This window comes from Streptomyces sp. NPDC048825 (genome assembly GCF_043198355.1).
Taxonomy (GTDB): Bacteria; Actinomycetota; Actinomycetes; order Streptomycetales; family Streptomycetaceae; genus Streptomyces; species Streptomyces xiangluensis.
In genome coordinates, this window is record NZ_JBICUR010000007.1 from 1 (window position 1) to 225,141 (window position 225,141).

At 68.8% G+C, this 225,141-nt stretch carries 208 protein-coding genes and 19 pseudogenes (1 of these 227 only partly in view); 120 read left to right on the plus strand and 107 right to left on the minus strand.

Features of this window, described 5'->3' with window-relative positions; translation table 11 throughout:
• From ACGFNK_RS18330 to ACGFNK_RS18345, 4 genes are all read right to left on the minus strand, one after another.
• A partial coding sequence (locus ACGFNK_RS18330; RefSeq protein WP_393417007.1) for a transposase domain-containing protein occupies positions 1–389 on the minus strand: 389 nt, incomplete at its 3' end.
• Positions 390–662: 273 nt separating this feature from the next.
• Positions 663–2,453, minus strand: coding sequence for a DUF2207 domain-containing protein (locus ACGFNK_RS18335; protein WP_393417009.1), 1,791 nt, complete (start codon positions 2,451–2,453; stop codon positions 663–665).
• 263 nt (positions 2,454–2,716) lie between these two features.
• On the minus strand, positions 2,717–2,884 hold the full coding sequence (locus tag ACGFNK_RS18340; protein ID WP_393417011.1) for a hypothetical protein: 168 nt from the start codon (positions 2,882–2,884) through the stop codon (positions 2,717–2,719).
• A 54-nt stretch (positions 2,885–2,938) separates the two neighbouring features.
• On the minus strand, positions 2,939–3,454 hold the full coding sequence (locus tag ACGFNK_RS18345; RefSeq protein ID WP_393417013.1) for a transposase family protein: 516 nt from the start codon (positions 3,452–3,454) through the stop codon (positions 2,939–2,941).
• A 96-nt stretch (positions 3,455–3,550) separates the two neighbouring features.
• Here ACGFNK_RS18345 and ACGFNK_RS18350 point away from each other — a divergent pair, with 96 nt between their 5' ends.
• Both ACGFNK_RS18350 and ACGFNK_RS18355 read left to right on the plus strand, forming a co-directional pair.
• Positions 3,551–4,159 (plus strand): YdeI family protein, encoded by a 609-nt coding sequence (locus ACGFNK_RS18350; protein ID WP_393417015.1) that lies wholly within the window; start codon positions 3,551–3,553, stop codon positions 4,157–4,159.
• Between the two features lie 337 nt (positions 4,160–4,496).
• Positions 4,497–5,030: a hypothetical protein gene (locus tag ACGFNK_RS18355; protein WP_393417017.1), complete on the plus strand. Its 534-nt coding sequence runs from the start codon at positions 4,497–4,499 to the stop codon at positions 5,028–5,030.
• 90 nt (positions 5,031–5,120) lie between these two features.
• Here the strand turns inward: ACGFNK_RS18355 and ACGFNK_RS18360 are convergent.
• Positions 5,121–5,659 (minus strand): annotated as a pseudogene (locus ACGFNK_RS18360) (transposase); the annotation flags it as partial.
• 322 nt (positions 5,660–5,981) lie between these two features.
• Between ACGFNK_RS18360 and ACGFNK_RS18365 the strand changes: the two are divergent.
• The 4 genes and pseudogenes from ACGFNK_RS18365 to ACGFNK_RS18380 form a co-directional block, all read left to right on the plus strand.
• A complete protein-coding gene (locus ACGFNK_RS18365) occupies positions 5,982–6,317 on the plus strand; it encodes a hypothetical protein (RefSeq protein WP_393417019.1) in 336 nt (111 codons plus the stop codon).
• A 535-nt stretch (positions 6,318–6,852) separates the two neighbouring features.
• A complete protein-coding gene (locus tag ACGFNK_RS18370; protein WP_393417021.1) occupies positions 6,853–7,800 on the plus strand; it encodes a ribosome-inactivating family protein in 948 nt (315 codons plus the stop codon).
• A 71-nt stretch (positions 7,801–7,871) separates the two neighbouring features.
• Positions 7,872–7,997, plus strand: a pseudogene (locus ACGFNK_RS18375) (IS256 family transposase); the annotation flags it as partial.
• Positions 7,998–8,005: 8 nt separating this feature from the next.
• Positions 8,006–8,161, plus strand: a pseudogene (locus ACGFNK_RS18380) (IS256 family transposase); the annotation flags it as partial.
• A 479-nt stretch (positions 8,162–8,640) separates the two neighbouring features.
• On the opposite strand, the gene ACGFNK_RS18385 reads toward ACGFNK_RS18380, so the two are convergent.
• Together ACGFNK_RS18385 and ACGFNK_RS18390 are read right to left on the minus strand one after the other, a co-directional pair.
• Positions 8,641–9,303 (minus strand): response regulator, encoded by a 663-nt coding sequence (locus tag ACGFNK_RS18385; RefSeq protein WP_393417023.1) that lies wholly within the window; start codon positions 9,301–9,303, stop codon positions 8,641–8,643.
• Positions 9,300–10,427 carry a sensor histidine kinase gene (locus tag ACGFNK_RS18390; protein ID WP_393417025.1) on the minus strand — a complete coding sequence of 376 codons (1,128 nt, stop codon included), beginning with the start codon at positions 10,425–10,427 and terminating at the stop codon, positions 9,300–9,302. The genes ACGFNK_RS18385 and ACGFNK_RS18390 overlap by 4 nt, the downstream gene beginning before the upstream one ends.
• Positions 10,428–10,667: 240 nt before the next feature.
• Between ACGFNK_RS18390 and ACGFNK_RS18395 the strand changes: the two genes are divergently transcribed.
• A complete protein-coding gene (locus ACGFNK_RS18395; RefSeq protein WP_393417027.1) occupies positions 10,668–11,045 on the plus strand; it encodes a DUF6223 family protein in 378 nt (125 codons plus the stop codon).
• A gap of 337 nt (positions 11,046–11,382) precedes the next feature.
• On the opposite strand, the gene ACGFNK_RS18400 is transcribed toward ACGFNK_RS18395, so the two are convergent.
• Positions 11,383–11,823, minus strand: coding sequence for a MarR family transcriptional regulator (locus ACGFNK_RS18400; RefSeq protein ID WP_393417029.1), 441 nt, complete (start codon positions 11,821–11,823; stop codon positions 11,383–11,385).
• A 400-nt stretch (positions 11,824–12,223) separates the two neighbouring features.
• On the opposite strand from ACGFNK_RS18400, the gene ACGFNK_RS18405 reads away from it, so the two are divergent.
• Both ACGFNK_RS18405 and ACGFNK_RS18410 read left to right on the plus strand, forming a co-directional pair.
• Positions 12,224–12,688 carry a hypothetical protein gene (locus tag ACGFNK_RS18405; RefSeq protein WP_393417031.1) on the plus strand — a complete coding sequence of 155 codons (465 nt, stop codon included), beginning with the start codon at positions 12,224–12,226 and terminating at the stop codon, positions 12,686–12,688.
• Between the two features lie 144 nt (positions 12,689–12,832).
• Entirely contained in the window at positions 12,833–14,569 is a 1,737-nt protein-coding gene (locus ACGFNK_RS18410; protein WP_393417033.1) for a S8 family serine peptidase, read from the plus strand.
• Positions 14,570–14,901: 332 nt separating this feature from the next.
• Here the strand turns inward: ACGFNK_RS18410 and ACGFNK_RS18415 are convergent, their stop codons facing one another.
• Entirely contained in the window at positions 14,902–15,744 is an 843-nt protein-coding gene (locus tag ACGFNK_RS18415) for an SDR family oxidoreductase (RefSeq protein WP_393417035.1), read from the minus strand.
• Positions 15,745–15,807: 63 nt separating this feature from the next.
• Here ACGFNK_RS18415 and ACGFNK_RS18420 point away from each other — a divergent pair, with 63 nt between their 5' ends.
• On the plus strand, positions 15,808–16,149 hold the full coding sequence (locus ACGFNK_RS18420; RefSeq protein WP_393417037.1) for a winged helix-turn-helix transcriptional regulator: 342 nt from the start codon (positions 15,808–15,810) through the stop codon (positions 16,147–16,149).
• A 108-nt stretch (positions 16,150–16,257) separates the two neighbouring features.
• Positions 16,258–16,509 (plus strand): hypothetical protein, encoded by a 252-nt coding sequence (locus ACGFNK_RS18425; protein WP_393417704.1) that lies wholly within the window; start codon positions 16,258–16,260, stop codon positions 16,507–16,509.
• Here the strand turns inward: ACGFNK_RS18425 and ACGFNK_RS18430 are convergent.
• Positions 16,446–17,324, minus strand: a pseudogene (locus ACGFNK_RS18430) (RNA-guided endonuclease InsQ/TnpB family protein). The gene ACGFNK_RS18425 and the pseudogene ACGFNK_RS18430 overlap by 64 nt on opposite strands.
• Positions 17,325–17,470: 146 nt before the next feature.
• On the opposite strand from ACGFNK_RS18430, the gene ACGFNK_RS18435 reads away from it, so the two are divergent.
• The 6 genes from ACGFNK_RS18435 to ACGFNK_RS18460 all read left to right on the plus strand — a co-directional run bounded on the left by ACGFNK_RS18435 (position 17,471) and on the right by ACGFNK_RS18460 (position 23,752).
• Positions 17,471–18,304, plus strand: a complete 834-nt coding sequence (locus ACGFNK_RS18435) for a PIG-L family deacetylase (protein ID WP_393417038.1) — start codon at positions 17,471–17,473, stop codon at positions 18,302–18,304.
• 304 nt (positions 18,305–18,608) lie between these two features.
• Positions 18,609–18,959, plus strand: coding sequence for a hypothetical protein (locus ACGFNK_RS18440; protein ID WP_393417040.1), 351 nt, complete (start codon positions 18,609–18,611; stop codon positions 18,957–18,959).
• 177 nt (positions 18,960–19,136) lie between these two features.
• Positions 19,137–20,330: an integrase gene (locus ACGFNK_RS18445; protein ID WP_393417042.1), complete on the plus strand. Its 1,194-nt coding sequence runs from the start codon at positions 19,137–19,139 to the stop codon at positions 20,328–20,330.
• Between the two features lie 233 nt (positions 20,331–20,563).
• Positions 20,564–22,969 (plus strand): tyrosine-type recombinase/integrase, encoded by a 2,406-nt coding sequence (locus tag ACGFNK_RS18450; protein ID WP_393417044.1) that lies wholly within the window; start codon positions 20,564–20,566, stop codon positions 22,967–22,969.
• Positions 22,970–22,997: 28 nt separating this feature from the next.
• Positions 22,998–23,540 (plus strand): DUF6262 family protein, encoded by a 543-nt coding sequence (locus ACGFNK_RS18455; RefSeq protein ID WP_393417670.1) that lies wholly within the window; start codon positions 22,998–23,000, stop codon positions 23,538–23,540.
• On the plus strand, positions 23,537–23,752 hold the full coding sequence (locus ACGFNK_RS18460; protein WP_393417046.1) for a hypothetical protein: 216 nt from the start codon (positions 23,537–23,539) through the stop codon (positions 23,750–23,752). Before ACGFNK_RS18455 ends, ACGFNK_RS18460 begins: the two co-directional genes overlap by 4 nt.
• A 421-nt stretch (positions 23,753–24,173) precedes the next feature.
• Here the strand turns inward: ACGFNK_RS18460 and ACGFNK_RS18465 are convergent, their stop codons facing one another.
• On the minus strand, positions 24,174–24,578 hold the full coding sequence (locus ACGFNK_RS18465; protein WP_393417048.1) for a DUF4440 domain-containing protein: 405 nt from the start codon (positions 24,576–24,578) through the stop codon (positions 24,174–24,176).
• 173 nt (positions 24,579–24,751) lie between these two features.
• The gene (locus tag ACGFNK_RS18470; protein ID WP_393417050.1) at positions 24,752–24,889 is read right to left on the minus strand and encodes a hypothetical protein; all 138 of its coding nucleotides are present in this window, start codon (positions 24,887–24,889) and stop codon (positions 24,752–24,754) included.
• A 97-nt stretch (positions 24,890–24,986) separates the two neighbouring features.
• On the opposite strand from ACGFNK_RS18470, the gene ACGFNK_RS18475 reads away from it, so the two are divergent.
• The 4 genes and pseudogenes from ACGFNK_RS18475 to ACGFNK_RS18490 form a co-directional block, all read left to right on the plus strand.
• Entirely contained in the window at positions 24,987–25,955 is a 969-nt protein-coding gene (locus tag ACGFNK_RS18475) for a GlxA family transcriptional regulator (RefSeq protein WP_393417052.1), read from the plus strand.
• Between the two features lie 33 nt (positions 25,956–25,988).
• Complete coding sequence (locus ACGFNK_RS18480; protein WP_393417054.1) at positions 25,989–26,639, plus strand: DJ-1/PfpI family protein; 651 nt, start codon at positions 25,989–25,991, stop codon at positions 26,637–26,639.
• Between the two features lie 141 nt (positions 26,640–26,780).
• The gene (locus ACGFNK_RS18485) at positions 26,781–26,903 is read left to right on the plus strand and encodes a PmrA (protein WP_393417056.1); all 123 of its coding nucleotides are present in this window, start codon (positions 26,781–26,783) and stop codon (positions 26,901–26,903) included.
• 200 nt (positions 26,904–27,103) lie between these two features.
• Positions 27,104–27,496 (plus strand): annotated as a pseudogene (locus tag ACGFNK_RS18490) (hypothetical protein); the annotation flags it as partial.
• On the opposite strand, the pseudogene ACGFNK_RS18495 reads toward ACGFNK_RS18490, so the two are convergent.
• Positions 27,442–27,741, minus strand: a pseudogene (locus ACGFNK_RS18495) (transposase family protein); the annotation flags it as partial. The pseudogenes ACGFNK_RS18490 and ACGFNK_RS18495 overlap by 55 nt on opposite strands.
• Positions 27,742–27,983: 242 nt before the next feature.
• On the minus strand, positions 27,984–28,559 hold the full coding sequence (locus ACGFNK_RS18500) for a CGNR zinc finger domain-containing protein (RefSeq protein WP_393417058.1): 576 nt from the start codon (positions 28,557–28,559) through the stop codon (positions 27,984–27,986).
• A 103-nt stretch (positions 28,560–28,662) separates the two neighbouring features.
• On the opposite strand from ACGFNK_RS18500, the gene ACGFNK_RS18505 reads away from it, so the two are divergent.
• The gene (locus ACGFNK_RS18505) at positions 28,663–29,835 is read left to right on the plus strand and encodes an epoxide hydrolase (RefSeq protein WP_393417060.1); all 1,173 of its coding nucleotides are present in this window, start codon (positions 28,663–28,665) and stop codon (positions 29,833–29,835) included.
• Positions 29,836–30,470: 635 nt separating this feature from the next.
• Here ACGFNK_RS18505 and ACGFNK_RS18510 read toward each other — a convergent pair.
• Both ACGFNK_RS18510 and ACGFNK_RS18515 read right to left on the minus strand, forming a co-directional pair.
• On the minus strand, positions 30,471–31,205 hold the full coding sequence (locus tag ACGFNK_RS18510) for an NADPH-dependent F420 reductase (protein WP_393417062.1): 735 nt from the start codon (positions 31,203–31,205) through the stop codon (positions 30,471–30,473).
• Positions 31,206–31,313: 108 nt separating this feature from the next.
• On the minus strand, positions 31,314–31,907 hold the full coding sequence (locus tag ACGFNK_RS18515) for a TetR/AcrR family transcriptional regulator (protein WP_392779186.1): 594 nt from the start codon (positions 31,905–31,907) through the stop codon (positions 31,314–31,316).
• 114 nt (positions 31,908–32,021) lie between these two features.
• Between ACGFNK_RS18515 and ACGFNK_RS18520 the strand changes: the two genes are divergently transcribed.
• Positions 32,022–32,258: a recombinase family protein gene (locus tag ACGFNK_RS18520; protein WP_393417064.1), complete on the plus strand. Its 237-nt coding sequence runs from the start codon at positions 32,022–32,024 to the stop codon at positions 32,256–32,258.
• A 265-nt stretch (positions 32,259–32,523) separates the two neighbouring features.
• On the opposite strand, the gene ACGFNK_RS18525 is transcribed toward ACGFNK_RS18520, so the two are convergent.
• Positions 32,524–33,363 carry a helix-turn-helix transcriptional regulator gene (locus ACGFNK_RS18525; protein ID WP_393417066.1) on the minus strand — a complete coding sequence of 280 codons (840 nt, stop codon included), beginning with the start codon at positions 33,361–33,363 and terminating at the stop codon, positions 32,524–32,526.
• A gap of 533 nt (positions 33,364–33,896) precedes the next feature.
• Entirely contained in the window at positions 33,897–34,646 is a 750-nt protein-coding gene (locus tag ACGFNK_RS18530) for an SDR family oxidoreductase (RefSeq protein ID WP_393417068.1), read from the minus strand.
• 369 nt (positions 34,647–35,015) lie between these two features.
• Between ACGFNK_RS18530 and ACGFNK_RS18535 the strand changes: the two genes are divergently transcribed.
• Complete coding sequence (locus tag ACGFNK_RS18535; protein WP_393417070.1) at positions 35,016–35,315, plus strand: MarR family transcriptional regulator; 300 nt, start codon at positions 35,016–35,018, stop codon at positions 35,313–35,315.
• A 217-nt stretch (positions 35,316–35,532) separates the two neighbouring features.
• Here the strand turns inward: ACGFNK_RS18535 and ACGFNK_RS18540 are convergent, their stop codons facing one another.
• Together ACGFNK_RS18540 and ACGFNK_RS18545 are read right to left on the minus strand one after the other, a co-directional pair.
• Positions 35,533–36,510: an alpha/beta hydrolase gene (locus ACGFNK_RS18540; protein WP_393417072.1), complete on the minus strand. Its 978-nt coding sequence runs from the start codon at positions 36,508–36,510 to the stop codon at positions 35,533–35,535.
• Between the two features lie 96 nt (positions 36,511–36,606).
• Positions 36,607–36,924, minus strand: a complete 318-nt coding sequence (locus ACGFNK_RS18545) for a putative quinol monooxygenase (RefSeq protein ID WP_393417074.1) — start codon at positions 36,922–36,924, stop codon at positions 36,607–36,609.
• Positions 36,925–37,068: 144 nt separating this feature from the next.
• On the opposite strand from ACGFNK_RS18545, the gene ACGFNK_RS18550 reads away from it, so the two are divergent.
• Both ACGFNK_RS18550 and ACGFNK_RS18555 read left to right on the plus strand, forming a co-directional pair.
• Positions 37,069–37,974 carry an AraC family transcriptional regulator N-terminal domain-containing protein gene (locus ACGFNK_RS18550; RefSeq protein ID WP_393417076.1) on the plus strand — a complete coding sequence of 302 codons (906 nt, stop codon included), beginning with the start codon at positions 37,069–37,071 and terminating at the stop codon, positions 37,972–37,974.
• Between the two features lie 156 nt (positions 37,975–38,130).
• Positions 38,131–38,880 (plus strand): SDR family oxidoreductase, encoded by a 750-nt coding sequence (locus tag ACGFNK_RS18555; protein ID WP_393417078.1) that lies wholly within the window; start codon positions 38,131–38,133, stop codon positions 38,878–38,880.
• A 309-nt stretch (positions 38,881–39,189) separates the two neighbouring features.
• Here ACGFNK_RS18555 and ACGFNK_RS18560 read toward each other — a convergent pair whose 3' ends face one another.
• Positions 39,190–39,627: a glutaredoxin domain-containing protein gene (locus tag ACGFNK_RS18560; RefSeq protein WP_393417080.1), complete on the minus strand. Its 438-nt coding sequence runs from the start codon at positions 39,625–39,627 to the stop codon at positions 39,190–39,192.
• 441 nt (positions 39,628–40,068) lie between these two features.
• Here ACGFNK_RS18560 and ACGFNK_RS18565 point away from each other — a divergent pair.
• Positions 40,069–40,242: pseudogene (locus tag ACGFNK_RS18565) on the plus strand (transposase); the annotation flags it as partial.
• Positions 40,243–40,407: 165 nt separating this feature from the next.
• Here the strand turns inward: ACGFNK_RS18565 and ACGFNK_RS18570 are convergent.
• Positions 40,408–40,593, minus strand: a pseudogene (locus tag ACGFNK_RS18570) (toxin Doc); the annotation flags it as partial.
• A gap of 788 nt (positions 40,594–41,381) precedes the next feature.
• Here ACGFNK_RS18570 and ACGFNK_RS18575 point away from each other — a divergent pair.
• Positions 41,382–41,702: a DUF6355 family natural product biosynthesis protein gene (locus ACGFNK_RS18575; RefSeq protein WP_393417672.1), complete on the plus strand. Its 321-nt coding sequence runs from the start codon at positions 41,382–41,384 to the stop codon at positions 41,700–41,702.
• A gap of 64 nt (positions 41,703–41,766) precedes the next feature.
• On the opposite strand, the gene ACGFNK_RS18580 is transcribed toward ACGFNK_RS18575, so the two are convergent.
• Both ACGFNK_RS18580 and ACGFNK_RS18585 read right to left on the minus strand, forming a co-directional pair.
• The gene (locus ACGFNK_RS18580) at positions 41,767–42,015 is read right to left on the minus strand and encodes a hypothetical protein (RefSeq protein WP_393417082.1); all 249 of its coding nucleotides are present in this window, start codon (positions 42,013–42,015) and stop codon (positions 41,767–41,769) included.
• 16 nt (positions 42,016–42,031) lie between these two features.
• Complete coding sequence (locus ACGFNK_RS18585; protein ID WP_393417084.1) at positions 42,032–42,271, minus strand: hypothetical protein; 240 nt, start codon at positions 42,269–42,271, stop codon at positions 42,032–42,034.
• A 69-nt stretch (positions 42,272–42,340) separates the two neighbouring features.
• On the opposite strand from ACGFNK_RS18585, the gene ACGFNK_RS18590 reads away from it, so the two are divergent.
• The gene (locus ACGFNK_RS18590; protein ID WP_393417086.1) at positions 42,341–42,712 is read left to right on the plus strand and encodes a proline dehydrogenase family protein; all 372 of its coding nucleotides are present in this window, start codon (positions 42,341–42,343) and stop codon (positions 42,710–42,712) included.
• Positions 42,713–43,048: 336 nt separating this feature from the next.
• On the opposite strand, the gene ACGFNK_RS18595 is transcribed toward ACGFNK_RS18590, so the two are convergent.
• From ACGFNK_RS18595 to ACGFNK_RS18605, 3 genes are all read right to left on the minus strand, one after another.
• On the minus strand, positions 43,049–43,891 hold the full coding sequence (locus ACGFNK_RS18595) for an alpha/beta fold hydrolase (protein WP_393417088.1): 843 nt from the start codon (positions 43,889–43,891) through the stop codon (positions 43,049–43,051).
• Complete coding sequence (locus ACGFNK_RS18600) at positions 43,888–44,514, minus strand: dihydrofolate reductase family protein (protein ID WP_393417090.1); 627 nt, start codon at positions 44,512–44,514, stop codon at positions 43,888–43,890. The genes ACGFNK_RS18595 and ACGFNK_RS18600 overlap by 4 nt, the downstream gene beginning before the upstream one ends.
• Before the next feature lie 386 nt (positions 44,515–44,900).
• Positions 44,901–45,992, minus strand: a complete 1,092-nt coding sequence (locus ACGFNK_RS18605; protein ID WP_393417092.1) for an alpha/beta hydrolase family protein — start codon at positions 45,990–45,992, stop codon at positions 44,901–44,903.
• A 122-nt stretch (positions 45,993–46,114) separates the two neighbouring features.
• On the opposite strand from ACGFNK_RS18605, the gene ACGFNK_RS18610 reads away from it, so the two are divergent.
• Positions 46,115–46,759, plus strand: coding sequence for a GNAT family N-acetyltransferase (locus ACGFNK_RS18610; protein ID WP_393417094.1), 645 nt, complete (start codon positions 46,115–46,117; stop codon positions 46,757–46,759).
• On the plus strand, positions 46,756–47,631 hold the full coding sequence (locus tag ACGFNK_RS18615) for a PaaX family transcriptional regulator C-terminal domain-containing protein (protein WP_393417096.1): 876 nt from the start codon (positions 46,756–46,758) through the stop codon (positions 47,629–47,631). The genes ACGFNK_RS18610 and ACGFNK_RS18615 overlap by 4 nt, the downstream gene beginning before the upstream one ends.
• A gap of 151 nt (positions 47,632–47,782) precedes the next feature.
• Here the strand turns inward: ACGFNK_RS18615 and ACGFNK_RS18620 are convergent, their stop codons facing one another.
• The 3 genes from ACGFNK_RS18620 to ACGFNK_RS18630 all read right to left on the minus strand — a co-directional run bounded on the left by ACGFNK_RS18620 (position 47,783) and on the right by ACGFNK_RS18630 (position 51,129).
• Positions 47,783–48,688, minus strand: a complete 906-nt coding sequence (locus tag ACGFNK_RS18620) for a zinc-binding alcohol dehydrogenase family protein (RefSeq protein ID WP_393417098.1) — start codon at positions 48,686–48,688, stop codon at positions 47,783–47,785.
• Between the two features lie 584 nt (positions 48,689–49,272).
• Positions 49,273–50,403: a sensor histidine kinase gene (locus tag ACGFNK_RS18625; protein ID WP_393417100.1), complete on the minus strand. Its 1,131-nt coding sequence runs from the start codon at positions 50,401–50,403 to the stop codon at positions 49,273–49,275.
• 21 nt (positions 50,404–50,424) lie between these two features.
• Positions 50,425–51,129, minus strand: coding sequence for a response regulator transcription factor (locus tag ACGFNK_RS18630; RefSeq protein WP_393417102.1), 705 nt, complete (start codon positions 51,127–51,129; stop codon positions 50,425–50,427).
• Positions 51,130–51,266: 137 nt separating this feature from the next.
• Here ACGFNK_RS18630 and ACGFNK_RS18635 point away from each other — a divergent pair.
• Positions 51,267–51,872, plus strand: a pseudogene (locus ACGFNK_RS18635) (RNA-guided endonuclease TnpB family protein); the annotation flags it as partial.
• A gap of 30 nt (positions 51,873–51,902) precedes the next feature.
• Here ACGFNK_RS18635 and ACGFNK_RS18640 read toward each other — a convergent pair.
• From ACGFNK_RS18640 to ACGFNK_RS18650, 3 genes are all read right to left on the minus strand, one after another.
• Entirely contained in the window at positions 51,903–52,424 is a 522-nt protein-coding gene (locus tag ACGFNK_RS18640; RefSeq protein WP_393417674.1) for a glycosyltransferase, read from the minus strand.
• Positions 52,425–52,454: 30 nt separating this feature from the next.
• Complete coding sequence (locus ACGFNK_RS18645) at positions 52,455–53,543, minus strand: amidohydrolase family protein (RefSeq protein ID WP_393417104.1); 1,089 nt, start codon at positions 53,541–53,543, stop codon at positions 52,455–52,457.
• 851 nt (positions 53,544–54,394) lie between these two features.
• On the minus strand, positions 54,395–54,631 hold the full coding sequence (locus ACGFNK_RS18650; RefSeq protein ID WP_393417106.1) for a hypothetical protein: 237 nt from the start codon (positions 54,629–54,631) through the stop codon (positions 54,395–54,397).
• Positions 54,632–54,699: 68 nt separating this feature from the next.
• Between ACGFNK_RS18650 and ACGFNK_RS18655 the strand changes: the two are divergent.
• Positions 54,700–54,793, plus strand: a pseudogene (locus ACGFNK_RS18655) (IS982 family transposase); the annotation flags it as partial.
• A gap of 184 nt (positions 54,794–54,977) precedes the next feature.
• Here ACGFNK_RS18655 and ACGFNK_RS18660 read toward each other — a convergent pair.
• The gene (locus tag ACGFNK_RS18660) at positions 54,978–55,412 is read right to left on the minus strand and encodes a DEAD/DEAH box helicase family protein (protein ID WP_393417108.1); all 435 of its coding nucleotides are present in this window, start codon (positions 55,410–55,412) and stop codon (positions 54,978–54,980) included.
• 488 nt (positions 55,413–55,900) lie between these two features.
• Between ACGFNK_RS18660 and ACGFNK_RS18665 the strand changes: the two genes are divergently transcribed.
• From ACGFNK_RS18665 to ACGFNK_RS18685, 5 genes are all read left to right on the plus strand, one after another.
• Positions 55,901–56,737: a hypothetical protein gene (locus ACGFNK_RS18665; protein ID WP_393417110.1), complete on the plus strand. Its 837-nt coding sequence runs from the start codon at positions 55,901–55,903 to the stop codon at positions 56,735–56,737.
• Between the two features lie 579 nt (positions 56,738–57,316).
• Positions 57,317–60,916 carry a SpoIIE family protein phosphatase gene (locus ACGFNK_RS18670; RefSeq protein WP_393417112.1) on the plus strand — a complete coding sequence of 1,200 codons (3,600 nt, stop codon included), beginning with the start codon at positions 57,317–57,319 and terminating at the stop codon, positions 60,914–60,916.
• Positions 60,917–61,800: 884 nt separating this feature from the next.
• Positions 61,801–62,691, plus strand: a complete 891-nt coding sequence (locus tag ACGFNK_RS18675) for a phosphotransferase enzyme family protein (protein WP_393417114.1) — start codon at positions 61,801–61,803, stop codon at positions 62,689–62,691.
• Entirely contained in the window at positions 62,688–64,634 is a 1,947-nt protein-coding gene (locus ACGFNK_RS18680; RefSeq protein WP_393417116.1) for an ATP-binding cassette domain-containing protein, read from the plus strand. The genes ACGFNK_RS18675 and ACGFNK_RS18680 overlap by 4 nt, the downstream gene beginning before the upstream one ends.
• Positions 64,635–64,716: 82 nt before the next feature.
• Positions 64,717–65,451 (plus strand): class I SAM-dependent methyltransferase, encoded by a 735-nt coding sequence (locus ACGFNK_RS18685; RefSeq protein WP_393417118.1) that lies wholly within the window; start codon positions 64,717–64,719, stop codon positions 65,449–65,451.
• Positions 65,452–65,828: 377 nt separating this feature from the next.
• On the opposite strand, the gene ACGFNK_RS18690 is transcribed toward ACGFNK_RS18685, so the two are convergent.
• Complete coding sequence (locus ACGFNK_RS18690; protein ID WP_393417120.1) at positions 65,829–66,455, minus strand: BlaI/MecI/CopY family transcriptional regulator; 627 nt, start codon at positions 66,453–66,455, stop codon at positions 65,829–65,831.
• Positions 66,456–66,918: 463 nt separating this feature from the next.
• Positions 66,919–68,091 (minus strand): serine hydrolase domain-containing protein, encoded by a 1,173-nt coding sequence (locus ACGFNK_RS18695; RefSeq protein ID WP_393417122.1) that lies wholly within the window; start codon positions 68,089–68,091, stop codon positions 66,919–66,921.
• A gap of 67 nt (positions 68,092–68,158) precedes the next feature.
• Here ACGFNK_RS18695 and ACGFNK_RS18700 point away from each other — a divergent pair, with 67 nt between their 5' ends.
• The 6 genes and pseudogenes from ACGFNK_RS18700 to ACGFNK_RS18725 all read left to right on the plus strand — a co-directional run bounded on the left by ACGFNK_RS18700 (position 68,159) and on the right by ACGFNK_RS18725 (position 72,177).
• Complete coding sequence (locus tag ACGFNK_RS18700) at positions 68,159–68,299, plus strand: hypothetical protein (RefSeq protein ID WP_393417124.1); 141 nt, start codon at positions 68,159–68,161, stop codon at positions 68,297–68,299.
• Between the two features lie 213 nt (positions 68,300–68,512).
• Positions 68,513–68,914: pseudogene (locus ACGFNK_RS18705) on the plus strand (transposase); the annotation flags it as partial.
• A 128-nt stretch (positions 68,915–69,042) separates the two neighbouring features.
• Entirely contained in the window at positions 69,043–69,756 is a 714-nt protein-coding gene (locus ACGFNK_RS18710) for a MerR family transcriptional regulator (RefSeq protein WP_393417126.1), read from the plus strand.
• 328 nt (positions 69,757–70,084) lie between these two features.
• Entirely contained in the window at positions 70,085–70,363 is a 279-nt protein-coding gene (locus ACGFNK_RS18715; RefSeq protein WP_393417128.1) for a hypothetical protein, read from the plus strand.
• Positions 70,364–70,468: 105 nt separating this feature from the next.
• Positions 70,469–71,644 (plus strand): serine hydrolase domain-containing protein, encoded by a 1,176-nt coding sequence (locus ACGFNK_RS18720; protein ID WP_393417130.1) that lies wholly within the window; start codon positions 70,469–70,471, stop codon positions 71,642–71,644.
• A gap of 155 nt (positions 71,645–71,799) precedes the next feature.
• On the plus strand, positions 71,800–72,177 hold the full coding sequence (locus tag ACGFNK_RS18725) for a VOC family protein (protein ID WP_393417132.1): 378 nt from the start codon (positions 71,800–71,802) through the stop codon (positions 72,175–72,177).
• A 535-nt stretch (positions 72,178–72,712) separates the two neighbouring features.
• Here the strand turns inward: ACGFNK_RS18725 and ACGFNK_RS18730 are convergent.
• Positions 72,713–73,414: a hypothetical protein gene (locus ACGFNK_RS18730; RefSeq protein ID WP_393417134.1), complete on the minus strand. Its 702-nt coding sequence runs from the start codon at positions 73,412–73,414 to the stop codon at positions 72,713–72,715.
• Positions 73,415–73,787: 373 nt separating this feature from the next.
• Between ACGFNK_RS18730 and ACGFNK_RS18735 the strand changes: the two genes are divergently transcribed.
• Positions 73,788–74,177, plus strand: coding sequence for a helicase associated domain-containing protein (locus tag ACGFNK_RS18735; RefSeq protein WP_393417136.1), 390 nt, complete (start codon positions 73,788–73,790; stop codon positions 74,175–74,177).
• Positions 74,178–74,330: 153 nt separating this feature from the next.
• Here ACGFNK_RS18735 and ACGFNK_RS18740 read toward each other — a convergent pair whose 3' ends face one another.
• Positions 74,331–75,050 (minus strand): SDR family NAD(P)-dependent oxidoreductase, encoded by a 720-nt coding sequence (locus ACGFNK_RS18740; RefSeq protein WP_393417138.1) that lies wholly within the window; start codon positions 75,048–75,050, stop codon positions 74,331–74,333.
• A gap of 92 nt (positions 75,051–75,142) precedes the next feature.
• Between ACGFNK_RS18740 and ACGFNK_RS18745 the strand changes: the two genes are divergently transcribed.
• From ACGFNK_RS18745 to ACGFNK_RS18800, 12 genes and pseudogenes are all read left to right on the plus strand, one after another.
• Entirely contained in the window at positions 75,143–75,694 is a 552-nt protein-coding gene (locus ACGFNK_RS18745; RefSeq protein WP_393417676.1) for a MarR family winged helix-turn-helix transcriptional regulator, read from the plus strand.
• A 592-nt stretch (positions 75,695–76,286) separates the two neighbouring features.
• Complete coding sequence (locus tag ACGFNK_RS18750) at positions 76,287–77,468, plus strand: sensor histidine kinase (RefSeq protein WP_393417140.1); 1,182 nt, start codon at positions 76,287–76,289, stop codon at positions 77,466–77,468.
• Entirely contained in the window at positions 77,443–78,111 is a 669-nt protein-coding gene (locus tag ACGFNK_RS18755; protein WP_393417142.1) for a response regulator, read from the plus strand. Before ACGFNK_RS18750 ends, ACGFNK_RS18755 begins: the two co-directional genes overlap by 26 nt.
• Before the next feature lie 720 nt (positions 78,112–78,831).
• Positions 78,832–79,047: a hypothetical protein gene (locus ACGFNK_RS18760; protein ID WP_393417144.1), complete on the plus strand. Its 216-nt coding sequence runs from the start codon at positions 78,832–78,834 to the stop codon at positions 79,045–79,047.
• 5 nt (positions 79,048–79,052) lie between these two features.
• Positions 79,053–81,269: an MMPL family transporter gene (locus ACGFNK_RS18765; RefSeq protein ID WP_393417146.1), complete on the plus strand. Its 2,217-nt coding sequence runs from the start codon at positions 79,053–79,055 to the stop codon at positions 81,267–81,269.
• A gap of 264 nt (positions 81,270–81,533) precedes the next feature.
• Entirely contained in the window at positions 81,534–82,385 is an 852-nt protein-coding gene (locus ACGFNK_RS18770; protein WP_393417148.1) for a DUF998 domain-containing protein, read from the plus strand.
• Positions 82,382–84,499 (plus strand): glycosyltransferase, encoded by a 2,118-nt coding sequence (locus tag ACGFNK_RS18775; protein WP_393417150.1) that lies wholly within the window; start codon positions 82,382–82,384, stop codon positions 84,497–84,499. Before ACGFNK_RS18770 ends, ACGFNK_RS18775 begins: the two co-directional genes overlap by 4 nt.
• A 243-nt stretch (positions 84,500–84,742) precedes the next feature.
• Positions 84,743–85,681: an ABC transporter ATP-binding protein gene (locus ACGFNK_RS18780; protein WP_393417152.1), complete on the plus strand. Its 939-nt coding sequence runs from the start codon at positions 84,743–84,745 to the stop codon at positions 85,679–85,681.
• On the plus strand, positions 85,681–86,514 hold the full coding sequence (locus ACGFNK_RS18785; protein WP_393417154.1) for an ABC transporter permease: 834 nt from the start codon (positions 85,681–85,683) through the stop codon (positions 86,512–86,514). Before ACGFNK_RS18780 ends, ACGFNK_RS18785 begins: the two co-directional genes overlap by 1 nt.
• Positions 86,515–86,540: 26 nt before the next feature.
• On the plus strand, positions 86,541–87,902 hold the full coding sequence (locus ACGFNK_RS18790; protein ID WP_393417156.1) for a sensor histidine kinase: 1,362 nt from the start codon (positions 86,541–86,543) through the stop codon (positions 87,900–87,902).
• Entirely contained in the window at positions 87,899–88,567 is a 669-nt protein-coding gene (locus tag ACGFNK_RS18795; protein ID WP_393417158.1) for a response regulator, read from the plus strand. The genes ACGFNK_RS18790 and ACGFNK_RS18795 overlap by 4 nt, the downstream gene beginning before the upstream one ends.
• Before the next feature lie 156 nt (positions 88,568–88,723).
• A pseudogene (locus ACGFNK_RS18800) lies at positions 88,724–89,840 on the plus strand (PP2C family protein-serine/threonine phosphatase).
• Here ACGFNK_RS18800 and ACGFNK_RS18805 read toward each other — a convergent pair.
• From ACGFNK_RS18805 to ACGFNK_RS18820, 4 genes are read right to left on the minus strand one after another with little or no spacing between them, the layout of a single operon-like run.
• Positions 89,837–91,312 carry a sensor histidine kinase gene (locus ACGFNK_RS18805; protein WP_393417160.1) on the minus strand — a complete coding sequence of 492 codons (1,476 nt, stop codon included), beginning with the start codon at positions 91,310–91,312 and terminating at the stop codon, positions 89,837–89,839. The pseudogene ACGFNK_RS18800 and the gene ACGFNK_RS18805 sit on opposite strands and share 4 nt — an antisense overlap.
• On the minus strand, positions 91,309–92,028 hold the full coding sequence (locus ACGFNK_RS18810) for a response regulator transcription factor (protein WP_393417162.1): 720 nt from the start codon (positions 92,026–92,028) through the stop codon (positions 91,309–91,311). The genes ACGFNK_RS18805 and ACGFNK_RS18810 overlap by 4 nt, the downstream gene beginning before the upstream one ends.
• A gap of 47 nt (positions 92,029–92,075) precedes the next feature.
• Entirely contained in the window at positions 92,076–94,004 is a 1,929-nt protein-coding gene (locus ACGFNK_RS18815) for an ArnT family glycosyltransferase (protein WP_393417164.1), read from the minus strand.
• The gene (locus ACGFNK_RS18820; protein ID WP_393417166.1) at positions 94,001–95,242 is read right to left on the minus strand and encodes a glycosyltransferase; all 1,242 of its coding nucleotides are present in this window, start codon (positions 95,240–95,242) and stop codon (positions 94,001–94,003) included. Before ACGFNK_RS18820 ends, ACGFNK_RS18815 begins: the two co-directional genes overlap by 4 nt.
• A gap of 116 nt (positions 95,243–95,358) precedes the next feature.
• Here ACGFNK_RS18820 and ACGFNK_RS18825 point away from each other — a divergent pair, with 116 nt between their 5' ends.
• The 3 genes and pseudogenes from ACGFNK_RS18825 to ACGFNK_RS18835 form a co-directional block, all read left to right on the plus strand.
• Positions 95,359–96,681, plus strand: a complete 1,323-nt coding sequence (locus ACGFNK_RS18825) for a hypothetical protein (protein ID WP_393417167.1) — start codon at positions 95,359–95,361, stop codon at positions 96,679–96,681.
• A gap of 62 nt (positions 96,682–96,743) precedes the next feature.
• Positions 96,744–97,391 (plus strand): DedA family protein, encoded by a 648-nt coding sequence (locus tag ACGFNK_RS18830; protein ID WP_393417169.1) that lies wholly within the window; start codon positions 96,744–96,746, stop codon positions 97,389–97,391.
• A gap of 151 nt (positions 97,392–97,542) precedes the next feature.
• Positions 97,543–97,730, plus strand: a pseudogene (locus ACGFNK_RS18835) (IS1380 family transposase); the annotation flags it as partial.
• On the opposite strand, the gene ACGFNK_RS18840 reads toward ACGFNK_RS18835, so the two are convergent.
• The 7 genes from ACGFNK_RS18840 to ACGFNK_RS18870 form a co-directional block, all read right to left on the minus strand.
• Positions 97,711–97,971 (minus strand): hypothetical protein, encoded by a 261-nt coding sequence (locus tag ACGFNK_RS18840; RefSeq protein ID WP_393417171.1) that lies wholly within the window; start codon positions 97,969–97,971, stop codon positions 97,711–97,713. The pseudogene ACGFNK_RS18835 and the gene ACGFNK_RS18840 sit on opposite strands and share 20 nt — an antisense overlap.
• Before the next feature lie 34 nt (positions 97,972–98,005).
• A complete protein-coding gene (locus ACGFNK_RS18845) occupies positions 98,006–98,950 on the minus strand; it encodes a hypothetical protein (protein WP_393417173.1) in 945 nt (314 codons plus the stop codon).
• On the minus strand, positions 98,938–99,150 hold the full coding sequence (locus ACGFNK_RS18850) for a hypothetical protein (RefSeq protein WP_393417174.1): 213 nt from the start codon (positions 99,148–99,150) through the stop codon (positions 98,938–98,940). The genes ACGFNK_RS18845 and ACGFNK_RS18850 overlap by 13 nt, the downstream gene beginning before the upstream one ends.
• A gap of 448 nt (positions 99,151–99,598) precedes the next feature.
• Positions 99,599–100,294 (minus strand): DUF899 domain-containing protein, encoded by a 696-nt coding sequence (locus ACGFNK_RS18855; RefSeq protein ID WP_393417176.1) that lies wholly within the window; start codon positions 100,292–100,294, stop codon positions 99,599–99,601.
• A gap of 534 nt (positions 100,295–100,828) precedes the next feature.
• On the minus strand, positions 100,829–101,986 hold the full coding sequence (locus ACGFNK_RS18860) for an L-dopachrome tautomerase-related protein (protein WP_393417178.1): 1,158 nt from the start codon (positions 101,984–101,986) through the stop codon (positions 100,829–100,831).
• Between the two features lie 200 nt (positions 101,987–102,186).
• Entirely contained in the window at positions 102,187–102,705 is a 519-nt protein-coding gene (locus ACGFNK_RS18865) for a nuclear transport factor 2 family protein (RefSeq protein ID WP_393417180.1), read from the minus strand.
• 51 nt (positions 102,706–102,756) lie between these two features.
• The gene (locus tag ACGFNK_RS18870) at positions 102,757–103,569 is read right to left on the minus strand and encodes an oxidoreductase (RefSeq protein ID WP_393417182.1); all 813 of its coding nucleotides are present in this window, start codon (positions 103,567–103,569) and stop codon (positions 102,757–102,759) included.
• A 169-nt stretch (positions 103,570–103,738) separates the two neighbouring features.
• Between ACGFNK_RS18870 and ACGFNK_RS18875 the strand changes: the two are divergent.
• A pseudogene (locus ACGFNK_RS18875) lies at positions 103,739–103,967 on the plus strand (TetR/AcrR family transcriptional regulator); the annotation flags it as partial.
• A 231-nt stretch (positions 103,968–104,198) separates the two neighbouring features.
• Here the strand turns inward: ACGFNK_RS18875 and ACGFNK_RS18880 are convergent.
• The 6 genes from ACGFNK_RS18880 to ACGFNK_RS18905 form a co-directional block, all read right to left on the minus strand.
• On the minus strand, positions 104,199–104,579 hold the full coding sequence (locus ACGFNK_RS18880) for a hypothetical protein (protein ID WP_393417184.1): 381 nt from the start codon (positions 104,577–104,579) through the stop codon (positions 104,199–104,201).
• A gap of 375 nt (positions 104,580–104,954) precedes the next feature.
• The gene (locus ACGFNK_RS18885) at positions 104,955–105,308 is read right to left on the minus strand and encodes a hypothetical protein (protein WP_393417186.1); all 354 of its coding nucleotides are present in this window, start codon (positions 105,306–105,308) and stop codon (positions 104,955–104,957) included.
• 122 nt (positions 105,309–105,430) lie between these two features.
• The gene (locus tag ACGFNK_RS18890) at positions 105,431–105,988 is read right to left on the minus strand and encodes a TIGR03086 family metal-binding protein (RefSeq protein WP_393417188.1); all 558 of its coding nucleotides are present in this window, start codon (positions 105,986–105,988) and stop codon (positions 105,431–105,433) included.
• 2 nt (positions 105,989–105,990) lie between these two features.
• Positions 105,991–106,524 (minus strand): SRPBCC family protein, encoded by a 534-nt coding sequence (locus ACGFNK_RS18895; RefSeq protein WP_393417190.1) that lies wholly within the window; start codon positions 106,522–106,524, stop codon positions 105,991–105,993.
• Positions 106,521–106,883, minus strand: a complete 363-nt coding sequence (locus tag ACGFNK_RS18900; protein WP_393417192.1) for an ArsR/SmtB family transcription factor — start codon at positions 106,881–106,883, stop codon at positions 106,521–106,523. Before ACGFNK_RS18900 ends, ACGFNK_RS18895 begins: the two co-directional genes overlap by 4 nt.
• Positions 106,884–107,384: 501 nt before the next feature.
• On the minus strand, positions 107,385–107,609 hold the full coding sequence (locus ACGFNK_RS18905; protein WP_393417194.1) for a hypothetical protein: 225 nt from the start codon (positions 107,607–107,609) through the stop codon (positions 107,385–107,387).
• 126 nt (positions 107,610–107,735) lie between these two features.
• On the opposite strand from ACGFNK_RS18905, the gene ACGFNK_RS18910 reads away from it, so the two are divergent.
• From ACGFNK_RS18910 to ACGFNK_RS18935, 6 genes and pseudogenes are all read left to right on the plus strand, one after another.
• Positions 107,736–107,981 (plus strand): FAD-binding domain-containing protein, encoded by a 246-nt coding sequence (locus tag ACGFNK_RS18910; protein ID WP_393417678.1) that lies wholly within the window; start codon positions 107,736–107,738, stop codon positions 107,979–107,981.
• Between the two features lie 5 nt (positions 107,982–107,986).
• Positions 107,987–108,319 (plus strand): YciI family protein, encoded by a 333-nt coding sequence (locus tag ACGFNK_RS18915; protein WP_393417680.1) that lies wholly within the window; start codon positions 107,987–107,989, stop codon positions 108,317–108,319.
• Positions 108,316–109,563, plus strand: coding sequence for an RNA polymerase sigma factor (locus ACGFNK_RS18920; RefSeq protein WP_393417195.1), 1,248 nt, complete (start codon positions 108,316–108,318; stop codon positions 109,561–109,563). The genes ACGFNK_RS18915 and ACGFNK_RS18920 overlap by 4 nt, the downstream gene beginning before the upstream one ends.
• Before the next feature lie 81 nt (positions 109,564–109,644).
• Entirely contained in the window at positions 109,645–110,223 is a 579-nt protein-coding gene (locus ACGFNK_RS18925) for a dihydrofolate reductase family protein (RefSeq protein ID WP_393417197.1), read from the plus strand.
• On the plus strand, positions 110,220–110,630 hold the full coding sequence (locus ACGFNK_RS18930; RefSeq protein ID WP_393417199.1) for a nitroreductase/quinone reductase family protein: 411 nt from the start codon (positions 110,220–110,222) through the stop codon (positions 110,628–110,630). The genes ACGFNK_RS18925 and ACGFNK_RS18930 overlap by 4 nt, the downstream gene beginning before the upstream one ends.
• Before the next feature lie 218 nt (positions 110,631–110,848).
• Positions 110,849–111,128: pseudogene (locus ACGFNK_RS18935) on the plus strand (TniB family NTP-binding protein); the annotation flags it as partial.
• 77 nt (positions 111,129–111,205) lie between these two features.
• Here the strand turns inward: ACGFNK_RS18935 and ACGFNK_RS18940 are convergent.
• From ACGFNK_RS18940 to ACGFNK_RS18950, 3 genes are all read right to left on the minus strand, one after another.
• On the minus strand, positions 111,206–111,409 hold the full coding sequence (locus ACGFNK_RS18940) for a cold-shock protein (RefSeq protein WP_033318262.1): 204 nt from the start codon (positions 111,407–111,409) through the stop codon (positions 111,206–111,208).
• A gap of 314 nt (positions 111,410–111,723) precedes the next feature.
• Complete coding sequence (locus tag ACGFNK_RS18945) at positions 111,724–112,251, minus strand: IclR family transcriptional regulator (protein WP_393417202.1); 528 nt, start codon at positions 112,249–112,251, stop codon at positions 111,724–111,726.
• Positions 112,215–112,613, minus strand: coding sequence for an inositol monophosphatase family protein (locus tag ACGFNK_RS18950; protein ID WP_393417204.1), 399 nt, complete (start codon positions 112,611–112,613; stop codon positions 112,215–112,217). Before ACGFNK_RS18950 ends, ACGFNK_RS18945 begins: the two co-directional genes overlap by 37 nt.
• 277 nt (positions 112,614–112,890) lie before the next feature.
• Here ACGFNK_RS18950 and ACGFNK_RS18955 point away from each other — a divergent pair, with 277 nt between their 5' ends.
• The 3 genes and pseudogenes from ACGFNK_RS18955 (at position 112,891) to ACGFNK_RS18965 (ending at position 115,446) form a co-directional block, all read left to right on the plus strand.
• Positions 112,891–114,165 carry a VanZ family protein gene (locus tag ACGFNK_RS18955; protein WP_393417206.1) on the plus strand — a complete coding sequence of 425 codons (1,275 nt, stop codon included), beginning with the start codon at positions 112,891–112,893 and terminating at the stop codon, positions 114,163–114,165.
• Between the two features lie 184 nt (positions 114,166–114,349).
• Positions 114,350–114,808 (plus strand): annotated as a pseudogene (locus tag ACGFNK_RS18960) (MarR family transcriptional regulator); the annotation flags it as partial.
• A 56-nt stretch (positions 114,809–114,864) separates the two neighbouring features.
• Entirely contained in the window at positions 114,865–115,446 is a 582-nt protein-coding gene (locus ACGFNK_RS18965) for a DUF6518 family protein (RefSeq protein WP_393417208.1), read from the plus strand.
• 65 nt (positions 115,447–115,511) lie between these two features.
• Here ACGFNK_RS18965 and ACGFNK_RS18970 read toward each other — a convergent pair.
• The 3 genes and pseudogenes from ACGFNK_RS18970 to ACGFNK_RS18980 form a co-directional block, all read right to left on the minus strand.
• Positions 115,512–115,745 (minus strand): annotated as a pseudogene (locus ACGFNK_RS18970) (nuclear transport factor 2 family protein); the annotation flags it as partial.
• Between the two features lie 139 nt (positions 115,746–115,884).
• A complete protein-coding gene (locus ACGFNK_RS18975) occupies positions 115,885–116,043 on the minus strand; it encodes a hypothetical protein (RefSeq protein ID WP_393417210.1) in 159 nt (52 codons plus the stop codon).
• A gap of 156 nt (positions 116,044–116,199) precedes the next feature.
• The gene (locus ACGFNK_RS18980) at positions 116,200–117,102 is read right to left on the minus strand and encodes a LysR substrate-binding domain-containing protein (RefSeq protein ID WP_393417682.1); all 903 of its coding nucleotides are present in this window, start codon (positions 117,100–117,102) and stop codon (positions 116,200–116,202) included.
• 683 nt (positions 117,103–117,785) lie between these two features.
• Here ACGFNK_RS18980 and ACGFNK_RS18985 point away from each other — a divergent pair.
• The 7 genes from ACGFNK_RS18985 to ACGFNK_RS19015 all read left to right on the plus strand — a co-directional run bounded on the left by ACGFNK_RS18985 (position 117,786) and on the right by ACGFNK_RS19015 (position 125,592).
• Complete coding sequence (locus tag ACGFNK_RS18985) at positions 117,786–119,036, plus strand: branched-chain amino acid ABC transporter permease (RefSeq protein WP_393417212.1); 1,251 nt, start codon at positions 117,786–117,788, stop codon at positions 119,034–119,036.
• A 4-nt stretch (positions 119,037–119,040) separates the two neighbouring features.
• Positions 119,041–120,021: a branched-chain amino acid ABC transporter permease gene (locus ACGFNK_RS18990; RefSeq protein ID WP_393417214.1), complete on the plus strand. Its 981-nt coding sequence runs from the start codon at positions 119,041–119,043 to the stop codon at positions 120,019–120,021.
• Complete coding sequence (locus tag ACGFNK_RS18995) at positions 120,011–121,042, plus strand: ABC transporter ATP-binding protein (protein ID WP_393417216.1); 1,032 nt, start codon at positions 120,011–120,013, stop codon at positions 121,040–121,042. The genes ACGFNK_RS18990 and ACGFNK_RS18995 overlap by 11 nt, the downstream gene beginning before the upstream one ends.
• Positions 121,039–121,923: an ABC transporter ATP-binding protein gene (locus tag ACGFNK_RS19000; RefSeq protein ID WP_393417218.1), complete on the plus strand. Its 885-nt coding sequence runs from the start codon at positions 121,039–121,041 to the stop codon at positions 121,921–121,923. Before ACGFNK_RS18995 ends, ACGFNK_RS19000 begins: the two co-directional genes overlap by 4 nt.
• Positions 121,924–122,046: 123 nt before the next feature.
• Positions 122,047–123,357 carry an ABC transporter substrate-binding protein gene (locus ACGFNK_RS19005; protein ID WP_393417220.1) on the plus strand — a complete coding sequence of 437 codons (1,311 nt, stop codon included), beginning with the start codon at positions 122,047–122,049 and terminating at the stop codon, positions 123,355–123,357.
• Between the two features lie 95 nt (positions 123,358–123,452).
• A complete protein-coding gene (locus ACGFNK_RS19010) occupies positions 123,453–124,685 on the plus strand; it encodes a MalY/PatB family protein (protein ID WP_393417222.1) in 1,233 nt (410 codons plus the stop codon).
• Between the two features lie 325 nt (positions 124,686–125,010).
• The gene (locus ACGFNK_RS19015) at positions 125,011–125,592 is read left to right on the plus strand and encodes an AAA family ATPase (protein WP_393417224.1); all 582 of its coding nucleotides are present in this window, start codon (positions 125,011–125,013) and stop codon (positions 125,590–125,592) included.
• Between the two features lie 379 nt (positions 125,593–125,971).
• Here the strand turns inward: ACGFNK_RS19015 and ACGFNK_RS19020 are convergent, their stop codons facing one another.
• Complete coding sequence (locus tag ACGFNK_RS19020; protein WP_393417226.1) at positions 125,972–126,775, minus strand: maleylpyruvate isomerase family mycothiol-dependent enzyme; 804 nt, start codon at positions 126,773–126,775, stop codon at positions 125,972–125,974.
• Positions 126,772–127,386, minus strand: a complete 615-nt coding sequence (locus tag ACGFNK_RS19025; protein ID WP_393417228.1) for a TetR/AcrR family transcriptional regulator — start codon at positions 127,384–127,386, stop codon at positions 126,772–126,774. Before ACGFNK_RS19025 ends, ACGFNK_RS19020 begins: the two co-directional genes overlap by 4 nt.
• Positions 127,387–127,458: 72 nt before the next feature.
• On the opposite strand from ACGFNK_RS19025, the gene ACGFNK_RS19030 reads away from it, so the two are divergent.
• Positions 127,459–128,247 (plus strand): SDR family NAD(P)-dependent oxidoreductase, encoded by a 789-nt coding sequence (locus ACGFNK_RS19030; protein ID WP_393417230.1) that lies wholly within the window; start codon positions 127,459–127,461, stop codon positions 128,245–128,247.
• Between the two features lie 48 nt (positions 128,248–128,295).
• Positions 128,296–129,723 carry a coniferyl aldehyde dehydrogenase gene (locus ACGFNK_RS19035; protein ID WP_393417232.1) on the plus strand — a complete coding sequence of 476 codons (1,428 nt, stop codon included), beginning with the start codon at positions 128,296–128,298 and terminating at the stop codon, positions 129,721–129,723.
• Positions 129,724–129,970: 247 nt separating this feature from the next.
• Here the strand turns inward: ACGFNK_RS19035 and ACGFNK_RS19040 are convergent, their stop codons facing one another.
• From ACGFNK_RS19040 to ACGFNK_RS19050, 3 genes are read right to left on the minus strand one after another with little or no spacing between them, the layout of a single operon-like run.
• Positions 129,971–130,657 (minus strand): GntR family transcriptional regulator, encoded by a 687-nt coding sequence (locus ACGFNK_RS19040; protein WP_393417234.1) that lies wholly within the window; start codon positions 130,655–130,657, stop codon positions 129,971–129,973.
• A gap of 28 nt (positions 130,658–130,685) precedes the next feature.
• The gene (locus ACGFNK_RS19045; RefSeq protein WP_393417236.1) at positions 130,686–131,411 is read right to left on the minus strand and encodes an aspartate/glutamate racemase family protein; all 726 of its coding nucleotides are present in this window, start codon (positions 131,409–131,411) and stop codon (positions 130,686–130,688) included.
• Entirely contained in the window at positions 131,408–132,745 is a 1,338-nt protein-coding gene (locus ACGFNK_RS19050) for a dicarboxylate/amino acid:cation symporter (RefSeq protein ID WP_393417238.1), read from the minus strand. The genes ACGFNK_RS19045 and ACGFNK_RS19050 overlap by 4 nt, the downstream gene beginning before the upstream one ends.
• Before the next feature lie 105 nt (positions 132,746–132,850).
• Between ACGFNK_RS19050 and ACGFNK_RS19055 the strand changes: the two genes are divergently transcribed.
• Positions 132,851–134,278 (plus strand): aspartate ammonia-lyase, encoded by a 1,428-nt coding sequence (locus tag ACGFNK_RS19055; RefSeq protein ID WP_393417240.1) that lies wholly within the window; start codon positions 132,851–132,853, stop codon positions 134,276–134,278.
• Positions 134,279–134,549: 271 nt separating this feature from the next.
• Here the strand turns inward: ACGFNK_RS19055 and ACGFNK_RS19060 are convergent, their stop codons facing one another.
• Together ACGFNK_RS19060 and ACGFNK_RS19065 are read right to left on the minus strand one after the other, a co-directional pair.
• On the minus strand, positions 134,550–135,263 hold the full coding sequence (locus tag ACGFNK_RS19060) for an SDR family NAD(P)-dependent oxidoreductase (RefSeq protein ID WP_393417242.1): 714 nt from the start codon (positions 135,261–135,263) through the stop codon (positions 134,550–134,552).
• A gap of 108 nt (positions 135,264–135,371) precedes the next feature.
• Positions 135,372–136,274: a helix-turn-helix transcriptional regulator gene (locus ACGFNK_RS19065; protein WP_393417244.1), complete on the minus strand. Its 903-nt coding sequence runs from the start codon at positions 136,272–136,274 to the stop codon at positions 135,372–135,374.
• Positions 136,275–136,737: 463 nt separating this feature from the next.
• On the opposite strand from ACGFNK_RS19065, the gene ACGFNK_RS19070 reads away from it, so the two are divergent.
• Positions 136,738–137,760 (plus strand): zinc-dependent alcohol dehydrogenase family protein, encoded by a 1,023-nt coding sequence (locus ACGFNK_RS19070; protein WP_393417246.1) that lies wholly within the window; start codon positions 136,738–136,740, stop codon positions 137,758–137,760.
• 84 nt (positions 137,761–137,844) lie between these two features.
• On the opposite strand, the gene ACGFNK_RS19075 is transcribed toward ACGFNK_RS19070, so the two are convergent.
• Positions 137,845–138,759, minus strand: coding sequence for a VOC family protein (locus ACGFNK_RS19075; RefSeq protein ID WP_393417248.1), 915 nt, complete (start codon positions 138,757–138,759; stop codon positions 137,845–137,847).
• A gap of 424 nt (positions 138,760–139,183) precedes the next feature.
• Here ACGFNK_RS19075 and ACGFNK_RS19080 point away from each other — a divergent pair, with 424 nt between their 5' ends.
• Positions 139,184–140,080 carry a fumarylacetoacetate hydrolase family protein gene (locus ACGFNK_RS19080; protein WP_393417250.1) on the plus strand — a complete coding sequence of 299 codons (897 nt, stop codon included), beginning with the start codon at positions 139,184–139,186 and terminating at the stop codon, positions 140,078–140,080.
• The gene (locus ACGFNK_RS19085; RefSeq protein WP_393417252.1) at positions 140,077–141,192 is read left to right on the plus strand and encodes a zinc-binding dehydrogenase; all 1,116 of its coding nucleotides are present in this window, start codon (positions 140,077–140,079) and stop codon (positions 141,190–141,192) included. The genes ACGFNK_RS19080 and ACGFNK_RS19085 overlap by 4 nt, the downstream gene beginning before the upstream one ends.
• A gap of 384 nt (positions 141,193–141,576) precedes the next feature.
• Here the strand turns inward: ACGFNK_RS19085 and ACGFNK_RS19090 are convergent, their stop codons facing one another.
• From ACGFNK_RS19090 to ACGFNK_RS19105, 4 genes are all read right to left on the minus strand, one after another.
• Positions 141,577–142,383 carry a GntR family transcriptional regulator gene (locus tag ACGFNK_RS19090; protein WP_393417254.1) on the minus strand — a complete coding sequence of 269 codons (807 nt, stop codon included), beginning with the start codon at positions 142,381–142,383 and terminating at the stop codon, positions 141,577–141,579.
• Positions 142,384–142,522: 139 nt separating this feature from the next.
• Entirely contained in the window at positions 142,523–143,482 is a 960-nt protein-coding gene (locus ACGFNK_RS19095; RefSeq protein WP_393417256.1) for a hypothetical protein, read from the minus strand.
• Positions 143,483–143,935: 453 nt separating this feature from the next.
• Positions 143,936–144,886: an intradiol ring-cleavage dioxygenase gene (locus tag ACGFNK_RS19100; RefSeq protein ID WP_393417257.1), complete on the minus strand. Its 951-nt coding sequence runs from the start codon at positions 144,884–144,886 to the stop codon at positions 143,936–143,938.
• Positions 144,876–145,970: a maleylacetate reductase gene (locus ACGFNK_RS19105; protein WP_393417684.1), complete on the minus strand. Its 1,095-nt coding sequence runs from the start codon at positions 145,968–145,970 to the stop codon at positions 144,876–144,878. Before ACGFNK_RS19105 ends, ACGFNK_RS19100 begins: the two co-directional genes overlap by 11 nt.
• Positions 145,971–146,037: 67 nt before the next feature.
• Between ACGFNK_RS19105 and ACGFNK_RS19110 the strand changes: the two are divergent.
• The 3 genes and pseudogenes from ACGFNK_RS19110 to ACGFNK_RS19120 form a co-directional block, all read left to right on the plus strand.
• Positions 146,038–146,424, plus strand: a pseudogene (locus tag ACGFNK_RS19110) (helix-turn-helix domain-containing protein); the annotation flags it as partial.
• 96 nt (positions 146,425–146,520) lie between these two features.
• Entirely contained in the window at positions 146,521–147,003 is a 483-nt protein-coding gene (locus ACGFNK_RS19115) for an IclR family transcriptional regulator (RefSeq protein WP_393417686.1), read from the plus strand.
• A 466-nt stretch (positions 147,004–147,469) separates the two neighbouring features.
• Entirely contained in the window at positions 147,470–148,855 is a 1,386-nt protein-coding gene (locus tag ACGFNK_RS19120) for an MFS transporter (protein ID WP_393417259.1), read from the plus strand.
• Positions 148,856–149,133: 278 nt separating this feature from the next.
• Here the strand turns inward: ACGFNK_RS19120 and ACGFNK_RS19125 are convergent, their stop codons facing one another.
• From ACGFNK_RS19125 to ACGFNK_RS19155, 7 genes are all read right to left on the minus strand, one after another.
• The gene (locus tag ACGFNK_RS19125; protein ID WP_393417261.1) at positions 149,134–152,496 is read right to left on the minus strand and encodes a discoidin domain-containing protein; all 3,363 of its coding nucleotides are present in this window, start codon (positions 152,494–152,496) and stop codon (positions 149,134–149,136) included.
• A gap of 379 nt (positions 152,497–152,875) precedes the next feature.
• Complete coding sequence (locus tag ACGFNK_RS19130) at positions 152,876–153,772, minus strand: SMP-30/gluconolactonase/LRE family protein (protein WP_393417263.1); 897 nt, start codon at positions 153,770–153,772, stop codon at positions 152,876–152,878.
• A 15-nt stretch (positions 153,773–153,787) separates the two neighbouring features.
• Positions 153,788–154,708 (minus strand): sugar kinase, encoded by a 921-nt coding sequence (locus tag ACGFNK_RS19135; RefSeq protein WP_393417688.1) that lies wholly within the window; start codon positions 154,706–154,708, stop codon positions 153,788–153,790.
• Positions 154,709–154,758: 50 nt separating this feature from the next.
• Positions 154,759–155,379, minus strand: a complete 621-nt coding sequence (locus tag ACGFNK_RS19140) for a bifunctional 4-hydroxy-2-oxoglutarate aldolase/2-dehydro-3-deoxy-phosphogluconate aldolase (protein ID WP_393417265.1) — start codon at positions 155,377–155,379, stop codon at positions 154,759–154,761.
• Positions 155,380–155,426: 47 nt separating this feature from the next.
• Positions 155,427–156,572, minus strand: a complete 1,146-nt coding sequence (dgoD, locus tag ACGFNK_RS19145) for a galactonate dehydratase (protein WP_393417267.1) — start codon at positions 156,570–156,572, stop codon at positions 155,427–155,429.
• Entirely contained in the window at positions 156,569–157,315 is a 747-nt protein-coding gene (locus tag ACGFNK_RS19150) for a FadR/GntR family transcriptional regulator (protein WP_393417269.1), read from the minus strand. The genes dgoD and ACGFNK_RS19150 overlap by 4 nt, the downstream gene beginning before the upstream one ends.
• A gap of 67 nt (positions 157,316–157,382) precedes the next feature.
• Positions 157,383–158,126, minus strand: a complete 744-nt coding sequence (locus ACGFNK_RS19155; RefSeq protein ID WP_393417271.1) for an SDR family NAD(P)-dependent oxidoreductase — start codon at positions 158,124–158,126, stop codon at positions 157,383–157,385.
• Positions 158,127–158,246: 120 nt separating this feature from the next.
• On the opposite strand from ACGFNK_RS19155, the gene ACGFNK_RS19160 reads away from it, so the two are divergent.
• Genes ACGFNK_RS19160 through ACGFNK_RS19175 form a run of 4 tightly spaced genes read left to right on the plus strand, consistent with a single transcriptional unit; the run spans position 158,247 to position 163,542 of the window.
• On the plus strand, positions 158,247–160,286 hold the full coding sequence (locus tag ACGFNK_RS19160) for a beta-galactosidase (RefSeq protein ID WP_393417273.1): 2,040 nt from the start codon (positions 158,247–158,249) through the stop codon (positions 160,284–160,286).
• Positions 160,287–160,328: 42 nt separating this feature from the next.
• Positions 160,329–161,672: an ABC transporter substrate-binding protein gene (locus ACGFNK_RS19165; protein WP_393417274.1), complete on the plus strand. Its 1,344-nt coding sequence runs from the start codon at positions 160,329–160,331 to the stop codon at positions 161,670–161,672.
• A complete protein-coding gene (locus ACGFNK_RS19170) occupies positions 161,669–162,613 on the plus strand; it encodes a carbohydrate ABC transporter permease (protein ID WP_393417275.1) in 945 nt (314 codons plus the stop codon). Before ACGFNK_RS19165 ends, ACGFNK_RS19170 begins: the two co-directional genes overlap by 4 nt.
• Complete coding sequence (locus tag ACGFNK_RS19175) at positions 162,610–163,542, plus strand: carbohydrate ABC transporter permease (RefSeq protein WP_393417277.1); 933 nt, start codon at positions 162,610–162,612, stop codon at positions 163,540–163,542. The genes ACGFNK_RS19170 and ACGFNK_RS19175 overlap by 4 nt, the downstream gene beginning before the upstream one ends.
• Positions 163,543–163,607: 65 nt before the next feature.
• Here the strand turns inward: ACGFNK_RS19175 and ACGFNK_RS19180 are convergent, their stop codons facing one another.
• Positions 163,608–165,656 (minus strand): glycoside hydrolase family 2 protein, encoded by a 2,049-nt coding sequence (locus ACGFNK_RS19180; protein WP_393417279.1) that lies wholly within the window; start codon positions 165,654–165,656, stop codon positions 163,608–163,610.
• 113 nt (positions 165,657–165,769) lie between these two features.
• On the opposite strand from ACGFNK_RS19180, the gene ACGFNK_RS19185 reads away from it, so the two are divergent.
• On the plus strand, positions 165,770–167,056 hold the full coding sequence (locus ACGFNK_RS19185; RefSeq protein ID WP_393417281.1) for a cellulase-like family protein: 1,287 nt from the start codon (positions 165,770–165,772) through the stop codon (positions 167,054–167,056).
• Positions 167,057–167,611: 555 nt separating this feature from the next.
• Here ACGFNK_RS19185 and ACGFNK_RS19190 read toward each other — a convergent pair.
• Complete coding sequence (locus ACGFNK_RS19190) at positions 167,612–168,271, minus strand: hemolysin III family protein (protein WP_393417283.1); 660 nt, start codon at positions 168,269–168,271, stop codon at positions 167,612–167,614.
• A 330-nt stretch (positions 168,272–168,601) separates the two neighbouring features.
• Here ACGFNK_RS19190 and ACGFNK_RS19195 point away from each other — a divergent pair, with 330 nt between their 5' ends.
• From ACGFNK_RS19195 to ACGFNK_RS19205, 3 genes are all read left to right on the plus strand, one after another.
• The gene (locus ACGFNK_RS19195; protein WP_393417285.1) at positions 168,602–169,051 is read left to right on the plus strand and encodes a DUF6098 family protein; all 450 of its coding nucleotides are present in this window, start codon (positions 168,602–168,604) and stop codon (positions 169,049–169,051) included.
• 67 nt (positions 169,052–169,118) lie between these two features.
• Entirely contained in the window at positions 169,119–169,859 is a 741-nt protein-coding gene (locus tag ACGFNK_RS19200) for an HAD family hydrolase (RefSeq protein ID WP_393417287.1), read from the plus strand.
• Positions 169,856–172,201 carry a glycoside hydrolase family 65 protein gene (locus tag ACGFNK_RS19205; RefSeq protein WP_393417289.1) on the plus strand — a complete coding sequence of 782 codons (2,346 nt, stop codon included), beginning with the start codon at positions 169,856–169,858 and terminating at the stop codon, positions 172,199–172,201. The genes ACGFNK_RS19200 and ACGFNK_RS19205 overlap by 4 nt, the downstream gene beginning before the upstream one ends.
• Before the next feature lie 202 nt (positions 172,202–172,403).
• On the opposite strand, the gene ACGFNK_RS19210 is transcribed toward ACGFNK_RS19205, so the two are convergent.
• From ACGFNK_RS19210 to ACGFNK_RS19240, 7 genes and pseudogenes are all read right to left on the minus strand, one after another.
• Positions 172,404–173,141: an HAD family hydrolase gene (locus ACGFNK_RS19210; RefSeq protein WP_393417291.1), complete on the minus strand. Its 738-nt coding sequence runs from the start codon at positions 173,139–173,141 to the stop codon at positions 172,404–172,406.
• The gene (locus ACGFNK_RS19215; RefSeq protein WP_393417293.1) at positions 173,138–173,944 is read right to left on the minus strand and encodes a DeoR/GlpR family DNA-binding transcription regulator; all 807 of its coding nucleotides are present in this window, start codon (positions 173,942–173,944) and stop codon (positions 173,138–173,140) included. The genes ACGFNK_RS19210 and ACGFNK_RS19215 overlap by 4 nt, the downstream gene beginning before the upstream one ends.
• Positions 173,945–174,024: 80 nt before the next feature.
• Complete coding sequence (locus ACGFNK_RS19220) at positions 174,025–175,059, minus strand: zinc-binding dehydrogenase (RefSeq protein WP_393417295.1); 1,035 nt, start codon at positions 175,057–175,059, stop codon at positions 174,025–174,027.
• A 25-nt stretch (positions 175,060–175,084) separates the two neighbouring features.
• Positions 175,085–176,082, minus strand: a pseudogene (locus ACGFNK_RS19225) (zinc-dependent alcohol dehydrogenase family protein).
• A complete protein-coding gene (locus ACGFNK_RS19230; protein ID WP_393417297.1) occupies positions 176,079–176,960 on the minus strand; it encodes a carbohydrate ABC transporter permease in 882 nt (293 codons plus the stop codon). Before ACGFNK_RS19230 ends, ACGFNK_RS19225 begins: the two are co-directional and overlap by 4 nt.
• Entirely contained in the window at positions 176,957–177,919 is a 963-nt protein-coding gene (locus tag ACGFNK_RS19235) for a carbohydrate ABC transporter permease (RefSeq protein ID WP_393417299.1), read from the minus strand. Before ACGFNK_RS19235 ends, ACGFNK_RS19230 begins: the two co-directional genes overlap by 4 nt.
• Positions 177,920–177,998: 79 nt before the next feature.
• A complete protein-coding gene (locus ACGFNK_RS19240) occupies positions 177,999–179,351 on the minus strand; it encodes an ABC transporter substrate-binding protein (protein WP_393417301.1) in 1,353 nt (450 codons plus the stop codon).
• Positions 179,352–179,617: 266 nt separating this feature from the next.
• Between ACGFNK_RS19240 and ACGFNK_RS19245 the strand changes: the two genes are divergently transcribed.
• Positions 179,618–179,935, plus strand: a complete 318-nt coding sequence (locus ACGFNK_RS19245; protein WP_393417303.1) for a PfkB family carbohydrate kinase — start codon at positions 179,618–179,620, stop codon at positions 179,933–179,935.
• Positions 179,936–179,969: 34 nt separating this feature from the next.
• On the opposite strand, the gene ACGFNK_RS19250 is transcribed toward ACGFNK_RS19245, so the two are convergent.
• The gene (locus tag ACGFNK_RS19250; protein WP_393417305.1) at positions 179,970–181,508 is read right to left on the minus strand and encodes an FGGY-family carbohydrate kinase; all 1,539 of its coding nucleotides are present in this window, start codon (positions 181,506–181,508) and stop codon (positions 179,970–179,972) included.
• A gap of 723 nt (positions 181,509–182,231) precedes the next feature.
• Entirely contained in the window at positions 182,232–182,396 is a 165-nt protein-coding gene (locus ACGFNK_RS19255; RefSeq protein WP_393417706.1) for a hypothetical protein, read from the minus strand.
• 248 nt (positions 182,397–182,644) lie between these two features.
• Between ACGFNK_RS19255 and ACGFNK_RS19260 the strand changes: the two genes are divergently transcribed.
• Entirely contained in the window at positions 182,645–183,526 is an 882-nt protein-coding gene (locus tag ACGFNK_RS19260; protein ID WP_393417307.1) for a helix-turn-helix domain-containing protein, read from the plus strand.
• A gap of 18 nt (positions 183,527–183,544) precedes the next feature.
• Here ACGFNK_RS19260 and ACGFNK_RS19265 read toward each other — a convergent pair whose 3' ends face one another.
• Positions 183,545–184,123: a cyclophilin-like fold protein gene (locus tag ACGFNK_RS19265; protein ID WP_393417309.1), complete on the minus strand. Its 579-nt coding sequence runs from the start codon at positions 184,121–184,123 to the stop codon at positions 183,545–183,547.
• A gap of 280 nt (positions 184,124–184,403) precedes the next feature.
• Here ACGFNK_RS19265 and ACGFNK_RS19270 point away from each other — a divergent pair, with 280 nt between their 5' ends.
• From ACGFNK_RS19270 to ACGFNK_RS19320, 11 genes are all read left to right on the plus strand, one after another.
• The gene (locus tag ACGFNK_RS19270) at positions 184,404–184,613 is read left to right on the plus strand and encodes a hypothetical protein (RefSeq protein ID WP_393417311.1); all 210 of its coding nucleotides are present in this window, start codon (positions 184,404–184,406) and stop codon (positions 184,611–184,613) included.
• On the plus strand, positions 184,610–184,804 hold the full coding sequence (locus ACGFNK_RS19275) for a hypothetical protein (protein WP_393417313.1): 195 nt from the start codon (positions 184,610–184,612) through the stop codon (positions 184,802–184,804). Before ACGFNK_RS19270 ends, ACGFNK_RS19275 begins: the two co-directional genes overlap by 4 nt.
• Before the next feature lie 385 nt (positions 184,805–185,189).
• Positions 185,190–186,566, plus strand: coding sequence for an amidohydrolase (locus ACGFNK_RS19280; protein WP_393417315.1), 1,377 nt, complete (start codon positions 185,190–185,192; stop codon positions 186,564–186,566).
• Positions 186,556–187,665 (plus strand): LacI family DNA-binding transcriptional regulator, encoded by a 1,110-nt coding sequence (locus tag ACGFNK_RS19285; RefSeq protein WP_393417317.1) that lies wholly within the window; start codon positions 186,556–186,558, stop codon positions 187,663–187,665. Before ACGFNK_RS19280 ends, ACGFNK_RS19285 begins: the two co-directional genes overlap by 11 nt.
• 96 nt (positions 187,666–187,761) lie before the next feature.
• Entirely contained in the window at positions 187,762–188,511 is a 750-nt protein-coding gene (locus ACGFNK_RS19290) for a glutamine amidotransferase (RefSeq protein ID WP_393417319.1), read from the plus strand.
• Positions 188,511–189,263, plus strand: a complete 753-nt coding sequence (deoD, locus tag ACGFNK_RS19295; RefSeq protein WP_393417321.1) for a purine-nucleoside phosphorylase — start codon at positions 188,511–188,513, stop codon at positions 189,261–189,263. Before ACGFNK_RS19290 ends, deoD begins: the two co-directional genes overlap by 1 nt.
• 112 nt (positions 189,264–189,375) lie before the next feature.
• Positions 189,376–190,467 carry a BMP family protein gene (locus tag ACGFNK_RS19300; RefSeq protein ID WP_393417323.1) on the plus strand — a complete coding sequence of 364 codons (1,092 nt, stop codon included), beginning with the start codon at positions 189,376–189,378 and terminating at the stop codon, positions 190,465–190,467.
• Between the two features lie 16 nt (positions 190,468–190,483).
• The gene (locus tag ACGFNK_RS19305; protein ID WP_393417325.1) at positions 190,484–192,067 is read left to right on the plus strand and encodes an ABC transporter ATP-binding protein; all 1,584 of its coding nucleotides are present in this window, start codon (positions 190,484–190,486) and stop codon (positions 192,065–192,067) included.
• A complete protein-coding gene (locus tag ACGFNK_RS19310) occupies positions 192,064–193,185 on the plus strand; it encodes an ABC transporter permease (RefSeq protein ID WP_386346671.1) in 1,122 nt (373 codons plus the stop codon). Before ACGFNK_RS19305 ends, ACGFNK_RS19310 begins: the two co-directional genes overlap by 4 nt.
• On the plus strand, positions 193,182–194,120 hold the full coding sequence (locus tag ACGFNK_RS19315) for an ABC transporter permease (protein ID WP_393417327.1): 939 nt from the start codon (positions 193,182–193,184) through the stop codon (positions 194,118–194,120). The genes ACGFNK_RS19310 and ACGFNK_RS19315 overlap by 4 nt, the downstream gene beginning before the upstream one ends.
• Before the next feature lie 144 nt (positions 194,121–194,264).
• A complete protein-coding gene (locus ACGFNK_RS19320) occupies positions 194,265–197,252 on the plus strand; it encodes an esterase-like activity of phytase family protein (protein WP_393417329.1) in 2,988 nt (995 codons plus the stop codon).
• Positions 197,253–197,303: 51 nt separating this feature from the next.
• Here the strand turns inward: ACGFNK_RS19320 and ACGFNK_RS19325 are convergent, their stop codons facing one another.
• From ACGFNK_RS19325 to ACGFNK_RS19375, 11 genes are all read right to left on the minus strand, one after another.
• Positions 197,304–198,593, minus strand: coding sequence for an ammonium transporter (locus tag ACGFNK_RS19325; protein WP_386346665.1), 1,290 nt, complete (start codon positions 198,591–198,593; stop codon positions 197,304–197,306).
• 102 nt (positions 198,594–198,695) lie between these two features.
• Positions 198,696–199,319, minus strand: a complete 624-nt coding sequence (locus ACGFNK_RS19330; RefSeq protein WP_393417331.1) for a helix-turn-helix domain-containing protein — start codon at positions 199,317–199,319, stop codon at positions 198,696–198,698.
• Positions 199,320–199,328: 9 nt separating this feature from the next.
• Complete coding sequence (locus tag ACGFNK_RS19335; protein WP_393417333.1) at positions 199,329–200,417, minus strand: FAD-dependent oxidoreductase; 1,089 nt, start codon at positions 200,415–200,417, stop codon at positions 199,329–199,331.
• The gene (locus ACGFNK_RS19340) at positions 200,414–201,733 is read right to left on the minus strand and encodes an FMN-binding glutamate synthase family protein (RefSeq protein WP_393417335.1); all 1,320 of its coding nucleotides are present in this window, start codon (positions 201,731–201,733) and stop codon (positions 200,414–200,416) included. Before ACGFNK_RS19340 ends, ACGFNK_RS19335 begins: the two co-directional genes overlap by 4 nt.
• A gap of 15 nt (positions 201,734–201,748) precedes the next feature.
• Entirely contained in the window at positions 201,749–202,423 is a 675-nt protein-coding gene (locus tag ACGFNK_RS19345) for a glutamate synthase (protein ID WP_393417337.1), read from the minus strand.
• Positions 202,411–203,286: a glutamine amidotransferase gene (locus ACGFNK_RS19350; protein ID WP_393417339.1), complete on the minus strand. Its 876-nt coding sequence runs from the start codon at positions 203,284–203,286 to the stop codon at positions 202,411–202,413. Before ACGFNK_RS19350 ends, ACGFNK_RS19345 begins: the two co-directional genes overlap by 13 nt.
• Positions 203,287–203,297: 11 nt before the next feature.
• Positions 203,298–204,626, minus strand: a complete 1,329-nt coding sequence (glnT, locus tag ACGFNK_RS19355) for a type III glutamate--ammonia ligase (RefSeq protein ID WP_393417341.1) — start codon at positions 204,624–204,626, stop codon at positions 203,298–203,300.
• 226 nt (positions 204,627–204,852) lie between these two features.
• Positions 204,853–205,521: a GntR family transcriptional regulator gene (locus ACGFNK_RS19360; protein WP_393417343.1), complete on the minus strand. Its 669-nt coding sequence runs from the start codon at positions 205,519–205,521 to the stop codon at positions 204,853–204,855.
• A gap of 97 nt (positions 205,522–205,618) precedes the next feature.
• On the minus strand, positions 205,619–206,122 hold the full coding sequence (locus tag ACGFNK_RS19365) for a flavin reductase family protein (protein ID WP_393417344.1): 504 nt from the start codon (positions 206,120–206,122) through the stop codon (positions 205,619–205,621).
• A gap of 26 nt (positions 206,123–206,148) precedes the next feature.
• Positions 206,149–206,574 carry an ester cyclase gene (locus tag ACGFNK_RS19370; protein WP_393417346.1) on the minus strand — a complete coding sequence of 142 codons (426 nt, stop codon included), beginning with the start codon at positions 206,572–206,574 and terminating at the stop codon, positions 206,149–206,151.
• The gene (locus ACGFNK_RS19375; RefSeq protein WP_393417348.1) at positions 206,561–208,165 is read right to left on the minus strand and encodes a BCCT family transporter; all 1,605 of its coding nucleotides are present in this window, start codon (positions 208,163–208,165) and stop codon (positions 206,561–206,563) included. The genes ACGFNK_RS19370 and ACGFNK_RS19375 overlap by 14 nt, the downstream gene beginning before the upstream one ends.
• A 245-nt stretch (positions 208,166–208,410) precedes the next feature.
• Here ACGFNK_RS19375 and ACGFNK_RS19380 point away from each other — a divergent pair, with 245 nt between their 5' ends.
• The 6 genes from ACGFNK_RS19380 to ACGFNK_RS19405 are packed head-to-tail and all read left to right on the plus strand — an operon-like array spanning position 208,411 to position 213,063.
• Entirely contained in the window at positions 208,411–209,040 is a 630-nt protein-coding gene (locus ACGFNK_RS19380) for an amino acid synthesis family protein (protein WP_393417350.1), read from the plus strand.
• A complete protein-coding gene (locus ACGFNK_RS19385) occupies positions 209,037–209,588 on the plus strand; it encodes an amino acid synthesis family protein (RefSeq protein ID WP_393417352.1) in 552 nt (183 codons plus the stop codon). Before ACGFNK_RS19380 ends, ACGFNK_RS19385 begins: the two co-directional genes overlap by 4 nt.
• Before the next feature lie 6 nt (positions 209,589–209,594).
• The gene (locus ACGFNK_RS19390) at positions 209,595–210,326 is read left to right on the plus strand and encodes an alpha/beta fold hydrolase (protein ID WP_393417354.1); all 732 of its coding nucleotides are present in this window, start codon (positions 209,595–209,597) and stop codon (positions 210,324–210,326) included.
• Complete coding sequence (locus ACGFNK_RS19395) at positions 210,319–211,806, plus strand: aldehyde dehydrogenase (RefSeq protein WP_393417356.1); 1,488 nt, start codon at positions 210,319–210,321, stop codon at positions 211,804–211,806. The genes ACGFNK_RS19390 and ACGFNK_RS19395 overlap by 8 nt, the downstream gene beginning before the upstream one ends.
• Position 211,807: 1 nt before the next feature.
• Positions 211,808–212,023 carry a 4-oxalocrotonate tautomerase family protein gene (locus tag ACGFNK_RS19400; protein ID WP_393417358.1) on the plus strand — a complete coding sequence of 72 codons (216 nt, stop codon included), beginning with the start codon at positions 211,808–211,810 and terminating at the stop codon, positions 212,021–212,023.
• The gene (locus ACGFNK_RS19405; protein WP_393417360.1) at positions 212,020–213,063 is read left to right on the plus strand and encodes an LLM class flavin-dependent oxidoreductase; all 1,044 of its coding nucleotides are present in this window, start codon (positions 212,020–212,022) and stop codon (positions 213,061–213,063) included. The genes ACGFNK_RS19400 and ACGFNK_RS19405 overlap by 4 nt, the downstream gene beginning before the upstream one ends.
• 87 nt (positions 213,064–213,150) lie before the next feature.
• On the opposite strand, the gene ACGFNK_RS19410 is transcribed toward ACGFNK_RS19405, so the two are convergent.
• The gene (locus ACGFNK_RS19410; RefSeq protein ID WP_393417362.1) at positions 213,151–213,846 is read right to left on the minus strand and encodes a TetR/AcrR family transcriptional regulator; all 696 of its coding nucleotides are present in this window, start codon (positions 213,844–213,846) and stop codon (positions 213,151–213,153) included.
• 104 nt (positions 213,847–213,950) lie between these two features.
• Between ACGFNK_RS19410 and ACGFNK_RS19415 the strand changes: the two genes are divergently transcribed.
• The 5 genes from ACGFNK_RS19415 (at position 213,951) to ACGFNK_RS19435 (ending at position 219,048) form a co-directional block, all read left to right on the plus strand.
• Positions 213,951–215,327 carry a serine hydrolase domain-containing protein gene (locus ACGFNK_RS19415; RefSeq protein WP_393417364.1) on the plus strand — a complete coding sequence of 459 codons (1,377 nt, stop codon included), beginning with the start codon at positions 213,951–213,953 and terminating at the stop codon, positions 215,325–215,327.
• 54 nt (positions 215,328–215,381) lie between these two features.
• Entirely contained in the window at positions 215,382–215,909 is a 528-nt protein-coding gene (locus tag ACGFNK_RS19420; protein ID WP_393417366.1) for an ArsR/SmtB family transcription factor, read from the plus strand.
• A gap of 3 nt (positions 215,910–215,912) precedes the next feature.
• Positions 215,913–217,010, plus strand: a complete 1,098-nt coding sequence (locus ACGFNK_RS19425) for a serine hydrolase domain-containing protein (RefSeq protein ID WP_393417368.1) — start codon at positions 215,913–215,915, stop codon at positions 217,008–217,010.
• A gap of 192 nt (positions 217,011–217,202) precedes the next feature.
• On the plus strand, positions 217,203–217,964 hold the full coding sequence (locus ACGFNK_RS19430) for a sulfite exporter TauE/SafE family protein (RefSeq protein WP_393417371.1): 762 nt from the start codon (positions 217,203–217,205) through the stop codon (positions 217,962–217,964).
• A 256-nt stretch (positions 217,965–218,220) separates the two neighbouring features.
• Positions 218,221–219,048 (plus strand): intradiol ring-cleavage dioxygenase, encoded by an 828-nt coding sequence (locus tag ACGFNK_RS19435; RefSeq protein ID WP_393417373.1) that lies wholly within the window; start codon positions 218,221–218,223, stop codon positions 219,046–219,048.
• A gap of 139 nt (positions 219,049–219,187) precedes the next feature.
• Here the strand turns inward: ACGFNK_RS19435 and ACGFNK_RS19440 are convergent, their stop codons facing one another.
• The 3 genes from ACGFNK_RS19440 to ACGFNK_RS19450 all read right to left on the minus strand — a co-directional run bounded on the left by ACGFNK_RS19440 (position 219,188) and on the right by ACGFNK_RS19450 (position 223,678).
• On the minus strand, positions 219,188–221,278 hold the full coding sequence (locus ACGFNK_RS19440; RefSeq protein WP_393417375.1) for a DUF1996 domain-containing protein: 2,091 nt from the start codon (positions 221,276–221,278) through the stop codon (positions 219,188–219,190).
• 555 nt (positions 221,279–221,833) lie between these two features.
• Entirely contained in the window at positions 221,834–223,018 is a 1,185-nt protein-coding gene (locus ACGFNK_RS19445) for a GDSL-type esterase/lipase family protein (protein WP_393417377.1), read from the minus strand.
• 90 nt (positions 223,019–223,108) lie between these two features.
• Positions 223,109–223,678 (minus strand): TetR/AcrR family transcriptional regulator, encoded by a 570-nt coding sequence (locus ACGFNK_RS19450; protein WP_393417379.1) that lies wholly within the window; start codon positions 223,676–223,678, stop codon positions 223,109–223,111.
• A gap of 221 nt (positions 223,679–223,899) precedes the next feature.
• On the opposite strand from ACGFNK_RS19450, the gene ACGFNK_RS19455 reads away from it, so the two are divergent.
• Positions 223,900–224,784 (plus strand): Gfo/Idh/MocA family protein, encoded by an 885-nt coding sequence (locus ACGFNK_RS19455; RefSeq protein WP_393417381.1) that lies wholly within the window; start codon positions 223,900–223,902, stop codon positions 224,782–224,784.
• Positions 224,785–224,912: 128 nt separating this feature from the next.
• Positions 224,913–225,141 carry the 5' portion of an FAD-dependent oxidoreductase gene (locus ACGFNK_RS19460; RefSeq protein ID WP_393417383.1) on the plus strand. Its footprint extends 1,136 nt past the window's final position, so the window shows 229 of its 1,365 coding nt (coding positions 1–229); its start codon is at positions 224,913–224,915; its stop codon lies beyond the right edge, outside the window.

Consider the following 225,141-nt stretch of genomic DNA (forward strand, 5'->3'; position numbering starts at 1 on the left):
AATCCCCGCCAGAACGCACCGGGGGTCGACTCGGTGGCCATCGGCTTCGCGGTCGCCGCGAACAGCACCTGCAACGGCTCGGAACCCAGCCGCTGGCGGGCCCTGAACAGCGAGGACTTCGCCGGAACGTGCCAGTTACCCAGCAGCCCCAGGCCCCGCAGTCCCGCGACCAGGTGCCGCATGACCTCGAGATACGGAGCAGGCGAGAACAGCGCCAGCCCCAATACGAAATACACGACCAACCGCGCAGGAAGCAGTCGCCTGCGTTGCTCTGAACGTCCGCATGCGGCCACCACCCGGTCCACCAACCCCGGCGGATACACCCAGGTCAACAGCCCAAGACCCGATAAGTCAGACGCACTTGCAGCCACCCGCACCACCCCCGGCACCCACTCCCAACCAGCCTACGCCCACAGCAAAAGCAACGGCATTGCATCTAGAGGACATCTAGAGGTCACCGTCGCCGGCCCGGCTGGTCCCCTTCACCTACCCGTTCGATGTGGCCCAGCAGCCGACCGCGACGTCCGCATCGGCGCGGCCGGGGGCGGCCTCCCGGTCACCTTCCAGCCCGTGGCCGCCCAGCACCGCTGCGACGTGGTGCGGCGCGCGGCGCACGCGCTGTACGAGGCGGGGTGGTGGGGGTCAGGCCGGGTGCGCCGTAGTCACCATGAGCCGCCGCCCCCGCCCCCGTCTCCGCCGCCGGCTCCTCCGCTGTCGCCTCCGCCGCTGTAACCGCCCGACGAGGAACCCGAGCCGCCGGACGACGGGTCGGTGGCGGCGGACACGGCCGCCAGCGGAAGGTATGTGGCGAGGTGGGGCCGGAGCGTCGCGTCGTCCCCGGGTATGGCCGTCCGTGCCCGCGTGCGGGAGGCATGCGCGTTCGCCCCGTCGGCCGCTGCCGCCGCGGCCCTCCATGCCTCGGCCTCGCCGAGGGCCACGGCCCACGCGATCTCGTCCTCGTCACGCTTCTCCCAGCCGTGCCGCCCGGGTTCGGCCAGATGGCGCCGGTAGGCCTCCGCCTGGCACCACAGGTGGGAGCCGCGCACGGTGCGTGCCCGCAGTTCCCAGGACCGCACGAGGGCCGCGAGCCCGGCGCCGGCCAGTGCCGCGCCGACTGCCAGCGGCGTCCGCCAGTCCGCGCCCGGATCCGCCACGTCCGTCGCCGTGATCCCCACGACGACCGTTCCGGCGGCCGCGGCCACCGCGCCGCCCCACAGGGCGATCCGGCGGCGCCGCTCCCCGGACGGCTCCCACAGCCCGTCGCCACCCGTGCGCCGCCAGTCCTCGAGCCGGTGCCGCAGCAGGTTCCAGGCGATGGCGAACGCCCCGTTGTACTGGCCCAGCGGGACGCGCGGCTTACGGGCGAACACGGCCTGGAGCACCTCCTCCGTCAGCGGGTCGGCGGCGCCGGCCGACCGCTCGCCGGCCTGGTGCAGCACGGGCTTCTTCTTGCCGCTGATGGTCAGATGCCCGTCCGCCGCCGCGGTCAGCAGCCACGCCGCCAGGTGTTCCTGGCGCACCCGGTCGGTGAGCAGGATGCCGGCGTGCGCGGGAGCGATGCCCGCAGGCGGCTCGCCGTATGGCGTGACAGAGGCGCCGAGCCGGCGAACGTCCATTCGCCGGGTCCGGCCGTCCGCCCCCTGGACCCGCTCCCGCCCCGCCAGCCGCACCAGCTCCGCGGCCACAGCCGTCGCGGCGAGGGCGATCCCCGTGGCCCACAGCCACCCGGCCGCGACGCCGTCCCCGGCCTCGGCGGCAGCCGCCCGTCCGCCGGGCGCCTTCGGCAGCGACGCGGCGCCGCCCCCGTCGGCATCTCCGACCTTCGCGTACAGCGTCAGACCCTCTTGCGCCTCCAGCGCGTCCTGCGCCACGTCCAGCTGCCCCGGTACGGGCTGCCGCTGCGTCGCACAGGCCTCGGGTGAACCGGACGATCCCGACACGCAGCTCGGCTCTTGCAGGGCGAACGGGGCGGCCAGATGCACGTCGACGTGTCCGACGGGCACGTCCCACTTCGTGCCGACGGCATCCCACGCCAGCCGCTCCTCGTCCCCGAGGCGCGGCAGGGTGTACTCGATCCGGTACCGGTGGGTCCCGGTCACCGTCGCATCGGGATCACCGATCACAATCCGGGTGCCCGCCCTGTCCTCGACGCGGTAGGGCACCGGCTCGCCGTCCGCCGTGACGGATACCTTGCTGACGTCTCCGGGATCCGCCCTGGGCACATCACGGTAAATGCCGTGCCGCTGCTCACCGTTGAAGTCGTAGTCGATCACCTCGGTGATCCGGGCCGTCCCGTCGGTACGTATCTCGGCGCCGACCCACATCCGGGCAATCCGTTCCCCGGGCTCCCCGAGCACCGCGCCCAGCAGCCCGACCAGCCCCACCAACACCGCGCCCACGAGCAGCAGAACGGCATCCCGCCGCCTCCGCCACCCCACCGACCTGGCCCTCACCCGGGCCCCCCTCACCGTCACACATCACCGTCAGGGGAGGACGATACAGGCCACGCATTACGCAACAGAGGTGCGAGAAACCGCAGTTCGGCGTCCGCGATCCATCCGTCGCCGAGACCGAGCCGAGGCTGAGCAGACCGGCTTCAGTAACGGGACAGGGGGCGGTCGAGGTGCGGGCCGGCAACCGACCCTGTGCACGCTCCGCCCGGCTACACGCCCCCCGGAGCAACGCGGCCTGCTCACATCCCGGCAGCGGTGCTTGATCACGCGGGGTGAGGAGTGCCAGATCGGCGGCGGCGAAGTCCGGCCAGATGCCGCATGAGCAGCGACCAGATCCCCTCGGTGGCGCTCAACTCCGTTGAGCTGGAAGGCATCTGGAAGACCTGTAACCAGTCCTTGTGCTCCTCGGCGAACGCGGCCAGCTCGGGCACCAAGTGCGCTCATCGGCCACCCGACGGACGCCCGCTCCCGGCGTCCCGAGGTCTTCACGCCAGCGAGCGGCTACCTGGGCCTGAGCCGATGCCGGTCTTCGGCTGCCCTGCCTGCCCCGCCCATGGGCACCGGCCGGGGGGCTGGGGGCAGTAGCGTCCCATCGCGGTCGGCCAGGACAGATGCAGATCCCGCGCGGCCTGGATGACCGTGGAGCCGGCATCCCGTATGCGGCGCCCGGCCGCACCCCGCAGCCGGGCGGTCAGTCTGGCACCGGCCGGGATCTGCGGGATCTGCTCGGTGAAGGATTGGCGAGGGCAGTCGGCCTCGCGGCACCACCAGCGGCGCTTGTGCCAGCGGAACTCCAATCCGCTCTCGCCGTAAGGGAGATCGCGCGGCCGGGTCACCGCCGAGCCCTTCACCCGGGTGGCGAAAACCCCGCAGGCCGGGCAGGCCCTGGCCCTCTCGTCGGCCGTGACCAGGTGAACTCGGCGCCTTCCGTCGGCCAGCCGCTCAACCCGCGCGACGGACACCCCGTCGAGGTCGAGCAGCAACGTCGTATCGTTGAGCAAGCTCGCGGCTCCTGCATGAATCGTTCTGCGTCGAGAACAGAGATGATCACGCAGGTCCACGGGCATCCTGCATCCGGGGCCGTGCCCGAATGCGTCATGACAATCGGCCGGGTGTGGTTCGCTGCTGGGGTGACTCAGGACTTGGAGATCGTCGCATTCGAATCCGCCGAGGCGTTCGAGGCATGGCTCGGTGAGAACCACGTCGTCTCGCCGGGCATCTGGCTCAAGCTTCGTAAGAAGGGCCCCGGAATCGTCGCGCTGGACTACGCCCAGGCGCTCGACGTGGCGCTCTGCTACGGCTGGATCGACGGCCAGAAGGGCAAGTTCGACGACCAGTGGTGGCTCCAGCGGTTCACCCCGCGCAAGCCGCGCAGCAAGTGGTCCAAGATCAACCGGGACAAGGTGGCCGCCCTGATCGAGCAGGGCCGGATGCGTCCGCCGGGGCAGGCCGAGGTCGACCGCGCCAAGGCGGACGGCCGCTGGGAGGCGGCCTACGACGGTGCGAAGACCGCCACGGTGCCGGACGACCTCGCGGCGGCCCTGACCGCCGACCCGGGCGCGGCGGAGTTCTTCGAGACACTGGACCGGCAGAACCGCTACGCGATCCTGTACCGGATCCAGGACGCCAAGAAGGCCGAGACCCGGGCGCGCCGGATCGAGAAGTACGTAGCGATGCTGGCGAAGGGCGAGAAGCTGTACCCGTAGTCACGGAAAGGGGACCATGGCCGTGTGGTGCCCTGGGGTCCCGGCGCGCCTGCGGCCCCGGCAGCAGCCACCAAATGCCCTCACCGAGCGTAACGAAACGCCAAAGGCCCTGAGCAGGCGCACCGCTCAAGATCGAAGACCCCTCACGACACGCCTTGATACTCCAGCTGTGGATCGTGACCTTCATCGACGAGTGGCTTGTCGTCGTTGGTAGTGGCAGTGGAGAGCGCACGATTGTTGGCGGCGCTGCCCAGTTGTCCCCGGCGTGGATAGCATCACCTGGCCAGTGCAAGACGTCCGCAACTGCGCCAGGCGTCCCGGCCAGCAAGGAGGCCACATGAGCGAGGCGTACTCGCCAATCCCGGAGCTGAACCTGCTCAAGGAGTTCGAGCGCCGGATCGGTCCGGTCTACTACTCGGAGGGTTTCGAGCTGCGCGAGTACGGCGCAGACGCTGGCCTCCACACCTGGTCGGAGCATCCGGAGTTCCTGAGCCGGTTCATCCCCTTCGCGCAGGCCAACGGCTCCGGCTCCGACTACGCGCTGTGGCGGTGCGACGATCGGACCGACCTTGCCACTCTGCCCGTCGTCTTGGTCGGCGATGAAGGGCATCTCTATGTGATCGCGCGAAACCTGATGGAGCTGTTCCAGCTTCTGGCCATCGACAGCGAGCCTGTCGCTGACTTCGGGTTTCTTGCCTCTGGAGACGTTGAGGAACACAGCGATGGCCACCATGAGTTCCTCGCCTGGTTGAACCAGAATTTCGGCCTTGAGTCACCGGAGGACCTGCACGCGCTCTGGACCGGGCGAAAGAAGTCTGACGATCGGTTCAGGGCATGGGTGAGCCAGTTCGTTGAGTTGGACGATCACTGACAGTCCATCGCAGTTCGTGATCTTCATGGCTGTGCGGCTTGTCGCCGGTAGTGGCTTACCTGGGCTCGGGCCTGGTGGCGGCGTCGCCGGTCGGACCAGCAGCAACTGGTGGCTGCCGGGGCCGGGTCCGGCCAGCTCGATGACGGCCCAGTCGTAGAAGCGGTAGCCCTTCGCGCCGGTCCCTGCCGACAGCTTCTGCCAGGCTTGCCTGGGCACCTTCGCGGCTGGCACATCCGCGCGGAACTTCCCGGCATCGGTAGTGACTTCATGGGAGCAGGCAACGGCGAGAACGTAGCCGACCTGGCGCTCTTCCAGCGCGGAGCGCAGCTTCGGGCTGCCGCCGTAGACCTCGTCGCCCGCGACCCGGCCCGCGCGGTGCCCGGCGTCAAGGAACCGTCCGATCATGCGGGCGGCCAGCTCCGGCTTCGTCGCGAAGACGGTGTCCTCGTCCAGGCCCGCGGCCCGGCAGCGGTCCGGGTCGCACGTCCACGAGCGCGGGACATACAGCTCCCGTCGACCGCCGCATGTCCGCGGTGACCTGCGTAGACGAGGTAGACGGCGACCTGCGCGTTCTCGATCCTCCCGGCGGTGCCGGTGTACTGGCTCTGGACGACCCCGCCAACATGGTCCTACTCAGCGATACCCGAGGGCTCGCAGCTCCTCATCAGTGGTCGAGTCGTCGTGCGGCCGCGGGCGGCCAGGTGTCACAGGAACCATCCAAGGCAACCACCCCCAAGCCATGCCCGGGGCCATTGGATCCTCCGGACCGAACGACAGCCCATCCGACCCCTCAACAACGTAGGACCACCCCCGGATCATGAACAACAAGGGGGGAAGTCATGCCGGACCCGAAGGCCGGAGGCCCCATCGCGGAGCCAATGAAGACGGTAACCGGGGGGAACGGAGCCCGGGCTACCCGTCGTTGGGTCTCGCCCCCCTACGCTCGTGATCATGACAAAGGGATTCAGCGACCAGTTCCTGCTCGAGGCGGAGCGGCACTCCGTCTGGGGCGCCGCTCAGCTCGAGGCGCTCATGGAGTTCCTGCCCGAGGCGCCGTGGACAGGAACGGGTAGCACGCGCCGGGCGATCACCGTGGCCACCCGGGCCAGGGGCCACAGCTGGTCCTCCGTCCAGCCGTGCGCGGCCGGCCCCTTCTCCAGCTCCGCCGCCAGCCAGGCCCGCCACTCCGGCTTCATCCGTGACGGACACCCGGACCGCCCAGCGGACTTGTGTGAGACCCGTAACCGCCGCGCGAACCTGCGGCGGTGTCACCCCTTGCGCGAATAACTCGGCAGCCTCGGACCGCACTTGCTCCCGCCGGGCCCGCTGCTTCGCGGTCAGGCCACCCCCATCGGGATACCGCATGACAATGAGGTACACCCACCAGCGAGATCACCGTCACCCTAGGCCGAAACCTCAGTAGTAGCGTTTGCCGTCGTGGTGAACGGCTGTCGTTGGCGACGGTCGGACCCGGCGTGGTGAACGGGCTCGCGTCGGCGTTGCGGGGCCAGGCGGTCGGCGCGCCAGCGGTCCCGGTGTTGTTCATGGTCTCGGCCTCCGGGGACTGCTGTTCCAGGTCCGTCGGCCGGGGCGACCGCAGGAGCCGTTCAGGTCAGATCCCGACCTCTCGATACTGGTGGGTTGGGATGTTTGCCTCTGTCGGGATTCCGGCCCCTTGAACAAGACTTTGCCGAACGGGGCGGGGCCCAAGCGACCCGGACGTCCGATCGCTCTGCGGACTGCTCCGCGGTGCTGAGCGCCGACCGTCCTCGAAGACGTCCATGACTCGTCCACGAGTCATCACAGGAAGTGAGATATTGGCATGCCCATGAAAGAAACCCCGTCTGCCGAGCAGGTCGGCGGCCCCGGTCACAAACGCCGTTCCCGCTGGCTGACCAGGAAGTTCCTGGTGCTCTTCCTCGCCGTTGCCACGCTGCTGGGTGGTGCGGCCCTGGTGGCACCGCAGTTCCAGGAGAAGGCCAGCGCCATCGATGACGGCAACGACATCACCTGGGACATCAGTGGCGGCGAAAAGGCGTACGACGACATGATCAAAGCCGTACGCCAACGGGCGACCGGCGGCAAGGTGCTGCGGGAAGGGGTGCTGCAGACCGACCCCACTCTGGACACCTCCTCCAGGAACATCTTCGCCATCGACCTGCGGGCCAGCGACCTGCCCTCGAGTTCGGACGGCAACAACGTCCGCCTGATCGTGCGGGCGCGGGACCTGTTCATCATCGGCTACCAGGTCAGGGACGGAAGGGGCAGCGCTTCGCCCATCTACTTCGAGGGCGACGACCCCGACCCCGACTCGGCGGTGCCTTCCGGCACCTTCGGCTTCACGGGCAGTTACGGGGACCTGGAGAGGCGTGGCGGCCAGGCGCGGGCCAACATGAGGCTCAATCAGCAGGTGGTGGACGCGGCGTACCAGAACCTGCGGGGGAACGCCAGCGTGAACGCGGCAGCCCGGTCGATGATGGTGTTCGTCATGATGGTCGCGGAAGCAGCGAGGTTCGAGCCGCTGCACCAGGACTTCAGGCAGGCCTTCGGCTCCAACGGCGCCGGTGAGACGGTCGTCAACGTTGCCGACGCAGAGCTGATGAACAGCTGGGGCGAGGCATCGCGGCAGTTCGCCGCCAGCCTCGAGAACGGAACACCCATCGACTTCCAGGTCGACGACCCCGCAACATCGAGCATCGACTTCGGCGCGAACACGCTGACGGCGATGGCCGCGATCCTCGCCATCTGCCTTCTGCAGAACAGTCAGTGACGCGCGGGAGCCGCCCGATTCCGCTGCCAGATGCTCGAGGCCCCGGCGCAAGTGGCCTGCCCCTCCGCACGACCGCGGCCGGGATGGTCGAGGTGAAGGCGCCGCGGGTGAACGACAAGCGCGTCGATGAGACAACGGGTCAGCGCGAGCAGTTCGCCTCGGCAATCCTGCCGCCGTGGTGCCGCAAGTCCCCGAAAAATCAGTGAGGGCCGCCGCCCTGGCCATGGTCTTCAGGCTCGTCGAGTCCGCGCAGGCCCGCTGGCGAGCGGTGAACGCTCCCCATCTCGTCGCCCTTGTCCGCGCCGGAGCCCGCTTCGAGGGCGGTCACCTTGTCGAACGCTCCGAGACCCTCGCGGCGTGATCGAAGCCGCGAGGATCGGAGCGACCGTCAGGCGTGGGGCTACTGCACGCGGGACTGCTGCGGGGTGTGAGCGAGCAGGGCTTCTGTGAACCCCTGAACACCGGTGCCAGGCTGGGCGCGACGGGCCATCGGTTGATGATGGCCAGCAGGTGCCAGCAGCGTTCCGCGCGGGGGTCGCCAGCGATCTCCAGACTTGTCAGCAGCCAGTGGCGCAAGTCGGCGTCGTCGGCGCGGCTGAAGGTTTGCGCGTAACCGGCGGCATGGGCGTCTCGATGATGGGTGCGGCCTCGGCCGAGGCCGGAGCGATGCCGGCGCCCGCCACCAGCTGGTACGACCGCGATCAGCCCCTGCACCAGCGGTGGCACACACGCCTTAACCGGCTCACCGCCGCCAATCCCCACATCCCCCGGGTCCAGCCTCACCCGGTGCGCACTGGGCACGCGCGGCGACACGAAGCTGGTGACGTGCCTGACGCACGGTCAAGAGTTGCGTGGGGTCACTAAGCCAGACTCGTAAGCGAGGACCACGAGTTGGGCCCGGTCACGGGCCTGGAGCTTGGCCATGGCCCGATTGATGTGGGTTTTCGCGGTCAGCGGGCTGATCACCATGTTGCCGGCGATCTCGTCATTCGACAGACCCCGCGCGACCAGGACAACAGCCTCGCGTTCGCGGCTGGTCAGCTCCTCCAGCCCGGGGCCGGGGTCGGTGGGGAGTGACTGGGTGACGTACCGGTTGATCAGCTTGCGGGTGATCGAGGGCGCGAGCAGGGCGTCGCCACGAGCGGCGACGCGTACGGCGTGCAGGAAGTCTTCCGGCACGATGTCCTTGACGAGGAATCCGGCAGCGCCGGCGCGCAGGGCGTTGAAGACGTACTCGTCCAGGCCGTAGTTGGTCAGGATGACCACGTGCACTCCGGCCAGGGCCGGGTCCGCGGCGATGCGCCGGGTTGCCTCGATGCCGTCGATGCCCGGCATCTGGATGTCGATGAGCGCGACGTCGGGCAGGTGCTCCTCGGCGAGTTGCATGCCCTCGCTGCCGTCGGCGGCCTCGGCCACCACCTCGATGTCGTCCTCGAGGTCGAGAAGGGCGCGAAATCCGCTGCGAATGAGAGGCTGGTCGTCGACCAACAGGACACGGATCATGACGTCCGTTCCACGGGGAGTTCCGCCTGGACGGTGAAGCCGCCCCCGTCATGTGGTTCGGCGCGTAGCCAGCCGCCGAGGGCGGTGACGCGTTCGCGCATGCCGAGTAGCCCGAGGCCGGGCAGGGGGGCGATGGCCGATGTCGCCTTGCCGTCGTCGTCGATGCGTATGGCGAGGGAATCCGGAAGGCAGTCGATGCGGACCACCGCGGTGGTGGCGTCGGCGTGCCGGGCGACGTTGGTAAGGGCCTCCTGCACGATCCGGTAGACGGTACGGTCCACCGCAGTCGGTACGTCGTGCTGCCGCCCGTCAATCGTCAGCGTGGCGTCCAGGCCCAACGTCCGGGATCTTTCCACCAGTGCCGGAACATCGTCGAGCCCGCGCGGCGGGGTCGTGTCGTCGTCGCGCAACGCCTCAAGCGTGGCGCGCAGTTCCCGGCTGGCCTCACGGCCGGCCTCCTGGATCGCCAGCATCGCTTCCGGTACCTGCTCGCCAAGTCTGCGGGCCACATGGACCGCGACTTCGGCCTGCACCTTGATGACCGAGATCTGATGAGTGAGCGAATCGTGCAGCTCCCGCGCGATGCGCAGCCGCTCCTCATCGGCGCGCCGCCGCGCGGTCTCCTCCCGGGTCCGCTCGGCCTCCTCCGCCCGCCGCTCGGCCTGCCGCACCGCCTCCCCCGCGGCGAAGGCGGCGATCAGCCAGGCGATCTCGAGCACGCCGCCGCCCCGCCCGAACGCCTCGCGCACCGGCTCGTCCTGGAACACCAGCGCCGTGACGTGGAGAGCGACCACCGTGGCGAGGGACACCGCTACGGTGACGGCGCGGTGCCCGGCCCGCACCGCGCCGTACACCGCGACCAGATAAGAGACGGCGAGCACGTCGAACCCGGCCGCCTGATACCCCACCGCACACAGCCCGGTAACGCCCAGGATCAGAAGCGGAGCCCGGCGGCCGGCGGCCAACGCCAGCCCGCTGCCCGCCAGCAGCGCATAGCCGAGCAGGGTGCCCTTCGCCGTGGAGCTCTCACCGGACAGCCCGGTGCCCACCAGCAGCGCCGCCACGCCGACGGCGACCACCCAGTCCCAGACACCGGCCGGGACACCAAATCGCCCTCTGTCCATACGCGCACCCTAGCCGTGACGCCACTACGGGTGAGTCCCGCTCACGAACGAGCGGCCGACTACCGCGCCCGCGGTACAGGCCTGTCGTCTGCCGCACCCGCAGCAGGCGCATGAACCACCGGCAGCAGCGCGAACTGTCTGCGTCCGCTGGACGACTGACGGCGGGGCCGATGGACATGCTGGGCCGACATCGAATCGCACTGAGGCGACATCGAATCGCGGGCGACAAGGAGGCCCCTCATGGCAGTCCAATCCGTGCTTGCCGCACCGGCAGCCGTGCACATCGCAGTCCAGTCGGCTGCCGCCACCGGCCTGACCTCCGGGCGACTGGTGGGCACCACAGCCGCCGTCGTGGCACTGGCCGGCGTGGTCATCGGCGGACTGGCTCTGGCCCGCTCCACCGATCGTTCCGCCATCGGCAACAGGCGGAACAGGGCCCTTATGGCCCTGGCGGCGGGACTGGTCGGCCTGGCCATGGGCGTAGTGAACCTGGCCGTCGCCGACGGTGGCCCCGGCACCGGCAATGGAGTAATCGCCGGCGCCATAGCCCTGGCACTCGGCCTGATCGCCCTGGCTCTCGGCGGCCTGACTCTGACCCGCGCTCAACGCACCGGCTGACGGCGACGGATACGGGCACGCATTCGCGCCCGCCTGAACTGGCGAAGAGGCGCGGTCCGTCGTCAGGTTCTGGCACAACTTCCGTGCAGGAACCACTCTGAGTGACGGCTGGGCGTGTCCGGGGCGGCATCCGAGGTCACCCGAAAGTCGGCCGTGGTCAAGGCGGTTGGGCACACCGTCTGGGCCGCTGAAGAGGTTGTGATCCGGCTGGAGGAGCTGTTGTTCCCGTCGATCGCGAACGTCACGGTGTCGGTGGACGTAGATAGCGCGTTGACGCGCAGTGCACCGCGGTTGGCGCCGTCTGCCCGGGATGCGGGGCCCTGTCGTCACAAACAGGTCATTGAGGCCCTCGCTTCTTCTGCGGCACGGGACTTCGGGTGGGCAGGCGCGAAGGGTCTCGCTGTGCGGCGACGACCTCGTGCACGTTCAGTAGAAAGCGCTGGATTGTTGCCAGCTCCGTGTCGGAGAAGGTCCGCGTCGCAGCGACGACCTCCGTGATCAGCGGTCCGAAGAACGACTGTTCGAGGGCGACTGCCCGTTCATCAACCTCGAGCAGAACACGGCGTCGGTCGCGGCTGTCTCGTGTGCGCCGCACGTGGCCGAGCTTCTCGAGCCGGTCGACAAGGGCCGTGGTGCCCGCAGAGTTCAGGCCGAGCTGCCGCCCGAGCCGGCCGGGCGTCGCCAGCACGTGCGCCCGAGCGGCATCCAACAGGCAGATCAGGGCACGCAGATCGGTCGGGTGCAGGCTGTTGCGTTGCGCGAACTCGGCTCCGATCACCTTCGCCGCAGCCCTTCGCGCAGCCCGCCGCAGCGTCACCACGTTCGCCGGCGCTTTCCCCCCTCACCACCTCGCCGCTGAACTGGCCAACCTCGCCCACGAGTTGGCCCAAGAACTCGATCCGCCACGTCGCCTACGCGTGCTGATCCGCCAGGTCAAACGGAAGATGTCCCGCTTCCTCGCCTGGCACCCTGACCGCCCTCGACCACCCCAAGCGCGACGCGGCCATGCATGTGTGTGCTGGTCGGCGGTCCAGTCGAGGGATTCCTCCCCCAGGAGCCGGTCTTCCGTTTGCGGCCGAGTCGGCGCCGACTTAGGTTCAAGGTCGTCACGTTATGTGACAGAGCCGACATACTTCTTATGTCGGTTTCCCCCTTTGGTGGCATCGAATGGAGCATTCATGTCGGTGATGACCGGTACTCAACCCATGCAGCAGGCCGGCGCGCAGGTCGGCGGCTCGCAGCAGATCGCCCAGCTGGTCCAGCAGACCATCCAGCAGGCGTGCCAGCAGACGGCCCAGCAGGTCGCGCAGCAGGTGCAGCAGACGTTCCAGCAGATCCAGCAGATCCAGCAGCAGCTCCAGCAGCAGGGCATGGCCCAGCAGGCCCACCCGTACCTGGCGCTCGCGCTGCACCGTTCGCTGCACGCGGGCATCCGGCACGCAGTGGAGCAGTCCGTGCAGCAGGCGCTGCCGACCGCGATCGTGGCGCTGCTCCAGCAGAGCCAGCAGGGTCAGCAGGGCCAGCAGGGCCAGCAGCAGTGGAGCGGTGGGTTCGGCCAGATGGGCCAGCAGCCCTACGGCCAGCAGTACCAGCAGCCCGGCTTCGGCTTCGGCCAGATGGGTCAGCCGTTCGGTATCGGCTGACCTGAGGGCGGCACGATGCGGTGTGCCCGGAGCGGTTTTCCGGGCACACCGCATCAGCGTGCAGGAGCGAGCCGCCCTATCGCCGGATCAGGAGCACAAGGACGACATCGGTGTGACGACATAGGCGTGGTGAAGGTGGACGTGATGGTGAAGGAAAGGCCCGGAAACAGCCACGAGAGCGGACCCGAGGGGGCCAGTGCGGGTGGGCCCGGCCCCGAGGGCAGGGCAGCGGAGCCCGGCAAGAAGGGCGCGCCGGCATCGCTCGCCGTGCAGCCGCGCAGGGAGCGATACATGGTGGCACCGCTGCCGCAGCATCTGCTCCCGCCAGGAGTGTCCGAGCTCAGCATGGAGGCGGTGTGCGACCGGCTGGAGCGCATGCCCGAAGTCAGGGTGGCACGCAGGCTCCAGCCTTCAGACAAGCTCCAATCGGCCGGGCTGCCCTCCTCCTGCCCGGAAATCGCGGTCGTCGAGGCGGCCGAGGCCCAAGTGCCGGCGATGCGGTCGCTGCACGTACACATCGAGCCGGACCTGCCGTTGTCCGGCACCGGACCCGCCGCCACGCCGACCGCGGGGATCCTGCCGCTGCGCGATCCTGCGCTGGTCGCGCCGCTCGAACAACCCGTGGAGATCTCGCTGCGCGTCTGTGGCCCGGAGGGCGAACCGCTTGCCGGCGCTGGGGTGTTCCTGATCGGGTCGTCCTGGCCGGGGCAGGGCATCACCGGCGCCGACGGGACGGTCACCGTCACGCTGGCCACGGAGACCGCAGAGTCCGTGCAGTCCCTCTACGTCCGGCCTGCGGGCGGCTATGCGGACCGCTGGATCAACCGCCCCGACCTGTCGGTGGCCCGGGAGAACCTGGTCACCCTCACACCACTGGACAAGGTGTACCCGGGGCTGGACGAGAGGCAAGAGTACGGCTGGGGCCAGCAGGCCATGCGGCTGGACCGGCTGCCTCCCACGTTCCGCGCCTTCGGCATCAGGGTCGCAGTCATCGGTTCGGGGGTCGCCTCCGAGCACCCCGATCTGAAGCAACGGGCGCGCTCCGGGGTCGATTTCGTCCGCGGTCTGCAGCAGGGCTGGGCCCAGGACAGGGTCGGCACCGGTACCCATGCGGCGGGCGTCATCGCCGGAGCGGACACCGGCAAGGGCGTCATCGGCATCGCGGTCGACGCCGAGCTCGAGGTCTGTCAGGTGCAGCCCGGCGGCTGCTTCAGTGACCTTATCTCCGCGCTGGACCGCTGCATCGACCAGGAGGTCGATGTCGCCCACATCGGGGTGGCGGCCCCGTATGCGTCGGCGCTGGTCTCCCGCAAGCTTGCCGATGCCAACGCTGCGGGCATCGCCTGCGTCGCTCCGGCGGGCGACACGGGCGGACCGGTCGCCTTTCCCGCCTCGCTGCCGACCGTGTACGCCGTGGGCGCGCTGGGAGTCTTCGGCTCGTACCCGCAGGACACCTCCCAGGCCACCCATGCAGGCCCGCAGCTGACACCAGAAGGGCTCTTCGCTGCGCCGTTCAGCTGCTACGGCCCGGGCATCGACGCGGTCGCTCCCGGCGTGGCCGTCCTGTCGTGCTCGGCGCAGGGCGGATACACCGCCCTCGACGGCACCGGCACGGCCTCGGCTCACGTCGCCGGTCTCGCCGCCCTCGTACTCGCCCACCACGAGGACTTCCACGGCCAGCTGCTGCCCCGCGGACCCGGCCGGGTGCAGCACCTGTTCGACATCATCTCCGCCAGCTGCCGCCAGCTGGCCGCCCCGGGCACCGCGCAGGCCGCCCGCGTCGGCCGCGGCCTGCCGGACGCCCTCGTCGCCCTGGGCCTGGCCCCCGGCGTACAACTCGCCCCGGCCCTGTCCCCCTACGTCCCGACCCTGACCGGTTAGCCCGGTTGGGCATAGCCAGGCCACGTCCCACTGCGAGATCCCCGAGCGGCGCCCGCCCCTGAAGGACGGGCGCCGGTCGGGTTCTTGTGGATCTCAGGGCGAGCCTCGCAGTTCCGGGTCGCGGCGAGGTGTCCGACAAGACCCGGAGGCACCCTCAGCACACCACGTGATGTGTGAAGGTACGCCCCGTGCAGTCAGTCCTCTACGCCCGCACCGTCCTCTTGGCGTGGGCGGTCGGCTGCTCTGGATGGCGCGGCAGGCCGCCCGCGGGACTGAGCGCCCTGCCACACCTGCTGCCTGCCAAACCCGGTCGAAGCTGGCGGTGATGACGGTCAGACGCCGATGTCGGCCAGCCACTGGCTCGTGGTCCGGGGAGTGACGCCCAGCAGCTTCTGGGCGGAGGTCTCCGGTGCGATCGCGCGGCCCTGCATGGTGCTCATCGCCTGGTAGGCCCCCGCGATATCAGCGGCTGCGCCCTCCCCGATCAGGGGCGCGATCGAGGTGCGCATCTCCTCCGGGGTGATCGGCTCGAAGACCACGTCCCGGCCGAGCCTGGCGCCGAACGCCTCGGCCAGGTCCGGCCCCGTGATCGCCGGGTCCTGGCCGACGGAGACCGCACCGGTGACGTCCGTGCGCTCGAACAGAGCGACGGCGACATCGGCGATGTCCAGGTGGGAGGCCCAGGAGACGGGGAAGTCGGCCCGGATCGCGTAGGGCAGCACACCACGCTCACGGACCGAGTCGATGACGTAGGGCATGAGCAGGTTCTCCAGGTACAGCTCGGGTGCGATCACCGCATGGGACACGCCACTGCCGGCCAGACCGGCAGCCAGTGTCGCGGCAGCTCCGCCGATGGCGCGATCGATGGGGAAACCGCTGGTGGAGAACACCACGCGGGTCGGCCGGGCCGCACGGACGGCGGTGAGGATGTTGCCCGCGAAGATCTGGCGGTCCTCTTCCGAGGTGACCGGCAGGTGGACGAACACCCCTGCGGCACCGCGGTAGGCGTCGGTCAGGTCAGCGCGAGAGGAGTAGGCGGCTGCCACGACGCGTGCGCCGTCCACGACGGCGTGCTCGTTGCGGGTCACAGCGGTCACGGACTTGCCCGCGGCGGCGAGGGCGGAGACGACGGGGGCACCCTGGGCGCCGGTGGCGCCGTGAATCACGTAGGTCATGGGCCAATTAGTGCATGTGATGCACCAGTTACATCAACTGCACTAATGGGCTACTCTCGAAAAATGTCCGATCCATGCCTCCCGGAGTGCGGTGTCGCCCGGTTCCTCGCCCTGCTCAACGGCCCGTGGGCCACCTTGATCGTGCGCGAGCTCCTGCGCGGCCCCCACCGCTTCACCGAGCTGCGCGAGGCCCTGCCCGGCATCAGCCCGCACACCCTGACCAGCCGGCTGCGCCAGTTCGAGACCCACGGCATCGTCATCCGAACCGCCTACGCGGAGATCCCTCCACGCGTCGAATACCAGCTCACCCCCCTCGGCGAGGGGTTGCGCGACGTCCTCAACGCCATGGGCGCCTGGGCTCAAGCGGTCCCCGACCCCGAGCCCGAGCCCGACCCCATCAACTGACTCTGCCGCCGGTGCGACGCGCTCACGCCGAGCCGGCCAGCCTCTGCCGCAGGGCGTCGTTTGTCGTCGTGGTGGACGACCCCGTCGAAGCGCAGCCGCAGCCCGTGCTTGGCCAGCAGACCCCACGATCGCGTCGAGCTGTTCGCGGTGTTCTCTGGCGCGGGTCTGTACGTACGCCTCGCGCACCTCGTCGGGTTCATCGGCGAGGACCTGGTCCATGCGCTCGCGGATGTACCGCCCCGCTTTGAGGTTGATGTGTTCCTTGGCTTCCTCCCCCTTGTGAACGAGGGGGGTTCCTACGGCTCGCGCCGTGGGGTTTTCTGCTTCACCGCCGACTGCCCGCCCGGAGAACTCCGTTGAGGTCTTACACCGGCTCCACAGACAGACGCCGCCAGCCCGGCGGCCAGAAGGTTCTTCGCCGCGTTCACGTCCCGGTCATGGGCTGTACCACAGCATGTCCCGGCGCCGGTCGGCGATCCTCGCGTGGACCCTGGCGACCTTGCGCCGCGCCTTGGCCCGTGGCTCCGTCGCCTTTGGCCTTGCGGGACAGGTCCCGCTGGGCCCTGGCCAGACGGGCGCGGTCACGGCGCTCATGCCGCGGGTTGGTGACCTTCTCCCCGGTGGAGAGGGTCAGCAGGTGGTCCAGGCCGACATCGACCCCGACCACCGCATCGGTGGCAGCAAGCGGTCTGACACTGGGGTCGTTGCACGGCAGGGACACGAACCACCGTCCCGCCGCGTCCCGGGACACGGTCACCGTGGACGGCTTGGCGCCTTCGGGCAGCGGCCTCGACCACACGATGTCCAGGGGATCCGCCATCTTCGCCAGGGTCAGCCGGCCGCCCCGGAAGCGGAACCCGCTGGTGGTGTACTCCGCCGACTTCCGCGACGTCTTGCGCGACTTGAAGCGCGGATACTTCGCCCGCCGGGCGAAGAAGTGGGTGAACGCGCTCTGCAGGTGCCGCAGTGTCTGCTGCAACGGCACCGACGCCACGTCGTTGAGGAAGGCAAGCTCCTCGGGCCTGGCGCACCCACGCCTCGGTACGAGCGGCGAGGGCGAGGTTGTAGACCTTCCGCACGCATCCGAACGTGCGCGACAGCTCCGCTGCCTGCGCATCAGTCGGATAGAAGCGGTACTTGAACGCCCGCTTCACATGGCCCACGGTCACGCTCACAAACTAGTGAGACCGTAATGTAGAGATCAAACCTGCGGGTCAGAGCACTGCGATCCGCCCTGACGGCGAATCCCAGCACCTTGCCCTGCTCCGCAGGAGTCCGCTTCCTCCCCGCCTGAAGGCGGGGGTATCCACGGAGGAATCAGATGACTGACCGGCCCTTGACGCTCATGGCAGTACACGCCCACCCCGACGACGAGGCCACCGGAACCGGAGGGGTCCTCGCGCGGTACGCGGCGGAAGGCATCCGCACGGTTCTCGTTACGTGTACCGACGGCGGTTGCGGTGACGGACCGGGGGGTGTCAAGCCGGGCGATCCCGGGCACGATCCGGCGGCGGTCGCCTTGATGCGCCGTCACGAACTTGAGGCGAGCTGCGACGTCCTGAAGATCAGCGATCTGGAGATGCTGGACTATGCCGACTCCGGGATGACGGGCTGGCCGAGCAACGACGCCCCCGGATCCTTCTGGCAGACCCCCGTGCAGGAAGGCGCGGCCCGACTTGCGGAACTCATGCGGCACTACCGACCTGATGTGGTCGTCACCTACGACGAGAACGGCTTCTACGGCCACCCCGACCACATCCAGGCCCACCGCATCACGATGGCGGCGCTGGAGATGACCGCGCTGGCACCGAAGGTGTACTGGACCACGGCGCCCCGCTCGATGATGCAGCGGTTCGGCGAGATCATCCGCGAGTTTGATGAGGACATGCCGGAGCCGGATCCTGCCGAGGCCGCCGCGATGGCCGAGATCGGCCTCCCCGATGATGAGATCACCACGTGGGTGGACACCACCGCGTTCAGCGGTCAGAAGTTCGACGCGTTGGCCGCGCACGCCAGTCAGGGCGAGAACATCTTCTTCCTCAAAATGGGCAAGGAAAGGTTCGGCGAGTTGATGGGCATGGAGACCTTCGTACGTGTCCAGGACGCCACCGGCGCGGCCATACCCGAGAACGATCTCTTCGCCGGACTGCGCTGATCGGCCCGTCCGACCGGCCGGGAAAGCGCATCGACCGCACGGCGCGATCGAGCGGGTCACACCCCCGGAGGCTTGTCCACGCGAGTTCCGCTCCGGCAGCCCGCGTCCAGGCCCTCGCCGGCGTCACAAGGTCTGCTCCGATCAAGACAGACCGCCGAGGAAGCGACACGAAGCTAAGGCTCCGATGTCCGACACGCCGTGAGGCAACGGAAAAAGCAGCAGGTCCCGAGGGCGGTCTCCGACACCAACCGCGAGACCCTACAACCAGCCTACGGACGCCACGGGCGCCGTAGAGGACGGGGCCTTGGACGCGATGCGCGGTCAGCAGACCCGCCGTGACCTGCTTCTGCAGATCACGGAGCTCCACCGGGCCATCGGCACGCGCCCCGACGACGGCCAACTTGCCCTGGATTGCGACGTCGCGGCTGCCGAGCCGGGCGGCCTGCCGGAGATGACGGCTCGCGAGGCGCTTGGCGCCGAGCTCAACGTCCTGCAGATCGATGTCTCCCGGCACCTCATGGAGCACCACCACCGCGCGCTCCGCGAGATCAGCGCCACAGACGCCGCACACCGATGCACGCGGGCCAACAGGTTCTCGTCGCCGGCGTTCGGGCCTCCACCCAGACCCCGCCCCTGGCATCGGGTCGACGCGTGATCTTCCTCAGCCTCGAAGACGGCTCCGGCTGGTCGACGTCGCCTTCTTCGAGTTTTCCAACCGCCCTGCGAGTGTCCGTTTCCCTCGTTTGAGTGCTCCTCGTGGCCATGCCGTGCTGATTTACCGACTACTCAAGTTCTCGTCAGTACGTAGGGGAGATTGGGTGGGGAGGCAGGGGTGGCACGTAGTCGAGTTGTCCTCGGAGACCTGCGCGTCCAGGTGCTCAAGCGGGCTGGCGGCGGCCGGTCGTACACGATCTTGTGGCCGGACGGTTCGGTGGATGAGGAAGCGGACTCTTATCTGAGGCTGTACGAGGGCTCGGGGACCCAGAAGACGTACGCGTACTGCTTGGTGGATCACTTGCGGTGGCGGATCCGGGAGGGGCTGACCACCGTGACGATCACGCTTCTCGATGTGAAGCGGTACATGGGGGCGGTCGGTGCCCAGGTCCCGATGCCGTTCGGGCAGCCGTGGCGGGTGCCTCCTCAACGTCCGTACGGTGCCTCGGCACTCCAGGTCGCGGCGGCGTGCTTGAAGGGCTTCTACCTCGACGCGTGCGCCAGCAGCGGAGTGAATGATGAGCTGAGGGCGGCTCTGACAGTTACCCGGCTGCCAACGAAGGCGGACCGGAGCCGGGCGTTCTTGGGGCACGTGAAGAAGTCGATGCCGGCCAACCCGCTGGCTCCGACGAACCCGCCGCGACGACGGCACCCGAAGATGCTGCCGGACGGGGCCAAGCCGGATCTGCGGGAGGCCGTGAACACGGCCCGCGACGAGATGGTCGTGCGGTGGCTGTCGGACACGAGTTTGCGGATCGGCGGGCTCACGGGACTTCACTTGGCGGACCTGCATCTGCGGGACAACGCGCCTTGCGGCGACTGCAAGAGCCCCCACCTGCACGTCTGCCATCGCTGGGGCAACTCGAACCGGGCCGCGGCGAAGATCAAGCCGGACTGGGAGGTCGTCGACGGCGTGGTCACCAAGGGGGAGATCTACCGTGTCAGCCCTGCGATGATCAGCAGCTACTTCAAGTACATGACGACGGAGTACGCGAAGTACGCCACGGGACACGGCATGCTCCTGATCCAACTGGCCGGGCCGCACATCGGCGAGCCGTGGACCGCGGACGCGGCCCGCGGCATGCTCAGGCGCGCGGGACGCCGCGCCGACCTCCCCGGACGGATCAAGCCGCAGGCTTTCCGGCACCAGATCACCAATGATGTCCTGGCCATCTCCAAGGACCCGATGGTGGCCAAGGTGGCCGGGAACTGGGCGTCAGCCCAGATGGTCGACGAGGTCTACGGCCACCCGGACCTGCACTCACCCGAGTTCACCGCTGCTCTGCAGGCGGTCTGGGGTGAAGGAGAATGACAACACCGGGCACGCAGACGCTGAGGCTCATCACCGAGCCCGCCACCACTACCCGCACCGCATCAGATCGCCTGGAACTGCTCCAAGCCCTGATCGACGCCCCGACCTTCGACCCCGTCCTACGCGACGACGTCGTCACGCTGCCCCCGGATCATCACGCCTACGGCTGGAGATGCCAGGTTCCGGACTGCGAGCGAAGCGCCAACGACACGATGCGGTTCTGCTTCACACACGTGCGCGAATGGTCCGCAACGAAGCGCGCAGGCGGCACCATCACAGACTTCTTCCGGTCAGCCCAGCCGCTGCAGCCCCGCGGGCGACGCAACCGAAAGCCATGCCTCGTCTGCCCTGACGCACCGGCCTGGAGCACCACTGAACTGTGCTATCTCCACTCAGGCCACTACGTCACCTGGCGGCGATTTCAGGAGAAGAAGGGAAAACCCGGCGACCTTGATCTCTGGCTGCCCGACCGGGATCCCTACCCCGACCTCGGCCAGTGCCGCGTGCCATCCTGCCCTGACCACGGAGTCCACTGGATCGGACTGTGCTACGGCCACCTGCAGCGCTACAAAAAGGAAGGACGGCCGGGCGACGCCCGCCTCATCAAGAACTGGGGACGGCGGCCTGCCGGAGGAAAGCGGAACGCGGCGGTTGAGCTCACCTACGCCGACGAGGCGGCCTTCGACCAGTGGTGCGCGAAGAACCACACGTTCCACCGGGCCGACGGCAAGCTATCCCTGCTCGGCCTGCGGCCGTTGGTGCGCGCGGAGATCAAGTGGGGCCTCTTCCGCCATGCCCAAGGCCCTGAAGAGGGCGCCCGCTGGCCGGTCAACGTCCTTCAGCGCCTGCTTGCCGAATGCCTTCGACAGGACGTCAGCTCACTGGCCGACATCGACCTTGAGCAACTCCCGGATCACTTACGGAAGATCGCTCGAGCGATGCTCGGCCATCTCAGGGTCGTGTATTTCACCCGGCAGGACACCAAAGCGATCGGATACATCGAGACCGACCTTTATGGGGTCCGGCTGAAGAGCTGCGGAAGCTACCTCGATCTGTCCAAGATCACGCAGCGTTGGCTCCGCGACCTGCTCTGGGACTGGATGGACCTGAGACTGAATACCGACCCGCCTCGCAGTCCGGGCAGTTTCAACACCTCCAGACGCGGCTGCACGGAGCTCAGCGCCTATCTCGAAGCCCAGGCCCCGGCCGGCGGTCACGATCCCCGCCTGCTGACCAAGCAGCACATGGAGGACTTCGTTGCCGATCAGCGGCATCGCGCTGCCCATGGTCTGAAGTCGCTGGCCATTCACGACACCCGCTCCGGGGAGCCCAATGCCGTGAGCAAGCTGTCCATGTCGCGCATCTTCACGGGGACCCGCCGCATCTTGCGCGCCGGCATGGACTCAGGCGACGCCCAGCGGATCGGACTCGACCACGCCTTCATCGTCGCGTTGCCCTACGGAGGCAGCACCCGGGGAGGCCGCCGCAAGCCCTTCTCCGACGACACGGCCAAAGCCATTGCCAGCGAGGGAAATCTCCAGCTCCTCGATGACATGGACTCCGAGGACCGCGGGTTGCGCGATATCTGGGAAGCGCTTGTCGTGACCGGCCGACGCTGCAGTGAGGTGATCGAGGTCCGTCTGGAGTGCGTCGACCGTCTCAACAAGCTGCCGATGTTCTGGCACGACCAGACCAAGGTCGGCAACTTCGATGAGGGCATCCGCATTTCCGAGCGGCTCTACCAGCGCATCGTGGCGCGTCAGAAGACGACCATCAGCCGGTTCGTCCAGCAGCATGGACGCGAACCCAGCGCGAAGGAACGGCTCAAACTGGCCCTGTTCCCCCGGAAGAGCACCAACCGCTCGGGCACCAAAAGCATGAGTTACGGCTGGTTTCAGACCCTGTTCGGCACCTGGATCAGCAACCTCGACCTCCCCCACTCAGTCGCACATCAGGCCCGCCACACCCTCGCCACGAACCTCCTCAAGAACGGCGCGAACCTGACCCACGTCAAGCGCTACCTGGGGCAGGTCTCGGACTCGATGGCCGAGCACTACGTCCACCTCGCCAATACCGACCCGAAACTCGAGGAAGCCCTCCAGGCCGTCTGGGTCGCAGGACCCGGGGCAGTTGAGCCCGGCTTGGCCCTCTCCAGCGGCGAGCCGATGACCCGAGCGCAGGCCGAGGCCCTGGCCATCGACCTCACACGCAAGTCCACACCTGCGGAGGGCGGCTTCTGCACCTTTCAACTCGTGGTCGACGGCGGCGCCTGCCCATGGAATTTGGACTGCCACAACTGCGACAAGTTCGTGATGTCCGGCGCCGACCTGGTCTACTGGCACCGCAAGCGCGAGCACTGGTGCGTGGTTGCCGAAGGCGCCCCCGAACCCGCCACCAGGGACTATCTCCACGACCTCTTCGAGCCCACCGCCCGCGCGATCGCTGGCCTGGAGAAAGCACTCGATGCTGTCGGGCTTCTTGAGGAAGCTCTCGCGCTCGACCTTCGCCGGCCGCAGGACTACTTCGGCCGCGTCTGGGCCACTGCCTTCCGCGCCAGCGAACTCGCCCGCCACGAGGCCGACATGGAGGACGAGTACGACATCAGCGCAGCGGACGGCGAAGCCAGGGAGATAGCATGACTCCGGGCCCGGCGCGACTGCGGCGGCTATCGCCGCTCGGCGGGAACAGACGAAGATCAAGCTCAACCAAGTGGAGCAGGCCATCGGTCAGCTCCGGCGCGAACGCGGTCGGCTCACCGTTCGAGCCATCGCGGAGCGGGCGGGCGTGTCGGCCACTTTCCTTTATGAGAACCACGACGCCCGAAACCTCGTCCAGCAGGCTGCTGCCAACAGCAAGAGACGGCGGGACCAGGCCGCCACAGAGGCCCACGAGCAGATCGAGGCGTCCTGGCGCGAGCGCGCACTGAACGCTGAAGCCGAACTCACCCGCACGCAGAAGGAAGTCTTCTCCCAGCGCCAACGCATCGGCGAGCTCATGGGCCAACTCCGCGACTTCGACCAGATGGTCCCCGGCGAATCTGTCCAGGCTCTCACCACGGAGAACACCACCCTCAAACGGCGAGTTCACCAGCTCACGCAAGAGCATCGCAAGCTCCAAGAGCGCCTTGAAGGCGCCCGGACGAACCTCCGCTTTGCCGACAAACGGATCGCTGACCTCGAAGCTCAGATTTTGGAACAGGACCAGTCATGACTCTACCGCTCGGCTCCGGACCCATCGCTTTCGACCGCGACCAGGCCGCCTCACTCGCCCGCCTGCTACGGGAAGTCGAACAGTTCCTCGACGAATGCGACGAGAGCGTCGAGGAGGCCCTCGACGCCCACTTCGCCCTCAGCCCCGCCAGCGAAGCGTTCAGCGCCGCCCTCTGCTTCCACACGGACAGAATCGAGGCCGCCTTGAACTAAGGGACAGTGACCCGCGACGTCCGAAGCTAGGTTGCCGCCGCGAAAACTCGACGCCCGTGACGTCGGCCGACAGCGCCCACAGGCGCGCGGCTTGCTCGGGGTCGGTCGCGCGTGCGTGCACGCCGCCTTCCGAGCCGCCGCCGGCCGGCTCGGCTTTCTAATGGAGTCGGGTTGCTGGACAATTGACGATCCAGCAGCCTTCGGAGGCCGTGATGCCCCGCAGCTATCCGCCCGAGTTCCGCCGCAAGGTCCTCGATCTCGTCGCATCCGGGAGGAAGGTCGCCGAGGTTGCCCAGCTCCTCGGTATCAGCGACCAGGCGATCGCGGCCTGCGGCAAGGTCCGGTCTTGGGTTCCGCACGGCAAAAGCGGGGTTGGCATCGGTTTGTCCGGAGCCTCGGAAGAGACCTCGGGGTGGGGCCCCTACTCGTCATCCCAGGCCATCGAGCTCATCCTCCAGCCGGCGGGCGTCAGGACGAACTGTATGGTCTTGCGGCCGGCGCCCTCGAACCACTCGCCGTTGAGGAAGCCGGACTTGCGGTACTCGCTGAACCGGTGCGCGATCGACCCGAAAATTTCGGTCCGTTCGGCGACTTCCCATTCGGAGAACTCCGTCAGCGTCCCATCGGTGAGGATTTTCTCCCGGGGCTCGACGAACGCGTCGAGGTCGTAGATCACAGGCTCGCCCCCGACGTTTTTGATGATCATTCCTTGGGGAATGAACACCTCTCGGACAACCTCGACGTTCGGCCAGCTGCTGTCGGTGTTGGTGAACGCACCGAGGAAGGCGCGCATCAGCTGGTCGAGTTCGGCCTTGACGTCGGACACGGGTACTCCTCCAAAGGGTGAAACGCCTCGCGCCTGATCGTCGCCTACTGCCACCATCACGGCACCGGGGAAAGAGTCTCGCGATCCGGCAGCGTTGCTGGTTCTCATCTACATTTTCAAGTTCTGTGATCGCTGTACGACGACAGGGGCGTCGGCCACAAGGTCCTGCACCTCTACGTCACCGGCACGCCGATGGGTGACTGGTGTTGGCCGGGGGGCTCGACCTGCGGGACCTGGTGGACTTCGACGAGCGGGGCCGCGCCGTCGTCGGCCTGGTCCCGTTCGTGACTGGTGAAAGCTGACCAAGCCACGGGGAGAGCGCATTCCCGAGCCTGGCCGCCGGGCAGTGGCGGGAATCGTCATATTCGTGTCCTTGCCGCCATTAGAGGATGTGACCACGATGGATGGGTGAGCATCCGACGCATCGTCTTCGCCGTCTTTCCGGATTTCCAGATCCTCGACCTGACCGGACCTCATGAGGTATTCACACAGGCGGGACGTCTCACCGGAGGCGTCGTCCTCGAAACTGTGGCTGCTGCGCCCGGTCCGGTGCCCTCCAGCGGCGGTCTCGCGGTCTCCCCAACCCTGACGATCGATGAAGCTGCTGGGCCGGTGGACACGCTCGTCGCCGTGGGTGGCGGGGGTATCCACCGGGCTTGCGAGGACGGACGCTTCGTCGACTGGTTCGCCCGGACCGCCCATCGTGCGCGCCGTACTGCCTCAGTGTGCAGCGGCGCCTTCCTGCTGTGCGCCGCTGGGCTCCTTGACGGGCGGCGCGCGGTCACTCACTGGTCTCGCTGCGACCAGCTGGCCGAGCGGTATCCGCAGGTCACGGTCGACCCCGACCCGATCTTCGTCCGCGACGGTGAGGTGTGGACCTCGGCCGGTGTCACTGCAGGAATGGACCTCGCGCTCGCCATGACCGAAGACGACCACGGGCCCGAAATTTCCCGCGCTATCGCCCGCCAAATGGTGATGTTCGTCCAACGTCCTGGAGGGCAGGCGCAATTCAGCGCCCAGCTCGCCGCCCAGCTCCCGAGTCGGGCGCCGTTGCGCGACGTCCTCGCCTGGATCGCCGACCACCCCGACTGCGACCTTGGCGTGCCCGCCCTCGCGGCACGTGCCGCGATGAGCGAACGGAACTTCACCCGCGTCTTCCGTGCGGAGACCGGCCACACCCCCGCCGCGTACGTCGAGAGCGCCCGTATCGAGGCCGCCAGACGTCTCCTTGAGACCACCTCCGCCACCCTGGAATCGGTGGCGCACGCGTGCGGGTTCGGAACCGTCGAGACCCTGCACCGCAGTTTCAAGCGGACGCTCCAGGTCACCCCCGGCGAGTACCGCAAGCATTTCTCCGCGCACACCACCGCTGTCTGACGCCGACGGTGGCCACTTCCGAAAGGCACACTTATGCGTATCGTCATCCCGCTCTTCGACGGATTCACCGCGCTCGACGTTGTCGGCCCGTACGAGATCCTTCGCATGCTGCCGGAATCCGACGTCGTCTTCGCCGCCAACTCGCCAGGCCCTTGCACGGATGGCGAGGGCCATCTCGTCCTCCTCGCCACGGCCTCCTTCCAGGACGTCGTGGAAGCCGACGTCCTGGTGGTGCCCGGTGGTCCGGGCGCACGTCGCAGCCTCGCCGACGAGTCGCTGCTCGAATGGATCCGTCGTATCCACGCCACCACCATGTGGACCACGTCGGTGTGCACCGGTTCCTTGCTGCTCGGCGCGGCTGGCCTGCTCGACGGCCTGGAGGCCACCACTCACTGGGGGGCTGTCGACACCCTGGAGTCGTACGGCGCCACCTACACGGCGCGTCGCGTTGTGGAACAGCCCGGCGGCATTGTCACCGCCGCCGGGGTTTCCTCGGGCATCGACATGGCACTGCGGCTTGCTGAACTCGTCGCGGGACGGGTAGCCGCCGAGGCGTTCCAGCTCGCCATCGAGTACGACCCCCAGCCGCCCTTCGACTCCGACTCGTATGACAAGGCGTCCCAGGAAGCGAAGAACTACCTAGCGGCCCGCCCGCGCCGCACGGCCCGGCCCGCGTCCGTATAGCTACGGCCAAGTGGCGTGTGCACTGCGTAATCGAACCCGCTCGCCTCGCCCGAGGACATCGAGGACCTGGACGGCTGGACCCTGCACCGGCTCCGGCACAGTGCCCTGACGCACGACGCGGAAGACGGCACCTTCACCCCGATGCTGCTGGCCCGCTCCCGCTATGCCTCCGTCCGCTCCCTGGAGCGATACGCCCGCCCCGGCGTCGACTCGGTCGCCCGGCACGTCGCCGAACGAGACCCCGCCGCACGTCGGCGCACGTAGATCCGAGCAGATCAGGGCTTCAAGATCATCCCGTTGCCCCTTTGGCGCGTATCTCGGTCACACCCCTACACCTACCTGCCGAGCATCAAGAAGTCGCTCTGCTAGACCGCGAAGGCCTCAGGCGCCTGGCCTGTCGCGGACACTCACGCCACGCACCTCCCCAGCTCATAGCCCATACGCAGCCCACTAGAGTCGGTAAATTCGAGGACTCCCACGGCCAGTGCGCCCACACCGTCTTTCACGCCGGCCTGCTCCTGGTCCGCGGCATCGTGCAACGCCGCGGTCCGCGCCGTGCCGTGGTCGGCTCGTGGTCTGGGATCTCGACGAACTCGCAGCCGCTCGCCGCGACCACGGACCGGAAGCCGCCCTGCGCATCCTGGACCAGAGCACACCTCAGCCGACTCCCGCCCAAACGGCCCCAGCGCACCCTCGCGAACCGGACGGCAGGAGCCCGGCTCCACCCGTACGCAGATCTCGAACCCGCCGGGACTCTATCGGCCGACCTCCGCGCGCTCGGCTACACCAGTCCAGGAAGCGCAGCCACCTTCGAGATGTCCTGCCGCCACGTCCTCTCGCACGAGTCGCACCGATAGCGGCGTACCCGCACCAGCAGCGTCGTGGGGCGGTGTCCGAACGGCTCATGCGCCAGCCGCCGCGTGACTGTGTCGCGCACCACGCCCTCCGACCCGCACTTCCGGCACCACGGATCCGGCTCGGCGACTCGGCACTCGATCACGGCCTGATCCGGCTCAAGGCGTTGCCCGACGGCTTCCAGACCGAATTCATCGAGACGGCAGAACGTGGTCAGACAGGGCGCAGCGAAGATAGCGTGGAGCATGTCGAGGTCTTTCGGATGAGCAGTGTAGGGAGAACTTCCATCCTGGAAGACCTCCACGCCTACCCGCCAACACCCCCGACTGCGAAGAGTCGATGAACGTCGCCGGTCAGTAAACGTAGACGTACTGATTGAGGACGTTGATCGAAGGCGACGGATCCGCTCTTAGTGGTGCCGTTGGGGTGCACCCAACGCGACAGATGTGTCGCAGGCGTGGGACCCACTTGGATGTACCGAGGTAACGATCACTCCGCTGATCTGGGGTTTTTGCGCTGGTTGGCATTGAAGCGCGCCTTCTTCTGACGATTCCCGCACGTGTTCATGTCACACCATTTCCGGGTGCGACTTTGGCTGGTGTCGAAGAAAGCGGCTTGGCAGGTTGGCGATGCGCACAAGGCCAATTTTCCGTCTCGTTCGCCTGCGATGATGCTGATCGCGTCGGCGGCGATCACGCTGAGGGCATCTTCCACGCAGGAAGCCGAGCTGAGCCGCCATCGCCGCTTACCCTCGGGCGTCAGGACAGCCGCGGCCCGACCCTGAGCGCTGCAGTCATTGATGACTTGGACAGCAGACGCAGGGAGAGCGTCCTGGATCGCGGCCGCTGTCGCGGCGGCGTGAATCGACTCCCTCAGTTCCCGAGCGAGTTCGAGCTGGGCGGTGGTGCAGGAGTCCACGGCGAGGCCGTTCACTGCCAGCCAGTCGACGAGTCGGTGCGGCGCGGGAATGCGCTCCACAGCGTCGCCATGACGCTCCGACAGAGTCCCCGTGAAGCTGGTCGCCAGCACGTTGCCGAGGCGGAAGTCAGGGAACCCAGTACGCATGGAACCACCTTAGCTGGTTGCACGCCGGCATGGAGGCTTGGTAGAACCGTCTTAGCCGGTTCGCGTCAGGTCGGAGCCGGTTCCGCGATGGCCAGGAGGTCCCATGCCCCGTCCAACCAGCGACGTGCAAGCATTTGAAACCCACGCAACTGACGCCGACCTCGACGATCTGCGCGCGCGACTGGCCGCGGCGCGGCTGCCGGAGGCCGAGACGGTCTGTCGCGCCGCACCCGGCCCTCGCCGATGGCAACAGGGCGTTCCTCTCGCCGACCTCGTCGATGTCGTGAACTACTGGCGCACCGGGTACAACTGGCGGTCGTTCGAAGAGCGCCTCAACCGGATCGGCCAGTTCCGCACGACCATTGATGATCTGGGAATCCACTTCCTGCACCGCCGATCCGCGCGCGCAGATGCCACTCCTCTGATCTTGACGCACGGCTGGCCAGGCAGCATTGCTGAGTTCATCGATGTAGTAGACGAGCTGGCAGATCCGAAAGATGCAGACGCGCCGGCGTTCCACGTCGTGGTCCCGTCGCTACCAGGCTTTGGTTACAGCGACAAGCCGGCCACCACCGGGTGGGGAACCGAAAAGATCGCGGCCGCATGGGTGGAACTGATGGGAAGGCTCGGCTACAGCAAGTTCGCAGCCCACGGCGGCGACTGGGGAGGTAATATCACCACGGTTCTCGGCGGCAGGTTCCCGGCGCACGTTCTCGGCATCCACACATTGTTCGCGGAGGCACCGCCCGGGTTGACAACGGACGGGCTGACGGCGGTCGAGCGCAAGTGGACCGAGGAAACCCGCGATTTCTGGCGCCACCGCGCGGCGTACGCGAAGCAGCAGGCGACCCGACCGCAGACCATCGGCTACTCGCTCGTCGACTCACCGGTCGGGCTTCTTGCCTGGATCCTTGACAAGTTCGCCGAGTGGTCAGACACCGAAGACAGCCCGTTCGAGACGATTTCCATAGACAGGGTTCTTGACGACGTCACCCTGTATTGGCTGACGCGGACCGGCGCATCGGCGGCCCGCATTTACTACGAAAGCCACAACTCGCTCGATCCCGAACTTCGGGTCGACGTCCCGTCAGCAATCAGTATGTATCCCCGCGACATCGAGAAGTGTCCGCGCCCCTGGGCACAGGAAAGGTACCGGCAAATCGTCCGATGGAGGTCGCCCGAAAACGGGGGACATTTCCCGTCGCTGGAGGTTCCCGAGTACTTCGTCAAAGATCTGCAAGAGGGCCTCGCGGCAGTGCTGGCCGCTAATCGGTGAACGCGGCTGGGTGCTGGCACAGCCAGTACAACCGCTTCGCCTCAATCGAACTGCGTCTCACTCGTGACGTAACTGCCGCCGCCTGCCTGGAAGATGACCGACTGGCCCTGCTCGGACGGGGGATGGGCAGCGGGCCGCGGGAGGCGGCGTGCTTGCCCTGCAGGTTGACCGGTAGTTCCTCCGCCCGCAGGAACCATCCGGCGCCTGGGCCCGGGCCGCCGCTCGGCCGACCCGGGCCCAGGCGCCCGCACGGTGAGCACGCCGCGGATGTCCGAAGGGGACAGGGCGGTGGGCAGGAACCGCCGAGGGGAGCGTCGGGAGCGTGCGATGTGAGTGAAGGGTGATGCGGTGCCGGGCAAGGCGGTTCCTCTCCATGGTGCGCAGTCACCGCCACGGCGGCCGCGGCACAGCGCGGTACGGCAGGCCATGCGACGAGGCAGCTGACGTAAGGGCCGGGCGCGGGACGCACCGTTGCGGGTACCGGCAGGCATGCGGATGCTCGCAGGCAGCGGCGTGCCGAGACTGCAGTCGCAGCGCGGGGGACTGTGCGCTCTTCGTGTTCGTCTTGTGTGGTCGTGGCGTGCCGACGCCACCGCCCTCGTGCCGTTACGTGCCAGAAAGCCGCGTCGGGTGACTCAGCGGTGGGCGGCCCGGTTCATCTCGACGACGTCCTCCAGGGTGGCCGTGGCCGGGAGGGTGGCCAAGCGTTCCGGCACGCTGTCGCGGATGCGGGCGTCCTTGACGCGGTCGGCCGCGGCCAGGGCCGACGGCAGCTCGCCGAGGGTCAGTTCGGTGCAGTAAGCGGGGCTGTTCGGCTGCTGGCGCCACGAGTCGGCCAGCGTGCCGGCGTCGTAGGGATCGAAGCCGGTGTCGTCCACGAGCTGCATGGCCACGCGCCGCGACTCCTCGGAGTCGCCGGCGACGGGGATGGCGAGGCGGCCGGGCGTTCCGGCCGTAACACCCTTGGTCCGCTGGGTTTCGGCCAGCGCGGCGTTCCACGCCTTGACCACGGGGCGCCCCAGCTGCTCCGCGTTCCACACGCTGTCGACCTCGCCGTTGTCCACGGCTTCGATGTGCCCGTAGAGGTGCGGGTAGTAGTTCGCGGTGTCGATGACCACCGTCTCGGCGGGGACCGAGGCGAACAGGCCGGCCAGCTCACCCGCCACCCCGAAGGGGATGGCCAGGACGATGACGTCCCGGCCCTGGACGGCGTCGGCGAGGTCCGCCGCGCGGGCCCCGGACTCCAGCACCTCCGCCCGGACGGCCTCGGGGCCGCGGGCGTCGGCCACCTGGACGTCGTGACCGGCCGTGCTGAGCTTGGCGGCAAGGTTCCCGCCGATGGCACCGGCGCCTATGACAGTAATTTTCATGATTTGTTCCTTGAGAGGTTGTAGTACCGCCCATGGGGGCAGCGCGATGTGATGGCCGTGTGGTGGTGCCGCCTGGCGTTGCGAGGTCGGGGCGGGGTGCCTGGCGGTTTACGCCTGGGCGTCCCGCTGGCGGTAGCCGCTCGCGATGAGTGTGCGGAGCCGGTCGAGCGACTCCTCCTCGGTACCGGTGCCCTTGATCCAGGCAACGGAACAGGCCGCGAGGAACAGGTCGTGCCCCCGCACCGACGCGCGCACGCGCCCCGCGAGCTGCGCGGCTCGCACGTACTGATCGGTGGCGGAGATGAGGATGTCGCAGGGAATCGTGAGCGGGTTGTCCGGCTCCTGCGCGCGAGCCGCGGCCATGAGCGGGTCCGGCAGCCCGCTGAAGGCGCTGAAGTACTCCTCCATCGCCCGCAGCCACTGCTCCAGCGCCTCGGCCGGGTCACCGAGCCGATCGATGTCCGCCTGGCGGGCCACCAGCTCCTCGGAGCGCGTCTGCAGCACAGCCGCCAGCAGCGCTTCCCGGGTGGGGAAGTGCCGGTACAGGGTGCCGGGCCCGACGCCCGCCTCCTTGGCCACCGCCTCAAGGGAGGTGCCGACCCCGTGCTGCAGGAAGTGACGCTGCGCGGTCTCCAGGAGGGCCGCGCGGTTGCGCTGAACGTCCGCGCGGGGCTTGCGCCCCCGCTGTTCACCGGCGCTCATGCGCCCTCCTGCCTGCCGTGATCGTGCGGCCGCATCAAAACGGATGCTGCCTCCGTACGCATTCGAGAGTAAAACGGAGGCAGCATCCGGTCAAACCGGCGGCCCGACCACGGATTGAAGCGCCTGGGCCGCGGCGCCGCCGACCTCCTGGCCGTCCCCGAGAACCTGCGCCACCACGACATCCAGCTCAAACTCCTAACCGACCCCCTCCCGGGCGTCTACGACCCGTCCGGACACGGCACCGTCCTCCTCGCATTCTTCGCCGGCATGGCCGAGTCCGAACGCGAGTACATCCGCGAGAAGTCCCTCGAAGGCCAAGCCGCCGCCCGCGAGCGCGGCCACCACGGTTAACGGCACCCCCATAGAACCGCAGGTTCTCGCGGATGACTTCCTTCCCGCCACGTCCCGGGAGCGGACGATCCGTCCAGTGCCGGGACGGGCTGGGTCCCGGCGGCGCGGGTCGCCCCGGCGACGCCCATAGGCATAGATGCCAGCCAGACAGGCAGGATTGTGCAGCAGGGTCGGCAGCGTCATCCGGTTCAGCCTGCACCACTCCAGGCTGCACTTGTCCGGGCCCTCCCGCGCCGAACCTTGACCCGTCCCCCGGCCCAGGACGTCAGGGGGCGAGCTGCTGCTGCCCTATGACGGAGAGCAGTTCGAGCTTGCTGTGGCTCTCCGTGCCGGGGCGAGTGGTCAGCACCACCAGGGCCTGGGCGCGGTTCTCGGTGAACAGGAGCTGGGCGTCGACGTCGATGCGGCCGAGTTCGGGATGGAGGATGGTCTTGCAGTCGTCGTAGCGTTGGGCGACTTCCTGAAGTTCCCACATGCGGACGAACTCGGGGCTGTGTTCCTGGAGTTCGGCGAGGATCTGGGCGGCTCGGGGGGTGTCGCTGCCGGCTGTCAGCGCGGCCCGCAGGCGTGCTGCATGGGCGCGGCCGTGGTGTTCGTGGGTCTCCTCGGGATACACCAGACGCTCGGCCGGGTCCATGAACCAGCGGTAGTGGCCGCTGCGGGCCAGACCGGTGTGGCGGGTCAGGTCGCCGACCAGCGCGACGGCCAACGGGTTCATCGCGAGGGTGTCGAACAAGTCGGTCTGCACCAGGGCCGGGGAGTCGTCCAGGCGGTCCAGGACCCGCATCAGCGTCGGGCTTACATGTTCGGAGCGGTGGAAGCGGGCAGGGGCGTTGTGGCCGATGAGGACGAAGAGGTGGTCGCGTTCGTCCAGGCTCAGCCGCAGCGCCCGGGCGAGAGCCGTGGTGATCTGGACGGAGGGCTGCGGAGCTCGCCGCTGTTCCAGCCGGGCGTAGTAGTCGGTGGACATGCCGGCGAGCTGCGCGACCTCCTCGCGGCGCAGCCCCTGCGTACGCCTGCGCGGCCCCTCGACCAGCCCGACATCGCGGGGGCGCAACATCTCACGCCGGTGGCGCAGGAATTCCGCCAGTTCCTTCTTGTCCATGCCCCCATCCTCGCCGCATCCCGCCCCGCTATCCAGAGACCGCCGATCCATGGCTGAGCCCTCCCTCTCCCACCCCCGCGAAGCCGCCCGCACGGCCGACGCCGAGGGCGCTCGCAGCGAGACGACCCAATGGTCACCTGACCTGCATGACCCGGTGGGAAATTCGGCGCCCGTCGGCGGTGCGCCGCAGGCCGTCGGCCCGGAAGACTGCCCGCCGCGACGGTCCTCCGTCGACGACGCTCAACGCTTTGGACCCAACGCTTTGACCGGCCCCGGTCCTCGTCGCCCGGCCCGGCCCGTCTGACACGACGATGTTCGCCGTGTCAGCCGGGCGCTCGCGTGCCCCTCGGCGCTCAGGACGGAGCCGTTCGCCCTCCAGTGCGACGACCGGGGCGAGGCCGAAGGCGCTTCCTTATCGTTCCGCGTCTTCGGTGAGGACCTCCCCGAGGCGGGTCCAGCTCGCGTTCGTCCATGATGTGGCCCCACAGGACCCGCCAGCGTGCTGTTGTTCCGCGTCGGTCATTACAGGTCGGTCAGCTGCCGCTGATCATGGCGAGGACGTTGTCGTAGGAGCCGTTGGCCACCGCGTCGCGGATGAACCTGGCGCGCTCGACGACCAGCTCCTTCGCGTCGGCCTTCTCGCGCAGCAGGTCGAGGGTCTCGGTGAGGAAGTCGTCCAACGGCATGGACTGGTCGCTGTCCTGCTGGCCCATCAGGGTCGTGCGCACGCCCGGCGGGACCACCTCGATCACCTGGACGCCGGCGTCAGCACCGGCGAGCTGGATGCGCAGGCTCTCGGAGAAGGAGTGCAGCGCGGCCTTGGTCGCGCTGTAGGTCGGGGTGATCGGGAACGGTACGAACGCCAGCGCGGAGGTGACGTTCATGACGACCGCGTCGTCCTTGCCCACCAGCAGCGGCAGGAAGGCGTACGTCATCCGGATCGTGCCGAGCAGATTGACCGTGACGTGATCCTCGGCGACCGGGAGTCCGGTCGGGTCGAGGAGGTTCTCCCGCAGCATGATGCCGGCGTTGTTGACCAGGACGTTCAGCCCCGGGTGGCTCGCCGCCACGGTCTCACGGGCCCGGGCGATCGAGTCGGGGTCCGCGACATCGAGGACGAGCGCGTCGACGCCCGGGTGCTCAGCCGTGATCTCGTCGAGGAGTTCCTTGCGCCGGCCGGCGACGATCACCTTGTTGCCGGCCTCGTGCAGGCGCAGGGCCAGACCGAGGCCGATGCCCGAGGTTCCGCCGGTGATCAGGATCGTGTTGCCGGTCATCTTCATGGGGGTCTTGCTCCTTCGGTACGGCGGGCCGGTGAGCGCCCGCGGCCTCGACCGTAGGGGCGCCCGCGCAGGGGCGGGAGAGGATGGTTTATCCATGGACCGGCGGTCCCTGGCTGGGCCATAGAAGACGCCACAGCCGGGCGGCTCCCGGCGCCCGGTCCGGAGGCGCTGACCACGACAGGCCGCGGCGGGCGTCCAATAAATCAGGACTTTTCGGGGCCCGTTGGCGGCGCGGATCCAATCAGATCCGTTGGTGATTGATGACAGGGTTTGACGACAAGCAGGGTCCGATCCTCCGTACGGAAGGGGCCCCGATGGCGAACCTGGTCTACAAGCGGGTCTCGACCGACCAGCAGTCAACCGCCCAGCGTGAACGCCGCGCTGTGGAGTCTGGAGCTGGCCAGGCTCGTCAAGAAGGTCCGCAACGGCGTCTGCCAGATCAACCCGATGCTGGCCGGCCACGCCTCCCCCGAGGACGCCTTGGTCGCCGTCAAGGCGATGCCCAAGGCGGACCGCCTGGACAGCAAGACGTACGTGGCGAACCACCACAAGGCCGTCGCCGCCTACCAGGACCAGCTTGCCGAGCAGCGCAAGAAGCGGGCGGCAGCCGTCGCTGCCAAGAAGGCCGCGGCCGCCAAGAGGCGCGGCTCACTGCACGCCGTCGGCTAACCCGGTCGCCCGGCCAGCCGCGTGAAAAGGACATCAGCAGCTCCGCACCCTCCCAGCGAGGGTGCGGCGCGCTTTCATCCGTGGGCGAGGTGTGCCGGATCCGTGCAGACCGTCAAGGCCGCGGAGCGCCCAGGTGCGCCAGTACGACGTGATCCTCAAGGAGCCCTCGGCGCGCTGGAGAAGTGGGCCGCTCATCACTCACAGGGAACGCAGGCTCCTATGCGGCGCCGTTCGAGGGCAGGAGTCGGGCGAGCCAGTCGGTGCGGGTTCGGCGGGCTGTGGCCGAGATGTTTGCCTGCGGATACAGGGCGTCGAACCCGTGGAAGCCGCCCGCCCAGACGTGGAGTTCGGCCTGGCCGCCAGCCGTCCAGATGCGGGTGGCGTAGTCGGTGTCCTCGTCTCGGAAGACTTCGGCGGAGCCGGTGTCGATGTAGGTGGTAGGCAGTCCCGAGAGGTCCTCGGCCAACGCCGGCGAGACGTACTCAGACACCTCGCCGTCAGTGAGGTCGCCGAGGTCGCCGAGAACGGCGCGCCATGCGAACTCGTTCATCTCGCGGGTCCAGACGCCCGGCCCGCCGGAGTACTGGCGGCTGGAGGCGCTGGTGTTGCGGTGGTCGAGCATGGGGCAGATCAGCATCTGCGCGGCGATCGTCGGGGTGCCGAGGTCGCGAGCCAACAAGGTGACACCGGCGGCGAGGCCGCCACCCGCGCTGGCGCCGGCGACGATGATCCGAGCGGGGTCGATGCCCAGTTCTTCGGAGTGTTCGGCGATCCAGAGCAGTCCCTGGTAGCAGTCATCGACGAGGGCGGTGCCGGTGGCCTCGGGTGCCAGCCGGTAGTCCACGGAGACCACGACCGCGCCGAACTCGTCGAGCCACTCCAGCGGGATGTCGATCTGCGAGAAGCGGTCGCCCATGACCATCCCGCCGCCGTGCATCCAGTAGATGCAGGGTGCGGCGGTGGTGCGATCGGTGTTCGCGGGGCTGAAGACCGACAGGGGGATCGGGGCACCGTCCTTGGCGGGCACGGTGATCTCGCGCCGGTCGACCCGTCGATGTGCAAGCACGGACTCGATGGGCGTCGAGGGGAGTCGGCGCAGTTGCCTGAGGACGTCCGGGCTGAGCTGGGACATCAGCGGCATGTCGGCGAGCAGTTCACGCAGTTCGGGGTCCAGGGCGGGTCGTGCTGTGGTCATGGTCGTTGCCTTTCGTGGGGCGGTGCCGGACCGTGGGACGGGGATGGGGGCCGCCTCGGCAGATAACCGAGGCTGCAAGCCGGGGGGATCCGGGGTTCAGAACGCGGCCTTGCCGCGGACCGGGACGTAGTCGGTGTACTCGGACTCCTTGGCCAGCAGGCCCTCGATCTGCGCCACGATGGCCTGGGCGGCCTCGCCGGCGAAGATGCGGTGGTGGTCCTCCTCGCTGGTCCAGCCCTCGGTGACGTGGACGACGTCGGGGGCGGACGCGGAACGGGAGACGAGGTAGACGACGCAGTGTTCGCTTGCGCCGGGGCTGCCCTCGTCCAGGCCCGTCAGCAGCAGGTCGACCAGCCGGTCGCCCATTCCGGGCCCGGCGGTCAGGGTGGCGTTGAAGCGGTACTTGGCAATCATGGATGCCTTCTTCTGCGTTGATGGAGTGAGGTGATTCCATTCAACTGGTTTGACCTGCGGAAACGTTAGAACGATGCTCGCTACTACTTGCACAATCCTCGCGGATACAAGAGCTCGGGTGTCGAATGGTGCTGCAATGGACGCATGTACCTCGAAGAGTTCCGCACCCTGCTGGCCCGGCATGCCCGCCCCGACTGGACCACGGCCATCGACGGCGTCCTGATCTCGAAGGTAGAGCGGCCGGATCCGCCGGCGCCCTCCATGTCCGGCACGGTGCTCGCAGTCATCGCCCAGGGCGCCAAACGCCTCGCGCTGGGCGACCGGGTCTACGAGTACGGCGCCGGGCAGTACCTCGTCGCATCCGTCGACCTGCCCGTCACCGGGCAGTTCACCCAGGCCGACCCCGAGCAGCCGGCCCTCGGCTTCGGACTCACGCTGGAACCGTCCGCCGTCGCCGAACTGCTGCTGCAGGCCGGTCCCGGCGACACCCCCCGCGCCGGCACAGGCGCGCCGTCGGGGATCGCCGTCAGTGATGCCCCGCCCGCGCTGCTCGACGCGGTGGTCCGGCTGCTGCGCCTGCTCGACGAGCCCCGCGACCGCGCTGTACTGGCCCCGCTGGTCAAGCGCGAAATCCTGTGGCGCCTGATCACCGGCGAGCAGGGCGCGGCGGTGCACCAGCTCGGCCTCGCCGACAGCGGCCTCAGCCATGTCTCCCGGGCCGTGCGCTGGATCCGCGAGCACTACGCCGAGCCCTTCCGGGTCGAAGACGTGGCACGCCTGTCCGGCATGAGCGTGTCCGCGTTTTACCGCAACTTCCAGGCGGTGACCGCAATGAGCCCCATCCAGTTCCAGAAACAGATCCGGCTCCAGGAGGCCCGGCTGCTGCTCGCCACCCACCCGGGCGACGTCACCGGAGTCGGCCACCGCGTCGGCTACGACAACCCCTCGCAGTTCAGCCGCGAGTACCGCCGCCAGTTCGGCGCACCCCCGAGCCGGGACGCGGCCCGCCTGCGGAACACCGCAGGCACCCCCGTGGACGTCCTGCCCTGAGCGGGCCGGACCACCGGGGAGGATCGTGCAAGAGGAAGCGAGGATAGTTCTACTATTCCCGCAGGTCACAGCGATCCAATGGGATCACTAGTTCTTCTGCGGGGCAGGAAAATGCCTGTCCAGCCGCAGTTCCCACCCCATCGCAAAGGCCACAGCATGAAGACAGTTCTGATCACTGGCGCCTCATCCGGATACGGGCGGGAGACCGCCCTCTACTTCCACTCGCAGGGCTGGAACATCATCGCCACGATGCGCACGCCGCGTGCCGACGTCCTGCCCGAGTCGGACCGGCTCCGCGTCCTCGAGCTCGACGTGACCAAGCCCGAGACGATCACCGCCGCGCTCGAGGCAGCCGGGCCCATCGACGTCCTGGTCAACAACGCGGGCGTCCCGTCGATCAGCGTGTTCGAGGGCACCCCCATGGCCCGCGTACGGGAAGTCTTCGAAACCAACACGTTCGGCGTGATGGCGACGACGCAGGCGGTGCTGCCCCAGTTCCGCGAACGCGGCTCCGGCGTGCTGGTCAACGTGACCTCCAGCGTGGTGCTGGGCCACATGCCACTCTCGGCCGTCTACAAGGCGAGCAAGATGGCCATCGAGGGGTTCACCGCATCCCTCACGCTCGAGCTCGCGCCCTTCGGTGTGCAGGCGAAGACGGTCGAGCCGGGCGCCTGCCTGACAACGAACTTCGCGGCCAACGCGACGAACGGCGCCTCGCTGGACGAGCTGGTCCCGGCGCCCTACGCACCATGGGCGAAGAAGGCCATGGGCGACTTCACGGGCCAGGACCTGTTCACCAAGGAGAGCGACGTCGCCGAGACGGTATGGCGAGCCGTGCACGACACGACCGGCCAGCTGCGATTCCCGGCCGGCCCTGACGCGGTCTGGCTCGCCCAGGCGAAATGATCCCCAGCAGGCAACGTGACGCCCCAACTGAGGCCACGAGCCGACCCCGCACACACGCACGGGGCCGGCTCGCTGTCCCAGCGCTCACCCCGACGAACCGGAACCCGACCAACGACGAGAAGCCGGACTGCAATACGGCAGACGGACACCCCCCGCTCGAAGACCCGGAACGAACGCCAGGCACCGGCGACCAAGGCACGAGGTACCGACGGCCAAGGCACGAGGTTCAGGAACAGCCTCTGACCTTGTCTTTTAACCTCTGTCCGCTTGAGTCTGCGGGCGCCTCTCCCGGTAGGTCGCGGTGTCTGATCACGCGGAAGGAGGGAGTTGTTCGCGCACCCATTGGGGATCGGGGTTGGTGTGTGGCTGGCCCGCCACGACGACGGTCGGCACGGTCTCGTTGCCGTCGTTGGCTGCCCTCACCGCTGCAGCTCCTGCCGGGTCACGCCAGATGTTGACCCAATGCAACTGGCGGGCGCTGCGGCCCAGTTGGATGCGCAGTCGCATGCAGTACTTGCAGCCCGGACGCCAGAAGACGACTGGTCGGCCGTCGACCACGCTGCGGCGTTGTGCGTCCCGCGCACCGATCGACCTCGGGAAGACCAGGGGCGAGTTCACGCCTGCGAGCGCCAGGAACGCCAGCAGGAGTGCTGCGGCTGTGCCGGGGTTCCCCCTGGAGATCAGCCCAGTCGCGACGGCTGAGCCGCAGAGCACAAGCAGCATCGGCAAGACCCAAGCGCGCATCATGGTGACGCAGGCTATCGATGAGTCGAAATGCTCCTCGAACCAGGCCGCTCACCTGGGTGGTCGCCGGATGCTGAGGCGGCCTTCAGCCGATTACGTGCTCCGGCCAAGGACACACGTGACCACGACGAAGGCCGTGAAGGTGAGTTTGCTGCCTGTTCATGTGCCAGGGAAGCGTTCGCGAAAGCGTCACGCTTCCCTACGTTGTTCCGCGGGACGTGGTGAGCCCTTCGTATGGTTGAGCCGCCCAGGGGTGTCGGGTGTCGCTTTCACGCTTCTGCCGTTTGTGGCTTGTCCGGATTGGCCGCCCGATGCCCCACGACGTCGGCTGCCAATTAGGAATTGCGAAGGATCGCTCTGTAGGGAATCGACAGCGAGGTCGTCCGTGGGAGGTACCAGCAGCGCACCGCACGGAGGCATCACATGGCCGCTATCTGAGCCGGCATCGACGCAGGCAAGACCCACCACCACTGCGTCGCGATCGAAAAGAGCGGTCGGCGCCTGCTATCTCGACGCGTCGCCAACGACGAGCCCGAACTGCTCGAACTCCTCGCCGACGTCCTGGCCCTGGGCGACGAGGTGACCTGGGGCATCGACCTGGCCGACGGCGGAGCTGCCTCCGCCCGCACCTGTCCTGTCCGGCCCGTGCACCGAAACCCTCAACACCCGGACCAGGAAGGCCACTTGGCTCCAAGAATCGCCGCCCCACGACCCGCTATGGCGTCGGGAAAACGGCCCGGCGACCCGAGAGCATCATCGAGCGCGACGGCCTCAGAGGTCAAAAGACATGGCGTGCATCAGGGCTGCGGCGCGCCACGTGTTGTCGACGGCGACGCCGATCTGAGGGGTGTTCACCCGGTGGCGCGCGACGGCGGCCACGAGGTTGGAGAAGTCGTGGACCGAGGGATGCTTGGGCAGCACTTCGGCATGGCGTTCCAGCAGCCGGCGGATGTCGATGTGGAGCTCCATGGTCAGGCAGCAGCCCGTCCAGAGGCGTCCAGCCGGGCGGGAGCGTCATCGGGGAACGCCGCGTCGAACGCGGCCGCGTTGTCGGCGACGAACGCGCGGAAGACGTCGGCGGCGCTGTCCAGGCGGGGGTCTCATACCGCGTTGTGCGTGACCTCGGTGATGAGCGCGGTGACCGTGGCAATTGACGCTGAACCTGAACCGTTTGTCCCGGAAGCTGGACCGCCACTGCGTTCCCGCCACTGAAGATTGACCCTGCCACTGAAGTTGGACCGGGAGGGTCGGGACAGGGTGGGCGCACCGGCTCCTGCGTTCGGGGACGCCGCGCTATCGGCCTTTGAGCTGGACTTGTGCGAGCCCGGTCGTCGGCGTCTCCAGCCGTTGGGTCAGGTCCTGGAGGACGTTCGAGACCGTCGAACCAGCCCGCGACCTCCGCCTATTTCTCATCACGCGTTTAGCGGTCCGACCGAAGTCGTCCCGTCTTGCCGAGCGGAGCCAGCCCCTTCGCCGGCCCTCCGAAGCAGAGCCAGACGACCACCCCGAGATCCGCCGCCCTCATTCCCGTTTCAATCCCACCCACCACTCGATCCGGTGACATACGGTCATGGCGTACGAACACGAAGTTACGATCGCGGTACCAGTGCGACGCACAAGAAGTGTCGTGGCGTCAGGCAGAGCCGATCAACTGGTCGTCAATCCTTATGGCTCACCACCAAGGAGTGTTCGTGAAGCTCTCCCCCCGTCCTCTTCGAGCTGTCTTGGCGGCAGCGTCAAGTGCCGCGCTGGCCATGATGGCGTTCCCGGGTCCGGCTCACGCCGCGTTTGAGCGCGGTCCGGAAGTGCGTCAGGCGGGTGCAAGCTCCCTCGCCCCGTGTGGCTTCTTCCGCTACAGCATCCGCCAGTCCCGGTTCGCCGCATACAACCACTGCGGCCCGACGACGGTGCGGGTTCACGTCGACGTCAGAGGGGGCGGCAGCACGAATGACTACCACCTCTGCGTCAGCCCCGGCCGCACGCAGCTACCGGGCGCAGGTCCGAACTATCTCAACGCGTACTACATCGGCGGCGCCGGCTGCCCGAGCGGAGAGCGCACCAGGCACACACCCCACTGAGCCTTGATCCAACTTCGGCGGCAATCGGTCCAGGTTCATCGTCGGGCGACATTGCCCTCAGTGGTCAGGCCAGGGTCGGGGGCCAGGTGTGAGGGCCACGGCACTGCCCGCAGGCAGCGCAGCAGGCGCACGCGAGGCAGAACTGCTTCGCGGTGCGCGTGCACCAGCAGATCGGGGTGCAGTCCGGGTCGTCCTCGCCCTGGGAGAACGGCTCGCCCAGCGGGGGTCGGCCGTCGACGCGGACCTGGCCGTCGGCTGTGAGCGTTTCGAAGTGAGTGCCGCAGTCGGCCGACGTCGCCCACGTGGCGATCACTGTGTCCGCGTCGCCCTCATGACACGGCTCCCTGGCCAAGGCCTGCGCCCGACTCGTACGCGGATGCCAGCAGCGTGTTGAAGGCGAGCGCGGCCGCGGGGTCGGAGTCGGGCAGCCGGTCGACGGCGGCTCGCTCGTCCTGGCTCAGCGCGTCCAGCAGGCTGGTGCGGGTCAGGGTGCGCAGCAGGGCGTGGCCCAGCACGTCCGGGGCAAGGGCAGCGCGGTGGGCGCTTCGGCTGGTGTGCTGATCGTCCATGCAGAGCAGGGTCGGGCTGGTCCCCTGTGGAGGGAGTCGGGCCAACCGGCCCCGGCGGTACACCGCACCGTGGACGACCTGCCGGAGCTCCTCACCCGTCCCGGCCGCATCCGCCTGGTCAAGGGCGCCTTCCTCGAACCTGAGGCCATCGCCCACCGGCGTGAGGCCCCAGCCCTGACCACGGCCTACCTGACGTACGCCCAACAGCTGGCCCACTCGGGCCATCCGTGCTCCTTCGCCACCCATGACTGGGATCTGATCAACCGCATCCACCAGCACCTCGGCGGGAAGGGCCACGATTCCGCGCCCTGGGAGTTCGAAACCCTCCTCGGCCTCGGGCCCGACCGCCTCGACGCCATGGCCGAGCGCGGCCACCCCACCCGGGAGTACATCGTCTTCGGCACGGAATGGTGGCTCTACCTCGTCGACGCGGCCGCATGACCAGACCACCGAACCGCCGGCCAGCCAACGGCCAGGGCCGATCCACCGGCACGACAGACCGGCCGCCGCTGCCCCGTTGTCGAAACTCGTGAACATTTCGAATCGGCTACCAGTGGCGCCGGACCGCATCTCACGGCCGCCGCCGAGACATTGGACTTCGGCCGCCCTCCGATTCATGGTCGATGTAGACGGCTGTGTAGATCCGCTGCTCAGGGACGTCGGTGGACTGTTCCGGAGCTGATCATCCGCGGGCGCCGATCGCGGGCGCACGGCCGGGTCGAGCCTCCGACGCCCGCTGCTGCGCGGATGACATACCCGCGCGGCACGCGCCGTCCTCTACCCGAGCGTGAGCATCGCCTCGGCGACTTCGTCGACTGCCTCATCGGGGATCGCAGTGGCGGCCTCCTGGAGGACGAGCAGCCGCGCCCCGGGGATGTCGCGCGCGATCGCCTCGCCGTTGCCGACGGGGAAGAACCGGTCGCGGCGGCCGTGGACGACGAGCGTGGGGATCTCGATCTGGGGCAGGCGCTCGCGCCAGCGCGGTTTGCAGTCGAGCCGGGAAAACACCATGCCCATCTGGTTGGCCATCTGGACGGGGGGTGCGGTGCCGGGTGTGCGGTCCCAGATGCGCGCGGCGATCGCGCGCGCGGCGGCGGGGTCGTCGCCGAGGATCTCGGCGCCGGCGGCGGCGAACTCCGCGACGGCCTCGCGGTCGGTCCAGTCGGGCATCGGATGCGCGAACAGCCGGCTCATCGTCGCTTGGTCATGGTCGGGGAGGTCGTCGTCGGGCGGGCCGGGCGCAACCGCGCGGGTGCCGACCAGAGTGAGCGCCGAGAACGCGTCCGGATGCTCGAGCGCGGCCACCTGGGCGACCATCCCGCCGACGCCGATCCCCGCGAGGTGTGCGGGCCCGCCGTCGAGCGCGTCAGCAAGGGCCGCCGCGTCGGCGGCGAGGTCGCGCAGGGTGTAGGCGGGCGCCTCCGGGTCCGCCGTCGTCGACTCTCCGCTGTCGCGCAGGTCGTAGCGCACCACGCGGCGCCCGCCGACGGCGAGGCGCTCGCACAACGCGTCGGGCCAGGAGAGCATCGTCGTCCCGCCCGCGAGCAGGACGAGTGGCGCGTCGTCGTCACCGAACGACTCGATGCCCAAGGTGATCTCATTAACGTTGACGGTGGTCATTGGATCGCCGCCAGGACGTCGTAGGTCAGGTGCGTCGCGGTGGATGTCGAGGTCACGCTCCGCTGCACCAGCGTGCGCGGCACTCCGCCGGTGAACAGTGGCGTCCCGGCGCCCAGCATGACGGGTGCGAGGTGCAGCGTCAGGGTGTCGACCAGCCCGGCGTCGAGCGCCGAGCCGATCGTGGCGCCGCCGCCCATGAGGACGACGTCGAGGTCCTTGCCGCTGTCCGACGACGCCGCCTCGGCGCGCTCGCGCGCGGCGGTGACGGCGTCGGGCAGACCGGTGGTGACGAACGTCCAGTCGAGGTCGGTGAGCCGCACCGACTCCGGCGGCGAGCTCGTCACGACGACGAAGGCGGGCTTGCCGACCTCGTCGGCGCCGTAGCCGGTCTTGTCGTCCCAGCCGTTCGGTCCGTCGACCACGTCGAAGAGGTGGCGGCCGAGGACGACGGCGCCTGAGCGGGCGGTCGCCTCGCGCAGGACCCGGCGGTCGTCGGGGTCGTCGGAAAATGCCCAGGTGTGCAGGGCCTCGCCGCCGGTGCCCAGACCGTTGTCCGGGCCGGGGTCGGGCCCGGTGACGAAGCCGTCGAGGGAGACCGAGATGTCAGCGATGGTTCGAGTCATGCCAGGGCAGACCCGATCCGCCGCCCAAACTCATCGCTCAGGCATGAAGCGTGCGCCGGAAGTGAACCCGATGGCACGATGTCCGAAGCGGCACGTCGACGTACAGCGGACGGTCGGCCCCGGAGTACTTCAGAGGCGCATATGCGCAGGTCGAAGGGCGCCGTCGGCCTGCGGGTGGGTGCGGGCGTGGTTGAGCGCGGTGGCGAGGTCGGAGGCCGCGGTGATCCGGAGGACGCCGAGTGCTCCTCGTCTCCAGCAGGCCTATGTCACCTGCTTCAGGTCGTGGCCGTCTCGTACGGCGGGCGACCTGTGGTGCGGTAGGTCTGGATCGTTAACCCTTGGCCCTTGGCCCTTGGGGGCGCACTGCAAGTCGACCAGCTTGAGTCTTAGGTCCGGTGCCGTGGCGGTGTCACTCGCAGAGCAGCGTTGCCGCCTCGGCTGGGATCCTTCAGGAACTGTCGCTGGTCGTCCAGGAATCCGCTCGCGAAGAGCGCGCGGGGGGAAAAGAGCGCGGTGAGGGTGGTCTTGACGCCCGACTGCTCGATGGACTGCTTGAGCAGTGAATGGGTCGCGTGCGGGTAGCGTTTGACCGTCAGTGCACCGCCTGGGTCCAGCACCTTGTGGTAGTTGCCCTCCGTGTCGGCGGTGTCCACGTTGATGTCTTGGCCTGCGAGGGTCAGCAGCACCGGTATGCCGCGCAGGGCGCGCAGGTCTTGCGTGGCGTCCGCGGTGTAGTTCTTGGAGATGAAGCCCCAGCGGTCGGCGGTCATGCCGTCCGTGTCACCGCGCGTGGCCTTGACGTACTCCTCGAAGGTCGCATGGCGTTCCAGCAGTCGGCGGGTGGTGTCGCTCTTGGCGATCGCGGCCTTGGTGCGGGCTGCCGATGCGCCGTCTGCGCGCAGCTCGGCCAGGAGATTGTGGCGGCCCTGCTGGAGCCAGTTGATCGCGGGCGAGACGGCGATGACGAACCTTATCGGGGTCTTGGCTGCGATCTTCGGCAGGACCCAGCCGGCCTGGCTGGCGCCCCAGAGCCCGATCCGGTCGCCGTCGATGTCCGGGCGGGCGCGCGCCCAGGTGATGGCGGCGGCTGCCTCGTCGGCCCGGTCGTCCATGGACTGGTCGAGCCAGTTGCCGGGTGCGCCTGCGACGCCGGGCTTGTCCCAGGCCAGAGAGGCGTACCCGGCCTTGGCGTTCGCTTCCCACATGGGCTTGTAACCGTCGTCGTGGGTGGCATTGATGGGACCGTCGCCGTGGATGTACACGACCAGGCCGTGGTGCTTGCGGCCGTCCTTGGGGGTGGCCAGTACGCCGTTGAGGGTGTGGCCGCCGTGGCGGATCGAGACCCGCTGCTCGTGCATGGCGTAGGAGTTCTGCCACAGCACCACACCGACGAGACCGGCGGCCACGACCAGGACCGCGACGAGTGACCACACGGTGATGCGGAGCCCGCGCCGTCGGGACTGGGTCGTTGGACACATGGATGGCCGCCTCTGTTCGGCTTTGCACAGACACCCAAACTATCATTATGGAAACGGTCGTTGCGAGTCTGATAGATTTGAGCTTCAGTTTCAGGGAGAATCAGGAAAAAAGGGGGCACGGCATGGGACTGGACGCGACAGACCCCGGGACCGGACCGGTGGCCGTCCAGCGAGGCGTTCCGGTTGGAGCCGAGCGGCGGGCGGCCGAGCTGTACTGGGACGCCTTCGGCCGCAAACTCGGTCCCGCACTGAACCCGCCGGGCAAGGCGGTGCCCTTTATCGCCGCCCACCTGAACGCCGATCGCGCGGTCTGCGCGCTCCTCGACGGGCAGCTCGTCGGCCTCGCCGGCTACCAGCTCGGCGGGCGGGCCCTCACCGGCGGGTCGGCTTCCGCTGTGCTGCGCGCGTACGGACACCTGGGAGGACTGCACCGACTCCTGCTCCTCGCCCTGTTCGAACGCCGACCGGCCCCCGGACAGCTCGTCATGGACGGCATCGCCGTTGCCCCGGACGTGCGCGGCCGCGGCGTCGGAACCCTACTCATCGAGGAAGTGGCCGCGGTCGCGGCGGAGCAGGACTGCCGGGAGATCAGACTGGACGTGATCGACACCAATCCGCGCGCCAGAGCCCTGTACGAGCGGCGCGGCTTCACGGCCGTACGGACCGAGCGCACGCCCTACCTCCGCAGGTTGCTGGGGTTCGGCGCGGTGACCACCATGCACCGCCCCGTCGCGGCGGATGGGCCGAGAGGACTGTGCACACCGTGACCGACCACGTCGAGATCCCCACCCGCATGCTCGTCCACGCGCTGATCCGGGAGGACGGCACGGTCAGCGCGGACGAGCTGTACACCGTCGCTGCGACCCTCGGCATGAGCGACCAGCAGGTACGGCTGTGCGTCAAACGCCTCGTGGCCGAAAGCCGGTTCACCCACGAAGGCCGCGGTCGCAAAGCAGTGCTGCACTCAACGGACGACACCACACAAGCCCTGGCCCCCAACGCGGACTTCCTGCGGCACGCATTCCGCCAGGACGCCGGGCTCGCCCCCTGGGACGGCGTCTGGCACCTGGCCGCCTTCGCCGTGCCCGAATCGGCGCGCACGGCCCGGGACGCCCTGCGCGAGACGCTCGTCCACCTCGGTGGCGCCCCGCTCCAGGGCGGACTGTACGTCTGCGCCAACGCCTGGGAACCGTACGTCGAAGACGCGGCACACCGCCTCGGCGCCCACGATGCGCTCACCCTCCTCAGCACGACGGACCTACGCAGGGGCGACACCCAAGAGCCTGCCGAACTTGCCCGCCGCCTGTGGCCCCTGCAAGAGATCGCCGACCGCTACCACCGCCTCAGCCGCATCGCCCAGCCCCGCCTCGACCGGCTCACCGGCCCTGCCGGACTCTCCCCGTCCGAACTGCTGACCATCGCTGTCGAGCTGGCAGCCGAACTCACCCGTGCCATGGAGCCCGACCCGCTGCTGCCGCCTCAGCTCCTTCCCCAGCCCTGGCCCGGCACCCAGGCCCGGGAGCTCATCGCCCGGTGCTGGGCGGCCCTGCCCGAACGCGACCCCGGCGAAGCCCGGCCGACCCTCTTCCGCCTCTACGCCGACATCACCCGAGAAGCAGCAGAGCGGGCCACGCGCTGAAGACGCAACAGACGGCGCAGGTTATGCCTGTTGGGCGAAGGCACCGACAGAGCACCCGCTCTTGGGCCAGACGAGCATCAGATCGACGTTGTGCACTTTGATCCGTACCAACCGGTGGCCCGGACCCGTGGAGCACTCACCTCGTCTGCTATCACGTCCGACCACCTCCCCCAGCTGCCCTCCCCGCAGGCGGCAGGTGCTGTCCAAAGTGGTGAACACGAAACACGAACACGGCTGACACGCCTCCCGAAGTCATGACCGGGCGCAGCAGCTGGACACAGGGACAGCTGGCGTCCCACTTCAGCAATCGCCTGATTGTTGTCCGCTTCATTCGCTCGCGGACTCGGCGGAGGCCTGCGCACCGCCGACGGTGGTGGGGGTGCAGGATGTGGTCGTAGCCGAGCTTTCTGAGCGCTTCGTCGCGGTCCGGCTTGGTGGTGGTGCCGATGACGGTGGCTCCGCTCAGCTTCGCCAGCTGTGCGCAGGCGATCGCCATCCCGCCGCTGGCGCCGGTGATGACCACCGTGTCGCCAGGACCGACAGGTGCTTGCCGCGCACAGTTGAGCGGGGTGGTGTAGGTCCACATGGTGGCTGCGGCTGTCTCGAAGTCGACGCCGTCGGGGATGGGCAGGATCGCGTCCTGCCGACGCACGACGTATTCGGCGTATCCGCCGAAGACCTGGTGTCCGGGGTAGGCGGTGTCGACGCACAGGTTTTCGAGCCCGCGTACGCACAGGGCGCAGTTACGGCACGGCGGGTGCGGAAGCTGCACCGCCCTGTCGCCGGGGCGCCAACTGGTGACGTTCTCGCCGGTGGCGACGATTTCACCAGCCGCGTCCCGGCCGAGCTGGAACGGCAGAGGCCACAGCGGCCGTCCCGGGAGAGGCTGCGGCAAGTTGCCCGCGCGGTACCGGAGATCCCAGCTGTTGACGGCCGTGGCGTGCACGCGCGTCAAGATGTCGTCGGGGCCGACCTCGGGAACCGGCGCCTCTATGTACTTGAGCACCTCGGGCCCGCCATGTTCGAACAGGCGGACCGCCATCATGGTCTGATCCACTCTCACGTTCCTTCAGATCGTTACGCGGTTCATCGGGGCTCCATGGAGCCGCCTGCGCCTCGCCCGCCCCGGTGAGACCGTGTGCGAGCGGACCTCGGCCGGGCGGCTTACCAGGGGTGGATCGGGAACTGCACGGTCCGACGGCAGGCCACTTGGTCTCGGGGCGGGTGAGCGTCAGCTCGAAGATCCGCCTCGCCGTGTCCGGGTCGGACGACGGCGTCGGGTTCGCGAGCAGGTCTACGGCTGAGCACGAGTCCGGCGCACCCGACGCTCAAGGCAGCGTGTGCTGCGGCGCCGGCCGGCAGTCGGCTGCGGAGCAGACCCGCGAGCAACGCCGCCGACCCCGCCGCCGCCCGACACAGGCCGTGAACAGGCCGGCGGTTCCTTCATGCAGCGCGTACTCGCTGAACGTGTGCCCCACCGGATCGACGTGCCCGCTCGACCCCAGATGGAGGAGCCCGCCGCGCACGACGGAACCGGACAGCGTGGTATGAGCGGCAGTTGTCAGATGCCGCAAGGCATGGTGATCAACGGCGGTCGGTGGCGGGACGCTCCGTGGTCGATGGGTCGATGGGTCGATGGGGTCAGCGGGAGACCGGAGGCATGCCGCCCCCTGGCGTGGGTTCCTGCGGTAGGCGCAAGGTGAACGTTGCTCCCTTGCCCAGCCCGGCGGATTCCGCGGTGATGTCTCCGCCGTGGGCTCGGGCGATGCCCCGGGCGATGGCCAGGCCGATGCCGCTGCCGCCGGCAGCAGCGGGGCGGCCGGGATGCTCGAGGCGTTCGAAGCGGTGGAAGATGCGCTCGAGGTCGTGTTCGGCGATGCCGATGCCGTCGTCCATGACCCGGACGATCATGTGGTGCCCGGGCGACGGTTCGGTGTGCACGGACAGCGCCACATGCCCGTGCGGATCGGATGCGGCCAGTGCGTTGCCGAGCAGGTTCACCAGGACCTGGGTGATCCGGTCCGGGTCGCAGAAGGCGACGCCGGGTGTGTCTGCGTCCACGACGAGGGTCACCGTCTGGTCGTCGTACTGGGGGCGCAGTCGCTCGGCTGTGGTCCGTGCCACCATGGCCATGTCGGTGGGCTTGCGGTGAAGATCGAAGGCGCCCTCCTCCGACCGGGACAGGCTGGAGAGGTCGCCCGCCAGGCGCTGCAGCCGGTGAAGGTCGTCGGCGAGGGAGGCGAACATTGCCTCATCGGGGATGAAGATGCCGTCGGCCATGCCCTCGATCTGGGCGCGTAGGAGGGTGATGGGGGTCCGCATCTCGTGGGCGACCTCGGAGATCAGCCGGGCGCGGCGGCGTTCGGTGTCGGCGAGGGCTGCCGCCAGCGTGTTGACGTCTTCGACCAGCGCTGCCAGGCCCGGCTCGCTGGGGAGTTCGAGGTTGTCGTCGTAGTGTCCCTCGGCGAGCCGGCGCGTGGCGGCGCGCACCCGGTCGAGCGGACGCAGCAGAAACCGGGACAGGGCGACGGACGCCGGGAAGGCCGCGGCCACCCCGAACCAAAGGCCGACCTGCAGGACCACGTCGCCTTCGACGTCGTCAAGCCCGAGCCACACCTCGATCAGCGCGCTGATTGCCGCCATGGCCAGCAGTGCCAGGAGGAGCACCATGACGTGCGAGAGCACCAGCCGGTTGCGCAGCGACAGCCGCTCCTGGATTCGGCGCAGCCGCGCACGAAACCTGTGGTGGTCCGGGGAGCGGGAGGGCGGCATGGGTGGTGTCCTTCCTGGCCGCTAGGCGGGGCGCCCGATGAACCGGTAGCCGATGGTGCGGACGGTGCCTACAAACCGGGGTGCGTTCGCGTCGTCGCCGAGCGCGCGCCGCAGGGTTCGGATGTGTACGTCCACGACGCGCTCGTCGCCGAAGAAGTCCTCGCCCCACACCTGGGTCAGCAGTCCGCGCCGGGTGAAGACCCGTCCCGGTGCCCGGGCCATTACGAACAGCAGATCGAAGTCGAGGGCGGACAGCTCCACCGTCCGGTCGGCGTCGACGAGGATGATGCGTGTCTCGGGATCGACAGTCAGTCCGTCGAAGCGCAGCACGCCGTCCTCGTGGGCCGCCTCGGGGCGGTTGTCGGTGCGCCGCAGGATGGCTCGTACCCGTAGCGCCAGTTCGCGGGGGCTGAACGGCTTGGTGACGTAGTCGTCGCTGCCGGTGGTGAAGCCGATCAGCCGGTCGACCTCCTCGTCCCGGGCGGTGAGCATGATCACCGGGATCTGGCTCGCCTCCCGGATGCGGCGCAGGACCTGGAATCCGTCCAGCCCGGGGAGCATCACATCGAGCACCACGAGGTCCGGCCGGTCGCGGGTGACCGCCTGCAGGGCGGACGGTCCGTCCGCGGCTTCGATGACGTGGAACCCATCCGCCTCCAGGTAGCCGCGCACGGTCATGCGGATCTTGGGTTCGTCATCGACGACCAGAACGCGCTGCGTACTCATCTGATTCCTCCGTGGATACCCCGCCTTCAGGCGGGGAGGAAACGGACTCCTGCGGAGCAGTACAAGGTGCTGGGATTCGCCGCCAGGGCGGATCACAGTGCTCTGACCCGCAGGTTTGATCTCCACATGCACCCACTAGTTTGTGGGAGAAGATCACCAACCCCCGGCATGAGCGCCGTGACCGCGCCCGTCTGGCCAGGGCCCAGCGGGAACTGTCCCGCAAGGCCAGGGGTGAGGGAACCAACCGGGCCAAGGCGCGGCGCAAGGTTTCCAGGGTCCACGCGCGGATCGCCGACCGGCGCCGTGACCACCTGCACAAGCTGACCAGTCGTCTCGTGTGTGAAAACCAAACGCTCGTGATCGAGGACCTGACCGTGCGCAACATGTTCAAAAACCACCCGCTCGCCCGGGCCATCTCGGACGCGAGCTGGAGCGAGTTCCGCTCCCTGCTGGAGTACAAGGCCATCTGGTACGGGCGGGAAGTGATCGCCGTAGACCGGTTCTTCCCCTCCTCCAAGCTGTGCTCCGCCTGCGGCACCTTGCAGGAGAACATGCCGCTGGGCGTCCGTACCTGGACGTGCGACAGCTGTGGTACGGCCCATGACCGGGACGTGAACGCAGCGAAGAACCTTCTGGCCGCCGGGCTGGCGGCGTCTGTCTGTGGAGCCGGTGTAAGACCTCAACGGAGTTCTCCGGGCGGGCAGTCGGCGGTGAAGCAGAAAACCCCACGACGCGAGCCGTAGGAATCCCCCTCGTTCACAAGGGGGAGGAAGTCAACGTGCTCGCTTTCCATCGTCGTTCGTCGCCGCCGAGGTGGGGAGGGGAAGGTGAAGGGCCGTCATGGCCGCGGGGTGACCGGCGGCATGGAGGTAGAGGGCCTCGAATGCGGCCAGCCTACGGTGGATGTCGTGGCCGGCGACGATCCCCCGGTCGGCCTCGCCCATCCGGCGCCGGGCCGCCGGGTCGTCGAGCAGCTCCATGAGGCGGTCGGCGAGGGCGCGCACGTCACCGGGCGGGAAGAGGTAGCCGTTGCGGCCGGGGTGGACCAGGTGCGGCAGTGCCATCGCGTCGGCCGCGACGACGGGGTTGCCCGCGGCCATGGCCTCCATGGTGACCAGGCCCTGCAGCTCCGCGCGACAGGAGCGACGACCCGCACGTGCGAAGCGGACCTGCGCAAACCGGCTCCATCCTGCGGGCCGCGTTCGCCCGACCGCCGACGTGGATTTCCCTGGCTCCTCCGTTGGCCGGCGCTGACCTTTGCACAGAGCGCCGCCCGCGCCCCGTCGGCGGGGCAGCGGGCGGCGGGCATGACGTGCGGTCGCGGCTCAGCGCGAGCTGGACCGGCGTATACGCGCCCGTAGCTTCGGGAACTGCTCGAGGGCATTGGTCCGCTCGAGAGCGATCCGCTGGCGCCGGTTGTAGACCTCATCGACGGTCGGTTCGGGGTCGCCGGCCTTGAGAATCGGCAGGCTGCCCTTGAGGAAGGGCATCGTCTCGACGTTGTCGGCCGCGTAGAGGTGGCGGGTCGCCGGCCAGTCGCTGCCGAACATGATGTGGTTGTCGGGCACCAGCGACGACAACGGCTGCAACTGCGCGGCGGTGAACGCCTGTGCGTCGTCGAAGTACATGCGCGAGAGGTACGTGAGGGGGCCTTCCGGCAGCACCTCGTTGAACGGCGGGAAGGCCGAGTGCCGTGTCGCGAGCCGGTAGGCCAGGAACGGCAGTGCCCCGCCGCAGTGCGTGAAGTGCCAGCGGATGTTCGGGTAGTCCCGCAGGACACCGTTGTAGATCAGGCTCGTCATCGCACGGGTCGCGTCGAAGGTGTACTCGAAGACGTTGTTCCCGGCCGGGATGTCGGGTCCGAAGCAGAGCTTCGGAGCCGGGTTCACCTCCGGACCCGTCGGGTGGACGTAGACGTAGGCACCGCGGTCATTGAGGATCTCGTACAGAGGCGCGAAGGAAGGATCCCCCAGGTAGGTGCCTTTGTAGTTGGTGAGCAGACAGATGCCGTCGAGATCCAGTTCGCCGAGCGCGCGGTCCACCTCGGCCACCGAGCCCTCGATGTCGGGCATCGGGGTGACCGCGAAGATCCCGAACCGGTCACCACGGGTCTGCACGAGGTCGCGGGCGTAGTCGTTGACCGCGCGGGCGGTGGCGCGCCGGTCGTCGACCGGGCCCACGGTGACCTGGAGGTCGCCGAACGACAGGACGCTGGCCTGGATCCGGTACTGGTCCATGAAGGCCAGGTGCCGATCGACCGACCACGGACCGTACGCGCCGGTAATGGCGCCGAGGAGGCCGTAGCGCTTCAGGTAGTCGTTGTACACGTCGGGGGCGTAGTGCGCATGGGTATCGATACGCCAGTTGCCCTTCGGCAGCCCCGGACCGGACGCTGCCGACTCCGGACTAGCCATGGCCGCAGGCATTGTGGCCGCCGCCGCCGTGACAAGCGCCGCGGCCGATGCCCCTTCGATCACCCTTCGACGCGAGATACTCCGTCGCAGGTTCATTTCCAGTTCCCCTCTTCATTCTGTGTACGAGTCAGGTCGTATGTGCGTACGTCACGGCGCCGTCGCCAGGCCGGGCAGAGCCTGCGCAGGACGGCGATGTTCCCTGCCGTAATGGACACCGCCGCCTCCACGCGCGGGTGTGCGCGCGGGGCAGGCCGATCGGGGAGCGCAAGCGGGTAAGTTGTTCCTCGGCCGGGCCAGTCGCCGCCAACAGGTCGATCCGGCGCTCATGCGTGGGAACCCCATGGCGCCGACGTAGCCGCGCCAGCCGGTAGTCGGCTGTGGGGCGGACCCGCGAGCAACGTCGCCGACTCCGTCGGCGCTGCCCCCACCCAGGTGAACAGGCCTGCGTTCCTTCATGCAGCGCGTCATCGCCGACCGCCGGCCCAGCGGGGTCCACGTGCCTGGCCGACCCCAGACGAAGGAACGCGCCGATCACAACGGAACCGGACAGCGCGGTGTCAACCGCCGTCGTCAGGTGCCGCACAGCAGGCTGATCATCGCTGTCCACCGGCGGGACGAGGAGTACGTGCATGACCGCCAGACAACAGCCGCCTCATAAAGCACGTACGGCTCAGCACATGAAGCTTCCATGAAGCCAATCGCCAGACTGACGCCCACATCCCGAAGCGGTCTCCTGCTTCTTCGAGACTCAGGTGCCGCCCCCGGCCGCCATCCTGAGGAAACTGATGCGGAAGGTCAGGCGCTGCCACCCGACCGGTACGACGAACGCGAGACACACTCAGACGGGTCCGTCAGGAGTACGTGGTCAGCTCTTGGGTGCGTCCGCCGTGACCTGGTGCAGGTGAAGCGGCGACACAAGTGCGGATGTTGTCCTGCCTGTTCTCGAGGTTCGACGCCCCCTGAACGCCCGTGCCTTCGGGAGGGGCGCCCATGCGCGTGTAGTTCAGCACTCCCTCCGCCATGCCGAACACCTGCTGGAGCGTGCCGCCGAGCACCGGTTCGGCGCGGCGGTGCGAGGCGGGCGCCACCGACCTGCAGCACTCGTAGCGCGGGCGGGGCGGCGTGGCGGCCGGAGTCCACGGCGTCGATCCAGCGCCTGCGGCTGCACCTGGTGTGCACCCTCCAGGGCCTGCCCGTCGCCTTCACCCTGACCGGCGCCAAGGCCGACGAGCGCGAGGCACTTCTCGACATCTTCGCCGCCGAGCCCCTGGTCCGCACCTGGCCCGGTGTGACCAAGCTTTCTAATTGGCATCGACGAACGTTTCTGACCCGCGGCGATGCCAACAAGAGTCAGCAGCATCCATCACGGTGTAAGCAATTTAGTTGGCCTTACCCGCGGGCTGCGAGCCGTCATAGCCCAAAGCTCGGGCGGCCTCATTCTCCGTGGGCGAAGAAGAGCTCCGGGGTGACGTCGGGGCACCCACCGGGGTCGGTTGGGCGCAACAGGTGCAGGGGGTGGGGCAGTTCGCGGGCGAAGGTGCGCGCGTCGGAGACCAGGTTGAAGTACACCAGCACGCGGCGCAGGCCGTGCTCGGTCATCGCGCGCAGGACAGACAGGTGCAGGGCGGTGGTCCGCAGCGCGCTGTCCGCTTCTTGGCGGGTGCCGTCGAACAGCACCAGCCGCGCGCCGAGTTCGTCTGCCACCCGGATGGACACCAGCGTCTTGCCGGTCCCCGTCGCCAACACAAGCAGGCCCCGCGTCCCCGCACCCCGCAGGTGCCGCACCAGCCGCTCAGCCGCCTGCATTTGGTCGGCGAACAGCGGTCGCTTCCCGGGCCGGGCGGATGACGGAACAACAACCACAGTCATACAAGGGCTTCCTCGATGCGAAGCAGGCGCCATGCGGGCAGCAGTCCTGCCGGAAAGGCAGCACAGGCCGCCGCGTTGAGGGCCGCCTGCTCACCAACCGGCGCCCCGCAGGCGCCTTCACGGACTCCGCGACGGTCTTGGCGTTGTTCCGGGCGGTCATCTCCCGCTGAAGGAGTCGGATTTGGGTGGCGCAGTCCTCCAGTCGGGCGGCCAGTTCGAAAGAGGCGCGGGTAATCGTGCCGTGGTCGGCGTCGGATCGGGTTTCCAGCCGCTGCACCGCACCGCGAAATCATCTGTCGCCAACCGTCACACCGGGCCGCAGCCGTCCATGACCGATGTGTTGCTGTGTCACGGCTCTATGACAACGGTGTCTTGATGCGAGGACGGGCGTGACCTGCGGGACTGGCCTGCCCTCTTATTGATCACTCCGCGGGAGAACGGCACAAGCACCGCCGCCCCCGCTACCCCTCACATCGGAAGGACTTCCCATGATGAACCGCCACCTGCGCAGGGCCGCCGTCGTCACCGCCGCGATCACCGCCGGGCTGCTGATGACCGCCTGCCAGAGCGACTCCGCGACCAGCGGCGGCTCGTCCTCCGGCAAGGGCACCGAGGACTCTGCCGCGGTCGCGGACAAGGCCGGGGCCGCGGACTCCAACGGCTCCAGCGACGCTAAGGACTCCACGTCCAAGGGTGTCAGCGGGACGTTCAGCAACGGCACGGTGACCTACCTCGCGCCGGGCAAGTACATCGTGTCCGCCCCGGGCAAGAACGACCAGCAGTTCTGGGTCGCCGACGGCACCGAGGTCTACGGCGTGGGAACCATATGCGGGGACGCGCAGTCGAAGGTCGACGCGCCGTGCACGCTGGACCAGTTGGAGACGGCCACCAAGAAGGGCGCCGTCAACGCCGATGTGAAGTTGAAGGACGGAGTCGCCACGCTGGTCTCCGAGCGGCGTGCCGCTCAGCCCGAGGACGGCACCGGATCCGAGTCAGACTCCGGCTCCGGCTCCCGGGACACGGCCATCGAGGGCATCAACAAGGGCAAGGGCGTCAACGGAACCTGGCACGGAGCCGTCTCCTACCTGGCGCCGGGCAAGTACACGGTCACCGAGGAGCACGGCGTCCCGCAGCAGTTCTTCGTCGCCGAGGACACTGACATCTGGGGCTACGGCCAGGTCTGCGGGGGCCCGGGCGTAGGGGAAGGACAAGAGGGCGGCACCGAGTGCACCGAAGCCGAACTGGAGAGCGCCGCCAAAAAGGGCTTCACCGCCGAGGTGAAGGTCACCAACGGCACAGCGACCACCATCCACGACACCCCTTGAGCCGTATCCACCACGGCGGGCCCACGACGACGAGCGCCGTGAGCCCGCGTCCGTGCCACTCGATGGGGCTCGGGGCGCGGCGTGCGGGTCTAGCCAATCCAGGTATCGGCCTCTGGCAAGGATGCTGCCGCCGGCGGCCGGGCAACCATGCCGCGCTCGGCCATCATCAGCCCGATCGCGGGTAAGCAGCGTTATCCCGGCATCGCAGTCCTGCACGCTCGCGGAGTTGGCCAGCACCACAAGCAGCATGCCCAGACAGTCCACAGTCACGTGCCCTTTGTGGCCCGCCAACTTCTTCCCGCCGTCCCCGCCTTGTCCGTCGCTTGTCCGTCGGCGCCGACGGTCTCGGCCGTCCGCAGGGACTGCGAGTCGACGATCACCGCCGTCGACGTGCGGCCGCAGGCGTACACTGCTGGGCAAATAGCCTTTTAACTGTTTAAATTTTACAATTCGGGCAGAGGTGTAGTCAGAACCGTCGGATCCGGCGTCCGATCTGCCCGGGAGGTCCGCAGCTGTTCCCGTCGGCAGCCCTGATAGGGCGCGGGCGGATCACATAGGCGCCAGGAGGAAGATTTCTCGATGACCCGGCCCGATGACCCGCGCACCGCGGCGGCCCGGGTGTTCGCCGAGGGCGGCGCGTTCGGCGAGCTTCTGGCAGGGATCGACTGGGCGGCGACGCCGCTCGGGCCCCCCGTCTCCTGGCCGGGGCCCCTGGTGGACACCCTGCGCCTCATGCTCACCTCTGAGCATGGGATGGCTCTGTACTGGGGGGCTGAATTCGCCACGCTGTACAACCTGGGCTCCACACCCATTGTCGGCGCCAAACACCCCTGGGCGCTCGGCAGGCCCTACAAGGAAGTGTTCCCCGAGGTCTGGGCCCACCCAGTGAGCTCCCACTTCCACTATGTGACCGACACCCGCAAGCCCCTGCTGGTCCCGGATGAGCTGCTCATCATGGAGCGCCACGGCTTTTTGGAGCAGTGCTACTTCGACTCCGCCTTCCAGCCCGTGCTGCTGGACGACGGCACCGCCGGCGGCGTGCTGCAGATCCTCACCGAGACCACCGGCCGGGTGCTGGGCGAGCGCCGGCTGCGCCTGCTGAGCGAGACGGGCACGCGCACGGCCGGGCTGCCCACCCCGGGCGAGGTCGCCCGCGTGGTCGCCGAGGTGGCGGGCTCCTACCCCGAGGAGATCCCGTTTCTGGGCCTGTACCTCGCCTCCGAGCCGGGGATGCAGCGCCCGGCGGCCTCCGCCGGGCTCCGGTCGGCGCCCGAGACCGTCTCGCTGAGTTCGGCCGACGGGTCGGAGGTGGCGGCCCGTCTGGCGCAGGTGGTCGCCGACGGTGCCCCGGCCACGCTGCCGGCTGCCGCGTTCACCGGCGGCAGCACGGCCGGGCGGCACGCCGCTGCCCCCCGGCTCCCGGTCGAGCAGGCGCTGGCCCTGCCGCTGCACTGCGCGGGCCAGGTGGAGGGCGTCCTGGTGGTGGGCGTCAACCCCTGCTTCCCACCGGCCGGGGCCTACCACGACTTCCTGGAGGTGTTCGCCTCCGCGGTGGCCGGGGCGCTGTCGGCCGCGCTCGCGCACGAGTCGGCCGCGCTCGCGCACGAAGAGCAGCGTCGGCGAGCGGAAGCGCTGGCCGAGCTGGACCGGGCCAAGACCGCCTTCTTCGCCAACGTCAGCCACGAGTTCCGCACCCCGCTCACCCTGCTCCTGGGCCCGCTCCAGCAGGCCCTGGCCGACGAGGACCGGCCCGAGCGGCGCGAGCAGCTGGAGCTGGCCGAGCGCGGCGCCCTGCGCCTGCTGAAGCAGGTCAACACTCTCCTGGACGTTGCCAGGGCCGAGGCCGGGCAGATGCGCCCGGCCCTCGAGCCGGTCGACCTCGCCGGTGCCACGGCCGAGCTGGCCGGGGTGTTCCGCTCCGCCTTCGAGGCGGCCGGGCTGACGCTGGAGGTGGAGTGCCCGCCACTGCCCAAGCCGGTGTCCCTGGACCGGGAGATGTGGGAAAAGATCATCCTCAACCTGCTCAGCAACGCCCTGAAGTTCACCTTCACCGGCGGCGCTCGGGTGCAGGTGGCCGCGGCCGGCGACCGGGCCCGGCTGACCGTGACCGACACCGGCACCGGCATCCCCGCGGACGAGCTGCCGCGCCTGTTCGAGCGCTTCCACAGGGTCCGCGGCGCCCGCTCCCGCTCCCACGAGGGCAGCGGTCTCGGCTTGGTTCTGGTGAAAGACCTGGTGGAAGCGCACGGCGGCACCATCGGCGTGGACAGCCGGCTCGGCCAGGGCACCACCGTCACCGTGGACCTCCCCTTCGCCGCCGCCCACCGGCCCCGCCCGGCCCCGCCCGCGGCCGACGCCGGATCCCCCGGGGAATCCGCCGGGGAAGGCGGAGGCGGCCGGCCCGGCCGCGCCGCGGCCCATGTGGACGAGGCGCTGGGCTGGCTGGCGGCCGACCCCGTCCCCGCCGCGGCCACCACCTCCGCGGCACGCACCCCGCACGCCCTCGCGAACCACGATGCCCCCCACGACCCCGGCCCGCACGAAGCCGACCGCCCCCACCGGGCCCGCCTGCTGGTCGTCGACGACAACGCCGACATGCGCGCCTACCTCACCCAGCTCCTGCAGCCCGACTACGACGTGCTGCTCGCCCCCGACGGCCGGACCGCCCTGGAGATGGCCCTGGCGCAGCCGGTGGAGCTGGTACTCAGCGACGTGATGATGCCCCGCATGGACGGCTTCGAGCTGGTGCGGGCGCTGCGCGCCGACCCGCGCACCGCCCGCCTGCCCATCGTCTTGCTCACCGCCCGCGCCGGCGAGGAGGAATCCGTGCAGGGCCGGCACGCGGGCGCCGACGACTACCTGGCCAAACCCTTCTCGGCGGGCCAGCTGCTGGCGCGCGTCCGCACCGGGTTGGAACTGTCCCGGCTGCGCGAACAGGTCCTGACCGAGACCCGCAACCAGCTCGCCGTGCTGGCCTCCCTGGCCGACGCGGGCCTGCGGCTGTCCGCCACCCTCGACCCGGACCAGATACTGCAGACTGCCGGCCAGATCCTGCTGCCCGACTTCGCCGACCAGATCAGCATCCACCTCACCGCCGCGACACCCGCCCCGGCGCAGTCGCCCCCGGCATACATCGTCGGCACCCCCCTTCTTGCCCGCGACGACCTGGCCACCGCCGCCACCCACGCGATCAACGGCACCGCCCCAGCCCCAGCCGGCCCGCCCCCGGCGCCCGCCGCCGTGCTGGCCCTGCCGCTGCACGCCCACGACCAGACGCTGGGGGCCCTGGTACTGGTCCGGCACACCGGCGGCTACTCCGCGGTCGAACACAAGTATCTGGAGAATCTCGCCCACCGCCTGTCCCTGGCCTACGACAACGCCACCCGGTACCACAACGAGCGCCACCTCGCCCTGACCCTGCAGCGCGCCCTGCTGCCCCACCGCCTGCCCCAGGTACCCGGCGTGCGCCTGGCCACCCACTACCGGGCCAGCAACCGCGGCGCCGAGGTCGGTGGCGACTGGTACGACGTACTCCCCCTGCCCGACGGCGCCGTGGGACTGGCCATCGGCGACGTCATGGGCCACGACGTGGAAGCTGCCACCGTGATGGGCCAACTCCGCTCCGCCCTGCACAGCCTCGCCCTGGCGGGCGCCGGCCCGGCCCAGGTGCTGACCAGGCTGGACGCCTACCTGCAGTCGCTCGCCACCGACCGCTTCGCCACCTGCCTGTACGCGGTCTACAAGCCCCACCATCACCGCCTGCGCTACGCCGCCAGCGGGCACCTGCCGCCGCTGCTGGTAGCCGCCGACACCGCCTACCTGGAGCTGCCCCCGGCGCTGCCGCTGGGACTGGGCAGCACCCCAGTCGACCGGGAGGTGGCGTTCCCGCCCGGCACCAGCCTGCTGCTGTACACCGACGGTTTGGTGGAGAACCGGGCGCTGTCCCTGGACGACGGCCTGGCGGCCCTGCGCCAGACCTGCGGCGCACTGCCCGCCGCCGCCCGCCCCGACCCCCAGCAGATCACCGAACGGGCCCTGGAACTGCTGAACACCCCCGACCGGGTCGACGACGACGCCGCCCTGCTCGCAGCCACCGCCGAACCATCGTGTCGAACCGGCGACCCGCAGACTGACGGAAGTGCCATACAACCGACCGCTGCTGCTCGTCGTCATTGCTGAGGAAGCTGCGGATTTGCTGATTCACTGCGTCGAACGTAGCCGCGAGCTCTGCTGAGGGCGCGCGGATCGGAGAAACTCCACCCGCGCAGACCCCGGATGACTTCTCACACCTCGCCCGCGCCGTCCGTCCAAGCCATAGCGCAGCCCTCATCCGGGGTGAACAGATTCAGACATCCGCGACGGCGGCGCCGACGCATCTGTGTCGCCGAGCGCATCCAGACCAGCTGGCTCTTGCGGGGCCCGGGAAGGCTGCCCTTCGCGGTGGCCGCACGTCTCGGTGATCTCGTCCTCGGCTTGCCCGCAGCGGGTGACGTTCCGCTGCGGGTGCCCCGGGCTCCCGGTGCCGGTGCTACTGCGCTGCCTCGCTTCCCTGCCCTTCGGGCGAGCAGCGCCGGCCGGTCCGTGGGTCTTGCTCGGCTTGTCCGGATCACATCCCTGACCCCAGTGATTGTCAGTGCCCCGCGCGAGGGTTCGGTTCCCGCAGCCGCAGTCCGTGCCCAGCCGGAGGAACCTGATGCAGTCGACGAACCGACCGTGCAATCCCCCGCAGGGACTACGGCCGCGCGCTGTCCCCTTGACGAGTGAATTCGAACGAGGCAGGCGCTGCGGCTTCGCCGGTGGCACTTGACGACCGCACTCCGCCTCGAACTTTTACTCGACCATTCGCCCGTGTCGACTCCTGACCAGGGGCGTTGTCCGGGGTGCTCTGCCCGCTTCCATCTCCGAGGAGAATCCGTGAATCCCGTGCTCGTACTCGCCACTCTTCGCCTCGTGTTCGAGAATCCTCCCGCCGACGCTGTCACCCCGAGCATGCTGCCGCGTCCGGTAGACGCCCGCCGTGCCCCGTTCGCAACCGCATCACGCCCGTCATCGAGGTGGGGTGCATGACCGACTCGACTGCTCTTTCGCCGTCCCTGCTCGGGTGGGCCCAGAAACAGCTCGGCGCCCCCCTCACCGTCTCGGACGCCTCGCACCCGCGGGACAACTCGCGCGTGTGGGAGCTCGGACGCCGCGACGGCGTCCGCTTCCACCTGAAGGTCTCGCCGCAGCCGCTCATGTACGAGCGGGAGACCTTCGCGCTCAGGAGCGCCGTTCCCTCGCTCGGGGCGGGAACCGCGCCCCAGCTGCGCGCGTCGAGTGCCGAGCATTTGGCGCTGCTGCTGACCGCGGTGCCCGGCCGGCCGCTCAAGGAACTCGCGCTGAGTACCGCGGAGGAGTGCGAGGCGTACCGGCAGGGCGGCACCCTCCTGGCCCGGCTGCATGCGGCCGGCGACCTCTCCGGGCCTCGTCGCCGTGAGGCCGAAGGGGCATTGCAGGCTGCGGCGGACGGCGCCGACAAGCATCTACAGAAAGCCGGAGACCGGCTGACGCCGGCGGAGCACAAGCTGGTGCGTGACCTGGCTGACCAGCTGCGGCTGGTGCCGCCACTGCCGCTCGCGTTCATCCACGGAGACGCCTGGGCCAGGAACCTCATGTGGTCCAGGGAGTTGGCGCAGGCCGGATGGGTTGACTTCGAGCGCGCCCGCTTCGCGCCGGCCGTGCAGGAGTTCGTCCTGATGAGCTGCGGAGCGTGGACCGGCCGGCCCGACCTGCGGACCGCGTGCCTGGGAGGGTACGGACGCGGCCTCTCCTCCGAGGAGTTGCACGCATTGAAGGGTCTGGCCGCCCTCGACGCGGTGACCTGCCTGGTCTGGGGCCCGGCGCACAACGATCCCGAGGTCACAGCGCGCGGACGGCGAACCCTGGACCGGCTCATGGCAGGGGTGTTCGCATGACACGCCACCTCAACCCCGGGAAGAAGGCAGCGACCGGGACGGCGGCGGACGGCGCGGCCGAGACGCCGTCCGTCCCCGCGGCGCGGGCTGCGGCTCCGCTGCCGGCCGCGCCTCCCGAGCTCGACTACAACGGCCGCAAGCACCGGCGCGCCATGGACGACGCGACGCTGTGGGACATGGCCCGCCGGATTCCCATGGCCCTCGTACAGACGGCCCGGCTGGCCTGGTCCGTCGACCGGCGCATGGCCATCACCATCGTCGTCTGCCAGCTGCTGTCCGGTATCGGCACGGCCGTGATGCTCAGCGCCGTCGCCAGAGCCCTGCCGCAGCTGATGGTCTCGGACCCGCGCGAGGGGCTGGCGCAGGCATGGCCGGCGCTGGCCGTCGCGGTCCTGGCCATGGCAACGGGGGCGGCGATGTGGATCCTCGCGGACTGGGCGACCCGGCGCCTGAACCCGAAGATCGCCTCGGCCGCCGACCTCACCCTGGTCGACCTGCACATGCGGGCCGAACTCGCGGCCTACGACGCGGAGGGCTTCAGCGACCGGAGCCAGGCGGCAGAGATCGGCGCGCTGCGCGCCGTCGACCTCGCGGATGACGCCAAGACCCTCACCAACGGGTTGATCCAGCTCGCGTCGGCGGCGACCGTGCTCACTTCACTCCACCCCGTGCTGCTCGGCGTGCTGCTGCTGTCTGTCGTTCCCCGCGGTCTGGGCGGAGTGATCGCCGCGCGGATCGACTACCGCGTCCACGACCGGACGATCTCCGCCCGCAATGTCCGCGGCATGATGCGCTGGTGGCTGACCACGGCGGACCTCGCCGACGAGCTGCGGGCCAACACCATGCGCGGCTACCTGCACTTCTGGTACCGGACGATGTGCGACCGGGTCGAGGGCCGCGAGCTCGAGGGAGCCCGCCCCTACCTGCTGATCACTCTGCTCGCCGCGTCCCTGGGCGGGCTGTTCACACTCGGCATGTGGGCGTCGCTGGCCGGGCTCGTCCTCGCCGGCGCCATGTCGACGGCGATCGCGGGCACGGCCGTCGTCGCTTCCCAGACCGCTGGACGCGCACTCAACTCGATCATCCGGTACGGCACGGTGATGTTCCACCACGGCCTCTACCTCTCCGACTACTACGAGTTCATCGACGAGGTCCAGTCCATGACCACGGCCCGCGGCACCAGGCAGGCCAAGCCCCCGCAGCAGATCCGCCTGGAGGGCGCCTCCTACACGTACCCGAACAAGGACACCGCGGCCGTGCAGCCGATCACACTCACCCTCAACCGCGGCGAGGTCGTCGCGTTCGTCGGGGAGAACGGCGCCGGCAAGTCGACCCTGATCCGCATGCTCACCGGCTTGACCGTGCCCACCGAGGGCAAAGTCGTGTGGGACGACACCGACTTGGCCACCGCCGATGCGGAGTCGGTCTGGCGGCACGTCGGACTCGTCCCGCAGAAAAATGGCCATTGGCCGCTGGCTGCCAGGGAGAACATCACCCTGGGTCAGCCCCGCGAGCACGGCGACGAACGGATCTGGGACGCGGCGGACCGCGTGGGCATGACCACTGCTCTGCGCGAGCTCCCCGACCAGCTCGACACGCTGCTCGCCCGCTCGGTCTGGGGCGGCCACGAGCTGTCCGGCGGCCAGTGGCAGCGCCTGGCGTGCGCCCGCGCGATGTACCGCGAGCCAGCCGTACTCGTCCTGGACGAGCCCACCAGCGAGATGGACGCCCGCGGCGAACACCAGATCTTCCGCGAACTGCGGTCCATGGCCCCCGACCGAATCACCGTAGTGGTCACACACCGGCTGGACAACGTCAGGATGGCCGACCGGGTCATCGTCCTTGACCAGGGCACTGTCCGGGAGCAGGGCTCCTTCGACGAACTCATCGCCACCGAGAGAAGCCTCCTGGGCGAGTTGTACGCCCTCGCCCAGGACCGCTGACCGACCACCACCTGTAGCGGGCGTCATCGCGGGGCCGCGTGTCGGCGCGGCCCCGCCTCTCCCCCAACCAGCGAGGAGCACCATGCACAGCACGGAGCCCGAAGCCGTCAACTCCCAAGCGTGGACGCACTACGGGGCACACCACCTCTACCGGCCCACCACGGTCCCGGAGGTGGACCGCATCTCCTGGGGGTTCTGGCCCGCCGGGCCCGGCACCGAAGTCCTCGGCGTCCTCTCAGGCCTGCGGGTCCTGGACCTGGCCTCCGGCCTGGGCAAGCACGCCGCACACCTGGTGCGCGAGCACGGCACCACGGTCGACGCCGTCGAAGCCTCAGCCACCCAGCACGAGCGCGCCACCACCCGATACGGAAACCTGCCGGGCCTGCGCCTCATCCACGCCGACGCCGTCGAGTACCTGATGCAGGCCACAGAGCCGTACGACGTCATCTACTCCATCCACGGCTTCGGCTACATCGACCCGCACCGGCTCCTCCCGGCCGTCGCCTCCGCACTGAAGCCGGACGGCCGCCTGTTCTTCTCCGTCCTGCACACCAACGCAGTCGGCCGCGGCCCCTCCCAGAGCGTCACCGCCCGCCCGGAGATCCTGCCGCTCGCCGGCGGGAAGCCGCTGACCGTGCAGATGTGGGTGCTCTCACCGACGTTGTGGGAAGACCTCCTCGTCGACAACGGCCTCCTCGTTGACCGAGTCGACATCCTCGACGCGCCCGATGACGGCAACCATGTCTCCGTCCGTCTCTTCCGAGCGCACCGCCGCGCCGGTGTCAGCAGCGGGCCTCAGTCGAGCAAGTCCCGTTGAACACGTGCCGGGCACACCAGGTGCCAGGTATCCCCGGCAGCGGTGCAGTGTCGTGTCTGCTGATTGAGCGAGGGCCGACCAAACAGGATGAGGCAGCTCGTCTGTAGGGAAGCTCCTGATCAAGCGGTGAGGTTGTATTCCTGCTGCTTGGGTGAGCGCGCAGACCTCATCGAGAGGCACCATCACGCGCCGACCAGCCGTCCAGCCCGAGCTGCAGTTACGTCTGGCCGCAGGGATCGGCGCCGCCCTTGCCGTTGTGCTGACGGTGCCCGCCGGGTGAGTCTGTCGGGCGGGCACAAGCGACAACGTTCCGGCGATTCCCGCTCTGCGGTGGCGGTGGCGGTGGCGACGGTCGTGCGCGACGGGCGCCTTCTCCGTCAGGCTGTGACCAGGTCCTTCTGCTCCGGCGAGGTATCGGCCGGGGCAGTCTCGGATGCCGTGTAGTAGACGGACGAGCCCTGCTTGGTGCGGCGGACATGGCCCTTGGCGACGAGTCCTTCGACCGTGGTGCGTACGACCTTGGGCTTGATGTCACGGTCGGGATGTGCCTGGGCCAGCGCGGTGCTGATTTCCGCGGAAGAGCGTGGCTCGGACTGCTGGCCGAGATGGTTGCGGATGAGCTCGACGAGAGTGGGCTGCTTCGCCCCAGTTGTGGGCGTCTTCGTATCGGGGCTCTTGGCCGGTGTTTTCTTCGGCTTCGGCGCAGCGGCTTTCTTCTTCCTGGCCGGTGTGGGCTCCGCCGAAGCCTGCCGCGGTACCGAAGGCACAGGCGTGACAGTCTCGTCTGAACCAGGACTGGCGTCCGCGGGGCTCTCGCCGCTCAGCGCCTCCTGCAGGTTCACCAACAGGGCACGGTCACGCTGCAGGGCGAGCAACTGCTCCTGGAGTACGGATACTTCGGCGCCGATACTTTCCTGATCCTTGGCGTTGCGCTCAAGGTCCGCAGCCACCTGAGCGGCGTACTGCGTTTTGAGTTCCGTGGTCGCTGATTCGACTTCGGACATGGCAGTTACCTTTCCTCGTGCATCGTGTGGTGCTGATGGCGGATCGTACTCGCATCATCCAGGCCATGATCCGCCATGCGCCCAGCTGCTCCGGGCGAGGCGCGGGTGGAAGCTGCCTTCTACGCGACCAATGCCGCCATGGAGTTGCTCTTCGATGCTGCCGGGGAAGCAGACGGGCACCGTCTTGACGCCCGTCGAGCGGGCACAGCTGGCAACTCGCGGCCCCTTGCCCTGCTCCGCAGGAGTCCCGTTTCCTCCCCCACCTGAAAGCGGGGGTATCCACGGAGGAATCAGGTGAACACCCGTCACGCGACCACACTCCTGAGGGCTTTGCTCGTCTGGCCGGTACAGAGGTCCAGAGGTGACAGACGATCTCCGACAGCCGATCATGCTCCCGGCCGAGGTTGTACCCCACTTCCGACCCACACCAGCCCCGTGACTGCGCAATCACGACGGCATTCGCTCACTGACCGGCTGAGCCGGCTTGAAGCTGCTTGATCAGCTTCAGTACGAGGGGTCGGGCAACCTCTTGGAGATCCCATTTCCCGTCCTGGACAGCCTGGTTACTTATCCAGAACACCATCAGGTCACCGCGCACGGCGTGCACGTTCACGCCGTAGGACCAGCCGTTGCCGCCGGAGTGGGTCGCGAGGCTCCCATCGGGCATGATGCCCCACCCGTAGCCGGTGGCGTAGCCGTCGTAGCCCGGCAGGCCGGTGGGGGCGTGGGCTTTGAACATCATGGCCTGCGCGTCGCGGTCCAGGAGGGTGTCGCCGGTCAAAGCGCGGTGGAAGCGGTACATATCGCGGGCAGTAGAGAGCAAGCCGCCGTTGCCACGCAGGTTCCAGTACGGCCCGTCGGTGGCCCATCGGTGGTCCAGCGGCCGCCCTTGGGAGACGCCCTGTTCGTCGTACTCCACCGCGATCCGCTCTGTGTCCCAGCGCGGCAGGACGTAGCCGGTGTGCTTCATGCCGGCGGGAGCAAAGATCTGCTTCGCCAGGAAGTGCTCGTAGTCCGTGCCGGAGGCGTTCTCGATGACGGCGGCCAGCAAGCTGTAGCCCAAGTTGGAGTAGGCGAATTTCGTGCCGGGTGGGGCGATCAGCTTGGACTTGGCGGCTCCGTCGATCATCTCCTGGCGGGAGATCGGATCGTAGTCGTCTCCCAGCGCCTCCGGCAGCCCGGAGGTGTGGGTGAGTAACTGGTGAATCGTGATGTTGCGCTTGTCCGCGGTTACTGGCCCGACGAACTTGCTGATCGTGTCGCTGACCCGCAGCTTGCCCGCCATCTGCAGCTTCATGATCGCCACGGCCGTGAACGACTTGGTCATCGACATGATGTCGTACACCGTGTCGCAGCTCGCGGAGATGCGGTGGGCCCGATCGGCCATCCCGTAACCGGCGCAGTGTGTGACCTTTCCGCCGCGGGCGGCGATCATCGTGCCGCTCCCGCCGCGGGGCAGGGCCTTGTTGAGGACCGCCTGGATCGAATCATCCGTGAGATCAGGCGTTGGCGAAGGAAAACCAGGGCCCGCCGAGCGGGCGGCTTCAGGAGTGCCGCTGCTGTTACTGCAGGCGGTCAGTGTCAGCGCGGAAACCAATGCGAGCACGACAGGAGCACGGAATGCGGGCAGCCTCATGAATAGTCCTTGCGTAGCTGCCGACAACGGGCCCGCGAGTTCGCCACGGGACGTCCATGAGGCCGACGTGTCAATCGTACAACGCGACGGGCGGGTTCCGGTCGGCTCGGCCCGCTCCTCGGAGGTCACTACCGCCCGGCACAATGAGACCACCGAGAAGCTGCGCGTGGCTGGCCTCGACCCCATCGGCGACCCGACCATCCCGTGATCACCATCGCCTACAAGGCCCGCCCGCCTGACAACTGACGCATCCTCACCTCTCCGGTACCACCGAGCCATAGAGGGCATCCAGAGCGTGCACAGAGGCGCCACCGCGACCAGCGCAGCGTCGAACTCCTCATTCAGCGCTTCAGCGCGGAAGACTCCGCCGCGGGATCGGTCGCCGCCCACAGCCTGCTCACGAGCCACGCGGGCCGCCAGCGCCGCCCCTGCGGACGTCGACCGCTGCTGGCAGTCCTTCCTCCGCCGCCTCAAAATCGAGCATACGTTTCACCTGTTCAAGCAGACGCTCAGCTGGACCAAGCCCCGCTTCGCAGCTCGGAAGCAGCCGACCGGTGGACATGGCTGGTGATCGCCGCCTATGCCCAGCTCCGGCTCGCCCGCCCGCTGGCCACCGACCTGCGGCAGCCCTGGGAGAAGCCGGCCGAGCCGAACAAGCTCACCCCCGCCCGAGTCCGGAGAGGATTCAGAAACCTACGCACGAAGACCGGCTCCCCGGCCGGTGCACGGACACCCACCCGACCCGGCCCCGGCCGGCCACCGGCTTCCAAGAACGGCGCCCGCCACCCGCCACGACGTGGGCCGGGTCCTCGCAACCGGATAGGCATACACTCGCCCCAGCCACCACAAGAAAGGCACCAGCCACGCCGCGCGCACTCCTACAACCAAGAGCGCGGGCAGACAGCCGGCGGCGGTTGACTCTCGGGCTACCCGAAACCCGATGCTGTCCCAGTGAGCAACGACAACCTCCTGGGCATAGGCGGCTTCGCACTCCTGAGTGGCCTGTCCGTCCACGCCTTGCGGCACTACGACGAGGTCGGCCTCCTGCCTCCAGCCATGGTCGACCCGGACACGGGCTACCGCCGCTACCGACCGGACCAGGTCCAGCGCGCCCGGCTGATCGGCGCCCTGCGCAATGTCGACCTGCCGCTCGACGAAGTTCGCCAGGTCCTTGACGAGCCGGACCCCGTCATCCGCCAGGCCGTCCTGACCCGGCACCAGCAGGAGTTGTCCGAACGTGCTCGCATCCTGGCCCGCATGGTCCACACCGTGGACAACTTCATCGAACACGGAGTCGCTATGCCACAGGTGACCAGCCCGCGTATCGTCCAGGTGACCATCAACGTCCGCGATCTTGACGAGGCGAGAGCCTTCTACGAGCAAGCGTTTGCAGCGGAGTTCAACGAGGAGATCTCCTCCTTCCAGTTCGGGACCTGGCCCGGTGAGGAGTTCTTCCTGCTGACCGTCGCGCACGAGCCCAACCACCCCGGCCCCGCGGGTCCTTCACGGTTCGGCCTCCTGGTCGCCGACCTCGACACGGTCCACAAGCGGGCGCTTGACGCAGGCGCGTCCGAAGTCGAGCCCCCTGCCGACAGGCCCTGGAAGCCACGCTCTTCCTGCGTGGCCGACCCCAGCGGCAACCGCATCGACCTCTTCCAAAGCTGACACCTGCAACCGCCGGAGGAAAGGGACTGACGCCCTGACTGTCGGTCAAATGTCGAGGTCAAAGCCTGTTTCCGATCCCGAAACGGCAGGTCAGCCACAGGAAGCGGAAGAGGCGGAGAAGGGGCCCGTTCGCCGAACGGTCACCGTGACGGGAGTGAACGGAACACGCCGGAGCGCCTGGTGCATTTGGGACAGAAGCCCGGTTCTCCACGGTGGCATTGGCCCGGACGCGCCCCGCGCACCGCCCAGGCGATGTGTGGGCAACCTCTGTGCCGTTTGGCGAGTCACCTTGGATGACGGGGCTGGTATGCCATCCGCCGGGGGGATCATGGGGAAGGCAAAGAGCGCGGGCCGAGTGATGCTGCGGAAGCTGGGGTGGACGGCAGAGGACGACGTACCGAGGAGGTGGTGGCTGTTGGCAGAGGTCGGGGTGCTGTTTCTGGCGTGGCAGAACCACGCCCTGGGAGTGATGCCCAGCCGGTACGCGTTGCCCCTGGCCTGCCTGATGTCGGTGATCTACGGCGTCTCGTGGACGTCGAGACTCCGCAACTGGGTCCGACGCTTGCGGGGCAGCGGCATACACCGAAAAGATGTCGACTCACTGTGACGTTCTTGGCTTAGCTTGAACTACTGGCAGGTACGGGTTGGTTCAGGGATGCCTGGGGGACATCCCGGATGCCCGGGGTGTGTGGCCGTCGGCAGCATGAGCTTCATGAACTCTCAGTCGATTTCCCGACGTTCTGTGGCCCGTGGTTCTGTGGCCGGTGCCGTGCTGGTCGCGGCAGGAAGTGCGGCTTCCCGGGCGGCAGCGGGCTCCGCCAGGCCCCAGGATGACCCCGGCTTGGACACCGGCGCCTTACAGGCGGCGATCTCCGACCTCTCACATCCGCCGGCCATCTCCGCCCAACTACGTGCCGCCCACGGCACGGACCACTGGTACGGCACCACGGGCCAGGCCGACCTCACCACCGGGCGTGCCGCACGTCCCGACGACAAGTTCCGCGCGGGCAGCGTCACCAAGGCCTTCGTGGCCGCGGTCGTGCTCCAGCTGTGGGCAGAGCGCCGCGTGGAGCTGAACGCACCGATCGGGCGCTACCTTCCGGGGCTGCTCCCGTCCGACTTCGCTCGCATCACCGTCGCCCAACTCCTCAACCACACCAGCGGAATCCCCGACCACCAGGGCATCCCTGACACGAGCACGCCGGAGGCCGCCCTGAGGCACCGGTTCGACCGCTGGACGCCGCACGAGTGGGTTCGGACAGTGACGCACGGCCCGCTGAAGTTCCGCCCGGGCACCAAGCAGGAGTACCGGGGCATCAACTACGTACTCCTCGCCCTCCTCATCGAGAAGCTGACCGGACTGCGCTACGGCGAGGCGATCTGCTCCCGCGTCCTGCGACCGCTCGGCCTCGCGCGCACGCTGACACCGGGCGACGACCCCCGCCTGCACGGTCCGCATGTGCACGGCTATCTGCGGATGACCGACGGCTCCCTGCGCGACGCCACCGTCTACAACCCGTCCAGCACATGGGGCGAGGGCGAACTGGTCTCCACCGTCGACGATCTCTTCAGTTTCCAACAGGCCTTGTTCTCCGGCGACTTGCTGCCGCCCCGGGCGATGGAGAAGCTTTGCGCACTGCCCCCGGCCGAGGTCCGCATGCTGAAGGACGGCAGCCCTGCCCGCTACAGCATGGGCCTGCAGACGGCCACGGTGAACGGCGTGACGTTCTGGGGAAAGACCGGCGAGACGTACGGCTACCGCACCCGCGTGTTCTCCACCTTCGACCTCCGGCTCCGCTTCGTCCTTTCTTACACCCCGACCCCGTTGACCACGGACGAGGACATGATCAACCGGGTGGTCGCCGCACTCACCTCCTACAACTCTTGACCTTGCCCAAAGGGGAAGACTGAGTGTGTCTGTGGCGACCAGCTGTCGTGAGTTGCCCTGGTGGGTCGAGCCTGTGGCTCGGTAGCTCCGCCGCACTCCGAACGTCAAGACTCAAGCCATGGGCTCCGAGCGGTCCGACAGGACAGGATGGCGGCATGGAACGCGTGACGGGCATCGGTGGCATCTTCTTCCGTGCTAGTGACCCCGAGGCACTGGCCAGTTGGTATGAGACTCACCTCGGTGTAGGACGCCCACCGGATACCTACGATGAGCGGTCCTGGGAGACCGAGACTGGGCCAACTGTGTTCGCGCCGCTCCCGAGCGAATCGGAGCATTTCCGCACGCCCGGACAGCAGTGGGCGATCAACTTCCGGGTTCGCGATCTCGATGCCATGGTGGCTCAGCTGCGGGGCGCGGGCATCCAGGCCGATGTCCATGAGCAGGACTACCCCAATGGCCGGTTCGCCGAGCTCAGCGACCCGGAGGGCACCCCGATCCAGCTCTGGGAACCCGCCGGCGCGGACGCCGTATGAACGTCGGACTGTTGCTGCTTCATGGCGGATCGGTGATGGCGCCAAGTTCCCGTCGTGCCCGGCGAGCACGCCTCCTGACGGACCGGCACGCGTGAAGGGGGCCGGAGCCAATGCCAGTGGCTCCGGCCCCTCTCATCGCGACTGAAGCCGCACATTTCCGGTCCGCCCGGTTGCCCCTGTTGCGACACGACCACCATCCCGGAACCGCACCACCTCTGAAACGGCAGGACGCGGCAGCTCGGGGGCGAGGCGGGGGCGGCGTCCCCCCGGCGCGTGCCGGGCCGGGCCACGGCGATACGGGTCCGCGCTGGGGATGCCGACCGGAGCGGGGGTGGGAGCGTCAACTCCTGCGGCATCCCTTGCGCCAACGCTTGGGTGAGCCGATTCCGCGGGTCTCCCGTTGCCGCAGGTCAGGCTCCATGGTCGGTGGCTTCCGTTTGGGCTGACATCCCCTCTACGACACCCGACCGCCCCGAACAGCAGAAAGGAACGCCGTCGTCTGCCGGGCCGCGCAGAACCGGTCTCGCCCGGCGATCTACGCCGGGACGAGGACGGTAAGCCATTCCGCCTCACGTGCCCGGTACCCGTAACGATTCATCAGACCCGACACGATCGCCGGGACGTGGCCGGCTCCGTAGACGATGGCCACCCGGAGCGGCTCGTCGCCGCGCTCAGCGTGGATCTCGCCGAGCGCGGCGAGCAGCAGCTGGTCGCGCCGACCGGTCAACGCATGCTCCACAGGATCGTCGGCCATCATCTCCGCCCGCAGCGTCGACGGCAGATCCTCGACTACCAGGTCCTCATCGAGGAAGGCGCGCGGACCGCGCAGCGCGAACACCAGACCCATCACGGGAGCCGCGACCATGAGCAGCAAGTACATCCACCGCGGCAGTGCCTTCAGGTCCGCGATCACCTCTGCCGCGGTCACATCCGGGTTGATAACCGGCACATCCTCCGGAAGCAGCAGCTCCTCGCGCTGCTCCTGCAGGCCGTTGCGCCGACGCCGGGGGGCGAACCTGTACGCAAGCGTGAGGGCACTCACTCCGACCGAATTCCCTCGGACTCCCTCCATGACTATGAGGTCGCATTCCCTGAGCCTGATGCGGACCTGGGAGTAGAACGTCGGCGAAGCCACATGCAGCATCGGGAAGATCACGAATTCGAGTGGTGTCCCTGCCCGCCTCATGGTGAGCACAGCAGACCGGACGGCATACCCGGTCACCTCGATGATTTGCATGATTCCCCCGCGAGCCTCGCCCGGTATCCCCTGCCACGCGTACCAGGACACGAGCCCGCCCAGGGCCGCGGTTCCCTCCGGTACAAGCCGTGCCACCGGGCAGGGAGGATCGAGTACGAGATCCACCACGGCATCACGTGATCGAAGAACGCCTGGGCTGCCGCCCGGAAGGCCGCCGAGATCGAGCAGCGGCGTGCCCAAGGGCTGTCGGTTCAGTCGTCGGCCGGCGCCCTGTCGGAGGACCGGCGTGAGCAGTTGGAGGAGATCGCCCCGTCCCGGTGCACGACCACACCTGGCCCGTGGAGTGGCAGCGCGCCTTCCACCTCACCCGGCGACACCTTGAGCAGGGCGGCGAACTGCCCACCGAGCCGGGGTGGTCGTGCACCAGGGCGAGGACCTCGGACGCTGGGTGCGTGCCCAGCGCTTCGGGTGGGACGAACTCACCGGCGTACAGCAGTGGATGTGCGAGCACATCCTCGGCATCGAGCCCGCGGCCGAAGACGAGAAACCGAAGCCACGCCGCACACAGGCCGACAAGTGGGTGATGAACCTGGCGGCGGCCACCCAGCTCTACGAACGCGAGGGCCACCTCCGGGTGCCGCGCAAGCACGTCGAGTCGATCGCGTCCGGCAGCGACGGCGAGGACCAAGAAGAGCGGCCGATCAAGCTCGGCGCCTGGATCGGCAACCAACGCAGCCGAGCCGCGACGCTCTCACCGGAGCGGATGGAGCAGCTGTCCGCGCTCGGGGTGCGCTGGGCGTAGAGCAACCTCACGCCAAGCAACCGCTGCACCCGGCCGCCGTCCGGCTGGCCGGGCGGGCGAAATACGCGCGGGTTGCCTGTAGCGCTCGGTCGGCGCTCTCAGCGGTGCCGACGTCTTGGAGCGGTCGAACCCGCATCCTTCACAGCAGCAGGGCTATCGGGTCTTGCTGGCGCCGCCGTTGATGTTGAGGACTTGGCCCGTGATGTGGCGGGCGGCCGGAGAGGCGAGGAAGGAGACGGCGCCGGCGATGTCGGCCGGGGTGCCGGGACGGCGGGTGGCGGTGGCGGCGATGAGGGTGGCGCGGCGTTCGTCGGAGAGCTGGTCGCGGAAGAACTCGGTGTCGGTGATGTAGCCGGGCGAGACCACGTTGGCGGTGATGTCGCGGGGTCCGAGGGCGTCGGCAAGGCTCAGGTTCCAGGTGGCGAGGCCCGCCTTGGATGCGCCGTACGAGTCGGCTCCCTGGTCGGCCGCGATGGAGCCGAGGTGTACCACCGCGCCGCCCGGGGCGAGGCGGTCGTCGAGGGCCTTGGTGGTGAGGGCTGCGCTGACGAGGTTCGCGTCGAGGTTGGCTCGGAAGTCGCGGGCGTAGGAGGCGAGGTCGGTCTTGCCGTCGGCGTCGAAGACGATGTTGCCGCCCGCGTTGTTGACCAGTACGTCGACGCGCTCGGGGAGTTCGGCCACGAGCCGGAGGAGGGCCTGGGGGTCGGTGTGGTCGCAGACCAGGGGGCGAACGCCGGTTTCTGCCGCGAGGTCGTCAAGGGGGCCGGGGCGACGGCCGGTGACGATGACGGTCTCGTTCTGGTCGGCGAAGTGACGGGCGATGGCGCGGCCGATGCCCGTGCCGCCGCCGGTGACCAGGATCGTGCGTGACATACGATGAGCCCCTAAATTCAGGTCTAAATTTAGAGCTAAACGTAACATTGGAGAGGGCCGGCATGGCAAGTGAACCCCTCACGCCGAAGAGCATGAGCTACCCGACGGACGGCGCGTCCACGTACCCCGTGCAGGACATCGCGGCCTCCTGGGAGCGCGAGCGGCCCGGCACGCCCGTCGCCTCGATCGGGATCGTCACGCCCATCTGGCGGCTGGCGAAGCTGCTCGGCGACGACCGGCGGCGGGTCCTCGCGCGGGCCGGGGTCGATGCCGCGACCCTCGACCTGCTGAGTGTTCTGCGGCGGAGCGGCAAGCCGTACACGCTGAGCACACGCGAACTCGGCCGGCGGTCACTGGTCACCGCGGGCGCCATCTCGCAGCGCGTCGCCCGCGCCGAAAGCGACGGGCTCGTCACCCGCCGGCCCGGACAAGGGCGGCCGCGCACGGTCCTGGTCTGCCTGACCCAGGCCGGACACGACCTGGTCGAGACCACCGTCGACCACGTTCTGGGCCGGGAGGCCGAGCTGATCGACGGCCTGACGGGCGAGCAGCAGAGCCAGCTCACCGAGCTGCTCCAGGTGCTGCTCCAGGATGTTCAGCGTCGGCTCGGCGGCGACCGCATCTCCCATGTCGGCGAGGAGTGACAGGCGTACTGCAGGGCGGCCCGTGCCCCCGCCGAAGACCTCGTACGTCTGCGCTCCTGGCGTACTGCTCCCCGTCGTCACGTAACGCGGCGGCGGCGCAGGCCGGCGAAGCTACATCCAGGCCACAGGTCGGTGCCGAAACCCTTGCAAATCCCGCCTCCCTCAACGCAGTTGAGGGAGGCGCCGTCCGAGTACAACGACTTGAACCAGCGCGCTCCGGCGCCGGTGAACTCGGGGGCCATGGGGGTACGGGCGTGGGTCATTTGGCGATCTCTCGCATGAGTTGTTGCAGGAACGCGGGCGTGCCCTCCGGCGGCAGCGCGGACGCCGTGAGGGCGTTTGAACTTCAGGGTGAACCGCCCGACTTCGCGTGGCTCGTCGGAGACCGACGTGGCGCTCCACGCGTTGTCCACCTGCACCGAGGTTGGCATTCCGGCATCAAGGTGCAGGATGCGAGCCGCAAGGACCGCGCAGCCTCAGATCCGTTGGTGCGGACGGCTGCCTGCGGGTCGCCGCTCAGATCGTGTTCAGCGCCCTTTGCCTGCCCACCCGGGTGTCCCCCTTTGATCAGCATCACGGGCAGAATGGACTCGTGCCGCCTCTCACCCAGACCCGTTTCCGGCTACCTCGTGGCGCCCGAGCCGACGCCGCACTGGCTATGGGGACGTTCGCGTTGGTGGCGATCGCCGAGGGGCAGCGGCTGCACAGCGGCGAGGGCTCGATGCCCTCGCTGATCGTGTCCTGGCTGCTGATCTTCGCGGTGTGCGGCGCGCTGTTGTTCCGGCGCCGGTGCCCGGCGACGGTGGGCTGGTTCACGGCGCTGGCCACCGGGTGCTACTACGTGCTCAGTACCGTCGACGGGCCGTTGGTCCTGGTCCCGATCGTGGCGCTGTACGCCATCGCGGCCCAGGGCCGGATGCAGTTGGCCGTCGCCATTGCGTCGGCGATGGTGATCGGCGTCGGCGTGGGCGCCCTCATGCCCAACAGCGATGTCACCGGTACGGCGGTGTTCATGCTCAGCGGCTGGCTGGTTGCCGTCGTGGCCCTCGGCAGCGTGCGGCACGGTCGCGTGGCGTACGCAGAGGAGGAGGCGCGGCTGCGGGCCACCGAGGAGCGGCTGCGCATCGCCCGCGAGTTGCACGATGTGATCGGGCACAACATTTCGATGATCAACGTGCAGTCGGGTGCGGCCCTGCACCGGCTGAAGAAGGACCCTGCGCAGGCCGAGGCGGCGCTGAGCGCCATCAAGGCGGGCAGTCGGGAGACCTTGCAGGAACTGCGGGCCACCCTCGAGGTGCTCCGCCGGGTTGACGAGGATGCGCCCAGGGCACCCGCGCCGGGTCTGGCCCGGGCGGACGCGCTGGTGGCCTCGGCGAAGCTCGCGGGGCTCACGGTGCGGATCGAGCGGACTGGGGCTGAGCGCGCGTTGCCTGCCCAAGTCGACCTGGCCGCGTACCGGATCGTGCAGGAGTCGTTGACCAATGCGGTCCGGCACAGCGGCGCCGGACATGTCATGATCCGGCTCGCCTACGGGGATCGGGAGCTGACTGTGGCCGTCGAGGACGACGGCCGGGGTCCGGCAGCCCGCCCGGCCAGGCCGGGCGGCGGCAGTGGCATTGCCGGGATGAAGGAGCGGGCGCGGGCACTGGGGGGCGAGCTGGCCGCGGGCCCCCGGCCGGAAAGCGGGTTCGCGGTGCGGGCCCGGCTACCGTACGGGATCACAGGAGAGCGATGGAGCGGAGCAGCCGATGATCAGGGTCCTGCTGGCGGATGACCACTGGCTGGTGAGGGCCGGGTTCCGGTCGGTCCTGGACGACGAGGACGACATCGAGGTGGTGGGGGAGGCCGCGGACGGGCAAGCCGCGGTCTCAGCCTGTCGCGAGCTGAAGCCGGACGTAGTCCTGATGGACATCCGGATGCCGGGGATGGACGGTCTGGAAGCCACGCAGGTGATCACGGGGGATGCGCAGCTGGCGGCAGTGAAGGTGGTCATCCTGACGACCTTCGATCTGGACGACTACGTGTACGGGGCGCTGCGCGCCGGGGCGACCGGATTTCTGGTGAAGGACACCGAGCCGGAGGAACTGCTGCACGCGGTGCGGGTCGCCGACCGGGGCGATGCCTTGATCAGTCCCTCGGTCACCCGGCGGCTCATCGCCGAGTTCGCGACCCGGGTGAAACGCCCACGGCCGGATCCCCGGCTCGATGTGCTCACCGACCGGGAGCGCGAGGTCATGGGGCTGGTGGCCGCGGGGCTGACGAACGACGAGATCGCCGAGCGGCTGGTGCTGCAAATGTCGACGGCGAAGACGCACGTCAGCCGCATCCTGACGAAGCTGGGGGCACGGGACAGGTCACAGGTCGTGGTGCTGGCGTACGAGTCGGGAATGGTCAGCCCCGGCTGGCTGGAGGACTAGGCAGGCCGGGTCCTCACCTGGCTGGCCGCGGGCCCGCAGGCGTCGTACTGCCCCCGGGGTACCGCTTACGTATACCCACTGGGGTATGCCCTGTGTCATCCCGAGACTGACGATTCAACCGCGTCGCGCGTGCACCACCAAGGGCATGAACGCACCCCCTCCTCGGACAGGCCACGGAGGCCGGCTGCATGCCGGCGGCCCCGGAGTGTCGGCGTGACCGGGGTCGCCGCTGCAGCGTGGTCAGGCGTTTCTTCCGCCCGGGTCGCGGTCCTTGCCGTACGCCGCTCCCCGCATCAGTCACCGGAGCTGCAGTCTGACGGCGCTCTTCCGGCGGACGCCCTGCGATGACGCGCTGACCGCGCGCTGCAGACAGCAGGCGTCCAGCGAATCCAGCCCGCGCCACCTGCGGACTGCCCCCACATGGCCGTGGGGAGCTCACTGCCGGCGAGCCGGCTGCCGAGCATGCTTCAGCCGAAGTTCCCGGACGCCTCGACCATCCGGGCCCGCCCCGCCCAGGTCAGCAGCCGAGACGACACCGGACCAGCCAGTGATCTTCCCCCGCCAATCCGGGCTGGTGAGCCTGGCCTGACCCGATTGACCGTCCGCCCGTGGGCACCGTCCTACCTCTGGGGTACCGCGTCGCTTACATCCGCTGGGGTACGCCTGGTGTCGTCCCGGGACTGACGATTTCGGCCTGGTCGCGCGTGCACGATCAAAGGCATGAACGCACCCCACTCTTCCGGACGGGTCACGACTGCGCTCGTCGGCGCTCTCGTCGGAGCTGCCGCCGGCATTCTGCTGGTCTCGGCCGCCGGGGCCCTGGCCTTGGAGATCGACGGCCTGTTCGCAGGCCTGGCGATCGGCGTACCTGCCCTGTGCGGCGCCGTGGTGGGCGCGTTCCTCATGCCCGGCAACTCACGCTCGAATCCGAGGTAGTCACCATGTCTCCCAACCGCGGCGCACCCGCGCCCGTTGCCCCGCCTGCACCACCCGGCCGGCGAGCTAAAGCGCGCGTCGGCCGGTTCGGCGCCCTGGCCGGCTGGGCACAGCGTCACCGCTGGGCCGCCCTGCTGCTCTGGGTGGCCGTCCTGGCCGCCGTCACGTTGGGCTCGACGGCCGCCGGCGCCGCGTACAAGAACAACTTCGCGCTGCCGGGCACCGACTCGCAGAGGGCCACCGACCTGTTCACGAAGCACGGTTCGAGCCAGGCCGGGGACAGTGTCGAGATCGTCCTCAAGGACACCCGCGGCATCGACCAGCCCAAGGCCGCCGTGGAGAAGATGCTGGCCACGGTCGAGCAGCTGCCGGGCGTCGCCGAGGTACGCAGTCCCTACGTCGACGCCGCTGCCGTGTCCAAGGACGGCACGATCGGCTACGCCACCGTCACGCTCGACGGCAAGGCCGAGGCCGTGCCGAAGGAGGACGTCGCCAAGATCATCGAAACCGCCCAGGCCGTCGAGTCAGGCAGTCTTCAGGTCGAGCTCGGTGGCGAGGCCGCGCGCGGCGCCCAGGAGAAGGAAGCCCCGACCGCGGAACTGGCCGGCATCGCGGCCGCTGTGATCATCCTCGGGCTGCTCTTCGGCTCCCTGGTCGCGGCCGCCGTGCCGCTGATCACCGCTCTCTTCGCGGTCGGCTCGGCCCTCGGTCTGATCGTTCTTGCCTCGCATGTCTTCACCATTGCCGATTTCACGCCGCCCATCACGATGCTCGTCGGGCTCGGCGTCGGCATCGACTATGCCTTGCTGATCTTCTACCGCTACCGGCAGGAACTCACCGACGGTGCCGAGCCGGCCGAGGCCGGCCGCAAGGCCCTGGACGCCGCCGGCCGTACGGTGTTCTTCGCCGGCTGCACCGTGATCATCGCCCTGCTGGGGCTGGTCGCGCTCGGCCTCGGCTCGCTGCAGGGGGTGGCCCTTTCCCTGGCGCTGACCGTGCTGACCACCATGGCCGCCTCGCTGGTCCTGCTGCCCGCACTGCTTGCGATCTTCGGCAAGCGCATCCAGCGCCATGTGCTCAAGCATGCGGCCAAGAGCGAGGCCAAGGGCAAGGCCGAAGGCCGCCGTTGGAGGGCCCTGGCCTCGGCGGTACAGCGTCGGCCGTTGCCGGCTCTGGTGGCCGCCACCATCGTCCTGCTGGCGCTGTCCGCACCGGCTCTGGGTATGCGGCTCGGCTTCGCCGACGCGGGCAACGATCCGAAGGCCACGACGTCCCGGCAGGCGTACGACCTGCTCGCCGAGGGCTTCGGCCCGGGCTTCAACGGTCCGCTGATCGTCCTCGCGCAAGGAGACGCGGCAGCCGGCAAGACCGTGTCGTCCGCACTGGCCAAGACCGAGGGGGTGGCCGCGGCCAGCCCCGCGGTGCCCTCCAAGGACGGTGCCCTGTCCACTGTGTTCGTGTACCCGACGACGGCACCGCAGGCCAAGGGCACTGCCGACCTGGTACACCACCTGCGCGAGGACGTGGCCCCGAAACTCGAGCAGGACACCGGTGCCAATGTCCTGGTCGGCGGCGCCGTCGCAGGCTCCCAGGACTTCTCGGAGACCGTCTCCAAGCGGATGCCGCTCTTCATCGCCGTCGTGGTCGGGCTGTCCTCCCTGCTCCTGATGATGGTCTTCCGGTCGATCCTGATCCCCCTCAAGGCAGCGCTGCTGAACCTGATCTCGATCGCCGCCGCGCTCGGCGCCATGACCATGGTGTTCCAGCACGGTTTGTTCGGGGTGCAGCCGGGCCCGATCGAAGCCTTCCTCCCCGTGCTGATCTTCGCGATCGTGTTCGGGCTCTCCATGGACTACGAGGTGTTCCTCGTCGGGCGAATGCACGAGGAGTGGGAACACACGAAGGACCATTCCCTCGCGGTACGGGAAGGACTGGCCTCCACCGGCAAGGTGATCACGGCGGCAGGCGCCATCATGATCGTGGTGTTCGGTGCCTTCATGCTGAGCGCCGACCGGATGCTCCAACAGTTCGGCCTGGGCCTCGCGGTGGCGATCCTGATGGACGCGCTGGTCATCCGCTGCCTGATGGTCCCGGCCCTCATGCAGCTGATGGGCAAGTGGGCCTGGTGGCTGCCCGCCCCTCTCGCCCGATGGCTGCCCAAGGTGACACTCGAAGCCCCTGCCGACAGCCCACCAGCGGCCAAGGAGATCGCCGCTCCTTGATCGGGAGGTTCCGCTGATCGCCGCTGCACGCTGATCATGCGGCGCCAGGGCCACGCGCTGGGCTCGGCTGGACACCCGCCCGAGCTCAGCGCGTGGACGCAATTGTGCACAGCTGAAACCGGGCGCCGCTCCCGGCGCCCCCGGGCATCGGGGTAAGAGCGGCAGCGTCGTCGGGCGAGCTCCCCGCCGTCGCGCTCGTATGCGATCACGTGTCACGCGGAGCGTGCCCTGCACCAGGCGCCCATCACAGGAGGACGGTCGCGTATGGCTATCACAGGCCGACACATCACCACCATCGCCAAGGTCATCGCCCCCTGGCTGTTGCGCCCACTGCCGCTCGAGCAGTTCCGCGACCGTGGCGGCCCCGCGCGACACGATGCAGTTGTGCCCGGCTCGCACGCCGTGGCTGCACGAATCGGCTCGCACACGCCACGGGGTGGTGCGGCTGTGGTGGTGCCCATCGACGGACGACACGTGCCCCGCGCTCTCGCGGCCACCACCCAGGCGGAGGTGGCCGCTTCTCTGGTCGGCGCCGCTGCCTTGCATGTGGGTTGGGCCAAGAGAGTCGACGCTGTCCGGCAAACGGTGAGCGACTACGCACTCGACGAGGATGCCAACAAGGTCTTTACCGCCACTGTGGCGTGCTTGTCGGTTGCATCGATGTCGCTCCTCGCCTCGGTGGTGCGTTCCCGGTTCCCTGTGGGGATTGCGCCGACGGCGCTGCTGGGGACGTGGTGCGCTGGACTTGCGCTGTGTGCCGCCTTCAGGACCGACCCGATCGACAGTCCCCCCACGGTGGACGGCGTGGTGCACCGCTGTGCCTGTGCCGTCGCGGTAGCGGCGCTGCCGTCTGCCGGGCTGCTCGTCGCGCGGCGGACAGGTCGCCTGCCTGCCTTGAAGTCAACGGCCCGCGCGCTGCGGGTGATGTCCTGGGCAAGCACCGCGGCCGGTGCGGTGTTCCTGGGCACGCATGTGTGCGCCCAGGCCCCGGCTATCCCAGCTGCCCGCTCGATCGGCAACCGGCATGGTCTTGCCGAGCGGGTGCCCCTCGCCTTGGAGCTGGGCGTGCTGTGCACACTCGCCGGCACGGTACGAGTCGGTCAGGCACGCACGTGACCTGGCTCGCGATCACACTGGCGGTGCTGAACTCCTGGCTCTTCGCCGAGGGGGCGCGGCTGCAGCACAGCGCGTGCGCAGGTTCGCTGCCGCTGGCCTCCGCGTGCCGTGAACCCCGCTGGCTCGCCGGTCTCGCTCTGATCGCCACGGGGGCAGGGCTCCAGGTCGCCGCGCTGCAGCTGGCGCCAGTGACGGTGGTGCAGCCGGCCGGGGTGCTGGGGATCGCGGGGAGCGTTGCCTGGCGGCTCAGGATGCGGGGCACGTGGCCGGGCCCGCGCGTCGCTGGTGCCTTGGTGGCGATCGTTGTCGGGGCCGGTGCCTTCGCGGTGCTCGCCGCCGCGCACACCGTGCCCACCCCGATCACCACCGTCGCGCAGATCCAGGCTGGGGTGGCGGTCGGTGCCGTAGCGCTCACCTGCCATCTGGCCGCGAGGGTGCTCGGCGGGCGGGGCCGGTGTCTGGTGCTGAGCGTGGGCGCGGGCGCCACCTACGGTTACGCGTCGGTTCTGGGCCGGGCCGCGATCGAGCACTACTTCGACAAGGGCCTGACCTTCGGCCTGCTCGGCACGCTCGCCGGTGCCATTGCGGCGGTCCTCACCGGGTTCGGGCTGCTGCAGCGTGCCTATGCCGACGGGCCGCCGGAAACCACCACGGCGAGCGTCACCATCACCGATCCGATGGTCGCCGTCGTGATCGGTGTCGCACTGCTGGGGGAGGCCCCCGCGCTGACGGCGTCGATAGCCGGGTCGGCACTGGCCTGCGCCGCCTTGGCGGTGGCCGGTGTGATCGCCCTCTCCCGTGACCTGCACGCCGCTGTCCCCCCTCACGCCCCTCCCGCGCCAGTTGCCCACCCTCCTGCTCAGGAGCCCCGCATGTCCTTTCCTCCCCGACGACGCATCGTCATCGCCGCGGATACCTACCCACCGGACGTGAACGGCGCCGCGAACTTCGCCCACCGCCTGACTTCAGGTCTTGCCGGCCGGGGCCACGATGTCCATGTCATCTGCCCCGCGCCGCATGCCGGTGCCCGGGAGGTCACGGCCGATGGTGTGACCGTGCACCGGCTTGTCTCGCACCGCACTCCGTTCTATCCCGTCTTCCGGGTCTGTCTGCGCTGGCAGATCCGCACACGGGTCACCGAGCTCCTGAACGAGCTGGCGCCCGACGTAGTCCATGCGCAGTCGCACTTGTCCGTGGGCCGCACCGTGATCTCCGCTGCCCGCGCCCAGGGGACCCCGGTCGTGGCCACCAACCACTTCATGCCGGAGAACCTGATCGGCTTCACCCGCTTGCCCGGCAGACTCGCCGCATCCGCCTGCGCATGGGCCTGGCGTGATCTGGCGCGTGTCTTTCGCCACGCGCAGATCGTCACCGCTCCCACCCCCCGCGCCGCGCGCCTGCTGCCAGAGCGTGAGCTGGGCCTCACTGCGCTGGCGGTGTCGTGCGGTCTGGATCTCGCCCGGTTCGCCCAGCCCACCAGGCCCAAGTCCGATGACACTCTGCGGGTGTTGTTCGTGGGGAGGCTGGATGCGAAGAAGAACGTGCATGAGCTGCTGCGCGCCGTGGCACTGCTACCCGCTCATCACAGGGTCCAGGCTGAGATCGTCGGTGACGGCTCCTGCCGCACCGAGCTGCAGACCCTGACCCGCAAGCTGTGCATCACCGACCGGGTCACCTTTCACGGGCTGGCCGGCGACCAGGAGGTTCTCGAGGCGTACGCCCGCTGTGATGTGTTTTGTATGCCAGGCACGGCCGAATTGCAGAGCCTGGTCACCATGGAGGCCATGGCCGCCGGCAAGCCAGTGGTTGCCGCCGCTGCTATGGCACTGCCCCACCTGGTGCATCACGGGCATAACGGCCAGCTCTATCCTCCCGGTGACATCCCGGCCCTGACCGCAGCTCTCGCCTCTGTCCTGGCAGATGCCGAGGAGCGGGTGCGGATGGGCGAGGCAAGCCGCACCCTCATCGCCGAGCACGACATCACCCATACTCTGACCGCTTTCGAGGGTCTCTATGAGCAGGCGGCGCGAGTCCTGCGCGGCCTTCCCACGCCCGCCTCCCTGCCACCGCTCCCCCGGACCCGCATGGATACGCAGCGCGGTTCTGATCGTTGATGAGGAACCGAGGAGGGCTGTACTGCCGCCGCCGCTCTTCGTCGTGGCCACCGGGCACCCTCGGGGTAGTCACCCGACGACGGTCGTTCTCCTGCTGACGGTGGCCCACTGGTACTGAGGTACCAGTGGGCCCTCGAAGTGTCGCCCGCGGTCCCAGTGATTCGGCCTTTCCCGCCCGTAGTTTCGAAAGCAGAGGTCACGGCCCTTTCGTGACCGGTAGCGAAGCGAGAAGGAGTGACCTCGGTGATCGAAGCGCGAGAGCTGACCAAGCGCTACGGCGACAAGGCGGCCGTGGATCGTCTGAGCTTCACCGTCAAACCTGGTGAGGTGACCGGATTCCTCGGCCCCAACGGCGCAGGCAAGTCGACGACCATGCGCATGATCGTCGGCCTGGACGCCCCTACCGCGGGCTCGGTCACCATCAAGGGGCGCGCCTACGCGAAGCACCCGGCGCCGCTGTACGAGATCGGCACTCTGCTCGAGGCAAAGTCCGTCCACCCGGGGCGCAGCGCGCGCGGCCATCTGATGGCGCTGGCACACACGCACGGCATCGCGCGCCGCCGGGTGGACGAGGTGATCGAGCTGGCCGGGCTGACCAGTGTGGCGGGCAAGCGGGTGGGTGCCTTCTCTCTCGGCATGGGGCAGCGGCTCGGCATTGCCGCAGCGCTCCTTGGCGATCCGGACATCCTCATGCTGGACGAGCCGGTCAACGGCCTGGACCCGGAGGGCGTGCTGTGGGTGCGCAACCTTCTTCGCGGGCTGGCCGACGAAGGCCGGGCGGTGATGCTCTCCTCCCACCTGATGAGCGAGATGGCGCTGATCGCCGACCACTTGGTCGTCGTCGGCCGCGGACGGCTACTCGCGGACACCACGCTGGACGACTTCACGCAGACGGCCGGCGGAGGTGGCGTGAAGGTCGTCACCGACCAGGCGGCGCGGCTGCGCCCGCTGCTGGAAGGCCCGGATGTGGTGATCACCTCCGACTCCGCCGAGGAATTGGTGATCTCCGGGCGCACCGCCCGGGAGATCGGAATGGTCGCCGCCTCGCACGGGGTGCCGCTGTATGAGCTGACCCCGCAGGCCGTCTCCCTGGAGACGGCCTTCATGGACCTCACCCGCGACGCCGTGGAGTACCACAGCGCACCCGCCGACAACGCGGACACTGACCGAAAGGCGGCATGATGACTACCTCCTCTCTTTCCGTGGCACCTGCCGCCGCGACGCCGGTGCGCAAGGTGACGCCCCGCGGGGTACTGCGCTCGGAGTGGGCCAAGTTCTGGTCGTTGCGCTCCAGCTGGATCACCCTGACTGCCTCCGTGGTCGTGCTGCTCGTCTTCGGGTCAATCGCTGCCTTCACATACAGCCCTCCCACGGGAGCGGACTCCGGCCCGTCCATGTCCGACGGCTCCACCGACGCGGTCAGCCTGGCGCTGATGGGCTCACCGTTCGTGTCGCTGATCGTGGGCTCGCTCGGAGTGCTGCTGTTCGCGGGCGAATACAGCACGGGCATGATCCGCTCCACGCTCGCCGCGGTCCCCCGGCGGCTGCCGGTGCTGTTCTCCAAGAGTGCCGTGGTGGCGCTGCTGGTGCTGGTCCTCACCACGATCGGCGCACTGGTGGCATTCCAGCTGGGCGCGATCGGCCTGGACGGCGAGAAGATCTCCCTGTCGCTGGGGGATGACGGTGTGCTGCGCAGCCTGCTCGGTGCCGGGGTCTACCTGGCTCTCGTGGCGGTGTTCGGTGTGGCTCTGGGCGCGCTGCTGCGCTCTTCTGCCGGGGGTATCGCCTCCCTGCTCGGCATCCTGCTGATCCTGCCCAATCTGACCTCGCTGCTGCCCGACTCGCTGGCCGACGCGCTCGAGCCGTACTTCCCCAGCACGGCTGGAGAGGCCATGTTCTCCCTGCACCGGTCGGCCGACTCCCTCTCGCCCGGTGCCGGATTCGCGGTCTTCGCCGGCTGGGTGGCCCTCGCACTCGCCGCGGCGGCCATCCGGCTGAAGCGGACCGATGCCTGAGCAGCGAAGTGGAGACCATCGGACCCATGAGTCCGCACCGCGCGGCCATCGCCGCGGACCGGGTCCAAGGAGCGGCACCCTCGCCGCCCCTTGGGCCCGAGGCGGGCTGGGGACATCCCCTGCTGGACTGGCTGCTGCGCCGCCAGCGTCGCCTGCAGCAGCTGGACCAGCGGCATCCCTGGCTGCTCGATACCGCGGTCGTGCTGATCGTCGCGGTGATCGGCCTGACCGACCTGCTCTCCGACGGCGGTAGCGACGGCCCCTTCGGGAACACCGAAGGCCGCGACCACCTGCCGGCCGCCGTCTCGTACGTGGTGTCCGCCGCACTCATCGTGCCGCTGTGGTGGCGCCGCCGCTCCCCGGCCCCCGTGTATTTTCTGATCGCCCTGCTCGCCCTCGTCCAGGGGGCGCTGGGCCTGCAGGTGGCGGCCGGCATCGCCGCGTTCATCGCCCTGTACACCATGGCCCGCTACGGTTCCCTGCGGCTGCTGGGCTGGGTCGCCGCCGTGGCCATCGCGGAGGAAACAGTTCCGGTCCTCCTTCTCCTGCCGGCTGAACGCTGGCTGCAGAGCCTGTTCTTCGAGCTGGGGACGGTCACCGCGGCTGCCGCAGTCGGGCTGACGCTGCGCACCCGCCGGCTGTATCTGACCGCGCTGGAAGACCGCGCCCGACGCCTGGAGATCGAACGCGACCAGCGCGAACAGCTCACCGTCGCCGCCGAACGTTCCCGCGTCGCCCGCGAGATGCACGACATCGTCGGCCACAATCTCTCCGTCATGATCAGTGTCGCCGACGGCGCCGCCACCCTCGCCGCCAACATAGGCGAGCAGTCCGAACAGGCCCTTCGCATCCTCGGCGACACCGGCCGCCAGGCCATGAGCGAACTGCGGCGCGTCCTGGGCGTCCTGCGCGAGGAGAAACACGGCGAACGGCCGCTCAGCCCGCAGCCCGGCACCCGCGATCTGGACGCCCTGCTGGCCCGGGTCCGAACCGCAGGACTGGGCGTCACCTACCGCACCCTGGGCAACCTCGACACGCTCGGCAGCAGCGTGCAGCTGACCGTCTACCGCATCGTCCAGGAAGCCCTGACCAACACCCTCAAGCACGCCGGTGCCGACTCCACCACCGACGTCGCCGTGACCGCAGACGCCGGACAAGTCCGGATCCGGATCGCCGACACCGGAGCCCCGCCGGGGGTACGTCGACCGTCTCCGCAGCCCGACGATCCCGGGCACGGCCTGGTCGGCATCCGCCAGCGGGCCGCCCTGTACGGCGGCACCGCCACCATCGGCCCGCGCGACGACCGGCCCGGCTGGATCGTCGACGTCGTACTCCGCACATCCGACGAGCCCGCCCCGCCGGCACCAGGAGAAGAACCGCCACCATGACCACCGTGCTGATCGCGGACGACCAGCCCCTGCAACGCATGGGCTTCCGCATGCTCATCGAGGGCACCCCCGAACTGACCTGCGTCGGCGAGGCCGAACACGGCGCGGAGGCCGTCCGCATGGCAGCGGAACTGCGCCCCGACGTCGTCCTGATGGACATCCGCATGCCCGGCATGGACGGCCTGGAGGCAACCCGCCGGATCACCGCCGCCGGCGGCCGGACCCGCATCCTCATCGTGACCACCTTCGACCTCGACGAGTACGCCCACGACGGACTGCGCGCCGGAGCCAGCGGCTTCCTGCTCAAGGACGCCCGCCCCGAGGAGATCGTGGCCGGCATCCACGCAGTCGCCACCGGCGACGCTGTCGTGGCCCCCCGCCTGACCCGGCGCCTCCTTGACGCCTACGCCCATCAGGTCCTCGCCCCCACCAGCACCCCTGCCACCGAGGACCCCCGGCTGGCCACCCTCAGCGGCCGTGAGCGGGAAGTGCTCATCGCCATCGGCCGAGGCTGGAACAACACAGAGATCGCCGAACGGCTCGTCCTCACCGAATCCACGGTGAAGAAGCACGTCGGCCGGGTCCTCGCCAAGATCGGAGCCAGGGACCGCATCCAAGCAGTGATCATCGCCTACGACGCGGGACTGGTCCGGGCACAGCCGTAGCTGGGGCGCCTCTGCTCTGCGGCGGCGCCATCGCAGCGCCGAGGGCCGGTGCCACCCCGGCTTCGCGGTATCCCCCGGTTGGCCCGGCGAGTTGGATCCCGGCGCGGCGGGATCCGCCTGAGAATGCGCAAGTTCACTGCCCGACCCGGAGATCGTATGTCCCGCACTCGCCATCAGCTCTCCGGCCGCTCCCGCGAAGCCATCGAGCCTCTGACGACCGGCCAGCTGCTGGTCGGCATGGTCACCGTAACGCTGCTGGTGACGGCAATCGGGTCGCTGGCCGACTCGGTCATGGCGCTGGTCGGGCTCTTGGTGTTCATGCCCGCAGCTGCGGCCGCGCTGTGCACCATGCGCCAAACAGCGTTGGTCTGCGCAGAGACCGCATTCCTTGGCCCCATCGCGTTCCTGGTGGGCGGCCAGGTGACACTGGCCGACCACGTACTGCTGCTGGTGCTCACCGTCTGCCTGGTCGCGGCATCGCTCTACGCCTGCCACCGCCGCATCCACAGCGAGCGCGCGATGCTGCGGCTGCACTCCGCAGCCGTGACCATGCAGCGGCAGATCCTGCGCCCACTGCCGCTGCTCACCGATGACGTCCTGGTGGACGGTGTCTACGAACCGGTGCAGGAAGACCGCCTTGTGGGCGGCGACATCTACGACGTCGTCGAATCCGCCTGGGGAACCCGCGTCCTCACCGGTGACATCCAGGGCAAAGGACTGGCCGCGGTGGGCGCCGCGTTCGCCGTCATCGGAAGCTTCCCTGAGGCCGCCCATCGCGAACCACCCTGACCGCGCTCGTCGACGCCCTCGACGCCTCCGTCGTACGGCACAACTCCTACGTGGCACAGACCGGCGACGACGAGCGGTTCGTCACCGTCCTCATCCTCAACATCGACACCCACAACGAGGTGCAGGCCATCAACTGCGGTCACGTACCGCCGCAACTGCGTGACTCCGACACCCAGACCACGCCGCCGCTGGACACCGGAGTCCCCCTCGGACTCGCCGCGCTCGCGACCGAACCCGCCACCGCCGACTGGTTCGCCTTCCCACCCGGCGCGACCCTGCTGCTCAGCACCGACGGGCTGACCGAGACCCGTGCGGCGGACGGCACGTTCTACCCCGTCGACGAACGCCTCGCGTGTCGCGTCGGCCTTCCCCCGAGCGACCTGCCCAGGCTCTCCACCACGATGCCCGAGCCTTCACCGGCAACGCAGCCCCGCACGACGACGTCGCCAACCTGACCGTCCGCCGCTCGCCACGTCGCCTCTAGGCCAAGGGGAGCAGCACGGTGAAGCAAGCGCCTTCGCCGGGCACCGTCCTGAGTTCGACGCGGCCTCCGTGGGCCTCCAGGATCGCGGCGGTGATGGCCAGGCCGAGCCCGGTGCCGCCGCGTGTACGGGAGCGGGCCTCGTCGACCCGGTAGAACCGGTCGAAGATGTTCGGCGCGGACTCCAGTGGAACGCCGGGCCCTTGGTCGATCACTTCCAGGACGACACGGCCGTACGATTCCGGACTTCCCGCCACGGCCACGGGAGGTTCTGGCCGTGTGACGGGCATGCCTACGCGGATGTGCACCGGCGTGCCGGGCGGGGTGTGGGCCAGGGCGTTGCCGACGAGGTTCGTGATCACCTGCCGTATCCGGTGTTCGTCCACCGTGACCCGGATCGGTTTCTCGGCGCTTTCCAGGATCAGCGGCCGCTCCGGGTCGCGGACACGGGCGTCGTGCACGGCGTCGTCGACGAGCGAGCGGACGTCCAACTCGGCCAGGTCCAGGGCACGTTCCTGGTCGAGGCGGGCCAGCAGCAGCAAGTCGTCCACCAGGCGGCCCATCCGGATCGCCTCGCCCTCGATCCGGCCCATCAGCCGGTCCACATCGGCCCGGTCCGGCGCACCGCCGCAGCGGTTCAGCTCGGCGAAGCCACGGATCGACGTCAGCGGGGTGCACAGTTCGTGTGAGGCGTCCGCCACGAACCTGCGCAGCCGCGTCTCTGACCGTTCCCGTTGGCGCAGCGCGGAGGAGAGCCTGTCGACCATGGTGTTCAGCGCGCCACCGAGCCGGCCGACCTCGGTATGGGGGTCCGCCGCGAGCCGCAGATCGAGGTGGCCGCCGGCGATGTCCTCCGCGGTCCTCTCGATCTTGGTCAAGGGCCGCAGTCCCAGCAGGACCAGCAGGAACCCGACCCCGCCGAGGACGAGCAGCAGAGCGATCCCGACCCCGACCTCGATCCAGATCAACTGCGTCACGGTCGCCTCGGCGGTCTCCGTCGACTGCGCGGCCACGATGATCCGCGGCCCATCGGGCATCGTCCGCTTGGACACCACGACGCGCCAGTCGCCACCGCCCTGCTGGTCGGCAACCGTGAACGGGCGCTCGTCGTACCGATCGACGGTGGTCGAGTTGATCAGCGGTAGGGCGGGCCCCACCCCGGCCGGCTGGGCGGACAGCTGCGTCTTCCCGTTGCCGTAGAGCACCTTGAGCGCGAACTCTGTGGGCAGACCGCTGGAGTTGCGCCGGTCCTCCGGCGACGGCTTCAGCTGTCCCGGGCGGCCGTCCACTTGCTGCACGAGGACCCTGAGCTGGTCGTCCATCCGCGCGATCATCGACTTGCGGATCAGCACGACGCTCGCGGCCCCGATGGTCCCAAGGCCGAGTGCAGCCAGCACGAGCAACGCCATGACCAGGCGCGCCCGTAGGGTCCACGGCCTGCGCCACCGGATCTTGCTCATCGCCTTCTTGCTCATTGCTCTTCCCTGGGCAGCCGCAGCGAGTAGCCGATGCCCCGGATCGTGTGGATCAGCGGCGGTTCCACCGAGTCGATCTTGCGGCGCAGGTAGCTGATGTACGACTCGACGATCCGGCCGTCCCCGCCGAACTCATAGCTCCACACCCGGTCGAGGATCTGCGGTTTGCTGACCACCCGCTCAGCGTTGACCATCAGGTACCGCAGCAGGTTGAACTCAGTGGGCGACAGCCGGACAAGACGGCCGGCCCGGTGGACCTCGTGGGCGCCCTCGTCGAGCACGAGATCGGCGTACCGGAAGGTGCCGTCGTCCTGCGGGACGTCGGTGCCGCTGCCCGTCCGTCGCAGGATCGCCCACAGCCGCAACACCACCTCCTCCAGACTGAACGGCTTGGCCACGTAGTCGTCGCCGCCGGCTGTCAGGCCCGCGATCCGGTCCTCCACGGCACCCCGTGCGGTCAGGAAGAGGACCGGCACCCCGTCATGCACCGTACGGAGGCTGCGGGCGAGGCTGAAGCCGTCGGTGTCAGGCAGCATCACGTCCAGAACGACGATGTCCGGCCGTACGCGCCGGGCCGTGGCCAGCGCTTCGGCTCCGCAGTTCGCCGCGTGCACGGTGAACCCGCTGAGCCGGAGCGCTGCCGACAACAGCTCCAGGATGTTCGGTTCGTCGTCCACTACGAGGACGGTCGCCTCGCCACGCTGCTGCTGGTCCACTTGACCAGCATCGACGACGAACCTGGGAACTTCCTGAGAACGGGGATTCAGGCGCCCGCGCACTCGTGCAGGGTTCCGGCCTCGCCCGCCTTGAGCACGGGCTTGCAGTTCCGCTCGACCCACCTGGACCGCTCGATGACCGTCTTCTCGTCCATCTGCATCATCCCGCCGCCGGTGAGCACGAACCGCAACCGGCCCTCACGCACCCAGGTGGACAACTGGTCCAACGACGGCACCGGGTCCTTGCCGTCGAACCCGCCCATGCCGACCACCGTCGCGTCGCTGCCGACGATGTACACCCCCGCGGCCTGGGAGCCGCCCTCGACGGCCAGGGTGATCGCTTCTCCGGACGCATTCGACGTGGCGTAGTCCAGAATCTTGCGCTGGTCCGCGGTGAGTTCCGCGCTGTCCCAGCCGGCCGGCATGGTGTCGACCGTCGGCCCCGCGGCCGGCAGGCTCGCGATGGCTGTGGTGGAGGCCGCAGCGGCACCGGACCACACGGCGGGTGCGAGGAGTACCGCGCCGACCCCGAGCCCGAGTCCCAGCCCCGGGACCTTGCGCAGCACCAGGGACAGGATCGCGACCAGCGCGACGATCACCACCGCGTACCGCAGCCAGCCGTGCCATGAGGTGTTCCGGGAGACGAGCACCCAGGCCCACCCCGCCGTCACCGCGACACTGGCGGGCAACGCGAACCGTGCCAGTCCCTCGCTCTCCCGGTACTTCTGGAGCGCCCACACGGTGCCTACGCCGACGAGTGCGCCGATCGCGGGTGCCATGAGGGTGGTGTAGTACGGGTGGAAGACGCCCTTCTGGTTGCTGAACACGACGGCGCTCACCAGGAGCCACCCGCCCCACAGCACCCAGCCCGCCCGGTTCGCGGTGTCCACCGGTGCGGACCGGCGCAGCCGCCGGAAGCCGAACACCGTCGCGGATGCCACCGCGATCAGCGCCAACGGCAGCAGCCAGCTGATCTGCCCGCCGACCGCCTCGCCGAACATCCGGCCCGTGCCGGACGAACCGCCGAAACTCGTGCCGCCCGGGCCGCCGAAACTCGCGCCGCCGGGTCCGCCGGGGCCACCTCCGCCCGCCGGTGCCCCGCCGTTGCCGTTCCCTTCACCGCCGAACACGCGGCCGAGCCCGTTGTAGCCCAGTACCAGATCCAGGACCGTGCCGTCGGTGCTGCCGCCGATGTACGGCTTCTTGCCCGGCCACAGGCCGACTGCCGCGACCCACCACAGTGAACTCGCAAGGAGCACAACGGCCGCACCGGCAAGGTCGAGCGCCTGACGGCGCCAGTGCGCCTTGCTGCCGGCCAGGTACGCGGCGAAGAAGGCAGGAATGACGATGTACGCGGCCGCCATCTTCGCCAGGAAGCCGCACCCGAGCAGGAACGCCGTGAGCAGCAGCCACTTCGTCCTTGTACGGGGGTCCAGCGCTTTCATCGCGCGGGTGAAGGTGTAGGCCGCCGCGACGAGCGTGAGGACGAGCATGGTGTCGGTGTTGTTCGTGCGGGTGGTCGCCACCGTGATCGGCGTGAGCGTGAGGACCAGCGCGGCAATCAGCGCGGCCTTCTCGCCCGCCCACATCCGGGCCGTCCGGTGCAGCAGGAAGATCGCCGCGACACCTTCGACCACCTGCGGCAGGAGCACGGACCAGTGGTGGAAGCCGAAGATCTTCACCGAGACCACCTGCGGCCACAACGACAGCGGCGGTTTGTCGATCGTGACCACACCGGCCGGGTCGAACGAACCGAACAGGAAGTTCGTGAAGCTCGACGACATCGACTTGGCCGCGGCCGTGTAGTACGTGTTGCCCCAGCTGTCGGTCCACATCACCCAGCCGTACAGCACCGTCCCCAGGACGAGGATCGCGGTGAGCGCGTACCGCGGCCAGTGTGGGAGACGTTGCTGCGGCGGTTCGCCGGGCACTGCCTGCTGCGTCTGTTGGGCTTGGCCGGTATCGGCGGTGGTCATACGTTTCCCTTTTTGTGTTTGAAGACCCAGCCGCGCAGCAGGACGAACCGGCCGGCCGTGCCGAGCACGGACGCGCCGAGCAGCACGACCAGCTCGAGGAGACGCGAGGGTTCGGCCACTGCCGAGTGCAGGACGAGCAGCGCGGTCGATGTGAACGCGTAGTAGAGGCCGAAGACGATGAGTCCTTGCAGGTGCGCTCTGCCGGACGAGCCACGAGAGCCGAGAAACGTGAACCGCCGGTTGGCCTCGGTGTTGAAGATCGTGGTGACCACGAGCGCCAGCAGGTTGGCTGCCAACGGGTGCATCGCCGGCCGCAAGAGTGCGTAGAGCAGCAGGGTGACCGCGGTGGACACGAGACCGATCACGCCGAACGACAGCAGTTGCCAGACCAGCCCCGGATCCCGTCGCGACAACACCGCGTCCGGGTGGGCCGCTTGGGGTTCCGGACGCCGTGGCAGGTCGGCGACTCTTGCCGTGCCGGCGGCTTTCGCCCTCGCCACCCGGGTCAGGCCCCGAATGTCCTCAAGCGCGGTCGATCCGATACTGACCCGGGTGTCGATGTCCTCGACCCAGTCGACCGGCACCTCGTGCACCCGCAGTCCATTGTGCTCGGCCAACAGCAGCAGTTCGGTGTCGAAGAACCAGTTGTCGTCCTTGATGTGGCCGAGCAGCGGACGGATCACGTCCGTGCGCGCGGCCTTGAAACCGCACTGGGCGTCGGAGAACTTCGCGCCGTGGCTGAGCCGGATGAGCGCGTTGTAACCCCGGGAGATCAGCTCACGCTTCGGGCCGCGTACGGTCCTCGCGCTCGGGGCAAGCCGCGAGCCGATCGAGACGTCCGAATGGCCGTTGACCAGCGGAGCCACCAGGGGCAGCAACGCGTCGAGGCCGGTCGACAGGTCGACGTCCATATAGGCCACCACGTCGGCGTCGCTCCATTGCCACGCGGTGCGCAGGGCCCGGCCACGGCCCTTCTCGTCGAGATGCAGCACACGGACCTGATCCGATGCTTCGGTCAGCTCGTTGGCGATCGCCAGGGTGGCGTCGGTGCTGGCGTTGTCGACGATGGTGATGGTCCACTCGAACGGCAACTGTTCGCCCAAATACGACATCAGGACGTCCACGCAGCCGCGCAGCGCGCGTTCCTCGTTGTACACCGGGATCACGACGTCGACCGTGGCGGTCTTGGTCGCACCGGTCAGGTCCGGCGGTGTCGCCGGGGCAGGGGTGCCAGTCATGACAACAGGTGTGCCAGGCGTACCCGCAAGCAGCCTGGACGGAACCTGAAAGAAGCCTGGGAATCTGCGAGTTCGGCTCCCAGGTAACTCGCACAAACGCGCCCTACGGTCGCGGCGTGTCAGGAACATCGGAATCCGTCGACATCGACGAGAAGCAGACGCGAACATCCCGCCGAGTGGGACTGGTGGTTACAGCGGTCGTGCTCGCGGTCGTGGCCAGGGTCGCCATGTTCGACCACGAGTCCACCGACTACAAATTCTTCGTCAAGGGCTGGTACGAATTCATTTCCACACACGGTGGATTCGGAGCTCTCAAGTACAGCTTCGCCGATTACAACGTCCCTTATCTGTACCTGATAGCGGCATTGACCTATCTGCCGATACCCGCACTCACCGGGATCAAGATCATCTCGGTGGCGTTCGACCTGCTACTGGCGTACTTCACCTACCGCATCGTCGCACTGCGCCACACCGGCCGCAGGCTGCCGGCACTGGCTGCCCTCATGGTGTTGTTCCTCCCCACCGTGGCGACCAACAGCGGGATGTGGGGGCAGGCCGACTCCATCTACGCCGCGTTCGGCCTCGGCGGCGTGTACTTCCTCCTGCGCAGGCGGCCGTGGCCGGCCGGCGTCTTCTTCGGCCTGTCGCTGGCCTTCAAATTGCAGGCAGTCTTCCTGTTCCCGCTGCTGCTGGTCCTCGCATGGAAAAGGTGGATCCCGTGGCGGGTACTGCTGGCCGTCCCCGGGCTCGTCCTGCTCCTTGACGTGCCGGCGTTGCTGGTCGGAGCGCCCATAGGGCGCTTGCTGTCGGTGTATGCGGACCAGACGAGCGCGTATCCGGCGCTGTCGATGCTCGCGCCGTCGATCTACCAGTTCCTCCCGGCGAGCGCCGACGCGGAGGTGATCCGGCCCATCGGTATCGCGGTGACCGGACTGGTGATTCTCGGGCTGTGCCTCGGCGTACGGCTCAGCCGAGTGCGCCTTACGACTGCGAAAGTCGTGCTGATGGGAGCAACTTCGGCTGTCCTGGTGCCATTCCTCCTGCCGTCGATGCACGAGCGCTACTTCTACCTGGCCGAGGTACTCACCGTGATCGCGGCGTTCTACCTGCCGCGCCGCCTCTGGTACGTGCCTGTCCTCGTACAGGTGGCCTCCTTCCGCGCCTATCTCCACGTGCTGTTCCCGGCAGCGGATTCGATGCCTCCGGGAGACCTGCCAGGAGGGCCCGGCCTTCCCGTACCCGGTGGGCACTCGGAGCCCGGGGACATGTCGGGCGGTATGCCGGGCGCGATGTCGGACCAGTACGCGCCCACCCTGGAGTTCCGGGTCCTCGCTGTGCTCATGGCGATCGCGGTCGTGTCCGTGGTGTGGACGGCATTCCGCGAGTTCCGGCGAGACTCCCCCCTGGAGCACAGAAAACACCCATTCACGATGCGCTGAGTACGCGGTAATCCACCAGGTTTCACTGCGGAATTCCACAGCCAACCCGAGGGAGTCAGAACATGTACGTGGCAGCCGCCGAGCAGCCAGGAGGCCTCGCCGGCCTGATGGTGGACATCATGGACGAGCTGGGCGGACCGGGCGCGGCGCTCCTCGTCGGCATCGACAACGTCTTCCCGCCGATGCCGAGCGAACTGGTGCTGCCCCTGGCCGGTTTTGCCGCGAGCCAGGGCACCATGAGCCTGTTCATGGCGCTGTTCTGGACCACCCTCGGCTCCGTCGCCGGTGCCCTGCTCACCTACTGGCTGGGCGCGTGGCTCGGCCGCGACCGCGTCCGCTCCCTGATCATCCGCGCGCCACTGATGAAGCCGTCAGACTTCGACCGCACCGAACGCTGGTTCCTCGAACACGGCACGAAGGCGGTGTTCTTCGGCCGGATGGTGCCCCTGTTCCGCAGCCTCATCTCGCTGCCGGCAGGCGCCGAACGGATGCCCATGCTGCGGTTCCTGTCCCTGACCACGCTCGGCAGCCTGATCTGGAACGCGGGCTTCGTCGTGGCCGGCTACCAGCTGGGCGCCAACTGGCAGGACGTCGACGAGTACGCGGGCATCTTCCAGAAGGTGGTCATCGCAGTCGTCGCACTGGCAATCGTCGTGTTCGGGGCGGTCCGGATACGCGAACAGAGACGAAGCCAGGGCCATGTCCAGTAGCGGTACCTCTTCGTCAGCCTCGCGCAGCGGCGGGGGTTCGCGAGTACCTGACCGGGCCGATCCGGCCACCCTGCCGGAGAAAGCCACCTGCTACCTGGCCATCAACCTGGCCCACCCCGACGCACCCCGCGCCGCCACCAGCCCGCACCCGGCACTCGACCTGCTGGCCTGGATGCCCCTGCTCGCCCTGACTGGCACAGCCCGGTTCTGGGAACCCCGCCGACTGCGGTTCCGTCGCTTTTCCGCGGCCGCCCAGCTCGTCACCACCGGCCGCGCCGCATCCTCCGCTTCACCCCCCACTGGCCCTGGACAGGCGAGATCACAGCCGCCCTCGAACGAAAAACCATGCCGGTCTCGTACTCCAGCGCGCCGAAGGCCACCCCCTTCGCATCGGCGGCCGCTGCAGGTACTTGGCGAGTTCGCCGAGCCGTACCCGGGGCTGATGGGCCGTGCCGCGTACGACGGCGGCGGTCAGCGCGCCGCCACGCTCCAGATAGACGCGGGCCTGATGGACCGGGTGCATGCTGGCGCTGGCACCGGTGGCGGCGAGGTCGGCGGCCGCCTCTTCGGCCGGGGTCATCCGGTCCGGGTTGCACCGGTATCCGGGGTGCCGCCTACCTGCTGCGTGCGGTCAGGCGTTTCACCTCCTGCGCAGCATGGCGTGCCTCTTGCTCGGCCCGGGTGCGCGCGTCGGCGGCCGCGTGGCTTCGTTCCTCGGCATCCTGTCGTTCGTGGTCGGCTCGCTGGAGCTCCTGCCGCGCCTCTTGCAGTTGCTGCTCGGCAGCGGACACCTGCTGCTGGGCCTGGGCATGGCGGTCGCGTGCCCGCTGCAGTTCCGTATCGGCGTCGGTTTGTTCGGCGCGCATGTCGCGCAGCCGCTGCGCGGCCTCCTCGGCTGCTCTGCGGGCCTGATCGAGCCGTTCCTGCCTATGGCGGCGCCGTTCGGCGAGTTCGTCCTCCTTCGTCCGCGTCCGGGCCGATGGCGGCGGGGCCGCCTGCCCGCTCGGCTTCCGCGGAATTCGGGCCGCCGGGGCGGGGCCGGAGGGAAACTCCGATGAGGGGGTGAGGGCGCCTTCCAGGCGGCCGGTGGCCCATCGGTCGGCCGCGTCCGGGTCGGCGAGCACGGCGCGCAGTGTGGATTCGACGTCTTGCTGCACCGTGTCCGACAGCTGGTGCCCGGCCTCCTCAGCAAGCTGCCCGGCCTGCTGGGACAAGGCGAAGACGACGCGCCGGCGCTGGGCGGACAGCTCTTTGATCCCGCTGCTGTCCAGGCTGTCGTACGCCTCGCGCAACGCCCGCCCCAGCTCCAGGAACCGCTGGCTCTCCTCCGGCTGAGAGCGCAGCAGCAGGTTCGCGGCCCAGGCCGCGAGTGTGGGGCGGCGGGCGGCATGGATCCGGCGGGCATCCTCCACGCGGCCGGCCGCCTTGGCCGCGGCCGCCAGCTCCTCACGACGGGCCACGAAGGCGTAGGGCGGCGTGGTGTAGAGCTCGTCGAGAACGGCCTCCACATCCTGCTCCGTGCCGCCCCGGAGGGCCTTGCGCGTGTTCAGGGTTCCCACACCTCCGGCCCGCCTTCATGCCACTCGATCAACCCCGACTCGGCGACATCCAGTTCGTCCCAGCCGGTCAGGCCGGCGTTCTGCAGGAACACGGTGAGGTCGTGGAGGCTGTACGCGGTGCCCAGGACCCGATCGTCGATGCGCACCCTGCGGCCGCCAGTCTCCGACGGCGGGTAGACGATCACGCGGCGCTCGGACATGGCACCAGCCTCACCCGCGCCGGATAACCGCGCATCCCGGCCGGGCCCTGTTTCTGGTCTCGCTTCCGAGGCCCGGGCATGAGGGCGGACCTGGCGCTACAGGTCGGTCAGCAGCCGCGTGGGCGTCTCGGACAGTTCGTCCGGTTCCAGCGTGGCGCGCTCGGCGCGGAAGGAGATCACGAGCGGGGGTGCATGCCGTCACTGGTCCGAGCTGTGACCGTTCGCGGTTGTTGGCGATTGAGGCGGGGTGGCTTCGCTGCTCGCGCGGTTTCTGTTTGACGAGTTGCGCAGCCGGGTTGCCGTCACCACGCCCGCCACGACCTCCACCACGGAGTCCGCCACCGACGGGCGTGCAGGTGTCGCCAACCTTGGTGGACCCGCGCCCGGACTGGGAGACCAGGCGCAGGACGAGGAGGGTGGCGACACCGTGCCCCGCGATGCAGGTCGCTCAGCCGCCGCCAGAGCCCGAGCCATAGAGCGCAGCGATGCCTTTGGACGTCGCCCACCGGCTGTAGGTGGGCGACTGAGGCCAGCCCTCGGGCGAGTCCTGCCACTCCTCCTGCCGTCCGTACGGCAGGAGGTCGATCAGCGGGAAGGTGTGACTGAGCTGTTCGGTGCCCCGGCCGTTGGTGTGCCAGGTGCGATAGACGGTGTCGCCGTCGCGCAGGAAGACGTTGACCGCGAATCCTCCGTCGGGCGGTGCACCGACGTCGGCCCCGAATGAGCTGTTGGCAGTCGAGTACCACGTCATCTGGTTGCCGACCCGCTGCTTGTAGGCGAGTGCCTCTTTGATCGGGCCCTGGGTGACGATGATGAAGCGCGCATCGTAGTTGTCCAGGAACTCCAGGCGGGTGTACTGCGAGGTGAACCCCGTGCAGCCCGGGCACTGCCATTCCTTGCCGGCGAACCACATGTGGTTGTAGACGATCAGTTGCCTCTTGTCTTCGAAGACGTCCGCCAGCCGAACGGGGCCGTCCTCGCCCTCGAGGGTGTAGTCGGGCATCTCGACCATCGGCAGGCGACGACGCTCGGCGGCGATGGCGTCGAGCTCCCGCGTCGCGGCCTTCTCCCGGGCACGCAGCGCCTCGAGTTGGCGCTCCCACGTTGCGGCGTCGACGACGGGTGGTAGTGCGTGGGTGGTCATGGTCCCCTCACAGAACTCGTGTGCAGCTTTCGCTCGTGCAGAGGTAGACCCCACCGGGGCCCGGAACTCATCGGCGCAGCTGGGGTCCGGACAACTCCTTCCTGTCAGCGAGGCCTTGAGGCCTTTCGGTCGCGTCCCGAGCGCGGCATGCGTCACCTGCGGTGACGGCGGGCTCCTGCTGGCGCCGACACTGCTTCCGCCCGGTGCACGATGACGTTGAACGCATCGTGCGAGCGTGCGGTGTGGCCGTCGATGAGTCGGTGTGGTCGTCGATGAGGACGGCAGGGGCCTCGGTGAGGGTGCGAGCGAAGCGGTCCCATACGGGTGGCGCGCACACCATGTTGATCATGTTTCGTCTAGCGCGGCCCTCCAGTTGCCGAAGGCACCGGGCACTAGCGCCGCCACGCCGAGCAGGGGCGGCGTGACGGCGTTGAGCGACGACTGAATCGAACCAGAACCGAGTTGGGTGCGGCTCCTCTGAAGGGAACGTGATGGGACAGCGGCCAGGCGGCCGCCTGACGCGAGCCGCAGAGGTCACACGAGTCTGACCGGTCCGGCGTCGATCGGCAGGCGGACCAGGAGGTAGGGCTTGCGGCGCAGGTCCTTGCCCTCGTGGAAGGGCGACAGCCGGTTGAGCTGGTTGGCGATGGCGTACAGGTGCCGGTCCGAGGCGACGGACAGGGTGTCGATCCAGAGCAGGTCGCGCCCCTGGGCGAGGGTCCGGTAGGTGCCGTTCGGGCTCCTGCGCCAGAGGGAGTTGTGTTCCAGGTCGCCGCCGTAGAGCCGCCCCTTGTCGTCGCTCTCCAGGCCGTCGGCCATCGGCTTGAACCCGAGGTCCTCGACCGTCGCCGCCACCTCGGCGTCCGTGGCGTCCGGGTCGGCGAGGGCGTCGGTGGACACGCTGTGCAGCCGGCGGCTGGACAGCGGGCAGTAGTAGAGGCGCGTGCCGTCGGCGCTGAGAGCGATGCCGTCGGAGCCGGTCTCGTACGGCGTGGGCTCGCCGCCGGCGGGGCGGACCATGAAGGGCTCGCCCTCGATGACCGGAAGGAACTGCTTGTCCGCGAGCGCCGAGGGATGCCCGGCCAGTCGCCGCCAGGAGCGGCCCGTGGCGAGGTCGACCACGATCACGCCGTTCGAGCCGCCCGAGTCGGTGATGAACGCCATGCCCTCGGCGCCGCGCCGCAGGTCGAAGCGCACGTCGTTGGGGTAGCTGTTCGCCGGCACCACTTCGGCTGGGAAGAGGATCTTCCGTACGATCCGGTCGGTGCGCAGGTCGACTGCCACGAGTTTCGGACCGCCGTAGGAGGACCCGGCGAACAGCGGGCTTCCGGTGTCGAGGATCCACAGCCGGTCGGCCGGGTCGACGACGACACTCTGCACCGACTGGAAGTGCCCGGCCAGGTCGGAGGCGTCCTCGCGGTTCACCTCGGCGTCGGGGTAGGCCACCGGCTTCCCGCCCCGCAGTTCGGCGACGGTGAACGGGACGTCGTCGCCCCAGCGGGGAAAGTTGACGAAGATGCGGCCGCGGCGCGAGACGGTGACCCCCGTCGGCATCGCGCCCCAGAAGCGGGCAACGACCTCGTAGTGACCGGCTGTTGAACCGGAGGGGGATGCGGAGGCGTAGGCGGGTCCGGCGAGTTGGGTGGCGGCCAGCGACGCGGTGGTCGCCGTAAGGAACGTACGTCGTTTCATGAGACCGTCTCCTGCTGGGTCAAGTCACCGGAGGGCGCGGCGAGTTGCCGCAGCACCTCGGCGCGTGGTGGGAATGGCCGGACACTGCCGCGGCTGGTGGAGGCCGCCACCAGGAGCGCTGTCCGCCGAGGACATCGCCTGCGGCTACCGCCAACTCCTGGAAGGGGAACGGGGTCAAACGGCCGGTGGACCTGGTGCTCTCAGGTCCGCCGGGCTGCCGGGCGGGTCTTCGCGACCATGCTGCGGTCCCCCGAGGAGACCATCGCGTGAATGGGTACGGTGCTGACGCTCATGAGCGTCGCAAGGCCCCGGCGGCCCTGCTGGCGAGCGAGCGCCGGACCCATGAGGTGCATCAGGGCGGTGAGGGCCGGCATCGGACGCCCGAAGAGCGTGATCTCCGTGATGCGTGCTTGGTCGTCGAGCCGCAGCATCTGCACCTCCTCGAACGACTGGGAACCCACCCGGGCCCGGTAGACCAGGGCGTACGTGTCGCCCTCGCCGGTCTGGGTGTGGTACCGGACGTCCTTGACCGCCGCGAACGCCACGGTCAGGAAGTCGCGCAGCTGGTCAGATCCCTCGAAGGGGAACTGGTCGGTGAGCGGCGAGCTGAGCACGACGTCCGGGCTCAGGCACGCGACCGCGGCGTCGACATCACCGCGTTCCTCGGCGGAGCGCCAGCGCGCGACGGTAGCGGCGGCGGAGTGCAGGGTCTCGGACATGGGTCTCTCCCGGTATCAGCGGCGCGATTGGGTTTGCGGGTGGCGGGGGTGTCAGCCGGCCAGCTTGTTCATCGTGCGGACCTGCTTGTCCAGGACCCAGGCAGGAACGAAGCGGAGCATGCGCGCGCGCCCGGCCAGGGGTCCGGCGGCATAGCGCAGCTTCGGCTTCGCGTCGGTCGCTGCCGTGACGATCGCCTTGGCGACCACCGCGGGGTCATCACCGTCCTTGATCGCCTCCGCCATCAGGCGATCGAAGACGCGCCGCTGGTCCGCGTAGGTCTGCAGGGGCGTGTCGGGCTTCGCGCTGTTGGCCTCGAAACCGGTCCTGGTGTAGGCGGGTTCGACGAGCAGCGAGCGGACGCCGTACTCCCGGACCTCGTGGTCCAGGGCCTGGGAGTAGCCCTCGATCGCATGCTTGGACGCGCCGTAGACGGCCATGTAGGGAGCGGGCAAGAACCCCTGCACGGACGAGAGGTTGATGATGCGCCCGCGTCCCTGGGCGCGCATGTGCGGCAGCACCTCCTTTACCATGCGCATGACACCGAAGACGTTGATGTCGAAGACGCCCTGGGCCTGCGCGACGGAGGTTTCCTCGGCCGCGCCTATCGAGCCGATGCCGGCGTTGTTGACCAGGACGTCGATCCGCCCGAACCGCTCGATCACCTGCTGGACCGCGGCGGTGACCGACTTGTCACTGACCACGTCGAGGTCGAAGAACGTCACACCGTGGAGCGGGGTGACGCGTGAGGTGTCGCGGCCTGTGCCGGCCACCTCGAAACCCGCCGCGACCAGCGCGAGCGCGGCCTCCCTGCCGATGCCGGAGGACGCGCCCGTCACGAGGGCCACCGGCCGATTTGTCGTCATCATGCACTCCCGAAATCATCCGGGAAACCGGTCGGTTTCCCCTTGCCCTCACTGTAAACCGATCGGTTTCCAATGCACAAGCTCAAGCACGGAACTGATCCCAGGCCGCGTCACCGGCCGGCTTCAGGTGGAGCTGACCGGCGCCCGCCGGCATGGCGGCACGGGCCGGATGAGCAAGCAGGGGAGACGCGAGGGCGCAATCCCCGCGCTGCGATCGCCGAGTTCGCGCTCAAGGGCTACTACGGCACCTCTGCCGAGGCGATTGCCAAGCGTGCGTCGGTGTCACGCAGCCGTACCTCTTCCGACTCTTCCCGGGCAAGAAGGCGATCGTCGTCGCCGCCTTGACGCGGAGCACGGAAGACGCCCGCCAGGCTTGCGAGAGGGCGGCCAGCGCCATGGCCGTGGCGGCGGCGCGATGGCGGCCGCCGGAGGAGCTGGTCGAGGTGGCCGGTGAGGTAGCGGTGGCAGGCGTCGGCGTTGTCGCGGCGGGCGGCGGGGAGGCTTCGGCCCGGGCTTGGACGGTCATCTCGGCGGAGGCGCGTTCGGCATGTCCAGCGAGGGCCGTGCGCCCCAAACTCCGGCGTCGCCGGTCGCATCGTCAGTCGACCACGCGATGCGCCGCCCGGCCATCAGCCGAACGCTTCCGGGTCGTGCCAGTAGCGAGGCGGCCGGTCCTGCGGCTCGACAGCCGGGTCTGCCGTGGTCTCCTCTGCCTGCATGCTCCTGGCCTCACTCTGGTCGGCCGAGTCCGAGACCAACTCCGCGATCTGCAGCGTGCAGTTCCACAGTGTCGCCATCCCCTTGATCAACACGAAGTACGACTCGCCGTCAGCCAGGCGGTACACCCGGCGCCACTTCTCGACGATCCTCGTGCGCGGCCGATAGGTATGGACGACGGCGCGGAGCTCCCCCAGCGCCTGCTCCTTCGTACCGTTCACCTCACGGATGATCGCGGTCTGGAGGTAGTCACCGTTGTAGTGGCACTGCGCGATCACGATCCAGCTGCCCATGCTCGCCCCTCCCGGCGCCCCCGGCGCCAGCCCCAATCGGGTCCCGGCACCGCCGCGGGCACGGGCACCTCGCAGCCAATAGTCGGATTCTTTGCGACGAGGCGCCAGACGGCAGCCCGTCACCTCGCCAACTTGCATCCGAACCTGGATGAGCCCGGATCCTCTGAGGGGAAGGGCTGAGCAGGGAAGTGCCTGATGGGTGGGTGCCGGGACGGCAGCGCCCGTCGGTCCCGGGCGCCCGCCGTGCCTCTGCCGGGCAGCAGGACCCGGGTGCGCGGGCCAGTCCTCACCGTGACCGGCGTGCCACGTGAGTAGGCAGGTCAGGGGGAGGATGCTGCGCAGTCCCCAGTCGTACGGCCAGTTCGAAGCCGGCTTTCAGTGGTCGCTGCTGGCGGTGTGGTGCTCCAGGCGGGCCAGGCAGGCTGCCTGGCCCGCCCAGTGTTGGGCGTCGCGGAGTTCACAGCGTTGCAGGTGCATCAGGTACAGGCACGGCGCCGCCGTGCTGCTGTCGGCACCGGCGGCGAACTGCCACCAGAACTGGGCTCCCTCGCGGTCGGCCAGGTGCCGCAGGCACGCGAAGATCAGTGCGCCGACAGGCTCGACCCGGCAGGACTGGGCCAGCAGGGCGATGTGGTCGGCGGCCCTCGAGTCGAGGATCACCAGGGTGGACAGGTCCCGCAGATCGCGGCCGGCCTGCTCGTGCTGGGCTGTACCCAGCGGGTCGCGCACTCGGGCAGCGCCGTCCTGGAGCCAGGGGCTTTACCTGCTGTGCTGCGGACTCCAGCAGCAGCGCGCTGCGCAACAGGTGTCGGCCACCTCTCGTTCGATCCGCCGACGGTGCTTCCGGCTCGTCAGGATTTGCGGCCGATGAAGGCGAGCAAGCGAGTCTGGACGTCGGCTGTCTCCGGCACCTCGACCCGCGGGCCGTACTGCCCGCTCGCGCGGAGCACGTCGTCGAGCGGCAGCATCCCGTCGAGCAACTGGGTGCATTTGGCGGGATCGAGGTGTTCGTCCTGGCCGGTGGCCCGTGCCAGGTCCCAGGTGTGCATGAAGACATCGGCGGTGTAGAACCGGTCGACCGCCTGGTCCAGTGGGATCTCACCGATGTGCGGGTTCGACAGCAGCTTGTGTGCGGTGGCCGGATCGTCGAGGAGGGCCTGCACTCCATCGCGGTGCGTCGCCCAGGCGGCCACCGGGTCGTCGTCCACCGAGGGCCCTTTCGGCAGTTCGACTCCGGCGCCGGCTTTCAGGAAGGCGGGGAACCACTCGACGAGGTGACGGACGACGTCCCGGGCCGCCCATCCCTCGCACGGCGCCGGGTTGTCCCACGCCTCTGAGTCCGTGCCGCGTACGAGGTCGGTGAATGCACGTGCCACGGTGCGGTGCTCATCGGCTGCTGTTCTCGCCATGATCAAGATCCCGTCTCGGTGTGTCGGTCGGCGCTGTTGCCCTGTTGGCCGCCGAGCAGCTCGTCAAGCCGCTCGTAGCCTTCACGGACGCCGTAATCCATGCCGCTCTTGAGCATCGAATCGCGGGCTTCGACGGAGTCCATGAGCGACTTGCCGGTGACCCGGGTGCGACCACCAAGGTCCTCGAAGACGGCCGTCTCCAGGCTGACGCCGTCCGGAAAGCCCTCGTAGGTGAAGGTCTGCACGATGCGCTCGTTGGGGCGCACCTCGTGGAACACACCGTGGAAGCCGTACTCGGTTCCGTCGTCGTCGCGATGCACATAGCGATAGGAACCACCGCTGCGCGCGTCGTACTGGTCGATCCGCATCGTGAGCCGACGCGGGCCGAGCCACTGGGCGACCAGCTCGGGGTCGGTGTACGCCCGGAACACGCGCTCCGGCGGAGCGTCGAACTCCCGGATGATCAGGATTGTGGGCAGATCCGGGTCGGCCAGGATCCGCGTCTCGTTGCGGTGGTGCGTGTCGGTGGTGCTCATGATGCCGCCTCTTTCCCCTGGGTACCCGGCGCCGACTGCTCGCCCATCTGTTCAAGGAGGGCATCGAGACGGCGGAAACGCTCCTCCGCCTCGCGCCGATAACGCTCGATCCACTTCGTCATCAGGTCGAAGACCTCTGCCTCGAGGTGACAGGGCCGCCGCTGGGCGTCTCTGCTGCGACTGACCAGACCTGCGTCCTCCAGGACCTTGATGTGCTTGGACACGGCCTGCACCGTGACGTCGTACGGCTCGGCCAGGTCGTTGACCGTGGCGTCCCCCGCGGCGAGCCGGGCCACGATGTCGCGCCGCGTGGGGTCGGCCAGTGCGGAGAACACCAGCGACAGCTGGTCGTCTGCCACCTCGCACCTCCCATATTCAACCGATTGGTTAAATAGCCTACGGCCGGGGTTCCGGCTTGTCAACCAATTGGTTGAATAGCAGCGGGAACCCGCCTGTGCCAGGGCGATCGCGGCCGGCGCTCCCTCCTACCGCACCGTCAAAGGAATCCTGGTCGTCGCTGCGATCGGCGTGAAGGTACGGCCGACGCGGCGCGGCGCGACGGAACTCGGAGTTCTGCGGAACTGCAAGTTCAGTCAAGCGAGTTCGAGGCGCTCGGCGAGCCCGGGTGACCTGACGAAGGCACAGGAACGGGCGGGCCGTTCTGCAGATGCGCGGAGCCCGTGTTCCGAGGGCTCGAAGTGAAATCCTGAATGACTCATAGCGCGTGAGGCTGGATCTCCTTCTCGTCTCCTCCTCGTACCGCAGCACCGCAGGGACCTGAGGGACCTGCCACTCGGGTCGCTGACGGCCTCGGACAGGCCCAGCCCGGGGCGGGGCACCGGCCCCCGGCCGGAGGCTCGCTACTTCTCGTCGAAGAGGCGGTCCTCGGGTGCGTGGGTGAGCCGTACGGTGTTGCCGTTGGTGATGTCGACGACAGTGTCCAGTCCGGTCCACTGCCCGGTGGTGAGGATGAACAGCCGATCGTCCCGCTGCTCCAGGTAGTCGGGGAAGCCGACGAGTGCGGGGTCACCATCACTGAGCTGGAGGTGGTCGGCCAGGCAGCGAAACAGCTTGGGCCACAGCACAGCGGCGTCAGTCAGTCAGGGTGGACATCCCATCCCCTCCACCTTCGCCCCACTCTCGGTCTGGTCCTGTGCCGGCCTGCCGCGCCGCCGCCGTCATCTCGTTGCCACTACGCGAACTGACCGGGGCTGCGCCAGGCGCACCGCTTCGACCTCGACGGCGAGTACGTACGCACGTACGTGCCCGAGCTCCGGCACATCGCCGCCCCCGCCGTCGACAATCCGTGGGAGTACGGCCCAATCGCCGGCCATCCACCGCCGCTGGCCGCCTACCGGCCACACTCCGGGAAGACGAGCCGGCGACCACTTGCCCAGGGTCAGCACCTTTGGGAAGCTCGCCGGGTGACGCAAGGCGGAAGGCGGCCGGTCCGGTGAAGTACATGCTGGTGATCTGCGACGACGAGTCCGATCCGCAGGGTCCGCGGGAGATCACGAGTCGCCCCGACCACGTCGCCTGGATCGACTACATGCAGAGCAGCGGGGCGACGCTGCTGGGCGGCGAGCGCCTGCGGCCGAGCGGCGATGCCACGAGCGTACGGGCCCGGGACGGGGAAGTGCTGATCAGCGACGGGCCGTACGTGGAGGCCAAGGAGCAGATCGGCGGCTTCGCGCTGATCGACTGCGCCAATCTCGACCAGGCGATCGAGGTCGCCGCCCGGCACCCGTTCGCCGCGCACGGCGTGATCGAGATCAGGCCGGTCTGGGCAGGGTGACCGGATCGGTCGACGCGGCGCTCACCGCGGCGTTCCACCAGGACTGGGGGCAGATCGTCGCGACACTGATCGGGTTCACCGGCGACTGGGATCTCTCCGAGGAGTGCGCGCAGGACGCCTTCGCGCTGGCGCTGGAGCGGTGGCCGCGCGACGGCGTCCCGGACCGGCCAGGCGCCTGGCTCACCACCACGGCGCGCAACCGCGCCATCGACCGACTGCGCCGGGACGCCGTCGGCGCGGCGAAGCTGCGGGAGATGGCTGCGACCTCGCGCGGCGCAGCACCCGACACCGAGGACGTCGAGGTCAGCGGAGTCTCCGACGACCGGCTGCGGCTGATCTTCACGTGCTGTCATCCGGCACTGGCTTTGGAGGCCAGGGTCGCGCTGACGCTCCGGACCTTGGCGGGTCTGAACACCTCCGAGATCGCCCGGGCGTTCCTGGTGCCGGAACCGACGATGGCCCAACGCCTGGTCCGGGCCAAACGCAAGATCCGCAACGCGGGCATCCCCTACCGGGTCCCGCCGGCCCACCTGCTCGAGGAACGTACGACCGGGGTCCTCGGTGTGCTCTACCTGCTGTTCAACGAGGGGTACGCCGCGACCGCCGGCGCCGATCTGGTGCGGCAGACGCTGACCGCCGAGGCCGTACGGCTGGCGCGGCTGCTCGTCCGGCTCCTGCCGCACGACGGCGAGGTCGCCGGGCTTTTGGCCCTGATGCTGCTGCACGACGCCCGGCGCGCCGCCCGCCTCGACGACGCGGGCGACCTGGTAACCCTGGAGGAGCAGGACCGTACCCTCTGGGACACCGGCAAAATCGCAGAAGGCGTCGAGCTGCTGAAGACGGCGCTCCGACGCGGGCGGCCGGGGCCGTATCAGGTCCAGGCGGCCATCGTCGCCTGTCATGCCACGGCCGCGGACGCCGCCGACACCGACTGGGAGCAGGTCACCGAGCTGTACGAGCGCCTGGTCGAGCTGCTGCCCTCGCCGGTGGTACGGCTCAACCGGGCCATCGCCATCGCCATGACCCGCGGCCCGGCGGCCGGTCTCGAGCTCGTCGACGAGCTGCAGGCATCGGGGGCGCTGACCGGCTATCACCTGTTGCCGGCCACCCGGGCCGATCTGCTCCGCCGCCTGGACTGTACCGACGAGGCCGTGGCGGCCTACCGGCAGGCGCTGGACCTGGCGACCACCGACAGCGAGCGACGTTTCCTCTCCCGCCGGCTGGCCGAGCTCGGGGCCCGCTGAAGTCTCTCCGGTGGGCTGTCGATTTCTCCGGCGCCCGTTCGTCGGTGGGGCGACCCACCAACGAACGCCAGGAGGCGTGCCATGCGCAAGCTCATCGCAGCGATGAAGCTCTCCGTCGACGGCAAGATGGAAGGCCCGGACGGCCACGCGGACTGGGTGGCGGCCTGGTCCGACGACTACGAGCTGACCGCCCAGGTGGACGCGTGCCTGCTCGGCGCGGGGATGTACGGAGGCTACGAGTCGTACTGGACCGCGATTCAGAACGAGCCCGAGGGGGTTCACTGGATCACCGGTCAGCCGCCCACGCCGGGTGAGCTGGAGTGGGCACGCTTCGCCGCGCGGACCCCGCACTACGTGCTGTCGAGCACCATGGAGTCGGCGCAGTGGCCGAACACCTCGTTCCTGCGCGGCCTCGACGAGATCGCCGCGCTCAAGGAACAGCCCGGCAAGGACATCTACCTGATGGGCGGCGCCCAGATCACCGCCGGCCTGATCGACGCAGGGCTGGTGGACGAACTCCGCCTCATCGTCTACCCGCTCATCGCCGGAAAGGGAAAGGCCCTCTTCTCGGGGACACAGCAGCGGCACGGACTGGAACTCCTGAAAGTCGAGCAGTTGCCGGACGGCCTGGTGAGCCTCACCTACGGTTCGACCAGGTGAACGACCTCAACACCAGGGTCATCGAGGAGTTCCGGGCGAACGCGGGACGCGTCGGCGGCTCGCTGTCGGGCACGCCGATGCTCCTCCTGCACCACATCGGGGTCCGGTCGGGGATCGAGCGGGTCACGCCGCTGGCCTGCTCACCTCGGCCGGACGGCGGCATCGCCATCATCGCCTCGAACGGGGGCTCGCCCACCCATCCGACCTGGTACCACAACCTCAAGGCCCATCCCCGAGTCACCGTCGAGACGGGCACCGAGACCTTCTTCGCAGAGGCCGCCGAACTCGACGACGCCGCCCGCGCCGACCTGTGGCCCGAGCTGGTCGCGGAAGCGCCCACGGCCGGCACGTACCAAGCCAAGACCGCGCGCCGGATTCCGGTGTTGATCCTGAACCGGGTGCCATGAGAACACTGTGGTGCTGATCGGGCCGCACCCCGCTCGGCGGGGGACGGCCCGATCATGGCCTGGGTCTGGGCGGCCATGCCGCCGTCGATGGTGACGGTAAAACACAGCTAACCACCGCCCAGGTACGGCGACAGGCGTGTGCCTCCAGTGTTGGGAAACGATCTCCGTGAGCGTAGGGAGTGATCAGCACCGACTACGGAACAAACGCTGAGGCCGACCGGACCTGCGACCTGGCCCACACTCGCCGTGCGCACCCGGCGACGACAGTGTGCCCGTTGCCTATGTGCTGGTGCAGCCGGGTGCCACGGCCAAGACGCTGGCCGGGGGTTCGACCGCTGCCTCGGCATTCCCGTCACCACCCGCATGACCACCGCACAGATCACGACCGCCGTATGCCACACCTACACCGCGGCCGCGGTGAAGCTGGTGTTGATCGACGAGATCCACTGGCTCAACCCGCGCACCTCCAGCGGCGCGGATGCAGCCGACTGCTCAAAGACCTGAGCTGAGACGGTGATCTCACCTGGCAGGTGCCCCTGCGCCGGCCTTCCATCTGGTCCTGCGGGGCGCTGTTGTCACGCCGGGCGGATGTTCTCCGCCTGCGGGCCCTTCTGGCCCTGCACGACGTCGAACTCAACTTTCTGCCCCTCCTGAAGCTCGCGGAAGCCCTGAGCGGCAATGTTGGAGTAGTGGGCGAAGACGTCGGGCCCGCCGCCCTCCTGTTCGATGAAGCCGAACCCCTTTTCGCTGTTGAACCACTTCACGGTGCCCTTGGCCATGGCCTGCTCCTTCGAGGAACCCCGGGCTTGCACCATGCAGACCGGGAGGTGAGTGCCCTGGTCCGGAGAGGCGCTGAACAGCAAGAACGCCCATGATCGTGATCACGGGCGAACGGGACTTCGGAACCACGACAGCTGAATACCGACGCTACACCGCGCGGTCGGCAGCCGCTATCGACGCGGCCGTGGATCGCTGCGCTTTCTCCGGCTGTCGCGTGAGAAACGGCGGGTCCGCCTGTTGGTTCCCTCTCACCACGACCGGCTCCGCGCTGCCGGGCACACCCAGGAGCCACGTGCAGGTGTGGGCGCCGTCCTCACGCGCAGCTCGACCGGCAATGCGACGCTCTCCCTGCCTCCTCGGCGGATAAGTGATCAGCTGTGGCCGACTTTGACGCCAGGGCGCCAGCCGAGGAGCGGGACATGCCGAGACCACTCGCGATCACGGACGGAAGCACCGCCTGGTGCTTCACCGAGTCAGTGCGCACGACCACGGACAGGGCCGCTACGACGCGGCCTTCGCCGTTCACGATGCGCGTGGCCACCGAGTCGGTACCGGGGGTCAACTCCTCTCGCACCGTGGCCGTTCCGGTGTGACGGCAGTCGGCGATCTCCTTACGCAGCACCTCCGGTGCCACGATGCTTCGCGGCAAGTACTCCCGGAGCTCGCCCGACAGCACGGTCTCGATCAGCTCCGCGCCGCCGTGGCTGAGCAGCACCTTGCCCACACCCGTGCAGTGCAGTGGAAGCCGCCCACCAACCTGGGAGACGAGCTCGGGTGCCTCCGGCGCGGACAGTCTCTCGATGATCACCGCTTCCTGGCCTTCCAGGACGGCCAGCTGCACGTGCCGGTGGAGTGCGGTGTAGAGATCCTCGAGAAACGGCTGGGCCAGCGTGCGCTGACGCGGCCGTCCTCCTCGACAGCGATCAGTGTGCTCCACTCCGGTTCGCCGGCGAGGAAGCTCGCGGTGCCGTCGATGGCGTCGATGATCCAGCGCCGTCTGCCGTGCCCATGGGCGCCGAACGCCTCACCGATGAACGCGTCGTCGGGATACTCCTGGCGGATCAAGGAGCGAAGGGCGATTTCGATCTCCCGGTCAGCGTCAGTGACCGGGCTCCCGTCGCTCTTGGTCCGGGCTCCGATCGCGGCGGTCGAGAAGTAGCTTCGCGCGATGGCATCCGCCTGGTCGGCGAGGCGGTGGGCCAAGTTCCAGGTCTGCCGGGTTCGTCACGAGGCTGCCCTTCCCACCGCGGTCCGCTGTTGAGGCTCTTGGCTGCTCGGCTGGTCGACCGTGTGGCGCTCGACAGCGCACACACCGCCGTAGCCATGGTCATCGAGCGACTACCACCAGGCTGCGGCCCGGCCTATACGGCAGAAGTCGCCGATGTGCGAGGAACGCCAGCCGCGATCAAGATCGATAACGGGTCTGAAGACGAGCTCCACTATACATAGCGTGTATACACGCTATGTATAGTGGCGCCTCATGACGGACGTTTATCTGCTGCCGATCCGCACGGCCGCCCTGATCTTCCCGGGACTCGCCCTCCTGATGTTCGTGCCGACGGCGGTCGTCATCTACCGGCGGCACGGCGTCATGACTCGCTGGCGTGTGCTCTCGCTCTACGGGGGCGTGTATTACGCACTCACCGCCTTATGCCTGACGATCGTGCCGCTTCCGTCCCCGTCGGTGGACGTCTGCGCCAAGTACCCGTCCTTCGTCGATCCCCAGTTCATGCCCGGCAGCGCCTTCGCAGACATCTGGAAGGAGGCGCACCACCGAGTCACCTTCAACGCTCTGGTGCTCGGCAACTCGGCCGTCTGGCAGACCGTGTTCAACCTCTTCCTGCTGCTCCCGCTCGGGGTCTTCGTACGCATCCACTTCCGCCGGGGGCTGATTGCGGCCACCGCGGCTGGATTCGCCGGGTCACTCCTCTTCGAACTCACCCAGTACACGGGGCTGTGGGGTCTGTACGCGTGCCCGTACCGTCTCTTCGCCGTGGACGATCTCATCGTCAACACGGCGGGAGCGGCGCTCGGCTGGGCGGCGGCAGGGCCCCTGGCCCGCGTTCTGCCGGACCTGAACACCTTGGACGACCGCGCGCTCGATCTCCACAAGGTCCCCTTCGGGCGGCGCCTGGTGGCCCTGCTGCTGGACATGACGGGTGCCGCTCTGCTGACCGGAGCCGTCGCCGGTCTCGTCTTCCTCGCCCTGGGCGCCGACGCCGTGCTGTGGGTCCCGCCCGTGGTCTGGGTGCTGTGGTTCGTGATGGTGCCGCGCTGGAGCGGCGCGACTCCGGGCAAGCACGTCCTGTTGGTGAAGCTCGTCACGAGGAGCGGCGGCAGGCCGGGGCACGGTGCGCTCGCGCTGCGCGCAGCGGCGCTCGGTCTGCCCTTCGCTGTCCTGCGGCTCATCGCGGGAGCGACTCTGCCGAGCGCCGGCGCCGATCCCTCCGCCCTGATCGAGATCGCGGGCGGGGTCGGCTATCGGGACGTGGCCTACGCGATGGCATCCGACCCGGTCGGCGGGCTCGCCATGCTCCTCGCCCCAGTCGCCTGCCTGGCCCTCATCGTCTGGTGTGTACGGGCAGTCCACAGGCACCCCCAGGGCCTCGGTCTGCACGAGACCCTCTCCGGAGTGCGGAACAAGGCCCTGCCGCACACCACGGCCCGGCGAGGCGGGGGGCCGGACGGACCGGTCGAAATGGAAGGACCGGCACACTCGGCCTCGCCCGAACAAGGTCGACTTCCGCGCCACTGAAGTCCCTACCCGCACGAACGGGGAGTCGAAGAGCGGCCCTGGCTCGCCGACACCGAAGTCGATCGGTAATTCCCGGCCGCTGGGGTGAAGCGGAGCCCGGCTGCGCGGCTGGAAGCCTTGCCCTCAACCTGACTTCAGGTTCTACGGTGCTTGCCTCAGCGATCATCCACAGGGGGAACCGCGCATGACGACACAGCACATTTCCGACGCCGCACTCGCCGCCCAGCCGGCTGCGTACTGGACCGGAGTGGCCCATGAAGCCCTCATCGCGTTCACCCGCGCTCGGCAGGCTGAGCACGGCTTCACCCAGCCTCAGTACTGGCTGCTGCGCAACCTGTCGAAGAACGATCTCTCATCTGATGGCCGCGGCATGACCATTCCCGAACTTCAGCAGGCCATGAGCTCCTACATCAGGCCCGAGGACGACCTGAAAGCCGAGGCGGAAGTCCTGCTGGAGCGCGGCTGGCTCACCCGCGACAGCGCGGGACGGCTATGGATCACCGAGGCGGGAGACGAGGCTCATGCCGACTTCAAGCAGCACGCTCCGGCAATCCGCGACCGTATCCACCAGGGCATCGCCGATGCCGACTACGTCACCACCCTGAAGGTGCTCCAGCAGATGATCCGGAACACCGGCAGCACCATGGTCCAGTCACCACATTCGGGGCCGGAGGGCTCGGAACCGCCGTCGTGTGGTCGATGGCAGGGCTGGCTGGAGGGCCGCTGCTGGGGTGGGCCGGGTGGACGGTACGGCGCGGGCGGGGGAACGTGCGGGCGGTGGCCGAGGCAGTCATCGCGATGGTGACGCTGGGGGAGGCGCTCTGGCTGGGCCTGGCGCTCCACTACTGGGGAGAGGCGGCCGTCTTCATGGCCGTCGGCGCACTGCTCACCGCTCTCCTGACCATCTACTTGGCGCGCGCCGGGGTGCAGCGCTACTGGCTGTGCGCCGTGCTCGCTCCCGTTGGCGGTCTCGCCTTCTACCTCGCCGAGGAGGGCATCCTCGACGGCCTGCTCGGATCGGTGTATCGCGGGAACAAGCACCGGGATGGCGGGAGCTTGGCTGCGGCGAGGGCCGGACGCTCGGCTCACAAACGACCCGTCGAACCATTGGTCATCGACAGAGAAGGCGTGGGGCCAAACACCGCAATGGCGCCGCGTCATCCTCGGGAGGACCAAGAAACTTGGGTCTGGCTGATGATCCTCACGGCGCACCAGGGACTTTGCGTCTACTGCGTGGCGATGAAAGACGTCTCTGGCCCCGACGGAACGCTTGGGTTCTAGAGATGGTCGTGCAGCACGCCGCCGGCCTCCCCTGTCCTGAGCAAGCAACGACGGGAGACGTGTCCCTACGACCAGAACTCGTCGTATGTTGTCTCGTCGGTCACCAGCACCCAGCCCTCGGTGATCAGGCCGTCCCGGATGCGGAGGACGAGCGCGTAGTCCATGTCGAGGTCCTTGCCGTCGCGTGACGCCGTGACGTGGAGGAGAGCGACCGTGTGCTCGTCGTCGGCGAGGACATCATGGAGCTGCGGGCGGTACGTGCCTCCTGTCAGCTGAAACTCCCGCTCGAACAGGGCGAACGTGGCCTCGTGGCGTGGTGGTCACCTGCCAGCGGTCTCCGCCCACCGATGTGCCATACGACATGGGGTGGATGACCTCCGCCAGCGCGTCCATGCCGCCGGCTGAGAAGGCCGCCATGGCGCGCTGGAACAGCATGGGCTACGTGGAGCAGGTCGGGTTCGGCGAGATCACCGAGCGCGGTGCCCGCGCGAACTGCTGCCGCGGGACACCGTCTACGTCGGATTCTCGCTCGGTGTGCTGCCCGCCCAGAAGCTGGCGCAGACGCGGGCGGGCGCGCGGGGCGCGCTCCTGTTCCACGCCTGCATCCCCATCTCGGAGTTCGGTGCAGCATGGCCTGACGGTCAGATTCCCCGCTGTTTGCCGCGACACCGGTCCCGCCGCCACGAAGACGCCGCGGACTCGGTCAGGCGAAAGGCGCGGATCTGGCTGCGGACGACGCGGGGCCCCTGGGCGTCAACTCCGGGTCAGATCCCATGCGCTGCGGCTGATTCGGTCGAGCGCGACGCGGGCAGCAACGACGGCCGGGTGATCGTGGCTGCCAGTGCGGGTAGCGATGAGGACGCGCCGAGTGTTCGGCGGCGTCAGCTCGGTAAGTGCCACTGTAGGAGCGTGGACGCCCCAGGCAAGTTTGGGTAGAAATCCGACCGCCTGCCCGGCTTCGATCAATCGCACATGGAAGGTGAGGTCGGTCGACTGGTAGCGAACGTGGGGTTCAAAGCCGGCTTGGCGGCAGACAGCGCTGGCCCAGCGCCTGGCGGCATTGCCCTCGGGTTCCATGACCCAGGGCAGGTGTGCGAGAGCTGCGAGTTGCGGCTGCTCGCCGTCCGGTGGCGTGGCCAGAAGAAGAGGATCCTCGAGGAGAAGCTGAGTGTGCAGGCCGGTCAGAGCCGACGGCGGCTCTCCCGGGTACTCCTCGGCGATGACCAGGTCGTATTCGTGCGCGACAAGCGCCCGCAGCGGTGTGCGTTCGTTCTCCTGATGCACGTGGACGCGAAGCTGCGGATGCTCGCGCTGAAGCAGCTCTACGGCAGGTAGGACCAGAGTCTTGGCAGCAGTCTGAAAGGTTGCAATCCGCAGGTCCCCCTCGAGCACCGTTTTGGCCCGCGCGATATCGGCCTCAGCCTGCTCGAGCCGGTCCAAGATCACCTCGATATGCCCGACCAACATCTCCGCCGCGGGCGTCAGACGGACCCGACGTCCCATAGGTTCCAGGAGCGGGACGCCCACCTCGGCCTCCAGCTGCGAAAGCTGCGAAGAGATGGTGGATGGACTGTACGAGAGGGCCGAAGCCACAGCTGCAAGGGTGCCGCGGTGCTTGAGTTCGCGCAGCAACCGAAGCCGGTGAAGGTCGTACATCACGCACCAATCGCCCGCCCGAGACCACCGATTCGTCGCTTGAGATAACCAATCGTACGCGAAAACATGTGCTGCCCCGCATTGAGGCACCGCGAGACTGCCTCGTCTTGCGAGCGTCGATGATGCCTTGTTCGCGGGTCGCGCGGATGTCATGGACGGTGTCCGCTCCGGCAGGAGCGGAGGGGGTTGGTCAGAATGATGTAGACCGGGGGCGCCGTCGGGTCGGGCGGCTCGGATCGACCTCAGCGCGGCCGTCGTAGGCGAACCGGTGGGTCACATCGCCCACCGCGTCCCCGGCGGCCTGCACCAGCTGGGCGATCACCGGAACACGGTTCTCGCCCGCCGGGGCCAGCATCATCGCGCGCCGGTAACCCTTGATTGGTCGAAAATACCGATGAGTGCGCGTCGATAACGACGACTAGACCGGACAATCCGCGGGGGCCTAGCATTCCAGAACCGCGAGAATCGGCCACCCCGAGATCCGCGCTACGGCCGACGCAGCCCGCGGCGCCTTGGTATTGGTCGTCAGTCTCCCCACGCTGTCGTCGCTGCCTGCCGGCCCGCCCGCCGCAGGCGGATCAGATGTCCCGCCATGCAACCTCGGAGAGGCCATGACACCACCCCGTGCACGTTGGCGCGTACGCCGCCATCCTGCTCGCCCGTCACTACTGCGGGGGGCGGTCATGCTCGCGATCGCCCTGCTCGGCGTCGTGGCAGTGAGCGCTCCGACGTACGCGGCTGGTGAGAGGACCGTGCAGGGAACGTTGCGTAACTCTGCAGACAACAACGGACCGGTCGCTGGGGTGAAGATCAGTGTCCAGACCAGTACAGGGAAGACCTACACGGGCGCCAGCAACGACCAAGGCCGGTTCGCGATCACTGTGCCCGGCAGCGATTCGGGCACCTTGACCGTCATATTGGACACCAAAACGCTTCCCGATGCTGTGCAGATCCGCGACGGAGCGTCGAACACCTTGCGGCCAACGGGCAGCTTGAGCACGATCACCGTCAACTTCCCCCTCGGTCCCGATACCCGTCAAGTGTCGACAGTGTGGGACCAGGTCCCCCAACTGCTCTACAACGGTCTGCTGTTCGGCCTGGTGCTGTCATTGGGGGCTCTTGGCCTGTCCATGGTGTTCGGCACGACGGGACTGTCGAACTTCTCCCACGGCGAGCTGGTGACCTTCGGGGCATTCGCCACCTATCTCGGCAACCGGGTCGTGGGGCTGCCCATCGTCGTGGCGGTGGCGGTGGCGGTAGTGCTGTCGGCGCTGTTCGGCTACCTCAACGAAAAGGGTTTGTGGAGTCCACTCAGACGCCGCGGAACGGGACTGATCGCCATGATGATCGTCTCGATCGGTCTGCAGTTCCTTCTCCGGAACTTCTACCAGTACTTCACAGGTGGCCGCGCCTTGACCTACCGCGAATACGTCACGCCCGCGGGCCGAGACGCCTTCGGCTTGTTCACCTATACCAATCGAGATCTTGTCATCATCTCGATCAGTGGGCTTGCGCTTGTCGCGGTCACTCTTGCTTTGCAGTACACCCGGCTCGGTCGCGCCACGCGCGCGGTGTCGGACAATCCGGCCCTGGCCTCTGCGACGGGGATCAACGTCGGTCGTGTCATAGCCACGGTGTGGATCGTGGGCACCGCGCTGGCGGGACTGAGCGGGGCGTTCTTGGGATTCTCCCAATCGGTGAGCTACCAACTGGGCGCGCAGGTACTGCTGTTGGTCTTCGCCGCTACCTGCGTCGGAGGTCTGGGATCAGTGTGGGGCGCGATGATCGGCTCGATCATCATCGGGCTGTTCGTGGAGACCTCAACCTTGGTCATCCCATCGGAACTCAAGTTCGCGGGCGCGATGGTTCTGCTGGTGCTGGTCCTGCTCGTCCGACCACAAGGCCTGCTCGGCCGCGCCGAGAGGATCGGGTGAGGACATGGACATCATCAGCGCCGCCACGGGGGCACTGCACGACGGCTTCGGCTATCTGGCCGTCTCGTTCTGCCTGGCTGCCATCGGTTTGAACATACAGTTCGGCTACGCCGGGCTGGTCAACTTCGGTCAGGCCGCCTTCTTGTCGGTAGGCGGTTACATCATGGGCGCGGCGATCGCCACAAGCGGAGTTCCCACCGTCCTGGCGATCCTGCTCGCGATCGCTTTCACCGTGGCGTTGGCGTTGATATTGGGTATCCCTACCCTGCGTCTTCGGGCGGATTACCTGGCGATCGTCACCATCGCGGCGGCAGAGATCCTGCGACTTGTGTTCGGGACGTCGTTCCGGACGTACTTTCACGGCAAGGACGGTGTGACCGGCTTTACCGCCGGGTTCCGAAGCCTCAACCCGCTGCCGAACTACGACGGCTTCTTCCTGACCTACAGCCGGGAGGAGCTGTGGACAATCATGGTCGGCTGGGGCCTGGTCATCATGATCAGTCTGCTCACCTGGGCTCTGATGCGATCACCGTGGGGAAGGGTTCTCCGGGGCATCCGCGAAGACGAGGATGCGATGCGGTCTCTGGGCAAGAACGTCTACGGCTACAAGATCCAGGCCCTCATCCTCGGTGGAGTGGTCGGATGCGCCGGAGGTTTCGTGGGCGCGTTCGGGGCCGCTTCGGTCCAGGCCGACACGTTCAACCTGGACTTCACCTTCATCGCCTTGACCATGCTCATCCTCGGTGGCGCCGCTCGGATCCTTGGTCCGGTCGTCGGCGCGGTGATGTTCTGGGCCATCCTGTCGTTCCTCGGATCGGTCTTGACGCAGTTGGCGAGCTACCCGGTCGTGGCCCAGTTCATGAACGCCGACCAAGCGTCAACCATCCGGCTGATGTTGGTCGGATTGGCGCTGATGCTGCTGATGATCTACCGGCCGCAAGGCATCTTCGGTGACCGAAGGGAGATCGCGCTCGATGCCCACTGACAACTTCCCCACTGACCACCCCTCCTCGGGCACCGAACCCAAGGACGTCTCCTCTGCCGGTGATACGTCCCAGCCAAGTGTTCCCGACCCCGGCGCCGGGGAGAACACGTCGGTGCGCGAGTGCCGGCCTGCTTTGCAGTCGGTGCCGCATGAGCCTGGCGCTGCCAAACCCGACCCCGTTGTGGTCGTGAACGGAATCCGCCGCACCTTTGGAGGCCTCACCGCGGTCGACGTGGAACATCTCGAAATCCAACGTGGGGTCATCACCGCCTTGATCGGACCCAACGGCGCAGGCAAGACCACGTTCTTCAACCTGCTCACCGGCTTCGATCAACCCGATGCCGGTTCCTGGTCCTTCGACGGGACACCGCTCAAAGGCAAGGCAGCCTACAAAGTGGCTCGCCTCGGCATGGTCCGGACCTTCCAGCTGACCAGAGTGCTCTCGAAACTGACAGTGCTGGAGAACATGCGGATGGGGGCCGCAGGTCAGCGTGGCGAACGCTTGTGGGCCGCCGCGCTCCCCGCCCTGTGGCGGGCGCAGGAACGAGACATCACCGACCGGGCCCGAGACCTGCTCAAGCGGTTCAAGCTCGACGCCAAGGAGGAGGATTTCGCCGGGTCCCTGTCAGGCGGCCAGAGAAAGCTGCTCGAGATGGCGCGAGCGCTCATGGTCGAACCGAAGCTGGTCATGCTCGACGAACCCATGGCCGGCGTCAACCCAGCGCTGAAGCAGTCCCTGCTCGGGCATGTGAAGTCGCTGCGGGATCAGGGAATGAGCGTCCTGTTCGTCGAACACGACATGGACATGGTGCGAGAGATCTCCGACTGGGTGGTCGTCATGGCCCAGGGCAAGGTAATCGCCGAGGGACCCCCCACATCCATCATGTCCGACGAACGTGTCATCGATGCCTACCTCGGAGCTCGCCACGACACCGACATCAGCGAGCTCGAACGCGTAATCCAGGTCGAGCACACGCACGACCACGCCGAGCAGAGGGTCGACCGGGAGGTCCCGAAATGACTTCTGCCCATCACGGCCCATCGGACTCCCAGGTCACCGATCAGGGCGAGATCGTGGCTGAAACCGACCCCAACGCCCCAAAGATCGACGAGGCAGCTCGGACAAGGCATCTGCAGGCGGCCGAGGGCGCAACCCTTCGCGCCGACAATCTGATCGCCGGGTACCTCCCCGGAGTCAACATCTTGAATGGCGCCGATCTGTACTGCCAACCCGGCGAGTTGGTCGGCATCATCGGACCCAACGGCGCCGGCAAGTCGACACTGCTCAAAGCACTCTTCGGGCTGGTCAAGATCACCACCGGGACGGTTCGCCTGCGGGGCGAGGAGGTCACGAACCAGCGCGCCGACGCGCTGGTCTCCCAAGGGATCGGCTTCGTACCGCAAACCAACAACATCTTCCCCTCGCTCACCATCGAGGAAAACCTGCAGATGGGGTGCTACCAGTCCCCCAAGAAGTTCGCCCCCCGGCTTGCGTTCGTGACCGACCTGTTCCCTGCGCTGGGCCGGCGCCGCAAGCAGCGGGCCGGGCAATTGTCAGGCGGTGAGCGGCAGATGGTGGCCATGGGCCGGGCTCTGATGATGGAACCCTCCGTGTTGTTGCTCGACGAACCCTCAGCGGGCCTGTCCCCGGCGATGCAGGACGAGGTGTTCGTCCAGACCCGAGCCATCAACCGGACCGGTGTGTCGGTCGTCATGGTCGAGCAGAACGCACGCCGCTGCCTGCAGATCTGCGACCGCGGGTACGTCCTCGACCAAGGACGCAATGCCTACACCGGGTCCGGACAGTCGCTGGCCCGTGACCCCAGGGTGATCGAGCTGTATCTCGGCACCTTGGCCAAGGCCGCCCAGGCAGACAACACACCTGCCAGCAGGCGGAACTAGGACCACGACCAACACCTGTTGTCCGGTCGAATCCTCCCATCGCGTCCCCTCCTGACACCCGCCACGGCACGGTCATGCGCCACACCAAGAGCGCACCAGTCATCACCCACCCTTGGAGATCCCATGTCGCTCCCGCGACGCATCATCTGTATCGCCGTTTCGGCCTCTGCCGCGCTGGCAACCGCCGCTTGCGGCTCCGACAGCAGCCCCTCCCAAGCCGGCAGCGAGCCGCCGGCCAAGGCGGGCACCCAGCTCTACTTCGTAGACGGCAACACCGCCGACTATTCCGCTGATTTCGAGCCGGGCACTCTCAAGGGTGTGCGCGCCACCCTGCCCGGCGGCAAGATCGGCGACGAGTTCCGGCAGAGAATCCTCAAGATCAACAGCAAGGTGAAGGACTTCACCTACGCTCCGGAGGCCTACGACGCCACGATCCTCTCCGCCCTGGCTGCGGTCGCCGCCAAGAACGACTCCGGCAAGGCGATCGCCGAGAAGGAGATCGGCATCACCAGGGACGGGAAAAAGTGCACCAGCTTCAAGCAGTGCGCCGACCTACTCGCCGACGGAACGGACATCGACTACGACGGCGCATCTGGCCCGATCCAGCTGAACTCGACAGGAAGCCCGTCCGCGGCGACCGTCGGCATCTACCAATTCGGGCAGGACAACAACTACAAGAATGTCCGCTACGTCAACGGCACCACCCCGGACCAAGCCAACATCCGAGCCGACCAGAAGGTCGGCGGCCCAATCCCCAAGGGCAACGGCACCCTGACGTTCGGAACCCTGCTCCCTGCCACCGGGGACAGCTCCTTCCTCGGCGCCCCGCAGTTCGCCGGGGTGGACCTGGCCATTGACGAAATCAACAAGGCCGGGGGTGTACTGGGCAAGGATGTCAAGCAGTTGAAGGGCGACTCCGGTGACGGGTCGCCGAACATCGCGCCATCCGAGACGGACAAACTGCTCCGCGGTGGTGCCGACGTCGTCATCGGCGCCGCTTCCTCGTCGGTGTCGCTGTCGGTCATCGACAAGATCACCGGGGCTGGCGTCGTCCAGATATCGGCCGGAAACACCTCAACCGCATTCGACACCTACCCCGACCAGGGCATGTACTTCCGCACAGCCCCCTCCGACGTCCTGCAAGGGCAGGTGATGGCCCAGACCATCAGCGAGGACGGTCACAGCAACATCGCAATCCTCGCCCGACAGGACGCCTACGGAGAGGCATTGGCGAAGAACGTCCGCTCCTTCTACGAGGAGTCCGGCGGCAAAGTCGTCTCCTATGTCCTCTACGACGCGACCGCAGCCAACTACACGGCCGAGGTGGAGAAGGTGAAGGCCCAGCACCCGGACGCCATCGTGCTGATCTCGTTCGACGAGGCGAAGAAGATCGTCCCGGAGCTCATCAAGGCCGGTATCGGCCAGAACGGCTGAGCCCGTACCTGGCCGGTGGTCGTGGCTCCGGATCCGCCCCGCAGCCACGACCACCCCAACTGCCGTATCGCCCGTGGAGTGGAGAAGGGTTTCGCATGACCACCAGACCAGCAAAAGCCATGCCTACCGCCACCGCAGAGCACGGTGCCGACCCCGATTTCGACACGGTGTACGACCGCGCCACTTTCGGGTCAGCGAAATGGGCCAATCAATGGGACGAATTTTCACCGCGTGTCCGGGGCGAGGATCTGCTGTCGCTATGGACGGCCGACATGGACTTCCGGGCGCCGACGACCGTCATCGACCGCCTGCGCGCCGGCGCGGACCACGGTATCTACGGCTACACCCTGCGAGACCCGGAACACTTCCAGATCGTGCAGAACTGGTTCACCGTCAGGCACGGCTGGACACCACCGGTGGAAACGCTCCTCCCGGCCCCTGCGATCATGTCCTCGGTCGCAGCAATCTTGCGCACCTTCACCGCCCCTGGAGATGGGGTGATCGTCCAATCACCGGTCTACTCGCCGAACTTCGAGGCCATTACCGGTAACCACCGGCGGCTGCTCGTGAACCGGCTACGGCTCATCGACAACCGCTACGAGTTCGACCTCGACAACCTGGCCGAGCTGGCCGCATCCGGCGCGAAGGTGCTCTTGCTCTGCAACCCCCACAATCCCTCGGGCCGGAGTTGGACGGCCGACGAGTTGCTCGCCGTGAACGACATCTGTGCGCGCTACGACCTTCTGGTGATTTCCGACGAGATTCACTGCGACATCCGACTGAACGGTCGGCCCCACGTGGTCTACGCCTCAATCAGCAGCGACGCCGCCCGCCGAGCGTTCATCTGCACTGCCCCCACGAAGACCTTCAACCTTGCCGGCCTGCCAACGGCCACACTCTCGGTTGCCGATCCGTCCCTGCGCTCGGAACTGCTGAACGCCATGCGGGCATCGTTCATGATCAACGCGCACTACTTCGGTCGTCTGGCCTTGGAGACTGCCTACACGACGGGTGGTCCGTGGCTCGACCGGCTGACCGACTATCTCAAGGGCAACGTGGCCTTCGTGCACGAGTTCGTCCAAGAGCGACTGCCCGAGATCACGCCGATGCCGCCGGACGCATCGTTCCTGGTCTGGCTGGAGGCTCGTGAGCTTGACGGTCGTGTGGGCGGCCTGCACCAGTTCCTTGTCGACCGTGCGGCTGTCAATCTCTACGACGGTCGGGTCTATGGCCCCGGAGGAGAGGGGTACGTCCGACTCAACGTCGGCTGCCCCCGGAAGGTGCTGACTGAGGCGCTCGAACGCATCGATCGTGCGCTGTCACGATAGCGCTCCTCGACCTCACCGCCACGAGTGACTGCCCGCAGCGGGACCAGCGGTGGTACGAAGACGTGTCGGCCTTCGACACCAGCGACGGCAGGAACAATGCGAGTATGACCGCCGCTTTGTAGGAGGTGGCGGTCTTCTCGCATCTCGTTGCGATGCCGCGGAAGCCCTTGAGCCCTTGAAGCAGCGCTCGATGGTGTTGCTCCGACCAGCGCCCCGCCCCGCGTCAGCGGTGGGTACGCCGGGCAACGGTGTGACGAGCGCATTCCCCTGCGGGTGGAGAAGCCAAAGTACGAGCTGAGCCGGAGTGATCGATACGGTGGCCCGGATGACGACCTCCTCATCCTCCACGCAATTGGTGGTGCTGCGCGGCAACAGCGCCTCCGGTAAGAGCTCGGTGGCTGCCGGCCTGCGCGAGCGGTATGGCCGCGGCATCGCCCTGGTCAGCCAGGACACACTTCGCCGCGACGTGCTGCGCGAACGGGACATTCCCGGCGGCGCAAACATCGGCCTGATCGACCTGACCGTCCGGCACGCCCTCGAACACGGCTTCCACACCGTGCTGGAAGGCATCCTGTATGTCGCGCACTACGGCGAGATGCTCGCCGGGCTACTTGCCGACTACCCGGGCCGGACCCACTGCTTCTACCTGGACGTCCCCTTCGAGGAGACCCTGGCCCGGCACGCCACCAAGCCGATCGCCCACAAGGTCGGCGAAGCCGAACTCCGGTCGTGGTACCGGCCCCTGGACCTGCTGCCCGGCGGCATCGAAACGGTGATCCCGGCGACCAACTCGCTGACCGCGACGATCGACCAGGTGATGAACGTACCCGGCCTGGCCGCACGTGCCGAGGCGCGAAGTGCCCCGCCGGCTGGTCCGGTTGGAGCTGACAAGGTCAACCAGGGTTGAGCTCGCAGTGGGGCAGGCTTGGTCAGCGACGAGTTTCACAGCACGCCCGGCAGACAATGGGAACGGCGCGGCCGTAGCGGGTTCTCCGGGGTAAGAGGTGTAGCGCGAGGCGGAGTTCGATGACTCAGTGCAGCTCAGCGTCGGTGTCGTTGAGGATATCCGGCACAACAGGTGTGGCGCCATCGCTGAATCGAGCGATAGCGCCTTGCCGTAGGGAGACTCACTTTGCTCACCTGAGAAGGCAGCGCGAGGTGTGGGCCGGCGATCACAAGCCGTCGCGGCGCTCGAAGCCGTGACGCCCCGGCCGGAACTCGCCGCAACCAGAAGTAGCGAGCAAGCGGTCCGGGGCTGCCTGTGAGGCGGGCCTCTGGTGCCCCGATCAGATGACGTTGACGGTGTCGAGGAAGCGGGCGGCGAGGTCGGTGTCGCCGGTGAGTTTCACGTCGCTGTCGCGCCAGGACGAGCGCTGCGTGCCCCAGTCGGGGAAGGTCAGCGCGGGGGCGGTGACGTGCGCGGCGACCGCGCCGTCGGACGGAGCCAGGCCGCCTGCCTCGTCGAACCACCAGGTCCCGCCGCCGAGGCCGGTGAGAGTCAGTGCGACGCGGGCATCGAGCCCGGCGACCGGTGCCTGCGCGACCTGATTGCTCAGTACGGCGATCATCCACGTCAGGACCGCGCGCATCCTGTCCGCATCGGTGGACGGCACGGGCCGGCCGAGTGCTGGGGCCATGTCGTGGCGCAGGTGCGTGTGATGGTCGAAGACGAGTGCGCCGCCGATCAGCAGACCCAGGGGGTGGCGGCCGAGTTCGGCCAGCGGTACCCGTACTCGGGCGGCGGGCGTGCGTCTGACGACGTCGAGGAGCGTGGTGGCTCGCCGGCCGGCGCGCTGGTACTCGGCCATGACCTTGGCACGGCTCCAGTCCCGCCGTCGGTCGACGGGGTCTTCGTTCGCCTGCTCGAGGCTGGCGGCGAGGCTCGTGCGCAGCCCGGCGGGTGTGTAGACGCCCCGCGCCGTCGCACCGATGTGGGCGACGACGTCGGCGATGCGCCATCCGGCCGCGGCACTGGGCGCGGTCCACTCGTCGTCGGTGAGGCCGCTGGTGAAGTCCAGCATCTCGGCGCGTTCGGCGCGCAGGGCGGCGACCATGTTCGGCAGGTCGGCGGGGGGCAGGCGCTTGCTCATGTCGTTGTCTTCTCTGGTGGTGAGGCGGGGCGGCGGATGGCCTGTACGGCCGTGTCGTAGAGGTCGGAGATGTCGGCCTGTCCGCCCAGGCGCATCCACTCTTCTGTTGCCGCCTGGAGGCAGGTGATCGCCGCGGCCGCGATCGCGCGCGCCTGCAGAGGGCGGTGGTCGGAGTCGGGCAGTCGCGGCTCGATCAACGGCGCGAACAGGTCCTGCCAGCGGGCCTGCTTCTCGGCGTGGCCGGCGCGCAGGGACTCGTTGCCGAACAGCAGCGTGATCATCTCGAGCCGTCGCTCGGCCGTGAGGTCGATCTCCTCGAGCACCTGGAACGCCGCACGCAGCGACGCCCACGGGTCCTCGTCGGCCGGGCGCTCGGCGAGCCGCGCGGCGATCAATTCACCCTGCTCGGACAGGCCGTTGAGCGCGAGGTCTTCCTTGTTGCGGAAGTAGTTGAACAGGGTCCGTTTGGAGACCCCCGCCGCGGCGGCGATCTCGTCGAGTGTCGTGTCGTCGTACCCCTTGGCGGCGAAGAGTTCGAGGGCGGTTTTGGCGAGGAGCGCGCGAACCATCGAGCGGGTCTGTTCCCGGAGGGGTGCCGGTTTCTGAGCCATGCACCGATAGTACATGTCTTCGCTAGATGCAATCACTTGCACTCAGTGCAAGCATGTGCGTAAAGTGAAGGCATGAGCAAAGTCGACTATCGACGCCAGACCGTCATCGTCACCGGAGCCAGCTCCGGGCTCGGCGCGGAATTCGCCCACCAGCTGGCCCGTCGCGGCGCGGATCTCGTCCTCGTCGCCCGCCGCGCGGACCGGCTCAAGGACCTGGCCGACGAACTCACCCGCGCCCACGGCGTCACGGTGCACGTCGTCGCCCGCGACCTCGGCCAGCCCGACGCCGGCCGCACGCTGCGTGCCGAACTCGAATCCCGTGGCATCTACGCCACCGGACTCGTCAACAACGCCGGCTTCGGCACCCACAACGCCCTCACCGACGAGGACCCGGACCGCCTGCAGAGCATGATCGCGCTGAACGTCAGCGCGCTGGTCGACCTCAGCCGCGCCTACATCGACCCGCTGAACTCCGCCGACACCGGCATCCTGATCAACGTCGCCAGCCTGCTGGGCTTCCAGCCGACCCCGTACCTGAGCGTCTACGGCGCCACCAAGGCCTTCGTCCTCAGCTTCACCGAATCGCTGTGGGAAGAAAACCGTGGCACCGGCCTACGCGTCCTCGCCGTGTGCCCCGGCGCCACGAAGACCGAGTTCTACGATGCCGCCGGCAGCGAGACGGCCGACTACGGCGCGAAGCGAGTCACTCCCGAACACGTCGTCACGATGGCCCTCGACACGCTCGACCGCCGCTCCGCGCCCCCGTCGGTGATCACCAACGGCCGCCCGATCGCCCTCGCCGGCAAGATCCTGCCGCGCCGCCTGATCGTCCGGATCATGGGCCGCATGGCCCGCCCCTAGCCGGCACTGGTCCTCCGTCGTCCCCACCAGCAGCAAAGGACCACCATCGTGACCATCACAGAAGTCACCCCACAGCCCACCGACGCGGAGCGCTTCGGCCACATCCTCGCCGTTCAGCGCGCTGCCTACCGCCGCGACGGAGCGCCCTCACTGGCGGCGCGGCGCAGCGATCTGAGCAGGTTCAAGGCGGCGCTGATCGCCCGGCGGAGCGCCATCGAGGAGGCGATCAACGCCGACTTCGGAAATCGCTCGCGCCACGAGACCGCGATGATGGAGGTCGGGGGCGTCGTTCAGGGCATCGACTACCTTCAGCGCAATCTTCGTCGGTTCATGCGCCCGACCGGCCGTCGCACCGCCTGGCACATGCGTTTGGGCACCAACCGCATCGAGTACCAGCCGCTCGGGGTGGTCGGGGTCATCTCTCCGTGGAACTATCCCGTCAACCTGTCGCTGATGCCGGTCTTCACCGCGATCGCGGCCGGCAACCGCGTGATGCTCAAGCCGTCGAAGTTCGCCCCGGCGACGAACGCCGTGCTCGCGTCGATGCTGAGCGAGCTCTTCCCCCAGGAGCAGGTCACGATCGTCAGCGGCGACGGTTCCGCTTTCTCCTCCCTGCCCTTCGATCATCTCGTCTTCACCGGAAGCACCGAGGTCGGACGAGCCGTGATGAAGGCGGCGAGCGAGAACCTCGTCCCCGTCACGCTGGAACTGGGCGGCAAGTCTCCGACCATCGTCGCCAAGGGACACGTCACCGACCGGACCGCGTCCGACATCGTCTTCGGCAAACTCCTCAGCGGCGGGCAGACCTGCATAGCCCCCGACTACGCCCTGGTGCACGAATCCGAGATCGACACCTTCATCGACCGCTACGACAGACAGGCCAAGGCCGCCTACCCCGACGGTCCGACCAGCAAGGACTACACCTCGATCGTCAACGACAAGCAGTACGCGATCCTCACCGACCTGATCGAGGACGCCCGCAGCCACGGGGCACGGATCATCGAGGTCGGTCATCGGCCGGGCGAGGCCGCCCACCGCCCGCACACCCTCGCACCGACCGTCGTGCTCGGCGTCACCGACGAGATGCGGATCGCCCACGAGGAGATCTTCGGCCCCATCCTGCCGATCTTCCCCTACCGCGACATCGACGACGCCATCGACTACGTCAACGCACGACCACGACCGCTCGCGCTCTACTACTTCGGCAGCAACGACGCGGACCGGCGCAAGGTACTCGACCGCACGACCTCCGGCAACGTCACCGTCAACGGCACCATCATGCACGTCGGGCAGGACGACCTTCCCTTCGGCGGCGTCGGCGCGAGCGGAATGGGCCAGTACCACGGCATCGAGGGCTTCCGGACACTCAGCCACCCCAAGGGCATCTTCGTGCAAGGCCGCTTCAACGCCGTCCGCCTCCTCTATGCCCCCTTCGGTAAGCGTGCCGACGCTCTTCTCAACTTCTTCCTTCGATAACCGGCGGTTTCCGCCGCCAAAGCCCGACCCGCGTCGAAGCACGGGCCCGCGCGAAATCCGCAGGAGCGGCTGGGGTGTGACGCGAAGGGCCGCGCCCCTCCTTCGCCTCGACGCGCCTCGGCCAACGGCGTTCCGGACGAAGTGGCTGCGGCGGTCTTCGTCCACCGCATGTACGGGAGACCCGCCGCCGAATCGAGCACTGCGGTCACCATCCCGACCGCTCACAAAGACTGGGGCGACTGGCGTCCTAGCCGGTGGCTGCCTCGGCGAACTGGTTGGTGTCGAAGAGCTGGTTGATGTGTCCGCCCAGCTCGGACCAGTGCTGTCCGGAAAGTTCGGCGGCGGCTCGGGCGTCGCCGCCGGCGCAGACGTCGATGAGCTGGTCGTGGTGTTCGATGGTGTTGCGGCCGCCGAGGAGGGTGGAGAACTTGCGGTAGAGGATGCGGTGGATCTGGGGGTGGAGCTGCTCGACGATCCGGCTGAGTACGGGGTTGTCGGCGGCCGAGATGGGGACGGCGTGGAAGCGGTCGTCGGCGGCCAGTGCGGCGGTGGTGTCGTTGGCGGCGACGGCCTGTTCGAAGTCACGGTTGGCCTCGCGCATGCGCTCAAGGTCCTGCTCGGTCATGACCGGCACAGCTGTCTCGATGGCGAGCTGGTCGAGGGAGCGCAGGACGGCGAGGGTTTTCTCGACGTCACGGCGGTTGAGAGTGGTGATGCGGGTGTAGACGCCGGGTTTGGCTTCGACCAGTCCGATGTCGGCGAGTCGGGCGAGCGCCTCGCGCACCGGGGTGCGGCTGAGGCCGAGGCGCTCGGCGAGTTCACCGTCCTTGACCTTCTCGCCGGGGACGAGTTCGCCGCGCACGATGGAGTCGCGCAGGCGGTGGAAGACCTCGTCGCTGAGGAGGCGGCGGGATACAGGACTGTCGAGTGACATATTGCGTACAGTACATCGCTCTCCCGTCCTACCCGGCTCTGCTCTCGGTTGTGGCCCTGCGGACCAGGGCCTGGGCCAGGACGAGCGCCGGGTCGATGAGGGGGACGTCCACGGCGTCGGCGGAAAGGCCAAGGGGGATTTCGGTGCAGCCCGCGATCACCGCTTGCGCGCCTTGTTCGGTCAGGCGCTGTGCGGCACGGGTCAGCAGTGCGGTCGTCGCGCCGTCGCGGGCGCCGGACTTGACCGCGTGGATGGCGGTCATGACCTCGCGATCCTGGGTGGCGGCATCGGGCAGCACAAGGCGGATCCCAAAGCGGTCCAGCCACTCCTGGTACAGGCCGGCGCGGACGGTGCCGCTGCTGGCGAGCAGTCCGGCGGTGTGGATGGGCGGGCTCACCGTGGTGAGGTGCCGGGCGACTTCGCCGATCATGTGGACGATGGGCAGGCCGACGTGATCGGCGATGCGCGGGACGAACGCGTGCGCGGTGTTGCACGGGATGGCGATGACGGTGGCACCGGCCTCGCGCAGGACGCGGCTGCCGTCGAGAAGCCAGGGAGTGGGGTCGGGACCGTCACCCAGCAGGGCCTCCGTGCGGTCGGGGATGGTGGGGTCGGACCAGATGACCGTACGGAGATGGTCCTGGTCGCTGAAGCCGGGGGTGGTCGCGACGAGCTTGGCGTAGAAGTCGGCGGTGGCTGCGGGCCCCATGCCGCCCAGGATGCCGATGATCTCCGTAGTGGTAGAGGTGGTCACCGTGCGGTTTCCTTCTGGAGGGCCGTGGTCGCGGCCGGGGCGTGGGGGGTGTCGCGGCTGCCGCGCTTGGCTTCGCCGCGGCTCTCGGAGCTGTCGATGACGGCGGCGGCCAGCGAGTTGCCGACGACGTTCACGCCGGTGCGGGCCATGTCGACGATGAAGTCCACGCCGAGGAGCAGGGCGACGCCCTCGGCAGGCAGGCCGATTGAGTTGCCGGCGGCGATGAGGACGACGATGGAGGCGGAGGCGACACCGGCCATGCCCTTGGAGAGGATCACGAGCACGCCGACCATGAGCAGCAGGGCAGGCAGGGACGTGTCCGCGCCGTAGGCGTTGGCGAGGAAGACCAGGGCGGCCGCCTGGTAGAGGACGGAGCCGTCGGTGTTGAAGGAGTAGCCGAGGGGGACGACGAACGAGGTCGTCGACCGGCTGAGGCCGAAGGCTTCGAGCTTGCCCATCAGCGGGGCCAGCACCGATTCGGAGCTGCGGGTGACGAAGGCGATCCCGGCCAGCCCGGCGATGGACTTGAGCAGGTTGACGTAGCGGATGCGGTAGATCGCGGCGATGAGCGGGAAGAGCACGCCGACGACGATGGCCAGGCCCGCGTAGACGACGGCGATGAAGCCGAGCAGGCTGCGCAGGTTGCCGAAGCCGTAGTGGGCGACGTCGTACGAGATGAAGCCGAGCACGCCCAGCGGCGCGATCCGGATGACGTAGCCGACGACCTTGAACATCACCGCGGCGACGGAATCCAGCACGGAGGCGAAGGGCTGGGACTTCTCCCCGATCGCGGCCATGGCGACGCCCACGAGGAGGGCGAAGACGATCGCGCCGAGCAGGTTGCCCTCGCCGAACGCGGCGAAGATGTTCTTCGGTACGGCGTGCAGGACCAGCTCGTGGAAGTCGATGCCCTGGCTCATGCCGTCCAGGTCCTTGGCCTCGGCCCCCTCGACGGGGGCACCCTTGCCGATGCCGGTGAACTTGGCCAGGCCCACCGCGATCAGCAGGATGACGGTGGTGACGACCTCGAAGTAGAGGATCGCCTTGCCGGCGATCCGGCCGACCTTCTTGACCGACTCCATGCGGGCGATGCCCAGCACGATGAGCGGGAAGACCAGGGGCAGCACGACGACCTGCACCAGGTTCAGGAACACCTCCCCGAGGATCTTCATCTGCTCGCCCGCGGACGGGGCGAGGGATCCGATGAGGGCTCCGAGGCCGACAGCGATGATCGACTGGATTCCGATCGGCATCTTCAGACAGCGCCGCCAGAATCCTTTGCGCCGGGCCGGTGGAGTGTCTGTGCTGGTGGGGCGGTTGCGTGAGACGTCCATGAGGCTCCTGCCATATGCAATATATTGCGTTCTGCGCGTTGGCCGGTAACACTGAGGCCGGAAGCGGTGGCCTGTCAAGGGGCAGGCGAGGACGAGGAGCATCAGATGGCGCTGGCGCAGACCACACGCATGGAGCAGGACCTGGTCGGAGACAAGGAGGTGCCCGCCGACGCCTACTACGGCGTGCACACCGTGCGGGCTGTGGAGAATTTCGCGATCACCGGGTCGACCATTGCCCAGTTCCCCGACCTGATCGCCGCACTGGCCGCCGTCAAGCGGGCGGCGGCGCAGGCAAACCGTGACCTCGGCCTGCTGCCGTCGGACATCGCCGAAGCGATCATCGGCGCGTGCGAGGAGATCGGCTCCGGACGGCTGCACGAGCAGTTCGTCGTCCCCGTCCAGGGAGGGGCCGGCACCTCGACGAACATGAACGCCAACGAAGTCATCGCCAACCGGGCGCTGGAGATCCTCGGCCACCCGCGCGGCTTCTACGAGGTGATCCACCCTCTCGACCACGTCAACCTCGGCCAGAGCACCAACGACGTCTACCCCACGGCCGTACGCCTGGCCCTGGTCGCCTCACTGCGCCGGCTCGGCGACTCACTGCGGGCGCTGGCCGTGACCTTCACCGAGAAGGCAGCGGAGTTCAGTGACGTACTGAAGATCGGCCGCACCCAGCTCCAGGACGCCGTCCCCATGACGCTGGGTCAGGAATTCACCACGTACGCCGTCATGATCGAGGAGGACCGGCAGCGCCTCACGGAGGCTGCCGCCCTGCTGCTGGAGTCCAACCTCGGCGGCACAGCCATCGGCACCGGCATCAACGGCCACCCCCGCTACGCCGAACTCGCCTGCGCTTACCTCGCGGACATCAGCGGCGAACCCATCCTGTCCGCGGACAACTGCATCGAGGCCACTCAGGACTGCGGCGCCTTCGTCCAGCTCTCAGGCGTCCTCAAGCGCGTCGCCGTGAAACTCTCCAAGACCTGCAACGACCTGCGCCTCACCTCCTCCGGCCCCACCGCCGGACTCGGCGAGATCAACCTGCCGCCGGTGCAAGCGGGCTCGTCGATCATGCCCGGGAAGGTCAACCCCGTGATCCCCGAAGTCGTCAACCAGGTCGCCTTCGAGGTCATCGGCAACGACCTGACCGTCACCATGGCCGCCGAGGCCGGACAGCTCCAGCTCAACGCCTTCGAACCCGTCATCGCCTACAGCCTGCTGCGCTCTCTGACCCATCTGCGCGCCGCCTGCGACACCCTCGCCACCCGCTGCATCCCCGGGATCACCGCCAATCGCGAACATCTCCACGACACGGTGCACCACTCCGTCGGCCTGGTGACCGCGCTCGCCCCGTACATCGGCTACGCCGCCAGCACCGCCCTCGCCCGCCAGGCCCTGGCCACTGGCCGCGCCATCAAGGACCTCGCCGCCGAAGCCGGCCTGCTCACCGCCGGCCAACTGGACGCGATCCTGCGGCCCGAGAGCCTCACTCGGCCCCCCACGCAGCCCTCAGCAGTAGCTGCTCCATGAACGACGAGCACTGGCGACGCCGGACCGCACTGGGAAGCCAGAGGGTGCAGACGGTGAGCCCTGCCTCTGCGAGGCGCCCGAATCGTCGATGACGCTCGCGGTGGTCGGCTTCCGGCCGCCGAGCGGCCGTCGCTCCGACGGCACGCCAATGTGAACAACCTCAACGTCGCCATGGCCACACTGCGCAACGGACCTGTGAAGGCCCCCCGAGCTTGCTCTTACCTCCCGTCGCGGCGACCGTGCTGAGCGATCTGATTGCGGCGGGTCGCGGTCAGTCGAGCGGAACGCCTGTGTGGTGCTCCAGGACCTGAATGAGTCGAGCCTGGAACTCTTCGTCCTGCGACGCAGGATGCGGTGTCTGCGTCTGCTCGTGGTACCAGTAGCCGCCGGTGCCCGGCGTCACCTCGTGATCGGTGGCGAGCCGCACCTGTGTCCGGTGCCCGGCGGCCAGGTCGTCCGATGCGCCGGGACCGCCCATACGTGTGGGGACCCATCCGGGGTCGACCGCATGGCTCGAGGTTCCTTGCCACCGGGACGCGAGGGCGAGCGCGAGGGTGGTGACCCACAGTTTGCTGTCGTCGTAGGAAGCGGTGCCGGCGGCCAGCTGTCCCAGGTCGGTGGAGCCGCTTCGGTGCATGGAGCTGCTGAGATAGATGAGCCTGGCCGGTTTGTCCATCAGGGCCGTCAGTACGTAGGGCGCGACGGTGTTGACGGTGATCGCATCCGGGGAGTGCAGGACGCCGGCGTTGTGAATGACGGCGTCGAAGCGGCCGAACTCAACGGCCTGCCGGGCAACGCCGCGGATCTCGTCCAGCTCGGCGAGGTCCCCGACGACGACGCCTTTCCACCGGGCGGAGTCATCCACGTAGGTGAGACGGGCTGGGCTGCGGACGTGGATGACCACGTCGTGCCCGTCGTCGGCCAACGCGTTCGCCGTGTTGCGCCCGAGTCCGCTGGATGCCCCGGTCACCAGAATCAGTGCCATGCGAGTTGTCTCCCGTCTGTGTGGTGATGGGTGCGGTGAACTGATCGGGAGCCCGCCGCTTGCCCAGGTCGTACGTGGAATGGCCCTCTCGGTTCTCCCTTTCGGCGATCAATTCGGTGGAGTGGTCGGAGACCGAAGGGAAGAGGCGACAGCAGTGTCCTGGGTGACGGCCCAGGACGCGAGCAGGTTCAGGCCTTCTGCGGAGGGCGAGCCGGGCTCGGCGGTGTAGATGGTGAGGGTCAGGCCGGGTTCGGCGGCCATGGCCAGGGCTTCCCAGGCAAGGGTGAGGTTGCCGACGACCGGGTGGTGGAAGCGTTTGATGCCGGTGCCGTGGCGGGTGACGTTGTGTGCGCCCCATCGGGTGCGGAAGGCATCGCTACGCGTTGACAGCTCGCCCACCAGGTCGTGGAGGTCCTTGTCATAGGGGTTGCGGCCCGCTTCGGTGCGCAGGACGTCCACGGTCATGTCGGCGATGAGGTCCCAGTCCGGGTAGAAGCGGCGGGCCGCGGGGTCAAGGAAATGGTATCGAGCGAGATTCGGCGGCTTCATGCCACGGTCGTAGATGTCGCTGAAGAAGGCACGGGCGAGCTGGTTGGCCATGAGCAGGTCCAGGCGGCCGTTGACGACGACCGCGGGCCCGGCGGTGACGGCATCCAGGGTCCACTGCAGGCTCTTGTGCAGGGTCCGCTGTCTGCTGGAGCGCGCCCGCGGGCGGGCAAGCGTGTCGGAGCCTTCTTGGGCCTGGGCGAGGTGGAGCAGGTGGGTGCGTTCGGCGTCATCGAGCTGAAGGGCGCGGGCGACGGCTTCGAGCACGGCGGGTGAGACGCCGGCGAGATTGCCGCGCTCCAGTTTGGCGTAGTACTCGACGCTGACGTCGGCCAGGGCGGCGACCTCACTGCGGCGCAGCCCCGGTACGCGGCGGCGGGTGCCGGATGGCAGCCCGGCCTGTGCGGGGGTGATCTTGGCTCGCCGCGAGGTGAGGAACTCGCGGACTTCGTCACGGTTGTCCACACATCTGACCGTACGCCGCCACCTCGGCACTAGGCATGTACTGCCAGTACACCCATCGTCAGTGACTCGCTGCCCGCCCGGAACGGCGGTTCCCTGGATGCCGTGGTGCTTTCCGCTCCGGCGTCACCGATGGGAGTGGCGGGTACCCGGACCGGACCCGGGAAAGGCAGCGAATTTGCCGTGGACACCTACGTTTTCGACCTGGACGAGAGCGTCACCCGCACGCCCGTGTCGTTCAAGAACCGGTACGGGATCACCTCTCCGCGGACCTCTACCGGCCCAAGGATTTCGACACCCCCGAACAGGACCCCGCGATCGTCGTCGGCGCGTCGTATGGCGGTGTGAAGGAGCAGGGCCTGGGCCGCTCGACAGGCTGGAGGAGTTCTTCGCCCAGAACCTGGCCTGATCAAGGGCGCCTCCATGCACGAAGCAAGTGAAGCAAGGAACGTAAGGAGACTCAGGTATGCGTGGCGTAATCATGCGTACGGCCGGTGACGTCCGGACAGAGGAGCGTGACGACCCGAAGATCATCGAGTCCACCGACGCGATCATCAGGCTGACCGCGACCTGTATCTGCGGGTCGGACCTGTGGCCCTACCGCGGGATCGAGCCCGTCGATCACACGGCCATGGGGCACGAGTACGCGGGCGTGGTCGAGGAAGTCGGCGACGACGTGCGGAACGTCAAGGTGGGCGACTTCGTCGTCGGGTCGTTCGTCATCTCCGACAACACCTGCGAGATCTGCCGCGCCGGTTACCAGTCCGGCTGCGTGCACAGGGAGTTCGTGGCGCAGACGGTCGGCACCCAGGCGGAGAAGGCCCGCATCCCCCACGCGGACGGCACCCTCGTCCCCACGCCGGGGCAGCCGGACCCGGAGCTGATCCCCTCGCTGCTGGCCGCCTCCGACGTGCTCGGCACCGGCTGGTTCGGTGCTGTCGCAGCCGAGGCCGGTCCCGGCAAGACCGTCGCGGTCGTCGGCGATGGCGCGGTCGGCCTGATGGCCGTCCTCGCCGCCGAACAGCTGGGCGCGGAACGCATCATCGCGATGTCGCGCCACCCCGAGCGGCAGAAGCTGGCCCGGTTCTACGGCGCGACCGACATCGTCGAGGAGCGTGGTGACGCGGGCGTGGCGAAGATCAAGGAACTCACGGGCGGGCTCGGCGCGCACTCGGTGGTCGAGGCCGTCGGGACCCAGGAGTCGACCATGCAGGCGATCGGCGCCACCCGCCCCGGCGGCCACATGGGTTTCGTCGGCGTCAACTACGACGTCACGATCCAGGGCATCGACCTGTTCTTCGCCGGCATCCACGTGCACGGCGGCCCCGCCCCAGTGCGCCGGTTCCTGCCCGACCTCATCCAGCTCATCTGGGACCGCAAGATCGACCCGGGCAAGGTCTTCGACCTCACCCTGCCGCTGGACCAGGCTGCGGAGGGCTACAAGGCCATGGACGAGCGGCGCGCCACCAAGGTGCTCCTCACCCTCTGACCTGCCACCAGTACGTACTCCCCGGCCGCGGCCGACGGCACGGGGCTTGCGGGTGGTCGTTCGGGTGGTCAGGGATGACGATGCTCAGGCAGGCTTTTCTTCCTGGTTGGTGATGAAGTCGGCCGGCGCCTCGGGGCTCCAGACGGCGGCCGGGCAGTCCCAGTCGTTCGGCTGCCAGTTCTCGGAGATGCAGTCCATGTCGCTGGAGTACTCGATCCAGCTGCCCCAGGGGTCCTGGATGTAGTGGAAGAGGTTCGAGCCGAGGGTGTGGCGGCCCAGGCCCCAGCCCTTCGTGTAGCCCTCGGCGGCCATGGTCTGCGCACCCCTGGCGATCTGGTCGATGTCGGCCACCATCCAGCTGGAATGGTGCAGGCCCGGGTGCGCCGCCGGGACGAAACCGAAGACATGGTGGTCGCCGGGCCCCGAGTTCAGGAAAACCGGCCCGCCGACGATGCGGTCCGACAGGCGCAGTCCGAGTGTGCGCGTGTAGAAGGCCTCGGAGGCACCCACATCGGAGCTGAAGATCAGCATGTGTCCGAGACGCTGGGGGCGGGTCTTCTCGCTCGCGTTCAGCCAGCGGGCCTGGTCGATCCGGCGGACCCGGTCGCCGACGTTGGCGTCCTGCGCGTCCGTGGTCCCGAACTCGCGCCAGGTACGGATCCCCTCGTCACGGAGGTTGACCAGGTTCCCCTCGTGATCATGGAACCACAGCCCGCCGGGCACCTCCTCCGGCGCGTCGAGCAGCTTCAGGCCCAGGCCCTCCAGGTAGCGCTGCCACTCGGGCAGCGAATCGGGCTCCACCGCGAAAGCCACGTGGTGCAGCCGCTTGGTCGGCCCCTCCGTCAGCACCGTCTGGTCCTGCTCCCGGCCGTCACAGCGGATCACCACCGCGTTGCCGCGCTCCGCCGTCTCCAGCCCGAACGCGCCGTAGAAGCTCGCCCCCGTATCCAGTGACGGCACCTGGAGTCCGTAGTGCAGGAGACCTTTGACACGCAACATGTGCACTCCTCATGGTTCTGGTGTACCCGCATCCCGCACGGGCAGCCGAGGTAAGTGTGTACACCTTGTGGACCTGACGTCCAGGTGTCCGGTGAAACCTTTTCCACTCCAGGACCATAGAGCAGCCCGTGGCCTCCTGGACGTCCCGTGCACGCGGCCGGGAGCCAGGTCCTCGATGGCCTCGCGCGCCGTACGTGGGGGTCGCGGATCTCCACTCTGGTGCGTCCGGGGTCCCGGATGACAGGCCGGGGCAGGCCGTCAAGCATCCGCCCACCGCCGTCCGTGTCGCTCCCACCGCCCACATCCAGTCCATGAGGACCCGTCTTGTCGGCGCCCTTTATGCATGCGGAAGCGTACTCTTCCTATCCCAATGTGTATGCACTATGGTTCTGCTGCTTTTAGAGAGCCGCTTGCCGGAGGAAACATGACACCGTCTGAATGGTCGTTGGTGCAGTACCGGGTCGACGACTCGGAGAAAGTCGCCGTCGGTGTGTACGCCGACGGCTCCGTGGTCCAGGGGCCGCCCGGGACAGAAGGCCTCACGCTAATGGAGGTGCTGGGCCGATGGGAGTCGCTCGCGTCGCTGCTGCGCGACTGGACGCCGGCAGCGTCCGAGGCCGTTGCGGGCGCCCGGCTCGCACCGCCGCTGACCTATCCCGGCAAGGTGCTTTGCGCGGGCGCCAACTACTGGGACCACATCGCCGAGATGGGCTGCGAACGCCCCGATGAGCTGGGTGACCCGTTCTTCTTCCTCAAGCCGCCGACGACGACCGTGACGGGACCCGGGGACCCGGTACCCCTCCCCGCCTACCCGGGTGTACGCGTCGACTGGGAGGCCGAACTGGCCGTCGTCATCGGCCGTGGCGGCCGCAACCTCGCGCCCGAGCAGGCCATGGACCATGTGGCCGGTTACCTGGCGGCGAACGACATCTCGGCCCGGGACCGGCTCAAGGCCGCCCAGCCGGTCGCCGAGCCGTTCACCTACGACTGGGTCGGCCACAAGGGACAGGACGGCTTCTGCCCGCTCGGCCCCGGACTGGTGCCCGCCTGGCAGATCACCGACCCGCAGAACCTGAAGATCCAGCTCAGCATCAACGGCGTGCTGAAGCAGGACTCCTCCACCGCGCAGATGATGGTGAAGATCCCCGAGGTGATCGCGGCGGCCAGCCGCATCACCCGCCTGGAACCCGGGGACGTCATCCTCACCGGCACACCGGCCGGCTGCGGAGTACCACGCGGGGAGTTCCTGGCTGACGAGGATGACATAGTCATCGAGATCGAGCGGATCGGTCGCCTGGAGAACACGGTGGTGGCGTCATGAGCAACACTCTGACCGTTCCTGAGCTCGGCTGGCCGGAAGCTCTGCCGGTTCCCGCAACCATGCGAGCCATGCTGTTCCGCCGGTTCGGACCGCCCGACGTCCTGGAGCAGGCCACGGTGGACACACCGCGCCCCGGCCCCGGAGAAGTCCTCGTTCAGGTCGCCGCGGTCGGTATCGGCCGACTGCTCGACCTCACGGCACGCGCGGGCAACCACCCCTACGCCACCATCGAACCGCCCCACATCCTGGGCGCGGACCACGCCGGCACCGTCGCCGCCCTGGGAGAGGGCGTGGACTCCGTACGGGTCGGCGACCGCGTGGCCGTCCTGCCCGGTGTCGCCTGCGGCACCTGTACGTACTGCGCCGAAGGCCGCGAGGAAGTCTGCGACGGCCTGACCGTGATAGGAACCCACCACCCCGGCGCCTACGCGCAGTACTGTGCGGTGCCGGCGCGCAACGTCCACACGGTCCCGGACGGCATTCCGGCCGCGATGGCCGCCTCGCTCGCGCTCTGCGGCGCGGTCGCCGCCAACCAGATGACCCAGGCGGGACTCCGCCCCGGACACTGGGTACTCATCCAGGGCGCCGCCTCCGCGCTCGGCTCCACCACGGCCGCCTACGCCCAGCACCTGGGCGCGAAGATCATCTCGACCTCCCGCTCCGCGGAGAAGCGCGCAGCCATGGCCGCGGCGGGAGCCGACGTCGTGCTCGACACCAACGCGCCGGACTTCGTGGCGCGGGTACGCGAGGCGACCGGCGGTCGCGGTGTCGACATCGCCGTCGACAACCTCGGTGACCCTGCCGTCTGGGACGCCACCATCGACTGCCTGGCCCGCGGCGGCGCTGTCGTCACCTCCGGCGCCTTCCTCGGCGGCAAGGTGAGGATCGATCTGCGGCGTGTGTACTCCGACTGCCACCGCATCATCGGGGTCCGCACGGGCAGCCCGGCTGCGGTGAAGGCCCTGTGGACGCAGGTGGAGCACGGATTCCGTGCTGTCGTCGACCGCACGTTCCCCATCGCCCGCGCCGCCGACGCCCACCGCTACATGGAGGACGACAACAGCCTCGGGCGTGTGGCACTCACCGTGGGCCCCGGGGACTGGGACGCGTAAGGCCCCGCCCCCTGGCCGGTCCCGACAGGCTTCTCTGCGACGAGACGACACCGTCGTCGCCCCAGACGCTGGACCGGAGTGCAAGGACCCTGAGTCGACCGGGCCACGGCAACCGGGGGTGGCCGGTGCCGTGCCCCAGTCGAGCGGGTCCCTCGGTAGCGATGAGACTTCGCAACACCGTTACGGCGATGCGCAGGATCTCCTGCATGTCCACGGCAGCCGGATCCGGTCTGCGAGTGGTGACCGTGGGGCGAGCGATGGGCGGAGCCGCGCAGTCACAGGGCGCGGTCTCCCCCGCGCCCTGTGAGTCCACCCACGTGCGGGGACGTCCGTGCCCTGCAGTCATGCGCCGCAGGAGGCGTCATCAGCCGGGCAGCCTCCGCATCAGGACTGACCGTTACCCGCGATCCCCAGCGCAGTCCGCGTGGCCGCGGGTTCATACTCCGGGGCGATGTCCGCCAGGACATTCAGAGCGGTGCGCGCGAGATGGCGGGCGATCACGCGTGCCGCCTCGTCCGGATCACTCCGACGCAGCGCCTCCAGCAGCGCTTCGTGCTCTGTGTGCGCCCGGGCCCAGGAGCTGGGCATACCCAGCTGGGCCAGCCGGATGTAGCGCCCGCTGTGCTCGCCGAGCGACGCGAGCATGCGCTGCAGATGCGGCGGCACCGCCTGGGTCGCGATGCCGTGGAACTCCCTGTGCGCGGCGTGCCATTCGTCCGGCTGGTCCTGGTCCGCCAGTTCCTGCATACGCTTCAGCGCTTCGCCCATACGTGCGAGGTCCCCGGCCGCGAGCGACTTCGCCGTCACGCTCACAGCAAGAGTTTCGAGCATGATGCGAGCCCCGTAGACACCGTCCAGGTCCTCGGGGTCCACTCCCCGCACCTTCGCTCGCTGGTCGGGCCGTGCGTCGATGAGCCCTTCTTCCTGGAGCAGCCGGAACGCCTCACGCATCGGCGTACGGCTGACGCCCAGCCTCCGTGCCATCTCGGCCTGGAGCAGCACCGATCCCGGGGGCAGCTCGCCGCTGAGGATCATGTCCCGCAGCCGTCCATGAACGTCGAGGGCCAGTCGGCGTCCGCCCACGGCCTGCCCGGGTGTTTCGCCCAGCGGCTCGGACGACGAGGCCTGTGCCTCGCTTCCGTTCTCCGCCGAACGTTGTTCCTGGGGAGTGTCACTCCTCCTCCTGCTCATGCCAGGAGAGTCTACCCAGGTGTATGCAGCTCCAGTACCTGAAAGGCGGAAAGCGGCAGGCCCTGAAGAAAGAATCTCGTCGGAGCCTGCCCAAGCAGGAGCGTCACTGTATCCACTGCTGGCCCGCGCCAGTGCCGCGTCAGTGCTCCCGTCTGGGACCGATCAGGGACTCGAGCGGGCACGGGGGCTGCCAGGCCGGAGTGAAGCGGCGACGCAGGCCGGCTACCGCCTCCATGCCGCGCAGGGTCACATCGGGTGAGGTGGACAGGCCTGCGGGGCCGAGGAGGCCGGGGACCGCGGCCCGGGCTGCGGCCGCCGGCAAGCCGTGCCGTAGGAGAGCCGCCTCTATGCCCCGTGCCCCTGCAGTCAGTACTTCCGCAGTGCTCATGCGGCAGACCTCGAGGTAGGCGCGGGTGTGCCAAGTGCCGGCGGTGGCGCGCGGAGTGATCACCACGTTGGTGATGAGGTCAGGTGCGACCTGAAGGTGGCCGCCGAGACGGGGGTATCCCTTCTCGGCGGCGAGGACGTCGAAGGGCGGATGCAGTGTGGTCCCGTCCACAGCGGCTGTCGGCAGGGCCTGGAATCTCTGCAAAGTACCGCCCACCGCAAGGAGTTGGCTGTCGGTGACCGGCGCGTCGGCGACATCGGCGAGTACGGCACGCAGCACGAACGCGAAGGCGCTCTGCGCGTTGTCGACCGCCCACCGGTCCGTTGGCAACGGCGAGCCGGGACGCCGGTGAACGGCGAGTTCGCCGATGCCCTCGGCCCGGACAGCCACCGGATCCCGCTTCAGCAGTCCCCGCAGCAGGTGGTCGGGAGAAGTGTGCATGACGTCGTAGTCGCCATCGTTCCAGCCGGCCATCTGCTGGTCGGAGGAGACGACCTCGACAAGGTTCACCTCCAGTCCTGCCTGCTGGAAGTACCCGGAGTCGAGGGCGTGGTACAGATGGACGTCGCCGGCGCCGGGGAAGACGCCCACGGTCAGCCGTCGCGTGGGTTCGCCGGGCACACGGAGTGCATTCAGTGCGGGGAGCATGGCCGCACCGGTCACCGCGCCGTCGGCACTTCGGGGATCGGCAGAGGCTTCGGGACCTTGCATGGGGACCGTTCCTTCGGATCAGAGAGAGCATGAGAAAGACCGCTTTGACGGGCGAGGTTCAGCAGTGCCGCGGCCGCTGAAGCCGGCCGCAAGCCGGCACGTCGGTGGAACGGGTCAGTGAGGAGCACCCGGAGTGCTCGAGCCGGCCAGCCATTTCGCGCCTTCCTCGTAGAGGCGCCGCACGACCTCACCCGTCGGGCGACGGGGAAGTGGCCCCGCAGCTCCGGGTCCGGACTGAGCGTCCCGGACGGATCGACAGCGCCGAGCCGGTCCTTCTCACAGATCGGCTGCCGACGCACGATCTTCCAGGCGCCGTCGTGGCGCGCGCAGAAGTCGTAGGGTCGAAGCCCTCCCGGCTGACGGCGATGAAGTCGGTCGCCGGACTCTGGAACCACGTGGCCGTCATCCAGCCGTCGACGGCTCGGGCGCGGGTCTCTTGCCCTGGCCGTTCATTCACAGACTCCCGTCGGTCGAAGTGATGCCTGCCCCCGCGGCGTGCGCGGGAGCGAGGACGATGTCGAAGCGGACGCTGGACCAGGCACCGCCCGCCAGGTCGCGTCCATCGGGGGTGGGGGTGCCCGCGGGATGCTCCACGAAATCGTGGATGAGCGAGTCCTTGACGCCGAACACGGCGTCACTGGTGAGGAGTTCGTCGCCCCGGACGAAGATGTGGGTGATGAGGGTTCGCTTGCCGTCGGCCCGTACATCGAAGTGCAGGTGCGAGGCGCGCATCGGGGAACGGCCGACGGCGGCCAGCAGCGCGCCGACGGGACCGTCGTGCGGGATCGGGTACGGGGTCGGGGTGATCGCCCAGAACCGGTAGTGGCCCTGCTCGTCGGCGACCAGGTGACCCCGCGCCGCCGTGCGGTCGTCGTCGTACTGCACGTCGTAGAAGCCGTCCTCGTCGGCTTCCCACACCTCGATGCGTGCCCCCGGCACCGGCTCGCCGTCGGTGCCGGTGATCGTGCCCTCGACCCAGCACGGCTGCCCGGCGGCACCGAAGGAGATGTCGCCGCCCAGCGGAATCTCGGGTGAGCCCTCGACGAAGAACGGCCCGAGCACGGTCGCCTCGGTCGCGTTCGCGTACGCCTCGTTGTTGATCGCGATCGTCTGCATGGACGCCCCGAGCACGTCCGACAGCAGAATGAACTCCTGCCGCTTGTCGTCGGTGATGTGCCCGGCCGCGGTGAGGAACTCGATCGCGGACGCCCACTCCGCCTCGGTCAGACGCACCTCGCGCAGGAACGCGTGCACGTGCCGTGTCAGCGCCTGCATCAACTGCTTGAGCCGCGGGTCCTTCGCCGTCTCGAACGAGGCCACGACCTGCTCGACGAGGACCTGCTCGCGCGCCTGCTGCTCGGCAGCCACCTGCGCGCCGGTCTCGCCGCTGTGCTCACTCACCATCAGTCCTCCTCGTCACCGTCGTCGTCATCGTTCGCGGGTCCGTCCCCCGCCAGGCCGCACGCAGCAGGCGCTGGAGATCGTGGGCCGTCACCGGACGCGGATTGCTGTCCGGCACCACGTCCAGGACCGCCTGCACGGCGTCGTCGACATCGGTCTCTTCCAACCCGTAGTCGCGCAGCGCCTTCGGCGCGTCCACGTCATGCCGGAGTCGCTGCAGGCCTTCGATCGCCGACTCCGTACCGAATGCGGCCGCGATCCGCTGCTCGGCTTCCGGGGCGGCGGGTGCGTTGAACGCCAGTACGTAGGGCAGCACAACCGCGTGGGTCTGGGCGTGCGGCACGTCGTACATGCCACCCAGGACATGGCAGATCTTGTGATGCAGCCCCGAACCCGCAGACGAGAACGCCACCGCCGACAGGTACGTCCCGTACAGCGTCCGCTCGCGGCCCGGAAGGCCGGCCGGGTCGGCCACCACCGCGGGCAGTCCGGTCGCCAGCGCGCGGATCCCCTCCCCCGCCAGCGCCCGGTCGATCGGGTCCACGCGAGGGCCCCACATCGCGTCGACGCAGTGCGCCAGCGCGTTCAGACCCGATGCCACACTCATCGGCACCGGCAAGGACACCGTCAGCGTCGCGTCGTACACGACGGAGCGCGGCAGGACCCGCGCGTCCACCCCCGTCGTCTTGCGCGATCGCTCGGTAAGACCCCACACGCTTGTGGCCTCCGAGCCCGCGTACGTGGTGGGAACAGCCACGATGGGCACGTCCGCGGTCAGCGCGATCGCCTTCGCCAAGCCGGTGGTGGAACCCCCACCGACGCTGACCACGCAGTCCACCTCGTGTCCCGCCGCGGCGGCCCGCGCCCGCTCGGCGACCTCCACGGGAACGTGCATCACCACCTCACTCCACCGCAGCACAACCGGCAGGTCGGCGGTGACCTTCTGCGCGAGCTCCGCCTCCGCGGCTGCCGCGATCACCATCACCCGCGCAGCGCCGAGCCGCTCCACCTCGGCCCGCACCGTGGCCGCCGCCTCCCCCGAGGCGAAACACACCCGCTGGGGCAGGGTCTCGTGCTCGAAACGCATCAACGACCTGCTGTCGGCCGAATCGGCGTCATGGCCGCCGCGGGCTCGCGACGTCCCCGTCATGGGCATGTGCTGGCCCCTTTCATCGGTACGTGGACATGGGCCGTACCTGAGGGCCTCAAGTCCCACGAGAGAGACTCCGGGACCGGCCCCGCGCAGACCAGTACGATGTCCGCTGAATGGATATCTTCCTGCGCGCAGTACATCCACCGGCAGGAGAAGCGCGAAGGCGGGAGCCCCGTCGTCGCGGTACATCGCGGTAAGAGGAGTCGAAACGGCCAACAGCAGCGACCGTGGCCGCACGGTCACCTCGCGAGCCCTGGCGATCCTGGGCGCATTCACGCCGGAACGCCCGGAGCTGACACTCGCCCAGATATGCCGGCTCACCGGCCTCCGCCACGCCACCGCCCACCGGCTGGCCGGCGAACTGACGGCCTGGGGAGCACTGGAACGCATCCCGAGCGGCACCTACGTCATCGGCCTGCGCCTGTGGGAGCTGGGTGCGCTCAACCCCCGAGGGCTGCCGTTGCGCGTCCGGGCCATGCCCATCATGGAAGACCTGCATGCCGCCACACAGCAGCACGTCCAACTGGCCGTCCTCGATGGCACCGACGCCCTCGTCGTCGAACGGATCTCCGCGGCAGGAGCAGTTCCGGTGGTCTCCGGGGTCGGCGGACGATTGCCCCTGCACGCGTCCGCCGTCGGCCAGGTGCTGCTGGCCCACGCCGGCGAGGAGCTTTTCACCGGGCTCGTACGGGACGGCCTGACCGGCCTCACGCCCAGGACCATCACCGACCCGGCCGCACTGCGTGTGGCGTTGGCGGAATGCCGGCGGACCGGCGCCGCCATCGTGCGCGAGGAGATGAGCCCGGACGCCTACTCGGTGGCGGCGCCGGTCACCGACTCGACCGGCCGCGTGGTCGCGGCCCTGTCCGTGGTGGGCGCCGACGCCCGAACCCATCTGCTGGTGCCCGCGGTCGTGCTGGCCGGCCGCGGTATTTCCCGGGGCCTTGGGTCTGGCACCGAGACGTGAGGCACTCGGCCAGTAGCCGGACCACGGCCGTCAGGTCTTTCTCGGCGTTGGCCGCCAATCGCCAGGGCAACCGCGTTGATCTCCGGAGCCGACGGTTGCGAGGGGAACTGCTCAACGGGTCTGAGTGACCTTACATAGACGGCAGATGTGCATACACTCGCGCCGATCACCAGAGGGAGAGCCGCACCTGCGCGGAGCTGACCGCCTCACTAACGGGCGTTTCCTGCACTCAACCCTTTACAGGCCCGTCATAGTGTGCACACTTAGCGGTGCAAGACGAGTTACGGACGAAGCAGCCAGGACATCGAGGAGAGCCGCCGTCCTGGCGTGAGCCAAGGCACTCAGCCGCCTGGCGGCCCGCACAAGAGTCACCTCTGCCGATCCAGGCAGGCACGCCTTCAGCCTCCGCGCACCCGAAGCGAGAGAACCCTCAGCGAGAAAGCACAGCCATGTGAGAGGAATTGTCATGCACGAAAACAGTCACAGAGGAAGCCGTGGCGATGCCACCTGGCCTCCGGTGACACTGCTGGTCCTCGCAATCTGTGGCATCACCGTCGTTTCCGATGGCTATGACGTGGTCATCTACGGAGCGGTGATTCCGTCCCTCCTCCACGAACCGGGGTGGGGCCTGACTCCCGCCGGTGCAGGTCTGATCGGTTCCTTCGCCCTGATCGGGATGCTCATAGGAGCTACGACCGTCGGCACGCTCACCGACACACTGGGCCGACGCAGGATGCTGATCGGCTGCCTGGCCTGGTTCTCGGTGATGACAGGCCTGTGCGCGACGGCCACCTCCCCCGAGGTGTTCGGCCTCTTCCGGTTCCTCGCCGGCCTCGGCCTCGGCGGCGTGCTGCCGACAGCGAGCGCACTCACCGGTGAGTACTCACATCCCAGAACACGCAACCTGGTCTTCGCGATCCTCTTCAGCGGCTTCCCCGTCGGCGGCATCATCGCCGCTCTCACCGGAATCTTCGTGATTCCACGGTTCGGCTGGCAGGCGATGTTCCTGCTCGGTCTCCTCCCGCTTCTCCTGGTCGTGCCGCTGGCCCTCAAGCTTCTGCCCGAGTCGATCGCGTTCCTCCGGGTGAAGGGGCGGCACGCCGAGGCAGAGAAGATCGCCGACCGCTGGAACGTCACCCTGGACGACGAGCAGAAGGGCGTACCGGCGTCGGAGCAACACCAGTCCGGCACCGACTCAGGCAGCATGTCGTCGGTGAAGGCTCTCTTCTCGCGCAGCTATGTCCGGGCGACCCTGTGCTTCCTGGCGATGACCTGCCTGTGTCTGTTCATGATCTACGGATTCAACACCTGGCTCCCGGAGATCATGCGTCGCGCCGGCCACTCCTCGGGCTCCGCGCTCGGCTTCCTGCTCGTGTTCAACCTCGGAGCTGTCGTCGGCACCCTCGTCATCTCCCTGGCAGCCGATCGACTCGGCTCCAAGCCGATCATCACCACGACATTTCTCGTGTCCAGCGTGGCGGTGATACTGCTCAGCCTGCGGCTGCCCACGACGGTGCTGTACGCGGCCGTGGCGCTGGGCGGTGTCGGTGCGATGGGGACGCAGACGTTCGTCCTCGCCTATGTCTCCAAGCACTATCCGGTACGCATGGGCGCCACGGCGATGGGCTGGACGCTGGGCTTCGGCCGCCTCGGGTCGATGCTCGCCCCGCCGCTGCTCGGGCTCATCATCGGCGCGGGGCTGGCGTTCCAGTGGAACTTCTACGCGCTCGCCGTACCCGGTCTCATCGGCGCCGTGCTGATCGGGCTGGTTCCTCGTGCACCGGAAGTGGAAGCTCCGGCAGGTGACGCGGGTGCGGGTGGGGCGGCGCGCCCCCTCGCGGAGCAGACATGAGGCACGCAGTGAGGTGACGCCCGCGCAGCCGCATGCTCATGCTCGACACCGACGGGACACCGGAAACAGGGTCCCTGGTCGAGTGATCTCCTGAGGAACGTGCATGAGGGCAGGGCCTCCCGGTAGCTCCGGTTGAGAACGAACCGGGCTTCTGGAGGCCCTGCCGCCTCGTTCCACACGCTCTGCGATGCTCCGGGCGCGGCCCCAACGGCACGGCCGAGGCTGACCGTTGCCGCACGCGGGCGCGATGCCACGCGCCCGATGCCGAGCCGGCCGTCCTACTTGATGCGGATTTCGGCGAGCTGGAGCCGGTAGCGGGTGGATTCGTCGGAGGCCGGCCTGCCGAGCCTGGTGGCGCGCAGGCGCAGGTAGCGGCCGGTGGCGGAGGTGAGCGTGTAGGTCTGGGCGGCTCCGCCCGGGTTGGACTGGCTGGTGACGGTGCGGACGGTGGTGTAGGAGGCGGCGCCTTCCGCACGGGTCTGCAGGGTGAAGTCGACGGGGAAGCCCGCGGTGCCACCACCGGCCCCACCGGTGTCGGTGCGCGGGTCGAGGGTGACGGAGCCGATCGACCGGTCGGCCCCGAGGTCGACCTCGATCCACACGGGCGTGCCGCTGATGTCGGCGGAGGAGAAGTCGATGCTGGTGAAGCCCTTGGCACCGGTGACGCTGCTGGTGGTGCCGTCCAGCACCCGGGCCTTGCCCCAGTCGCCGTTCTCGACGGTGTAGTTGCTGGTGACGGTGGTCGCGGCGGTGGGGACGGTCAGTTCGGCGAGTTGGAGGCGGTACTTGCTGGTTTCATCGGACGCGGGGGTTCCGAGCTTGGTCGCCTCGAGGCGCACATAGCGGGCGGTGGTCGTCCTGAACCCGTACGTCTGCACCAGCCCGCCCGGATTCGGCTGGGCCGTGACCGTGCGGACGGTGGTGTACGTGCTGGAGCCGTCGGCGCGGGTCTTGAGGGTGAAGTCGACGGGGAAGCCCGCGGTGCCACCACCCGCCGCCGGGGTGTCGGTACGGGGGAAGAGCCGTACGGCGTCGATGTCGGTGTCGGCGCCGAGGTCGATCTCCACCCACACGGGGTTCGCACTGACGTCGGCGGAGGCGAACTCGTTGCTGGTGTAGCCCCTCGCGCCGGTCACGCCGGTGAGCGTGCCGTCGGTGAGCCGGTTCTTGCCCCAGTTGCTGTTCTCCAGGCTGTTGTTGCTGGTGACCGGCCTGCCCAGGGCGAGGTTGTCGAGACGGCCGACGCCGGTGGCAGTGAACGTCCAACTGCCTGGCTGGACGGTGAAGTACACGTACGAGGAGTCCCTGCTCTCGTACGCCAGGCCGCCGACGCTGCCGGTGGAGGAGCCGCCGGTGAAGACCGTGGTGCCGTTCGCCCTGATGACGGGCTGGGAACCACCGTAGGTGGGCACGCCGACGCGGGCCGTCGTCCCGCTCGGCGAGGTGAGCGTCACGGTCACCTGGGTGCCGTCGCGCACGATGCCGAAGCGGATGTCGCCCTTGACGGTGGGCACAACCGTGTTGATCTTCGTGAGGGTGCCCGTCTGCGGGATCACCTCGTACGTCGTCCAGCCGGGCTGGGTGGGGCGGACACCGGCGGCGTAGGCGGACAGGGCGTACAGCGGGCCGCCGTTCCAGGCATGGTTGTCCGTGCCGTCGGCCTTGGTCCACAGCTCCCACAGCGTGTGGCAGGCGGGGTCGGCGACCTGGGCGGCGAAGCGGTTGCGCATCCGCTCCTCCGCGACGGTGGCCGCGCCCATCAAGTACAGCGCCTCCAGGACGTAGAACTCCATGTAAGGGCTGGCGTTGAGGTGGGTGCGCAGCACCTCGGTGATCCCCCGGTAGCGGGATGCGGGAGCCAGACCGGCGACCACCGCGAGGCCGTTGGCGCGGTCGTCGGTGTCGCGGGTGTAGCCGGGTGAGCGGTACTCGTTCTGCGAGGCGTTCCACAGCACGCGGTCGAAGTTGGCCTTGATGCTGTCGCGCTGGGCCTTCCATCCGGCCACGTCGCCGCTGTTGCCGCTGAGGTCGGCGAGCTTGGCGGCGGTGTCCAGGGCCAGGTAGTACCAGCAGTTGTCGAGGACGCGGGCGTCGATGTTGGAGCCCCAGTCCTCCCAGTCCCAGTCGCCGGCGCGATGCCTGACCAGGCCGTCGCCGTCCAGACTCCACAGGTTCAGGTATTTCTTCACGGCCGGATAAGCACCGGTGACGGCGCTCGCGTTGCCGGTGTAGAGGTAGTACGTCCAGAACGACCACACCGATGCCAGCATCTGGGTGGGCAGTTCGGCGGTCCAGATCACCGACGGTATCGGGGAGTACAGCGCCCCGCTGTCCTTCTGCCAGGACGCCAGCTGGGAGATGGCCTTCTTGCCCAGTGCCTGGGAGCGGGTGTCGAAGGTGTAGAAGCCTTCCTTGAGCTGGTTGACCACATCGCCCCACCACTGGGCGCGTTCGCGGGTGGGGCAGTCCATGTAGTTGTCCCGCATGTTGACGTACATCGTGCGCGCGGCCTTGCCCCAGAGTGTGTCCATGAAGGCGTCGCTGCTGCTGAACGACCCGGCGAAATCGGTGTCGTAGCCGCTCTCCCGGTACTTCAGCTCCAGGATGGTCACGCCCGTCGGGATCGTGTACCGCACGGCCGTTCCGCTCATCCAGCCCAGCGACTCGAACTCCTGGACGCCGCCGGTGCAGACGTAGGTGGCACGCACGTTGTAGCCGGTCCCGGGCTCGATCCCGGTCAGGTTGGCGCCGTCGTCATGATGGTCGGTCTGAATGCCGATCACCGCACCTGCCGGAGCGTCCACCTTCAGAAACGGGGTGACTTGGAGGTTGGACGGGAGCGTGGCGGAGATGGCGGTGGAGCCCTGTCCGGTGGACGGCAGCGAGGCGGCGTTGGTGTAGGACTTCAATCCGGAGTAGCGGAACAGCGGGACCGGCCGCTCGACGAGGTTGTTCCAGGGCGCGACGCCTGCGGCACCGAAATCGGTCGGCGCCGTCCAGCCGCTGTCGTTGAAGCCGGGAGACCGCCAGCCCGACATGACGGTGGCGCTGCGGGCGTCGTAGTGGACGTTGGACTCGGGCAGCCGGAAGTTGGCCTGCGTACCGCTCGTGTTGTGTGAGTAGCCCGGGTGGACGGTGTGCTTCCAGCTGGTGTCGCTGACCAGCCGGCTGGTCGTCGAGCCGGTCAGGATGTCGGACTGGAACAGCAGGCCGCCCTTGCCACTGCTGTTGTGCGAGAAGCCCTGCTTGCCGAAGTACCACACCAGCAGCGCGACCGTGTTGCTTCCGCTGGTCAGGTACGGGGCGAGGTCGATCTCGTCGTAGTAGGTGTCCGTGCGGTTGGGCCCGCGCTTGAGCCCGCCCTCGAAGACCACCAGCGTGCCGTTCACCCACAGCCAGTACTTGGAGTCGGCCGCGATCCGCGTCACGGCCTTCGTCGGGGTGGACGCGAGGGTGAACGATCTGCGGAAGGCCACCCACTGATTCGTCGTGCTGGAAGGCGCCCAGATCCACTTCGCGGCCCAGGAGACCGCGGCGGACGCCGTCGGCGCAAGGCCGGGAAGGGCAAGGGAACCCAGGGTCGGAGCGAGGGCCACGGCTATGGCGGAGCGCAGGGCGGACCGGCGGGAGACGTGCTGCATCGAGGGAGCCTTCCCAGAGTGCGGTGGAGGAGCGGGCCAGTTGAGGACATGGCGGGGCGAGTGGAGCCGGGGCGGACGCACGAGCCACGGCGCGGAAGGCACCGGGCCCGCTTTGCTTTCTGAGCTGGGCCGGCCCGCCTCGCAAGAGGTGTCGAGTCACCTGGTGGATGTAGGCGAGCCTCGACGGAGGAGCGATCATATTGAATCGATTCAATCGTGTAGGTGCAGGCGCGATCCTGAGCCCTCGGCAAGGCCATGTCAATATTCCGCACACGAATCCGCACACGAAAAAGGCAACGTTCCCGTCGGTCGCCCCGCAGCCCCTCCGCTCACACACCGGTACTGAGGCAGTGAGCCGCTCCCGGTTCGCTGGACGGTGTCAGGGATGTGTTCGGCGTCGGCCCCGCCAGGAGCAGACTGGCGTTCCCCTGACCGGTACGGCGACGCTGAGCACCGCACCGGAGTTCGCGGTCGGGTTCTTCACCCCGTGCCGGGCCGTGGTGACGAAGAGGCGGTTGTCGCTGGGGTCCAGGCACACCGAGGTGGGGTGCGGGGCGGGCACGGTCAGGGTGTGGAGCAGGCGGCTGTCGGGGTGGTACCGGCGGACTGTGCCGGCGCCCCATATCGCAACCCACAGACAGCCCTCGTCGTCGACGGTCATTCCGTCGGGGCTGCCTTCATCACCGCGCAGTTGGGCGAAGGTCTCCGGGCCGGAGAGGCCGCCCGAGACGGGGTCGACCCGGCAGCGGAGGATGGTGCCGGCGGCCGAGTCGGCGAGGTACATGGTCGTGCCGTCGGCGGTGAAGGCGGGCCCGTTGGCGATGGTCAGGCCGTCGAGGACACGTACAACCGTGCCGTCGGGATCCGTTCGGTAGAGCGAGCCCGCGCCGTGGGTGCCGTCGTAGGCCATGCTGCCGGCCCAGAAGCGGCCGGCGGGGTCCGCGACGCCGTCGTTCATCCGGCTGGGGAGCGGGGTGCGGTCCTCGGGGCGGTCCAGCCATTCGAGTGTGCCGTCGGCGGTGAGCAGCGCGATGCCGGTCCCCGCGGCGGCGATCCAGGTGTCCGGCCGGTCGTCCACCGGCGCGACGGCACCCGACGGAACGTCAAGTCGGGCCAGTTGGCGCGGAGCCGCCGGTCCGGTGTCGTCGCGAAGTTCGAAGAGCCGGCCGCTGAGGATGTCGACGTACACGTACCGGCCCTCCACCCAGCGGCCGCCCTCGGCGAGTTCGTACCCTCCGTCTACGACGAGCGCCATCGGCACTGCCGTGGATGTCATGATCAATCTCCTGGTTCAGCGAAGGGTCGTACCGTCCGGCTGGTCGAACAGGCCGAGTTCGTCCTGCGCCGGAAGGCCCTCCCAGTCGCCCCGGGTGGCAACGGCGAAGGCCGCGGTGGTGACGGCTCGGTGCAGACGGGAGGGGAGGTCCGCGCCGTTGAGGAGTCCGGACAGGTATCCCGCCACGAAGGCGTCGCCCGCGCCGACCAGATCGACGGCGTCGACCGGTCGCGCCGCGCAGTCGGTTGCCCCGTCGGCGGTGAAGCTGGTCGCGCCGCGTGCGCCACGCTTGATGACCACCTCTCCGACGCCTGCGGCCAAGACGCTGTGCACGGCCTCGGATTCCCCTGCGCCGGGTCGTTCCAGCACCAGCGGCAGCTCGTCCTCGGAGGCAATGAGCAGGTCGGTGTGAGCCAGCATCGGCCGGAGGGTCGTGCGGGCGTGGTCAGAAGTCCACAGCCGGGAGCGGTAGTTGACATCGAGGCATACGGTGATGCCGGCGTCGCGAGCGGTCGTGGCGGCGGCCAGGACGGCTTCGGCCGCCGACGGACCGAGTGCCGGCGTGATGCCGGTCAGGTGCAGGACGCGGGTTCCCGAAGCCAGCGCCGGCAGCACGTCGGCCGGTGAGACGGCCGAACCCGCCGAACCGGCTCGGTAGTAGCTGACGCGCGTGAGCGTGCCCAGGCGTGGTTCGGTCAGCAGCAGCCCCGTGGGCCGGCCGGTGTCGTCGGTGACCGCGTGCTCGGTGTCGATGCCTTCGGCCCGGAGCGTACGCAGTACCAGCGCGCCGAGTTCGTCCGCACCGACCCGGCCGGCCCAGCGCACCCGGTGTCCGAGCCGGGCGAGCCCGATGGCGACGTTGGACTCGGCTCCCGCCACGGACAGCCCGAGACTGCCGCCCAGCCGGAGCGCCCCGTTGGCCCGCAGCGCCGCCATCGTCTCGCCGAAGGTCACCACGTCGGGCGGGTCCTGGCGGTCCGGTGTCGTCACGGCGCCTCACCCGCGATCACCCGGCGGAACTCGGCTGCTCGGACGCGGAGTTGGTCCAGGTCGCCGCCGTCGGCCGCGTCGCCGACGAGTGGCGATCCGACGCCGACGGCGGTGGCGCCCCGGTCCAGGTATGCGCGGGCAGCGGCCGCGTCCACTCCGCCGACGGGCACGAAGGGCACCTCGGGGAACGGGTCGCGCAGGGCCCGCAGATAGCCGGGCCCGCCGAGCGAACCGGGAAAGAGTTTGATCGCGTCGGCGCCCCGTGCGAGGGCGAGTTCGATCTCGCTCGGCGTCAGGGCGCCCATCAGCACAGGTATGCCGTACGGCTCCAGCCCGTCGACCAGCGCCGGGGTGACGAGATATGACGCACCGGCGTCCACGGCGCGGGCGGCGTCCGCGGCCGAGCGCACGGTTCCGGCGCCGACCAGTGCGTCGGGGCCCAGTTCGGTACGCGCCTGCCTGATCACTGTCAGGGCGTCGGCGGTGGTCAGCGAGACCTCGATGGCCGCAATGCCCTCCTCGGCCAGAGTTCGTACGGTGCGCAGTGCCGCGGCGGGATCCTTGCCGCGGACGATCGCCAGCAGGCGGTGGGCTCGGAGCGATTCCACCAAGTTCATGGGAGCGGGCTCTCCTTGGGCGTGGGGTGCGGGGGCCTGACGGTGACTCACCACTCGGTGAACGCCCCGTCCGCTCCCCGCCATACGGGGTTGCGCCAGCGGTGTCCGGTCTCGGCTGCGTGGCGTACTGCCTTCTCGTCGATCTCGACGCCGAGACCCGGGCGGGAGCCGGCGACGGCGTAGCCGCCATCGAAACGGAAGGGTTCGGGATCCATCACGTACTCCAGCAGGTCGCACTGCTGGTTGTAGTGGATGCCCATGCTCTGTTCCTGGATGAGGAAGTTCGGTACCGCGAAGGCGATCTGCAGGCTGGCGGCCAGGGCGATCGGGCCGAGGGGGCAGTGGGGGGCCATGGCGACGTCGTACGTCTCGGCCATGGCCGCGATGCGGCGGACCTCGGAGATGCCGCCGGCGTGCGACAGGTCGGGTTGGGCGACGGCGATGCCGCTGGTCATGACTTCGCGGAAGTCCCAGCGGGAGTAGAGGCGTTCGCCGGTTGCGAGCGGAATGCTCGTGGACTCCACCAGGCTGCGCAGGTGGCCCGAGTGTTCCGGCAGAACGGGTTCTTCGACGAACAGCGGGTGCAGTGGTTCCAGCAGGGGCAGCAGGCGGCGTGACATGGCGGTGGAGACGCGACCGTGGAAATCGACGGCGATGTCCCGCTCGTCGCCGAGCACTTCGCGGACGGCCGCGACGCGTTCGACGACCTGGGCGGTACGTGCCGGGGTGTCGATCGGGGCGAGTTCGGCCGAGGCGTTCATCTTGACGGCGGTGAAGCCCGCCTTCACCTGTTCCTCGGCGAGTTCGGCCACGTCGCTGGGGCGGTCTCCGCCGATCCAGGCGTACATCCGGACGCGGTCGCGTACGGGGCCGCCGAGGAGGCGGTGCACCGGGACGCCGTAGGTCTTGCCGGCGATGTCCCACAGTGCCTGGTCGATGCCGGCGACGGCGCTGGAGAGGATGGGTCCGCCGCGGTAGAAGCCGCCCTTCGTGAGTACCTGCCAGTGGTCCTCGATGCGCAGTGGGTCCCGGCCGATGACGTAGTCGGCCAGTTCGTGGACCGCCGCGCGCACGGTTTCGGCGCGGCCCTCGATCACGGGCTCGCCCCAGCCGGTGATTCCCTCGTCTGTGGCGATGCGCAGGAACAGCCAGCGCGGAGCGACGAGGAATGTCTCAAGTCCCGTTATTTTCAAGGAGCTTCCTTCGGCAGCGTATCGTTCGCGGCGTCGTCCTGGTCTTCCCGCGCCCGTACGGCCGCCAGGTCGTCGGACGCCTGCGCCAGGAGTGACTCGACGGCGGCCACGGCGGCGTCCGGATCGCCCGCTTCGACCGCGTCCAGCAGTTCCTGGTGCACGGGGATGGAGTCGGAGAAGTGCCGGGCGCCGTGCACGATCCGGTCGCGCACGCGCAGACCGGCCTCGATGACGACCTCCATGCGGCTCAGCAGTTCGTTGTGCGCGGCGTCCAAAAGGGCGCGGTGGAAGGCCAGGTCCGCCTCGACCATCGCGTCCGCGTCCGTCCCCGCCGCCGCCATCGCGCCGAGCGCCTGCCGCATCGCGTCCAGATCGGATGCGGTACGGCGGGCCGCGGCGAGCCGGGCTCCGGCGGGCTCGACTATCGCGCGGACCTCGGCGAGGTCCTCCAGGAAGGCATCGGTCGGAGCGCTGCTGCCCTGCCAGCGCAGCAGATCGCTGTCGAGCAGGTTCCAGTCGGCGCGGGGCCGGATGGTCGTACCGCGCTTCTGCTTCGACTCGAGCAGGCCCTTGGACGCGAGCACCCGCATCGCCTCGCGCACCACGGTCTTGCTGACACCGAGCTCTGTCTCGAACTTGATCGGGTCCACCACGGAGCCCGGGGGGTAGTCGCCGCGGATGATGCGTCGGCCCAGCTCCTCCACGGCCTGGCCGTGCAGCCCCTTACCGGGATGGGTCACCACGTTCTCCGTTTCCGCTCTGGTCCTGTTCGCGAATGCCGCGCACGGCCCTCAGCATGGTGCGCGCCGCTCACGAGGACTCCTTCATGACGCTCCATCCTCCATCGACCACGAGGTTCGCTCCGGTCACATAGGAGGCGTCCGCCGATGCCAGGAAGGCTACGGCGGCGGCCACCTCCTCCGGCTGCCCGAACCGCTTCGCCGCCGTGGCCGCCACGCTGCGCGCCCGGTCGGACTCCGGGATTCCGTCCCAGGCGGCGGTGAGGATGGGGCCGGGCAGCACCGTGTTGACCCGGATGTCCGGCCCGTACTCGACGGCCAACTGCCGCCCCAGCGCGCACAGCGCGCCCTTCGCGGCGGCATAGGCGGCATGGCCCGGCAGGCCGATGACCGCGTGCACCGAGGAGGTGAGGACGACGGACCCCGAGGCCTCGCGCAGCATGGCCGCGAAGGTCTTCATGGCCCGCCAGGCCGGCTTGAGCAGCACGGCCATCTGGCCGTCCCACTCGGCCTCGCTCAGTTCGTGGGCGGGCTTGTTCAACTGGGCGAAGGCGTTGCTGTGCAGCACGTCCAGCCGCCCGTGGCGCTCGTCGACGTGGTGGGCCAGGTTCTCCCAGTCGCCGGCCGAAGTCACGTCGCACCGTACGTACTCCGCGCGTCCTCCGCCGGCCTCGATATCTGCGGCGACCGTCTTGCCGGCGGTGTCGTCCACGTCCGTGACCACGACCGTCGCGCCTTCGGCCGCGAATCTGCGAGCCGTGGCCGCGCCGATTCCGTGCGCGCCGCCGGTGATCACCGCCACGCGCCCCGTCATCCTGAGGCATTCCGTCATCGTGTCGCCTCTCCCCTCTGCTGCCTGCATCCAGCATAGCTCTTTCAATTAATAATGAATATATCTTGACGGGGCGGTGATGACGCTCCGAGACTGACCGCCATGCAACAGGCAGATTCAGTAGCGATGGACGCCCGGCGGCACCTTCGCCCGGCCGGGATCGCCTTCGGCGGCGACTACAACCCCGAGCAATGGCCCGAGGAGGTGTGGGCCGAGGACGTCGCGCTGATGAAGGAAGCAGGCGTCTCCATGGTGACGGCCGGGATCTTCTCCTGGGCCAAGGTGGAACCGAGGCCCGGTGAGTACGACTTCACCTGGTTCGACCGGGTCATGGACAACCTCGCCGGGGCGGGTGTGGCCGTATGCCTGGCCACCATGACGGCGTCCCCGCCACCGTGGCTGTCCCGGCTGCACCCCGAGATCCTCCCCGAGACCGCCGACGGCCGCCGGATGTGGCCCGGCGGACGCCAGCACTACTGCCCTTCCAGCCGCGTCTACCGCGAGCACGCCACGCGCCTGGTCGAGCGACTGGCCAACCGGTACGCCGACCACCCCGCGCTGGAGATGTGGCACATCGGCAACGAGTACGGCTGTCACACTCCGATGTGCTGGTGCGAGGAGTCGGCGGCCGACTTCCGGCGCTGGCTGTCCGAGCGGTACGGCGACATCGAGGCACTCAACGACGCCTGGTCGACGGCCTTTTGGGCACAGCACTACGACAGCTTCGAGGAGGTGCTGCCGCCGCGGCTCGCGCCGACCTTCCCCAACCCCGCGCAGCAGCTCGACTTCGCGCGGTTCTCCGACGACGCGCTGCTGCAGTGCTGCCTGACGGAGAAGGAGGTCCTGCGGCGGATCACCCCGGACGTCCCCGTCACGACCAACTTCATCGGCGTGCACAAGCCCGTCGACGCCTTCCGGTGGGCCGCCGAGGAGGACGTCGTCTCGGTCGACGTCTACCAGGACCCGCACGACGAGAACACGCACGTCTCGGCGGGGTTCATCTTCGACGTCACCCGGTCCGCCCGCTCCGGTCAACCGTGGATGCTGCTGGAGCAGGCCCCCAGCGCGGTGAACTGGCGCGAACGCAACGGGCCCAAACCGCCGGGACGGATGCGGCTGTGGAGCTGGCAGGCGGTCGCCCAGGGCGCGGACGCGGTCCTGTACTTCCAGTGGCGCCAGTCCCGGGGCGGCGCCGAGAAGTACCACTCGGCAATGGTCCCGCACGGCGGCACCGGCACCCGCACCTTCCGTGAAGTGCGCGAGCTGGGCCGCGAGTTGGCCTCCGTGCCGCAGATCGCCGGCACACGGTCAACCGCCGAGGTCGCCCTCGTGCTGGACTGGAACAGCTGGTGGGCGCTGGAGCTGGACTCGCACCCGTCCACCGCGCTGGACCAGATGGAGATCGCGCTCGCCCACCACCGGCCGCTGTTCGAAGCCGGCATCGCCTGCGACGTCGTACCCCCCGACCGGGACCTGTCCGGCTACCGCCTCGTCGTCGTGCCCAACCTGTACCTGCTGAAGGAACGGGACGCCGAACGCCTCACCGAGTTCGTACGCGGCGGTGGTCATCTGCTCGTGTCGTTCTTCTCCGGCATCGTCGACGACTGCGACCGGGTGCACCTGGGCGGATACCCCGCTCCGCTGCGCGAGGTACTGGGCCTGCGCGTCGAGGAGTTCTGGCCGCTGGCGGAGAAGGAGACGGTGGACGTCCGGCACCCGGACGGCACGGTCGGCAGCGCCGACCTGTGGTCGGAGGTCGTCGTCCCCGAAGGGGCTCAGCCTGTGGCCGACTTCGCCTCCGGGCCGCTGGCAGGGCAGCCGGCCGTCACCCGCCACTCCTTCGGCGAGGGGAACGCCTGGTACGTAGCGACGCGTCTCGCGCCGGAGGCCATGCGGGCCCTGACGGAGGACGTGTGCCGTACGGCGTCCGTCGGTCCCGTGCTTCCCGGGCTTCCGGAGCGCGTCCAGGCAACCGCGCGCGAGGGCGACCGCGGACGGTTCGTCTTCCTGCTGAACCACGGTCACGAAGAGGTGGAGATCAGGCTCCCCGAACCGATGACCGACGCCTTGGCCCAAGGGATGACTCCCACCGACCGCATCACGCTGCCGGGAGCCGGAGTAGCCGTACTGGTCGAGCCCTAGGCAACCGATCGAGCCGTACAACAAGCAACACAAGGGACGTACATGAATACCTCACCACCCTCGCGGAGGTCTGTGCTCGGGTGGGGGGTCGGGGCACTCGCCGCGCTCCCGGCCCTCACCGCCTGCGGCCAGAGTGTCGGAGCCGCCCGCACGACCCGGCAGGAACCCACACGCCCCGGCCAGAAGGTCAAGCTGGTCTTCTGGACCTGGGTGCCGATGCAGAAGACCGTCGACCTGTGGAACCGCACGCACCCCGACATCCAGGTCGAGATGCAGACCATCCCCCAGAACGTGACGGGCGGCTACCAGAAGATGCACGCCTCGCTGACGGCCGGGAACCCGCCCGACCTGGCCCAGGTCGAGTACCACGAGCTGCCCAGCTTCATGCTGGTCAACGGTCTGACGAACCTGAGCGAGTACGGCGCCGACGAACTGCGCGACAGTTATGTGCCGTGGCAGTGGCAGCAGGGCGTCCTCGACAGCAAGGTCTACACCGTCCCTCAGGCGTCCGGCCCGATGGGACTCTTCTACCGCCGGGACCTCTTCGCGAAATGGGGCATCGGAACGCCCACCACCTGGGCCGAGTTCGAGGAGGCTGCCCGTGTGGTCAAGGCCCGCGGCAACGGGGCCAGGCTGTGCGCGTTCGCGCCCAACCAGCCCAGCTGGTTCGCCGCGATGTGCTGGCAGCGCGGCGCACGGTGGGTGCGCACAAAGGGCGACACCTGGGTCGTCGACATGGACAACGATCTCTCCCGCGAGGTCGCGGAGTACTGGGAGAGGATGGTCCGCGACGACCTCGTCTTCGTCGAACCCGACATGTCCAACGCCTGGTACAAGCATGTCCAGACCGGACAGATCTCCGCCTGGATCGGTCCGCAGTGGGGCGACGCCCTGCTACGCGGCAACGCGCCGGGCACCGCGGGAAAGTGGCGGGTCGCCCTGCTGCCCCAGTGGAAGGCGGGACAGAAGGCCTCCGCCAACTGGGGCGGATCGTCCACCGCGATCCTGCAGGGCACCCGGCACCCGCGCGAGGCGCTGCAGTTCGCGCACTGGATCAACACCGACCGCCGAGCCGTCGACCTGAACATCTCCGTCGGCTACGGCTGGCCCGCCGCCACCGGCATCTTCCGCGGATCGGCACTCGACAAGCCCGACCCGTTCTTCGGCGGGCAGCGCTACAACGACGTGTTCACGGTGTCCGACCGGGCGATCGACACCTCATGGAAGTGGTCGCCCACCACGGACGCCGACTTCGCCCAGCTCCAGGACGCCTTCGGCGCCGCCATCGACGGAGAAGGCAGCCTCGCCGGTGCGCTGGCCGACGCCCAGAAAAGCACCGTGGACAACCTGCGGGCGAAGGGCCTGAAGGCAAGGAGCGCGCGATGAGCACCACGATCAACCGGACGAAGAAGTCCGCACCGGGCAGCCGGCGCTCAGCTCGCCCCGACCGGGCGGCATGGGGGTTCCTGCTCCCCTTCGTCGCCCTCTTCCTGTTCACCTTCGTTCTTCCCCTCGGCTACGCGGTCTACCAGAGTCTGCTCACACCGGCCCGCTCGGGCGCGCTGGGCCTGGGCCCGGCCACCCTCGGCTTCGCCGGACTGGACAACTACGCCCTCGCCCTTCAGCAGTCGGCCTTCCTGGAGAGCTTCGCGCGGGTGCTGCTCTTCGGCGTGGTGCAGATCCCGGTGATGCTGCTGCTGTCCACCGCGCTGGCTCTGGCGCTCGACACGCTCTCCGACCGCTGGGCGGGCGTCCTTCGTGCCGCCTACTTCCTGCCGTACGGCGTTCCGGGCGTCATCGCCTCGATCCTGTGGGGCTTTCTGTACGTACCGGGTGTGAGCCCGATCGTCGACCTGTTCGGCAGAATCGGGCTCGCGCCCGACTTCCTCGGCTACGACAGCGTGCTGTGGTCGATCGCCAACATCGTCATCTGGGAGTTCGCCGGCTACAACATGCTGGTGATCGTCGCCCAGCTCAAGGCGATCCCCCAGGAGCTCTACGAGGCCGCCCGCATCGACGGGGCCAGTGCGTGGCAGACGGCGATGCGGATCAAGCTGCCGCTCGCCCGGCCGGCCCTGGTCCTCACCGGCGTGTTCTCCATCATCGGAACGCTGCAGTTGTTCGCCGAACCACTGGTCATCAAGCCGCTGACCCCGGCAGTCACCAACTCGTACACACCGAACCTGAGCGCGTACAACGAAGCGTTCGCCAACAACAACATCTACCTCGCCGCAGCCGAGTCGGTGATCCTCGCCCTCGTCGCGAGCGTGCTGTCCTTCGGCTTCCTCAGCCTGGTGAACCGCAGGGAAGGAAGGGATGCACGGTGAGCGTGTCCACACCCCCCACGAAGAAGCCGGTGGCCGCCTCCGTCCACGCTTCACGTGCCGCCGGAGAACGCCGTGCCGGCAGACCGCACCGTCGCGTGAAGCCCTCGCGGATCCTGCTGGTCGCCCTGCTCACCGTCGCGGCGCTCTACTTCCTGCTGCCCGTCTACTGGCTGGTGGTGGCCTCCACCAAGAGCAGCGCCGACCTCTTCGGCACCTTCGGACTGTGGTTCTCCGACCCACAGTGGCTGGACAACCTGTCGAAGGTCTTCTCCTACGGCGACGGCATCTTCTGGAGCTGGACCTGGAACAGCGTCCTGTACGCGGGGGTGGGCGGTGCGCTGGCCACCCTGCTCGCGTGCGCCGCCGGATACGCCCTCGCCGTGTACCGCTTCCGCGGGCGGGAGCGGGTCTTCAAGGTCGTACTCGCCGGTGTGCTGCTCCCCAGTACCGCGCTCGCACTGCCGCTGTACCTGCTGTTCAGCAAGGTGGGCCTGGCCAACACCTACTGGGCAGTCCTGATTCCCAGCATCGTCAGCCCGTTCGGGGTGTATCTGTGCCGGATCTACGCCGAGGCCGCGGTACCGGCCGAGATGCTGGAGGCGGCCCGCGTCGACGGCGCCGGCGAGTGGCGGATCTTCGGCACCCTCGTGCTGCGCACGATGACGCCCGCGCTGGTGACCGTCTTCCTCTTCCAGTTCGTCGGCATCTGGAACAACTACTTCCTGCCGCTGGTCATGCTCTCGGACGACCGCAAGTACCCGATCACCCTGGGCCTGACGACCTGGCAGGCGGCGGCCAACCGCATTCCCGAGCTCAACCAGCTCACGGTGGGCGGAGCGTTCCTCTCGATCCTCCCGCTGGCCGCCGCGATGCTCATTCTCCAGCGCTACTGGCGCTCCGGCCTGACCCAGGGAAGCGTCAAGGGCTGACCCACACCGGTGGCGCGTGTCCGGTGCGGGACTCCCGGACACGCGCCACCGTCCGATCACATCGCTTATGTCGCCCTCGGGTTGGCCGCCTTCCGGAACCTCTCGTGGACGAGCTTGGGCCGCTGCTCGGCGAAGGTGAGCAGGCCCATGACGGAGATGCCGTTGTGGTCCTGGTTGTACCCGGCACGTTGCTTGTAGTCCTTGAGGACCCAGTACGTGAAGCCCGCGACGAACTCGCTGCGCTCGGCCACCTGGTTCCAGTGGGCGGTGAATCCGGCCGCCTGCCACTCCTCGGTGCCCTCAGTGGTACTCGAGCCGTGGTTGCCGGCCTCCGACCAGGTGCCGTTCTCCGTGATCAGGATCGGCTTGCCGGGATACTTCGCGTGCACCGCGTCCAGCGCCGGGCCGAGGTCGGAGTCCTTGCCGTAGAAGTAGCCGAAGTACTCGTTGAAGCCGATCACGTCGGCGAGGTCGAAGGCAGGGTCGTTGCTGGTGTTGGAGGCCCAGGTCACGGGGCGGGCGGTGAGGTCGACCGCGTTCACGGCCGCCTTGAGACCGGCGAGCCAGGCTCGGTAGACCGGAGCGCCGTCGGCGTCGATCTCCGACTCGTTCTGCAGCCCCCAGAGGATCACCGACGGGTGGTTGTGCTGGTTCCACGCCATGGTCAGGGCCTGCGCCCGGGCGAGGCCGTAGCGGTCCGTCTGCAGCTTCTCCTGGGCGGTGTTGAGCCACGTGGTGTCGATGTCGTCCATCACCAGCACGCCGTGCTCGTCCGCCCAGTCATAGACGTACGGGTGACGGTTGTAGACGCAGTTACGGACGAAGTTGACGCCCAGTGCCGTGAAGTGGCCCAGTTCCCGGTCGTACTCGGCGGGCGTCATCGCCCTGCCGTGCGCGGCCGTCTCCTCGTGCCAGTTGAGCCCCTTGAGGAACAGAGGCTTGTTGTTCAACCTCAACTGCGCGTCACCGACGGCCAGTTCACGCACGCCGTAGGCAGTGGACAGCGTGTCGACCCGCGGGCCTGAGGGCTTCCTGGCGGTCAGTGTGGCGCGGGCGGTGAGTGTGTGCGGCGAGGCCGGGCTCCATCGGGGGGCGTCGGGTACGCGGACCGAGACGCGTACGACGCCTGCCGATCGGGCCGCGATGCGGGCCTCGACCACGATGGGCCCGCCGCCACTCCCCCGGCCGGGATCCAGTGTGAGCCGGCCGTGGAAGTCGGAGGCACCGTGGTTCTCGACGACCGCGCGTGCATCAAGGTGCCCGTTCGCGCCGGCCACGAGCAGTTTGGCGATGGTGACCTGCGGAACCGCCTCGATCCAGGCCGATCGGGTCAGACCCGCGTAGGGCCAGTAGTCGACGGGCTTGTACGGGATCTCACGGTCGTCGGTGACCGGCTGCGGAGTCGGGGCCGTGTAGTCGGTGTAGCTCGCCCGGCGGAAGACACGTACGGCGATCGTCTGGCGCGTGCCCGGCCGGAGCGCCCCGGCCACCGGAAGCGCGAAGGGCGAGTTGGCCCCCTCGTGCTTGCCGAGATGCACGCCGTCGAGCCAGACCTCGGCGCTGTAGCCGGCGGCCAGGAAGGCGATGCGCACGTGCCGGGCACGCCAGGATCCGGGAACGTCGACGACGGTGCGGTACCAGGCGTAGCCGTCGGCGAATGCCGTGCCCTTGCCGAAGGGGGCGGTCTCCGAGCCGAATCCGGGCGTGTCCAGCAGGTCCCAGGCCGCCGGGACGTCGATGAGGCCCCACGCCCGGTCGTCGTGGTGCGGGGACTGCCAGCCTTCGCCGAGCCCTCGGTTGCCGGCATCGAAGCGGAAGCGCCACTTCCTGTCCAGGGACAGGTACTCGCGGGTCGGCTCACGGGTGCGCCAGCCGTCGAAGGCCGGGAGCACCGTGCCGTACTGGAAGACGACGCTGGTGCCGCCGACGTCACGCACATGGGTGCCGGAGGGCTCGGTGGCCGGGTGCGTGTCGAGCACCGGGCCGTCCGCGGCGGCCGTGGCCGTACCGTCCGCTGCTCGCGCCGTTTCCGGCCAGGCCGGCAGAGCGACGACGCCGGCGGCTCCGAGTGCCGTGACGACGGTACGCCGGGACGGATGGATGGGCTCGGTCATGGCAGATGACTCCTCGAGGCACGCGCGGGTTCGTTCGCCCCAAGAGCCTGGACAGCCCCACCGACCCCGTCAAGGGATTATTCATAAATAATGAATTGAGCTAGCGTGGCCTCATGACCGCACAGCAGCAAGCCACTTCAAGCGAGCCCACGGGTCGACTCGCCATCACCCTGTGGGACTTCAGCTGGTACACGCAGGCAGGACCCGGCGAGCCCTTCGCCGACCTCGACCACGCCTTCGCCGAGGCCGTGGAGCGGGGCTTCAACACCGTGCGCATCTGTGCGATGCCCTTCCTGCTGTTCTCCGGACGCGTCCACGCCCCGGAGTCTCTCCATGTCCGCGGCCTGGGCGAAGAGTTCGGACAGCGCACCCGCTGGTACAACGTGCGCGGCGGCTATCCGCTGGACGGCCGCCGACGGCTCGTCGAGCTGTTCGAGGCGGCCGCCCGGCACGACTGCCGGGTGATCGTCTCCTCGTGGGAGTACCAGCAGTCCCCCAGCTTCGCCGACACCGACGCCTGGCACCGCGCCCTGGCCGCGGTTCCGGGCCCGGACCGCGCCGAGGCGGTGGCCGAAGCGCTCGCCGGACTGCTGGACTTCCTCACCGAGCGCGGACTGGCCGACCGCGTCGCCTACGTCGAAGTGCACAACGAGGTCGACAACTGCTCCCTGATACCGGACGACGGCACCACCCACTACGCCCGGCTGCGCGGGCCCCTCGACCGCGCCGTGAAGCTGCTGCGGGCACGCCACCCCGGCATCCCCGTCACCTATTCGCTCGGTGAGCCATGGCCGAACGAACTCGACGACCTGCCGGAGCAGGCGCAGATCGCGCACTTCCACTTCTACGTCTACGGCGTGCTCGGCGCGCTGTACGAGGCGGTGGGACTCGGCCACGGCACCGAACCGGCGCCCCGGACGGCGACTTGGCCCACCCCCGAACTGGCCCGCATGCTGCGCCCCGACGCGCCCGCCTTCGCCGACTACCAGCCGGACGAACCCTGGCGGCTGGCCGCCACCGGGATACCGCGCGAACTGTTCTACGCGCACGACTGGGTGGAGCCCGACCGCTGGGACCTGTGGCTCTACGAGAACTACGCGGCGCACCGCCAGGCCATGCGGGAGACGCTGGCCCAGTGGGTCGACTCCGTCGCCGGCTTCGCCCGTCGCCGCGGCACCCCTGCCGTCCTCGGCGAAGGCGTGGTGGGCTACACCCCTCTTCTGACGCGCTTCGAGGAGGACGCCGTCGGCAAGGACATCGCGGAGTTCGTCGTCGACCGCTGCCTCGCGGCGGGTTTCCACGGCGTCGTCCCGACCTCCAACGCGGCCCCCCACCACCCCATGTGGCACACCGACCGGGACTGGATGCGGCGGGTGAACGCCCGTATCACCGCGGGCTGAAACGCGACCCAGCCTCGAACAGCAGCTCGAACTGCTCCCATGGCCTGGCCAAGGCGGATGCCCTTTGCACCGATAGCGGCGGCCTCGGCCTCGCCCTCGATGCGTACGGCGTCGGCGAGCGCGGCACGGTGGGCCTTCTCGCCCTCACCGGCCCGGCGCGCTTCCCGGGGCCAACCGCCCTCGAACGAGCCTGTTCCTAAGGGAAGTTCACGCCGGCCCATGACGCTTGGTAGGAGGCGGCGGCCACCGCCCATGGCGAGCGGGACGGCACCCGGCTCTGATCGAGGTCCTGAGCGGCATGACACGTGAAAGCCCCGGCTGGACGGGGGAGACCAGCCGGGGCCGTGTGGGGTGACGTGCGGAGGGCGGTCGCCTCTCGGCGAAAGGCTCCACAGGGCTTCAGCCGAACGATCGTCCCTGTGGGCTATAGGTGAGGCCCGGGGACACTGTCCCCTCCGCAGCCACGTATGTAAGAACTGCGCATCCCTCCCGGTTGTTCCGGGCCCGCCAACGCACAGCCTGTGAACCGGAGCACAATCTCCACCGTCCGAGGCGTTACAGCAGCCGGTAGGTGAGCAGACTGATCGCCACGTACTGGCAGACCCACGCGGCGATGGTGAAGGCGTGGAAGATCTCGTGGAACCCGAACCACGCCGGCCAGGGATCGGGGCGGCGCAGGCCGTAGACGATCCCGCCCGCGGTGTAGAGGATTCCGCCGGCCAGGGTCAGCACGAACACCGCCACACCCGCATGCCGCACCAGCGGACCGAACGCGGGCGCGAGCGACCAGCCCAGCAGGATGTACAGCGCCGTGTACAGAACGCGGGGCGCATAGGGCCACAGACAGCGGAAGAGGATGCCCACACCGGCGCCGATCCAGATCTCCCACAGCAGGACCGTGCGAGTCGTACCCGTCAGACCCAGCACGACGATCGGTGTATACGTCCCGGCGATCAACAGGTACACGTTCGAATGATCGGCGCGCCGCAGCATCTCGTACACGCGCGGCGACCAGGCGCCGCGGTGGAAGACCCCGCTGGTGGCGAACAGCAGCAGACCGCATCCGGCGTAGACCGCGGCAGCGGCCCGCGCCTCCCCCGCGGGCGCCAGGGCGACCAGGACGATGCCCGCGGCGAGCACCACAGGTGCCATTCCGGCGTGCAGCCAGCCGCGCAGCCGCGGCTTGACCTCCTCGATCAGCTCACCGACCGACAATTCCCACCCGTCCCGATGCCTCCGACCAGCTGTGCCCCAGCCACGCATGCGGCAAGGTCCGTGTTCACTGCTGCCCCGGCCTGACGCCGGTCATGCAGGCCGCTTCCGGGCCGGGAACGGCTCCCCGCCAAGCGTGGCGTGATGCGGCTTCCGACGCCGCGGTCAGCAGGTCCCACCCCGGTCGGATTCCACCCCTCGATCACGGGTACCTCGTCCGCTGGACGTACGGAGCGGGGCGCAGTGAGGAGGACACGCGACACGCCCTCGGAGCGATGGGCCGGCCGCCGGGCCGGCCGCCGGAGGAGCCGACCGCAAGGAGTGACCACCCGCATGAACACCTCGGGCGATCTGCCGGTCCTGCACACACTGCAGGACATCGCCCGTCTGGTCGAACGGCACCAGGGCCTGTACGTGCGCTGGTCCCGCGGCCCCGAGACGGACCTCGGCGATGCGAAGAGCAGGGACGATCTGACGGGCACGGACATGCCGGGGCTGTCCGCCAATCCTCTCGACGTCGAACCGTGGTGGGACGACCGGCCCGTCGAGTTGTGGGTGGCACGCCGTCTGCACGACTACTCGCATCTTCCGCGTGAGAAGGGCCCCGGAGTGCGCCCCTGGGTGCTGCTCGGCCGCGAGAGGGGCCGCGGGCCCGACAACGAGCCGCTGGTTCAGGACGTCGAGCCGATGGGGTGGATCGACCCGAAGGTGATCGAGGAGGCTCGCGCCGAGGTCGCCCGGCAGGACAGCGCGTGGGGGCCCCTGCGGCGCGCACATGACTGACCTGCGATCAAAAACGACGCTCTATGCGCCACCTTGTGGTCGGCGCCTCACCGGGAAGGTTTCCTGTATGACAAAGCTCGGTCTGCCGGACGATATCCAGGCCTGCCTGTTCGACCTGGACGGGGTCATCACCAAGACGGCCGTCGTCCACGCAGCTGCCTGGAAGGAAGCATTCGACGAGTTCCTGCGGCGGCGGGACGGCGAGGGTTTCCGTCCGTTCGATCCGGTCGGGGAATACGACGAGTACGTGGACGGCAAGCCGCGAGCCGACGGCGTACGTTCCTTCCTCACCTCCCGTGGCATCGAACTGCCGGAAGGCCGATCCGACGACCCCCCGGACCGGCCGACGGTCCACGGACTGGGCAACCGCAAGAACGACCTCCTGCTGGAGAAGATCCGTACCGGTGGTGTCGAGGCGTACGAGGGCACCTTGCGCTACATCGAGGCCGTACGGGCCCACGGCCGGCGCACCGCCGTGGTCTCCTCCAGTGCCAACTGCCGCGACGTGCTGCGTGCGGTCGGCGCGGAATCCCTCTTCGAGGTACGGATCGACGGCGTCGTCGCCGCTGAGCGGCACCTGCAGGGCAAACCACGGCCCGATACGTTCCTGGCCGCGGCGAGCGACCTGGGCGTCGAGCCGGCGCAGGCCGCGGTCTTCGAGGACGCGCTGGCCGGCATGGACGCGGGGCGCTCCGGTCACTTCGGCTACGTCGTCGGTGTGGACCGAGTCGGTCAGGCCGACGCCCTGCGCGCCCACGGCGCGGACCGGGTCGTCAAGGACCTCTCGGAACTGGGGGGCGAAGCATGATCACGCACGCGTCCTATGGAGTCGAACCGTGGTGCCTGCGTGAGAATGTCCTGAATCTCGACGTACTGCCGCAGAGCGAGTCGGTGTTCGCGCTGTCCAACGGCCATGTCGGCTGGCGCGGCAACCTCGACGAAGGCGAACCGCACGGACTGCCCGGCTCCTATCTCAACGGCGTCCACGAGACCCACCCGCTGCCCTATGCGGAGGCCGGCTACGGCTATCCCGAGTCGGGGCAGACCGTCATCAACGTGACCAACGGCAAGATCATCCGCCTGCTGGTGGACGACGAGCCCTTCGACCTGCGCTACGGGCGGCTGCTGTCCCACGAGCGGGTGCTGGACCTGCGCGCGGGTGTACTGCGGCGCACCTGCGAGTGGACCTCCCCGGCCGGCCGCACCGTACGGGTGCGCTCCACCCGGCTGGTGTCCTTCACCCAGCGGGCGATGGCCGCCATCGCCTTCGAGGTCGAGGCCGTCGACAGCCCGGTCCGCGTCGTGGTCCAGTCGGAACTCGTCGCCAACGAGCAGCTGCCGACCTCGGCGAAGGACCCCCGCGCCGCGGCGGTGCTCGAGTCGCCCCTCGCGGCAGAGGACCACCTCGCGGCCGGCAGCCGTCTGCGACTCGTACACCGCACCCGGCGCAGCGGGCTGCGAGTCGCCGTCGCCGCCGACCACACGGTCAGCGGACCCGACCGGACCCGGACGAGCAGCGAGTCCGGCGACGACATGGCCCGGCTCACCGTCACCTCCGCTCTCGCCCCCGGGCAGCGGCTGCGCATGGAGAAGTTCGTGGCCTACGGCTGGTCGAGTATGCGATCCCTGCCTGCCGTCAGCGACCAGGTGGACGCGGCGCTGGCGGCGGCCACCGACACCGGCTGGCCGGGACTCGTGGACGATCAGCGGGCCTACCTGGATGCCTTCTGGGCTCACTCGGACGTCGAAGTCGACGGCGACGAAGAAGTCCAGCAAGCTGTCCGCTTCGCGCTCTTCCACGTCCTGCAGGCCGGCGCGCGGGCGGAACGGCGTGCGATTCCGGCAAAGGGACTGACCGGCTCCGGATACGACGGTCATGCCTTCTGGGACACGGAGACGTTCGTTCTGCCCCTGCTGACGTACACCGCGCCGAGTGCCGTGGCCGAAGCACTGCGCTGGCGCCACGCGACCCTGCCCGCCGCACGGGAACGGGCGGCCCAACTGGGCCTCCAGGGCGCGGCGTTCCCCTGGCGCACGATCGACGGCTCGGAAGGCTCCGCATACTGGCCCGCCGGCACCGCCGCCTTCCACGTCAACGCCGACATCGCCGACGCCGTGGTGCGCTACGTCTCCATGACCGGCGACGAGCAGTTCGCCCGCGACAGCGCCGTCGAACTGCTCGTCGAGACGGCCAGGCTGTGGAGGTCGCTGGGCCACCACGACGCGCACGGAGCGTTCCACATCGACGGCGTGACCGGCCCCGACGAGTACAGCGCGATCGCCGACGACAACACGTACACCAACCTCATGGCCCGGAGGAACCTGCTCGCGGCCGCCGACATCATCGAGCACCACCCCGAGCAGGCCGCCTCGCTCGGGGTCGACGAGGAGGAGAGTGCCGCCTGGCGGGACGCCGCCGAGGCCATGCACATCCCGTACAACGCCGAACTGGGTGTGCACGAACAGCACACCGGCTTCACCCGCCACCAGCACTGGAACTTCGCGGCAACCCGGCCCGACCAGTACCCGCTGATGCTGCACTTCCCCTACTTCGACCTCTATCGCAAGCAGGTGGTCAAGCAGGCCGACCTGGTGCTCGCGATGTACACGTGCACGGACTGCTTCGACGAGGAGCACCAGGCCCGCAACTTCGCCTACTACGAGCCGCTCACCGTCCGCGACTCGTCCCTGTCGGCCTGCGTCCAGGCGGTCATCGCGGCCCGCACCGGTCACCTCGGCCTCGCCTACGACTACTTGATGGAGGCAGCGCTGATGGATCTGGACGACCTGGAGAACAACACCCGCGACGGGCTGCACATCGCCTCCCTCGCCGGGACGTGGACGGCCCTGGTCGCCGGATTCGGCGGCATGCGCCGGAACGCGGACACGCTCGAATTCACGCCCCGGCTGCCGGAGAGGCTGCGCCGGCTCGCCTTCAACCTTCAAGTGCTGGACCGCTGCCTGCGGGTGGAGGTGCACGCGACGGCAGCCACGTACACGTTGCTGTCCGGTCCCCCGCTGACGATCGACCACTACGGCGAGCCACTCACCCTCGTCCCGGACGAACCACGCAGCCGGGAGACCCCACCCGTGAAACCCCGCCCGGCACCGGACCAGCCACCCCATCGCAGGCCGAACGCCCACCGCTGAGCCGGATCACGAACCGGGCCGGCTGCTTCGACATGAAGCGGCACGCACCAAGCGAGCCCTACAGCACGCGTGTTACGTCCTCATCGCTCACGTCGACGTGCTGCACGAGTCCTTACGGACCGGGCCAAGGCGGCGTACGGGGAGATCCCGACCTGCGGATTGCCGCGGCGCGGAGGCCTCCCGTCTCCGCAGCCCACCACGGTCAGGTCACGAGCCGCAGCACGTCCGCCAGGCCGCGCTCACCGGTGCGGTGTTCCGCCGGCAGGATGTAGGTGCGCAGGCCGCAGGCTGCCGCGCCGCCGTCACGGATCGGGTTGTCGCCGACCATGAGGCTTGCGCGGGGGTCGGCGCCGAGGTCGGCGCAGGCTTTGAGGAACAGTTGCGGGTCGGGCTTCTCGCGGCCCTGCTCGTAGGAGATGACGTAGGTGTCGATCAAGGCGTCCAGCCCGTGGTGGGCGAGGTGGGTGCGCAGGTCCCAGGCGAAGTCGCTGACGACGGCGATGCGCAGACCGCGTTTGCGCAGGGCGCGCAGGACCGGTTCGGTGTCGGGATAGGGGAACCATGCGTCGCGAGCGGTGAGTTCCCGGTACGCCGCCTCCTCCGCGCCGCGCAGGAAGTCCACCTGCTGCCACCAGCCCCACATCGCGCGGCGGTGCTGCTCGGAGGAGAGGTCCCGGCCCTCCTGGAGAGCGACGACGGAGGGCAGCCGGAACGCGGTGCGCAACTGATCAGAGATCTCGGCCACCGCACCGGGCTCGTCCACCACGGCGAGGCGGCCGGAGGCGGCACCGACCCGGCGCAGCCACGTCTCCAGGTCGATCATTTGGAAGATGGTGTTGCTGAAGTCGAAGAGGACGGCTTGGACCGGGGGCACGGGCGCGGCCATCTCGGCGTCGCTCGGGCGGTAGGCGCTCGGGGTTTCGAACAGAGTGCGGATCACAGGGAGGGCTCTTCGGGTTCGACCGTCTCGACTCGGACTCCGAGGTCGCGTATGGCCGCGAGTTCCGTGTCGGGGGTGGCGGTGTCGGTGATGACGGAGTGGTAGTCGGCCACAGTGCCGTAGGCGTACGTGGCGGTCTTGCCGAACTTCGAGTGGTCCGCCAGGAGCAACGCCTGTTCGGCGGAGGCGAGCATGGCCAGCTTCACCTCGACGTAGTCGCTCAGGGGGTGGAAGAGCCGGCCCTCCAGGACGGCGGTGGCGGACATCAGGGCGAGGTCGGCCCGGATCTTGGACAGGGCGCGTGTGACGGTGGGGCCGGTGCAGGAGTTGAAGTCGCCGCGGTAGTGGCCGCCCAGCAACGTGACGCTCACACCGGGCGCGGACCCGAGGCGCTGTGCGAGGCCGACGGAGTTGGTGACGACGTGCAGCTGGTCCAGCTCGGCCAGCGCGGGGACCAAGGGGAACAGGGTGGTCGAGTCGTCCATGAGCACCGTACTGCCCGGCCTGATCCGGGCGACGACGGCCGCGCACAGCGCGTTCTTGGCCGCCAGGGCGCTGTTCTCACGGAAGCGGGTGGCCGTCTCCATGGTGAGGGCGGGGAAGGCGACGGCCCGCCCGCGCTCCTTGCGCAGCAGATGGCGCCCGGCGAGGTCGTCCAGGTCCCGGTGCATCGTCATCAGGCTGACGTCGAAGTGCCGGGCGAGGTCGTCGATGCGGGTCTCGCCATGTTCGGCGACATACCGCAGCACGGCCTGGCGCCGATCCTCGACGGCGGCCTGCGACAGTCGCGCACGGGCGGTCACAGCGCCCTCCTTCCCGATGGCTCCGGTCTCGCAGTTTCCCACACGGGCCGGTGGGGTCCGGGGCCCGTCCGGCCCCGGACCTACGGACCGTCCACCGTGACCAGCACCTTGACCTGCTCGGGGTCGACGGACGCGGCGAAAGCCTTGGCAGCGTCCGCCAGCGGATAGGTGGCCGTGACGATCTCGGCGGTGTCGACGGCGCCCGAGGCGATCAGGGACAGGGCGGTGCGGTAGTCCGCCGCGGTGTACATCAGGGTGCCCTCGATGCGGATCTCGCGGTCCTGGACCAGGTCCAGACGGATCGGGGTCGGGCCGGCGGCGCCCACGCCCACCACGATGATCCGGCCGCCCTTGGCCACCAGGTCGATCGCCTGCGCCATGGACTGCTCCCGGCTCACGCAGTCGAAGACGACGTCGACCGGGCCGCCGAGCGCCGCGTGAACCTGCTCCACCAGGTCGGGAGCGTCGGCGGGCAGGGCCGTGTCGGCGCCGAGGCGCAGCGCCCTCGTCCGCTTGCCGTCCAGCAGGTCGGTGACGGCGATCCGGGCGGCGCCCGCGTGCCGGGCGGCGAGGAGGGTGAGCAGGCCGATGGGGCCGGCGCCGAGGACGACGACCGTGCGGCCGGCGAGGTCACCGGCCTTCGCCACGGCGTGCACCGGTGTGGACAGGGGCTCGACGAGGGCCGCCTCGATGTCGGTCATGCCGTCGGGGACGCGGTGGACGCGGTCGGCCGCGATGGTGAACAAGTCGGCCATGGCGCCGGGCGTCTGGCAGCCGAAGACCTTCAGTTCCTGGCAGATGTTGTAGCGGCCCGAGAGGCATTGGGGGCAACGGCCGCAGTACAGGTTGGGCTCGATGAGCACCCGGTCGCCCGGTGTGAAGTCCTCGGCTCCCTTCCCTGCGGCGGCGACGACGCCTACCGCCTCGTGACCGGGGCGGTAGGGCAGGTCGATGAAGGGATGGTGGCCGGCCGCAGCATGGGTGTCGGAGCCGCACACGCCGACGACCGTGGTGCGCACCAGGAGTTCGTCGTCCCCGGGTACGGGGGCGGGCACTTGCTCGATGGTGATGTCGTCGAGGGAGCGGACGAGAACGCGGCGGATCTGCTCGGTCATGGGGGTTTCCGTTCGGTTCGGGCGTTCACACGGAGGCGAGGCCGGGCTGGATCTGGATCTTGCGGCCGAGGCCCGCCCGGAAGCGGGCGATCGCGTCCGGGAACGCCGCCAGGGGAAGGCGGTCGCTGATGAAGACGCGCGGGTCGATGACACCGGTGGCGAAGAGGTCCGCGGCGCGTTCGAAGCTGTGCAGCACGGCCATGGAGCCGGTGATCGTGATCTCCTGGTTGTAGATCCGGTACGGCTCGATGGTGGCCCGGGCGTCGTAGTCGGCGACTCCGAACTGCAGGTACGTGCCCCCTTTACCCACCCGGCCGAGGGCGTCCTGGGTGGCTTTCGCGTTGCCGGTGGCGTCGACGACCAGATCCCATCCGTAGGGCGGCCGGTCGAGCTCATCGGCGGACGCGGCACCGGCGGAGCAGCCCAATTGCCAGGCCGTGGCCAGACGTTCGGCGTTGATGTCGACGACGTCGACGCTAGCGGCGCCGGTGGCCTTGGCGAGCTGGAGCATCATCAGGCCCATGGTTCCGGCGCCGTATACGAGCACGCGGGAGGCGAGGCGGCTGCGCAGGACGTCGTAGCCGCGCACCGCGCAGGACAGCGGCTCGATCAGGGCCGCGTCCTGGACGTCCACGTGGTCGGGCAGTTGGCGACGGGCGCCACGGCGTACTCGGCGGCGGCGCCCGGGTGGGTGACGCCGATGGCCGCCCAGCGTTCGCAGAGGGTGTTGTGGCCGAGGCGGCAGTAACGGCACTCGAAGCAGTACAGCGACGGGTCCACGGCGACCCGGTCGCCGATCGCGAGTTCGGTGACCTCCCTGCCGAGGCCCACGACCTCCCCGGCGAACTCATGGCCCGGAACGACCGGCAGGGTCGGGGCGAACTCCCCTTGGAGGATGTGCAGGTCGGTGCCGCACAGCCCGGTGGCCGCGACCTCGACGACGACCTCACGCGAGCCGGGAGCGGGGTCGTCGACGGTGGCGATCTCGACGCTGCCCGGCTGGGTGATGACGGCTGCCCTCACTTGACGGCTCCCAGGGAGAGGCCGCGGACGAGCTTGTCCTGGGCGGCGAAACCGGCGATGAGTACCGGCAGCGAGACCAGGGTGGCCGCCGCGCACAGCCGGGCCAGGAACAGACCCTCGTTCGTGATGAACCCGACCAGGAACACCGGCGCGGTGGACGCCTGGGTGGCGGTGAGGTTCACGGCGAACATGAACTCGTTCCAGCTGAAGATGAAGCAGATCAGCGAGGTGGCGGCCAGTCCCGGCATGGCAACCGGCGCGACGACCCGCCACAGCACGGTGAGCAGGCCCGCGCCGTCGACCTCGGCCGCCTCCAGGATCTCCTTGGGGACCTCGGCGAGGAAGGAGCGCATCATCCATACCGCGATCGGCAGGTTCATGGCGGTGTAGAGGATGACCAGCGTCCAGACGTTGTCCAGCATCCCGGCGTCCTTGACGATCAAATAGACCGGCAGCAGGGCGGCGATGGCCGGGAGGAACTTGGTGGACAGGAAGAAGAACATCACGTCGGTCCACTTGGCGACCGGCTTGATGGACAGCGCGTAGGCCGCCGGTACCGCCAGGGCGAGCACGAGCAGCGTCGAAAGGATGCTGGCCATGGCCGAGTTGAGAAGGAAGGGGGTGATGTCCCGGCTGAACAGCAGCTTGTACTGGTCGAAGGTGACGGGGGCGAAGGGGGTCGGCGGGTTGGTCGCCGCGTCGGCCTCCTGGTGGAAGGAGGTCAGCACCATCCATGCCACCGGCGCGAAGAACGCCAGGGTGGCGAGCCAGGCGACGAAGGTCCACAGCGGTGACAGGCACGGGGAGTTGGGGTCGTCCTTGCCACGGAGGAGCTTTTTGAACCTGGCCCCTGGGGCGGCGGCGGCTGCGTGGGTCATCGGGATGTCTCCTCGCGGAACAGCGACGCGATGGTGCGCAGCGCGAAGGTCGCGATCACGAACGCGCCGAGGACGACGACGACACCTGCGGCGGCTGCCTCGCCGTACTCGTACTTGCGGAACATGGTCAGGTAGATCTCGTAGGGCAGGTTGGTGGTCTGGGAACCGGGGCCGCCCTGGGTGATGGTGAAGACCGCGTCGAAGGTCTGCACGACGTAGATCGTGCCGAGCAGGACGCCCAGCTCGATGTACTGGCGCAGGTGCGGCAGGGTGATGTGGCGGAAGGTCTGCAGCGCGGAGGCGCCGTCCATGCGGGCGGCTTCCAGTACGTCGCCGGGCTGGGCCTGCAGGCCGGCCAGGAGGATCAGCATCATGAACGGGGTCCACTGCCAGACCAGCGAGATCACGACGGCGGGCATCGGGTAGGAGGAGATCCAGTCGACCGTGGGGCCGTTGTCCGCTCCGAAGGACCTGTATACGGCGTTGAGGGTGCCGTTGAGCAGGCCGTAGTCGGGGTTGTAGATGGCGTGCTTCCACAGCAGCGCCGCCGCGACCGGCATGACCAGGAACGGGGCGATGAGCAGAGTGCGGGCCAGGCCGCGGCCGGCGAACCGGCGGTCGAGGAGCATCGCCAGACCGAGTCCGAGGATCACACTGATGATCACCACCGACGCGGTGAGCACGACGGTGTTGAGTACGGCCGTGCGCAGCCGCTCGTCGGTGAAGACGAACGAGAAGTTGGACAGACCGACGAAGTGGCGGTCGCCCGGCTGGAGGATGTTCCACTGGAAGGTGGAGATGATCAACGTGGCCACGAAGGGCAACTGCGTGACGACGATGGTGAAAATCAGGGCGGGCAGCAGCGGGATGCGGCGCTTCCACTTGGCCGCCGCGCCCGAGGACTTCCGGGTACGGACGGTTGGGGGTGGTGTCTTGGGGGGTGCGGTGAGCGTGGTCATGAATGGTTCCTCTGCCGGTGAAGGCCGGGGTCGGGGAAGCGGCGCCCGGCCGACTAGGGGGCCGGCCGGGCGCTGAAGGTCACTTCTGGTAGTCCTTGGCGACTTCCTCGGCCAGCTTCTGGCCGTCGTTGAGCGCCTTGTCCACGCTGGTCTTGCCGGCGATCGCGGCGGAGATCTCCTGGGTCACCTTGGTGCCCAGGTCCTGGAACTCGGGGATGGCCACGTACTGGATGCCCACGGTCGGCCTGGGCTGGACGCCCGGGTTGGCCGGGTCGGCTCCCTCGATGGACTTCAGGGTGATGTCACCGAACGACGCGGCGGCCTTCTTGTAGTCCGGGATCTCGTACGTGCTGGCCCGCTTGCCGGCCGGGACACGCGCCCAGCCGAGCTTCTCGCCGACGAGGTTCTCGTACTTCTTGCTGGAGGCCCACAGCATGAACTGCGAGGCGGCGTCGGCGTTCTTCGTGGTCTTGGGCATGGCCCACGACCAGGCCCACAGCCAGCCACTGCTGTCCGTCTTGACGGTCGGTGCGTAGGCGTAGCCGACGTTGCCAGCGATCTTGCTGGAGGCGGGGTCCTCCAGTGACCCGGCCGCGCTGGTCGCGTCGTACCACATGGCGACCTTCTTCTGGCTCAGCGCGTTCAGGCACTCGGTGAACCCGGCCTGCGGAGCGCCGGCCTCACCGTGCTCGCGGACCAGGTCGACGTAGAACTTCGTGGCCTCCTTGAAGCCGCCGCTGTTGACCTGCGCCTTCCAGTCCTTGTCGAACCAGGTGCCGCCGAAGGTGTTCACCATGGACGTCAGCGGCGCCCCCAGCTCACCCCAGCCGGCCAGACCGCGCAGGCAGATGCCCTTCATGCCGGGCTCGGCGCCGTCGACCTTGGCCGCGATATCGGCGACCTGCTGCCAGGTCGGCCGCTCGGGCACTGTGATGCCCTTCGCCTTCATGACGTCCTTGTTGTACATGAGCATCGAGGACTCGCCGTAGAACGGCAGGGCGTAGAGCTTGCCGTCCGAGCCGGTGAGCGACTGGACCATCGGCTTGAGCAGGTCGGCCTTGTCGAAGCTCTTGTCCTTGTCGGCGTAGGAGCCCAGGTCGTGCAGCCAGCCGTTCTTCTCCCAGATGGGCACCTCATAGGCACCGATGGTGGCGACGTCGTACTGGCCTGCCTGGGTGGCGATGTCCTGGGTGACTTTGTCGCGCAGCTCGTTCTCGGGAAGGATCGTGAAGTTGACCTTGATCCCGGTGTCCTTGGTGAAGTTGTCCTTGGTCAGCTTCGCGATGTCCTCCATCTGCGGGTTGCCGACCATCAGGACGTTGATGCTCTTGTCTCCGCCCGAGGACCCGCCGGTTCCGGCTCCGGAACAGGCTGTGGCGAGCAGGGCGGTGGCGGCGGCGCCGGCTATGAGGGCGTATCTGGTCGATGCCATGTGACGGGGGGACCTCTCGTGCAGGTTCGCCTGGACCTCGACTGAGGCGCGGCGGGTCGAGCAGGGGTGTGGATGCGTCCTTGGGGAGTCGGGCGCTTTAGATGGCCGAATTATTAGCAGGAGACTGCGCCGTTGTTAACACATCTTGCGAGAAATTCTCTTCGGACTTATCGTCATGCGGTCTCTGGAGGCTGCGGGACTCCACCGAACAGCCCAGCCCCAGCCCTAGCCCTCGACCTTGCCGCCGCCGTCCCCGAGGAACACACATGAGCGCCAGACCGGAACCCCGAGGCCAGCCATTCGGCTCCCGGGGCGCCTGGGCCGTCGGCCGCGACGCCCGCGTCCAAGTGCCGGACCCGGCGGTCCGGGTCGTCGACACGGTCGGAGCGCGCGATGCCTTCACCGCCGGAGTGCTCGCCCATCTGCACCACACCGGCCGACTCCGCCGCGAAGACGTCGACCACCTCGGCGGCGGCGAGCTCGCCCGGCTGCTGTCGTACGCCGCGGAGATCGCGGCTGACACCTGCACCCGCACCGGCGCCCAGCCGCCATACCGCTACGCCGGCGTACCGACCCCCGTGTAGCGGCAGTGGACGTGCCTGGATGCCTGTCGATCCCTCATGTCGCGGGCTCGTCCGGCACTCGTTCCGGAGCCTCGGGCGCGTCCAGGCGAGCCCAGACCGGTCCGAGAGCCTCCAACGCCTCCCGGTACACCTGGTACGCCTCGTCGAGAACGGCGACCCGGTCGGGGTCGGGTTCATGTCGTCTGAGCACGGCGGCTCCGGCGCGCGGGTCCGTCACGTCGGCGAGCAGTCCGGCGGCGGTGGCGGCGAGCAGGGCCGCTCCCCTGGCGGCACTCTCTTGCACGTCAGTTACCTCGACCGGCCGCCGCAGGGCGTCGGCGAACATCTGGCTCCACACCTCGCTGCGCGCGGCGCCGCCGGTCAGCCGGGCCGAACCGCTGATCGGCAGCTTCGAGCAGAGCGCGTCGACATGCCAACGGTGATTGAGGACGACGCCTTCCATCAGTGCCCGCAGCAGATGGCCGCGGCCGTGCCAGCCGCGCAGTCCGAGGAACGTGCCGGACGTGGGATGCGAGTGCGGGGAGCCGTAGACGAACGGGTGGAACAGCACCTCCGACGGACCGTCCAGGTGGGCCTCGACCTCGCGGCCGATCACCTCGTGGACGCCGTCCCGCTGGTCGGCCGGCGCACCTGTCACGCGCAGGAACCACTCCAGGTTCGCCACCGAGGCGGGTGAGGTGGACATCGTCATCCACTGTCCCGGGCGGAGGAAGTGCCGGACCTGCCAGCGCGGATCGACGACGGGGCGCTTGCCGACCACCTGGTTGATGCTGAACGACCCGGCGATCAGGCACAGTTTGCCCGGTGTCGTGCCGCCGATCCCGAGCGCGGCGGCGTCGACGTCATGGGCGCCCGTCACGACGGGGGTGCCCGCGGTGAGCCCGGTGAGCGCGGCGGCCTCGCGGGTGACGGTTCCGCTCACCGCGTCGCACGCCAGGACGGGTGACAGCAGGCCGACGAGGGCGCCGAGGCCGTACAGGTCGAGCAGTTCCGGCGCGTAGCCGCCCCGCCGCATGTCGGTGAACGAGGCACTGGCGTCCGTGGGATCGGTGGCCGCCATGCCCGTCAGCCGCAGGCGCAGCCAGTCCTTGCAGGACAACAGCCAACGCGCCCGCTGAAGCACCCCTGGTTCGTGGCGGGTGAGCCAAGCCAGCAGGGCGGCCGGGGAGCCCGCGAAGGGCACCGTGCCCGACAACTCCAGGGCACGGGACCAGACCGGAGTGCCCCGCCATTCCTCCAGCACGGCTTCGGCGCGCGTGTCCATCGCCACGATCGCGGCGCGCACCGGCCGCCCGAGCTCGTCGACGAGGTACAGTCCGTCGCCGTGCCCGGCCACCCCCACCGCGGCGACAGCCCGCCCCGCGTCCGGACCGGCCTCGGCGAGACAGGCGGCGATGGCCTGGTGCGCCGTCCGCCACACGTCGTCCATGTCCCGCTCGACCCAGTACGGACGAGGGGTGGACAGCGGCAGCGTGCCGCTGCCCTGGGCCACCGGCCGGCCGACGGCGTCGAACAGAACGGCCTTGGTCACGGTGTGTCCCGCGTCGACACCGAGCACCAGTTCACGCGCCACCGCTCACACCCACCCCAGGTCCCGAGAGTTGACCACCGTGGTCGCACCCGCCGGTCGCGGCGAGTTCGGCGACGACCGTGGCGTTACCGCAGGACTCCGGTACGGCCACGCCGCGTGCTGTTCGGCCTTGCTTCCCGACCGGTCGAGGCTGCGGACCGGCCAGGAGCGGCGGACCGCACACCTACGCCGGGGCATCGACGCAGTACCCGGCAGGGATGAAACGATCATCGCCGAGAACCCGCCATGCGGTCTCCTCGCGTGCCGAAGCCACACCGCTCACGAAGCCGATCGTCCCACGCAACAGGACGGCGGGCCCGGACCGCTGCCTGTTCAGCGACAGACAGGCCCGCAGACGTGGCCCCTCCGGCAGGGGCGGCCCGGCGGTGCAGCCAGCTCCCTGCCGGTTCGGGAGAGCACTCCCTCGCGGGCGTCGCAGGTTGAGCTGCCTGTCGTAGCCGACCTCCCCTGATCGACCTCTTCTGTCAGGGGCTGGTAGGAACTGATCTGCAGTGGGGTGGCCGGGCACGGCGACGGACTGTACGCCGTCGACGAGCTCGGCCGGCCGGTGCGCGCCGGCGCGCCTGCCCTTCCGGCGCGCCCGGTCGACGAGGCCGCAGAGTTACCGCATTCTCGGGTGCATCGCTCGTCAAGCACCGGTCCAGCTCAGCCTCATGCTCGCCCGTCGGGCTGATCAGGAAAGGCTGCCCCTCCGGTACGCCCCACTCACTCACACCTGCTGAACTGCGGCATGCAGTACGTGCACCGCAGGTTGCACCGGTCGGTCAGCGAGACCCGCAGGTCGGTGGTCACTCGGCCGTACGTGTCGATGAGCACGCGGGCCCCCTCCCTCGTCGCCAGGTGGTTGCCTTCCGGCACCCCCTGCGGCATCGCGTGCTCCAGCCGAGGGACGGAATCCGTTGCGAGTTCAAATGAACGGTCAGGCTATCTGACCGGCGTTGCTGTCGCAGGGCGGCTGCGGGGGAGGGTTTTCTCCCTGGATCCGCTAATCCCAGGAAGGAATTCTCCCCTTACGAGCAACAGAGGCAAATGCCAGCTTGGGAGATCCATGCCCGACGACGCGGCAGACACATTAACTGAAGCACCAGGCCAATCCGCGCTGACGAAAGGCGAACCCGATGACCAGGCAGGACGAGGTTCGCGGCTTCCTCACCACGAGGCGTGCGAGGATCACGCCCGAACAGGTCGGGCTGACTACTCTGGGAGGAGAACGCCGGGTTCCCGGTCTGCGCCGCGAAGAGGTCGCGCTCCTGGCAGGCATAAGCGTCGATTACTACACGCGTCTCGAACGCGGAAGGATCCGGGGCGCGTCGGACGGCGTGCTCGACGCGCTCGCTCGTGCTCTCCGGCTCACGGCCGACGAGCGGGACCATCTGTTCGATCTCGCGCGCTGCCACACGGTATCCGCTCCGCGCCGGGCTGCGCCCGCTCGCCGCGTCCGGGTCCGGGCCTCGGTGCAGCGGGTCCTTGACGCGCTGCACGTCCCAGCTGTTGCACAGAACGCCCGGCAGGACCTGATCGCGGCGAACGGGATTGGGAGAGCTCTGTACGTCACGCCGTTCGACAGCGCCGACCGGCCGCCGAACCTGGCTCGCTTCGTTTTCCTGGATCACCGTGCCCGGGCGTTCCACCCCGACTGGGACCTCGCCTGCCGAGTCACGGCGGCGGCCCTCCGCGCCGAAGCGGGACGCAGTCCGCTCGATCCGGCGCTCACCGCGCTGATCGACGAGCTCCGGGCAAGGAGCCCGGTCTTCCGTGAAGTGTGGGCTCACCACGAGGTGCGTGTGCACCACACCGGATTGCAGCAGTTGCACCATCCGGTCGTGGGAGACCTCACCCTTGCCTTCGAAACGCTTGATGTGCAGGCCGACCAAGGGCTCTCGATCATCGTCTACAGCGCCGGATCGGGAACGTCGACGGCCGTCAAGCTGACTCACCTGAGCAGTTGGGCCGGAACCGGGCAGACCTCCATGGGTGACGCAGAGGCCGTGGGGACCTGAGCCGCCGACAACTGACGGTCAGTCGGCCGGCTCGACCCTCGCGGTGAAGCCGTCCTCCTGCTCGGCGATCGCGTCCATGTCTCCGTCGAACCGGCCGATCCTCAGGATGCCGTCGTGGTAGCCCACGTCGCCGTAGTAGAAGGCGAGGTCGCCCCCCGGAGCGTAGTAGCCGATGTCCCGCGGGCTGGGGTCCTCTCCCTCGGGCATGCCCTCCGTGGAAAGTTCCTCAGGCAACGGCCCCGTCTTCTCCATGTTCAGGTGGTCACTGAACTCCACGGTGACCGGGAGCTTTTCGATCAGATCCCGAGCGGAGGCGTTGTCAAAGAGCCGACCCGTCAGCACCGTGCCACCCACCGTGACGCGGATCGGCGTCCCCTCGCTCGACGACTGGTCGGGGCTCGGCGAGGAGGAGGCCGTGGCGGACGCTGAATCACTGGACGACGAGGAACCAGCAGGCGTGGCGCTCTGTGCAGCCGTCCCTTCCGAATCGCTGCTACAGGCTGTCACGACGAACACGAAGGTCATGGCCAGCGAGAGCACCAAACCCCGACGCGCTCGACGCGGCGGCCCGGGTACGGAAGAACTGGCTCTGGTCATGTCGTCGAGGCTAACCGCGAGGCCACCGCAGGTGGGAAGCCCTGTCAGTACCCCCCAGTCAGGGCACGCGCCGACACGACGCATGGGGAACTCGGCCGTGCGGGCAGCACGTGAGTCATCGGCACCACCGACGCAGTCACGTAGGGCGACGAAGCAGGTGTTCCCGACTGCCGCCGCATACCCTGGGCCCACAAGCAGGGCCCAGGAGTCAGCTTCGCACGCCCCTCGGGGGGAGATTTCCATCCCAGGATGGTTCTGCCCCGGAGGAATCCCTCCCCTTTTGACCTACACCTGGGTCAGGAAAATTCCAGAAGGCCTCTCCGGCCTCACGCAGGACGGGATCGTCGGCAAGTACACCGGCAACAGCGTCCTCGACAACCTCCAGGGCGAGGTGACGGTGGGCTACAACTGGCGTAATGAGTGCTATCCCCGCGTGCCGAGCACGCACCGCGGACATTCCGTCTCACAGCAACGGGGAGACCTCTCATGACCATCCCAGCACCCAGGCGTCTCGGTACCGGCATCGCCGCGCTGGCCCTCACGGACACGGCATTCGTCGGGGTCGCGGCGGCCGGCGCGGCCCCCACGAGCGGCGCGAACAGCACCACCACGGCCACCAGCGTCTCCACCGCGGCCGCTGCCTGCCCCTGGCCCGTACGTCTGCTTCGACAAGGGCGGTAGGCGGCTCGCCGCGTACAAGGACATGGGCTTCCAGAACCTCGGGCCCCGCGCCAAGCAGGCCACAACGCCCGCAACGACGATGGGGCCCGGATCCTGCGCTACCGGCTCTCCGACGGCCTGGTCGGGGAGACCTGCGTAGGCCCGCACAAGACCCACCGGCCCCCGGCGGGCCGGCAGATCTACGCGATCGACATGACGAACAGCCCGGACTGCTGACACGTCCGACACCCGGCACTCGTCGCAGCAAGTCTTCGTCCCTGCCCGTCTGTTCACGGCTCGGCTCAGTCCGTGTCCCTGGGCGGGGCGAAGTACGGGTGCCACAGGAACCTCCGGTGCGGCACATTGGGCATTGTGCAAAACGTTTTGGATATCTAGCTTGTGCCGCATGAGTGACAGAACGGCTCAACCGCCGGGCCGTCTGCTGGTGCGCGGCTGCGATGTACTGCGTGTCCCGTTGGACGGTGAGTGCGAGATCCTCCCGGCGCGGGACATCGTGGTGGCGGACGGCGTCATCGAAGACGTACGGCCGACGGGCGACCACAGCTCCCCGGCGGACGCTGCGCACGCGGGGGACGTGGTCGACGGCCGCGGGCTGGTGGCCGTTCCGGGCCTGGTCAACGCGCACACGCACAGTCCCATGGTGCTGATGCGCGGTGCGGCCGAGGACGTGTCGGTCGAGGGGTGGTTCAACGACCGCGTCTGGCCGATGGAGTCCAACCTCACCCCGGCCGACGTACGGCTCGGCGCCCGGCTGGCCTGCGCGGAGATGATCCGCTCCGGCGTCACCACCTTCGCCGACCACTACTTCTTCCCGGAGCAGATCGCCGAGGCGGTCGCCGAGACCGGGCTGCGGGCCGACATCGCACCCACGTACTTCAGCAGCGGGGGTGAGGAATCCCTGGAGGCCGGCGTGCGGTTCGCGGAGACATGGCACGGCCGAGCCGAGGGCCGGCTGACCGTCTCGCTCGGCCCGCACGCCCCGTACACCGTCGACGACGGCGACCTGCGGACCCTGGCCGGGCATGCCGGGCGGCTCGGCCTGCGGATGCACATCCACGCCGCCGAGCATCTCGAGCAGACGCGGTCCAGCGTGGAGCGGCGCGGCATCACTCCGATCCGCGTGCTGTACGAGACCGGAGTGCTGGACGCCGGGGCCCTGATCGCGCACGGCTGCGGCATCGTCGAGCAGGACCTGCCGCTGCTGCGCGAGTACGCCGGCACGACCGCCGTGGCCTGCTGTCCCAAGGTGTATCTCAAGCACGCGCTGTCCCCGCTGACCCCCATCCGTGATCTGCTCGACGCCGGGGTCACGGTGGCGGTCGGCACGGACGGCGCCGCCGGTCACAACACGCTCGACGTGTGGGAGGCGCTGCGGCTGGTCGCACTCACGCAGAAGCAGGCCGTGCGGGACGCCACGTGGATGACGGTCTCCGACACCCTGCGCCTGGCCCTGCGTGGTGGAGCTCGCGCGCTCGGCCTTCAGGACCGGATCGGGGCGCTGGAGCCGGGCATGCGCGCCGACATCGTCCTCACCGATCTCTCGGGGCTGCACTGCCGTCCGCTCCACGACCCTCGCGCCGCGCTGGTCTACAGCGCCCGCGCCGCTGACGTACGGACGGTCGTCGTCGACGGTCGCGTCCTGATGCGCGACGGGCGGCTGCTGACCGTGGACGTGCCTGCGTTGCTGGACGAGGCCGACGCCCGGGCGGCCCGGATCCTCGACACCTCCCATGGAAGGGCGGTGCAGCACTATGACCCGTGAGTCCCAGGGGAGCCGCGCCCCGTACGGACCCGGTCAGTCGTACGAGAGCGGTCAGCCGTACGCGAGCGACGGCGACCGGGCGGCGGTTCGCAGGCCTGCGTCCATCAAGGACGTGGCCGCGGCGGCCGGGGTCAGCCCGACCACCGTCTCGCACGTCCTCAGCGGCAACCGCCCGGTCAACGAGCTGACGGCCACGCGGGTGCGCAGTGTCGTCAACCGGCTCGGGTATGTCCCGGCGTCCCTGGCGCGCAGCCTGCAGGCCGGCTCGACGTCGGTGATCGGCCTGATGATCCCCGACATCAGCAACACGTTCTTCGCCGAGCTGGCCAAGGGCGCCGAGGACGCCGCCCATGATCTCGGATACGGCCTGATCCTGTGCAACACCGAGTTCGACGCCGACCGCGAGGACCGCTATCTCGGCATGATCCGCAGCCGGTTCATCGACGGCATGGTGTACGCGTCGGGGTCGCCGCCGTCCCGGCGGCGGCTGGAGGCACTCATGGGCAAGTTCCCCATCGCGCTCGCCGACGAGGAGGTGGAAGGGCTCGAGGGCGCCCTCATCGCGACCGCCGACCACGAGGCGGGCGGGCGGCTGGTCGGCGAACACCTGCGGGCGCTCGGCCACCGCCAGGCCCTGGTGCTGACCGGTCCTCGCGCCCTCAAGAGCGGCATCGCGCGTGCGAACGGCTTCGTGCAGGCCTTCCGGGGTGAAGTCGTCGAGCGTGTCGGCGACTTCAAGGAGGCCTCCGGCTACCGTCTCGTCGCCGAACTCCTCAAGGAGGGCGGTCTCCCCGAGGGCTGCACGGCCGTGTTCGCCGCCAACGACCTGATGGCCTTCGGCGCCCTCCTTGCGCTGCGGGAAGCGGGTCTGTCGGTGCCGGACGACGTCTCGGTGGTCGGCTTCGACGACATCCGGGCGGCCTCCCTGGCCCATCCGCCCCTGACCACCGTCCACCAGCCCGCCTACGACGTGGGCCGCACCGCCACCGCGCAGCTCCTCCAGTACGTCACCCGGGGCGAGGTCCCGCCCGCCTCCCGGCACACCCTTCCCGTCGAACTCAAGGTGCGCGGCAGCACGGCGCCCGCGACCACCCGCTGACCTTTACCCATCCCAACTTCCATCGCACTGTGGGCAGTTGATGTCCCCGTGCGGCAATACCCCCTGCTCTGTTCAGTCTTGGAAAGGCGGTTCGCCATGCCCAGAGTGCTCGTCGTCGGCGAGTCCTGGTTCACGTACACGGTCCATCAGAAGGGCTTCGACGCCTTCCACACCGCGGAGTACACCGAGGGCGGGGGCGCCTTCCTCGACGCTCTGCGCTCACGAGGCCACGAGGTGACCTATGTGCCCTCGCACGAGATCCCCAGCCGGGTTCCGGGCTCCGCGGACGGCTTCGACGCGTACGACGTCGTGGTCATCAGCGACGTGGGCGCCAACAGCTTCCAGCTGCCGCCCGAGACCTTCAACCGGTCGGTCCCCGCGCCCGACCGCTCGGAGCTGGTGCGCGGTTTCGTGGAGCGGGGCGGCGGGGTGCTGATGGTCGGTGGCTATCTGACGTTCAGCGGCATCGACGCCCGTGCGCGATGGGGGCGTTCGCCGCTCGCCGCCGCCCTGCCGGTGGTGATGCTGGACCGCGACGACCGGGTGGAGCTCCCGGCCGGCGCCGTTCCCGAGGTGGTGGGCGAGCACGCGGTCGTACGAGGACTGGAGCGGTCCTGGCCCGTGCTGCTCGGCCTCAACGAGGTCGCGGCCCGGCCGGAGGCGTCGCTGCTGGCCGAGTGCGCGGGGTATCCACTGCTCGTCGTGGGCAGCCACGGCGCGGGCAGGTCCGCGGCCTTCACCTCCGACGTGGCGCCGCACTGGGCACCGCCGCCGTTCCTGGCCTGGGAGGGGTACACCGAGTTGTGGGACCGACTGGTGCGCTGGCTCGCCGGATCGGAGCTGTGATGCCCGACCCCGTGAGTGCTCCCTTCACCGGCACACCCCATATCGCCGCCGCGCCAGGTGACTTCGCGCCACTCGTGCTGATGCCGGGGGACCCCCGCCGGGCCCGGCGGATCGCCGAGACGTTCCTTCAGGACGCGCGGCAGGTCACGGACATACGCGGCATCCTCGGCTACACGGGCAGCCACCAAGGCGTGCCCATGTCGGTCCTCGCCTCCGGCATGGGCATTCCCTCGGTGTCGATCTACGCGACGGAGTTGTTCCGGTACTACGGCGTGCGCAGGATCGTCCGGGTCGGCACGGCCGGTGCGATAGCGGAGTCGGTCGCGGTACGGGACGTCGTGATCGCCTCCGCCGCACACACCGACTCCAGCCTCAGCCGGATCCTGGTCGACGGTGTGATGCTCTCCCTCGCACCCTCGTACCGGCTGCTGCGGGCGGCGGCAGATGCCGCCGAGCGAGAGACGCCGCCGGGCGGTGGAGCAGTCCACGTCGGACCGGTGTTCACCAGCGACCACTTCTACCTGGACCGCCCCGCTCTCTTCGACGCACTGGAGCGCCGGGGCACGCTGGCGGCCGAGATGGAGGCGGCGGGCCTGTATGCCGTGGCCTGCGCGGAAGGCGGCGAAGCACTCGCCGTGCTGACCGTCTCCGACCACCTGCGCACCAGCGAGGCCCTCACCGCCCAGGAACGCGAGACCAGCTTCGACCGGGCGCTGCACATCGCCGCCGCCGCGCTGCTCACCGATGTCTGAAATTCCCACACCGGAAATCAAACCGAAACCGGGCAACGTAGCCAAAACGTTTTGCACTTCCTACTGTCAACGCAGCCGCTCACTCAGCAACAAAACGATCAGGAGGTCGATGATGCGATATGGAAGAAGCGCCGCCGTCGCGGTGACAGGGATACTCGCGCTGACCGCGTGCGGAGGGTCGGGCGGAGATGATTCCGGAGCGGCGTCCTCCGACAAGCTGCGCATCAAATTGGTGATCAATGGCGGGCTGGGCGACAAGTCGTTCTTCGACTCCGCCCACGAGGGGCTGAAGAAGGCCGAGAAGGACCTGGGCTACGAGCTCAAGGTGGTCGAGCTGGGTTCCGACCGCACCAAGTGGGAGCCCGGATTCGAGGACGCCGCCTCGGCCGACGACTACGACATCCTGGCGGCCGGCACCTTCGAGGTCACCGACTACATCGGCGAACTCGCCCCGCAATTCCCGGACAAGAAGTTCTGGCTCTTCGACGCCCCGGTCGACTACAGCGGCAAGAACGGGACTTGTTCCAACAAGTGCGAGAACGTCTACTCCGTGACCTTCAAGCAGAACGAGGGCGGCTATCTCGCCGGATTCCTCGCCGAGAAGCTGGTGGCCGAGAAATCCCTCAAGGGAGCCGAATCCCTGAAGAAGGTCGGCGTCATGCCCGGAGTGAAGATCCCGGTCATCGAGGACTTTGTCGTCGGTTTCAGGGCGGGCTTCAAGGCCGCTGGCGGAAAGAACTCCGACGTGCTCGTGCAGTACGTGGGCGGCGACAAGCCGTTCAGTGACCCCGCGAAGGGAAAGGAGATCTCCACCGCCATGTACGGCCAGGGCGCCGCGCTCGTGTGGCCCGTCGCCGGACTCTCCGGGCTCGGCACCTTCGAGTCGGCGGTCACCGCCGAGCGGTACACCTTCGGCGTGGACTCCGACCAGTACCAGACGCTCACCGACCAGGCGCAGAAGGACACCGTCGTCACCTCCATCCTCAAGAACGTCGGCACCGCCCTCTACAAGGCCGCGCAGGCGGACCAGAAGGACACCCTGAAGTACGGCGCCGTCGACACCGTCGGTCTCGCCGAGGACGCCGTCGGCTACGTCAACGACGACCACTTCCAGGAGTTGGTGCCCGAGAAGATCCGTACCGAGGTCCAGGAAGCCGCCGACACGGTCAAGTCGGGCTCCGTCACGGTCCCCAGCGCCTTCTAACCGAACGGCCTTGAAGATGAACGAGCCATGGGGCAAGGACGGTCCGGCCGTCGCCGCCCGTGCGGTCACCAAGACGTACGCCAACGGGGTGCGCGCGGTGCGCGGGGTGGACCTGGAGGTCCCGCCGGGCGAGATCCGGGCGGTCGTGGGCGAGAACGGCGCGGGCAAGTCGACGCTGATGAAACTGTTCTACGGTCTGGAGCAGCCCTCCTCGGGCGAGATCCTGATCGGCGGGCAGCCGCGGACACTGCGCGGGCCGGCCTCCGCCATCGCACTGGGCGTGGGCATGGTGCACCAGAACCTCATGCTGGTGCCCTCGTTCACCGTCGCCCAGAACGTCGTCCTCGGCGTCGAACCGGGCCGCCGCGGTCTGGTCGACCCGAAGTCGGCCGTCGAGACGACCGCCCGGCTCGCGGAGGAAGCAGGACTCGCCGTCGACCCCAGGGCACGCGTCGACGAGGTGTCGGTCGGGATGCGGCAGCGCGCCGAGATCCTCAAGGCGCTCCACCGGCAGGCGAAGGTGCTGATCCTCGACGAGCCGACCGCCGTGCTCACCCCGCAGGAGACCGAGGACCTGTTCGCCGCCGTACGCAGACTGCGCGACGGCGGGATGACGGTGCTGTTCATCTCGCACAAGCTGCGCGAGGTACGGGAGATCAGCGACCGGGTCAGCGTGATGCGCGCCGGTTCCCTGGTGGGGACGGTCGCCACCGCCGACGCCACCGAGCGGTCCCTCGCCTCCATGATGGTCGGCCGCGACCTGTCCCTGGAGGTGGACCGCTCCCCCGCCCGCCCCGGGAAGACCACCCTGCGGGTCCGGCGTCTCGGGTACGAGGCACCGGCCGGCCAGTCCCTGCACGGCCTGGACTTCGACGTGGCCGGCGGGGAGATCGTCGGGGTCGCGGGCATCGAGGGCAACGGCCAGAGCGAACTCGCCGAGATCCTGGCCGGGTTGCGGCGCCCCACCACGGGCACGGTCCACGTCGGCGGCACCGACACCGCCGGCCTCGACGTCGCGGGCCATCGCAGGGCCGGCGTCGGCTACGTACCGGAGGACCGGCTGCACAACGGCGCCGCGCTCGACGGGTCGATCGCCGACAACCTCGTCGTCGACCGCCACGACCGGCCGCCCCTCGCCCGCCGTGGCGTACTGCACCCCGGTGCCGTGCGCGCCCACGCCGAGCGGCTGATCGACGAATACGCGATCCGCACCCCCGACCCGTCGGTGCCGGTACGGGCGCTGTCCGGCGGCAACATGCAGAAGGTGATCGTCGCCCGCGAACTCTCCGCGGGGCCACGGCTGTTGATCGCCTCCCATGTCACGCGCGGGGTGGACGTCGGCGCGATGCGCTTCATGTACGAGCAGCTGGTCGCCGCGCGTGACGCGGGTGCCGCCGTTCTGCTGATCTCCGCCGACCTCACCGAACTCCTCGCTCTCTCCGACCGGTTGCTGGTCCTCAAGGACGGCCGTCTGGTCGCCCGGTTCGACGACACCACCGGCCTCACCGAGAAACGGGTCGGCCTCTACATGCTCGGCGTCGAGCAGCACGAACAGGATCACCTCATGGCCGGTCTGGAAGACCAGGGGAAGGCCTCATGACCACCACCCCCATGACCCTGATCGAGACCGAGGACCGACGCCAGTACCGTGCGACCCGGCGCCGCGACCTCGCCGTCGACGTCAGCATGGCCCTGGCCACGATCCTGGTCGCCCTGGCCATCGGCTTCCTCGTCATGCTCGCCACCGGCAACGACCCGGTACAGGCTTACGAGGTCATGCTCACCGGCCCGCTGGACCGCTCCTTCCGCGTCGGCCGCTGGCTGGAGGACGCCACCACGCTCACCCTGCTCGGGCTGTCGGTCGCGATCCCCTTCCGCGCCCGGCAGATCAGCCTCGGCGCCGAAAGCCAGCTCTACGCGGGCGCGCTGGCGGCCGCCGCCGTCGCGGTCTTCCTGCCGCTGCCGGCGGTGGCCGCCGTGATCGTGCCCATGGTGGCGGCGGCCATGGCGGGCGCCGGCATGGGCCTGGTGCCGGGCACCATGAAGGCACGCCTCGGCGCCAACGAGATCGTGGCCACGCTCATGCTCAACGCCATCGCCGTACGCGTCTACGACTACCTGGTCAACGGCCCGCTGAAGGAGCCGGGCAGCAGCGCCGTGCACTCCAAGCCCATCCAGCAGGACTCCGCGCTCACCCCGCTGAGCGACTGGTTCGGCATCCCGATGGGCCGGGCCAACATCGGTCTCGGGCTGATGCTGCTCACGGCCGTCGCGCTGTGGCTGCTCATCACCCGTACCCCGCTCGGTTACCGGATCCGGATGACCGGCGCCAACCCCGACTTCGCGGCGTACGGAGGCATCAAGGTGCCCCGGGTCATCGAGTGGAGCTTCGTCATCGGCGGCGCGGTCGCAGGCCTCGCCGGAGCGCATCTCGTCCAGGGCGTGTACGGCCGCCTGGAACCGGGCCTGGCCGGAAGCCTCGCCTTCGAGGGGATCGTGGTCGCCCTGCTGGCGCGCAACAACCCGCTGGTCGTCGTGGTCGCCGGGCTCTTCTACTCCTACCTGCGCGCCGGGGGCGACATCATGGAACAGCAGACGGACGTCGGCACGGAGATCGTGGTCGTGATCCAGGCGGTCATCGTGCTGCTGGTCACCGCCCAGGCGCTGCCGGATCTCCTCAAGCGCCGGATCGCGCGGAAGCAGGTGGGCGTCCGATGAGTTCCGTACTCGACGTCGTTCTCAGCAGCGCCTTCCTGGCAGCTGTGCTGCGGGTCGCCACGCCGTACCTGCTCGCCGCGTTCGGCGGACTGATCGCCGAACGCGCCGGCATCAGCAACATCGCCCTGGAAGGGCAGATGCTCAGCGCGGCCTGCACGGGTGCGCTCGTCGCCGGCTACAGCCACTCGGTCGCCCTGGGCGCGGTGTGCGGGGTCGCGGTGGCGACACTGCTGGGCGTGCTCCTGGCCGCGCTCCGGCTGGAGTTGGGCGCCGACGCGATCATCGCGGGCATCGGTATCAATCTGCTCGCCTCGGGCGCCACCGCCTACGCCGTCTACAGCCTCCTCGACGACAAGGGCGGCACGTCCGGCCTGAAGAGCGGCACCCTGCCGACGGTCACGCTGCCGGGCATCGAGAGCATTCCGGTGGTGGGCGATGTGGTGAGCGGTCAGAACCTGGTCACCTGGCTGGCCTTCCTGGCCGCGCCGTTCGTCGCCTGGCTGTTCTTCCGCACCCGCTTCGGCTTCCACCTGCGGGCGGTCGGCGAGATGCCGGACGCCGCCGCGTCGGTCGGCATTCCGGTACGCCGTGTCCAGTACGCGGGTCTCGCTCTCAGCGGCGCGCTCGCGGGCCTCGCCGGGGTGTTCCTGAGCATGGGCTACGTGTCCTTCTTCGTACGGGACATGACGGCCGGCCGCGGCTTCATCGCCCTCGCGGCGGTCTTCCTCGGCGGCCTGCGCCCGTGGGGCGTCTTCCTCGCAGCGCTCGGCTTCGGTGCGGCGGAGGCGCTGGCCGTGCAGCTCGGCACGCTGGACGTACCGCCACAACTGGTGTCGACGATCCCGTACGCGATGACGCTGGTGGCGCTCGCGGTGTACGCGTGGCGGCGGAAGCGGCGGGGCGCTGCCGGAGAGGTCGCCACCGCCTCCCTCTGACGCCTGCCGCCGCCTTCCTCGCGTCTCCCCCAACTCCGAGGGGCCCTACGGCCCGAGCTCGTCCACACCCCCGTCGAAATCCTGCCCGCCGGGGCGCACCCAGCTGCGCCCTGGACACACTCCGCACCCCTTGGAAGGACACCCATGCGACACAGACACAGAGCCGGCCGAAGACGCGCACTCATCGGAGGCCTCACCGCGGCGGGACTCCTCGGCACTCTGGCCCTCGCGAACGGTTTCGCGGTGGAGTCCGGAGCCGGCCCCTCCGCGAAACCGCAGGACGTGCGGCTCCTCGACACGCTCACCGTGCCCGCCGGAACGACGGAGTTCGGCATGCCGTTCGGCGGGCTGTCGGGCATCGACTACGACTCGGAGTCCGGCACGTACACCGCCCTCAGCGACGACCGCTCGGAGAACGGCAAGGCCCGCTTCTACACCCTTCGACTGCCGCTCGACGGGGCCGCGTTCGCCGATGACAAGCCCGCACTCGACGGCCTGACCGTGCTGGACGACACCAACGGCGAACCCTTCGCCGCGAAGGCGGTCGACCCCGAGGCGATCCGCCGGACCCCGGACGGCGAGAGCCTGCTGTGGACCAGCGAGGGTGCCTCCTCGTCCGGGCAGCCCGCCTTCGTCCGTGAGGCGACCACCTCCGGCGGGCATGTACGCGAGCTGCCGCTGCCCAAGGCGTACGCACCCGTCAGGTCGGCCTCGGGCACGCTCACCGCGGGCGTCCGCAACAACCAGGCCCTCGAAGGGCTCACCCTCTCCCCCGACGGCGACAAGGCCATCACCGTCACGGAGAACGCGCTCGTTCAGGACGGTCCCGCGGCCGGGCTGACGTCGAAGAGCCCGTCCCGGCTGCTGGTCATGGACCGCCGCACGGGCACGCCGGAGGCCGAGCACGTCTACGAGGTCGACCCGATCTCCGACGCCCCCACCGCGCCACTGCCGGCCCCGGTCGGTACGTACTCCGCGGACCGGGGAGTCTCCGAGATCCTCGCGATCAACGAGACCGACTACCTCACCGTCGAGCGGTCCTTCGCCTCCGGCGTCGGCTTCTCCATCCGCCTCTACTGGACCAGCACCATCGGCGCGACGGACGTCAGCGGCAAGGAAGCCCTGTCCGGCTCCGAGAAGCCGATGCCGAAGAAACTGCTGTACGACTTCACCACCTCCGGCACCGACGCCGACAACGTCGAGGGCATCACCTGGGGGCCGAAGCTGCCCGACGGCTCCCGGTCGCTCGTCCTCGTCGCCGACGACAACTTCGGCTTCAACGGCAGCGTCACCAAGTTCCATCTGCTGTCGGTCCGTTCGGGTCTGCTGGCGAACCGCACCCCGGACGTCGACGGTGACGGTGCCGTGGGCGCCAAGGACCTGGCGGCGATCCCGGCCTCCGGCGCGGCGGGAGACCTCGACGGCAACGGCCGTACGGACGACGGCGACGTCCGGCTGTGGATCTCGTACACCCGTGCCTTCCCCACCGTTCAGAAGCCGCCGTCCACCGTCGACGTCCAGCTGCTGTCCTTCAACGACTTCCACGGCAATCTGGAGCCGCCCACCGGCCGCGACGCCAACCTCGGTTCCAAGCTCGATCCGAAGTCCACGCCGGTCGGCGGCGCGGAGTATCTCGCGGCCCGGCTGGGGCAGCTCCGGCAGGGCACCGAGGCCTCGCTGACCGTGGCCGCGGGCGACATCGTCGGCGCCAGCCCGTTCCTCTCCGGGCTCTTCCACGACGAACCGACCGTCGAGTCCATGGAGAAGCTGCACCTGGACGTCACCAGCGTCGGCAACCACGAGTTCGACGAGGGCACCGAGGAACTGCTGCGCATGCAGCACGGCGGCTGCCATCCCGAGGACGGCTGCTACATCGAGGACGAGCCGTACGACGGCGCCGCGTTCCCCTGGCTGGCCGCCAACGTCATCGACCGCGACTCCGGAAAGCCCCTCCTGGCACCCACCTGGATCAAGAAGGTGGACGGGGTGAAGGTCGGTTTCATCGGCATGACCCTGGAGGGCACCCCCGAGGTCACCGGCCAGTCCGGCATCAAGTCCGTACGCTTTCTGGACGAGGTGGAGAGCGCGGGCGCCTCCGCCCGCAAGCTGCGCGGCCAAGGTGTCGAGGCGATCGTCGTCCTGCTCCATGAGGGCGGCGTGCAGGCCGGATCGTACGGCCAGTGCGACGGCATCTCGGGGCCCATCGTGGACATCGCGAAGAACCTGGACCCGGCGATCGACACCGTGGTGACCGGCCACACCCACCAGCCGTACATCTGCTCGCTCCCCGACCCGGCCGGCAACCCCCGCATGGTCACCTCGGCGTCGTCGTTCGGCCGGGTGGTCACCGAGACACGGCTGACGGTGGACCGCCGCACCGGGGAGGTCGTACGGGACCAGGTCGCCGCGATGAACCACCTCGTCACCCGCACCGGCACCAAGGACGCCGACCAGAGCGCCGTCATCGACAAGTGGAAGGCCCTCTCGGCTCCCCTGGCCAACCGGATCGTCGGCAGCGTCACCGCCGACATCACCCGGTCCGAGACCCGCGACGCCGAGTCCGACCTGGCGAACCTGGTCGCCGACGCTCAGTTGGCGGCGACCTCCGCACCGGAGCGGGGCGGTGCCCAGATCGCCCTGATGAACCCGGGCGGGGTACGTGCGGACCTCACGTACGCCTCTTCGTCGGGCGGCGAGGCACCTGGTGAAATCACTTACGCCGAGGCCTTCGCCGTCCAGCCCTTCGCGGGATCACTGGTGTCCGTCGACCTGACGGGAGCCCAGATCGAAGAGATCCTGGAGCAGCAGTTCAACGACTCCGGCACCCGGGCCCCCACCCTCATCCTGGGCGTCTCCAAGGGCCTGACGTACGCCTACTCCCGCAGCGCCCCGGTCGGCGACCGCATCGACCCGGCCTCGATCGAACTCAACGGCGAAACGCTGAAGCCGGACGCCACCTACCGAGTCACCGCGAACACCTTCCTCGCCGACGGCGGTGACGGGTTCACCACCTTCGCCAAAGGCACCAACACCGTCGGCGGCGGAGACGACATCGCGGCCCTGACCGACCACCTCACCGCCAACAGCCCCGTCGTCCCTCCGGGCACCGACCGCGTGACCGAACTTCCCTGACAGCATTCCCCGTCGAGGCTCCACCCGGGCATCCCGGGTGGAGCCTCCTCCCTATCCCGCAGCGGCAGGCTCGGGGGTCGGGGTGGTGGTCGGCGAGTGGGTGAGGTCGTAGGCGTTCTCCGCGTGCAGGTGGACGTCGACGCCCTCCTGCTCCACCTCGGGACGGACCCGCAGGCCCATCGTCTTGTCGAGCGCCTTGGCGATCAGCCAGGTCACGGCGAATGAGTACGCCAGTACGGCGAAGGCGCCGACCGCCTGCTTGCCGAGGAGGGAGAGGCCTCCGCCGTAGAGGAGGCCGTCGACGCCGTTGGGGGCGTCCGACGTGGCGAGGATGCCGACCAGCAGGGTGCCGGTCATGCCTCCGACGAGGTGGATGCCGACGACGTCGAGGGAGTCGTCGTAGCCGAACTTGTACTTGAGGCCGACGGCGAGGGCGCACACCGCGCCGCCGATCGCGCCGAGGGCGAGTGCGCCGAGCGGGGAGACGGCGCCGCAGGAGGGAGTGATGGCGACGAGTCCGGCGATGGCTCCGGATGCGGCGCCGAGGCTTGTGGGGTGGCCGTCGCGGAGCTTCTCGACGAGGAGCCAGCCGAGCATCGCGGAGCAGGTGGCGGTGAAGGTGTTCAGCACGACGACGGAGGCGGCGTTGCTGGAGGTCAGCGCGGAGCCGCCGTTGAAGCCGAACCAGCCGAACCAGAGCAGGCCGGCGCCGAGCATCACCAGGGGCACGTTGTGGGGCCGTTCCGTTCCCTTCTGCCAGCCGATGCGTTTGCCCAGGACGAGGATCATCGCCAGGGCCGCCGCGCCGGCGTTGATGTGTACGGCCGTACCCCCGGCGAAGTCGATGGCGCCGAGCTCGTTGACGATCCAGCCGCCGACGACGTCGTCGCCGTCGAAGGCGAACACCCAGTGGGCGACGGGCAGATAGACCAGGGTGACCCAGATGCCGGTGAAGGCCATCCAGGCACCGAACTTGATGCGGTCGGAGATCGCACCGCAGATCAGTGCGGCGGTGAGGGCCGCGAACAGGGCCTGGAAGGCGGCGAAGACGGAGAGCGGGATGGTGGCCTTCGGGTCGTCCTTGATGACACCGCTCAGGCCGAAGAACTCGGTGACGTCACCGAGGATTCCGGCGCCTCCCATCGAGTCGCCGAAGGAGGCCGAGTAGCCGTAGACGACCCAGATGCAGCCGACCAGAGCGACGGCCCCGAAGGTCATCATGATCATGTTCAGGACGCTCTTGGCGGCGACCATGCCGCCGTAGAAGAGCGCGAGGCCCGGCACCATCAGACAGACCAGTGCCGTGCTTGCGAGCATCCAAGCGGTACTTCCGGTGTCCATGCGCACACTCCGCGGAGAGGTCCAGCAGGAAGAAACGTCGTTTCACCGCAGTAGACTGGAGGTGCGTTACAAGACACTTCCGTGGCTGATTAACACCGGGTTTCAGTGCTGCGGGCTGTCCCCGAAGGCCGTCACCGTCAGAAAGCGGATCGGCAACTCCACCAGTCGCTCCGGGCCGTGCGGGGCCTCACCGTCGAACTGCAGGGCGTCGCCGGGGCGCAGGGTGTAGCTGGACTTGCCGTGGCCGTACACCATGACACCTTCCAGCATGTAGAGGAGCTCGGTCCCGGCGTGCTGGAAGAGCGGGAAGACCTCGCTCTGTTCGGTCAGCGTGACCAGCAGGGCGTCCATCCGTTTGTGGGCGCCCCGCAGCGAGCCGAGTTGGGCGTACTCATGACCGACGCGGGTACCGCGGCGGACGATCCGGGCGCCGTGTCCCGCGGGGACGAAGACGGCCTCGCGTTCGTCGTCCATGCCGCGGAACAGGGCGGTGACCGGGACATCGAGACCGCGCGCGAGCCGGGAGAGCGTGGTGAGGCTGCACGCGGTCTGGGCGTTCTCGATCTTCGACAGCATGGCCTTGGAGATACCGACCCGCTGCGCCATCTCGCCGACCGACAGCCCGGCCGCCTGCCGGTACTCGCGGGCCCGGACCGCGATGATGCGCTCCAGAGCCTGGTCGTCGGAGCCCTGGGAGTCCGCTGCGGGGTCGGGGTGCTCGGTCACCGGCGCATCCTAGCCCGCGCGGTCCAGGCGGAAGCGGGGATGGGGCTCGGTGCGGCCGGTGGCGAGGTCGGCGGCCATCGCGCCGATGAGCGGGGCGAACTTGGCGCCGTGGCCGGAGCACGGGGAGACGATGACGAAGGGGCCGTGGCGGTCGAGGACGAAGTCCTCGTCGGGGGTGGTGGTGTAGAGGCAGGTCGCTTCGGCCACCGGGTCGGGCTCGAGGCCCGGGAGCCGGTCGCGGACGAAGTCGCTCACCCGGGTGCGCGACGACGGGTCGACGATCCCGTCGCGGGTGCGGGCGGTGGTGGGGGTGCCGCGGTCGTGCTCGGCGACCTTGACCGCGGGGAGCGGGCCGCCGTCGCTTCCCGACGGCAGGCCGTAGAGGTGCAGCGCACCGTCCCAGACCAGGGTCGGCCACTTCACGGACGGATCGCGCTGCCCGAAGTGGAAGACCTGCTGCTGGGTCACCTGCAACGGCGGCAGCGCGACGGGCAGTCCGAGCTCGGGCAGCCAGGCGCCGGCGGCGATCACCACAGTGTCCGCGACGACCTCGCGGCCGTCGTCGGTGTGCAGCAGAACCCTCTCGCCGCCCCGGACGTCGATGCCCGTGACGCGTGCGCCGATGATCGCTTCCGCGCCGTGTTCGATCGCCCGCCGTACGCAGGCCCCGACGGTCTCGTCGGCGTCGACCACGCCCGCGTCCGGGTGATGGAGCACCGGGCCCGTGACGCGGATGTACGGCCAGCGCTCCAGAGCTGCTTCCGGGCCGAGGAGTTCGTACGGCACTCCGGCCGCGTCGAGGACGGCGGCCAGCGCCTTCGGGTCACGGTCCTCGCCCATGTCGAGGCCACCGGTCGTGCGCAGCAAGGGAGTCGAGGCGTCGTCCTCCAGTTCCCGCCACTGCTCGTGCGCCTGTCCGGTCAGCCGTACGTAGAAGGGGTCGGCGTACGCCCGCCGGAAGATCCGCGAGCTGCCGTGCGAACTGCCGTGCTTGTGGCCGATGCCGTACACCTCGATGAGCGTGACCTCATGGCCACGCCGGGCCAGTTGCCAGGCGGTGGCAGCGCCCATCAGCCCAGCGCCTACGACGGCGATCACAGACCCTCCCCGGGTATCCAGTTCGTACCCGCGAGCGGGACGCGGGCCATGGCAGCGGACTCGATGGTAAGAGCAACCAGATCCTCGGGCTCGAGGTGGAGGAGATGGGCCTTGCCGCAGGCGCGGGCGAGGGTCTGGGCCTCCATGGTCATCACGCGGAGGAAGTTGGCGAGCCGGCGGCCGGCCTCGGCGGGGTCGAGGCGGGCGGCGAGGTCCTCGTCCTGGGTGGAGATGCCGGCGGGGTCGCGGCCGTCCTGGTAGTCGTCGAAGTAGCCTGCGGCGGAGCCGAGTTCGCGGTACTCGGCGTCGTACTTCGGGTGGTTGTCGCCGAGCGCGATCAGCGCGGCCGTGCCGATGGCGACCGCGTCCGCGCCGAGGGCGAGCGCCTTGGCCATGTCGGCGCCGCTGCGGATGCCGCCCGAGACGATCAGCTGGACCTCGCGGTGGACACCCAGCTCCTGCAGCGCCTGGACGGCCTGGGGCAGGGCGGCCAGGGTGGGGATGCCGACGTGCTCGATGAACACGTCCTGGGTGGCGGCCGTACCGCCCTGCATTCCGTCGACGACCACGACATCGGCGCCCGCGTGCACGGCAAGCTTCACGTCGTAGTACGTCCGTGTCGCGCCGACCTTCACATAGACCGGCTTCTCCCAGTCGGTGATCTCGCGCAGTTCGAGGATCTTGATGGCGAGGTCGTCAGGGCCGGTCCAGTCGGGGTGGCGGCAGGCGCTGCGCTGGTCGATGCCGACGGGCAGGGTGCGCATCCCGGCGACCCGTTCGGTGATCTTCTGGCCGAGCAGCATGCCTCCGCCGCCGGGTTTGGCGCCCTGGCCGAGGACGACCTCGATCGCGTCGGCGGCGCGCAGGTCGTCGGGGTTCATGCCGTAACGGGACGGCAGGTACTGGTAGACCAGGTGCTTGGAGTGGCCGCGCTCCTCGGGGGTCATGCCGCCGTCGCCGGTGGTCGTCGAGGTGCCGACCTCGCTGGCACCGCGCCCGAGGGCCTCCTTGGCCTGGGCGGACAGCGCGCCGAAGCTCATGCCGGCGATGGTGACGGGGGTGGCGAGCCGCAGGGGGTGCTTGGCGTGCCGGGTGCCGAGGACGACGTCCGTGTCGCAGCGTTCGCGGTAACCCTCCAGCGGATAGCGGGACATGGAGGCGCCGAGCAGCAGCAGGTCGTCGAAGTGCGGGAGTTTCCGCTTGGCGCCCCAGCCGCGGATGTCGTAGATGCCGGTCTCGGCGGCTCGCTGGATGGCGTGGATGGTGGCGCGGTCGAAGGTGGCGGACTCGCGCAGGCCGTGGGATGCGGGTTCCATGATCGTCGAACTCCCTCAGTACGCTGCTGTGTTGTCGACCTTGAAGTGGTACAGCTGCCTGGCCGAGCCGTACCGGCGGAAGTCGGCGGGGTTCTCGTCACGCTCGGCCGCCTTGAGCAAGTCAGCGAGCTCTGCGAGGTGTTCGGCGCCCATCTCCTTCTCGACGCAGTCCGCACCGAGGGACTTGACCTCGCCCCTCACATAGATCCGGGCCTCGTACAGGGAGTCGCCGAGGGCCTCGCCCGCATCCCCGCACACGACCAACCGCCCGGCCTGCCCCATGAACGCACTCATGTGGCCGACGCTGCCACCGACGACGATGTCCACGCCCTTCATGGAGATCCCGCACCGCGCGGAGGCGTCCCCGTCGATGACCAGAAGCCCCCCGTGGGCGGTGGCCCCGGCCGACTGAGACGCGTTGCCGCGCACGCGAACCGTGCCGGACATCATGTTCTCGGCCACCCCGGTGCCCGCGTTGCCGTGCACCGTGACCGTGGCGTGCTGGTTCATGCCGGCGCAGTAATAGCCGACGTGGCCCTCGACGTCGACGGTGTGGTCCTCGCGGATACCGCAGGCCACGGCGTGCGCGCCGCGCGGGTTGAGGACCCGCCAGGACGTCGCGTCAGGGGCGTGCAGGGCCTGGTTGAGGTCCCGCACGGGGGTCTCGGCCAGGTCGATCAGCGTCGCCATACGTACACCTCTTCCGGCTCGGGTTCGAAGATGCGGGCGTTCTCGATGCCCGGCAGGACGTCCAGCGCCCGGTACTCGGAGGCCATCGCGACCCACGCGTCGGTTTCGGCGACGAGCGCCGGCTTGCAGGCGATCGCGTCGCGGACGACCGCGAAGGAGTCGCCGGTGGACACGAGCAGCGTGTAGAAGCCGTCGAACCGCTCGCACAGCAGCCGCAGCGCCTTCTCCGGTTCAGCGCCCTGCTCCAGTTGGTGCGCGATGAACCGCGCGCCCACCTCGGAGTCGTTCTCGCTGTCGAACTCGACGCCCTGGGCGAGCAGTTCACGCCGGATGGTGGCGTGGTTGGCGAAGGAGCCGTTGTGCACCAGGCACTGGCCGGGACCGACGGAGAAGGGGTGCGCGCCCTCGGGGGTGACAGCGGACTCGGTGGCCATTCGGGTGTGACCGACGCCCTGCCAGCCGGTGACACCGGCGAGCCCGAAGGACTCCGCCAACTGCACCGGATTTCCAGTGCCTTTGAGTACGGCCATGTCCGAGCCGGAGCCGATGACGGTGGCGTGGGGCAGCGCCGCCGAGACGGCCGCGAGCAGGTCGGCGATGGAAAGATCCGCGTGCACGACCGTGGTGACGTCAGCCGCGACGGCCACGGCGCCGGGCAGCGCGGCCTGAGCCTCGGCCGGGCTGACCCCGAGCAGCGAGACGACGGCACGTCCTGGCGGCGACAGCCGCGGGTCCCCGTAGACCGCGACCCCCGCCGAATCGGGGCCGCGTTCGACGACCTGCCCCAGCATCGCGGTCAGCAGCGCGCCGAGCCGGGGTTCGAGGGAGGGCTCGCGCAGGTGGAGCCCCACGATTCCGCACATCTCAAGTCCCTTCAGAAGGCGGTCAGATAGCGGTCGAGCTCCCAGGGGCCGACCGTGGCGTGCCAGTCGAAGAACTCCTCGCGCTTGAGGTCGGCGAAGTACCGGCTGACCCCGGTGCCTACTGCGTCCAGCGCGCCGCTGATCACGTCGTCCGCCTGGAAGGCCTCGACGGCGTGCAGCAAAGTGGGCGGGAGCTCCGGGCCCTTGCCGGCCGCGCCGGGCTCGCCCGGGTCGAGGCCGCGTTCGATGCCGTCGAGGCCCGCGGCGAGGGCGGCGGCAGCGGCGAGGTAGGGGTTGGCGGCGCCGTCGCCGCCGCGCAGCTCGATGCGGTTGCCGTCGGGGACGCGTACGAAGTGGGTGCGATCGTTGCCGCCGTAACCCGCCACGCGCGGCGACCAGGTGGCGCCCGAGCGGGTGTTCACCGCGCCGGTGCGCTTGTACGAGTTGACGGTCGGCGCGATCACGGCCTGGAGCGCCCGCGCGTGCTCGACGATCCCGGCGACGAAGGAGTAGGCGAGCGAGGACAGACCGAGCCCGCGCCCGTCGGTGGCGTCGGGGAAGGCGGGTTCCTCGCCCCGCCACAGCGACATGTGCAGGTGCATGCCGGTGCCGGTGCGGTCGGTGAACGGCTTCGGCATGAACGTGGCTGTCATGCCCCGCTGTTCGGCCAGCATCGAGACCAGGTACCGCATGGTGATGACCCGGTCGGCGGTGGTGAGGGCGTCGGCGTGCTTGAAGTTCTGCTCGAACTGACCGTTGCCGTCCTCGTGGTCGTTGGCGTAGTTGCCCCAGCCGAGGGAGTTCATGGCGCTGGAGACCGCGGTGAGGTGGTCGTACATCCGGGTCAGGCCCCTTGCGTCATAACAGGGTTGTGCTGCGGTGTCCTTGGCGTCGGCGACGCTGAGCACCCCGTGCTCGTCGCGGTTGACCAGGAAGTACTCGACCTCGGCGCCGACGGACATCGACAGCCCCTGGTCCGCGGCCCGCTGCAGGAGCCTGCGCAGGATGACGCGGGGCGCGTAGGGCCAGGGTTCGCCCTCCACATGCGGGTCGCAGTGGACGAGGGCAAGGCCGGGCTTGATGAAGGGGACGGGTGTGTACGAGGAGGCGTCCGGCCGTGCGATGACGTCGGGGTCGCTCGGCTGCTGGCCGAGCGCGCCGGCCGCGTATCCGGCGAACCCGACGCCCTCGTCGCGGAGTTCCTCGACGGCCTGGGCCGGGACGAGCTTGGCACACGGCTTGCCGGTCAGGTCGACGAAGACGGCCAGCACGAACTCGATGCCGTCGGCGCGGACCAACTCGGCGAGATCGGGGGCGTCCACTGCTGGGTCGGTCGTCATGGGGCCTCCCTGGCCGGGATGGAGTGTCTACTATGATGAATCATCGTTGCCTAGGAGTAGACATTCTTGGTGTTACGGACGGATTTCAGCAGTGGAAGGTCCCCGTAAGCCGAAGGGCCGGGCACCGCCCCCGAAGAGGCGGAACCCGGCCCTGATCTACCGTCAGGAGATAGCGGAGGACCACTCGATGGCAGCCGCATCGGACGAACCGCCCTGACAGCCCGTATCAGGAACCTGCCGTGCCGAACCTCTCGTTCGCCCCGCCGATGGGCAGCCCCGCCAGCAGCGCACGTCGGCTGGCCCTGACGTGCTCACGCATCACGTGCTCGGCGCTGTCGCCGTCCTTCTCCAGGATCAGCTCCAGGACGAGGTGGTGTTCACGGTCCGACTGGAGGGGGCGGCCCGGCTGGCTCAGCGACGTGTTCACCAGCCGGGAGTAGGCCAGCTGGTTCATGAGCATCCGGTAATGGGCTTCCAGTTTGCTGTTGTCGGCCCCGGCGATGAGCAAGTCGTGGAACTCCTGGACCAACTCCGCGTACCGCTCCCGGTCGTCCCGTGCCACCGCTTCCTCGGCCTCGCGCAGGTTTCGCTCGAGCATGTCGATCTCCGGGACCCGGCCCCGCCGTGCGAGGAGGCGGGCGGCCGCGCCCTCGAGGAGCTCCTTCATCTCGAAGAGCTCGGTTATTTCGCGGCGGGAGGGAGTGGTGACGAACGTCCCGACGCGGGGCCGGATTTCAACCAGTCCTTCGGTCTGCAGCTGCTTGAGGGCTTCGCGTACCGGCGTACGACTGACGCCGAACTCGTCCGCGAGAGCGAGCTCCGAGAGCGGAGCCCCGGGCTCGATGTCTCCCTTGATGATCCGCCGGCGCATTTCGGCGATCACCCTGGCCTGCATCGACCCTCCCCCAGCCTCCGGCCGGGGGGACCCCCACTTCGGTTCGCCTTGTGCGCGATTCACCGAACCCTCCTCCGTCTCCCGAGCCGCCCGCCGGTCATCCCAGCGGCGCGAGCGCGCCGCCGTCGAAAAACTTACCCGCGCTGTAGACCATCGGATGGTGATCGGCTACCGCAGCGTGCACCACGCGGCAGATGAACACGGTATGGGTGCTGGCCTGCAGCCGCTCGCGGATCTCGACCTCCATCTGCGCACTGCTCCGGGCGATGAGCGGGCTGCCGAACGGGCCGCTCTCCCAGTCCAGGTCCTTGAACTTGTCATTGGCCTTGCTTGCGAACGTACCGACGACGTCGAGTTGGTCCGTGGACAGGATGTTGATCGCGAGGTGGTCCGCCCGGAACAGACAGTCGTGGGTGGACGAGGTGCGCTGGACGCACACCATCACCGTGGCGGGGTCGAGCGAGATGCTCGAGAACGCGTTGACGGCCAGCCCTCTGGGGGTCTCTCCGTCCATCGCGGTCACAACCGTGACACCGGTGACGAACTGCCGGTTGACCTGCTTCATCACATCGAGGTCGGGCTTCGAGGCAAGCGAGGCCATGGAGATGCTCCTAGTCATCTTGATCGTCAGTCCTGTCCCACCCGGATGACGCCCAGCGCCGAGAGCAGCGCCCGGGGATCCCACGTCACGTGCTCCTCGACGATCCGGTCCCCCTCGAAGCGGGCGAACGTGGCGCCGCTGACCTCGACGTGCCGCTTGGTGGGCGGGACACCGAGGAACGAGTTCACATGGGTTCCGCTGCTGTGCCAGCGGATCGCGGCCCTGTCGCCTTCGACGACGATGTCGTCGATGGTCGTGACCAGGTCCGGGAAGGCCTCTCGGGTCGAGACGATCGCGGCCTTGAAGGCGTTCAGGTCCTGCGGGTGCGGGTTTCCGCCGTGGCGGAGGTACGCCGGGCTCAGCAGCGCGTCGAGGGCATCGACGTCACCCTGGCCCCAGGCCGCGGCCCACTCCTTCTCGATGCGCCCACGGCGGGCGTCAGAGTGCGACATCGGTCTTCTCCTTTCGATCTGCACTCAGCTCCTTCCAGAAGGACACCGCCAGGCCGGCGATGATCACGAGCAAGGGCAAGGACGTCACGATGACGGTGTTCTGCAGGGCGTTCAGTCCGCCGGCGAGCATGAGGACGACGGCGGTGACACCGGTGAGGACGCCCCACAGGATGAGCACCGGACGACGCGGGGTGAGCGATCCGTCCGAGGTCATCATGGACAGCACGTAGGTGTTGGCGTCCGCGCCGGAGACGAAGAACATCACGACCAGGATGATCGCGATCACAGACGTGGCAGTGGCGAGCGGGAAGTGGTCGAGGGTCGCGAAGAACGCGCTGTTGATGTCAGCCGTGGTCTGCTTGGCGATGTCGCCGCCCTCGAACAGGTCGAGGTGGATCGCCGTGCCGCCGAAGACCGTGAACCAGGTGAAGAACACCACGCTGGGGACGACCAGGACACCCGTGATGAAGCCGCGGATGGTGCGGCCGCGTGAGATACGGGCGAGGAAAACGCCGACGAAGGCGCCCCAGGAGACCCACCAGGCCATCATGAAGTAGGTCCACCACTGCATCCACTCGAGGCCGCCGAACGCGGTGCCCTGCAGGCTCATCCGGAAGAAGTCAGTGGCCCACTGGCCCACGGACTCGATGTACAGGTTGGCGATGAACACGGCCGGGCCGACGATCAGCATGAAGACGAACAGCGCGGCCGCCAGCAGCGAACTGCCCTGGCTCAGGAACTTGATGCCCTTGCTGACACCGGTCACCGCCGAGAGCGTGAAGACCGATGTGACGGCGGCGATGATGAGCACCTGACTCACCGAGTTGACCGGGACCCCGAACAACCTGCCGAGCCCGTTGTTGACCTGGAGAGCTCCCAGGCCGAGGGACGTCGTGGTGCCGAAGAGCGTCGCGAACACGGCGAGCACGTCGATCGCCTTGCCGATCGGCCCGTTCACGCGGTCGCCGAGCAACGGCACGAACAGCTGGCTCACCAGGGTGCGCCGGCCCTTGCGGTAGGTCGAGTACGCGATGGCCAGACCGAAGACGGCGAAGATCGCCCAGGCGTGCAGGCCCCAGTCGAAGTAGGAGTACTGGAGGGCGCGCACCGCTGCCGCCGGCGTGTTCGGCTCGGCGAGACCGTGCGGTGGCGTCGCCAGGTGGGAAATCGGTTCGGCGACGCCGTACGAGACCAGTCCGATGCCCATGACCGCGCTGAGGATCATGGCGAACCAGGTCAGCGTCGAGAACTCGGGACGGTCGCTGTCCTTGCCCAGTCGGATGTCGCCTGCGGGGCTGAAGGCCAGGAACACCAGGAAGACCAGGATGGCGAGCGTGACCGCCAGGTACGTCCAGCCGAACGTGGCCGTCACCCAGTTCAGCGAGTCGTTCGTGACCTCGTTCAGGTTGTCCGTGAAGAGCACCGCCCAGGCTACGAAGACGGCGGAGATACCGAGCGAGGCCCAGAAAACGGAGCCGAGTTTGCCGCCGCCGTCGTGGCCGGCACCTGTGCCGTCCGTGGTGCTGTCCCCACCGCTCCCCGACAGCGTCGCGGACGTCGTTTCCGCACCCGTTCCAAGGTGACTGGACATGAAACTCCTTGGGTCCGCGGGGCCCGATGGCCACCGGTCCTGGCATACAAGTGGCAGTAAGGCAGGTCGCGGATTGAGCGTCAAGAGGCCGGTGTAAGCGAATCGTAAATTCGCGTGCCGTCGCCCGTAAATACGCAGGTCAGTGGCACTAAATGGAATACATGCAGCCGCCGAGAAGGGACTCGATGGAGCCCTCCAGCTCGACACCTTGACCGATGCGGGAGGGGTCCCTATCGTCCTGTGGCATGCAAGAGCGCATCTTGGATCGTCCTGACGAGAGCATCGGTCTCCGCAAACTCGTGCTCTACCGCGACGTCGTCCTCACCGAGGCGGGCGAGGCGCCCGCGCAGCCCGCACGGCGAGCCAGCGTCGCCGCCGTCATCCGGAACCCTTGGGTGGGCGTCGGCCCTTGGTCCGATCTGTCCGAACAGCAGGGCCAAGTCGCCCCGGTGCTCGCGAAGTTGCTGACCGGCCGGCTCATCGGCGCCCTCGGCGGCGTGGACGAGATCGAATCGTTCGGCAAGGCCGCCATCGTCGGCACGGCGGGCGAGATCGAGCACGCGGGAGCCCTCATCCACACTCCGTACTTCGGCAACCTGGTCCGGGAGTTCCTCCAGGGCGAGTCGATCATCTGCTTCGCCGACACACGCGCCGAGGCCGGCGAGACACTGATCGTCCCGCTCTGGCACAAGACACATGCCGCGACTCGCAGTCACTACCAGACCATCAGTGCCCGTGTTTCCGACGCCCCGCGTGCGGACGAGATCGTGGTCATCGCCGCCGCGTCGACGGGGCCGCGCCCGCACCCCCGTATCGGGGACCGCATGACCGACCCCGTAGTCAGCACCGAAACCCTGGAGGTAGTTCCTTCATGAACGTCCGCAAGATCGTGACCGTCGTCGAGGAGATCCGCATCGAGGGCGGACGCGAGGTCAACAGCCCCGCCCGGGTCGCCGTCGTCGCGGCCGTGATCGAGAACCCATGGGCCGGCCAGGGTTTCGTCGAGGACCTCGCTCCCGGAATCGACGCGAACGCCTCCGACCTCGGAGCGCTGCTGGCCCCTGCGGTCCTCGACGCCCTGGAGGCTCCTGCCGAGGCGTACGGCAAGGCGGCCATCGTCGGCCTGGACGGCGAGGTCGAGCACGGCTCGGCCCTGATCCATACGCTCAAGTTCGGCGACCACTTCCGCAAGGCCGCAAACGCCACCACCCTGCTGCCGGCCGTCGAGAAGCGCGGGCCCGTCGGCGTGGTCTTCGACATCCCGTTGAAGCACATCACCGACGCCACGATCCGTTCGCACCACCAGACCGTCGAGGTCCGGATCAGCGACGCTCCCCACCCGAACGAGATCGTCATCGCGCTTGCCGCGGCCGCCCAGGGGCGCCCCCAGCAGCGGCTGGCGCCGCTCTCGACCGAGCAGTAGGCGTTCATGAGCAAGCCCACCGTGGTCCTGCTGCACGGCGTCGGGCTCGATCACACCATGTGGGAGCCGTCCGCCGCGCTCCTGGCCGACCGCTTCACCGTGATCGCCCCCGACCTGCCCGGCCACGGCACTCGCCCGCCGGTGAGCGAAGGTGTGACACTCGCAGACCTGGCCGACGGGGTGGTCGGTGAGATTCCGGCCGGCTCGCACCTGGTCGGATTCTCGCTCGGGGCACTCGTCGCCCAACATGTGGCGCTGCACCACCCGGAGTTGGTGGCGACGCTGACCTCGGTCAGTTCGGTGTGCGAGCGTACGGCCGAGGAGCGGGCGTCCGTACTCGACCGGCTGCGCACCGCGGAGGCCGACTTCACGGCGAGTGCGGCCGCGTCCTTGAAACGCTGGTACGCCGGCACCGGCGTCGGCCCCGGCCAGGTGGCCCGCACCGAGACCACGCTGCGTTCCAACGACGTCAGGTCCTTCCTCAACTGTTATCGCGTCTTCGCCACAGCGGACGCCGAACTCGCCCCGGCCCTGGCCGCCATCGCCGTACGCGCACTGGCGGTGACGGGCGAGAACGATCCCGGGTCCACCCCCGAGATGACCCACCGGCTCGCCGCTGCGCTTCCCGACTGCCGTGCGGAGGTCATCCCCCAGGCACGTCACATGCTGCCCGTCGAGCGCCCCGAGGCGTTCGTCGACTCCCTCACCACCTTCATCGGAGAGTGCGCACATGTCTGACCTCACCACGTTGCAGCACTTCATCGGCGGGACGTGGGTCGAGCCCGCGTCGGGCGCGTACTTCGAGAGCACCAACCCGGCCACGCGCGAGGTGCTCTATCGGGCAGCACGCGGGAACGCCACCGACATCGAGCGAGCTGTGGCGGCCGCGAGGAAGGCCTTCGAGGACCCGCGCTGGCGCGACCTCAGCCAGACGCGGCGCGGACACCTGCTGCGGCGCCTGGGCGACCTGATCGCCGAGAACGCCGAAGACCTGGCCCGCATGGAGACGCAGGACAACGGCAAACTACTGCGCGAGATGCGCGGGCAGCTGGCCACCTTGCCGGAGTATTACTACTACTACGCCGGGCTGGCCGACAAGATCCACGGTGACTTCATCCCCACCTCCGACCGCCAGGTGCTGAACTACACGGCCCGGGAGCCCCTCGGTGTCGTCGGAGCCATCACGCCCTGGAACTCTCCGCTGACGTTGACCAGCAGCAAACTGGCGCCCGCGCTCTGCGCCGGCAACACCGTCGTGATCAAGCCCTCGGAGTACACCTCGGCCACGGTGCTCAAGCTCGCCGAGCTGGCGCTCGAGGCAGGGTTCCCGCCGGGTGCGGTGAACGTCGTCACCGGGTTCGGAGCCGAGGCCGGGCAGGCCCTGGTCGACCACCGCGACCTCGCGAAGATCTCCTTCACCGGCAGCACCGCCACCGGGTCGCGCATCGCCGCCGCGACCGCGAGCCGTTTCATCGGCTCCACGCTCGAACTGGGTGGCAAGTCACCCAACATCGTGTTCGAGGACGCGAACATTCCGAACGCCGCGATGGGCGTCGTCGCCGGCATCTTCGCCGCCGCCGGACAGACCTGCATCGCCGGCAGCCGGGTGTTCGCGCACAGGTCCGTCTACGACGAGCTTCTCGAACGTGTCTCGGAACGTGCCCGGACCATCCGTATCGGCGACCCGATGGACGAGAAGACCGAGCTCGGTCCGCTGGCCTTCGAAGGCCAGCGCGACAAGGTGGCCGGGTACGTCGACCTCGGGCGCGGCGAAGGTGCCCGGGTGCTGACCGGTGGACGGGCCACCGACGGCGGCCTCGGCGGCTACTTCTACGAGCCGACCGTCCTCGTGGACGTGGACAACGACATGCGCGTCGTGCGCGAGGAGATCTTCGGCCCCGTCCTGGCGATCATGCCGTTCGACACCGAGGACGAGGTCGTACGTCTGGCGAACGACACCGAGTACGGACTCGCGGCCGGCGTGTGGACGACGAACCTCGCACGGGCGCACCGGATGGCCGCACACCTGGATGCCGGGACCGTGTGGGTCAACACCTACCGGGCCATGTCCCCGATGTCACCGCGCCAGGGCTTCAAGAGCAGCGGAGTGGGCGTCGAGCACGGCACCGAGACGATTCTGGAGTACACGCGACTCAAGAGTGTCTGGATCAACACGAGCGAGGAGCCCGTGGCCGACCCGTTCACCATGCGGAGCTGACATGCCACAGGTCTCCATCACCCTCGCCGAAGGCCGCACCCCGGCGCAGATCCGGGACTTGATGCACGAGGTGCACGCCGCGGTCCTGCGCACCGTGGACACACGGCCCGAGTACATCCGGGTCGTCGTCCACGAGGTCCCCCGGACGCACTGGGCCACCGGTGACGTCACCCTCACCGAGATGGACGCCACAACTCAAGCGGAGGAGCAGTCATGAGGTTCTCGCTGTTCGTGCACATGGAGCGCTGGGACGAGGAGGTCAGCCACCGGCAGCTCTTCGAGAACCTCTCCGAGCTGGCCCTGATGGCCGAAGCCGGCGGGTTCAGCACCGTGTGGATCGGGGAGCACCACGCGATGGAGTACACGATCTCCCCCAGCCCGATGCCGCTGCTCGCCCACCTGGCCGCGAAGACCTCGACCATCCGCCTGGGTGCCGGGACCATCATCGCCCCGTTCTGGCACCCACTCAGAGTCGCCGGTGAATGCGCGCTGCTCGACGTCATCAGCAACGGCCGGATGGAGGTCGGACTCGCCCGGGGTGCCTACCAGTTCGAGTTCGACCGACTGGCAGGCGGACTGCCGGCCGCCGACGGCGGAAAGCACCTGCGTGAGCTCGTGCCCGCGGTCCGGGCGCTCTGGCAGGGCGACTACGCCCACGACGGCGAGATCTGGCAGTTCCCGACATCGACCAGTGTGCCCAAGCCTGTGCAGCAGCCCACCCCGCCCATGTGGATCGCCGCTCGCGACCCAGCATCCCACGACTTCGCGGTGGCGCAGGGCTGCAACGTCATGGTCACCCCACTGATGAAGGGCGACGAGGAAGTCGCTGACCTCAAGCGGAAGTTCGACACCGCCGTGGCGAACCATCCAGAGGTGCCGCGTCCCGACCTGATGGTGCTGCGGCACACGCATGTCCACTCCCCCGACGAGCCCGACGGCTGGCGCCCGGCCGCGGAGGCCATCAACCGCTTCTACCGAACCTTCGACGCCTGGTTCGGCAACAAGAACACCCCGCAGAACGGGTTCCTGCCGCCCAGCCCGGAGTCGAAGTTCGAAGGCCGGCCGGAGTTCCAGCCGGAGGCACTGCACAAGACCGCGATGATCGGCACCCCGGCCGAGGTCATCGAGCGGCTGCGCTCCTACGAGGAACTCGGCGTCGCCGAGTACAGCTTCTGGATCGACAACAGCATGTCCCACGAGGAGAAGCGCAAGTCGCTGGAGCTGTTCGTCAAGGAAGTCATGCCTGCCTTCCAGTGAGTCGAGGCAATCCGTCCGGCGAAGCGGTTGCCAAGGACGGCACTCGCAGCCCCGCGGGCTGGTCGGCGGGTGTTGTCCGGTCGCGAGTCACTCGCGCCGACTGGCGTGGTCGGCGGCGAGGCGGGCCTCGAAGCCGTCCAGGAGGGACTGAAGGCCGAACGTGAAAGTGTTGTCGGGCGCTGCGGCGTACTCCGTGGCGGCCGTGGTGCCGAGACGTTCACGCAGGCGCGGGAACTGTCTGGCGGTCTCGGCGGCGCGGGTCACGGCGTCGGCCATCAGTTGCTCGGCGTCGGCGCCGCTCTTGCTCAGACGGTGTTTCAGCGAGAGTTCTATGGCATGGCCGAGCGCGCTGCCGATCACGAAGATGAACACGGTGGCAGCAGCCCGGTCCGCGACGGCGGCGGCGAAGCCCGCCTTTTCGTAGAGGGCCAGGCTGAAGTCGTCGTGCCGGGCCTTTCCGGGCCCGTACAGGAGGTGGCTGCCGAATGCCTGGCCGAGCCAGGGATGCCGGGTGAGCATCGCGTGCATGCCGGTGGCGTGGGTGGTGGCGGCCGTACGCCAGTCGCTGGCGTCGAGATCGGGCAGCTCGACCTCGTGCCAGATCGCGTCGGCGGCGAGTCGGACCAGGTCGTCCTTCGTTTTGATGTGCCAGTAGACGGCCGTGGGAGCCGAGCCGAGCCGTTTCGCCAGGCTCCGCATGTTGAGGCCGTCCAGTCCCTCGTCGTCGAGCAGCTCGATGGCCGCACGGACGATCCGGTCTGCGGTCAGTGTGTCTCGCGGCATGGCCACCACCCTACTTGTACTTAGTTCATGACAGGCCTTGCACTTTGTTCAAGGCCCACCTACGCTCCTTCTCGTACTTAGTTCAAGTGCCCGAAGGGGGAACCGTGTCGCAAGACAAGTTGTCGGAGTTCGTCAAGGCGCAGGCCACGGAGCTCGGCGTTCCTGGTGTCGCCGTCGGGGTGCTCCTGGACGGACAGGAGATCTACGCCTCGCACGGCGTGACGAGCCTCGGCAATCCGCTGCCCGTCGACGAGAAGACGCTGTTCCATCTGGCGTCGGTGTCCAAGACCTTCACGGCGACCGCGCTGATGCGCCTGGTCGCCGAGGGGAAGGTGGACCTGGACGCGCCGGTGCGGCGCTACTTACCCGAGCTGAAGCTGGCCGACGAGCAGGCTGCGGCGCAGATCACCGTCCTGAACCTGCTCAACCACACCGCGGGCCTGGACTGGAACCTGATGGACGACGGCGAGGGCGACCGCTCCCTGGCCGGGCTCGTGGCAAAGCTGCCCGGGCTGCCGCTGATCGCACCGCCCGGGGCCCGCGCCTCGTACAGCCAAGCCGGATACAACCTGGCCGGGCGGATCGTCGAGAAGGTCACGGGCCTGCCTTTCGAACGGGCCATGGCCTCGCTCATTCTCGAGCCGGTGGGCCTGTCGGACACCGTGTACGGACTGGCGGAGGTGATGGTCCGCAAGTTCGCCGTGGGCCACAACCGCGGCGACGACGGCGATCTGCTGGCCGCCCGGCCCTGGGGAGCGTTCAGGGAGGGCGGGCGCGGTGACAACCCCGGCGGCGGCCTCGCCTCCTCGGTGAGCGACCTGCTGCGCTGGGCACGGTTCCAACTCGGCGACGGCGATGGTGTGTTGACCGCCGCGGAGCTGCACCGCATGCGGGAGAAAACGGTCGGGCTGCGCGCCAGTACGCTCGGCGACGGCCTCGGAATCTGCTGGTTCCTGCACGACCTGGACGGCCTCCGCGGAATCGGTCACGGCGGCTCGGGCAACGGCCAGTTCGCCGAGCTGCTCATCGTGCCCGAGCGCAACTTCGCGGTGGTCTCCCTGGCCAACGCCGGCCCGGACGGCTACCCCTTCAACCAGTCCGTCGTGCGGTGGGCGCTCGAGCACTACCTCGGCTTCGTCGAGAAGATGCCGGAGCCGCTCCCGTATGACGAGGGGCAGGCCCAACAGGTCGTCGGCCGCTATGAGATCGACGCCATGAAACTCGACATCGCCACCGACGGCGCCCGTCTCACCCTGGCGGTCGGGATCAAGCCGGAGATACGCGAGGCGTCGGACGAGGAAATGCCCCCGGACTACCCAGCCGCGGGCATCGGCTTCCTCCCCGGCGACGGCGACGAGTACATCATCACCGAAGGCGGCCTCAAGGGGCAGCGCGGTTACTTCTCCCGCGACGCCAATGGCGCCGTCACAGGCGTCGACCTTGCCGGCCGCCTCTTCAACCGGGTCGCGGAAGCATCCTGATCCGGGGGCCGGCCGGGTTGCTCTGTTATTTCGGAATAACGTAATGTCGTGGCCATGGCTGCAGAGTCCCTCCAGGAACGGATCGCCGCGCTCGAAGAACGGGTGTCGCGGCTGGAGTCCGTAGGGCAGGAGCCCGTATCGCAGGTATCCCGGAGCGAGGTGTTCTGGGCTCTCGAGGGCCTGCGTGAGCGGCTCGCGGGGAACGGGCAAGTGCTGTTCACCGGCGTGTTGGACCTGCCTACGGGCGAACACTACGAATGGCAGCAGGGTGCGGTGGCTGAGGGGCTGCTCGAAGCGGACTGGTCGGAACACGCCGCTCCGTACGCCGCGTTGGGGCACCCGGTGCGGCTCACCCTGCTGCGCGCGGTACTGCAAGGGACCCGTTCCGCGGCCGAGTTGCAGGAGACGGCCGGACTCAACACGACCGGTCAGCTCTACCACCACCTCAAGCAGCTGACAGCAGCCGGCTGGCTCCATGCCGAGGGGCGCGGCCACTACCAAGTGCCCGCGGGCAGGGTTGTGCCACTGCTCGTGCTGTTGTCCGTGGTGGTGCCGGCAGGGAACCGAACGACAGAGGAGTAGTTCATGAACCGACGGAAATTTCTCAGCGCGGCGACGGCCGCGGCGGCCGGTGTGCCGCTGCTGCCCGGGAACGCCGTGGCGGCCGACGACGACTTACCGGCGCGGGTGCGGCGCTATCTGGACCGGGCACTGGCCGCGGGCAGCCCGAGTGCGGTGTGCGGGGTCATCCAGGGTGCACGCCGCTACGTCGCGGGCGCGGGTGGGAGCCGGGGCACGTCGGCGCCGGACGGCAGGACCGTTTTCCAACTGGGCTCGATCGCAAAGACATTCACCGCCACCGCTCTCGCCCGCGCCGTGCGTGCCGGCGAGACACGCCTCGACGCACCGCTCGTTCTGCCCGCCCGGTTCCCCGTCCCGCGCAAGGGCCCTCGGCGGATCACCATGGCCGACCTGGCGACGCACACCTCCGGTCTGCCCTCGCTGCCTCCGAACCTCCTGGCGGGAGCGGACCCGTACGACCCGTACGCGCACTACACGCTGGACGGCCTGGCAGCCGGCCTGCGGGAGACAACCTTGAGCACCGAGCCCGGCAGCTCTTACGCGTACTCGAATCTCGGTTTCGGGCTGCTCGGCCAGGCGCTGGCCTTTGACGGCGTGGACGCGATGCTGCGGCGCCGCGTGACATCGCCCCTGCGCATGCCCGACACGACGACGACCCTGAGGCCGGACATGGCGTCCCGTAAGGCCGTCGGCCATCTCGAGGGCCAACCCGTTCCCGACTGGCACGACCCCGTTCTCAGCGCCGCGGGCACCTCGATGTACAGCACCGCCGACGACATGTTGCGCTTCCTGAGCGCACAACTACGCCCCGATCGTTCGCCGTTGCGGGACGCGATCGAACTGACCCAGCGACCCCACTTCACTGTCGACCGGAATCTGCGGCTCGGTCTCGGCTGGCACCTCAGCCCACTGCCCAGCGGTCGGACCATGACATGGCACACCGGCGGCACCGGCGGATTCAGCACCTGCGCGGCGTTCAGCAGGCGGAGCATGACGGCAGCGGTGATGATGGTGAACACCGCCAGCGAGGAGACCACGACCGACCCCCGCCCGGTCGATGCCCTGACCCTCGCCCTGCTCGGCGAACTCGACACGGCCTGAGCCACATCGCGTCGTCAGCCAACCCGCTTGCGCAACAAGGCCGTTCAAAAGTGGAGCCGGAACAATTCGGCGGTCACCGAAATGTCACCCGTCTAGTGTCGGCTTCATGAAGATCTCCTCCGGCCCCGGACGCCGGCGAACAGGGCCTGTACCGGCGGCAGCAGTGGCCATCGCCGCCGACGGAGCCTCGGCGTGACGCCGGGGGAGATGCTCGCCGTGTTCGGCGCGGGTGTGAGCGCCGGTGCCATCAATACCGTGGTCGGCTCGGGAACACTGATCACCTTTCCCGTTCTGCTCGCCACCGGCCTCACACCTGTCACCGCCACGGTTTCCAATGCGCTCGGCCTCATCCCCGGCTCCGTCAGCGGAGCCTTCGGCTATCGAAGAGAGCTCAAGGGGCAGGGCCGACGCATCCTGAAACTCAGCGTCGGCGCCCTGCTGGGCGGCGTGACCGGCGCCGTCCTCCTGCTGGCCCTGCCCGCCGCCGCGTTCGAGAAGATCGTGCCGGCCCTGGTGGGCTTCGCCCTCGTCCTGGTCTTGGTCCAGCCGCTGATCAGCAAGCGGGTGCGCCGCAACGCACCGAGCGACACCAGCCGTCGCGACGGTGGCCCGCTGCTGTTCGTCGGCCTGACGCTGGCCAGCGTCTATGGCGGCTACTTCTCCGCCGCCCAGGGAATCATCTACATATCCCTGATGGGCATACTCCTCGACGAGCCGCTGCAGCGCCTCGTCGCGGTCAAGAACGTACTGGTCGCCGTCGTCAACGCGGTCGCCGCGCTGTTCTTTCTCTTCGTCGCGGACTTCGACTGGACCGCCGTCGTACTCATCGCGGCCGGTTCCGCGCTCGGCGGCCAGCTCGGAGCCACGGTGGGCCGCCGCTTCAGCCCCGCGGTGCTGCGGGCCCTGATCGTGACGATCGGTGCCGTCTCCATCGTCCAACTTCTGCTCCGCTGACGCACGGAACTATGGAGGACGGGGCTGCCGTGTTCGAGGTCGGGTCGGGGTCGTACAGCTTCGAGGGCCTGTGAATGGGTCCACGCAGACATCGCTCCTCTGCCGGACCAGATCCGGGCCGGCGGGGGAGCGTGGCCTCGGAGATCGCCGGTGGCCGCCCGGGAATCGCACAGCCGGCTCGTGGGCGATTCACAGGCAGCACCCTTACTGTCACGCACACCCAGCGGGCGACACAGAAGAGCAAAGGCGAGAGTCCATGAGCGAAGAACTCCACGACCACGACAGGGGTCTCTCCTTCGACCTCCCCACGCTGCACCGCCGCAAGATGATCCGGCTGCTCGCCGGCGTGAGTCTGGTCCCGGTGGTGGGTTGCAGCGGCGATGAGACGGAGACCGCCGGGTCCTCGCCCTCCTCGGCCTCGTCTGGCGCTGCCTCTTCGGGGGCCTCCGAGGCGAGTTGCGAGACCATCCCGGGTGAGACGGCCGGGCCCTACCCCGGCGACGGGTCCAACGGAGTCAACGTCCTCAAGGAAAGCGGCGTCGTACGCTCGGACATCACCTCCAGCTTCGGCTCCGCGAGCGGCACCGCCGAGGGCGTGGCGCTGACCATCACCCTCACCGTCGTCGACGCCGCCTCCGGCTGCGATACGCCGAAAGAAGGCGCGGCCGTCTACCTCTGGCACTGCGACCGGGACGGCAACTACTCGCTGTACTCCGAGGGCGTCACCGAGGAGAACTACCTGCGAGGAGTGCAAGAGACCGACTCCAAGGGCCAGGTCACGTTCACCAGCGTCTTCCCGGCCTGCTACCCGGGCCGCTGGCCGCACATCCACTTCGAGGTGTACGGCAGCCTGGACGACGCCACCAACGCCACGTCCATCACGACGACTTCACAGCTCGCCTTTCCGAAGGAGGTCTGCGACACGGTGTACGCGAGTGACGGCTACGAGAAGAGCGTGCAGACCCTGGGCCAGCTCTCCCTGGAAAGCGACATGATCTTCAGCGACGGCTACGACCAGCAGATGGCCACGGTCGAAGGCAGCATCGACAAGGGCTACACAGCCACGCTTACGGTGCCGGTCTGACCGCCACCGCGTGAGCCGAGCCCCTGTCGTCACCCGGCGTCGCAAGCCGCATGTGCCCCGCATCGCCCACGTACAAAAGCGGCGACCGGACCTGTCGATGCAGGTCCGGTCGCCGCCTGTTGCCGTCCGGCGAAAGGCGTCAGTACGAACTGCGCCTCATACGGCGCAACAGCACGAAGCCGGAGATCACCAGCACCGCTCCTGCCGCAGCCGGCCACAGCTGGGTACCCGTTTCGGCGAGAGAGCCGGAACCCCCCTGCGGTTCGGTCTGTGCACCGGCCGCCTGATCGTTCCCGTCGGCGTTCGACGCCTGCTCCGAGTTGTCGCCTTCACCACCGCTGTCGCTGTCCGAGCCCTCCGCCGGTGACGTGGCCGGATCGCTCTGGACGGGCGAAGGCGTCGTGTACACCTCGGGGTTCGGACGGTTGGTGGGCGCGGAGCCGACCTCCGGTTCAGCGTCCGGCGCCTTCGTGGCCGTCTCCGGCGTGTCCGTGTCCCCGGCGTTGTCGCCGTTGCCGGCATCCGCTCCGCCGTTGTCGTCGTTGCCGGGGTCCGCCTCGCCGTTCCCGCCGTTACCGGCGTTCCCGCCATTCTCGCCGGCCCCGTCGTCCGGGTTCTCCGTCGGCTTGTCCTGCGGCTCCTCACCGGCGCCCGCACCCCCGTCGCCGCCCACGCCGCACTTCCGGCCGGCGTTGATGCAGTCGACCATCTCCCCCATCAGGTCCTCGTCGAAGACGTTGATGAAGTCGCCGTGGTCCGTGACCGGCTTGTGCACCTGCTCGGGGAAGGAGTCCACCGCGAACAGCGGAACCGTACGGCCGCCGTCGTTCAGGCTCGGCGCGTCGACGTCGTAGACGATGCGCTGCACCAGTTGCGGGATCGCCTGGAAGCCGTTCGCACAGTTGCCGTTCGCGTCGGCGAACGCCACGTGAGTGCGGTGGTTCGCGCTGTCGATGTTCCGGCCGTCCCAGCAGCTCTGGAACTTGAAGGTGCGCACCACGTCACTGCCCTGGGGACAGAGCGGGTACTTGTCCTTCAGCTGCCGGTCCTCGAACCCGGTGCAGCTCCACGAAGCATTGGCATTCGCGGTGCCGTTGACGAACGCCTTGGCGTCACCGGTGATGATGCGCAGCAGTCGGGGCATCTCGGTGACCTTGCTCTGCGGGTTGCCCACAAAGTTCAAGGTCACCTTCTTGGGTGTGACGATCTCACCGACGTTGCCCTCGATGCCTCCGCCCGGCGCTTTCGCGTCCTGCTCCTGCACGCCGTTCTGCAGACGCAACACCGGCCAGTAATACGTGGACTTGTCGCCCTGGTCCACGCACGTCGTGTCACCGTTCGCCAAGTCCTCGTCGCTCGCGAAGGCGTCGTTGGCCTGGTTGCCGATGTAGTCGTGGAAGTGGTGGGCGCCGTTGGTGACGCCGGGTGCCACGATCACGTTGTCCGAGTTGAACAGGCCGTTCGCGTTCACGCCACAGCTGGTGGTGAAGGTGCCGCGGGAGGCGTTGCTCTGCTGCTGCGGCTTCGGCACGTTGGGCTGCACGGTGGTGATGTCGGTGAAGTCCTCGGCCACGGGCGCGTTGGCGGCCTGACCGCCATTGCCGCCCTGCTGGTCACCCTGATCCTGGCCGCCCTGATCCTGGCCGTCCTGACCGTCACCCTGGTCCTGGCCCTGTTCGTCCTGATTGGCGTCGCCCTCGCCCTGGCCGTCGCCGGCCTGGTCGCCGTTCTCGCCGTTGCCGGCCTCGTTGCCGGTAGCGCGCAACGTACAGGCGGCAAGAGATTCAAGTCCCTGCGGGCGCTCCCCCACACGTCCGATGGCGATCGCGATCCGTTCGATCGTCGCGGTCCGCTTGTCCTTGAGCGGATTCATGATCGCGTTGTCGGCGAAGCCTGCGTCCTGCTGAGCGGCCTGCGCCGAGTTCTGCAGTCGCTGGTAGGCCTCGGCGATCTGCTTGTCCAGCAGGGCGAGTTGCGTGTCGACCTCCGCCCTCGCCTGGTCCGGCACCGCCGTCAACTTGGTGCCCACGTCCGGGCAGTCGATCGTCGCGGCACCCGAAGCGAGAACCTGGTCGGCCTGGCTCTGCCCCGGCTGCTGACCCGAGCCGCTCTCGGTGGCCGTGGCGTAGACGTTCGCCGCTACCAGCGCACCTCCTCCCAGCATCAGCGCGACCGCCGCAAAGGTCGTGCGTCGTGCGCCCGTTGGGCGTCTTCGCGTGTTGCGTCTCACGGGAGTACTCCTACGGTTCGTCAGAGGCCGGGCATGACAATCCCCTGCCCCCATACGGATCGGAGTCCCGGCGTGTTCAAACACCCCACAAATTCATAGAGATCTCTCACGAAATGGATACCTCTCACGAATCAGTCCCGCCACGGACGGCCTCCATCAGGGCTCGCGCGTCACCATGAATGCATGACGGATCCGACGGACACCCCGGTCAGCCAGCCCGCCCCCCGACGACGTCGTGAACTCCCAGCAGGCCGCGGCCTGGAACGGTTACGAGGGCCGGTACTGGGCCGACCACCAGGACCGCTACGACGCCCTCAACGACGGGGCCAACACACTGGGACAAGGACGCCGGCGACGCGACAGGGTTCCTCTTCGGTTTCGGGCCGCTGCGGCACTGGCTGCGCGAGGCGGACGCCGATTCCGCTGCGGAGGAGCGTGCCCGGCAGGCCGCGGCGGAGGCCTTCGGCACGTATCAGGACGACAGTGGCGTACGGCTGATGGGCCGTTACTGGCTCGTCACCGCCGTACGCCCGTGACGTCCCGGAGTACGTGCCTTCACGCGCTGTGGTCGGTGAAGGGGCCGCCCGTGGTGAAGGCCAGCTCGGCGAAGCGTTCGCCGATGCGGCGGTGGGTGGCGGCGTCAGGGTGGAGTTCGTCGGGCAGGGGCAGTTCGGCGAAGTCTCTCTCGCCGTAGAGGTCGCGACCGTCGAGGTAGTGCAGGTGGGGGTCGTCGGCGGACCGCTGGCGCACGATGCGGGACAGCTCCTCCCGGATGACGCCCAGCGTCAGTTTTCCGGTGGCGCGCTCGGCAGGGTCGCCGGTCGCCCGGAAACGCAGTGCTCCGGCGGCGAGCTCGCTGAAGTCGAAGGCTCCGGGGCCGGGCGTGTCCTCGTGGATGGGGCACAGGATGGGCGAGACGACCAGCAGCGGTGTGGTGGGGTGCCCTTCGCGGATGGTGTCGAGGAAGCCGTGCACGGCGGGGGTGAAGGCACGCAGGCGCATCAGGTCGAGGTTGACCAGGTTGATGCCCAGCTTGAGGCTGATCACGTCGGCGGGGGTGTCCCGTATCGCGCGGGCGGTGAAGGGGTCGAGCAGGGCGCTGCCGGCCAGGCCGAGGTTGATCAGTTCCACGCCGCCGAGGGCGGCGGCCAGTGCGGGCCAGGTGGTGGTGGGGCTCGCGGCGTCGGAGCCGTGACTGATCGAACTGCCGTGGTGCAGCCAGACTTTGCGGCCCCGGTCCGCCATGGGCTCGACGGGGGCGTCGGTGCGCAGGGCGATCAGTTCGGTGGTCTCGTTGTGCGGCAGCCAGATCTCGATGTCTTTGATGCGGTCGGGCAGGTCGGTGAAGCTGAGGGTGCCGGGCGGGCCCGGCTGGTGCTCGGCGGTTCCGGTGGTCATGTCGATCGTCACGGTGTTGCCGCCGGTCACGGTGGCCTGGCCGGTCAGCCGGCCGTCGACGAGCAGGTCGTACACGCCGTCCGGGCGGGGCGGGGCACCCTCGTAGGTCCGCTTGGTGGGCAGCGTGTCCAGTTCGACGGCGGTGGCACGGGTACGGAAGAGCAGTCGTACGCCGGAGGGCTGGGACTCCACCATGGCGAGCTGTGGGTCGGTGCACTGGGCGCGGGCTCGGGCGGGCAGGCGGTGTGGCAGCACGCCGTGTTGGGTGGTCTCCAAGTCGAGGGCGCCGCGGAGGAGTTCGGGGGTGATGGGCGTGGTGGTCCAGTTGGGGTGGGTGTGCATGGCCTCCGCCTGTTGATCAGCATGCTCGGACAACACGGATTTCTCGGATACGCCGATGTGCGGCACGGGCGACGGTCTCCGCCTGGTGCGTCAGGGCGCGGGCCAGTTCCGCAGCAGCGCGTCGAGGGCGTCCAGGATTCGTGACCAGGATTCCTGTGAGTCGGGGGCGCTGTGACTGAAGCCGCCGGCCAACTCCAGGCTGACGTAGCCGTGGAAGACGCTGCCCAGCATCCGGACCGCGTGGGTCTGGTCCGGTTCCGTCAGGTCGTAGCCGCGCAGGATCGCCCGCGTCATCTGTGCGTGTCTGCCCCCGGCGCTTGCGGCCGCCGCCTGAGGGTCGAGCCTGAACTGGGCCGCGGCGTAGCGGCCGGGGTGCTCTCTGGCGTAGTCGCGGTAGACGTTCGCGAAGGCCGCGAGGGCGTCCTTGCCGGCCCGCCCGGCCAGGGCGTCGCCGGCCCGGTCGGCGAGTTCTTCCAGGGCGAGCAGGGCGATCCTGGTCTTGAGGTCCTGGGAGTTCTTCAGGTGCGAGTAGAGGCTCGCGACCTTGACGTCGAACCGCCTGGCGAGCGCCGAGACGGTCACCTGGTCGAAGCCGACCTCGTCGGCCAGTTCGGCTCCCGCCCGGGTCAGACGTTCCGCTGTCAGCCCTACGCGTGTCATGCCCTGCCTCCCATTCGGCATAATCAATCATGCAGTTCCCTAATACCTTTAGGCAAATTACGTCACTGCCGCTTGAGTCACCAACCGAGGTCAGCCCAACCCTGGTACCCCGAGCGGTTGCGCACCCTCAGTGCCTGCGTGAAAGGCTCAGCGCACGCTGGTGGCCGGACGACAACCGGCATCGGTTGCCCCAGGGCATCGGCACGAGGAGAGGCGACGGCATGCGCATCGGATTGCTCGGTACAGGACCGTGGGCCGAGATGGCCCATGCCCCCGCCTTGAGCGAGCACCGCGAACTGGATTTCGTGGGTGTGTGGGGCAGGCGCAGGGACGCGGCCGAGGCCCTGGCCGAACGGCACGGGACACGCGCGTACGAGGACGTCGACACCCTCCTCGCCGAGGTGGACGCCGTCGCGATTGCCCTGCCTCCCTCCGTTCAGGCCCCGCTCGCGGCGCGCGCGGCGCGGGCGAACTGCCATCTGCTGCTCGACAAGCCCCTGGCGGCGAGCGTCGAGGAGGGACGGGCGGTCGTCGAGGCGGTCAGGGAGGCCGGTGTCGCCTCGGTGGTCTTCTTCACGGCCCGTTTCCAGAACACCACTGAGGCCTGGATCACCGAACAGGCCGCTCTGGACGGGTGGTTCACGGGACGCGCGGAGTGGCTCGGTTCGGTGTTCACCGGCGACAGCCCGTTCGCCGAATCGCCGTGGCGACGGGAGAAGGGGGGCCTGTGGGACGTCGGTCCGCACGCCCTGTCCGTGCTGTTGCCTGTTCTCGGCGACGTCGAGCGGGTGGCGGCCGCCGCACGCGGCCCGAAGGACACCGTCCACCTGGTCCTTCAGCACGTCGGCGGGGCGTCGAGCACACTGACTCTCAGCCTCACCGCTCCGCCCGCGGCTGCCGGCGCCACGGTCGAACTGCGCGGCAAGGCGGGAGCGGCCGTCCTGCCCGCGTCCACCGAAGGACCGGTCCAGGCCCTGATCCGGGCCGCGGATGCCCTCCTCGCCGCTGCCCGCACCGGCCGTCCGCATGCGTGCGACGCCGCCTTCGGCCTGCGGGTGACGGAGATCCTGGTTGCGGCCGAGGCCCAGCTGACAGAGCCGTACTGACCGGGATTCCCTGTCCGCCATAAGGCCGCTTTATGAGGTCATAGGCCGGACCCTCGTACCAAGTTAGGCTTGCCTTAGTTTAGGGTTGCCGACGAGTTGCCTGTTCATCACTCGAAGGGAACCTGATCATGCCCCGCCCCCTGCGGGTAGCCATTGTCGGAGCCGGCCCCGCCGGGATCTACGCCGCCGACGCGCTGCTGAAGTCCGAAGTGGCCGCCGAACCCGGCGTGTCCATCGACCTCTTCGAGCGGATGCCCGCCCCGTTCGGCCTGATCCGTTACGGCGTGGCCCCCGACCACCCCCGCATCAAGGGCATCGTCAAGGCCCTGCACCAGGTACTCGACAAGCCGCAGATCC

Coding starts and splice junctions, on each gene's coding strand:
- ACGFNK_RS18350 (WP_393417015.1), top strand. CDS start 3,551: ATGACAATCGGCCGGGTGTGGTTCGCTGCTGGGGTGACTCAGGACTTG.
- ACGFNK_RS18355 (WP_393417017.1), top strand. CDS start 4,497: ATGAGCGAGGCGTACTCGCCAATCCCGGAGCTGAACCTGCTCAAGGAG.
- ACGFNK_RS18365 (WP_393417019.1), top strand. CDS start 5,982: ATGACAAAGGGATTCAGCGACCAGTTCCTGCTCGAGGCGGAGCGGCAC.
- ACGFNK_RS18370 (WP_393417021.1), top strand. CDS start 6,853: ATGCCCATGAAAGAAACCCCGTCTGCCGAGCAGGTCGGCGGCCCCGGT.
- ACGFNK_RS18385 (WP_393417023.1), bottom strand. CDS start 9,303: ATGATCCGTGTCCTGTTGGTCGACGACCAGCCTCTCATTCGCAGCGGA.
- ACGFNK_RS18390 (WP_393417025.1), bottom strand. CDS start 10,427: ATGGACAGAGGGCGATTTGGTGTCCCGGCCGGTGTCTGGGACTGGGTG.
- ACGFNK_RS18395 (WP_393417027.1), top strand. CDS start 10,668: ATGGCAGTCCAATCCGTGCTTGCCGCACCGGCAGCCGTGCACATCGCA.
- ACGFNK_RS18405 (WP_393417031.1), top strand. CDS start 12,224: ATGTCGGTGATGACCGGTACTCAACCCATGCAGCAGGCCGGCGCGCAG.
- ACGFNK_RS18410 (WP_393417033.1), top strand. CDS start 12,833: ATGGTGAAGGAAAGGCCCGGAAACAGCCACGAGAGCGGACCCGAGGGG.
- ACGFNK_RS18415 (WP_393417035.1), bottom strand. CDS start 15,744: ATGACCTACGTGATTCACGGCGCCACCGGCGCCCAGGGTGCCCCCGTC.
- ACGFNK_RS18420 (WP_393417037.1), top strand. CDS start 15,808: ATGTCCGATCCATGCCTCCCGGAGTGCGGTGTCGCCCGGTTCCTCGCC.
- ACGFNK_RS18435 (WP_393417038.1), top strand. CDS start 17,471: ATGACTGACCGGCCCTTGACGCTCATGGCAGTACACGCCCACCCCGAC.
- ACGFNK_RS18460 (WP_393417046.1), top strand. CDS start 23,537: ATGACTCTACCGCTCGGCTCCGGACCCATCGCTTTCGACCGCGACCAG.
- ACGFNK_RS18480 (WP_393417054.1), top strand. CDS start 25,989: ATGCGTATCGTCATCCCGCTCTTCGACGGATTCACCGCGCTCGACGTT.
- ACGFNK_RS18485 (WP_393417056.1), top strand. CDS start 26,781: ATGCTGCTGGCCCGCTCCCGCTATGCCTCCGTCCGCTCCCTGGAGCGA.
- ACGFNK_RS18500 (WP_393417058.1), bottom strand. CDS start 28,559: ATGCGTACTGGGTTCCCTGACTTCCGCCTCGGCAACGTGCTGGCGACC.
- ACGFNK_RS18505 (WP_393417060.1), top strand. CDS start 28,663: ATGCCCCGTCCAACCAGCGACGTGCAAGCATTTGAAACCCACGCAACT.
- ACGFNK_RS18510 (WP_393417062.1), bottom strand. CDS start 31,205: ATGAAAATTACTGTCATAGGCGCCGGTGCCATCGGCGGGAACCTTGCC.
- ACGFNK_RS18515 (WP_392779186.1), bottom strand. CDS start 31,907: ATGAGCGCCGGTGAACAGCGGGGGCGCAAGCCCCGCGCGGACGTTCAG.
- ACGFNK_RS18525 (WP_393417066.1), bottom strand. CDS start 33,363: ATGGACAAGAAGGAACTGGCGGAATTCCTGCGCCACCGGCGTGAGATG.
- ACGFNK_RS18530 (WP_393417068.1), bottom strand. CDS start 34,646: ATGAAGATGACCGGCAACACGATCCTGATCACCGGCGGAACCTCGGGC.
- ACGFNK_RS18540 (WP_393417072.1), bottom strand. CDS start 36,510: ATGACCACAGCACGACCCGCCCTGGACCCCGAACTGCGTGAACTGCTC.
- ACGFNK_RS18545 (WP_393417074.1), bottom strand. CDS start 36,924: ATGATTGCCAAGTACCGCTTCAACGCCACCCTGACCGCCGGGCCCGGA.
- ACGFNK_RS18550 (WP_393417076.1), top strand. CDS start 37,069: ATGTACCTCGAAGAGTTCCGCACCCTGCTGGCCCGGCATGCCCGCCCC.
- ACGFNK_RS18555 (WP_393417078.1), top strand. CDS start 38,131: ATGAAGACAGTTCTGATCACTGGCGCCTCATCCGGATACGGGCGGGAG.
- ACGFNK_RS18560 (WP_393417080.1), bottom strand. CDS start 39,627: ATGATGCGCGCTTGGGTCTTGCCGATGCTGCTTGTGCTCTGCGGCTCA.
- ACGFNK_RS18575 (WP_393417672.1), top strand. CDS start 41,382: ATGGCGTTCCCGGGTCCGGCTCACGCCGCGTTTGAGCGCGGTCCGGAA.
- ACGFNK_RS18585 (WP_393417084.1), bottom strand. CDS start 42,271: ATGGACGATCAGCACACCAGCCGAAGCGCCCACCGCGCTGCCCTTGCC.
- ACGFNK_RS18595 (WP_393417088.1), bottom strand. CDS start 43,891: ATGACCACCGTCAACGTTAATGAGATCACCTTGGGCATCGAGTCGTTC.
- ACGFNK_RS18600 (WP_393417090.1), bottom strand. CDS start 44,514: ATGACTCGAACCATCGCTGACATCTCGGTCTCCCTCGACGGCTTCGTC.
- ACGFNK_RS18605 (WP_393417092.1), bottom strand. CDS start 45,992: ATGTGTCCAACGACCCAGTCCCGACGGCGCGGGCTCCGCATCACCGTG.
- ACGFNK_RS18610 (WP_393417094.1), top strand. CDS start 46,115: ATGGGACTGGACGCGACAGACCCCGGGACCGGACCGGTGGCCGTCCAG.
- ACGFNK_RS18625 (WP_393417100.1), bottom strand. CDS start 50,403: ATGCCGCCCTCCCGCTCCCCGGACCACCACAGGTTTCGTGCGCGGCTG.
- ACGFNK_RS18630 (WP_393417102.1), bottom strand. CDS start 51,129: ATGAGTACGCAGCGCGTTCTGGTCGTCGATGACGAACCCAAGATCCGC.
- ACGFNK_RS18645 (WP_393417104.1), bottom strand. CDS start 53,543: ATGGCTAGTCCGGAGTCGGCAGCGTCCGGTCCGGGGCTGCCGAAGGGC.
- ACGFNK_RS18660 (WP_393417108.1), bottom strand. CDS start 55,412: ATGACTGTGGTTGTTGTTCCGTCATCCGCCCGGCCCGGGAAGCGACCG.
- ACGFNK_RS18665 (WP_393417110.1), top strand. CDS start 55,901: ATGATGAACCGCCACCTGCGCAGGGCCGCCGTCGTCACCGCCGCGATC.
- ACGFNK_RS18670 (WP_393417112.1), top strand. CDS start 57,317: ATGACCCGGCCCGATGACCCGCGCACCGCGGCGGCCCGGGTGTTCGCC.
- ACGFNK_RS18675 (WP_393417114.1), top strand. CDS start 61,801: ATGACCGACTCGACTGCTCTTTCGCCGTCCCTGCTCGGGTGGGCCCAG.
- ACGFNK_RS18680 (WP_393417116.1), top strand. CDS start 62,688: ATGACACGCCACCTCAACCCCGGGAAGAAGGCAGCGACCGGGACGGCG.
- ACGFNK_RS18685 (WP_393417118.1), top strand. CDS start 64,717: ATGCACAGCACGGAGCCCGAAGCCGTCAACTCCCAAGCGTGGACGCAC.
- ACGFNK_RS18690 (WP_393417120.1), bottom strand. CDS start 66,455: ATGTCCGAAGTCGAATCAGCGACCACGGAACTCAAAACGCAGTACGCC.
- ACGFNK_RS18695 (WP_393417122.1), bottom strand. CDS start 68,091: ATGAGGCTGCCCGCATTCCGTGCTCCTGTCGTGCTCGCATTGGTTTCC.
- ACGFNK_RS18715 (WP_393417128.1), top strand. CDS start 70,085: ATGGGGAAGGCAAAGAGCGCGGGCCGAGTGATGCTGCGGAAGCTGGGG.
- ACGFNK_RS18720 (WP_393417130.1), top strand. CDS start 70,469: ATGAACTCTCAGTCGATTTCCCGACGTTCTGTGGCCCGTGGTTCTGTG.
- ACGFNK_RS18725 (WP_393417132.1), top strand. CDS start 71,800: ATGGAACGCGTGACGGGCATCGGTGGCATCTTCTTCCGTGCTAGTGAC.
- ACGFNK_RS18730 (WP_393417134.1), bottom strand. CDS start 73,414: ATGCAAATCATCGAGGTGACCGGGTATGCCGTCCGGTCTGCTGTGCTC.
- ACGFNK_RS18740 (WP_393417138.1), bottom strand. CDS start 75,050: ATGTCACGCACGATCCTGGTCACCGGCGGCGGCACGGGCATCGGCCGC.
- ACGFNK_RS18745 (WP_393417676.1), top strand. CDS start 75,143: ATGAGCTACCCGACGGACGGCGCGTCCACGTACCCCGTGCAGGACATC.
- ACGFNK_RS18755 (WP_393417142.1), top strand. CDS start 77,443: ATGATCAGGGTCCTGCTGGCGGATGACCACTGGCTGGTGAGGGCCGGG.
- ACGFNK_RS18760 (WP_393417144.1), top strand. CDS start 78,832: ATGAACGCACCCCACTCTTCCGGACGGGTCACGACTGCGCTCGTCGGC.
- ACGFNK_RS18765 (WP_393417146.1), top strand. CDS start 79,053: ATGTCTCCCAACCGCGGCGCACCCGCGCCCGTTGCCCCGCCTGCACCA.
- ACGFNK_RS18770 (WP_393417148.1), top strand. CDS start 81,534: ATGGCTATCACAGGCCGACACATCACCACCATCGCCAAGGTCATCGCC.
- ACGFNK_RS18785 (WP_393417154.1), top strand. CDS start 85,681: ATGACTACCTCCTCTCTTTCCGTGGCACCTGCCGCCGCGACGCCGGTG.
- ACGFNK_RS18790 (WP_393417156.1), top strand. CDS start 86,541: ATGAGTCCGCACCGCGCGGCCATCGCCGCGGACCGGGTCCAAGGAGCG.
- ACGFNK_RS18795 (WP_393417158.1), top strand. CDS start 87,899: ATGACCACCGTGCTGATCGCGGACGACCAGCCCCTGCAACGCATGGGC.
- ACGFNK_RS18805 (WP_393417160.1), bottom strand. CDS start 91,312: ATGAGCAAGAAGGCGATGAGCAAGATCCGGTGGCGCAGGCCGTGGACC.
- ACGFNK_RS18815 (WP_393417164.1), bottom strand. CDS start 94,004: ATGACCACCGCCGATACCGGCCAAGCCCAACAGACGCAGCAGGCAGTG.
- ACGFNK_RS18820 (WP_393417166.1), bottom strand. CDS start 95,242: ATGACTGGCACCCCTGCCCCGGCGACACCGCCGGACCTGACCGGTGCG.
- ACGFNK_RS18830 (WP_393417169.1), top strand. CDS start 96,744: ATGTACGTGGCAGCCGCCGAGCAGCCAGGAGGCCTCGCCGGCCTGATG.
- ACGFNK_RS18840 (WP_393417171.1), bottom strand. CDS start 97,971: ATGACCCCGGCCGAAGAGGCGGCCGCCGACCTCGCCGCCACCGGTGCC.
- ACGFNK_RS18850 (WP_393417174.1), bottom strand. CDS start 99,150: ATGTCCGAGCGCCGCGTGATCGTCTACCCGCCGTCGGAGACTGGCGGC.
- ACGFNK_RS18855 (WP_393417176.1), bottom strand. CDS start 100,294: ATGACCACCCACGCACTACCACCCGTCGTCGACGCCGCAACGTGGGAG.
- ACGFNK_RS18860 (WP_393417178.1), bottom strand. CDS start 101,986: ATGAAACGACGTACGTTCCTTACGGCGACCACCGCGTCGCTGGCCGCC.
- ACGFNK_RS18865 (WP_393417180.1), bottom strand. CDS start 102,705: ATGTCCGAGACCCTGCACTCCGCCGCCGCTACCGTCGCGCGCTGGCGC.
- ACGFNK_RS18870 (WP_393417182.1), bottom strand. CDS start 103,569: ATGACGACAAATCGGCCGGTGGCCCTCGTGACGGGCGCGTCCTCCGGC.
- ACGFNK_RS18880 (WP_393417184.1), bottom strand. CDS start 104,579: ATGGGCAGCTGGATCGTGATCGCGCAGTGCCACTACAACGGTGACTAC.
- ACGFNK_RS18890 (WP_393417188.1), bottom strand. CDS start 105,988: ATGGCGAGAACAGCAGCCGATGAGCACCGCACCGTGGCACGTGCATTC.
- ACGFNK_RS18895 (WP_393417190.1), bottom strand. CDS start 106,524: ATGAGCACCACCGACACGCACCACCGCAACGAGACGCGGATCCTGGCC.
- ACGFNK_RS18915 (WP_393417680.1), top strand. CDS start 107,987: ATGCTGGTGATCTGCGACGACGAGTCCGATCCGCAGGGTCCGCGGGAG.
- ACGFNK_RS18925 (WP_393417197.1), top strand. CDS start 109,645: ATGCGCAAGCTCATCGCAGCGATGAAGCTCTCCGTCGACGGCAAGATG.
- ACGFNK_RS18940 (WP_033318262.1), bottom strand. CDS start 111,409: ATGGCCAAGGGCACCGTGAAGTGGTTCAACAGCGAAAAGGGGTTCGGC.
- ACGFNK_RS18955 (WP_393417206.1), top strand. CDS start 112,891: ATGACGGACGTTTATCTGCTGCCGATCCGCACGGCCGCCCTGATCTTC.
- ACGFNK_RS18965 (WP_393417208.1), top strand. CDS start 114,865: ATGGCAGGGCTGGCTGGAGGGCCGCTGCTGGGGTGGGCCGGGTGGACG.
- ACGFNK_RS18980 (WP_393417682.1), bottom strand. CDS start 117,102: ATGTACGACCTTCACCGGCTTCGGTTGCTGCGCGAACTCAAGCACCGC.
- ACGFNK_RS18985 (WP_393417212.1), top strand. CDS start 117,786: ATGCTCGCGATCGCCCTGCTCGGCGTCGTGGCAGTGAGCGCTCCGACG.
- ACGFNK_RS18990 (WP_393417214.1), top strand. CDS start 119,041: ATGGACATCATCAGCGCCGCCACGGGGGCACTGCACGACGGCTTCGGC.
- ACGFNK_RS18995 (WP_393417216.1), top strand. CDS start 120,011: ATGCCCACTGACAACTTCCCCACTGACCACCCCTCCTCGGGCACCGAA.
- ACGFNK_RS19000 (WP_393417218.1), top strand. CDS start 121,039: ATGACTTCTGCCCATCACGGCCCATCGGACTCCCAGGTCACCGATCAG.
- ACGFNK_RS19005 (WP_393417220.1), top strand. CDS start 122,047: ATGTCGCTCCCGCGACGCATCATCTGTATCGCCGTTTCGGCCTCTGCC.
- ACGFNK_RS19010 (WP_393417222.1), top strand. CDS start 123,453: ATGACCACCAGACCAGCAAAAGCCATGCCTACCGCCACCGCAGAGCAC.
- ACGFNK_RS19015 (WP_393417224.1), top strand. CDS start 125,011: ATGACGACCTCCTCATCCTCCACGCAATTGGTGGTGCTGCGCGGCAAC.
- ACGFNK_RS19020 (WP_393417226.1), bottom strand. CDS start 126,775: ATGAGCAAGCGCCTGCCCCCCGCCGACCTGCCGAACATGGTCGCCGCC.
- ACGFNK_RS19025 (WP_393417228.1), bottom strand. CDS start 127,386: ATGGCTCAGAAACCGGCACCCCTCCGGGAACAGACCCGCTCGATGGTT.
- ACGFNK_RS19030 (WP_393417230.1), top strand. CDS start 127,459: ATGAGCAAAGTCGACTATCGACGCCAGACCGTCATCGTCACCGGAGCC.
- ACGFNK_RS19040 (WP_393417234.1), bottom strand. CDS start 130,657: ATGTCACTCGACAGTCCTGTATCCCGCCGCCTCCTCAGCGACGAGGTC.
- ACGFNK_RS19050 (WP_393417238.1), bottom strand. CDS start 132,745: ATGGACGTCTCACGCAACCGCCCCACCAGCACAGACACTCCACCGGCC.
- ACGFNK_RS19055 (WP_393417240.1), top strand. CDS start 132,851: ATGGCGCTGGCGCAGACCACACGCATGGAGCAGGACCTGGTCGGAGAC.
- ACGFNK_RS19060 (WP_393417242.1), bottom strand. CDS start 135,263: ATGGCACTGATTCTGGTGACCGGGGCATCCAGCGGACTCGGGCGCAAC.
- ACGFNK_RS19070 (WP_393417246.1), top strand. CDS start 136,738: ATGCGTGGCGTAATCATGCGTACGGCCGGTGACGTCCGGACAGAGGAG.
- ACGFNK_RS19075 (WP_393417248.1), bottom strand. CDS start 138,759: ATGTTGCGTGTCAAAGGTCTCCTGCACTACGGACTCCAGGTGCCGTCA.
- ACGFNK_RS19080 (WP_393417250.1), top strand. CDS start 139,184: ATGACACCGTCTGAATGGTCGTTGGTGCAGTACCGGGTCGACGACTCG.
- ACGFNK_RS19085 (WP_393417252.1), top strand. CDS start 140,077: ATGAGCAACACTCTGACCGTTCCTGAGCTCGGCTGGCCGGAAGCTCTG.
- ACGFNK_RS19090 (WP_393417254.1), bottom strand. CDS start 142,383: ATGAGCAGGAGGAGGAGTGACACTCCCCAGGAACAACGTTCGGCGGAG.
- ACGFNK_RS19095 (WP_393417256.1), bottom strand. CDS start 143,482: ATGCAAGGTCCCGAAGCCTCTGCCGATCCCCGAAGTGCCGACGGCGCG.
- ACGFNK_RS19100 (WP_393417257.1), bottom strand. CDS start 144,886: ATGGTGAGTGAGCACAGCGGCGAGACCGGCGCGCAGGTGGCTGCCGAG.
- ACGFNK_RS19105 (WP_393417684.1), bottom strand. CDS start 145,970: ATGCGTTTCGAGCACGAGACCCTGCCCCAGCGGGTGTGTTTCGCCTCG.
- ACGFNK_RS19115 (WP_393417686.1), top strand. CDS start 146,521: ATGGAAGACCTGCATGCCGCCACACAGCAGCACGTCCAACTGGCCGTC.
- ACGFNK_RS19120 (WP_393417259.1), top strand. CDS start 147,470: ATGCACGAAAACAGTCACAGAGGAAGCCGTGGCGATGCCACCTGGCCT.
- ACGFNK_RS19125 (WP_393417261.1), bottom strand. CDS start 152,496: ATGCAGCACGTCTCCCGCCGGTCCGCCCTGCGCTCCGCCATAGCCGTG.
- ACGFNK_RS19130 (WP_393417263.1), bottom strand. CDS start 153,772: ATGACATCCACGGCAGTGCCGATGGCGCTCGTCGTAGACGGAGGGTAC.
- ACGFNK_RS19135 (WP_393417688.1), bottom strand. CDS start 154,708: ATGGCGGCGCTGCGGGCCAACGGGGCGCTCCGGCTGGGCGGCAGTCTC.
- ACGFNK_RS19140 (WP_393417265.1), bottom strand. CDS start 155,379: ATGAACTTGGTGGAATCGCTCCGAGCCCACCGCCTGCTGGCGATCGTC.
- ACGFNK_RS19155 (WP_393417271.1), bottom strand. CDS start 158,126: ATGACGGGGCGCGTGGCGGTGATCACCGGCGGCGCGCACGGAATCGGC.
- ACGFNK_RS19160 (WP_393417273.1), top strand. CDS start 158,247: ATGCAACAGGCAGATTCAGTAGCGATGGACGCCCGGCGGCACCTTCGC.
- ACGFNK_RS19165 (WP_393417274.1), top strand. CDS start 160,329: ATGAATACCTCACCACCCTCGCGGAGGTCTGTGCTCGGGTGGGGGGTC.
- ACGFNK_RS19170 (WP_393417275.1), top strand. CDS start 161,669: ATGAGCACCACGATCAACCGGACGAAGAAGTCCGCACCGGGCAGCCGG.
- ACGFNK_RS19180 (WP_393417279.1), bottom strand. CDS start 165,656: ATGACCGAGCCCATCCATCCGTCCCGGCGTACCGTCGTCACGGCACTC.
- ACGFNK_RS19185 (WP_393417281.1), top strand. CDS start 165,770: ATGACCGCACAGCAGCAAGCCACTTCAAGCGAGCCCACGGGTCGACTC.
- ACGFNK_RS19195 (WP_393417285.1), top strand. CDS start 168,602: ATGAACACCTCGGGCGATCTGCCGGTCCTGCACACACTGCAGGACATC.
- ACGFNK_RS19200 (WP_393417287.1), top strand. CDS start 169,119: ATGACAAAGCTCGGTCTGCCGGACGATATCCAGGCCTGCCTGTTCGAC.
- ACGFNK_RS19205 (WP_393417289.1), top strand. CDS start 169,856: ATGATCACGCACGCGTCCTATGGAGTCGAACCGTGGTGCCTGCGTGAG.
- ACGFNK_RS19220 (WP_393417295.1), bottom strand. CDS start 175,059: ATGACCGAGCAGATCCGCCGCGTTCTCGTCCGCTCCCTCGACGACATC.
- ACGFNK_RS19230 (WP_393417297.1), bottom strand. CDS start 176,960: ATGACCCACGCAGCCGCCGCCGCCCCAGGGGCCAGGTTCAAAAAGCTC.
- ACGFNK_RS19235 (WP_393417299.1), bottom strand. CDS start 177,919: ATGACCACGCTCACCGCACCCCCCAAGACACCACCCCCAACCGTCCGT.
- ACGFNK_RS19240 (WP_393417301.1), bottom strand. CDS start 179,351: ATGGCATCGACCAGATACGCCCTCATAGCCGGCGCCGCCGCCACCGCC.
- ACGFNK_RS19245 (WP_393417303.1), top strand. CDS start 179,618: ATGAGCGCCAGACCGGAACCCCGAGGCCAGCCATTCGGCTCCCGGGGC.
- ACGFNK_RS19255 (WP_393417706.1), bottom strand. CDS start 182,396: ATGCCGCAGGGGGTGCCGGAAGGCAACCACCTGGCGACGAGGGAGGGG.
- ACGFNK_RS19260 (WP_393417307.1), top strand. CDS start 182,645: ATGACCAGGCAGGACGAGGTTCGCGGCTTCCTCACCACGAGGCGTGCG.
- ACGFNK_RS19265 (WP_393417309.1), bottom strand. CDS start 184,123: ATGACCAGAGCCAGTTCTTCCGTACCCGGGCCGCCGCGTCGAGCGCGT.
- ACGFNK_RS19275 (WP_393417313.1), top strand. CDS start 184,610: ATGACCATCCCAGCACCCAGGCGTCTCGGTACCGGCATCGCCGCGCTG.
- ACGFNK_RS19280 (WP_393417315.1), top strand. CDS start 185,190: ATGAGTGACAGAACGGCTCAACCGCCGGGCCGTCTGCTGGTGCGCGGC.
- ACGFNK_RS19285 (WP_393417317.1), top strand. CDS start 186,556: ATGACCCGTGAGTCCCAGGGGAGCCGCGCCCCGTACGGACCCGGTCAG.
- ACGFNK_RS19290 (WP_393417319.1), top strand. CDS start 187,762: ATGCCCAGAGTGCTCGTCGTCGGCGAGTCCTGGTTCACGTACACGGTC.
- deoD (WP_393417321.1), top strand. CDS start 188,511: ATGCCCGACCCCGTGAGTGCTCCCTTCACCGGCACACCCCATATCGCC.
- ACGFNK_RS19300 (WP_393417323.1), top strand. CDS start 189,376: ATGCGATATGGAAGAAGCGCCGCCGTCGCGGTGACAGGGATACTCGCG.
- ACGFNK_RS19305 (WP_393417325.1), top strand. CDS start 190,484: ATGAACGAGCCATGGGGCAAGGACGGTCCGGCCGTCGCCGCCCGTGCG.
- ACGFNK_RS19310 (WP_386346671.1), top strand. CDS start 192,064: ATGACCACCACCCCCATGACCCTGATCGAGACCGAGGACCGACGCCAG.
- ACGFNK_RS19315 (WP_393417327.1), top strand. CDS start 193,182: ATGAGTTCCGTACTCGACGTCGTTCTCAGCAGCGCCTTCCTGGCAGCT.
- ACGFNK_RS19320 (WP_393417329.1), top strand. CDS start 194,265: ATGCGACACAGACACAGAGCCGGCCGAAGACGCGCACTCATCGGAGGC.
- ACGFNK_RS19325 (WP_386346665.1), bottom strand. CDS start 198,593: ATGGACACCGGAAGTACCGCTTGGATGCTCGCAAGCACGGCACTGGTC.
- ACGFNK_RS19340 (WP_393417335.1), bottom strand. CDS start 201,733: ATGGAACCCGCATCCCACGGCCTGCGCGAGTCCGCCACCTTCGACCGC.
- ACGFNK_RS19345 (WP_393417337.1), bottom strand. CDS start 202,423: ATGGCGACGCTGATCGACCTGGCCGAGACCCCCGTGCGGGACCTCAAC.
- ACGFNK_RS19350 (WP_393417339.1), bottom strand. CDS start 203,286: ATGTGCGGAATCGTGGGGCTCCACCTGCGCGAGCCCTCCCTCGAACCC.
- glnT (WP_393417341.1), bottom strand. CDS start 204,626: ATGACGACCGACCCAGCAGTGGACGCCCCCGATCTCGCCGAGTTGGTC.
- ACGFNK_RS19360 (WP_393417343.1), bottom strand. CDS start 205,521: ATGCAGGCCAGGGTGATCGCCGAAATGCGCCGGCGGATCATCAAGGGA.
- ACGFNK_RS19365 (WP_393417344.1), bottom strand. CDS start 206,122: ATGGCCTCGCTTGCCTCGAAGCCCGACCTCGATGTGATGAAGCAGGTC.
- ACGFNK_RS19370 (WP_393417346.1), bottom strand. CDS start 206,574: ATGTCGCACTCTGACGCCCGCCGTGGGCGCATCGAGAAGGAGTGGGCC.
- ACGFNK_RS19375 (WP_393417348.1), bottom strand. CDS start 208,165: ATGTCCAGTCACCTTGGAACGGGTGCGGAAACGACGTCCGCGACGCTG.
- ACGFNK_RS19380 (WP_393417350.1), top strand. CDS start 208,411: ATGCAAGAGCGCATCTTGGATCGTCCTGACGAGAGCATCGGTCTCCGC.
- ACGFNK_RS19385 (WP_393417352.1), top strand. CDS start 209,037: ATGAACGTCCGCAAGATCGTGACCGTCGTCGAGGAGATCCGCATCGAG.
- ACGFNK_RS19390 (WP_393417354.1), top strand. CDS start 209,595: ATGAGCAAGCCCACCGTGGTCCTGCTGCACGGCGTCGGGCTCGATCAC.
- ACGFNK_RS19395 (WP_393417356.1), top strand. CDS start 210,319: ATGTCTGACCTCACCACGTTGCAGCACTTCATCGGCGGGACGTGGGTC.
- ACGFNK_RS19400 (WP_393417358.1), top strand. CDS start 211,808: ATGCCACAGGTCTCCATCACCCTCGCCGAAGGCCGCACCCCGGCGCAG.
- ACGFNK_RS19405 (WP_393417360.1), top strand. CDS start 212,020: ATGAGGTTCTCGCTGTTCGTGCACATGGAGCGCTGGGACGAGGAGGTC.
- ACGFNK_RS19410 (WP_393417362.1), bottom strand. CDS start 213,846: ATGCCGCGAGACACACTGACCGCAGACCGGATCGTCCGTGCGGCCATC.
- ACGFNK_RS19420 (WP_393417366.1), top strand. CDS start 215,382: ATGGCTGCAGAGTCCCTCCAGGAACGGATCGCCGCGCTCGAAGAACGG.
- ACGFNK_RS19425 (WP_393417368.1), top strand. CDS start 215,913: ATGAACCGACGGAAATTTCTCAGCGCGGCGACGGCCGCGGCGGCCGGT.
- ACGFNK_RS19435 (WP_393417373.1), top strand. CDS start 218,221: ATGAGCGAAGAACTCCACGACCACGACAGGGGTCTCTCCTTCGACCTC.
- ACGFNK_RS19445 (WP_393417377.1), bottom strand. CDS start 223,018: ATGCACACCCACCCCAACTGGACCACCACGCCCATCACCCCCGAACTC.
- ACGFNK_RS19450 (WP_393417379.1), bottom strand. CDS start 223,678: ATGACACGCGTAGGGCTGACAGCGGAACGTCTGACCCGGGCGGGAGCC.
- ACGFNK_RS19455 (WP_393417381.1), top strand. CDS start 223,900: ATGCGCATCGGATTGCTCGGTACAGGACCGTGGGCCGAGATGGCCCAT.